We start from the raw sequence: 230,686 nt of genomic DNA on the forward strand, positions 1-230,686 counted from the left end.
GCCATCGCCTCGCCGATCGCCTCCAGCGATTCCTCCTTGGCGGAATCCAGGAAGCCGCAGGTGTTGACCAGCACGACGTCGGCGCCGGCATAGTCGGGCGACATCTGATAGCCGTCGGAACGCAGCTTCGTCAGGATGCGCTCGGAATCGACCAGGTTCTTGGGACAGCCGAGCGAAACCATGCCGATCTTCGGCGCGTCAGGAAATTTGGTTGCCATGATGGTCGCGCACATAGGGATTTACGCGCCAAATGTCACGCGCCGCCATAGCGTCCCCGGAATCAGTCGCCGTCCGCAGGTTCGGGGAGGCCATTCCCTTCGGTGATCTCGATGATGACGTCGCCGCTCTGGAGCCGCTTGGCCTCCTCCTCCCAAAAGCCGATCGGGCGGTCGCCGCGATAGATGCGCAGGCCAAGGCCGGTGCCGATCGCCGACAATGGCCCGCCCACCTCTTCGGGCAGCACGGTTCGCTCGTTCAGCTTCACCCGCCCGCCCGATGCGGCCAGATCCGCCATATAATCGGCGATATGCCGGCCGCTGGTGCTGCCGGCCAGCAGCAGTCCGGCAAAACTGACCGGGTTGATGACCGTGGTCGCCCCGGCCTGCCGCGCGGGCAACTCATTATCTTCGTTGCGCACGACGATGCTGATCGGCAGGCGCGGCGCCAGGTGGCGGGCGGTGAGCGTGATGAGGATCGAGGTATCGTCGCGCCCCGCCGACACGATCATGCTGCGGGCGCGGTGGATCGCAACATCCTTGAGCGTGCGGTCGCGTGTCGAATCGCCGCACAGCACATTGCATCCCTGCGCTTCGGCCAGTTCCAGCGCCTTTTCGCTGCCGTCGATGACGACGATCTCGCGCGGGTCGGTGCCGCGGGCGAGAAGTTCATGCACCGCTTCCTGCCCGCTGGTGCCGAAACCGGTGACGATGATGTGATTGTGCAGATCAGCCTGAATACGCGCCATGCGCCACCTGTAGAGGATGTTGCGGAGGAAGAGGTTATAGGCCGTGCCGAGGAAGATCAGCCAGACGAACAATCGGATGGGGGTGACGAGCAGCGCTTCGAACAGCCGTGCTTCCGGCGTCACCGGGACGATATCGCCATAGCCGACCGTCGTCACCGTGACCGTGGTGAAGTAAAGGACATCGACGAAGCTGATATCGTTGTCGAGATTGTCCTTCAGCCCATCGCGCCCGACCCAGTGCAGCAACAGCACCAGCGCGATCAGCCCGAACACCAGCGCGACGCGCCACACCAGGTCCGCCCACATCGGCATAGACGATCGTCGCCGCAGAAAGCCAGCGGCGCCAAGCGCGGGGCGGGCTTCGTTGATCCTCATGCCGGCGGCAACTGACCGATCGGGTTCACCGGCGCCCGGTCCTTGCGCAATTCGAAATGCAGCTTGGGCTTGCTGGCGTAACCGGTGTCGCCGACCAGGCCGATCACCTGACCCCTGGTCACCTTCTGCCCGCGCACCACATCGACACGGGCGGCATGGCCATAGGCGCTGACCCAACTGCCGCCATGGTTGATGAGGACCAGGCCGCCGAACACCGCCACCTTGTCCCCGGCATAGGCGACGACGCCGTCCGCGGTCGCACGGATCGGCGTGCCGGCGGGCGCGGCGATATCGATGCCGTTGTTCTTCGCGCCGCTTTCACCGGGGCCGAAACGCGACAGGATCACGCCCTTGACCGGCCAGGCGAAGCTGCCGGCGAAGCGCGTGGGCTGGGCGATCGGCACGTTGGAGGGCAGGGGGCGTGGCGCGCTGGATGCGACGGCGACCGCCGCATTGTCGGCCGCGGCGGGCTGGCCGCCGGTCAGCACATCGTCGATATCGATGCGGAAGGCGGCGGCGCGCTGCTCGATGCCCGGCGCGCGGGCGGGCGCGTCGCCGGGCAGCAAAAGCCGCTGGCCCCGCCGCAGCATATAGGGTTCGCTCAGGTCATTGACCGCGACGATCCTGCTCCACGCGACGCCATAGGCCGATGCGATGGCGATGCCCGTCTCCCCCTCCGCCACCAGATGATAACGGCCGCCGGGGATTTGGAGCTTCTGCCCCGCCCGGATCGCATAGGGCGCGGTCAGGCCATTGTGGCGCGCGATCGCCTCCGACCCTGCGCCGGTGCGATTGCCGACCCCGCGCAGCGTATCGCCGGGCTGCACGACATAGGTGGCGCTGGCCACGGTGCGGGCGTTCGCCACCACCTGCTGCGCGGTCCAGACCGGCTGCTTTTCCGCCAGTTCGACGGTCGATGCGTCGGCATCCATCTGCGGCGGCGGCGTGGGCGCCGGATCGGCGCGTTCGGCCTGATAGGGAATACAGGCGGCCAGCAGGAGCGTGCCGAGCGGCAGGATCAGAAGAAACGGGCGCTGCATCGCGCCGTGTGTATCTGATCCTGCCATGGTTTCCAGCATTTTCAGTCCGCAGCGAGGCGGAGCGTGATTCAGTTAGTTAGCTAACTAAAAAAATAGCGCAATCGCGTGCAACTGTCGCACTCCCTGTCTCAAATGCCCGTTCGGTTCGCGCCTGTCGAGAACCGAACGGGGCAGGGTTCAGCGCGGCTCCAGCTTCGTGATCCCGCCCATATAGGGCGCCAGCACGTCCGGCACGGTGACGCTGCCATCGGCCTGCTGGTAATTTTCCAGCACCGCGACCAGCGTCCGCCCCACCGCCAGTCCCGACCCGTTGAGCGTGTGGAGGAAGCGGGTCTGCTTCTCGCCCTCTGGCTTGTAGCGCGCATTCATCCGCCGCGCCTGGAAATCGCCACAGTTCGAAACGGAACTGATCTCGCGATAGGTGGCCTGGCTGGGCAGCCACACCTCCAAATCCCATGTCTTGCGCGCGCCAAAGCCCATGTCGCCGATGCACAGCAGCATCTTGCGATAGGGCAGGTCCAGCGCCTGCAAAATCCCCTCCGCCGCCGCGCACATGCGCTCATGCTCGACCTCGGACTGTTCGGGCTTGGCGATCGCGACCAGTTCGACCTTCTCGAACTGATGCTGGCGGATGAAGCCGCGCGTATCGCGCCCCGCCGAACCGGCTTCGGACCGGAAGCACGGGGTCAGCGCGGTCAGCCGGATCGGCAGGCTGTCGGTCGGCACAATGTGGTCGGCAACCAGATTGGTCAGCGAGACTTCGGCGGTCGGGATCAGCCAGCGGCCGTCGGTCGTGCGAAACAGATCCTCGGCGAACTTGGGCAACTGCCCCGTCCCGAACAGCGCCTCATCCCGCACCAACAGCGGCGGGTTGACCTCCTCATAGCCGTTGGCGCCCGTCTGGGTATCCAGCATATATTGCGCCAGCGCCCGATGCAGCCGCGCCATCTGCCCGCGCAGCGCCGTGAAACGCGCGCCCGACAGCTTCGCGCCGCCCTCGAAATCCAGCCCCAGCGCCGGCCCGAAATCGGCATGGTCCTGCGGCGGAAAGTCGAAATCGCGCGGCGTGCCCCAGCGGCTGACCTCCACATTATCCGCCTCGTCCGCGCCCTGCGGCACATCGTCGGCGGGCAGGTTGGGGATGGCGGCCAGCATCGCGGTCAGCGCGTCGCCGACCGCCTTGTCCTGGGCTTCCAGCGCGGGCGCGCCTTCTTTCAGCGCCGCGACTTCCGCCTTCAACGCATCGGCCTTGGCCATATCCCTGGCGGCCATCGCCTGCCCGATCGCCTTGCTCGCCTCGTTGCGGCGGGCCTGGCCCTGCTGCAATTGCGTCTTGATCGACCGGCTCTGCTCATCCAGCGCCAATATCTCGGCGGAGAGCGGGGCCAGACCGCGCCGGGCAAGGCCAGCGTCGAAGGCGGCGGGGGTTTCGCGGATGAAGCGGATATCATGCATGGGGCAGTCCTATGCCGCTGCGCGACGGGCCGCGCAACCCTATGCGCCGCTGGCTCGTTAGTCCTGCATCAATCAAAAAGAAAAGGACGAAGCGATGCAGATCGAACATGACGCGATGGTGCTGGTGGCGGACGGCCGCAAGCTGCTTTTCTTCCGCAACAAGGGCGATGACGCCTTTCCCCAACTGGAGGCGGAAGAGGTCAAGGTGCAGGATAACCCCGCCAATCGCGATCAGGCTTCGGACGCCGCGGGTCGGTCTTCGTCCCCCATGGGCGGGCGTCAGAGTTCGATGGAGCAGGTCAACTTTCATGATCTGGAAGAAGCGCGCTTCGCCACCGAAGCGACCGACCTGCTCAAGCGTCGGGCCTTTGCGCAGGATTACGAGAAGCTGATCATCGTCGCCCCGCCCACCGCACTGGGCGAGATGCGCAAACATTATCATAAGGAAGTGCAGAGCCGCCTGGTCGGTGAGATCGCTAAGGATCTGACCAATCATCCGGTGTTGGAGATCGAGAAAATTATCGCAGCGGCCTGACCCGTCCGGCTTGGCACGACAAAAAGGGGCGGCGCCCGATGCCGGGGCCGCCCCTTTTTGTGGCGGGCGCTGCAATTAAGCGGCGGCCTTCGCCTTGCGTTCGGCGAAACGGCGGCGGGCGACAAGCGCCACGGCCGCCGCGCCAAACAGGAGCACCATGGGCGGAGCCGGAACATCGGTGCCCCCGGTGCTGCTCGAACCCCCGCTCGAACTGCTGGATGACGAACTGCTGGACGAAGAGGAAGAGCTGCCGCTCGACCCGCTGGAACCGGAACTGCCGCTCGATCCGGTGCTGCCCGTGCTGCCGAAGCTGGACGAGCCGCCCGACGAGGAAGAACTGCTGGACGACGAACTGGACGAGGAGGACGAACCGGACCCGCCGCTGGACCCGGAGCTGCCGCTGGACCCCGAACTGCCGCTGGAGCCGCTGCTGCCCGAACTGCCGCCGCTCGAACCGGGGTGACCCGGCTTGGGTGGCTTGCCGCCGCTCGAACCGCCCGAACTGCTCGACGACGAACTGGACGAGGAGGAGGAACTGGAACTGGAGCTGGACGAAGAAGACGAGCTGCTGCTGACATTGCCCGACGACGTCGACACATTGCCGGAAGAGGTCGACACATTCCCGCTCGACGTCGAAACGCCGCCGGTCGATGTGGACACGCCGCCGGTTGAGGTCGAGACGCCGCCCGTGGTCGAACTGGTCGAGCTGCTGATGCCGCCGGTCGAGCTGCTGGTCGAGGAGATCACGACCGATCCACCGCCGCTGCCGCCGCCACCGCCGCCGAAGAAACCGCCGATGAACCCGCCGCCGCCAAAGCCGCCGCCACCGCCCATCACGATCGGCACGGCGCCGCCACCGCCCGACATCATCGGCATTTCTGCGCGTGGCATCGGCGCGGGCAGCGGAATGGGCGCGGCCTGCGTCACCACCGTCACCGTCTGCGGCTTGGTGACCTGCACGGTCTTGACGATCTTGCGTTGCACCGTGCGGACGGCCAGGCGCTTCTTGGGCGCGGCCTTCATGCTCTTGCTGCTGTGAACCACCGCCGGCCGGGCGTTTTCGGCGACATGGACGGCGCCGCCGCCAATGATCGCCCCGCCGCAAGTGCAGGCGCATAATTTCGCCAAAGCCATCCGTACCGACATAGGATCCACTCTTCTCTTGTTACCCCCGCGCCTCTCTCTGGATTTCCAGCGATGGGCTGACGGGAACTTCCTATGCGCATGAACGCAAAAGAAAGGGTTAACTGCAATCCCGTTAACCCTCAATATCATCTCTAAGTCGAGGGGAAAGCTGCCATTGACTGAAAGGAAATGGTTAACGTCCCACTATGAAACGACCGGCGGGGCAGGGTTGAACGAGCGCAGGCGATGCAAGGCCCTTCGTCCTTTTCCAGCGACTCGATGACAAGCGCCGTCATGCGTATGAAAAATGGGCCGGGACAAGCGGCGAGCCGGAGATTGCCCGCTTGTGTCGGTCCGCGGCCATGGCTATGAGGCGGGCACAATCAAAGTTTGGGCGCCCGGAACATCAAGCGCCGGGGCCTTACGAGTCGGAGAGCCAGATGGCATCGGTCCTGAATTCCGATAAAGACGGCGATAAGCCGCCCAAATCGACTGTAGCGCTTCCTGCCGATTACCGGCCGTCGTCCGACGAAGAATTTATGAACCCGTTGCAGCTGGAATATTTCCGGCAGCGCCTGTGGGATTGGAAGAAGCAGATATTGGCCGAAGCGGAAGGGACGCTGGCCGTATTGCAGAACGAGCCGTTGCGCGAACCCGACCTGAACGACCGTGCATCGAGCGAAACCGACTGGTCGATCGAACTGCGCACCCGCGACCGGCAGCGCAAGCTGATTTCCAAGATCGACGCCGCTCTGCGCCGGATCGACGACGGCGAATATGGCTATTGCGAAGTCACCGGCGAACCCATCTCGCTGGGTCGGCTGGAGGCGCGCCCGATCGCGACGATGACGGTGGAGGCGCAGGAGCGCCACGAGCGGCAGGAAAAAATCTCCCGCGACGATTAACGCTTTTTCCATCACCGCGCGGTTAGGATGGCGGCCTTCACCGCTTTCCAACCGTGGGTTTTTGCATGAACGACGAACAGGATATTTCGGACCGGGGACCGGCGCGCGCCGCGCCTCGCGACAGCCTGTTCCTGCTGACCACGCTCAGCACGCCCGAAGGCGCCCAGCTGGGCAAGGCGCGCGTGCGTAATCTGTCGGCGACCGGACTGATGGCCGATTGCGAACGGGCTGTGCCTGCGGGCATCAAGATTATCTGCGATCTGCGCGGCATCGGCAAGGTGACCGGCATGGTGGCCTGGTCGCGCGATGACAAGATCGGCCTGGCCTTTGACGACCCGATCGATCCCCAACTGGCGCGCAAGCCCGTTGGCGCCGCCACGCAGCAGACTCTGATGCCCGATTATCTGCGCACCACGCAGCACGGCGTAAAACGCCGCTGATCCTTTCCCATCTTGCCATATGCTAAAATGCCCCGCGAACCTGCCGGCTCTGGGGCATTTATGATTCCATTTCCCTAAGTTAGAGCGGTCGAGGCGGTCGGACGGGCGGTCTTTCGCCGCCGCGCCCTGACCTCCTCCCAGAGTGTTGCGCCAGCGATCAGTGCTGGGCCGCCAACTCCTCCTTCAGCCGCAATTTCTGCTTCTTGAGCGAGGCCACCAATATGGCGTCGGGCATGGGCCGACTCGATTCCGCCTTGATTCGGGCTTCAAGGCCGGCGTGCTTGGCTGAAAGAGCTGAAATGTGGCTATTTTCCATGACATTCTCCTTACGAGGGCGATGGATCACCAAATAAATCATGATTCGGATGGCTTGTCTCGCCTCGATTCGGGCTTTGCGGCGGGCTGCGTGAAAATTTGCGATGGTCCGCATCGTCACGGCGCGTTATCAAGCGCTGTTTGAGACGAGCGAAGTGGAGGCACAGGCGCGGTGAGCCGGGAAGACATCATGCGCCGACTGGAATTGCTGCGGGTCGAGCATCGAGATCTCGACAGCGCGATCGCCGCGCTGGTCACGGCCGGCGGCGGCGACCAGATGCAGGTCGCCCGCCTGAAGAAACGCAAATTGCGCCTGCGCGACGAGATCGCGATATTGGAGGATGCGCTGGTCCCCGACATCATCGCCTGATTGCCCCGCCGTCGAAGCGGCATTTTCGGTTAATGGTCCGCTAACCGATCCCAAATGGGACAAAGTCTGCCCGGACCGGCGCAACAGGCCTGACAAGGTTGCAAAAATATGGCAGCTCAATCCGATGCAACGCGCCGCCCTTCTTGATCCTGGCCTGCACCGCCGGCTGGTCGACGGACTCTATCTGGAAGCCATGATCATGGCGGACGAGGCGCGCGCCTATTTCGACGGCAGCGCTTCGCTCGACGACGGGGTGGACGATCCCCTGCGCCGGGTCGCCTTCGCTTGCGAATCCTTGAAAGTCACGACCCGTCTGATGCACATCATCGCCTGGCTGCTCAGTCAGCGGGCGTGGCAGCGGGGCGAGATCGAGCAGATCGATCTGTCGGACGAGAAATATCGGCTGGGTCGGGCATCGCACACCGACGCCGATCTGGCCGGCGCTTTCCCCTTCGCCGCCCGCGCGCTGATCGATGCGAGCCAGGAACTCTACGACCGCGTCGCCCGGCTTCAGGACCGGCTGGACGCAATGACCACCGCCGCCGCGACGGTCGGAATCAGCCCGGCGCGCGCGCTGATGGACCGGTTGAACACCGCTTTCTGACGATTGGCCTGTAATTGGCGGCGGTCGGCGTCTTCTGGGGCTGGCGTTTGCGCCCGCACTTGGTCTAGACCGGCGCCATGACCGATGGTTTGCGGATACGACGCCGCTCTTCAGGCCGCCCGTATGCCGCCCGGCTCCTTCTCGCGCCGCTGCTGCTGGCGGCGCCCGCCGCCGTGCGTGCGCAGCAGGAACCGGCGGCGGTCGCGCCGCAACAGGCGCTCGATGCGATGCCTGACATCGGCGTCGATTGGCCCGACATGGGCCAGCCCGACGCCATCGCGCCATTGCCCGAAGACCCGGTCGATACCGCCACGCAGGCCGGCGATCCGGCCAATCCCGCCGCGTCGGATGCCCAGATGATCGCCGATACCGCGCCGGCCGATGCGGATGACGCCGCCACCTTCGCCGATGCGGGCGAAGAGCGACGCTATACCGTGCTGTTGAGCGGCATCGATGCGATCGCCGACGCCCAGTTCACCTTGCGCTTCGACGAACTCTCGGCGCTGCGGCTGGGGCAGGGCAAGTCCGCCAACCTGGCCCAGATAAACCGGCGCATGAAGGAGGATCGCGAACTGCTCGACCGGCTGCTGCGCGCGAAGGGCTATTATGCCGCTCGCATCCGCAGCGCCGTCGCCGCACCCCCACCGGGCAGCGATCGGCTGGCCGTCACCTTCGACATCATACCCGGCACCCAATATCAGCTGGAATCGGTCGATGTCACGGGCCTTGCCGAAACCGCGGGCCAAGAGGCGCGGCTGCGCGCCGCCTTCCCGCCCAAGGTCGGCGATCCGGTCGATGCCGACGTCATCCTGGCCGGGCGCGATGCGCTGGCGCTCAAATTGTCCGAAAGCGGCTTTCCTTTCGCCAGAGTGGACGAACCCGAAGTGCGGATCGACCATGAGGAGCGCAAGGGCGATCTGGACATCATCGTCGCGCCCGGCGGTTTCCGCCGGTTCGGCGCGATCCGCATGGACGACACCCGTTTGTTCGATGCCCATCACGCGCAGGAAATCGCCCGCTTCGATCCGGGCGACGCCTATAGAGCGTCCGATGTCGAGGATCTGCGCCGCGCCATCGTCGCTACCGGCCTCGTCTCCTCGGTCAGCTTGAAGCCGGTCGATACGGGCGATGGCGCGCATGTCGATCTGGCCGTCGATGTCCGTCCGGCGCCGCTGCGCACAATCGCGGGCGAACTGGGCTATGGCACGGGGGAGGGCTATCGTGCCGAAGTCAGCTGGCAGCATCGCAACCTCTTTCCGCCCGAAGGCGCGTTGACGCTGCGCGGCGTGCTCGGCACGCAGGAGCAGACGGCGTCCGCCACCTATCGCCGCAACAATTTCCACCGGCGCGACAATGTGCTGACCGGGCTGCTCTCGGTCAGCAATATCCGGCGCGACGCCTATGACGCGCGCACCATCACCGTCGCGGGCGGGCTGGAGCGCCAGACCAACATATTGTTTCAGAAGAATTGGGTGTGGCGGGTCGGCGCCGAACTGGTCGCGTCGGACGAAGCGGATGCCTTTTCTGGCGGCGCGCGGCGCACCTTCCTGATCGGCGCGATCCCCTTGAGCCTGACCTATGATGGCAGCGACGACCTGCTTAACCCCAGCAAGGGTTTCCGCCTGGGCGGCCGGATCAGCCCGGAATTGTCGTTCCAGGACACCACCTTCGGCTATGCCAAGGTGCAATTGGACGGCAGCGTCTATCAGCCGGTGGGCGAAAAGCTGGTCGTGGCCGCGCGGACCCGCTTCGGCACCATCCTGGGATCGACCGTCGATCAGATCGCGCCGTCGCGCCGCTTCTATGCCGGTGGCGGCGCGTCTGTGCGCGGCTATGGCTATCAGGCGATCGGGCCGCGCTATGGCGATGACGACGATCCGGTCGGCGGCAAGAGTCTGGCCGAATTTTCGCTGGAGGCGCGAGTCCGCTTCGGCAATTTCGGCGTCGTGCCCTTCGTCGACGCCGGCAATATTTCGACCAGCTTCCTGCCGCGCTTCCGCGACCTGCGGATCGGCGCGGGCATGGGCGTGCGCTATTACAGCAATTTCGGCCCGATCCGCGTCGATGTCGGCACCCCGCTCAACCCGCAGTCGGGCGATCCCAAGATCGCGGTCTATGTCTCGCTGGGCCAGGCCTTCTGATGGCCGACGACGCCCCCGTCGATCCGGTCGCGCCGGTTCCCCCGCTTTCCACTCCGCGCCCGCGCCGCGCCTGGGACGGTCGCTGGCAACGCTGGCTGGCCGGCCTGCTGGCGGCGCTGGGTATGATCGTGGCGGGCGCGCTCCTGTGGCTCGATACCGGCGGCGGGCATCGCTTCCTCGCCACCCGGATCGCGGCGATCAAGTCGTCGTCGGGGCTGCGCATAGAGGTCGGCGGGATAGAGGGCAGCATCTATCGCAAGGCGGTGTTGCGCGACCTCATCCTGTCCGATCCAAAGGGCAAGTTTCTGGAGGCTCCACGGGTCGAGCTGGACTGGTGGCCCTTCGCCTGGCTGTCCAACCGGCTCGACATCGACCGGCTGGTGATCCCGCGCGCGACTTTGCACAAACTGCCCAAGTTGAACCCGACCCAGCGGCGCGGCCCGATCCTGCCCGGCTTCGACATCAGGCTGATGGAATTTTCGGTTGGCCGGCTGGATATCGCGCCCTCCGTCACCGGCCGCGCGCAGGTCGCGACCATGGCGGGCGACGCCGATATTCGCGGCGGACGCGCCATCATCGATCTGGCGGCGCGCACGCTTGATGGCAGCGACGCTCTGACGATCGCGCTCGACAGCCGCCCGGATGACGATCGCTTCAAGCTGGACGTGACCGTCAACGCGCCCAAATCGGGGATATTGGCCGCGATGGCGGGGTTGAAGCAGGACGCCAATCTGCGCATCGGCGGCAAGGGCGGCTGGAGCCAGTGGGACGGCCGTTTGTCCGCCACGCTGGACGGCGCGCCTGTCGCCGATGCCGTGCTGGCCGCGCGCAGCGGCGCCTATTCGGCGCGCGGCACGGTGGAGGGCAATGCGATCGCGGGCAATGGCCTGTTCCGCCGCATCGCCGCGCCGCGCCTGTTCGTGCGGGCCAGCGGGACCATGGTCGACCGGGTGATCGACGGCCGCCTCTCGCTCCGCTCCGCGGCGGTCGATCTGGCCGCCGACGGCGCGATCGACCTGCGCAACAACGCGCTCGACAATATGCGGGTCGACCTGAAACTGACCCGGCCCGAAGCGCTGCTCAAGGATGTGCGCAGCCGGGACGTTGCAGCAAAGATTCGGCTGGATGGTCCCTTTGCGGGGCTGGGCTATGAATATCTGGTCACTGCGCGTCAATTGACCATCGACCGGGCGATCATCAACGATCTGCGGGCGGAGGGCAAGGGGCGCGTCACCCGGAATGGCCCTACAGTCATCCCCCTGCGGCTGCGCGCGCGCAGCGTCGATGGTCAGGGCGATCTGGTCGCGGGCATAGTGCGCAATTTCCAGCTTGATGGCGTGTTCCAGATCAAGGGGCAGCAGATCGTCAGCAACCCCATGGTGCTGCGATCGGACAAGCTGCGCGGCAAGCTGGTGGTGATCGCGGACTTGAAGACCGGCCGCTATGACGCGGGGCTGGACGGCGAGATCGCCAATCTCTTCATTCCCAACTTCGGCATCGTCGACCTGACATCCAAGCTGCGCGCCGTCCCGCGCGCTGATGGGGGCTTTGGCCTGTCCGGCAATGCGATGGCGCGGGTGCGGCGGCTGGACAATGAATTTCTGCGGACATTGGGGGGCGGCCTGCCGATTGTGCGCAGCGGGCTGGACCTGCTGCCCAACGGCGATCTGGGGTTGCGCGACCTGCGACTGGAATCGCCGCTGCTGACGTTGGCAGGGCAGGGCGTGCGCTATCGCGACCAGTCGCTGCATCTGGAGGGCGTTGGCCGCCACGGCCGTTACGGGCCGGTGAAGCTGACGCTGGACGGTTTGATCGACAAGCCGACCATCGACGTCACACTGGCCCGGCCGATGGACGCGCTGGGCCTGCGCGACGTGCGGGCGAAGCTTATCCCCGACGCCAACGGTTATAGCTATACCGTCAATGGCGGATCGACGCTCGGCGCCTTCACCGGCCGGGGCGTCATCCTGTTGCCGCTGGGTGGGCAGGCGGTGGTGCGGGTCGCGAGCCTCGCCGTGTCGGGCGTGACCGCCAGCGGCGATATCCGTCCCATTGCCGGCGGCCTGGATGGCCAGCTCAGTGTCCTGGGACCGGTCACCGGCTATATCAATTTCAAGCCGGTGGGCGTAAACCAGCAGGTGCAGCTCAAGCTGACCGCCAGCGACGCCAGCTTCGAAGGACCGACTATCATAGCGGTCCGGCGCGGTACGCTGGACGGCACCATCTTGCTCGACCCCACCGGCACCACCGTCACCGCGACGGCGCAGGCGCGGGGCTTGCGCGTCGGCGGCGTGCTGCTCGGCCGTTTCGCCGCCAATGCCGAACTGGTCGATGGCAGGGGCAAGATACGCGGCAGCCTGTCGGGCCAGCGCGGCCGCCTGTTCGATTTGCAGGGGGAGGCGGACGTCCAGCCCGACCGCATCCGCCTGACCGCTGGCGGCACCATCGACAAGCGGTCGATCCGCCTGACCCGATCGGCAGTGCTCACGCGCGCCGAAGATGGCTGGCGTCTGTCGCCCGCGACCATCGCCTATGCCGGCGGATCGCTGCAACTGGCGGGCGAACTGGGCGGCGCAGCGACGCATATCGAGGCGCGGATGCAGAAACTGCCTCTGGCCCTGCTCGACATCGCCTATGACAATCTGGGCCTGGGCGGCATGGCGACCGGATCGTTGAGCTACGCCCAGCCGCGCGGCGGCCTGCCCAGCGGCAAGGCGGAGCTGCGCATTCGCGGCCTTTCCCGCTCCGGCCTCTCGCTCAGCTCCCGCCCGGTCGATGTCGGCGTCAATGCCGTGCTGACCGGCGAACGGCTCGCCACTCGCATGGTCTTCGTCGCCGACGGCAAGACGATCGGCCAGGCGCAGGCGTTGCTCAATCCGCTGGGGACGGAGGGCGGTCTGGCGACGCGCCTCAACCGCGCGCCCTTCTTTGCGCAATTGCGCTTCAATGGCACGGCGGACACGCTCTGGCGGCTGACCGGGGTGGAGATCGTCGATATTGCCGGCATGGTCGGGGTGTCGGCCGACATGCGCGGCACGCTGGGCGAGCCGGTCATCACCGGCACCTTCGCCACGGACAATGCCGCGATCAACAGCCCGGTGACCGGGATGCGCCTGAAGGACGTCAAGGCGCGCGGTCGCTTCTCCGGCGCACAACTGGTTATTTCCAGCTTCGCCGCGACAGCGCAAAATGGCGGGACGGTCAATGGCGCCGGCCGCTTCACCTTCAACGGCATTGCGGGCGTGGGCATGGACCTGGCGCTGCAAGCCGACAATGCCGCCTTGCTGGAACGCGACGATATCGCCGCGACCGTCACCGGCCCGATCACCCTGCGCTCCGATGGGGTAGGCGGCACGATCGGCGGCGACCTGATGCTCAACAAGAGCCGCTTCACCATGGGCCGCGCCGCCGCCGTGGCGCAAATCCCCGAACTCAAGGTGGTGGAAATCAACCGCCGTGGCGACGAGATCGAGCGGCCGCGCTCCAACGTCCCCTGGGCGCTCGCCATCAAGGCGCGGGCGCGCAATCGCCTGACCGTCACCGGCCTCGGCCTCGACAGCGAATGGCGGGCGGACCTCGACCTTGGCGGCACCGTGACCAATCCGGCCATCGCCGGCCGGGCGCAACTGCTGCGCGGCGGCTATGAATTTGCCGGACGCCGCTTCGAACTGCGCGAGGGCAATATCCAGTTTGACGGCCGGAGCCCCGTCAACCCGACGCTCGACATCAGCGCGGAGGCGGACGTCAGCGACCTCAGCGCCACTATCCATGTCGGCGGCACCGGCCTGAAGCCCGACATCAGCTTCACCAGCGTTCCCGCGCTGCCGCAGGACGAACTGCTCTCGCGCATCCTGTTCGGCACCTCGATCACCAACCTGTCCGCGCCCGAAGCGCTGCAACTTGCCTCCGCCGTCGGATCGCTGCAGGGCAATGGCGGGCTGGATCCGATCAATGCGGTGCGCAAGGCGGCGGGCCTCGACCGGCTGCGCATCATCGCCGCCGACCCGACCCAGGGGCAGGGCACGTCGATCGCGGCGGGCAAATATCTGACGCGCAAGACCTATGTCGAACTCATTACCGACGGACAGGGCTATAGCGCCACCCGGATCGAATATCAGGTCACGCGCTGGCTCTCGCTGCTGGGCGCCATTTCCACGCTGGGCCGCGAAAGCGCCAACGTGCGGGTTTCCAAGGATTATTGATGTGACCAAAAGCCGGATCGACGCGGCCACCGCGATCAGCGTGACGGACCTGTTCACCATCGGCATCGGCCCGTCCAGTTCCCATACGGTGGGGCCGATGCGCGCCGCCCTGATGTTCATGGACTCGCTGCCCGCCCAGCCGCAGCGGGTGCAGTGCGAACTGTTCGGATCGCTCGCCCTGACCGGCCGGGGCCATGCGACCGACAGCGCCATCCTGCTCGGCCTGTCGGGCTACCGTCCCGAAGGCGTCGACCCCGACGCCATTCCCGCCGTCCTGGCCGCCATCCGCACCGACGGCCGCATTCGCGCGGGCAGCGCCGTCGATCATATGGTGCCGTTCGAGGAAGCCCGCGACCTGCTGTTCCGCATGGGCGACTTTCTGGAGGCGCACAGTAACGGGATGCGCTTCACCGCCTGGCTGGACGGGCAGGTTGAACCACTGGTGCGCGACTATTATTCGATCGGCGGCGGCGCTGTCCTGCCCGGCGCCGCCCCGACCGATGACGCAGCGCCGCTCGGCCATAATGTCGTCCAGCCCTATCCCTTCTCCTCCGGCGCGGAAATGCTGGCGCAGGGCGAAGCGACCGGCCTGTCGATCGCGACCCTGGTCCTGCGTAACGAAGGGGCGTGGCGCGTACAGGCGGAAACCGACGCCTTCCTCGACAGCGTCATCGACGCCATGAGCGCCTCGATCGACCGTGGCCTGGAGCAGGAGGGGTTATTGCCCGGCGGCCTCAAGGTCCGTCGCCGCGCCCGCGCGATCCACCAGCGGCTGCGACTGCAACAGGATGCGCTGGGGCCGGCGCAGATTTTCGAATGGGTCAGCCTTTTCGCGCTGGCGGTGAATGAGGAAAATGCGGCGGGCGGCCGGGTCGTCACCGCGCCGACCAACGGCGCGGCGGGGGTGATTCCGGCGGTGCTGCATTATTATCGCCGCTTCGTGCCGGGGGCCGATCGGGATGGTGAGCGCCGCTTCCTGCTGACCGCCGCGGCCATGGGCTTCCTCTACAAGAAGCGGGCCTCCATTTCCGCCGCCGAAATGGGCTGCCAGGGGGAGGTCGGCGTCGCCTGCTCGATGGCGGCGGCCGGGCTTGCCGCGGTGCTGGGTGGCACCAACGGCCAGATCGAGAACGCCGCCGAAATCGGCATGGAACATAATCTTGGTCTCACCTGCGATCCGATCGGCGGGCTGGTCCAGATCCCCTGTATCGAGCGCAATACGATGGGCGCGGTCAAGGCGATCAACGCGGCCTATCTCGCGCTCCAGGGCGATGGCCGCCACATCGTCAGCCTGGACGCGGTGATCGAAACCATGCGCCAGACGGGCGAGGATATGGCCAGCCGCTACAAGGAAACCTCGCTCGGCGGCCTGGCCGTCAATGTGGTCGAATGTTGAAAATCGTTCCGGCGTTTCATCGCTCGATCGGCACGATTGCGCGGCGAATGGAGGTGATTTCGTGACATTAAGGTCACATAATCAACTGTTTATCTCCCGTTCATGAAACTAACTCGGCCGCTCCGGCTTGTGCGTCTCACCCCCTGAGAGAGGGGAAAGAATGACACACGGAGTATCTGTTATGCGTAAGTTGATGGTCGCAACCCTTCTGGCCGGCGCCACTGTCGCCACCCCCGTTTTCGCGCAGGATGTCGGCCCGACCTTCACCGGCCCGCGCGTCGAAGCGATCCTGGGCTATGATCGCACCGGGGCCGGCAGCGATGTGGACAATGACAATGGCAATGACGATCAGAATATCGACGGCCTGCTCTACGGCGTCGGCGCGGGTTATGACGTGAATTTGGGCAGCGCGGTCGTGGGCGTCGAGGGCGAATATACCGACTCCACCGCCAAGAGCAGCCGCACCGACTTTTCCGACCAGTTCGGCTTCGGCCGCGTCAAGCAGGGCCGCGACCTCTATGTCGGCGCGCGCGCAGGTATCCTGGCCAACCCGGCCACTTTGGTCTATGTGAAGGGCGGCTACACCAACACCAAGCTGGACGTGCTGGCCGGCGACAGCAATCAGGAAACCGACACCGCGTTCAAGCTGGACGGCTGGCGCATCGGCGCCGGCGTGGAGCGGGCGATTAACGCCAACACCTTCGCCAAGATCGAATATCGCTATTCCAAATATGAGGATGCCCACATCAACTTCGCCAATGGCGCGACCAGCGAAGAATTCGGTATCGACACCGATCGCCACCAAGTCGTCGGCAGCGTCGGCTGGCGTTTCTGATAATGGCCTGATCCCGTTCGCCCTGAGTAGGGTCTGAGCGAAGTCGAAGACCCGTATCGAAGGGCAGCCACGATCCTTCGATACGCCGCTTCGACAGGCTCAGCGGCTACTCAGGACGAACGGCGGTGACGTAGAAAAGGGGTCGGTCTTCGGATCGACCTCTTTTTCGCGGGATAGGACGTTGCCCCCTATCAGTCCGCGTGCAGGGCTGCTATTGACATCCATGTGAGTAACGCGATTCCCCACCGCTTCCCGATCGGCATCGATCCGATCGACATCGACTTCATGGGTCATGTCAACAATGCCAGCTACCTGAAATGGGTGCAGGCGGCGGTGCTGGACCATTGGCGCGCGCTGGCCCCGGCCGAAGCGGTCGCCCAGCATCTGTGGGTCGCGCTGAAACATGAGATCACCTATCGCAAGCCCACCTTCCTGGACGACGACGTCATCGCCACCGTCTTGCTGGAGAAGGTGCAGGGCGCCCGCGCCTTCTACGAAACCATCATCAAACGCGGCGAGGACGTCCTGGCGGAGGTCAAGTCAAGCTGGTGCTGCATAGACGCCAGCAGCCTGCGCCCGGCGCGGCTGACGCGCGAGGTGATCCAGCATTTCTTTGTTGGGGATGAGGACGAGGCGGTCGGTAGGCGTTTGCGCTGAAGTTGTTATAAGAGGCGGTTTCCTGCCATCTCCTCCCGCCCTCCCGCAAGCGGGAGGGGAATAAAGCGCCTCCTACAACGTCGCTTCAATCTCCCGCGCCGCCATATCCGGGTTCTCCGCCAGGCTGATCGGCCGTCCCACCACCAGGATAGACGCGCCCCGATCCAGCGCCTCGCGCGGGGTTACAGCGCGCTTCTGGTCGCCCAGCGCGCCGCCCGCAGGCCGCACGCCCGGCACCACGAAGAAACCGTCTGACCAGTGTTTCTTGACCGCTGCGACTTCCTCGCCGGAACAAACAATGCCGTCCAGCCCTGCGTTCTGCGCCAGGTCGGCCAAGCGCCGCACTTGATCCTCCGCCTTTCCGCCCACACCGATATCCAGCAGATCGCCATCGTCCAGGCTGGTCAGCACGGTCACAGCCACGACCTTGGTCTTCACCCCGGCCGCCGCCTTGGCGTCTTCCAGCATCGCCCGGCCGCCAGCGGCATGGACGGTCAGGATCGCCGGTTCCAGCAGGTGCAGCGCCTGCACCGCCTTCGCCACCGTGTTGGGAATGTCGTGGAGCTTCAGGTCGAGGAAGATCGGCAGGCCGAACTTCATCATCTCATGCACGCCATGATGGCCGTTGGCGCAGAAAAATTCCAGACCCAGTTTCAGCCCGCCGACATGATGCTTCACCTGTCCGGCCAGCTTCTGCGCCTTGGTCAGGTCGGGCGTGTCGATGGCGACATAGATGGGGCTGCTCATGCTGGTCCTGTGGTGCTTGGAGTGGTGGGGGCGAGCGGATCGGGCAGGCCGCCCATGACGGGCGCGTCCGGTATTATGGGGGGCGGTGGCGGCGCGGCGGCGGCGGTGGCGACGACCAGCGCCTTTTGCGTGCTGTCGAGCCGGCGCTTCAGACGCCAGCGGGTGGCCCGCGCCATGATCCAGAAGGGCAGCGCCCCCAGCAGGAATGCGCCGATCAACAATACGGGCAGCTTGGTTTCCATCACCATGTCGCCCCACAGGCGCACGGTCACGGGCACGTAGTTCGCCATGCAGAAGAAGGCGAGTCCCACGGCGATGACGACCCAGAAGGCTGTCCGCAAAAATTGCATAGGCTTAACCCTTCGCTGCTGCTTTGGGGCAGCTTAGGCGATCCCGCCGCATTTCGGAAGCGTCTGGTCGATTTTGTCGATGGCGATGGTCATGGTGATGCGCGCGGTGTCGCCGGGAGCCAAGGACGCCATGCCGCCGCGGTTGATCGCGTCGGGCATGTGGCTGACCGGCTCCAGACAGAAATCGTCGCTGGCGGGCGGACGATAGACATGCAGGCACTGGGCGCCGGTGGCCGTGAGCGTCAGGCGCAGGCCTTCACCGCGCCGGATCGTCGCGCTGCCGCTCCAGCCGGTATAGGCGTTGTCGACCAGCCTATCACCGCGCACGATGGCGGGGCGCGACCAGTCGCCCAGCGCATCGGCGGGAACTTGCCGATCGGGCAGCATATCGGGGGTGGAGAGCCAAAGGCCGTCCGCGTCGAACTGGATCGTGGTGCCGGCATCCGCCAGAAAATAGGGGTGGAAGCCCAGGCCGGCGGGCATCGCGGCGTCGCCGACATTGGTGATGGACAGCGACATGGACAGTTGTAGCGGCGTCACCGCGACCTGCTGCTGCGCCCGATAGGACCAGGGCCATCCGGCGCCGCCGTCATGGTCATGCACCAGTGTCGCAGCCGTTTCAGCTGTCTCGCTCGCTGTCCATGCCGTCCGCCAGCCAAAGCCATGGATGCTATGCGGATGGTCGCCGAAATTGAGCGGCAATTGATAGCTTCGCCCGTCGAAGGTGAAGCGCCCTTCCGCGATGCGATTGGCGTAGGGGACCAGCGGAAAGCTGGCCATGGCGAGCGGATCGCCGGTGCCGTCCGGCGCGCGGCGCAGCAGGTCCACACCGTCCAGCGTCAGACAAAGCAGCGATCCGCCGACAGCGGGGGAGAGGGCCGCTTCCAGCCCTCCCGCCCGCAAGGTGATGACGTCCTTGTTCAGCCTTCCATATCCTCAAGCTCGCGCCCCTTCGTCTCATGCACCATCTTGCGCACGAAGAAGAAGCTGATCGCTGCGAACAGCGCATAGCCGGTATAGGTCATAACTAGCCCCGGCGACACGGCGAGCGCCGGAAAACTGACCGAGATGGCGGCATTGGCGATCCATTGGGCGAAACCCGCGACCGCCAGGCCTGACCCGCGGATTTGATTGGGGAACATTTCGCCCAGCAACACCCACATGATCGGACCCCAGCTCAGATTGAAGAAGACCACATAGAGGTTCGCCGCGATCAGCGCCATCAGGCCGTTATGGCCGGGCAGGGACACCGCGCCATCCGCGCCGGTGACGGCGGTGGAGAAGGCATAGGCGACGATAGCCAGCGTCACCGCCATGCCGGCCGATCCGACCAGCAACAGCGGCTTGCGCCCGATTTTGTCGACCAGCATGATCGTGCCCAGGCACGCGCCGATCGACAGCACGCCCGACAGGATGTTGATCTGCAAGGCATTATCTTCGGAAAAGCCGACCGCTTCCCACAAAGTCGCGCCATAGTAAAAGACGACGTTGATGCCCACCAGTTGCTGGAAGACGGCGAGGCCAATGCCGGTCCACACGATCGGGCGGATCTTGCCGGTGGTCTTGCTGATGAGGTCCGACAGCTTGGGGCGATGATGGTCGGCGGACAGGCTGGCGCGAATCTCGCCGACCTTGCGCGCGGCCTCCAGCGACCCGAACAGCCGGGTCAGCACCGCCAGCGCATCGGCGTCGCGCCCACGCGCGACCAGGTAACGGGGGCTTTCGGGGATGGCGAGCAGCGCCAGAAAATAGATGGCGGCCGGTATCGCCTGCAACCAGAACATCCAGCGCCAGGCGGGATAGTCCAGCCACAGCGGCGCGGTGGAGCCGCCCGCATAGCGCGCCAGCACGAAGTTCGCGATGAACGCGCCGGTCAGGCCGGATATGATCATCACCTGCTGCACGCTCGACAGGCGCCCGCGCACATTGGCGGGGGTGACTTCGGAGATGTAGACGGGCGAAATGACGCTGGCCGCGCCCACGCCCAGGCCGCCGATGATGCGCGCGAAGATGAAGATGGCCGAGGAACCGGCCGCGCCCGCCAGCAGCGCGCTGCCCAGGAACAGGATGGCGGACAGCATCATCACGCCGCGCCGGCCGATGATGTCGGCCATGCGCCCCGCGCCGAACGCGCCGATCGAGGAGCCGACCAGGATCGCGCCGACATTGACGCCGATGCCGAGTTTTCCCAGGTCGAAGGCCGCTTCCAGTCCCTTCTGCGTGCCGTTTATGACGCCTGAATCATAGCCGAACATGAATCCGCCGATCGTCGCCACTGCGACGATTGCGGCGACAAAGGCCATGTTGACCTTTTCCGCGCTCCCCTCATTCATCCTTACGCATCCTTCCATTTTTTATATCGTTGCGACATGGCCCGGCAGCCCCGCGACGCCGGGATCGAAGGCGAACAGATCGCCCGCCAGGGGTTGCTGTGTCAACGCTGTCATGTCCAGCCCCTTGCGCGCCGTCGTCGCATAGGCGGTGGACAGGTCGCCGCCGCCAAAGGCGATCTTGGTGATGTTGGCGACGGGGAAGCGCACTTCGCGCATCAGCGTGCCCGCCGGGTCGTAGCGGCGCACCGCCCAACCGCCGAACAGGCCGGTCCACAGGCAACCTTCGGCATCGATAGTCGGCCCATCGGGATAGCCTGCGTCGTCCTCGATCTTCGTAAACAGGGTCGTGTTGCCGACCGTGCCGTCGACACCCACGTCGGTGCGCCAGATGCGCTTGCCCAGCGTGTCGGTGTGATACAGGATACGGCCGTCGGGCGAGAGCGCCGGGCCGTTGGTGATCGATACTGCGGGCAATCCAGCCTCGACGCAGACGCCCTTGTGAACGCGATAGAAATATCCGCTTGTCGCTTCCTCCGCATCGTCCATAGACCCGAACCAAATCGCGCCATCGGGCGCGACGCAGGCGTCATTCTGCCGATTGCCCGGCAGATGGCCTTCCGGGGCGTGCAGCAGGGTGAAGCTGGCGGCCGACGGGTCGAAGCGATGCACGCCCGATTGCATACCCACGGCGAATAGCCCGTCGTCGGTCGGCAATATCCAGCCGACCTGGCCCGGCGCGGCCCAACTGCGCCCGACGTCCAGCGCCGGATCATAGCGATGGATGCGATGCTGTTTGATGTCCACGAACCACAAAGCCGCGTCACGCGCGACCCAGACCGGCCCTTCGCCCAGCGTGGCGCCCACCGACAGGACGCTGTAGGGGGCAGCGTCCGCCATGTCAGCGCCAGCCGGCATCGATAAAATAATCATGGCCGGTGCAGTAGCGCGCATCGTCCGACGCCAGGAACATCGCCAGCGCGGCGACATCCGCCGGCAGGATGCGACCGTCCAGGCATTGGGCCGCGACGATCTCCGCTTCGCCTTCTGGCGTGTACCATTTTTCCTGGCGCGGGGTCTTCACATTGCCCGGAATGATGGTGTTGACGCGGATATTGTCACGGCCGAGGTCACGCGCCAGGCTGCGCGTCAGCCCTTCGATCGCGGCCTTGGCGGTCTGGTAGAGCGTCAGTTCGGGCAGGGCGAGGTGCCAGCTGATCGACCCGAAGTTCAGGATCACGCCGCCGCCCGCGCGCTTCATCGCCGGCACCGCCGCCTGCGCCGCGAAGAACAAATGGCGCAGGTTCACCGCCATCCGCTCGTCCCAATAAGCGGGCGTCACCTCTTCGATCGTGTGGCGGTCGTCATTGGCGGCATTGTTGATGAGGATGTCGATCCCGCCAATCTGCGCTTCCACCTTGCCGATCATGGCCTGCACCGCTTCGATGTCGCGCAGGTCGATAGCGTGGAAGATTGGGGCGACGTCGGCGTTCTGGAGACGCGCGACGAGCGCCTCGCTCTCGGCCACGGCAATGTCGCAGAAGGCGACATGCGCGCCCTGGCCGACGAACGCCTCGACCAGCCCCGCACCGATGCCGCTGCCGCCACCGCTGATGAAGACCCGCTTGCCCTTCAAACTGGGGTAGATGGCGCTCATGCGGCGGGGTCTTTCAACAGGTCGCGCGCAGCGAGATTGGTCATCAACGCCACCAGGCCATAGGTCCAGGGCGCAGCGTCCTTCGACGTCACAACCGTGTTGACCAGCTTGCCCAGCCGCGGGGTGGAGATGGCGACGACATCGCCGACCTTGTGGGTGAAGCCGCGGCCCGGATCGTCGCGATCCTGCACCGGGGCGAAGAGCGTGCCCAGGAACAGCGCGAAACCGTCGGGATATTGATGTTCGCTCAGCGTCTGGCGCACCAGTTCCAGCGGATCGCGGCTGATCTGGTTCATGCTGCTCGCGCCTTCCAGCCTATAGCCTTCGGGACCGTCGATGGTCAGCTCGACTTCGGCATTGCGCACATCGTCGATCGTGAAGTCGCCGTCGAACAGGCGGATGAGCGGGCCGAGCGAACAGGAGGCGTTATTGTCCTTCGCCTTGCCCAGCAGGAGCGCAGAGCGTCCTTCGAAATCGCGCAGGTTGACGTCATTGCCCAGAGTCGCGCCGATAGCGCTCCCAGCGGCATTGGCGATCAGCACTATTTCGGGTTCGGGATTGTTCCAGGTCGAATCGGAGCGGATGCCGATCTGCGCGCCCGCGCCCACGGTCGACAGCACCGGCGCCTTGGTGAAGACCTCGGCATCCGGGCCGATCGCAACCTCCAGATATTGCGACCACAGGCCATCTTCGATCAGCGCGGCCTTGAGCGCGGCGGCTTCGGGCGAACCGGGCGCAACGGCGCGGATCGAACCGCCGACCCGTTCCTCCAGGCGGCTGCGAATGTCCGCAGCGGCGCTGGCGTCGCCGCGCGCCCGCTCCTCGATCACCCGCTCGATCGCGGACAGGGCGAAGGTGACGCCGCACGCCTTGACGCATTGCAGGTCGACCGGGCTGAGCAGCGGCAGGTCGAGCGTGTCCAGCGGCCCCAGTGGTTGGCCAGCACCGGTCGCCAACGGCAGTTTTTCGAGCAGTTGCGCCACGGTCGGCGCGACCCGGCTCATGTCATGGGCGATGCCTTCGCGCACCAATATGGGGCTGGGGCCGTCAGCCGTCAGAATGCGACCGACGAACAGGCCCGCGCGCCAATCGGCGGGTAGGCAATTGGCCAAGGTCATGGCAAGCAAGGAGGAGTCCCCCGGCATCATCAACTCCTAAAGGAATGGTTGTAATTGATAGCGCTACCAACATGGATCGGCGTCCGAAGTCAAGAGGGCGCGCGCAAAATGCAAAAGGCGACGAAGAGAAGCAGTTCCGGCTTTTCGTGGCCGCTGCTTTGGGGCATAGCGTTAAGGACCATGAGCAAGCCTGAAGACAGCGCGCCGTCCGTCGGCGCAGACGCCGCACAGTCCACAGTTCCTGCCGCTGAAAAGGCGAAGGAAAAGGACAAGGTCGATCTCGCCACTGCGGCGATCAAGTCGGCTGGCAAGGGCGTTTGGGCTGGCGCCGCCGTCGGTATCGGTTCCGCCGCGATCGTCGCAGCATTACTCTATACCCGCAGAAAAGGCTGAGTGCGCGCTGCTCTGGCGGTGCGCTCATTCACCCTATTCAGACGAAAAAAGAGGCGGCATGGCCTTCGCTCCATGCCGCCTCCGGGCGCGACCCTTCAGGCTCTATGTCCCCCGCCTTCGTGACAGGGTGGGGAATGATAGACTTTAGCCTGCGCCACCGCTCAGATAACTCACCAATTCCGGCTTGCTGATCGTAACGCTCTTGTCCTTGTCGGCGGTCGTGAATGCGCCGCTGGCCCAAGCCGTGACTTGCTCGGCCGGCAGGGTGGAGCCCGTCGCCTTCATCTCCTGATCCTTCAACGCCACCATCCAGCGCGAAAATTCCGACTGGTCAAGTTGCCCATCACTATTGGCGTCATAGGCGGGAAATTCGCTGTCCACGATCGATGCGACGGTGGTGGTGGCGTTGGCCGGAGCGGCGGGCGTCGCCGCCTGCGGCGCGGCAGGCATTGCCGGAGTCGCGGATTGCGGGGCGGCCGGAGTCGCGCCCTGATCTGGCGCCATGCCCTGCTGCGCCATCGCTGGCGCGGCTATGACGAGAGCGGTCGAGAATAAAAATGTGCGTATCATGGTAATCTCCTGTCACCTTGGAATGTGCCGGGGCGACTTGTGTTTCCGACTGTCTGGATATGCTGTGGTAATAATGGATGGCGACTGGCGAATGTTCCTGAACGTCCATTCATGTTCATGCTTTCGTCTTGAAAATATACTCGGTTCGTCGGGCTTCGTCATTTTGGACGGCGTTGACTGTTGTGGATCGCTCTTCGCCCCTTCCCGATTTGCCCCGAAGGGGCGACGCTGCTAGTCGCGCGGCGACATTCCCTCTCCAACCGCAGGATTCGCCCATGGTCCCCCGCTATTCTCGCCCCGCAATGACCGCGCTCTGGGAGCCGGAAGCCCGTTTCAAGATCTGGTTCGAGATCGAGGCGCACGCGACGCAGAAACTGGGCGAACTGGGCGTCGTCCCGCCGTCCGCGGCGAAGGCGCTGTGGGACTGGTGGGCGACCAATCCCGCCATCGACGTCGCCGCGATCGACGCGATCGAGGCCGTTACCAAGCATGACGTCATCGCCTTCCTGACCTGGGTCGCCGAACAGGTGGGCGACGAAGCGCGCTTCATGCATCAGGGCATGACCAGCTCCGACGTGCTCGACACCTGTCTGGCCGTGCAACTGGCCCGCGCGTCAGACATCCTGATCGAAGATCTGGACAAGCTGCTGGAAGTCATCAAGCGCCGCGCCTTTGAACATAAGTTGACGCCGACCATCGGCCGCAGCCACGGCATTCATGCCGAACCCGTCACCTTCGGCCTGAAAATGGCGGAAGCCTATGCCGAGTTCAGCCGCTGCAAGACCCGCCTGATCGCGGCGCGCGAAGAAGTGGCGACCTGCGCCATTTCCGGCGCGGTCGGCACCTTCGCCAATATCGATCCGGCGGTCGAGGAGCATGTCGCCGAGAAGCTGGGCCTCGCCATCGAACCGGTATCGACCCAGGTGATCCCGCGCGATCGCCATGCGATGTTCTTCGCCACGCTGGGCGTCATCGCCTCGTCCATCGAGCGCCTTGCCGTCGAGGTCCGCCATTTGCAGCGCACCGAAGTCTTGGAGGCCGAGGAATATTTCTCGCCCGGCCAAAAGGGTTCGTCGGCAATGCCGCACAAACGCAACCCGGTGCTGACCGAAAATCTGACCGGCCTGGCCCGCGTCGTGCGTGCGGCCGTCGTGCCCGCTTTGGAAAATGTCGCGCTGTGGCATGAGCGCGACATCAGCCATTCGTCGGTCGAGCGCTTCTTTGGTCCCGACGCCACCATCACGCTCGACTTCGCGCTGGCCCGCCTGACCGGCGTCATCGACAAGCTGCTCATCTACCCTGAGCGGATGATGAAGAATTTGGACAAGATGGGTGGCCTAGTCCACTCGCAGCGCGTGCTGCTGGCGCTGACGCAAGCGGGCGTCAGCCGCGAGGACAGCTATCGCTACGTCCAGCGCAACGCCATGAAGGTGTGGGAATCGGACGGCCAGCTATCGCTGCTGGAACTGCTGAAAGCCGACGCCGACGTCACCGCCGCGCTGCCGGTTCAGGAGATCGAGGACAAGTTCAACCTCGATTATCATTTCAAGCAGGTCGATACGATCTTCCGCCGGGTGTTCGGCGAGGCTTAAAACAACACCCCTTCGCTTCGAGCGAAGTCGAGAAGCGGCCAGCGCCGCGCTTATCGTTTCTCGACACGCTCGAAACGAACGGATGATGATGTGTTACCGCCCACCCAATCGCGGGCGCATCCTCGGCGCGGCGTCCGATTGCCGGCGGATCAGCGCATGGTCCAGCACCAGATGCTCCGCCGCCTCCGCGTCGCCGCTGCGCCGCCCCTTCAACTGCCGCACCAGCACTTCCACTGCCGCGCGCGCCATCGCGCTGATCGGCTGGCGGATTGTGGTCAGTTCCGGCCAGATCGTCGTCGCCAGCGAGGTATCGTCGAAGCCGCAGACGGTCAGGTCGCCCGGCACGTCCAGCCCGCTGCGATGCGCGATCGCCACGGTCGCGGCGGCCATGTCGTCATTGCTGGCGAAGATGGCGGTCGGCGGATCGACCAGCGCCAATATATGTTCGGCCGCGTCCAGCCCCGACCGATAGGTGAAATAGCCCTGCGCGATCAATTCGTCCTGCACTGGCAGGTCCGCTTCGGTGAGTGCGGCGACATAGCCCTCGAACCGGCGGGCGCTGGCGCTCTGGTTCGGGTTGCCCTTGATGAAGCCGATGCGGCCATGGCCTAGCGCGATCAGGTGGCGGGTCATTTCATAGGCGGCCTGCCGATCGTCGATGCTGACCGCCGCCAGCGCCGACGGCGCGCGCCCGGTCGCCACCGCCACGGCGGGGATGCCGGCCTTCCCCAGCGCCTCCACCATCTCGTCCAGGTCGCATAGCGGCGGCGGCAGGATCACGCCGTCGATCCGCCCGCGTTGCAGATGGGCGACGACCGATGCGATCGATGTTTCCTCGTCCCATTTCTCCACGACCAGGTCGACGCTGCTGCGGCTCGCCTGGTCCAGGCTGCCGACCAGAAATTCGCTGAGATAGGAGGAAGAGGGGTTGGAATAGAGCAGGCCGATCCGCGTTTCGTCGCCGCCCGCCAGCGTCCGGGCGGCGGCGCTGGGGGCATAGTTGAGCGCAGCGATCGCCGCATCCACCTTGGCCCGCGTGGCCGCCCGCACGACCTGTTCGCCGTTGATGACGCGCGACACGGTCATCGGCGACACGCCGGCATGGGCGGCGACATCGTTGATCGTGGGCGCGTTGCGCTGGCGGCGCGATGATCGTGTATCGCTCAAGGCGGTTATGCTTTCGTTGGAATGATGTCGCTGTCGAAATGGGTGCGACATCATCCATCAATATTAAAGCGAAAAATCAGTTATGACCCGGCGCATAGGGGAATTCCAGCGCCTTGTACCACTGCAAATCATGGGCGGGTGCGGCTGATCCGGCGGGCAGGGGGCGTTTCGACACCGACTGGAAATAGGCGATGCTGGCGTCGCGCCACCATTGCGCCTCGCGATGCTGAATGGTCAGGAAGGCCTGCGTCTCCGCAAACCGCTCGGCATCGACATAGGGTTTGAGCGACGCCCAAGTCGTTTGCATATCCGCGACATAGCGGACCCCGTTGTCATAGCGATGGATCAGGCCGTCCCACACTGTCTCGCCCGATGACAGGCGATAATCCCACGGCACATGATGGAACCAGAGCAGGTCGCGCTCCGGCGTGGTTTTCACATTAGCCCACATCTTCGCGACTGGCGGCGCATATTGGCCGACCGCGTCGCTGCCCGTCTTCGTCCGGTCGAAGCCGATGCCGTTCGCATCCGCCTTATGATAATAGACCGGGTTCCATTCGGGCCGGGCCAGATCGGAAACCCAGGGGCCGGGGCCATAATGATGGCCGGTGTCCATGACATGCGTCAGGCCCAGCGGCGTCATATAATCGACCGCCGCCTCGCGCGATCCCATCATCATCTTGACGATTGGCTGCACGACCTTCTGGTCGGGAGAGAAGGTCATCTCCGCCCATTCTTTTGCAATGTCCTGCGCCGACAGGCTGGTGTCCCAGGCGAGGCGGCCAAAGGCATACCAGTCCGCCTGATTGAAGATCGATCCGCTCCAGTCGCGATCGACGCCGATATTGGCGACGCCGGCAATGCCCGTCAGCTTGTGGCCGTCCAGCGACCCGTCGATCACCTTGGCGACCGTCGACCCCTTGCCCTTCGCATAGGTGTCGGCGTCCAGCACTTCCTCGAACAACGGGCCGAGATAGGTGAGGTGCGTCGACTGGCCCAGATATTCCTTGGTGATCTGGAATTCCATCATGAGCGGGGTCTTGGGCATTGCGCCGAACAAGGGATGGAAGGGTTCGCGCGGCTGGAAATCGATCGCGCCATTCTTCACCTGCACGATCACATTGTCGGCGAATTTGCCGTCCAGCGGCTTGAAGTCGCTATAGGCCTGCTTGGCGCGATCGTCGGGATTGTCATGGGCATAGACGAAGGCGCGCCACATCACGATGCCGCCATGCGCCTTTACCGCCGCCGCCAGCATGTTCGCGCCATCGGCATGGGTGCGTTGATAATCCTGCGGCCCCGGCTGGCCCTCGCTATTGGCCTTGACCAGAAAGCCGCCGAAATCGGGAATCGCCTTGTAGATTTCGTCGGCCTTGGCTTTCCACCAGGCAGCGACGGCCGGATCGAGCGGGTCGGCGGTCTTGAGGCCGTCTAGTTCCATCGGCGCGGTCCATTTGACCGACAGATAGACTTTGATCCCATAGGGACGGAAGACATCCGCCAATGCTGCCGCCTTGGCGATATAGGGCGCGGTCAGGCTGTCCGCCTTCGCATTCACATTGTTGAGGACGGTGCCGTTGATGCCGATCGAGGCGTTGGCGCGGGCATAGTCGGTATAGCGCGGCCCCTTCCAGTCGGGCAGGCGCCACCAGTCCCAGATCGACTGGCCGGCATAGCCGCGCTCGACCGTGCCATTGAGATTATCCCAATGATTGAGCAGGCGCAGGCCGATCTTGGGTGCGCTGCGGATGTCGAGCTTGTCGAGACTTGTCCCGCTCTGGGCGAGGCGCAGCCAATGATAGGCGCCGTGGAGCAGGCCAATATCGCTGTTCGCGGCGATCAGTGTGACCGCCTTGCCGTCGATCATCGTAGTGCGAATCGCATAGCCCTCGCTGCCCAGGCCATCCGTTTTGATGGGCAGGGCGGGGGCGGAGGCGGGCGTCGCCAGCCAAAGCGTGCCTTGCTGGATGGTCGCCGACACGGTCGGGATGGCGCCGGTCATCCCGGCGATGCCGCGCTGCACTTCCTGCGTCGCGATGGTCAGGGTCGGACTGGTTCCGGCCGTCACGATAGCGGTCGCATGGGCCGCCAATCCGGGCTTGCGGGCCTGATCCGCGGGCGCATAACGCAGCCACAGATCATAGCCATCTTCGGCCTGCGCCACGGGCGCCATCACGGGCGTCAGCGCCGTCGCGGCCATGGCGATCATCCGGCAAAACAGGCGCGCGTTCACGAATATCCTCTCCCTTGTCGTCGACTGTCAAAGCCCATGGATCGGGCATTGACAAGTCTCTCTTGGCGAAGCAATGGTAACGCTATCAGTTCAGCCACGGCAAGCGGAAAGATTGTCGCGGAATAAAATGGAGAGGGGCGTCGTGATCCGTAACCGTAAAATATGGTGTGCCGCATCGGCGCTGGCGCTGAGTGTCGCCTTGCCGGTGATGCCCGTCCATGCGGCGCCCGCGACGGCATCGACCAAGGCTGTGTACAAGGATGCCGGCGCCCCGATCGAAACCCGCGTCGATGATCTCCTCTCGCGCATGACGCTGGACGAAAAGATCGCGCAGATCACCACCGTCTGGCTCGACAAGGTCAAGATTTTCGACGCGCAGCTTCAACTCGATCCTGCGAAGCTCGCGGCGCAATATCCCAATGGCCTCGGCCATTTCACCCGGCCGTCTGACGCGAAGGGCGCGGTCAGTCCGCGCGTCGCGCCGGGCCGCAATCCGCGCCAGACGGTCGCACTCGTCAACGCCCTGCAAAAATGGGCGACGACGCAGACGCGGCTGGGCATCCCGATCCTGTTCCATGAAGAGGGGCTGCATGGCTATGCCGCCGTCGGCGCGACCAGCTTCCCCCAGTCGATCGCCATGGCCTCCTCCTTCGACACCGCCATGCTGCGCGACGTGAACAGCGTGATCGCGCGGGAGATCCGTGTCCGCGGCGTGCCGATGGTGCTGTCGCCGGTGGTGGACATCGCCCGCGATCCGCGCTGGGGCCGGATCGAGGAAACCTATGGCGAAGATCCCTATCTGGTCGGCGAAATGGGCGTTGCGGCGGTCGAGGGGCTGCAAGGCGTCGGCCGTAGCCGCGACCTGCGACCCGGCAAGGTGTTCGCCACGCTCAAGCATCTGACCGGCCATGGCCAGCCCGAAAGCGGCACCAATGTCGGCCCCGCGCCGGTCAGCGAACGCGAACTGCGCGAAAATTTCTTCCCGCCCTTTGAGCAGGTGGTCAAGCGTACCGGCATCGAAGCGGTCATGGCGTCGTATAACGAGATCGATGGCGTCCCCAGCCACGCCAATCGCTGGCTGTTGGATAATGTGCTGCGCGAGGAATGGGGCTTCAAGGGCGCGGTCGTGTCCGACTATTCGGCGGTCGATCAGTTGATGAGCATCCACCATATCGCCGCCAATCTGGAAGACGCGGCGATGCGCGCGCTCGATGCGGGCGTCGATGCGGACTTGCCCGACGGCCTGTCTTACGCGACGCTGGGCAAGCTGGTGCGCGAAGGCAAGGTGAACGAGGCGAAGGTCGATCTGGCCACGCGCCGGATGCTGGAGCTGAAATTCCGCGCCGGCCTGTTCGAACAGCCCTATGCCGACGCCGCCGCGTCGGAAAAGATCACCAACAACGCGGACGCCCGTGCCCTCGCGCTGAAATCGGCGCAGCGTTCCATCATCCTGCTCAAGAATGACGGCATGTTGCCGCTCAAGCCTGAAGGCACGATCGCCGTCATCGGGCCGAGCGCCGCGGTGGCGCGGCTGGGCGGCTATTATGGCCAGCCGCCGCACACCGTGTCGATCCTCGACGGCATCAGGGCGAAGGTTGGCGGCAAGGCAAACATCGTCTTCGCGCAAGGCGTGAAGATCACCGAGAATGATGACTGGTGGGAAGACAGCGTCACCAAGTCCGACCCGGCCGAAAACCGCAAGCTGATCGCGCAAGCGGTCGAGGCGGCCAGGGGCGTGGACCGAATCGTCCTGACGCTGGGCGATACCGAACAGTCGAGCCGCGAGGGCTGGGCCGACAACCATCTGGGCGACCGGCCCAGCCTGGACCTTGTGGGTGAGCAGCAGGAACTGTTCGATGCGCTCAAGGCATTGGGCAAGCCGATCACCGTCGTCCTCATCAACGGGCGGCCGGCCTCGACCGTCACCATCAGCGAACAGGCCAACGCCATTCTCGAAGGCTGGTATCTGGGCGAGCAGGGCGGCAATGCCGTCGCGGACGTCCTGTTCGGCGACGTGAACCCTGGCGGCAAGCTGCCCGTCACCGTGCCGCGATCGGTCGGGCAATTACCGCTATTCTACAATGCCAAGCCCTCGGCGCGGCGCGGCTATCTGTTCGATACGACCGACCCGCTCTACCCCTTCGGCTTCGGCCTCAGCTACACGAGGTTCGACCTGTCGCCCCCGCGTCTGGCCGCGACGACGATCGGCACCGGAGGCAAAACAACTGTCTCGATCGATGTCCGCAACAGCGGCGCACGCGAAGGCGATGAGGTCGTCCAGCTCTATATCCGCGACAAGGTCAGCTCCGTCACGCGCCCGATCAAGGAGTTGAAGGGCTTTCAGCGCATCACCCTGAAGCCGGGCGAAAGCCGCACGGTCACCTTCACGATCAGCCCGCAAAGTCTGTGGATGTGGAATGACCATATGGAGCGCGTCGTGGAACCGGGCGAGTTCGAGATCATGACCGGGAACAGTTCGGTCGCGCTCCAATCCGCCACGCTGACGGTGACGCCATGAGTCTCGCCCGACGTCAGGCGCTGGGCCTGCTCGCCTCGACCTCCTTCTTCGCGGCGGCCCCGGCCGTCGCCGCTAGGAAGAGCGGTCCGCTCTACAAGGACGCCACCGCCCCGATCGACCTGCGCGTTCGCGACCTGCTGGGCCGCATGACGCTGGAGGAGAAGGTCGGCCAGATCATCGCGCTCTGGGCGACCAAGGCCGACATCATGGACGACCTGACCTTCTCGCCTGCAAAAGCGAGCCAGGCCTATCCCGCCAGCTTCGGCCAGATCACGCGCCCGTCCGACCGGCGCGGCGCGCCCGACGGGTCGCAGCAGGCGGGCGGCGTTGGCGCGCGCTGGCGCACCCCGGCCGACACCGTCGCCTTCATCACCGCCGTCCAGACATGGGCGACGCAGGAAACGCGCCTGGGCATCCCGGTGCTGTTCCATGAGGAATCGCTGCACGGCTATATGGCCACCGACGCGACCATGTTCCCGATGGCGATCGGCCTGGCGGGCAGTTTCGACCGGGACCTGATGCGCGACGTCCAGTCCGTCATCGCCCGCGAAGTCCGCGCGCGCGGCGTCCATCTGGCGCTGTCGCCGGTGGTGGATATCGCCCGCGACCCGCGCTGGGGCCGGATCGAGGAGACGTTCGGCGAAGACCCCTATCTGTGCGGCGAAATGGGTGTCGCGGCGGTGCTGGGCTTGCAAGGGGAGAGCAAGCAGATCGGCCCGGACAAGGTCATGGCGACGCTCAAACATATGACCGGCCATGGCCAGCCCCAGAGCGGCGAGAATATCGCGCCCGCGCCGATCAGCGAGCGGGAGTTGCGCGAGAATTTCTTTCCGCCCTTCCGGCAGGTGGTCAAGCGCACCGGCATCGCCGCCGTCATGCCCAGCTATAACGAGATCGACGGCGTCCCCAGCCACCAGAACAAATGGCTGCTCGGCGACATATTGCGCGGCGAATGGCATTTCGACGGCGCGGTGGTCAGCGATTATGGCGCGGTCCACGAACTCGACACCATCCACCATGTTCAGCCCGACCCGGAGGCATCGGCCCGCGCCGCCCTCCGCGCCGGGGTCGATTGCGAGCTGCCCGATGGGATGACCTATCGGACGCTCGTGGAACAGGTCCGCGCGGGCAAGGTGCCCCTCGAAGCGGTCGACATCGCCTGCACGCGCATGTTGACGCTCAAGTTCCGCGCGGGCCTGTTCGAAAATCCCTGGCCGCGCAAGGATTATGACGCGCTGACCGGCAATGCCGAAGCCCGCGCGCTGGCGCTCAAGGCCGCGCACAAATCGATCGCGCTGCTCAGGAATGACGGCACGCTGCCGCTCGCTGCCGGCGCGCACAGGCGGGTCGCGGTGATCGGCCCCAACGCCGCCATCGCGCGGCTGGGCGGCTATTCTTCCATTCCACGGCAGGACGTGTCTTTGCTGGAAGGGGTGAAGGCCAAGCTCAAGGGCAAGGCGGAGGTCGTCCATGCGCAGGGCGTCTTCATCACCCAGAGCGAGGATCGCTCGGTCGATGAAGTCTATCTGGCCGATCCCGCCAAGAACCGCCAGTTGATCGCAGAGGCGGTCGAAGTCGCTAAGGGCGCGGATATCATCCTGCTCGCCATCGGCGATACCGAACAGACCAGCCGCGAAGGCTTCGCGAAGAACCATCTGGGCGATCGCACCAGTCTGGACCTGCTGGGCGAACAGAACGCCCTGTTCTCGGCGATCAAGGCGACCGGCAAGCCCGTCATCGTCTGCGCCATCAATGGCCGCCCGCCCAGCTATCCGGACATGGTGGAGAGCGCCAACGCGCTGCTCGAATGCTGGTATCCGGGGCAGGAGGGCGGCGCCGCCATGGCCGATATCCTGTTCGGGGACGTCAATCCCGGCGCGAAGCTGCCCGTCACCGTCGCGCGCGACGCAGGGCAGATTCCGATCTTCTACAACCGCAAGCCCAGCGCCCGGCGCGGTTATGTGTTCGAGGACATCTCGCCGCTTTTCCCCTTCGGATATGGCCTTAGCTACACGCAATTCGCATTTGGAAAACCACGACTTTCTGCTCAACGCATCGGCGTCGGTGGAACTGTCACGGTCGAGGTCGATGTGCGCAACATGGGCGACAGGGCAGGGGACGAAGTGGTCCAGCTCTACGTCCATGACCAGACCGCCAGCGTCACGCGCCCGATCAAGGAACTCAAGGGTTTTGAACGCATCACCCTTGCCCCCGGCGAGACGCGGACCGTGCGCCTGAGCCTCGGCCCTGATGCCTTCGCCTTATGGAATCTGGAGATGGAAGAGGTGGTCGAACCCGGCCTCGTCGACATCATGGTCGGGCCGGACAGCCAGAATCTTCAAACCGTCACGCTCGAAATTATCTGAACAGGACTGCGCATATGCCCAAGATCATTGATGCCAAGGTCATCGTGACCTCCCCCGGTCGCAATTTCGTTACCCTCAAGATCATCACCGAAGACGGCGTCTACGGCCTCGGCGACGCGACGCTCAACGGCCGCGAATTGTCGGTCGCCAGTTACTTGCAGGATCATGTCGTCCCCTGCCTGATCGGCCGCGACGCGCACCGGATCGAGGATATCTGGCAATATCTCTACAAGGGTGCTTATTGGCGGCGCGGTCCCGTCACCATGTCGGCCATCGCCGCCGTCGATACCGCGCTCTGGGACATCAAGGGCAAGCTGGCGGGCCTGCCGGTCTATCAATTGCTGGGCGGGGCGAGCCGGGAAAGCGTGATGGTCTACGGCCATGCCAATGGCGCCAGTATCGAGGATACGGTCGCCGTCGCGCTCGACTATCAGCGCCAGGGTTACAAGGCGATCCGCATCCAGTGCGGCGTGCCGGGCATGGCGTCCACCTATGGCGTGTCGAAGGACAAATATTTCTACGAACCGGCCGACGCCGACCTGCCGACCGAAAATGTCTGGAACACGTCGAAATATCTGCGCGTCGTTCCCGAACTGTTCAAGGCGGCGCGCGAAGCACTGGGCTGGGACGTGCATCTGCTGCATGACATCCATCACCGCCTGACTCCGATTGAAGCGGGCCGTCTGGGCAAGGATATGGAGCAATATCGTCCTTTCTGGCTGGAAGATGCCACGCCGGCCGAAAATCAGGAAGCGTTCAAGCTGATCCGCCAGCACACCACGACGCCGTTGGCCGTGGGCGAGATTTTCAATTCGATCCACGACTGCCGCGAGCTGATCGAAAACCAGCTGATCGACTATATCCGCGCCACCGTGGTTCATGCCGGCGGCATCAGCCACCTGCGCAAGATCGCGAACTTGGCCGACCTTTATCAGGTCCGCACTGGTTGCCACGGCGCGACCGACCTGTCGCCGGTCTGCATGGCCGCCGCGCTGCATTTCGACCTGAGCGTCCCCAATTTCGGCGTGCAAGAATATATGCGCCACACGCCCGAAACCGACGCGGTTTTCCCGCACGCCTACACCTTTGCTGATGGAGCCATGCATCCGGGTGAAGCGCCGGGTCTGGGCGTCGATATCGACGAGGACCTGGCCGCCCAATATGAATATAATCGCGCCTTCCTGCCGGTGAACCGGCTGGAAGACGGCACCATGTTCAACTGGTGATCCCTTGACCCATCCGCAAACATCTCCGTCGTTCCCGCGCAGGCGGGAATCCATCGCGCCATCTCGCGCCTTGCTTCGTGCCGATAGATGGATCCCCGCCTGCGCGGGGATGACCAATGCTTGTTGGAAAGCCCGATGAACGCCATCCCCAAGCCATCCGGCCCAAAGCCATCAGGCCCAAAGCCATCAGGCAAAGTCCGCTGGATCGTCTGCGGCTTGTTGTTTGCGGCGGTCGTGCTGTCCTATGTCGATCGCCTCGTCCTGCCGACATTGAAGCCTGACCTTCAGGCCCGCTATGGCTGGAGCGAACGCGGCTATGCCGATCTCGCCATCTGGTTCCAGGCGGGCTACGGCATCTCTTACGTCGTGTTCGGGCGGCTGATCGACCGGATCGGCGCGCGGGCTGGCTATGCGCTGGCTGTGACCTTGTGGACGCTGGGCCATGTCGCCCATATCTTCTTCACATCGACCGCCGGGATGCTGATCGCGCGCATTCCGCTGGCGATCGGGGAAGCGGGGACATTTCCCGCCGCTATCGCCGCGACCAACGAATGGTTCCCCAAGAAGGAACGGGCGCTCGCCATTGGCATCTTCAACGCCGGGTCGAATGTCGGGGCGATCCTGACGCCGCTGGTGGTGCCGATCATCGCGGTGACGCTGGGCTGGCGCTGGGCGTTCATTCTGACCGGCCTGCTGACCGTGGTCTGGCTGGCCGTCTGGCTGAGCTTCTACCGCACGCCGCGCCAGAAAAAGAGCCTGTCGGCCGAAGAACTGGCCTGGATCGAAACCGATCCCGTAGAACCCCAGCGCCCGGTCAAATGGGCGACCCTGTTCCGCCATCGCCAGACCTGGGCCTATATGGCGGGGCGCTTCCTGATTGATCCGGTCTGGTGGACCTTCCTCTTCTGGCTGCCCGATTTCTTCAACAAACAATATGGCATCAAGATGCTGGACTTTGGCCCGCCGCTGATTGCGGTCTATCTGCTGGCCGATGTCGGGTCGGTCGCGGGCGGATGGGCCTCCTCGCGCTTCATGGGGCGGGGATGGAGCCTCAATCGCGCGCGCAAAGGCGCGATGCTGCTCGCCGCGCTCTGCGCCGTGCCGATCGCCTTTGCCGCCAGCGCGCCATCCATGTGGGTGGCGGTCGGCCTCATCGGCCTGGCCTGCGCCGGGCATCAGGGCTTTTCCGCTAATCTCTATGCGCTGCCCGGTGATGTCTTTCCACGCCGGATGGCGGGATCGGTCGTCGGTCTTGGCGGCCTTTCGGGTGCGGTCGGGGGTATGATGATGGCCAAATTCGCGGGCGTCATCCTCGACACGGTGGGCAGTTACGGCCCGATCTTCGCGGTCGCCTCCTGCGCCTATCTGATGGCGCTGGGCGTCATCCATCTTCTCCTGCCCCGCTATCAGGCGGTGCTTGTTCCCCTTCCAGAGACTCGCGCATGACGAAGCCCTTACGCCTGCACCCCGACCGCCTGTTCCCGTCCGATCCCGCCACCCGCGATATGGCGCGGCGCCTCTATGCGGCGGTCAGGGATCTGCCGATCATCAGCCCGCACGGCCATACCGATCCGCGCTGGTTCGCCTATGACGCGCCTTTCGCCAATCCCGCCCAACTGCTGATCGTGCCCGATCATTATGCCTTCCGCATGTTGATGAGCCAGGGTGTGACGCTGGACGAACTGGGCGTGCCGACCGTCGATGGCAGCGCGACCGAAAGCGATCCGCGCGCCATCTGGCGGCGCTTTGCCGAGCGTTACTATCTGTTCCGGGGCACGCCCACGCGGATGTGGATGGACTGGGTCTTTGTCGAGGCGTTCGGCATCGATGTGCAGTTGGAAGCGGACACCGCCGATCACTATTACGACATGATCGATACCGCGCTGAGGACCGACGCCTTCCGCCCGCGCGCCCTGTTCGAACGCTATAATATCGAAGTGATCGCAACCACCGAAGGGCCGCTCGATCCGCTCGACCATCACCGCGCGATCCGGGCGTCGGGCTGGGGCGGCCGGGTCGTCACCGCCTATCGTCCCGACCCGGTGCTGGACCCCGACGACCCGCATTTCATCGCCAACGTCCAGCGCTTCTGCGCCATGGCGGGTGAGGATGCAGGCAGCTATGCCGGATATCTCCGCGCCCACGAAAAGCGCCGCGCCGATTTCCGCGAAGCCGGCGCGACCTCCACTGACCACGGCCATCCGTCCGCCTTCACCGCCAACCTGCCGCGCGAAGAGATTGAGGCGCTTTACGCCAAAGTCACGACCGGCCCCGTCACGGCCGGAGAAGCAGAACTGTTCCGCGGACATATGCTGACTGAAATGGCGCGCATGGCGATCGAGGACGGCATGGTGATGCAATTGCACCCCGGCGTCCATCGCAGCCATAACGCCGCCGTGCTGGCCCGCTTCGGCAAGGACAAGGGCGGCGACATCCCGACCGCGGGCGAATTCGTGCAGGCGTTGAAGCCCTTGCTCGACGCTTATGGCAATGACCCGCGCCTGACCCTGATCCTCTTCACCCTGGACGAGGATGTCTATGCCCGCGAACTCGCCCCGCTGGCGGGCCACTACCCCGCGCTCAAGCTGGGGCCGCCCTGGTGGTTCCATGACAGCCCGGAAGGGATGCGCCGTTTTCGCGAGCGCACGACCGAAACCGCGGGTTTCTACAACATGGTCGGTTTCAACGACGATACCCGCGCCTTCCTTTCGATCCCGGCGCGGCATGACGTCGCCCGCCGCATGGACTGCGCCTGGCTGGCCCAACTGGTCGCCGAACATCGGCTGGAGGAGGATGAGGCGGTCGAAGTCGCCCGTGCGCTCGCCTATGATCTGGTCAAGGCGGCGTACAAGCTGTGAGCCGGCTCTCCTCTCAAACGCTGGCGCAATTGCCCGCCGATGTGATCCGCCCCGCCTATGACCGAGCCGCCGTCAAGTGCGGCGTGGTCCATATCGGCATCGGCGCCTTCCATCGCGCGCACCAGGCGGTCATATTCGACAATGCGCTTAACGCCGGCGACTTGCGCTGGGGGATCGTCGCCGCCTCGCTGCGGTCGCCGGGCGTGCGCGATCAGATGCAGCCGCAGGACGGCCTCTATACCATGCTGGTGCGCGATGGCGCAGCACAGCGGGCGCGGGTGATTGGCGCGGTCCAGCGCATCATCGTCGCGCCGGAGGAGCCGCAGGCTTTGCTCGCCGCGCTGGCTTCTCCCGACACCCATATCGTCACGCTAACCATCACCGAGAAGGGCTATAAGCTCGACCCGGCGACCGGCGCGCTGATCGAAGCCGATCCGCAACTGGCCGCCGACATGGTTTCGCTCGACGCGCCGCAAACCGCGCCCGGCTATCTGGTCGCCGCGCTGGCGCGTCGCCGTGCGGCCGGACTGTCCCCCTTCACCGCGATCAGCTGCGACAATCTGCCGCATAATGGCGCGCGGTTGCGGGGCGCAGTGCTGGAACTGGCGCGCCGCCATGACGCCGCCCTGGCCGACTGGATCGCGCAGCATGGCGCTTTCCCCGAAACCATGGTCGACCGCATCGTGCCGGCGACCACGGCCGAAGACATCGCCGCGCTCGCCACGCGCCTGGGCGTGGAGGATCAGGCGATGGTCAAGACCGAGCCATTCCTGCAATGGGTGATCGAGGATCGTTTCTGCGGCCCGCGACCGAATTTCGGCGCGGGCGTGCAACTGACCGCGGCAGTCGCCCCCTGGGAAGAGGCCAAGCTGCGCCTGCTGAATGGCGCGCATAGCGGCATCGCCTATCTGGGCGGCCTGGCGGGCATCGACCATGTCCATGAAGTGCTGGCCCTGCCCGAAGCACGCCATTTCGTGGAGGCGCTTTGGGACGAGGCGGAGAGGACTTTGTCTCCACCGCCCGAACTGGACGTCGCTGCCTATCGCCGCGACCTAATGGCGCGTTTCGACAATCCGACGCTGCGTCACCGCACGCGCCAGATCGCGATGGACGGATCGCAAAAGCTGCCCCAGCGGCTGCTCGCGCCGATCGCCGCGCGCCTCAAGGCAGGGGATGGGATCGATGCCCTGGCGCTCGCCGTCGCGGCCTGGATACGCTGGCAGGCCGGGCGGGACGATAGTGGCGCACCCCATCATGTGGACGATCCGCTGGCCGAAACGATGGCTGCGGCATTAGCCGACAAACAGGACACGGCCGATCGCGTCGCGGCGATTCTTGCGTTCGATGCCGTTGTGCCGCCGGCGCTGGCGCGCGACGACAGGCTGCGCACGTCGCTGAACCCGTGGCTCGCCATCCTCGAAACAAATGGCGCTCTGGCGGCGCTGGCCGCTTTTCGCGGAGTGATGGAATAGTCGCCTATATCGTTACCAGTCGCGTTGCTTGAGCGTCTTGACAAAGTAGCAGGCAGGTTTATTAAAGTGAAAGTGATAGCGCTACCAGTTTACGCTCACCGGAAGTTCGGGGGCCGCGCTCAGGAGAGGGGTTTGTTCATGTCTTCACGCACCCATATATTTCGTACCGCCCTGTTTGCGGCTTCCGCGGTCGGATCGCTGAGCCTGGCTCAGGCTGCAATAGCGCAGGCGGCCGCGCCGCAGGCCGATCCCGCCGCCGCTGCCGCGCCGCAGGATAGCGAAGTCGCCGACATCGTCGTGACCGGCATCCGCGCTTCGCTGGCGAGCGCTACCAACGCCAAGAAGGACGCCGTCGCCTTCGGCGACTCGATCTTCGCCGAGGATATCGGTAAGCTGCCCGCCACCAACCTGGCCGAAACCCTGAACCGGATGCCGGGCGTCCGCCTCAACCGCGACATTAACGGCGAAGGCACGCAGGTCGCGATCCGCGGCCTTGGTCCCAGCTTCACCCGCGTCCTGCTCAACGGGTCGCAGCTTCAGGTCGCGTCGGACGGCGGCACCAACGGCGGCAGCGCCAACCGCGAAGTCGATCTCGACTTCTTCCCGTCCGAACTGTTCACCCGCCTCGATCTGGCCAAAAGCCCATCGCCCTCCACGCTGGAAGGCGGCATCGCAGGCACCGTCAACCTGCGTAATGCGCGGCCTTTCGACAAGCCGGGTACGCATTTCACGGTTGTCGCGCAGGGCCAATATACCGACAGCAACGACAGGATTTCGCCCCGCGGCGCGATCGTCGCCAGCCACACCACCGATACGTTCGGCATCCTGCTGGGCGTGGCCGGGGTGAAGACCAAGACGCGCGTGGATGGCTTTGAATCGCTGGGCTATAGCGACGGCAATCTGGGCGTTGGCGATCCGGGCGGCAATAATTTTTCCTGGGCGTCGGTCGTTCCTGCCAATGCGGGGCATGGACTGGTCGCTGGCCAGCCGGTCGATGTGGTCGCGACGTCGGGACTGACCCGTGACCAACTCAGCACCGCGCTCATTCCGCGCCTCGGCCGTCAGGCCCTGACGCAGGGCGACCGCTCGCGCATCTCCGCGCTGGCCGCGCTCGAATGGCGCCCCAGCGACGAACTGCATTTCGCCCTTGATGGCCTGTGGGCCAAATCGAAACGCAACTATGATCGCCTGATCATGAACTGGCAGGTGCGTAATTCCGGTCCTGGCACCAGCGCCCAGTCGACCGGCGGCATGATCCCGATCGACTTGACCGTGGACGATAATGGCGTTGTCACCAGCGGCACCTTCGCCAACAGCTCTTTCTTCCTGGAAGCCAGCCAGTTCAAGCAGACGACCAAATTCTGGAACATCAACCCCAGCGTCGAATGGAAGCCGGCGGACAATCTGACCGTCAACCTGTCGGCCAACTGGTCCAAGAGCCGTTTCTTCCGCGAACAGCCGACCTGGGCGTTCCAGACTGCGCCAGGGTCTGGCGTCGATGTCTATTATGATAATACCGGCCAAGGCGATTACCCCGCGATCACCACCAATGTCGATCTGAACGATCCCAATAACGGCCTGTGGGAATGGTATCGCCAGAATATCGCGCTGGTGCGCCGCACCACCGAAACCAAGGGCGCGCATCTGGACCTGAGCTACGGCGACGCGATGTTCAACGTGAAGGTCGGCGCGGCCTATGACCGCGCGCAACGCACCATCCGCGCCTATGACAACAGCCCGGCCTATCAGTTGTCCGTATGCGGCGCCGGCTGCACCGGGGATAGCGGCTCAATCCCGACCAGCGCCATTCCGGGCTATCTCAGTCCCGGATCGACCACCAATTTCGGCCATCTCGCCAACGGCAATATCGGCTTTTACCAGATATATCATGCCCGATTTCGATGCCATCAAGCAGGCGACCGATTATGTCAGCTATCGTGACAACGCGCCGGAAACGCGCGGCGCCGTCACCGGCGGCGCGACCGGCGACATGGATGAAGAAGTTTGGGGCGCTTATTTCGAACTGAACGGGGTCACGACGATCGCGGGTCGCGATCTGCATATCAACACCGGTATGCGTTACGCCCGCACCCGGCAGGAAGTGATCGGACCCAGCCAGATCGGATCGCAGATCATCGATATCACATCGCGGTCGACATATGAGAATTTCCTGCCGTCGATCAATCTGACCTATGACGTCATGGATAATGTGAAATTGCGTGCTTCGGCTTCGCGGACCATGACTCGCCCCGACGCCAGTCAGATTCTGCCAGGCATCACTTTCTCCGACCCGTCGGCTTTGGTCGCCAGTGCGGGCAACCCGGATCTCAAGCCCTACACGTCGGACAATTATGACATCGGCGGCGAAATCTACACCGGCGGCATCGGCTATGTCGGCGTGTCGATGTTCATGAAGAATATCACCGGCTTCACCGTCACCCAGTCGCAGGAAGTCAGCTTCGGTTCGCTCAACATTCCGTTCGCCAGTCTGATCGCAACCCAGCAAAATGCGTTGAATGACCGATCGCTCCAGACGGGGGTGCCGGTGTCCGATCTGCCGATCACCGTCAACCGCCCCATCAACCTGTCTGATCTCAAGATCAAGGGGCTGGAAGTCACCTGGGTTCAGCCGCTCGACTTCCTGGTGAAGGGTTTGGGCTTCTCGGCGAACGGCACCTATTTGGACCAGTCTTCCTCGTCCGGTCTGGTGGCGACCGGCGTTTCCAAATATTCATATAATCTCCAGGGCTTCTATGAAAATAACGGCCTGTCGCTCAGCCTGAATTATGTCTGGAACGACGATGCCATTGCGGTGAATCGTCCGCAAAACGGCATCCAGAATGCGTCGCTCCGGTCCGAAGCGCGTGGTCAGCTCGATATGTCGGCGGGCTATCAACTACCCTTCTTCAACAAGGCGCTGCGTCTGACGGTTGATGCGCTCAACATCACCAATGAGCCGATCCGCACCCTGTTCGAATATGATAATGCGCCCTATTCGGTCTATTATCCTGGTCGCACGATCATGGCCGGCATCCGGGCGAATTTCTGATCCTCCCCCAAGGACACCTCATAGGGTCGGTGGCGACGCCGACCCTTTTTCGTGAAGAGGCGGCGCTTCCAATGTTGGATTTTATCTGATCTCTTCTGTCCCATGAAGCCGCATCGCCACCGCCCACTCCGCATCCTGGACCGCCCGCCGCCCGCCGGGGCGTTCACCCTCGTCACGCATCGGACGGGCTGCTGTGACCCAGGTGGCGCGTCGCCGTCGCGTCGCGATGATCCGACGGAAGCGTCGTCGATAAGCGGGCGTTGCGGCCGTGTCGCGTCGCAGCCGCTTTGGCAGCGCATCTCCGGCGCAAAAGCGCGCCAATGCGAAACCAGTGACGGTGTGAACTTCGCGGCCGTGACCCGGTCATGACCTTGCAAGGAAGGCGATGATGCGTCTCTCTCTCCTGTTATGCTTTCCGTTCGCCCTCCTGGCGACGCCGGCTCAGGCGAAGACCTGCACCCCCAATTGGGTCGCGGGCTGGGCGTCTTCGCAATTCCGCCCTACCGGCGACGCAGAACTGCCCGCCGGCACGCTGGCGAACCGGACGCTGCGCCAGATCGTCCGACCATCCGTGTCGGGCAACCGGATTCGCGTGCGCATCTCCAACCTTGCCGGGACCAGGCCGCTTATGCTGGCTGGCGCCAGTATCGCCCGCGCGCGCGATTCATCATCCGCTGCGATCGATCCCGCCACGCTGATCGCGCTGCGCTTTGACGGAAAGCCAGATGTCATCGTCCCGGCGGGCGCGGATTATCTATCCGACCCCGTGCCGCTGCCGACCAGGGCGCTCGACAGTATCGCGGTGTCGATCCACTATGCGGGTGATCCTGAACAGACGTCGCACCCCGGATCGCGCGCGACATCCTGGCATTTGCCCGGCGATCATCTGGGCGATAAGGCCATGGCCGGCGCCGACCATTTCGACCATTGGTTCAACCTAGCGGCGCTCGAAGTCGAACGCTGCGCGCCGGCGAAACTGATCGTCGCGCTGGGCGACTCCATCACCGACGGGAAGGGGGCGACGACCAACGGCAATGACCGCTGGACCGATCGGCTGGCGGAGCGGTTGCAAGCCGACCCGAAGCGCCGTCCTATCGCCATCGTCAACCAGGGGATCGGCGGCAACCGATTGCTCGATGACGGGCTTGGCCCCAATGCGCTGGCGCGGCTGGACCGCGATGTGCTGGCCCAGCCCGGCGTCACCCATATGATACTGCTGGAGGGGATCAACGATCTGGGCACACTGACCCTCGACGCGCCCGTGAGCGTGGCGGCGCACCAGGCGCATGTCGCCCGCATCATCGGCGCCTATCGCCAGATCATCGCCCGCGCCCATGCCAAGGGGATCAAGGTGATCGGCGCGACCGTGATGCCCTTCGTCGGCAATGGCTATTATCATGCCGATGCCCGGAATGAGGCGGATCGGCAGGCGGTGAACGCCTGGATCAGGACGCCGGGCCATTTCGATGCGGTGATCGATTTCGACCGCGTGACCCGCGACCCGGCGCATCCCGACCGCCTGCTGCCCGCCTATGACGAAGGCGACGCGCTGCATCTCTCGCCAAAGGGGTATAAGGCGATGGGGGAGGCGATCCCGCTCAGCCTTTTCGATTGACCCGCCTGTGCCCCGCCTCCAGCACCGTCTCCATCGCGACGAAGGTGGATGTGCTGGCGACATGGGGCAGGGCGCTGATCTTCTCGCCCAGCACCATGCGATAACGGCGGATATCGGCGGTGCGCACTTTAAGGAGATAGTCGAAATTGCTCGCCAGCATATGACATTCCTCGACCTCCGGGATGCGCCGCACCGCCGCGTTGAATTCGCGCAATGCGGCCTCCCGCGTGTCGCTCAACTTCACTTCGGTGAAGGCGATATGGTCCATACCCAATTTCGCCGGATCGACGATCGCCCGAAAGCCGCGAATGACGCCCGCTTCCTGCAAGCGTTTCAGCCGCACCTGGCAGGGCGTCTTGGACAGGCCGACCTGCGCGGCAAGATCGGTGACGGTCATCCTCCCGTCTTCGACCAGGGCGGCGATGATCCGCCGGTCGAAATCGTCCAGATCGACCGCTTTGGGCATATTCTCCATCTTATCTGCCTAGCAAGGCCCTCTTAATAAGTCACTTCGACTTGTGGAGAGCCGTTGATAAGGCGGAACGAAAATTCGACCTGGGTTATTCTGGTTGCATGACAGATCAGCCCTTCGCCAACTTCGCACCCGCCATCCGCCAGCCCACCCCGCTGCGGGAAGCGATCACCGCCGCCTATCGCCGTGACGAGGCGGAGGCGCTGGCGCCGCTCATCGCGTCGGCAACCATGCCGGACGCAACGAAGGCTGCGATTGCCGACACCGCCCGCACTCTCGTCACCGCGCTGCGCGCCAATCACAAGGGCACCGGGGTCGAAGGGCTGGTGCAGGAATATGCGCTGTCCAGTCAGGAGGGCGTGGCGCTGATGTGCCTGGCCGAAGCGCTGCTCCGTATTCCCGACACCGCCACCCGCGACGCGCTGATCCGCGACAAGATCGCCGATGGCGACTGGGGTTCGCATCTGGGCGGGGACAAGTCGCTGTTCGTCAATGCCGCCACCTGGGGCCTGGTCGTCACCGGCAAGCTGGTCGGCAGCGTCGATGATCGCGGGCTGGGCGCAGCGCTGACCCGCCTTGTCGCCCGCGCCGGCGAGCCGGTCATCCGCCGCGGTGTGGACCTGGCGATGCGGATGATGGGCGAACAGTTCGTCACCGGCGAGACGATCAAGGAAGCATTGAAGCGCGCCAAGGAACTGGAGTCAAAGGGCTTCGCCTATAGCTATGACATGCTGGGCGAAGCGGCGACCACCGCTGCCGATGCGAAGCGCTATTATGCCGATTATGAACAGGCGATCCATGCCATCGGCAAGGCATCGGCCGGGCGCGGCATTTATGCCGGGCCGGGCATATCAATAAAGCTGTCGGCGCTGCATCCGCGCTATGTCCGGGCGCAGGCCGATCGCGTAATGGGCGAATTGCTGCCCGCGGTTAAGCGACTGGCGCTGCTGTCGAAAGGCTATGATATCGGCCTCAATATCGATGCTGAGGAGGCCGATCGGCTCGAACTGTCGCTCGACCTGCTCGAAAGCCTGGCGACCGACCCGGACCTGGCCGGCTGGAACGGGCTGGGCTTTGTGGTGCAGGGCTATGGCAAGCGCTGCCCCTTCGTCATCGACTGGATCATCGACCTTGCCCGCCGCGCCGATCGACGCATCATGGTGCGCCTCGTCAAGGGTGCCTATTGGGATGCGGAGATCAAGCGGGCGCAGGTCGATGGTCTGCCCGACTTTCCGGTCTATACCCGCAAGGCCCATACCGACGTCGCCTATGTCGCCTGCGCGCAGAAGCTGCTGGCCGCGCCCGATGCGGTCTTCCCCCAATTCGCGACCCATAATGCGCAGACGCTGGCCACCATCTATCAACTGGCGGGGCCGGACTTTGCGATCGGCCAATATGAATTTCAGTGCCTGCACGGCATGGGCGAGCCGCTCTACGAACAGGTGGTCGGCGCCGGAAAACTGGACCGCCCCTGCCGCATCTATGCGCCGGTCGGCACGCATGAGACGCTGCTCGCTTATCTCGTCCGCCGTCTGCTGGAAAACGGCGCGAACAGCAGCTTCGTCAATCGCATCGCCGATCCTGAAGTGTCGATCGAGGAAATGATCGCCGATCCGGCCGATGTCGTGCGCGCGATGGCGCATCCCGGCCATCATCATGACCAGATCGCATTGCCGGCCGATCTCTATCCCGACCGCCGCAATTCGGATGGGCTGGACCTGAGCAACGAAGCCACGCTCGCCAGCCTAGGCGATGTTCTGCGCCACAGCGCGTCGCTCGGCTGGACGGCTGCGCCCGACGATGCGGCTGGCCCCTCGCGCACGGTGTTCAACCCCGCCGATCATCGCGATGTGGTGGGCCGCGTCACCGAAGCATCGGTAAAAGAGGCGCGCGCCGCCGCCATCCGCGCAGCCGCGTCGCGCTGGTCCGATAGCCCGGTCGCCGATCGCGCCGCTGTGCTGGACCGCGCCGCCGATGCGATGCAGGCGCGGATGCCGATCCTGCTGGGCCTGATCGTGCGGGAGGCGGGCAAGTCTTTGCCCAACGCCATTGCCGAAGTGCGCGAGGCGATCGACTTTTTGCGCTATTATGCCGCGCAGGCGCGCACGACCTTCGGCCCGGCGCAGGCCGCGCTGGGTCCGGTCACCTGCATCAGTCCTTGGAACTTCCCGCTCGCCATCTTCACGGGACAAGTGGCCGCGGCTCTGGTCGCGGGCAATCCGGTACTGGCAAAGCCAGCCGAGGAAACCCCGCTGATCGCGGCCGAGGCCGTCCGCCTGTTGCATGAAGCGGGCGTGCCGGCCGATGCGATGCAACTGCTGCCCGGCGACGGCCGCATCGGCGCGGCGCTGGTCGCGGCGCCCGAAACCGCCGCGGTCATGTTCACCGGATCGACCGAGGTCGCCCGCCTGATCCAGCGCCAGCTTTCCACGCGCCTGTCCGCAGATGGCAAGCCCATCCCGCTCATTGCAGAGACCGGCGGCCAGAATGCGATGATTGTGGACAGCAGCGCGCTCGCCGAACAGGTGGTGGCCGATGTTATCGCCTCCGCCTTCGACAGCGCGGGCCAGCGCTGTTCGGCGCTGCGCATCCTGTGCCTGCAGGAAGACGTCGCCGACCGGACGCTGACGATGCTCAAGGGGGCGCTCGCCGAATTGCGGATTGGCCGCACCGACGCGCTGAAGGTTGACATCGGCCCGGTCATCAGCGCGGAGGCGCGTGACGGCATCAACGCCCATATCGACGCGATGCAGGCGCTGGGCCGCAAGGTCGAACAAAGCCCGCTGCCGCCGGAAGCGACCCACAGCACCTTCGTCGCGCCGACGATCATCGAGATCGAGTCCATCGCCGATCTCAACCGCGAAGTCTTCGGCCCCGTTCTGCACGTGCTGCGGTTCCGGCGCGACCGGCTGGACGCGCTGGTCGACCAGATCAACGCCACCGGCTACGGCCTGACCTTTGGCCTGCATACCCGGCTGGACGAGACGGTGGCGCGGGTCACGGCGCGGGTGAAGGTCGGCAATATCTATGTGAACCGCAACGTCATCGGCGCGATCGTAGGCGTGCAGCCCTTTGGCGGTTGCGGCCTGTCGGGCACCGGCCCCAAGGCTGGCGGGCCGCTCTATCTGGGGCGGCTGGTCACGACGCCGCCGGTGTTCGCGGCGCGGGTCAGCCATTTGCGCTCGCCGCTGCACGCCTTCGCCGACTGGCTCGACGCGCAGGGCGATGGCGACGCGGCGACACAGGCGCGCCGCGCCGGCGACGCCTCTGCGCTGGGCGTCGAATTGGCGCTGCCGGGGCCGGTGGGCGAGCGCAACATCTACGCCCTGCATCCGCGCGGCCGCATCCTGATGCGCCCGGCGACGCGGCAGGGGCTGTTCCGCCAGATGGCGGCGGTGCTGGCGACCGGCAATCATGGCGTGGTGCAGGGGATGACGATCCCGGCCGGCCTGCCCGCCGACGTCGCCGCCTGCTTCAGCACCGACGCCACCGGCCATTATGCCGCCGCGCTGGTGGAAGGGGACGCCGCCAAGGTCGCCGCGACCGTCCAGTGCGTCGCCGATCTGCCCGGCCCGATCGTGTCGGTCCATGCCGACGATCATGGTCATGGCTATTGCCTGGACTGGTTGCTGGAAGAGCAGTCAACCTCCATCAACACCACGGCGGCGGGGGGCAATGCCAGCCTGATGATGATCGGATAAAGGGCGCGCGCGTCTTTTCGGTCCGGCCATTGCGCCTTTGGTCGCGGCGGCTATAGATTTGTCGTCTGTTCCGGAGCGCACCCCATGGCATCTACCCTTTCTACAAAGCCGAGCTTCGCGCCGATCAAGACGCGGCGGGCGTTCGAGATCATCTGCGAGCAGATCCGCGCGCAATTGGCCGCGGGCACGCTCAAGGCCGGGGACAAGTTGCCAGCCGAGCGCGAGTTGGCGGTCGAGTTCCAGGTCAGCCGCAGCGCGTTGCGGGAGGCGCTGCGTAGCCTGGAGGTCGCGGGGATCATCCGCAATGTGAAGGGCGCGAAGGGCGGGGCATTCGTGCAGACGGCAGAACCCGACCGGATCGTACAGGCGATGCAGGATTATGTCCACCTGGGCGATATCTCGCTGAATGAACTGACCGAGGCGCGGCTGGCGTTGCAGGACATCATCGTGCGGCTGGCCTGCGAGCGGGCGACCGACACGGACCTGGCCGACCTGGAGGCGATCGCCGAGCGGACGAGGCGGGAAACGAGTGTCGAGGCGCGTTACCAATGCGCCGTCGAATATTATGCCGTGCTGGCGCGGGCGACCAAGAACCGCATCTTCGGCATCTTCGTCGATTCCCTTTCGGCGATCCTGCATGAATTCGTGCAAGGACCGGATTATGAGACGTTGCAGCAGTCATTGATCGAATCCCGATTCCGGCTGGTGCGGCAGTTGCGGGCGAAGGACAGCGAGGCTGCGGTGGCGGAGATGCGCAAGCATCTGGAGCGGGTGCATCGCCATGTCCGCAAGAACAGCAAGGCGGCGGCCAAGGGCTGACCTTCGCACCTGACCGGGCGTCTGACAGGGGCGTTTGAAACAGCGAGTTGGACAGTTGTACGCGATTGACGCCCCACGACCGCCATGCAATAGGTAGGACCATTGAATAATTAGTTCGACAGGCGAGTGAGGCTATGGCGGAAGAGAGCAAGGCGGCGACGGTTGGCGCCCTGGATGGCGTGCGGGTGCTGGATTTCACCAGCGTCATGGCCGGGCCGTTCGCGACGCGGATGCTGGCCGACCTGGGCGCCGAGGTCATCAAGGTGGAATCGCTGGAGGGCGACCAGGTCCGTGCGCGGCCGCCCAAGCGGGATGGCTTCAGCGCCTATTTCGGCAATTTGAACGCGGGCAAGCAGAGCATCGCCTGCAACCTTAAATCCCCCGAAATCATCGCCCTCATCAAGGATTTGATTGCGACCTGCGACATATTGGTGGAAAATTTCCGGCCCGGCGTCATGGCGCGGTTCGGGCTGGACTTCGCCGCGCTGCGCGAGGCCAATCCGCGTCTCATCTACTGCTCAATCTCCGGCTATGGCCAGACCGGGCCGAAGGCGCTGTCCCCGGCCTATGCGCCCGTGATCCATGCGGCCAGCGGCTTCGACATGGTCAATCTGCGCTATCAGGACGGGGCTGACCGGCCGGCGACCAGCGGCGTCTTCATCGCCGACGTGCTGGGCGGCACCCATGCCTTTGGCGCAATCCAGGCGGCGCTGTATCAGCGTGAAAAGACGGGCGCAGGCCAGCATATCGACCTGTCGATGCTGGAGGCGATGGTGGGGATGCTGGTGTTCGAAACGCAGGAGGCGCAGTTCCCCGGCGACGCCCGGCGGCCGCTCTACACCCCGCTCAAGACCAATGACGGCTTCATCATGGTCGCGCCGACATCCCCTCGCAATTTCGAGCAATTGACAGACGCGGTCGGCCATCCCGAATGGCGCGACGATCCGCGCTTCCTGACCAATGCCGATCGCAACGCCAATTGGGCGACGCTGCTGGCGCTGACGGAGACGTGGACGCGCGAGCGCAGCGCGGAGGAGGCCGAGGCGATCCTCTCGCGCCATGGCGTGCCGTGCGGGCGCTATCGCGAAATCGATGAATTGCTGGACGATCCGCAACTGGCGTCGCGTGGCGCCTTCGCGGAAATCAGCGACGGGGCCGGCAGCTTCAAGGTGCCCAACCCGCCGTTCCGCATGAGCGGATCGCGGGTCGAGGCGCGCAACCATGTCGCCCGACTGGGTGAAGAGGGTGCGGATATCCTCACCAAGCTGGGCGTGGACGAGAGCGCGGTGGCAGCGCTACGCGCGCGGGGCGACCTGCTGTAACAAAAGGAATCGCCACGGCGTGGTGCGCTATTCCAGGTCGTGAAAGGGCCGGATTTCGATCTCGCTCGGTCCTGGCATGGGATTGGGGCAGCGCTTCACCCAGGCGACCGCCTCGTCCATATCCTTGACCTCCCACAGCCAGAAACCCGCGACCAATTCGCGTGGTTGGGAGAATGGGCCGTTAATGACGGTGCGTTCGGCGCCATCGAAGGCGACGCGCTTGCCTTGTGAAGAGGGGGTGAGGCCATCGGCCATCACCAGGATGCCAGCGTCGCGCAGTTCATCGTTGAAGCGGCCCATCGCGGCCATCATCGCGTCCGTTTCGGGCGAGGGCCGATAGCCTTTCTCGCTGTCTTCGGTCGCCTTCACCAGCACCATCACGCGCACCGCCTGTCTCCTTGCCGGGCGTTGGAACGATGGCGGGATTGTTCGGGAATTAGCGTCCCGGCGCAATATATTTCATGAAGATGAGGGGGCGGGATGCCTGCACGCATCCCGCCCGCGCCCTTTATCGCAGCAGTTCGCGCGCGATCGTGTTCTTCTGGATTTCCGACGACCCTTCATAGATGCGGGTGATGCGGATATCGCGATAGAGGCGTTCGATCGCAAAGCCCCGGCAATAGCCCGAACCGCCGAAAATCTGGACCGCCGTGTCGACGGTGCGGCTGCCTGCTTCGGTCGCGAACAGTTTCGCCATGGAGGCGAGTTCGCGGCGCTTTTCGCCCTGGTCATAACGCCAGCAGGCGTCGAGCAGGATCAGGCGGGCAGCGCGCATGTCGGTCGCCATCGTCGCGATATAGTGGCGGATCGCCTGGAAATCGGAGATGACGCCGCCAAAGGCCGGGCGCTGCTTGGATTCCTCGATCGCCAGTTCCAGCGCATATTCGCCCATGCCGACCGCCGTCGCGCCGACATTCATGCGGCCCTCGTTCAGTCCTTCGAGCGCATAATGGAAGCCACGGCCGAGTTCGCCGATCAGCGCGTCGGGGCCGACCTGACATTCGTCGAAGGTCAGTTCATAGACGCCGGGCGTCGCCGTCCCCATCAGTTCGATCGTGCCGGTGACGGCGAAGCCGGGCGTGTCGGCGGGCATCAGGAAGGCGGAAATGCCGCCGCGCGGCCCCGCGGCCTTGTCAGTATAGGCATAGACGATCACATATTTCGCGTTCTTGCCGTTCGAAATATAGGTCTTGCTGCCGGTGATGACCCAGCCGTCGGCGTTGCGGGTCGCGGTGGTGCGCATCGAACCCGGATCGGAACCGCTATTGGGTTCGGTCAGGGCAAAGGCGATGCCGATTTCGCCCGAACACATGCCGGGCAGCAGCGCTTCGCGCTGGGCTTCCGAGGCATGATACATGATGTTCTTGGCGCCCGGCCCCATGAGCGGGCGCAGTTCGGTCCAGAATTGGGGAGGAAGGCGGGCGAGTTCGATCTGCACCGCCGCCTGGGCCAGGGCGCCCAGGCCCAGGCCGCCATATTGTTCGGGCAGCGCCATGCCGAAATAGCCATTGTCGATCAGCGTCTTGCGCACGATCGGCGGCACTTTTCCGGTCGCCTGAAATTCGATTTCATGCGGCAGCAGATCGTGCACGATGTCGCGGGTGACGTCGCAAAATTCCTTGATGTCGTCGGGCAGTTCAAAGTCCACGGCGCAGCCTCCTTAAGGTTCGACTTTGATGCGCGGATAATCGCGCTGTTCAGCATTGGTCCTACCATTACAATAATGGTCAGTCCATTAAATTTTCTGGCTTATGGAAGGGCTGCGGCTGTCCTTTGGGGCAGTTGTCCTTTAGAGATGAGGCAGCCCAACGACGCAAAAGCGCGCGGGCGCAGGGTAACAAGAGTAAGCGGCATGGCGACCGATCCGTTCGACCTCAATCTGCGCCACCTGCGCGCGCTGCTGGCGATCCGCGAACATGGCAGCATCACCGCCGCGGCCGATGTGGTGAGCCTGTCGCAACCGGCATTGACGCAGGGGCTGGCGAAGCTGGAGCGGCAATTCGGCTACACGTTTTTCGAGCGGCGGTCAGGCGGCATGGTGCCCACGCCCATGGGTGAGATCGTGATAGAACGCGCGCGTGCGGCGCTGGATCATCTGTCGCAGGCAGCCAAGGGGCTGTCGGGCGTGTTTCAATATCCCGAACGGCTGATGACGATGACGCAGCTGCGCGCCTTCCTGGCGCTGGCGGAGGCGGGTAGCTTCGCGGCGGCGGCGCATGGCAGCACCTTGTCGCAGACGGCGGTGCATCGCGCGGTCGGCGACCTGGAGCAGATGATCGGCGGCAAGCTGGTCGAGCGGCGGGGCCGGGCGGTGTGGCTCAATCCGGCGGGGAAAAGGCTGGCGCGCGGCACGCGGCTGGCGGTGGCGGAGATCGTCGCGGCGCTGGCCGATATGGGGCTGGACAGCGGCAGCGGCAGCGAGGTCATCGCGTTCGGCGCGCTGCCATTGGCGCGGCCCTATCTGGTGCCGGCCGCGATGGCGCGGATGGCGCGGAGCGATCCGCGTGCGGCGTTCAAGGTGCTGGAGGGAAGCTGGCGCGAATTGGTGGAGCCGTTGCGCGATGGCGTGATCGACATGATCGTCGGCGCGCTGCGGCCCTATGAGATTGCCGACCTGTATCAATTGCCGTTGTCGGAGGATCGCTTGGTGATCGCGGCGGGGAGCCAGCATCCGCTGGCGGCCGAGGCGAGACCGACGATGGCGCAACTGGCGCGCTATCCCTGGATCGTGGCGCCGGCCAATTCGCCGCTGCGCGAACAGTGGGAGAAATTGTTCGGGGAGGGCGTGGCGCCGGCGGTCGCGCCGCCTGCGACCCCGATCGAGTGCGGGTCGGTCATGATCATCGGGCGGCTGCTGACCGAAGGCCATTTCCTGACCCTGTTGTCGCCCGACCAAGTGGCGTTGCAGATCCGCAGCGGGCTGCTGACCCAGATCGGTCCGCCGTTGGAGGACAGCAAGCGGGTGGTGGGGATCACCACGCGGCGCAGCTGGCGGCCGACTGCGACGCAGCGGCGCTTCCTGGAAATGGTGAGCGAGGCGGCCAAGGGCGAGCGGGTCGAAGGCGCGCCGCCCGATTTGCGGGAATCGGGCTGGGTGTGATGCCGCCCGCCTATGGCCGATCGATGGCCTGAAGCGCGGCGATCCGGCCCTTCAGCCGATTGGCGAGCGAGGGCCGGATCGGCTGTCCGGCGAGCAATTTGCGCCATGTATTGTAACTGATGCCGAAGCGGGCGTTGAGCGCTTCGTCGGTGCGGCCGGTGGCCAGCCTCTGCATCTGGAGGATCATCTCCTCCTCCAGATGCACGCCATTGCTGTTGCTGCTCTGCTGCACGGTGCGCGCCTCAGTCCAGATTGATCCAGACCGCCTTCGTCTCCAGATAATCCTCGATATGGTGCGGGCCGGATTCGCGGCCGAAACCGCTCATCTTGTAGCCGCCAAAGGGGACGGCGGGGTCGAGCATCTGGTAGCAATTGACCCAGACGGAGCCTGCGCGGATGCCGCGCGCCATGCGATGGGCGGTGCCAAGGTCGCGGGTCCATACGCCGCTGCCCAGGCCGAATTCGGTGGCGTTCGCGCGGGCCAGAACTTCATCCACCGTATCGAAGGTGAAGGCGGAGAGGACGGGGCCGAAAATCTCTTCCCGCGCGATCGTCATGTCGTCGGCGACATGGGTGAAGATCGTCGGTTCGATGAAATAGCCCGCATCATAGCCCGCGCCGCTCATGCGGCCGCCGCCGGTCAGGGGGCGGGCGCCCTCCGTGTTGGCGCCTGCGATGAAGGCGAGGATCTTGTCCATCTGAGGGGCGGAGACGACCGGTCCCATCTGGGTGGTGGGGTCGAGCGGGTCGCCGACCTTGATCGTCTTTGTGAAGGCGGCCAGCCGCTCCATAAATTCGTCGTGGATCGCGTTTTGCACGAACAGGCGGGTGCCCGCGCTGCAAATCTGGCCGGCATTGGCGAAGACCGCCATGGCGGCGGCCGGCACCGCCTTGTCCAGGTCGGCGTCGGCGAAGACGATGTTGGGCGACTTGCCGCCCAGTTCCACCGTAACGCGCTTCATCGACGCGGCGGCGGCGTGGAGGATCTTCTCGCCAACGCCGGTGGAGCCGGTGAAGGCGATCTTGTCGACGTCGGGGTGACTGGAGAGCGCCGCGCCCGCATCGCCCAGGCCGGTGACGATGTTGATGACGCCTTCGGGGACGCCGGCCTCAAGGCAAAGCTCGCCGAAACGGAGCGCGGAGAGGGGCGTCTGTTCGGCGGGCTTCATGACCAGGGTGCAGCCGGTGGCGAGGACCGGGCCGGCTTTCCACACCGACATGCCGATCGGGCCGTTCCAGGGATTGATCGCCGCGACGACGCCGATCGGTTCCTTGAGCGTGTGCGAGAGGACGTCGCCGGGGGCGTTATTGTCTATCGTGTCGCCGGTGATGAGCATCGCCTGGCCGGCGTAATAGCGCAGCAGCGCGCCCGCGCGCGCCTTGCCCATGATGGTGCGGCTGTAGGGCGCGCCAAGGTCGAGCGTGTCGAGCATCGCCAGTTCTTCGAAATGCGCCTCCACCAGATCGGCGAGGCGGAGCATGATGCGCTGCCGCTCCACCGGCTTCATGCGGCGCCATGGTCCCTCGAAGGCCGCGCGGGCGGCCTTGACGGCGCGGTCCACATCCTCCGGGCCGCCCTGCGCGATCGTAGCGAGCAACTCGCCGGTGGCGGGGTTGCGGGTTTCGAAACGCTTGCCGGACAAAGCGGGGACGCGCTGGCCGTCGATCAGCATGTCCTGATCCGGCGTGTCGAGCAGGGCGGGGCGGGGGGGGATGGTCATCATGTTCATGGGGGCTCTCCGGGCCGCGATCAGGCGGCGATATTCGATGTGACGGCGTCTTCCAGGATGAAGCGGGCGGCGCGCTCGGCAATCATCATGGTGGGGGCGGAGGTGTTGCCGCTGATGATGTCCGGCATGACCGAGGCATCGACCACGCGCAGGCCGGACACGCCGCGCACGCGCAGGCGGCCGTCGACCACCGCCATGCGATCGCCATCCGGCCCCATTTTGCAGGTGCCGGTCGGGTGATAGGCGGTGTTGACGATCTTGCGCAGGGCGGCGTCGATCTCCGCATCGCTTTGATGCTGGATGCCCGGTTCGATCTCCGCACCGGTCATGGCGGCCAGCGCAGGCTGGGCGAAGATGCGGCGGCATTCGCGGAAGCCGGCGATCAGCGTTTGCATGTCATAGGGATCGGCGAAGAAATTGGGGTCGATGACCGGCTTGTCCTCCGGCCGGTTGCTGGCCAGACGCACCGAGCCGGCGCTTTTGGGGCGCAGCAACTGGATCAGGCCCATATAGCCGTGGCGACGGGGGACGGATCGCGCGTCAAGCTTCAGCCCGGCAAGGAAGGTGATCTGAATGTCCGGGCGGCCGGTGCCGTCGGTGCAGAGGAAGCCGCCGGCCTCCGCCACATTGGACGCCAGCATCCCTTCGCGCTTGAACAGATATTTCAATGGGCTGGCGAGGATGCGGGGCAGCACCCTGGCCGAGACGGCGTAGGATTCGGCCGACGGGTTTTCCATCGCGACATGGACGGTCGGATGATCCTGCAAATGCTGGCCGACGCCGGGCAGGTGGTGGACGACATCGATGCCCATATCGTGCAGATGATCCTGCGGCCCAATCCCGGAGAGCATCAGCAATTGCGGCGAGTTGGTCGCCCCGGCGCACAGGATGATTTCACGCCGCGCGGAGATGGTGCTGCGCGCGCCGTCCTTTTCTATCTCCAGGCCGACGGCCTGGCCGCGATCGAACAGGATGCGGCGGACCATGGTTTCATCAAGGACGGTGAGGTTGGCGCGCTTGAGGGCGGGGTGGAGGAAGGCACGGGCGCTCGACAGGCGGGTGCCGTTGCGCTGGTTAAGGTCATAGCGGCCGAAGCCATCCTGCCGTTCGCCAGCAAAATCGTCATTGCGCTGATGTCCTGCCTCTGCCGCCGCGTCGACGATGGCGGCGCTGACCGGGTTCCAGCTTTTGGGCTTCTGCACATCCAGTTCGCCGCCCTTGCCGTGCCAGCCTTTTTCGGGACCGGCATAATTTTCGACCGCCTTGAACGCGGGGAGGACGTCGTCATAGGCCCAGCCGTCATTGCCCGCCTTCGCCCAAGCGTCATAGTCGGCCTTTTGCCCGCGAATATAGACGCCGCCATTGATGGCGCTGCATCCGCCAAACAGCTTGCCGCGCGGAAAGTTGATTGTGCGGTTGTTGACAGCGGCGTTGCCAGTAAGCGCCTGTTTCCAATTATATTTTTCGTGCGGCAGCAGAAAGATATTGCCGACCGGCATGGCGGTCTTGAGGTTGACCGGCCATTTTTTGTCGGATGGTCCCGCTTCGATCAAGGCGACGCGGTTGGCGGGGTCAGCGGACAGACGATTGGCCATCAGGCTGCCCGCCGAACCCGATCCGATCACGATATAGTCGAAGCTGTCGCTCATGATAGTGCGTCCTTGCGGCCGAGCGCGGGCACATGGCCCCGCACGGCAATGAAACCCAGGGCGTTTACCAGCATCAGGGCGGCGAGCGCGCCGAAGAAGCCGAGATTGCCCCAGTCGATGAGCAGCGCGCCCGCCACCGCGCTGACGATCGCGCCGACCCGGCCGGCCGCGCCCATCAAGCCCAGGCCGCGGGCGCGCAGGCCGGTGGGAAAGGCATGGGCGCCGACCGCAAACATGGCGGACTGGGCGGCGCTGGCGAACAGGCCGAGCGCGCCGAGGCACGCGAGGACGGCGGCTTCGTTACGGCCGCCGCTGATGGGGAGCAGGGCGAGCGTGGCGCAGACGGCGGCGCCGACCAACGCCATCAGGATCAGCACCGGTCGGGAGCCGAAGCGGATGATGGCGAGCGACGCGATCATCGCACCGATCGTGCCGCCCATGTTGAAGCTGGTGAGGCCGAGGCTGGCGGTCTGGAGCCCGAAGCCTGCGCTGTTGAGCATCGTGGGCGCCCAGTTGAACATCAGATAGATCATGAACATGCCGGAAAACATGGCGACAGAGAGCGCCAGCGTGTCGCGTAGCAGCGCGGCGCCGAACAGGTTGCGCATCGGTTCGAAGCGGGGCGCTTCCCCGGCGGCGAGCGGGACATGGGCGGCGGACGCGGGATTGGGATGGCCGATGCGGCGCAATATGCGGTCCAGTTCGGCGGCGCGATCGGGCCGTTCGGCAAGGTAGCGAGGGGATTCGGGCAGCACGAACCAGAGCCAGGCGACGAAGATCATCGTCACGGTGCCGCCGATATAGAAAAGCCAGCGCCAGCCAAGGCCCGGCAGGATCAGCGCGGCGGCGACCCCGCCCAATATGCCGCCGATGGAGACGCACACCACGCCGAAGGTGACGGCGACGCTGCGCCAGCGAACGGGGGTGAATTCCGCGATCATGGCGCTGGCGGTGCCGGGTACGCCGCCGAGACCCACGCCTGCCAGCGTCTTCAAGGCTGCGACCTGCCACAGCGCGCCGGAAAAGCCGGTGAGCAGGGTTGCGACGCCAAAGATGGCGACGCCGATGATGAGCGCGCCACGGCGGCCGAAACGATCGCCGACCCAGCCCGACGTCAGCGTGCCGATGGCCATGCCGACGAAGCCGAGCGCGAAAACGGAGCCAAGCGCCGTTCGGTCGATTCCCCATTCCTTGAGCAGCGACGGCGCGGCGAGGCCGAGCATCTGGTTATCGAGGCCGTCGAGAATGACGGTCGCGGCGATCATCAGCACAGACCAGATCTGGTAGGACGACATGGGTATGTCGTCCAGCATCCCTTTTGTGCTGCTGCCTTCTATCGTGGCGACCGCCAAGACCTTCTCCTTACCCTTGGGCCGTTTGCGGCCGCTTCATTCATTTGCCGGCATGAAATTGGAAAACCGGAATATCGCTTTTACAGGTCCAGCACTAGGTTGGCGCTTTTCGATCCCGAACAGCAGACCATGATTGATCTGTTCGCAGCCTTGTCGTCATCGGAGAGGAAATGGTCGCGATGGTCGGGAATGCCGTCCAGAACCTTGACCTCGCAGGTGCCGCAAATCCCTTCGGAACAGGCGAAGCCGACATTGACGCCGGCGCTCAGCAGCGCGTCGAGCATCGTTTCGCCTTCTTCGACCGCGATAGTCTTGCCGCTCTTGGCCAGTTCCAGCGTATAGCCGCCTTCGGTCGCCATCTCGGTTTCGGCTGAGAAATATTCGATATGGGCGTGACCCTTGGGCCGGTCGCAATTGGTGGCCAGGAAGGCGTCAAGCATCCCGCCCGGACCGCAGCAATAGAGATGCGCGTCGGCAGGCGCCGCGGCGCAGATGGCCTTCAGGTCGAGGCGGCGACCGCCGGGAATGCCGTCATAGGCGATCTCGACCTGGTCGTAATCGGACAGGCGATCGACATAGGCGGCGCGTTCCGGGGAGGCGGCGACATAATGCAACTCCCAGCTCTTGCCGAGCTTCTCCAGCCGCGCGATCATCGGCAGCATTGGCGTGATGCCGATGCCGCCGCCGATCATCACGGTGTGGTTGGCATCTTCCACCATCGGGAAGTTGTTTTTCGGTTCGGAGATTTCGAGAATCTGGCCGACCTGCCATTTTTCATGGATGTGGCGCGACCCGCCGCGGCCATCGATCGCATGATGGACGGCGATTTCATAATAGCTCCGGATCGCGGGATCATTGACCAGCGAATAGCTGCGCGCCAGCCCCGGCGAGAGCTGGACGTCGACATGGGCGCCGGGATCAAAGGCCGGCATCAGCCCGCCATCGACGGGTTCGAGGATGTAGCTGTTGATGCCTTCGGCTTCCCAGCGGATATTCTTCAATCGTGCGCGCATCACCCTCTCCGTCCGGTGCGATGCGTCTCTTGGCAGGGCCGGGACGCCATGGATCGGCGAACCGGACAAACCGCAATGCGTTTCGTCACCTTTATCATCCTTGTCTGAGGCGCCGGGGCATGGATCGCCCCGGTCCTTATATATGCCTTATTCAGCCGCTTCGACCTTGTCGGGCCAGCGCACCGCCTTGGCCAGCGCCGATTCATAGGCGTTGGCGAGCGTGTCGCTGGGATCGTGCAGGAACGACCCTGCGCGCGCGCGGTAGAAGATGCTGGGATCCTCGATCCCCGGCGGCAAGGTGCCCTTGTTGGCGAGCGCGCGGGCGGCAAGCAGCACGCGGCGGCGGACGCGGGCGATCATCTGGTCGGTGGGGGCCAGATTTTCGAAGCTATGGTCGGTGATCGGTCCCATGCTTTCGGTCACCGCCTGATCCTGCATCGTGATGTTGGGGATGCCGGTGAACTGGGTGCCGTTGCGTTGGGAATCGCGGTCGATCGCCCAGTCGTTCGCCTGACTGTCAGGCGAACGCCAGCGGCCATACCAGTCGGTGGTGGTCGGCGCATATTCGAGCGGCGCGAACAACGGCGTGCCGTCCTTGAGCGTGGAGGTATAGGCTGGATTGCCCGCATCCACGCCGCAGGTGATGTCGAACAGCATCGAATGTTCGTCGTCCATCGGCACCCAGGCGCGGGCGATGGCGCGGGTCGCGAAACGGTTGTTGGGCGTCTGCGTCCAGAAGGGGAACATATAATGGGCGACGCGCCAGCTCATCTGGCCATCGTCGTTCGGGCGATAGCCGCCATACATGACGCCCCAGTCAGCCTGCGCCACTTCATAGTCGGGCGCGCGGTTGAGGACGGTCGGGCGCATCGGATGATCCTCGTCCAGGTCGTCCGCCTCGATCGAGCCGACATGGAGGAAGCCGACATGGCTGGTGTCGATGTCGCCTTCCAGCGCCTGGAGCCAGTTGCAATCGCGTTGCAGGCACCAGATTTCGGCGTCCGGGTGCATCGTCGCTTCGATTTCGGGCAGCGGCGGCGGGGCGGACTGGTTTTCGCCCATATAGACCCAGATCAGACCATTGGCTTCATGCGTCTTATACGCCTTGGCATGGACTTTCTCCTTGAAGTCCATGCGGGCGGGGACGGACGGCATGTCGACGCATTTGCCGTCCACGTCGAACTTCCAGCCATGATAGACGCAGCGTATGCCGTTTTCTTCATTGCGGCCGATGAACAGCGACGCGCAGCGGTGCGGGCAGCGGTGGTCCATGATGCCGACCCGGCCGCTGCTGTCGCGGAAGGCGATCAGCTTTTCGCACAGGATCATCAGACGCAGCGGATCGCCATCGGCCTTCACTTCGGATGACAGGCAAGCGGGCATCCAATATTGGCGCATCATTGTGCCCATGACCGTGCCCGGTCCAACCCTGGTCATGTCGGCGCTATCAGTGGACTGCATGAGTTTTTCAGCCTCTTCCTTGCTTGTCGTTATCGGCGCGGCCTGAATCAAAGCCGGCGCCATTCCCTGGTCCCTGAATAGAGGGTCGCAGTCACACGCCCCAATCGGAATGTGGTCGGACCATTCAATAATCGGGACGATACTATTGCACCTCTTTCTTTTTTGCTGCTTCACGCTTCCCAGGCGGCGTCAAGCCGTGTCGTTAAGGGAGAGTCCGGGCCATGCCTTTCAGTTTCAAAACATCCTCAGCACTCAGCGCGATCGCCGCTATGATCGTGGCCGCGCCGGCCTTTGCGCAGGCCGATCAGGCCGCGCCTCAGCAGGTTGCGCCGCAGGATAATCTGTTCCCCGAAGATATCGTCGTGACCGCAGAGCGGCGCGAATCGACGGTGCGCGAAGTGCCTTTCTCGATCGCGGCATTCGGCGGCGAGTTGCTGCGTGAGGCGCAGGTATACAGCCCCGCCGCGCTGACGCAGCAGATGCCGGGCATCACCGTCAACACCGCCGACAAGTCGCTGTCGATCGTCGCGATCCGCGGCAATGTGTCGACCTTCCGCACCGCCACGCTGGACACGCCGGTCGCCTATTTCATGGACGACGTCTATTATGTGTTCAACAACGACCTGAACGCCAATTTCTACGACACCGATCGCGTCGAGGTGCTGCGCGGGCCGCAGGGCACGTTGTTCGGGCGCAATGTGGTGGGCGGCGCTATCGCCGTCATCACCAAGAATCCCGACTTCAAGGATGATTATTACGCCCAGATCACCGGCGGCAATGGCGGCTATGTGCGGACCGAGGGCATGGTCAACGGCACGCTGGTCGATGACAAGATCGCCGGCCGCTTCGCGTTCAGCACCGAACATAATGACGGTCTGATCGACACGCCGAACCAGTCGGGCAGCTATGGCAAGTCGGACAGCTATTCGGCCCGCGGCAAATTGCTGTTCCAGCCGACGGACACGCTCAAGATCGTCCTGTCGGGCGATTACAGCTATACCAAAGGCAATGGCGGCGCGATCCAGCTCGGCATCGGCGGCAATCAAGTCATTCCCGATACGTTCGGCGATTTCAGCGACGACAAGTGGACGAATAACGACTTCGTGTCCTCGCCCTATCGCCAGCGTCTGCGCGGCGGCTATTTGCGCGGCGACCTCGACCTGCTGGGCGGCACGCTGACGTCGATCACCGGCTATCGCATGAATGACAGCCGCGCGATCAACGACGACGTGCCGGTTGGCACCGAAGTCCCCGTGTTCGACCGCCGCCAGGTGGTGAAAAACCGCAGCTTCACGCAGGAAGTCCGCTTCGCCTCCGCGCCGGGCCGCTTCTCCTATGTGGTCGGGGCCTATTTCCTGTCGGCCGATGTTTCGACCACCAACATCTTCTTCTACAGCCCGCTGCCCGGTTCGGCGGTCAACGCCAGCGTGCGCCGCAACCCGGAGGTGACCAATATCACCCGCGTTCAGGAAGGCAATGTCCGCAGCCTGGCCGTGTTCGGCGAAGCGACCTTCGAGATCACCGACAAGCTGGCCGTCGTGGCCGGCGGCCGTTACACGTCGGACCGCAAGAAGATCGACTATCACGCCTTCTCGACCACGGACGCGGGCGCCATTCCCGGCTTCGGTTTCCCCGGCGAAGTCTTCGCGTCGGGCGGCAAGACCTGGGACGCCTTCACCCCGCGCTTCACGATCAAGTTCGAACCGATGGACAAGGTCAACATGTATGCGACCTATGCCAAGGGCTTCAAGTCGGGCGGCTTCGTCGACAATGCCTATCGCAACCCGACCATCCCGCTGGAGCCGGAGAAGGCGGAGAATTACGAAATCGGCGCCAAGTCGCGCCTGTTCGACAACAAGCTGGACCTGAACGTCGCGCTGTTCCGCCAGACGACGAAGAATCTCCAGAATTTCTCCGGCGCAGGCGGCATCGCCCATACCTATAATGGTACGCTCAAGATGAAGGGGCTGGAGGTCGAATCCGTGATTCGTCCGGTCGAAGATCTGCGCCTGACCGCCAATTACACGCATCTGGTGGGCAAATATACCGACCTGCGCGATCCGCTGGTGAACCTGGATTATTCGGGCAATCCGGCCAAGTTCGCGCCGCGCGACAGCTTCACTGTGGGTGCGGCCTATACCGGACGCCTGAGCAATGGCGCGACGCTGACGCCGCAGGCCGACTTCAACTTCTCTACCCGCATCTCGACCGATGATGCGAACACGCTGCGCCTCTACGACAATCTGCACGAGGATACCCGCGGGCGGACGCTCAATGCGCGGTTGAATTACGAGACAGCGGACGGGCGGTTCCAGATCGGCTTGTGGGGCAAGAATCTCACCAACAACTATCAGATCGTCAATGCGGACGACATCACCGCCTTCCTGGCTGTGCCCGGCAACGGCACCACCTATTGGAAGATCTTCACCAACACGCCGCGGACCTATGGCCTGACGCTGTCGTTCCGCCACTAATATCCTGGGGCGGGGAAGGTGATGCCTTCCCCGCCTTTTCTTTCGCCAGTTTCAGGACGGACATATGACCGAACAATTCACCCTTCCCGCCAATGGCAGCTTTTCCTTCGCAGGGCGCACCGCCCTGGTGACCGGCGGCGGCCGGGGCGTGGGAGAGGCGGTGGCGCGCGAAATCCATGCCGGTGGCGGGCGCGTGGCGGTGAGCGACGTCGATATCGATGTCGCGCAGGCGGTGGCGGCTTCGCTGGATCCGTCGGGCGAAACGGCGGTCGCCCTGACGCTGGACGTGCGGGAAAAGGATCATTTCCTGGCCGCGCGGGACAGGATGGCGGGCCTGTGGGACAAGGTCGATATTGTGGTGAACAATGCGGGCTTCGCCAAGCGCACGCCGACGCAGGATATATCACCCGAAGAATTTGACGCGATCGTCCAGATCAACATGCGCAGCGTGTTCCTGAGTTGCCAGATATTCTCCGAACATATGCGTGAGAATGGCTATGGCCGGATCGTTAACATCACCTCGCTCGCCGGGCAGAATGGCGGGACGGTGGCATCGCCCCATTATGCCGCGTCGAAGGCCGGGGCGATCATGCTGACCAAATATTTCGCGCGCTATCTGGCCGGGACGGGCGTGACCGTAAACGCCATCGCGCCCGGCCCGATCGACACCGCCAAGGCGCGGCTGTCGGCCGAGCAGATCGCGCGGGTCGAGGGCGAAGTGCCGGTCGGCCGCTTCATGGCCGTGGGCGAGATCGCGGCGGCGACGGCGCTGCTGGCGTCGGACCGGGGCGGTTTTTTTGTAGGTGCGACGCTGGATATGAACGGGGGGCTGTATTTGCGGTGATCCCGCTTTGCCATATTCATTTCCCGCTTTTCTTATGGCTTTATGGGATTGCGATTGGCGCTGGCGCACGGCCCATCCATAATCATGCCCAACAATAGGGTAGCGCCGGAGCAGTGAACCGCCCGGCCGAATACTGGAGAGTAGCATGTTCATTTACAACGCATGGTATGTGGCCGCCTTTGCCGCCGATATCGAACCGGGCAAGACGCTAGGGCGCAAATATCTGAACAAGGCGGTCGTGCTGTTCCGCACCGAAGCTGGTGAGATCGCCGCGCTGGAGGACAGGTGCAGCCACCGCGCCATGCCGCTGTCCGCCGGGCATGTCGACGGCGACGTCCTGCGCTGCTGCTATCATGGCGTCGAGTTCAACGGCAAGGGCGCCTGCACCCGCATCCCTAACCAGGCGCGCATCCCCGCGTCCGCCAACGTCCGCCATTATCCCGTGGTGGAGAAGGATCATCTGATCTGGATCTGGATGGGCGAACCGGCGCTGGCCGATCCCTCGATCATCGTAGATAGCCCCGAACATAATGATCCGGCCTGGACCTGGAGGCCTTATAACTTCCCGGTGAAGGCCAATTGGCAGCTGATCATCGACAATATCATGGACCTGACCCATGTGCCCTATATCCATGCGCGCACGATCGGCGGGAACCCGGAACAACATTATAATGCCGACACGAAGGTCGAATTTGACGGCCGCAAGGTGACATTGCTGCGCAAGATGCCCAATTCGATCCCGCCCAAATCCTATATCGACGCGGGCGGCTTCAAGGGTCGGGTGGATCGCTGGCAGGAAGTGCGGTTCGAACCGGGCATTGGCATGACCTGCCGCGTCAATGCGGGCGGGTGCGATGTCGGCACCGGCGCCTATGAAGGCAAGCGCGACAATGGCTTCATGCTGGCGAACAATCATTTCATCACGCCGGAAACCGAAACGACCAGCCATTATCTGTGGACCATCTGCACCACAGCGCCCAAGGAAAGCGGCGTGCCCGATGTGCTGTTCGACCAGTTTTTCGACACCATCACGGAAGACGAGGTCACATTGCAGGCGCAGCAGGCCCGGATCGACGACGAACCCGAACGGCCCTTCATCGGTATTGCCAGCGATGGCGCGGTCAACCAGGCACGGCGTCTGTTGAGCGCGATGCAGGAAGCGGAGGAAGGCGGCAAGGTCGCCGCCTGATCCCAGCGCATATGCCCCGTAGCGGCCTGACATCATGCCGAACGTGCGGGGCATATTGCGTATTCCGATAACATAACGGCTTGCCCGGCCCGGCGCGTCATGCTGTAGCGGGCCTATGAAGATGCGCGAACTGGAGGACCGGACCGGAGTCCATCGGGAAACCATCCGCGTCTATCTGCGCGAAGGACTAATCCCGGAACCCGCGCGTCCGCGCAAGACCGTCGCCGACTATGGCGAGGAGCATGTGCAGGCGATTCTCGCCGTGCGGCGACTCCAGCGCGAAAACAGGCTGACGCTGGCGCAGATCAAAGCGATCATCGGCGGCGAGGGGACCGAGGGGCGGGTCGAGGCCAGCGCCTTCGACCAGTTGGAGCAGTTGGTCGCGCATCGCGTCGGCGTGGATGGGCCGCCTGTCATGATCGCTTCGCTGCTGGAGCGCTATCCGCACGCGGCCCAAGACGCCCGGACATTGGCGACGATCGGCATCCTGGACATCATCGAGACGGAGCAGGGCGATGCGCTGAGCATCACTTGCGCGCAACTGGTCCGCATCTGGGGAGACATGCGGCGGGCCGGGTTCGACCAGCGGCTTAATTACACCCCGGAGATTCTGGGCTTTTACCGCCAGGCCGCCGATTTCGTCGGGCGATGGGAAGCGGCCACTTTCCTGGCGCGCGTAGACGGCCATATCGCCGTGGACGATGCCGCGACCATGGTCGAACATGCGCTGCCGTTGATGCTCGATTTTTTCGGCCTGCTGCGTCAGCGCGCTTTCTTTGCCCATGTCGACGCAATCCGCGCTGGTGCGCAAACCGATCGCCCCGACGACATGGCCATGACCTTGCCACCCTTGCCCTGAACATCGTGCCGTGACTGGCGGCCTGGCGGATCGTCCGCCGGGCGGCCGCGGTTTATAGCTGGCGAAAAAAAATCCCGGCGCCGAATAGGCAGCTCTATTCAAACTTTGGGTCATCATTCAGTTTCGAGGATGGCGAACGCGCATTTAGACCCAAAAAAGCCCGAAAATAGGCGGCTTAGGCGAAAAATAACGCTGAATGGTCCGACCGATATTAACGATTGACGAATCTCGTCCCGCAGTTACGTAATGAACCTACGCAATACGTATATCGCCGTAAGGCAGCGTATCAGGAGAGGGTAGTTTCATGGCGACTTCGCTGGATGCCGACGTGCGTCCGATCATCCCCGACGACATAGCCCGGATCGTTATCGCGCCCAAAAGCTATACCGACGACGCGACCATTTATGGCGCGTTCAAGTGGCTGCGCGACAATATGCCGCTGGGGATCGCGCAGGTTCCGGGCTACGACCCGATCTGGGTCGTCACCAAACATGCCGACATCAAGGAAGTGGAGCGCAACGGCAAGCTGTTCCACAATGCCGATCACAACCCGATTCTGGTCGATCAGGCGTCCGACGCCTTCACGCGGGAAATCAACGGCGGGTCGATCCGCATCCTGTCGTCGCTGACCTATATGGACCCGCCCGAACATGCGTCCTACCGCACGTTGACATCCAACTGGTTCCTGCCCGGCCGGATCAGCAAGCTGGAGGAACAGATCCGCGTCCTGGCGCGCAAGTCGGTCGACAATCTGCTGAGTTTCGACGGCGAATGTGATTTCGTCCGCGATTTCGCGCTGCATTATCCGCTGCGCGTCATCATGACGCTATTTGGCGTGCCGCCTGAAGACGAGCCGCGTATGCTCAAGCTGACGCAGGAATTTTTCGGCGTCCATGATCCCGAAGAACAGCGGCCCGAAATGGCGACAGACCCTGTGGTGGCGGCGAAGCAATGGGCTGCCTCGATCGAGGATTTCTACACCTATTTCGACAAGCTGAGTGCTGATCGTCGTGAAAATCCGACCGACGACCTGTTGTCGTTGATCGCCAATTCCCGGATCAACGGCGCGCCGATCCCGCGTAACGAGGCGAACGGCTATTATGTCGCGATCGCTACCGCAGGGCATGACACCACGTCGTCGTCCACCGCAGGCGGGCTGCACGGCATGATGCTCTATCCCGAAAATTGGGCGAAGGTGAAGGCGGACCCGTCGCTGATCCCCGGCCTGGTCGACGAAGCGATCCGCTGGACCAGCCCGGTCAAGCATTTCATGCGCAACGCGACGGCCGACACGCAGGTGCGCGGCATGGACATTCGCGCGATGGAACGACTGATGATCTGCTATCCGTCGGGCAACCGCGACGAGGCGGTCTTTGCCGACGCGGACCGTTTCGACATCACCCGGTCGCCCAACCCGCACATCGCCTTTGGTTTCGGCCCGCATATGTGCCTGGGGCAACATCTGGCCAAGCTGGAGATGCGCATCCTGTTCGAGGAACTGCTGCCGCATCTGGAATCCGTCGAATTGGCGGGCGACCCGCGCATGGTCGAGACCAATTTCGTCGGCGGGTACAAGGCGCTGCCGATCCGCTTCAAGCGAAGCTGAACCCTCTCCCCCTGGGCCGCGCCCTGAAAGGCGGGCGCGGCTCCTTCTTTTTCACGCCCGGAGACTGTTTCCATGAACGCACCAACGACCATCGCCGCCGGACTGCATGGCGAACCGGGATTTGAAGTTCGTCTGCCATCGCAAAAGATGCTGATCGGCGGTGCGTGGGAAGATGCCGGGGACGGCCGCACCATCGCGGTGGAGGATCCCGCCACGGGCCAGGCTTTCGCGACCGTTCCCGCGGGCACGGCGGCCGATGTGGACCGGGCGGTGACGAAGGCGCGGGCTGCGTTCGAATCCGCCGCATGGAGCCGGATGCGCCCGCTCGATCGTGGCAAGATCATCGAGGCGATCGCCCGCAAGATCGAGGATAATGCGCAGGAACTGGCGCTGCTCGAAAGCTATGACAATGGCAAGGCGGTGCATCATGCGCTGGCCGTGGATGTGCCGGCCGCCGTCGACATTTTTCGCTACATGGCGGGCTGGGCGTCCAAAATCTATGGGCAGGTAAACCCGATTTCGGGGGATGGCCGTCAATATCACAGCTATTCCGTGCGTGAACCGATCGGCGTCGTGGGACAGATCGTGCCTTGGAACTATCCGCTCGCCATGGCCGCGTGGAAGATCGCGTCGGCCCTGGCCGCAGGGTGCACCATCGTGCTCAAGCCGTCGGAGGTCACGCCGCTGACTGCGCTGCGTCTGGCCGAACTGGCGCTGGAGGCGGGGCTGCCCGAAGGCGTGCTGAACATCGTCACCGGCTATGGCCATGAAGCGGGGCAGGCGCTGGTCGAGCATCCCGGCATCGACAAGATCGCCTTCACCGGGTCGACCCGCGTAGGCAAGCAGATCGTCCAGACCTGCGCCAAGGATCTCAAGCGCGTCACGCTGGAACTGGGCGGCAAGTCGCCTTCGCTGATCTTCGCCGACGCGGACCTCGACAAGGCGGCGATCGGCGCGGCGCTGGCCATCTTCTTCAACAGCGGGCAGGTCTGCCTTGCCGCATCGCGCCTCTATGTCGAACGGTCGGTGTTCGACAAGGTGGTCGACGGCGTGGCCCAGGTCGCCAAGACGTTCAAGCTGGGCCATGGGCGCGACCCCGACACGATGCTGGGACCGCTGGTGTCCAAAGTGCAGCAGGGCCGGGTGCTCGATTATATCGAACAGGGCAAGGCGAGCGGTGCGGACCTGGTCACCGGCGGCGGCACCGGCGATCGCGAAGGCTATTTCGTGGAGCCGACCATCTTCGCCAATCCCGACGTCGACGCCAGCATCGTGCGGGAGGAAATTTTCGGCCCGGTGCTGGTCGCCACGCCATTCGACGATGTCGAGGAAGTGGTCCGCCAAGCCAACGACACCCGTTATGGCCTGGCCGCGAATATCTGGACCCGCGACCTGTCGCGCGCGCATCTGACAGCGCGCAAATTGCAGGCCGGTACGGTGTGGATCAACACCCACGGCATGAACGATCCGTCGGCGCCCTTTGGCGGCGTGAAGGAATCGGGCTGGGGCCGCGAAGTCGGCGAGGAAGGCGTGCTGCATTATACCGAAACCAAGACGGTCACGGCGCTGCTGGACGACTGAACCGATATTTACCTGAAAATACGCAAAAATTATCAACGAAAATCACAATTGGAGGGGAAGAAATGAAACGCAATTTTTCACGATTGATGCGTTCGGCGGGCGTGGTCGGGCTGGTGGCGGCCAGCCCTGCCTTCGCGCAGGATCAGGCGGCGCCCCAATCGGCCGCCGCATCGACATCGCAACCATCGTCCGACGGTGAAATCATCGTGACCGCCAACAAGCGGTCGGAAAATATCAACAAGGTCGGCCTGTCCATCACGGCCGTATCGGGCGAAGCGCTCGAAAGCCGCAAGGTCACCTCGCTGGAGGATATCGCCAGCGTCGTGCCGGGTCTTGCCTTTGCATCGAGCACCGCCAACACACCCATCTTCACCCTGCGTGGCGTGGGTTTCAACGAAAGTTCGCTGGGCGTCTATCCGGCGGTCAGCGTCTATCTCGACCAGACCCCGCTGCCTTTCCCGGTGATGGCCAGCCATACCGCATTCGACCTGGAACGGGTGGAAGTGCTCAAGGGACCGCAGGGCACGCTGTTTGGCCAGAATTCGACGGGCGGCGCGATCAATTATATCGCCGCCAAGCCGACATCCGCGTTCGAAGCGGGCGGCGACATCAGCTATGGCCGTTTCAACCAGGTGGACGGCAATGCCTTCATAAGCGGACCGATCACGCAAAATCTGCGCTTTCGTCTCGCGGGGACGGCGTTGCACGCCGACGACTGGCAGAAAAGCTACACCCGCAACGACAAGCTGGGCGAGCAGGAATATTATGCCGGACGCTTCCTGCTGGACTGGACGCCAGCCGATACGGTGCGTTTTGCGCTGAACATCAATGGCTGGCGCGACAAGTCCGATCCGCAGGCGCAGCAGTTGGTGCTCAAATTCGGTCAGATTCCCGCCTTTGCCAAGCCTGAATTGCTGAACTATCCCTTCGCGCCGGACAATGCGCGCGCAGCCGACTGGTCGACCGGCGCGCTTCGTCCGCGTGCGGATCGCAAATTCTTCCAGGCGGCGCTGCGCAGCGACATCGACCTGAGCGACGATCTGACGCTGACGTCACTGACATCCTATGATGATTACAAGCAGGATCAGGTCACCGACGGCGACGGCATGAACCTCATCGTGTTCGATCTGGAACGCAATGACGGCTATATTCATTCCTTCAATCAGGAACTGCGTCTGGCCAACGATCAGTCCGGGACCTTCCGCTGGATATTGGGCGCGAATTACGAAAAGAGCACAACCTTCGAAAATCAGGTTCTGCGCTATATCGACAGCACCAACTATAATCCCAACAACCTGTTCATCAACGCCAGTGGCGTAACCAACAAGCAGAAGATCGAGAATTACGCCTTCTTCGGTAATGCGGAATATAAGCTGACCGAAGAACTGACGCTCAAGGGCGCGGCGCGCTACACCAAGAGCCGCAACAACGCCAATATCTGCGGCTATGCGGCCGGTGACGGCAATGTCGCCGATCTGTTCAACCTGCTCGGATCGCTGCTGGGCAGCGTGCCGTTCACCCCGATCGGCAACACCGACTGTTATTCGCTGAACGAGAATAACGTCCCCGGCGAGCCCTATATCCGCACGCTCAAGGAGGATAATGTCTCATGGCGTGTCGGCCTGGATTATCAGGTGACGCCGCAGACGCTGGTCTATGCCAACGCTTCGCGCGGGTACAAGGCCGGCTCCTATCCCAGCCTGGCCGCCGCGACCTACACCGCGCTTTCGCCCGTGACGCAGGAATCGGTCACGGCCTATGAGGCGGGGGTAAAGACGCAATTGTTCGATCGCATGGTCTCGCTCAACTTCGCGGCCTTCTATTATGATTATCGCGACAAGCAGATCCGCGGCAAGACGCCCGACCCGATCTTCGGTATTCTCGACGTGTTGGTCAACGTGCCCAAATCGCGCATTCAGGGCGCGGAGGCCGATGTCACCTTCCGTCCGGTCGAAGGGCTGACGATCGCTGCGGCGGGCACCTATCTGGACTCCAAGGTGAAGCGCTATACCGGCGTGAACGTGATTGGCGTGAACAATGATTTCAGCGGCGATCCGTTGCCGTTCACGCCTAAATGGTCGGGTTCGCTGAACGTCGATTACAAGGTCGAAATGCCCGATGGCGGCGCCCCCTTCGTTGGCTTCACCATCGCCGGTCGCAGCGCGTCGGATGCGACGCTGGGCGGTCGCCGGATCACCTTCCCGGCATCGCCCGCGACGATCCTCAAGCCCGGTGTCGACTATATCTACAAGATTGACGGCTATACGACGGTCGATGGTCGCATCGGCTATGTCGCGCGCGACGAACGCTGGCGAGTCAGCCTGTGGGCCAAGAATATCTTTAACCGCTATTATTGGACCAACGTCATTCCCGCCAATGACAATTCCGCCCGGTTCGCCGGCCGGCCTGCGACCTATGGCGTGACGGTCGGTTTCAACTTCAGATAACAGCCGACGCGGCCGCTGACCGGCGGCCGCGTCCTTCTCGCGTCCGTGCATTGAGGAAAGATTATGGAACTCACCACCGCCTATATGACCGAAAATTGTGAGCGCCACATTTCCAATCCCGCTATCCCGAAATGGAGCCAGAGCTACTATTTCAACTTTTATGACCGGCAGGCGAAATTGGGCGGGTTCATTCGCTTCGGCTTCATGGAGAATATGGGCGAAACCAACGGCTTCGCGATTTTCTTCATGGACGGAAAGCCGCTCTTCACCCGCGTCAACATGAATCTGCCTTACACCCAGGATCGTCCGGTAGGCGGGGTGACCGTGGCGGGTGTGCGCGTCGAGGCGGTGCGGCCGTCGCAGACCTGCCGGATTACCATCGATACCGAGGATTTCGGCGTCGACCTCTGCTGGGATCAACGCTTTCCGATGGGCGACAGCATCGTGCCGGGCAATGAGGACGATGCGATCGCGCGGGAACTGGCCTATATCCATCTGGAAGGGGCCTGCGACGTCACCGGCACGGTGCGCCTGCGCACTGGACAGACCATCACGATCAAGGATGCGGGCTTTCGCGACGTCAGCTGCGGCCCGCGCAACTGGGCCGGGGTGCAGCATTACCGGCTGGCATGGCCGATCTTCGACAATGGCATGTCCTGCGTCGCGGTCCATGCCATCACCGAGCAGGGTGAGGGCTATCAGAAGATCCTGCACGACGGGCAGCGCTGGCATCATATCGGTCGTGTCGAGGAGGTGATCGAATACGAGCCCGACGAGATGGGCTTCAAACATGTCCACTGGAAGGTGTGGGACGAGGATGACCGCTTGTGGGAGTTTACCGCCAAGCCGTTGTTCCGCTGGCAGTTTCCCTTCGACAGTTTCGTGATGGTCGAACAAATGATGGAATATCGGCTGAGCGACGGGACGGTTGGCTACGGCATGGGCGAAGGCGGCTTCCGCTTTCCCTGGGAAGGCAATGGCAATTGACATGAGCGAGATCATCGACGCGCCGCCGATCGACAGGATCGATATCTGGAACCGCGACGACATGGAGCCGCGCATCCGGGAGATACTCGACCGGACCGTGCGGGACCGGGTGAAAGGCCCCTATGCGGCGAAGACCGATAGCGAGGTCATCGCCATGCTGGAGCGCTATTTCGCCAGGACCGAAGGGCTGGAAGCGATCGGCATTTCCGACGTGGCGCGCATGGCGGGCGGCGCTTCGAAGGAGCAGTTCGCCTTCACCTTGCGGCATAAGGGCGACGGGGTGGGGGAGCGGCTGGTGCTGCGCATGGACCCGCTGGAGGCGATTTCGCAAACCTGTCGCGGTCGCGAGGCGCAGGTGCATGTGGCGTTTGCGGGCATATTGCCGGTCGCATCGGTCCGCAGCGTCGATGCGGACGGCGAGATAATGGGCCAGCCGGCGATCATACTGGGCTTCGTCAATGGCGTGACCGAACCGAGCGAAGGCACGGGGCATGGCGTGTCGGGCATCGGCACGCGCTATGACGATTGGGCCGCCAAGCTGGCGCCGCAATTTATCGACGCGCTGGCGCAGGTGCATCGGTTCGACTGGCGCTCCGCCGACCTGTCCTATTATGCGGCGCCCGAAGCGGGGACGCGACAGGCGGCGATCTGGCAGGTCAACTGGTGGTCGCAGGTCTGGTGGGACGGCGTCGTCCAGCCGGTCGCGATGGTGACCTATGCCGAACGCTGGCTGCGCGAACATGCGCCGATCTGCGACGCGCCCGTCATGTGCCACAGCGATCTGCGGCTGGGCAATTTCATGTTCGAGGAACCAAGCGGCAAGTTCACCGCCGTACTGGACTGGGAACTGGCGCATATCGGCGATTTCCACGAGGATATCGCCTGGGCCATCCAGCGCCTTTTTGGCACTTGGACGGACGATGGCACCTTCCTGGTGTGCGGGCTGATCGCGCGGGACGAGTTCCTGCGCGCCTATGAAGCCGCGTCCGGCAATCGCATCGATCCGGTGAAGCTGCGCTATTATGAGGTGCTCAACGCCTATAAATGCGCGGTGATCGACCTGGGCCAGGCGATGCGCGCCGCGACGCAGAGCAATAATCACCAGGATATCATCCTCACCTGGCTCGGCTCCGCCGGCGCCGTGTTCCTGGAACAACTCGTCATGCTCATTCGGGAGGCCTGATCCATGTTGCCCAATATCGACCTGCGCATCGCGAACATGATCAAGGCGCTGGAGCAGGTGGTCCTGCCCGCGCTGCCGCGCGACCAGCGCCTGGCCCGCGATCAGGCCATGCTGGTGGCCGGTCACTTGCGCATGATGGGCGAACAATGGAAGTCCGCGCTCCGTTACGAGCAGGTGGCGCTTGACGATTTGCAGGGACTCGCCCGGCAATTGCTGCCCGCTGCGTCGGCCTTGCTGGCGGACGATCTGAAAGCCGCGCTGGCCATGGCGCAGGCGTGCGATCGCGCCAGCGTGACCGCGATCGAACGGGCCAATATCGACCTTGGCCACGCCGTCGATGCGGTCATTCTGGGCGGAACGGATCATGCGCCGCTGCCGCCCGCCTCGATCGACGCGCTGCTCGACTATGCGCTGCGCCATGCCCGGCGGGAGCGAAGCTGGTTCAAGGCTAACCGGCTCGACCCCGACCAGAACGACCTGCCTGACCTGGAGACGATGCTGGCTGACGCTGACTGAAGGCGCAGCCGAAGAACAGAAAATACAAGGAGAAGCCGAAGATGCCTGAAACCACAGAGCCGTTCGCCGACTATCCCGTCAAAAACGCTTATCGCCATAAAATGGCGGACGATGGCCGGGAATCCGCGACCCACCAGTTCGTCTTGCCGCAATATGGCATTGCCGGCTTCTATTATCCCACGGTGCGCGCCAACGGCCATGCCAAGGGACGCCTTCACCTGTTCGGTCCCGGCCTAAGCGCGCCGATCGAGGAGGAAGTCGAGCAGATGGTGTCGGACGACATGGACTTTGACGATTGGCGCTTTGGTCCCTTGCTGATGGCTGTGCGCGAGCCGTTCAAAACGATCGATCTGGGCTGGGTGGGCGATCGCATCCAGTTCGAAGGGCAATGGAGCGCGATTCATCCGCCCTATGCCTTCAGTATGCATCCCAAAGGCAACCCGCCCTATTATGGTGATGATCGCACCGAGCAGCATGGCAGGATCAAGGGCAATCTGCGTATCGACGGAAAGGATTTCGCGCTCAACGATTTCATGATCCGCGATCATAGCTGGGGGCCGCGCGTCTGGGGCCTCAACCAGCATTATAAATGGTTTCACGCCACCACGCCGAGCGTGTCGGTGCATTTCTTCGAGATGATGTCGTTCGGCAAGGTCGAAACGCGCGGATATCTGTTCAAGGACGGCGTCATGCAGCATGTCCAGAACATCGACTATGACATCGATTATGACGACGACATGATGCAGGAGCGCTTCCGCGTCACCGTCACTGACAGCGACGGGCGGTCGGTCTTCGTCGATTGCCGGGCTTTCGCGAAATATCAGCTCGACCTGGACCCGGCCGTACTGTTGAACGAAGCCGTGGTTACGGCCACGGTCGACGGAGAACAGGGCACCGGCTGGTGCGAATTCTGCTGGAACCGCGACTATCTCACATTCGCCAGGCCCTATGTTCGGCGCTTCGCCTGGTGAAGGAGGATATCGCCATGCCGATGACGCTTGCCAGCCGCGAGGACGTGGACGTCTGGGACAGGTCCGAGATGGAACCGCGCATCCGCCATATATTGGAACGAACGGTTCGCTTGCGCGATACCGGTCCCTATCGACCCAAGTCCGACGCCGAGGTGATGGCGATGCTCACCGGATTCTTCGCGGCCAAGGGGCTGGAGGAAATTGCGATCAGCGACGTCGAACGCATGTCGGGCGGCGCATCGAAGGAGCAGTTCGCCTTCACGCTGAACCATCGCGAAGACCCGCAAGGCGAGCGGCTGGTGCTGCGGATGGACCCGCTTGAGGCGATCGCCCAGACCTGTCGCGGCCGGGAAGGGGAAATCCAGGCGATCATGGGCAACCACATGCCGGTCGCGCCGGTTCGGTGGTTCGATGCAGATGGCGATCTGTTGGGGCAGCCGGCCGTCATTCTGGGCTTTGTGCGCGGTGTGACGCAACCCAGCGAGGGCGGAAGCGGCGGTGTGTCCGGCATGGGGGGGCGGCTGGGCAGCCTGATCGACAGGTTGGCGCCGCAATATATCGACGCGCTCGCCACCACCCATCGTTTCGACTGGTCGCGGGCGCGGCTGCGCTTCTTCGACGCGCCGCGCGGTGGTGGCAATCAGGCGGCGATCTGGCAGGTCAACTGGTGGTCGCAGGTCTGGTGGGATTGTCTGGTGGAACCCGTGCCGGTCGTCGCGCTCGCCGAGCGGTGGCTGCGCGAAAATGCCCCGGTGTGCGATCGGCCGATGCTGGTGCATGGCGACCTGCGCATGGGCAATTTCATGTTTGAGGAACCGAGCGGCAAATTCACCGCCGTCCTCGACTGGGAACTCGCCCACATCGGCGATTTTCATGAGGATATCGCCTGGACCATGCAGAAACTGTTCGGCGCCTGGGGCGACGACGGCGTCTTTCTGGTCAGCGGCCTTCTGCCCCGTGACGATTTCGTCACGCAATATGAGGCTGCTTCCGGCAATCGGATCGACCCGGTCAGGTTGCATTATTATGAAGTGCTCAACGCCTATAAATGCGCGGTGATGGATCTGGGGCAGGCCATGCGCGCCTCGATCGCCAGCAACAATCACCAGGAAGTCGTGCTGACTTGGCTTGGCTCCGCTGGCGCCGTTTTCCTGAGCCATATCGTCCAACTCATTCGGAAGGGCTGACCCATGCTGCCGAGTATCGATTTGCGCATCTCGAACATCATCAAGGCGCTGGAACAGGTGGTCCTCCCGGCGCTGACCGGGCGCGAGCGACTCGCCAGGGACCAGGTCAATCTGTGCATCGGTCATTTGCGGATGATCGCGCAGCAATGGCGATGGGCGGCAGCATTCGAAGCCGGTTCCTTTCAAGCCATGATCGCGCTGGCGGAGGAGATGCAGCCTGTGGTCGATCCCGGCTATGCCGAGGAACTGGCGCAGGCGATCGCATCGGCCAAGGCGGTGGAAGGGCGAGATCTGGCAGAGGTCGAACATGCCATCGTTGCGCTGGGCGGCCTGATCGACCGCATCATCCTGGGCGAAGATGGCAAGGTGGCGCTGGCCCCCGCCGTCTGGGAAGCCGTGCTGGACTATGGCGAAAAACAGGCGTTGCGCGAACGCACATGGTTCGCCGCCACCGGCCTGGACCCCGACCGGCAGGAATTGCCGAGCATCGCGGGGATGATGGCGGGATGAAGCACGAAAACCCCGTCCTGCCAGAGCATGATCCCGCCGGCGCGCTGGCGCAGATGGTCGCGGATACGCGCTACGCCGACTTGCCGGCTGGCGTGATCGATCTCGCCAAGCGGGCGATCCTGGACACGCTGGCGGTGACGATCGCGGGTTCGGGCTGGGAGGTCAGCCCCGCCATCGCCGATCAGGTGGCGGAATGGGGCGGGGCGCCGCAGGCGACCGTGCTGGTCCATGGGCATAGGGCGCCAGCGCCGATGGCGGCGTTCGCCAACGGGGTGATGGCCCGCGCCATCGACATGGGCGACGTGCATGAGACGGGCGGTCATGTCACCGAATGGAATGTGCCGGCCATGCTGTCCGTGCTGGGGATCGCGGACGGGCCGGTCAGCGGCCGGGATTTTCTGACCGCTTACATCACCGGCGCGGAAGTGGGCGTGCGCGCCAGCGCGGCGCTGAACCTTGTCCGCTATCATACGACCTGGGGTATGCCGGGCGAATGGAACGGGCCGCTATGCGCCGCCGCATCGGTCGCGCGCATCCTGGGTCTGAACGCCGACGAGACATGGAACGCGATGGGCATGGCCTATACCGTTCATGGCATGTCGGAATATAATAAATATTCCGAAGGCACGCAGATGGCTCGCGTGCAGCACAGCTTCGCCGGCGATACGGCGGTCAAGGCGGCGCTGTTGACGCGGCGCGGCGTGACGGCGCCGCGCGGCATATTTCAGGGCGTGCCGAGCGGCATATTGCGACATGTCGCCTGGGACGACGTGCGGCCCGAATTGCTGACCGACGGTCTGGGCGCCCGCTGGCAGCTGGCCGAAGGGCTGTCGATGAAGCCCTATTCCGCGTGCAAATTCACCCACAGCTTCATCGCCAGCACGGTCGCCATCATGCAGGGCGAGGGGCTGGACTGGCGCGACATCGAGCGGATCGACTGCGTCGGCAGCAACAGCGCGCGCATGACATTCGAGCCAGCGGCGGCGAAATGGAACCCGCGCAGCGTTCCCGAAGCGATGTTCAGCGCGCCCTATACGATCGCGACGGCGGCGATCACCGGCGGCTTTTTCCTGCAGGATCTGCACGTCGACCGGATCATGGACGAGGAGCTGCGCGCATTGATGCAGCGCGTCCACATCATCGCCGACCCCGCCCATGTCGATCAGTTTGAGGGCTTTTCCGTCACGATCGTGCTGACGGACGGCCGCCGTTTCACCCATGTCACCCCCTATGTGAAGGGCCATAGCCGCAATCCCATGGACTGGGACGATCTGGCCGACAAGCTGGGTCGGTGCGCGCCCTTCGCCGCCGTCGCGCTGCCGCAGGCGAAGCTCGACCGGCTGGTCGCGCTTTGCCGCGCCATGGAAGAGGTGGAGGATATGCGCGACGTCCTGACCTTGATGACCGCCTGACATTCCGACCTTTTCGCAACATTGGAGAACATCATGAAGGCCGCCATTCTCAATAGCCTCGACGGCTCATTCCAGATCGAGGAGATCGACATCGATGCGCCGCGCGGCCGCGAGGTGCTGGTGGAGGTGAAGGCGTCGGGGCTGTGCCATTCCGACCTGCATTTTGCCGAGCAGGACTTCGGCGTACCCTTGCCGGCTGTTCTGGGACATGAGCTGGCGGGCGTCGTCCTGGCGATCGGCCCGGAAGTGCGCGAGTTCGTGGTCGGCGATCATGTGGTGGGATCGCTGATCCAGTTTTGTGGTCATTGCCGCGCCTGCATCGGTGGGCGGACCTATCAATGCACCCATCCGGAAGAGACGCTGCGCGACGATCCCGACCATGCGCATCGCCTGACCCGCAATGGCGAGGGGGTCGCGCAGGTGTTCGGCACGGGCGCCTTTGCGGAACGCGCGCTGGTGCATGAAAACCAGCTTGCCAAGGTGCCCAAGGAACTGCCCTTCGCCCAGGCATCGCTGCTGGGTTGCGGGACGATCACCGGCGCTGGCGCGGCGATCAATACGGCGTCGGTCCGGCCGGGCGATACGGTCGCGGTGATCGGCATCGGCGGGGTCGGGCTGAACGTGATTTCCGGCGCGCAACTGGCGGGCGCGGCGCGGATCGTCGCGATCGACATGCAGCCGAAGAAGGAAGAGCTGGCGCGCAAGTTCGGCGCGACCGACTTCATCGATGCATCCGCAGGCGACAGCGTGGCCGCGGTGCAAGCGTTGATCGAGGGCGGCGTCGATCACGCATTCGAGGTGGTGGGCATCAAGGCGACGTCGGAACAGGCGATCAAGATGGTCCGCAAGGGCGGCGGCGCCTATCTGATCGGGGTGCATTCGCCTGCCAATACGATCGACGTCAATGTCACGATCGACCTGCTGACCAATCAGGTCGACCTGCGCGGCGTCTATATGGGGTCGTCCAACATCAAGCATGACATACCGATGTATGCCCAACTATATCTGGAGGGTAAGCTCAATCTGGACGACCTGATTTCGCGCGAGATTAACCTGGCCGACATCAACGACGCCTATAAGGAATTGAAGGGCGGCGCGATCGCGCGCAGCGTCATCACATCCTTCTAAAGCCTGCATGTTGGCGAGGCAAAGCGCGTAAAGTGACAAAGTCGCCGCAAATCGCACCGGACTATGTCACCTTATGTCGCCTTTGACGGCTGCCGCAGCCTTTGGCGTTACGAGAAGGACGTTGGGAATCGTCCTGACGCGAGGCGCAGTGTCGAGGCTGACGATGTCAAAGAAGCCGCGTTGGCTTCATTGCATAAGGGAGAGGCTGTAGGACAGCGGGAATTTGATCCGATTCGATCCCGCTCAAGAGGGACGATGGCGTTGACGACATTCGCATCGCAGCGCTGCTCGTTCATGGGCCGCCTCAGCCCGGAATTTCGAACAGGCCGGCGGACCCCATGCCGCCGGCCACGCACATGGACACGATCGCCCAACGCACGCCGCGCCGCCGCGCCTCGATCAGGGCATGGCCCGCGATGCGGCTGCCGGTCATGCCGAAGGGATGGCCGAGCGCGATGCCGCCGCCATTGACGTTGATCTTTTCTGGATCGATGCCCAGGAAATCGCGGCAATAGAGATATTGGCTGGCGAAAGCCTCGTTGATTTCCCACAGGCCGATATCCTCGACCTTGAGGCAGGCGCGATCCAGCAGCTTGGGTATGGCGAAGATCGGGCCGATGCCCATCTCCTCCGGGGGGCAACCGGCCGACTGGAAGCCGCGATAGAGGCCGAGAATCTCGCGTCCCTCCGCCTTGGCCGTCGCATGGTCCATCACGATCTGGGCGGAGGCGCCGTCGGACAGCTGGCTGGCGTTGCCCGCGGTCACGAACCTGCCTTCCTTCACGATCTGGCCGTCGCGCCAGACCGGCTTCAGCCGGCCCAGCCCTTCCGCCGTGGTGTCGGCGCGGATGCCTTCGTCCACCGACAGCGTCAGCGTTTCGGTGCCCGACATGCTGCCGTCTTTCTCGACGATATTCTTGGTGACGGTGATCGGCGCGATCTCTTCCGTGAAGCGCCCGGCCGCAACGGCGGCGGCGGCGCGCTGATGGCTGATGGCGGCGATCTCGTCCTGCGCCTGGCGGCTGATGCCGTAGCGTTCGGCGACGATCTCCGCCGTTTCGATCATCGCCATATAGGCGTGCGGCTTGTGGTCCAGCACGGCCGCCGGGCGGGCGCGATGGGTGGGCGCATAGTCGCGCGTGTGGGTGATCGATTCGACGCCGCCAGCGACCGCGACATCCATGTCGCCCGCGATGATGCCGCGTGCGGCGAAGGCGAGCGCGGTGAGGCCGCCGGCGCATTTGCGATCGACCGACGCGCCGGGGATCGAATCCGGCAGGCCGGCGGCGAACACGGTGGTGCGGCCGATGTTGAAGCCCTGATCGCCCCATTGCGAGCCCGCGCCGAAGATGACGTCCTCGATCCGGGCGGGGTCGATGCCCGCGCGGGCGATGGCGGCGTTGACCGCATGACCGGCCAGCGCCGGGGCGTCGGTATCGTTGAAAGCGCCGCGCGCCGCCTTGGCGATGGGCGTGCGGGCGGTGGAGACGATGGCAGCTTCGCGCATGGACATTCTCTTTTCAGCGGATGGTTTCGAAGAAATCGGTGAGCGCGGTCAGGAAGGCGGCGCGCGATTGATGGTGCAGCCAGTGACTGGCGCCGGGGAAGCGGATCAGCCGGTGATCGGCGATGCGGGCGAGCCGGTCGGCCGAGGGTTCGGGAATCCAACTGTCCCCGCCATAGGCCAGCAAGGTGGGGCAGGCGATGGCCGCCAATATCTCGTCCAGATCGACGCCATGGGCGTCTTCGGGCGCGCGATTGCGGCAGGCGTCGTCATATTTCCAGCGCCAGCCGCCTTCGACGGTCCGGGTGACGCCATGTCGGGCGAGATGGGCGATGGTTTCTGCGTCCACACCTGGATTATGCGCCGCCATGCGCGCCGCCGCCTCTGCGACATCGGCATAGATGCGGGGCGTGCGTCGCCGGTCGCGGCGCTGGCCATCGATCCATTCGCGCAGGCGGACGGGGTAGGGTTTGGGCGCTTTCGCCTGATCGCGGATGATCGGCAATTCGACGCCCTCGATGCTGCAGAGCGATCGTACGTGTTCGGGGAAAGTAGCCGCGAAGCGCAGGGCGATGTGGCCGCCCATCGAATGGCCGACGAGATGGAGACGATCGAGGCCAAGCGCATGGACGCAGTCGGCCAGGTCGATCACATGGTTGGACAGGGCGTAGGAGCCGCGCCCGGTCCAGTCGCTGTCGCCATGGCCGCGCAGGTCGATGGCGACGACATGATGGCGGTCGGTCAAGGCGCTGGCGATCCAGTCCCAATTATATGCGTGGTCCAGCAGGCCATGCACCATGAGCACTGGAGCCGCCGCCGGATCGCCCCATGTCAGGACATGGCGGCGCGATCCGCGGATATCGACGAAGGCGGAACGGGGCGCGATCATGGGTCAGCCCGCGACCGGCTGGGGTCGCAGCGCGCGGCGCAGTATCTTGCCCGTCGGCCCCTTGGGCAGTTCGTCCAGAACGGTGACCGTGGCGGGCACCTTGTAGGCGGCCAGGTGGGTGCGGCAATGGGCGAGCATTTGATCGGGCGTCGGGTGGCGGCCGGGCTGAAACGCGACAAAGGCGACCGGGACTTCGCCCAGCATCGCGTCCTCGCGCGCGATCACCGCCGCTTCCGCGACGCCGGGCACCTGATAGAGTATCTCCTCTATGTCGGCGGGGTAGATATTCTGGCCGCCGCGAATGATGACGTCCTTCTTGCGATCCACGATAAAGGCGTAGCCGTCCGCGTCGAGATGGCCGATGTCGCCGGTTCGCAGCCATCCGTCGCGCAGCGCCATCGCGCTGTCGATCGGCGCCCGATAATAGCCCGCCATCAGGTTCGGCCCGCGCACGACGATTTCGCCGTTGACGCCGGTGGGGCAAGGGGCGCCGCCATCGTCCATGATGACCAGATCCATGCCGTCCAGCACGCGGCCGATGGTGCGTTCCCGCTCCATCGCGCCGTCGGCGCCGAGCCGGACCTCAGTCAGGGTGACGAGCGCGGTCGCTTCGGTGAGGCCATAGCCGGTGAGCAGTCGAGCGTCCGGCGCGACTGCCAGCAGCCGTTGCAGCAGGGCGGACGGCACCGGCGCGCCGCCAGTCATGATCGTGCGGAGCGAACCGAGCGAATCACGGTTGGCGGAGGGATGATCGAGGATTTTCTGCAGCATCGTCGGCACGGCGGGCAGGAAGGTGCAGCGGTGCGCCGCGATGGCGTCGATGCAGGCGGTCGCGTCGAAGCGCGCGTGCAGGACCAGCGTGCAGCCGGTCACCAGCATTGCGTTGATGCACTGGTTAAGGCCGAACGTGTTGTAGAGCGGCAAGGCGCACAGGATGACGCTGTCTCCGTCCAGGCCCAGCCAGCCCGGCGTGCTGTCATAATTGGCGGCGAGATTGGCGGCGGACAGCATGACGCCTTTCGCCTTGCCCGTGGTGGCGCTGGTGAGAAGGAGCATGGCCATCTCCTCCGGCTGGAGCGGAACGGGCGCAGGAAGGGGTGTGGCCTGCTCGATCGCGCGCGGTAGCGACCGGCGGTTCGCGTGGTCCCCCGGCGCGTCCAGCAGGATCAGCGGGCAATCCATGTCGGCGTCCAGCGCGTCGGCGAGGTCGCGGGTGGTGACGATATGGCCGAGCGCGCAGCAAGTTACGGCGTGGCGCACCTCGCCCGCGCGATAGAGGATGTTGATGGGAGTCACCACCGCGCCGAGCGCGAATAGCGCCTGTTGCGCCAGAATGAAGTCGGGCGAGGCGCGCAGCAGTAGCCCGACATGGTCGCCATGGCCAATACCCAGCGCGGCAAGGCCGCCGGCCATCGCCTGCACACCTTGCGCCAGCCTGGCGAAGCTGTGCGTCGCGCCCTCGAACACCAGTGCCGTCCGGTCGGGCGACTCGGCCGCGAGGCGAAAGATGCGGGTGGCGCGATTAGCCATTGTGCGCATCGGCCAGAGCGGGCAGCGACAGGCCATAGCTGGCGGTCGCCGTGCCGGCGAACAGGGCGTGCTTTTCCGTGGCGCTGGCGCCGGCGGCCAGCCGCTTGAAGGCGTTCCAGAGCGTGGCGTAGGAATACATCGCCTTGTCGACGGGGAAATTGCTTTCGAACATGCAGCGGTCCGCGCCGAACAGGGCGATGCAGCGGTCGACATAGGGGCGCCATGCGTCGGCCAGTTCGATCGAAGATGGCGGCGCGTCGCGTTCATGCCAGCGCGCCCCGCAGATGATCATGCCGAAGCCGCCGATCTTGACGCGAACATTGGGGCAGCGGGCAAGATCGGCCATGTCCTGCGACCAGCGCTCGAAATTCTCGTCCGCGCGCCCTTCATAGGGGCCGACGCCGATGATGCAGCCGATATGGTCGAGGATGATGGTCAGGTCGGGCATGGCCCGCGCCAGCGCTATCAGTTCGGGGATCTGCCGGTGATAGAGCATCGCGTCATAGACGAGGCCCGCCGCCTGCACCCGCGCGAGCCCGGCGCGGTAGGCCGGGTCGGCCAGCATCCCTGCGGGAGAGGGGCGCAGCACGATGCCGTCGGGGAAGAGTTCGTCGCGGGACACCGAATGGCGGATGCCGCGCAGTCGGCCGTCGGCGGCGTCCATATGGGCGGCCAGCACCTCCTCCACCGCATCGCCCAGCATCAGGTCGGCATGGGCGACGATGCCCGCGGCGACCGCGGTGGCCGCGCCGCGTCGCGCCGCCTCCGCAGCGATGGCGGCGACCGCTTCGGTCTCGCCCACCGGCGTCAGATGGCGCGGCCCGCCTGCGCGATAGGCATAATGGGCCTGGACGAAGACGGTCGCATCGATCCGGTGGCCTTCGCCCAGATCGGCCAGCAATTGGTCGAGCAAATAGGGGATGCCCGCTTCCACCCACAGATGATGATGCGGGTCGATGATCGGCAGGTCGGGATCGATGGCCTCTTCGCGGGCGTGGGCCAGCCACGCCGGATTCGGCGCCGGATAGCGATAGCGGCCCGTTACGTCCAAACCCATATCCTACCTCTCCATTTTGCTTTGCCCGATAATGTTTCGGATAAAAGTAAAAAGCAATCTCCTTATTCCATCATCATAATCGCCAATTTCGCCGGGGAATAGGCCATTTTCATCCCCATCAGTAAAATCCGACTAATCGTCGAATTATCTTGACTAGGGCATGGAGGGCGGCATAACCAGGGCTACAACGCCGTTCACCGCTTCAAGCATGGGAATGGTGCTGGGATGAGGAATGCACTGATGGCGCTAAGCAAGGTGGGGGTCGTGGCGACCGCCCAGACAGAATTTCGACCTGCCTGGAACAATGCCCAGCATATCGATCTGATCTCTTCGGTGGTCACGTCGGTATTCAAGGGTTCAGGCCTGACGATCGATGATGTGGACTTCATCATCGATTCCGGCAGCGACGTGCTCGATGGCCGGTCCATTTCCAACTGCGGTTTTCTCGGCGCGCTCGGCGCGCACCACAAGGAAGAAGCGCGCGTCGAGGAAGACGGTCTTTGGGCGGCGCTCTACGGCGTTAACAAAATCCGCTCCGGCTCGTCCTCGGTCGGTCTGATCGTGGCCTATAGCAAGCCGTCGGAATCCAATGTCGACCTCTATTGGAACGCGCAGGTGGAGCCCTTCTACCAGCGTCCCGTCGGCTTCGGCCAGCGCGCCGCCAACGGCATATTGGCGCAGCGTTATCTGGCAGAAAGCGGGCTTTCGCGCCGCGATCTGGCTGACCTTGTCGCCGAACGCTGGGCCGCTGCCGCAACGTCGGGCAAGGTGGCGATCGACGACCTGCCTGACGCAGATGCGGTGCTCGCCGCCGAGGAAGGCGCCGCCCCGCTCACCGAACTGATGTTCGCCCGACCCGTAGACGGCGCGGTCGCCGTGCTGATCGCGCGGGAAGATATTGCCCGGCGGGTCAGCCGCAATCCCGCCTTCATCACTGGTATGGGCACGTCGATGGACACGCACAGCCTCGCTGCGCGCGAGGCCGGCCGACTGTCGTCCGCCGCCACGGCGGCCGCCATGGCCTACCGCAATGCCGGCTGGACGTCGGCGGATGCGGACATTGCCGAAATCAGCGGATCGTCGGTGATCGGCGAATTGCTGGCGATCGAGGCGCTGGGCCTGGCGGAAGCGGGCAAGGGCCTGTCGGCAGCGCGCGACGGCAAGGTCGCGATCAACCGGTCGGGCGGCGCCTTGCCCGCCGATCCGATCATGGCGACCGGCCTTGTTCGCCTGGCGGAAGCCAGCCGGCAATTGAGCCAGCCGGAACTGTTCGGCGGCGGCGCCCCCCGCCGCGCCATCGTCCACGGCGCTGGTGGCGTCGCTATGCAGAACAACTGCGTCTTCACTCTTGAGGTTTGATTATGGGCCGTCACGTTGGAATTGTCGGGGTCGGGCAGACCCATCATGCGCGCCGCCGGACCGATGTCAGCCAGGCAGGGCTGGTGCGCGAGGCGGTGGACCGCGCTCTTGCGGACGCCAAGCTGAGCATGGAGGATATCGACACCGTCGTCGTCGCCACCGGGCCGGTCTTGTTCGCCGCGGTGAACCAGCCGGAAAAATGGGTGGTCGATGCGATCGGCGCGCAGGGCAAGTCGGTGGTCCGCCTGACCAGCGGCGGCGGTGCGGGCTTCGCCGGGGCGCTGGCCGGCTATTATCAGGTTGCGGGCGGCTTCTCCGAACGCACTTTGGTGGTCGCCTATGACAAGCTGTCCGAAGGGCAACTGCAATATTCGATCTCCACCCTCTACGATCCCTTCTGGGGCCGGGAGTTCGCAGTCGGCATCATGGGCTTTTCCGCCGCCTACTGGCGCGCCCGCATGGATGTGCTGGGCCATACGGAGGAAGCCGCCGCCATGGTCGCGGCCAAAAACCGCAAAAATGCGATCGCCAACCCCTATGCGCATGTGAAGAAGGAGGTGTCGGTCCAGGACGTCCTCAATTCCAAGCCGCTCTGCTGGCCGATCAAACTGCTCGACGTGCCGCCCATTTCGGATGGCGCCGCTGCGATCGTGCTGTCGTCGGAAAAGATGGCGCATCATTCGACCAGCCGCCCGGCCTGGATCAGGGGCATGGCCTATTGTTGCGAAGCGGATAATGCGCCCGAACGGTCGCTGATGCTGTCGGAGCCGTTGGCGATCGCCAGCCGCCAGGTCTATCGCGCCGCCGGCATCACCAATCCGCGCCGCCAATTCGACGTGGTCGAGGTGCAGGAGCCATATAGCTGCTTCGAACTCAATTATTATGAGAGCCTGGGGCTTTGCCCGCCCGGACAGGCGGCCGAGCTGATGGCGTCCGGCGCGACGCAACTGGACGGCGACATACCCGTGAATCCGTCGGGCGGCTGCATGGGCGCGAACCCCATCGGCGCGGTCGGCGTGATCCGCCTGATCGAGGCGGCGACGCAGGTCATGGGCAAGAATGAAAGCCACCAGATCAAGGACGCCAAGACCGCGCTTGTCCAATCGGGCGGCGGTTGGGCCAATCTGCGCGGTTGCGCCGTTCTGAGCGCATAAGGAGAGACACGATGTTTTCCGCACCGGACAGTTATCCGATCGACCTGCCGACTTTCCACAGCGAGATCAACCTGCCCTATACGCTGACGCCAGGCCGCGCGGCGGGCACTTTCCTGGCGGAGGTCAAGAACCGCAGGATCGTGGCGTCGCGCTTCGCGTCGGGGCAGGTCGTCGCACCCGCGCAGGATTTCTCCTCCACCGGCGGCGAAGAACCCGAAGCCTTTGTCGAAGCGCCCCATACAGGCGTGCTGACCGCCTTTACCCGCGTCGATGGCCAGGTGATCGGCTTCATCCGGCTCGATGGCTGCGACAATGATTTCCCGCACCGCATCCTCGCCGAACTGGACGACCTGTCGATCGGCCAGCGGGTCGAGGCGGCATGGGACGACAGCGTCGAACAGTCGATCCTGGCCGTCAAGGGTTTCAAACCCGCACCCGACGCCCCGCTCGGTACGGTCAAGCCGCTGGAGACGATGGAAGAGCCGCTGGGCGTCATCCCCTATGCTATGAAGCTGGACTATGAACATGCCTATGGTCCCTATTATGGCCGCATGTTCGATGAAATCCGGGAGAATGGCCGCTTCATGGGCGTGCGATCGCCCGGCAGCGACGTCGCTTTGCTGCCCCCGCGCGAGATTGACGATGTCGCGCACAGTCGCACCGGCACCTGGAAGGCGTGTGAGGACACCGGGACAATCCGCGGCTGTTCCATCATCAACATGGAAGTCTATGGCCAGACCCGCAAGGTGCCCTATGTCTATGCGGAGATCGTGCTGGACGGCGCATCGACCCGCATGATCCATGTGATCGAGATCGACAGCCTGGAAGAGGCCAAGGAGAAGATCAAGCCGGGCACCCGTGTCCGCGCCGTGTGGACGCAGGGCGAGCGCAAGGGCCGCGTGTCCGACATCGAACGCTTCGAGGTTATCGAGGAGTGAGCCACTATCGCATCACTTCCCTCCAGCTGGGCGAGCTGTATCTGCCGCATGGCGGATCGGTTATGCGCGATCCGGTGCATTGCTGGCTGGTCCGGGGGGAGGGCCGCACTATCCTGGTGGATAGCGGGATGGCGGACATCCCGACCATCCACAAGCGGTTGCGAGTGCAGGGCACAGGCGGCGGTCATCCGGCGCTGATCGCGGCGCTCGCGGCGGAGGGGCTGACGCCGACCGACATCAGCCATGTCGTCCTGACCCATATGCATTTCGATCATGCCGACAATCTCGACCTGTTCCCCGATGCTTGCGTCGTCGTGCAGCGGGCCGAGTTGCTGGCGGCGGTCGATCCCGTGCCATCGCAGCGGATATTCTATTGGAAATCGACGCTCGACAATCTGATGGCGCGCAAACGCCCGGCGCAATTGATGCTGCTGGACGGCGACCATCAGTTGTTTCCCGGCATCCGCCTGCTGTCCCTGCCCAGCCATACCGAAGGGATGCAGGTCGTCATCGTCGATACGGCGAAGGGCAGGGCGGCGATCGTATCGGACCTTGGCGACCATTATCGCTACTGGTTCCCCGCCGACGCCCGCGCCACCAGCCATCCGCAACGGTCGCTGACCGGCGCCTATCTGACCGGCAACATCCGCAGCGAGAGCGAGCGCGACTGGCAGCGAGCGATGCGCCGCGTGCAGGACAATAGCGACATCGTCATTCCCGCCCATGATTTCCGTATTCCGCGCAACATTCCCGAACAATGGTTCGCGATCCCCGATTCCACCGACGGCGACCTGGCGCATGAACCGCCTGAGCCGGCCGCTTCCGCATGAGGATGCCCCATGGTCTATAATAATCTGCTCTACGACGTCAGCGACCGGATCGCGACGATCACGCTGAACCGGCCCGACGCGATGAATGCGACGACCGACGAACTCTATCAGGAATTGCAGGATTTGCTGGGCAAGGTCGCGGCCGACCGGGACGTTGGCTGCATCATCCTGACCGGCGCGGGGCGCGGTTTCTGCGCCGGCGCGGACCTCAAGGCGCGCAAGGACGACATGACGCCGCTGCAACGGCGGACCCGGCATCGCTGGATATTGAAGGATATATTGGAGCCGCTGTTCCGCATCGAAAAGCCGGTGATCGCGGCGGTCAACGGTGCGGCGGCCGGGGCGGGGTTCAACATCGCGCTCGCCTGCGACTTCATCGTGGCGAGCGAGAATGCGAGCTTCATCCAGGCCTTCGCCCGCGTTGGGCTGGTCCCGGACCTGGGCGGGCTCTACCTGCTGGGCCGGGTGATCGGCATCAACAAGGCCAAGGAGCTTTGCTATACCGCCCGCAAGGTGTCGGCGCAGGAAGCGGCGGCGCTGGGCATCGTCAATCATGTGGTGCCGCATGACGAACTGCTGGAGCGCGCCCGCGCCATCGCGGCCAAGATCACCGCCGGATCGCCGACTGCGATCGGCATGACCAAGACGCTGCTGAACAAGGCCAGCAACGCCACGCTCGATCAAATGCTGGAATATGAAAGCTATGCCCAGACAGTCGCCTATCTGACGCCGGAATATGAGGAAGGCGTGCAGGCGTTCCGTGAAAAGCGCGCGCCCGATTTCGCCGCGGCCGCCTTGAGGGGCTAGAATCATGGATTTCAGCTATAGCCCGCAGGAAGAGGGGTTCCGCGCAGACCTGCGCGCCTGGCTGGCCGATGCGCTGCCGTCGGGCTGGGGCGAGACGGTGTTCGAACCGGAGGATGAGGACGAACGGGCGATGTTCCGCCTCGCCTGGGAGAAAAAGCTCCATGCGGGCGGGTGGAGCGGGATCAACTGGCCAGTGGAATATGGCGGGCGCGGCGCCACGCTGGTCGAGCGCGCGATCTTTGCCGAGGAGATGGCGCGGGTAGGCGCGCCCGAAGGGCTGAACATCATCGGCCATAATCTTGCCGGGTCCACCATCCTGCGGCACGGCACCGAAGCGCAGAAGCAATATTTCCTGCCCCGCATCCTGTCGTCGGACGATGTATGGTGCCAGGGTTTTTCGGAACCCAATGCCGGGTCCGACCTGGCGTCGGTGCGCACGCGGGCCGAGCGACGGGGCGACAGGTTCATCGTCAACGGCCAGAAAATCTGGACCAGCTTTGCGCAATATTCGCAATGGTGCTTCGCGCTGGTGCGCACGGACCCCGACGCGCCCAAGCATAAGGGGCTGAGCTTCCTGCTGATCGACATGAAAAGCCCTGGCGTCTCGATCCGCCCCTTGCGCCAGATTTCGGGCGAATGCGAATTCAACGAAACCTTTTTCGACGATGTCGAAGTGCCGGTCGCCAATATTGTTGGCGACATCAACGACGGGTGGCGCATCGCGATGACGACGCTGGCCTATGAACGCGGCCCGGAAGATGCGCTGGGGCGTCAAATTCGGTTCAGCCAGGAACTGGACAAGCTGATCGGCACGGTCGCCGCGACGCCAAGGGGCGACGCCATGCTGATCGACGATCCGATCGTGCGGCAGAAACTGGCGCGTGCGGTGACACAGGTCGAAGTCATGCGCCTGAATGCGGTGCGGACATTCAGCAAATATCTGAACGGCGATGATCGCGGGCCGGACGCCTCCGTCATCAAACTCTATTGGAGCCATGCGGCGCAGAATATGTATGAGGCCGCGATGGACATATTGGGACCGACGGCCCCCATCGCCGCGCCCGATCCGCTGAGCGCGGGCGGCGGGCGGTTCCAGCTGAGCTATCTCCAGTCCAAAGCCTTCACCATCTATTCCGGCTCCTCGGAAATCCAGCGTAACATCATCGGCGAGCGTATGCTCGGCCTGCCGCGTTAGGGGGACGGCGCCATGAATTTTGGCTTCAACGAAGAACAGAAGAGCCTGGGCGAAACCGTCGCCGCGCTGCTTGCTGACTTCCCCGCGCTGACCGGGCCTGACCCGGCGCAGGCGCGCGATCCGGCGGTCTGGCGGGCGCTTGCCGACCTTGGCCTGTTCGCGCTGCTGGTGCCCGAAGCGCAGGGCGGCGTAGGGCTGACGCTGGTCGATGTTGCGTTGGCGATCGAGGCGCTGGGCGCGGGGCTTGCGCCACCGATCGCGGCGTCCACGCTGATCGCGACCGACATCATCGCGCGCGAAGGCACGGCGGCGCAGCGCGAAACGCTCTTGCCGCGCATCGCGACCGGAGACGTGCGGATCGCGCTGGCCGTGATGGAGGACGGGCAGGGGTACGACCCGGCGCAGGTGCGCACCATGATGGGCGGCAATGGCGTGACCGGTGTCAAGATATTGGTGCCGGACGCCGACATTGCCGACATGATCCTGGTCGTGGCGCGCGTCGATGACCGTGTCGGGCTGATCATGCTTTCGCGCGATGCGCGGGGAGTGGCCATCCGCCATCATGCTGACATTGATCCGTCCAGCGGCCTGTGCGAAGTGACGCTGAACGGCGCGGCGGTAATGGACGGGGCGTTGATCGGCCATGCTGGGTCGGGCGATGTCATATCCCGACTGATGGACGCCGCCGCGATCGTCTATGCCGGCATGGCGATGGGCATCGCCGCGCGGATGCTGGACGCATCGGTCGACTATGCGAAGACGCGGGTGCAGTTCGGCCAGCCGATCGGCGCGTTCCAGTCGATCAAGCATCGCTGCGCCGACATGGCCGTGGCGGTAGAGGCGGGGCGTTCGGCGGCCTATTACGCTTTCTGGACCGCAGCGGAAAATGATCCCGATCGCAGCCGCGCCGCATCCATGGCCAAGGCCTATTGCGGGGAAATCGCGCGCGACGTCTGCAACGAAACGGTGCAGATCCATGGCGGCATGGGTTTCACATGGGAATTGGGGCTGCACCGCTTCCTGCGCCGGGCCAAGGTGATGGAGCATGGCTTTGGCAACCATGTCTGGCATTATGAGCGCATCATGGCGCAAACGCTGGCCGCGCGTGCCGTCGTTGCGGATGCGCGTGCGGCCTGACGATGGACCTTTCATCCAATGGTGCCGACCCGATGAGCGAACAATTGCTGCGTGACATTGAGATATTGGCCGACCTGTTCAAGGCCGGTGGATGGACCGAATTGCGGGTCGAAAGCGACGCGATCAGCCTGCTGCTGTCGCAGGACAGGGCAGCGCCGTCGCTGGATGGCGCGCAACCGGCGAGCGTGCCCGTCGCCGCCCCGCCGCTTGCCGGAGCACAATCGCAGATCATGACAGATGCGCCTGGCGCGCAAGCCAGCGCAGGCCCGATCGATCCGGCATGGACAGCGGTAAAGGCGCCCAATCTGGGGACTTTCTATCGCGCGCCCAAGCCCGGATCGCCGCCCTTCGTGGAGGTCGGGCAGCGGGTCGAGGCGCATAGCGAACTGTGCCTGATCGAGGTGATGAAGCTCTTTACGTCGGTGAAGGCAGGCATCGCCGGGACGGTTCGGCACGTCGCGGTCGCCGACGCCGATCTGGTCGAGGGTGGACAGCCGCTCTTCTACATCGCGTGCGATTGAACCTTCAGAAAAAAGCGCCTTGTGGCCGCGGGAGAGTATAGGCAAATGGCTCATATCGAATTTCTCGACGAAACGATGCGCGACGGACAGCAAAGCCTGTGGGGTTTGCGGATGCGCGCGGGCATGGCGCTGCCGGTGTCGCCGCTGATCGACAGAACCGGGTTCAGGACGATCGACCTGACCGGCGGCGGGATGCTCGACGTGCTGACGCGCTATTGTCAGGAAAATTACTGGGAAGGGCTGGACCTGCTGGTCGCCTCCATGCCCAATACGCCGCTGCGCGCGGGCCTGCGCGCCAACGCCAACGTCACGTTCAGCGTCAGCCCGCGCGCATTGATGGACCTGTGGGTCCGCCGCCTGTGCGCGCATGGCGTGCGGTCCTTCTGGATATACGACGTCTTGTTCGGCTTCGACAACATGCTGCGCCTGGCCAAGGTCGCGAAGGAAAGCGACGCCTGGGTGGCGGCCGCCGTCATGTTCGCGCTCTCGCCCGTTCACACCGATGCCTATTATGCGGAAAAGGTGCGTGTGCTGGCGGCCAGCCCGGATGTGGACAGCATCCTGCTGTACGACACGGCCGGCGTGCTGGAGAAGGAGCGGCTCCAGACCCTGATGCCTGGCATCGTCGCGGCAGCCAATGGCAAGCCGATCGAATTCCACGCCAACAATCTGCTGGGCCAGACCGCCAAGGCCTATCTGGATGCGGTGGACCTGGGCGTGTCCGTCCTCCACACCGCCAGCAAGCCGATGGCGAACGGCCCGTCCGTGCCCGCGACCGAGACGATGGTGCGCAATATCGAGTTGAAGGGCCATACGCATAATCTGGACACCAGCCTGTTTCAGCCAGTTGCCGATCATTTCCGCGCCGTCGGCAAGGCGGCGGGCTTCCTGGTCGACCAATATGCCGAATATGATATTTTCTCGATCGAGCATCAGATCCCCGGCGGGATGATGGGCACGTTCAAGGCGCAACTGGCCATGCACAATATGACCGACCGGATCGGCGATGTGCTGGCGGAGGTCGCGGCGGTGCGCCGGGAACTGGGCTATCCCGGCATGGCGACGCCGTTCAGCCAACTGGTCGGCATCCAGGCAGTGCTCAATATCGTCACCGGCCAGCGTTATGGCACGGTGCCGGACGAAGTCGTGCAATATGCCGCCGGCTTCTATGGCGACACAGTCGCGCCGATCGACGCCAATGTGCTGGACCGGATCATGGGCAGCGCACGGGCGAAGGAAGTGCTCGACAATCCCCCGCCAGATCCCGACCTGGCCGAATTGATGAAACAATATGGCACGCAGGACGAGGATGAACTGATCCTGCGCGCGACCGTGCCGCAGGCGGACATCGACAAGATGCTCGCAGCGGGACCGGTGCGCCGCGACTATCCGTTGCTGTCGTCGCCGGAGCTGGAACAGATGCGCAAGCTGATGCAGGTCGCAACCATGCCGGTGGTGGAACTGAAGTCTGCGGGGCTGACCCTCAGCCTGCGGAGGGACGGCTGATGCGGCACAGACGTCGCTGACGCGCCTTTTCAATCCCCTTGGCATGTTCGGTAAGGAGCAGGAAATGACCTCCGAAAAAATGGATGACATTCGCGACAGGAACCTGTCCAAGGACGAGTTGAAGGCACTGCCCGATCTCGTGAAAGAGGAACTGGAAAAGCATCGGCAACTCTATTTGTCCGATCCGGTCGCCGCGCATTATTGGGATCCCATCGTCATTGGGACGCCGGGAGGTCCGGTATCCTGTCTCTTGCTGCATCATATGGGGCGCAAAAGCGGGAATTGGCTCAGCACGGCGTTGCAATATTATCGGTTCAACGGCGACATATTGATCGTTGCATCACGCGGCGGGACCGAAGAGCCGCCAAGCTGGTATCTCAACCTGATGGCCAATCCCCAATGTCGCGTGCAAGTCGGCGGAAACGGCGCAACCGCCCACGCCCGCGTGATTACGGGCGAGGGCCGTGGCGCCTATTGGGATCATATCACGCGCGAACAACCTGCCCAGATCGAGTATCAGCAGCGTTGCCGACGGGAAATACCGATCATCGCCCTTGATGTTGCGGCAGGCGTCATTTTGTGAGTTTCTGGCGCTTCATCGCGCCAGATAACCCCCATCGACCGGATGATAGGCGCCGGTCATGAAGCTGGCGAGCGGGGACACCAGAAAGCAGACGGCAGCGGCGATTTCCTCTGGCTGGGCGATGCGGCCCAGCGCGTGCAGGGCGGCAATCTCTCCCATCTTTTCGCGCGTGGCTTGCTGGAGCAGCGGCGTTTCGACATAGCCCGGCCCAACCGCATTGACGCGAATACCCATCGGCGCGCCCTCCAGTGCGGCCGCCTTGGTCAGGCCGACGATGGCGTGCTTGCAGGTCGTATAGGCCGATGCGCCCGGCGCCGCCACGGCGGACATGACCGACCCGATGTTGACGACCGCACCGCCGCCCGCATCGCGCATCGCCGGAATTTCGGCTTTCAGGCTCAGGAACACGCCATCCATGTTCACCGCCGCCACCCGCCGCCATTCGGCAAAGGACAGTTCGCTGATCGGCGTGTGGGTGCTGGTGACGCCGGCATTGTTGATCGCGATGTGGAGTGCGCCGAACTGCGCTTTCGCAAAGGCCACCATGGCGAAGCAGGACGCCTCGTCGGTCGTGTCCGCCGCCGTGCCCGCCGCATTGGGGCCGAGCGTGGCGGCCAGCGCCCGCGCCGCATCGCCGTTCAGGTCAGCGATGACCACCTTGGCGCCGGCGGCCAGCAGCGCTTCGACACAGGCCTTGCCGATGCCCGATGCGCCGCCCGTGACCAGGGCTATCTTGTTCGTCAGGTCGATTGCGGTCATGTCTTTTGCCTTATCGTTGGATCTTCGCTTGCCAGTTCGAGGATGAAGTCCTCGATCGCCCGGTTCACCCGGCGCGGATTGCTGATGTTCACGGCATGGGGACCGCCCGGCACCAATGTCACCACACGCGGATCGGGAACGCCCTGCGCCGTCAACAGCCCCAGTTCGTGCGAGGTGGCGACGTCGGCAAGGCCATGGATGACCGCCACCGGCATCGTGACTTCGTGGAGCCTGTGGAACAGCGGGTCGATCGAGCCAAGCGCGCCGGTAGCGTCGCGCACCTGCGCCTTCGTCACGCGCGCCCAGGCGTCGTGCCAGTGGCGGTGGTCGACACCTGGTCCCAGGATGAAGCTGCTCAAAAACCCCAGCTTTTCCGGGTCAGGGCCGTTGGCGATCCAGTCGCTGATGTGGCGCGCGAAACTGTTATCGTCGCTCTTGGGCGCTTCGCCCGCCTGGGTCGAAAGCTGGATGAGGCCATGAAAACGCTCTGGCGCGAGCAGCGCCGCGCGCATACCGACCAGCCCGCCCTGGCTCATGCCGACATGGATCACTTTGTCGAGGCCCAGCGCGTCCATCATCGCCAGCATGTCGCGCGCCGAATCCCAATAATCGAACGGCCCTTCCCAGACCGTATCGCCATGCGCCCGCGCGTCCCACGCGATGCAGCGCCAGCGGTCGGCGAAATGGGCGATCTGCGGCGCGAACATCGATCGGTTCATCATATAGCCATGGCTGAACAGGATCGCCGTCCCCCCGTCGCCGCCGCTATCGTCCAGCGCGATCGTCGCGCCGGTGGGCAGGGATATGCTCTGCAAGTCGCGTCCTCCCGTTCGCATCATATTGCCGATATGCCGCCATCGACCATGTGGCAGGCTCCGTTGACATAGGCCGACGCATCCGACAGCAGATAGGCCGCCGCCTGCGCCACCTCCGCCATCGCGCCGAAGCGACGGCTGGGGATCGCCGCCATGCGCGCCTTCGCGCGGTCGGACGGTTCGCCGGGGCGGCTGCCCATGATCGCATCGATCATCCGGCCTTCCAGCGGGCCGGGGCACAGCGCATTGACGCGCAGACCCACCGGGCCATAATCAATCGCCGCGCAGCGGGTCAGGCCGATGACCGCATGTTTGCTCGCGACATAGGCGCTCATGCCCGCCGCGCCCTTGACCCCCGCAGTGCTGGCGATGTTGACGATCGATCCGCCGGGCCTGCGCATCCTGGGCACGCCATATTTCATGCCCAGGAACATGCCGGTCACATTGACGTCCATCACCCGGCGAAACAGCGTGGTGTCGAGCGCGTCTAGCAGGGTCGCCGCATTTTCGATCCCCGCGCCGTTGACCAACCCGTCGAGCGGGGCGTCCAGTCCGTCAAAGGCGCGCGCCATCGCCGCTTCGTCCACGACATCGGCGACGATGGCACGCAGCCGCGACGGACCGGCCATGGCGTCCAGCGCGGCTGCATCCCGGTCGATCGCCAGCACATGCGCGCCAAGGTTTAGCAACAGCGCCGTCATGGCCGCGCCCAGTTCACCCGCCGCGCCGACAATCGCGATATGGCGTCCGTCCAAGTCGATCAAGGGGCGGGCGCTCATGCGGCAAAGCTCGCCAGATAGCGCCGGGTCAGCGCCGCGTCATAGGCGCTGTGCTGATCCAGTTGCGCCTGCCAGTCTATGTCCATTTCAATCGGTTCTCCAGCCGCCAGATGGCGAATCTGGTTGAAATAATAGGCGATGGTCGCCTGCGCCTGCGTCCCCGGTTGGTCGTCGGGCGATGGCAGTCGGTCGATCCGCCGATCGAGCAGCGCGTCGATCAACCCTGCGTCCAGGCAGAGCGGGCGGGCGATGCCGACGGCGTCGAGCGCGCCCGCTTCCAGCGCCTGCGCCATGGCGGCGCGGCTGCGAAAGCCGCCCGTAACCGCGAGCGGGACGGAAACATGCGGGCGCAGCCGTGCCGCAAAATCCAGGAAATAGGCCTCGCGCGCCACCGTGGAGGCCTTTTTTAACAGCGTGCCATCCTGTTCGCGGCCCACCATGACCTGCGATTCATAGCTGCCGCCGGAAATTTCCAGCAGGTCGATGCCCGCCGCGCAGAGCCAGTGGACGACCTGGATCGATTCCTCCTCGGTCAGGCCACCTTTCTGGAAATCGGCGCTGTTGAGCTTGACGGAAATCGGAAAATCCGCGCCTGTGGCCGAACGGATGGCTCCGACCACGTCCAGCAGCAATCGCGCCCGATTTTCCAGGCTGCCGCCCCAGTCGTCGTCGCGCTTGTTGGTCAGGGGGCTGAGGAACTGGGACAGCAGATAGCCGTGCGCCGCATGGACCTGTACGCCGGTAAAACCGGCGTCGCGCGCGGTAACGGCGACATGGACGAACCGGCGCAGAATATCGTGAATTTCCGCAGCGGTGAGCGCGCGACACATGCCCGCGCCGCCGACCAGCGGCATGGCCGAAGGCGCGACGAAGATTTCGGGTGACGCGCCCGCCTGACGGCCCGGATGATTGATCTGCATCCAGATATGTGCATCATTTTCGCGCCCCGCGGCGGCGTAGGCGGCCAGTTGCTCCAGTCCGCCATTCCCGTCGATCGCGACATTGCCCGGTCGCTCAACGAAGCGGCGATCTATCTGGACATTGCCGGTCAGCAACAGCCCCGCGCCGCCCCGCGCCCAACGGCCATAAAGCGCAGCATGATCGGCGGTCGCGCGATTGTCGGGCGTGGCGATGCCTTCGGTCATCGCGCCTTTGACGATGCGGTTCTTGAGCGTCGCGCCGCACGGCAGCGTCAACGGATCGGTCAGGGCGGTCATTACGGATTGTCCCCTAGCGGATATAGCGACGGACATAGTCGCGGCCCAGGCCGACTTTCTCGAAATGGGCGGCGCTCTGTTCGATACGGGTGAAGACGTTGGACTGGCCGACGGGCCGGTCGTCATCATCCAGTTCGATCAGCGATCCTGCGATCCAGAATAATGTTTCCGATCCGCCGGGCAGGCCGATCAGCGTGTGAGTGTCGCCCGCCGGCTCCAGCAGATACTGGCCGGCGGTGGCGATCCAGTCGCGCTCGCGATAGCGCCACTGGCCCGACAGCACATAGGCCTGGACCGGGCAGGCATGGGCGTGGCGGCTGATCTTGCCTTCGCTACGGATGCGGGTGACATTCACCCAGGCGCCCGACACGGTGTCGAACATCAGCGGGCGCATCCATACGCCCTCCATCGCGGCAGGCACCCATTCGCGTTCGTCATGGCTGCTGGTTTCCAGCAGCAATTCGCTGTGCCGGAACGATCCGGCGGCATGGTCATGCGTCATTTGCCCTCCTGTGGCAGTGCATAGGCGTGGAAGGTGCGGCCCAGCGGAAAGGATTGCGACGTGACATGGCCGGTGGCGGCGATGACCACGAACTGCCGTCCGCTGCGCGGCCCCAAATAGGTCATGGGATTGGCGTTGCCGCTGGCGGGCATCCGCACCGACCAAAGCATCTTGCCCGTATCCGTCGCAAAGGCCCGGAAGGCGCGTTCCTTCACGCCCCCGAAGAAGGTGAGGCCGCTGCGCGTGACCAGCGTGCCGCCGAAACCGGGCATCCCCATGCGGATCGGCAGGCCGACCTTCAGCCCCAACGGGCCGCTGTCGCGCACGGTGCCGACGGGGCGCTGCCAGGCGATTTTGCGCGTCGTCATGTCGATCGCGGTCATACGGCCATAGGGCGGCGCGAGGCAGAGCGTGCCGAGCGGGCTGGTGAAGCCGCGCAGCCGCGCGCCATAGGGAGTGCCCGCCATGGGCAGCGGCGCGGCGAAATCGGTGGCGTTATGGCTCGCCCCCGGCCCCTTGCCGCCGCCTGCGGCAGCGCGCGGGACCAGCTGCATCAGCGTGGGATAAGAGATGCTGTTGACCATCAGCAGCCGTCGTTCGGGATCATAGGACACCCCGCTCCAGTTCATGCCCCCGCCCAGGCTGGGGTAGAGCAGGGATTCGGTGAGTCCCGGCGGCGTGTTCGGACCGTCATAGCGCAGCTTGCGGAACTGGATGCGGCACCACAATTGGTCGATCGGGGTAATGCCCCACATATCGCGTTCCGTGATCCGCCCGCCCGCCAATGACGGCATCCCAATGGAAAAGGGCTGGGTGGGAGAAAGCCGTTCTTCGGGCGCCTTGCCTGCCTGCGGCGCGGCTTGTTCGCGGACTTGGGCCAAGGGTTTGCCGGTGCGGCGATCGAGCAGGAACAATTCGCCGCGCTTGGTCGGCTGGACCAGCGCAGGGATTGTGCCGCCGGAAGCGGGCAAGTCGATCAGGGTCGGCTGCGACGCGACGTCATAGTCCCACAGGTCGTGATGCGCCGTCTGGAACGACCAGCGCACCGCGCCGGTCGCGGCATCCAGGGCGACGACGGAGCTGCCATATTTCTCCGACTGGGGGGAGCGATAGGCGCCGAAATGATCCGGCGTCGCATTGCCTGTGGGAACGAATACCAGGCCGAGCTTCGTGTCAGCGCTCATCGGCGCCCAGCTGTTCGGTGTGGATCGGGTATAGGCTTCGCCCGGCGCCGGGCCGTGCGCATTGTTCGGATTGCCCATATCCCACGCCCAGCGCAACGCGCCGGTCGTGACGTCGAACCCGCGTATCACGCCCGACGGTTCGTCGGTGCTGACATTGTCGGCAACCCATCCGCCCAGCACGATCACGTCGCCAACGATCACCGGCGCGGAACTGATATAATAGAGGCCGGGCGCGGTGCGGCCCATCCCGGCGTTCAGATCGACGAAACCGCTCTTGCCAAAGCCGGGGCAGGGGCGTCCGCTGGCGCTGTCCAGCGCGATCAGTTGCGCGCCATAGGTTGCGGTGATGACGCGGCGCGGGCAGGCTGTGGAGGCTGCCGCACCATTGTCATGATAGGCGACGCCGCGACAGGTGCGCACCGCCGATCCGCCCTTGGGATCGACCTTCGGATCGAAACGCCAGAGCGGCTTGCCGTTTTCGGGATCGAGCGCGAAGACGATATTGGTCTGGGTGCAGAGCAGCAGCTTGCCGTCCACCATCAGCGGCGTGGATTGCAGCGGGCTTGGGACGGGTGCGTTCATGGGGTCGTGACCAGTGTCGAAGGTCCAGGCCAGTTGGAGCTTCTCGACATTTGTCGGCGTGATTTGCGTTAGCGGTGAAAAACGGGTGCCCGCTTCGTCGCGGCCCCATACGGGCCATAGTCCCGGATCGCCGGGGATGGCGATCTGGGTGGCGGTTCGGCCGGGGATCGCCGCAATCTCCATCGGCGACCGGAGCGCGCAGCCAAGGATCAGCAGCAAGCCCGCCATGCCCGCCAGCCCTGCCGCCACCGCGCCCTTGCCGATCCGGCGGCGGATGTAGGGCAGCAGGAAAGGAACGCCGAACAGCGCCGGGCCGACGATCCGCGCGGTCAGTTGCCAGCCATCGAAACCGACTTCGCACAGCGCCCAGACGATCGTGATCGTCAGGAACAGCGCATAAAGCCATCCCGCCCGGCGGTCGCCGCGCCACAGCCACCAGCCGCTCAAGGCCACAACGATACCGCCCGGCAGATAATAGGGCGATCCGCCCAGCCAGATCAGATAAGCCCCGCCCACGGCGACGGCCAGCCCGACGAGCAGCAACAGCGCGGCGACAAGGCGGGTCAGCCGGATCATGACCTGGGCGATCGCTCCGAAATGGCCGCCGCCCTCATGCGTTGAAGCCTTTTTGCAATATCTCCATGAACGGCGCGAGATCGGGGAAGCCGGACGTGGCGGTGATGCCGCCATCGACCGGGACCACCGCGCCGGTCATATAGGACGCCTTGTCCGACGCCAGGAAGGCGACGACCTCGGCTATTTCCTCGGCCTGGCCGATCCGCGCCATCGGCACCGCGCGAATGAAATTGTCGAACACGCTTTGGGCGGCCTTCAGCCCCGCAAATAGCGGCGTGTCGACGCAACCGGGGCAAACGGCGTTCACGCGGATGCCCGACTTGGCCATGTCCATCGCCAGCGCGCGGGTGTAGTTGACCACGCCGCCCTTGGCCGTGTTGTAGGCGGTCATGCCGAAATCGCCCAGCATCCCGGCGATGGAGGCATTGTTGACGATCGCCCCCGATCCGTTGCGCAACATGTGCGGTAACGCGGCCTTGCATCCGTAGAATACCGAAAAGAGATCGACCTCTATCACCCGGCGAAATGTCTCCACGTCCAGGTCCAGCGTGGTGCCCATGCCGCCGATGCCGGCATTGTTGAACAATATGTCGATCCGCCCGAAATGCACCGCCGCCCCGTCGACAAAGGCGATGACATCCTCCTGCCGCGATACGTCGGTGCGGGTGAAGCTGGCCTTGTCGGCGCCCAGTTCGGCCACCAGCGCCTGCCCCATATCCTCGTTGAGATCGGCGATCGCGATCCGGCCGCCATCGCGCACGATGGTGCGCGCGAACGCCGCGCCGATTCCAGAAGCGCCGCCGGTCACCAACGCGACCTTGCCGTCAAATATCCGTGTCATATGCCTCTCCCTTGTCGTTGCGGCTGTGGCTCAGGCGGTGAAGGACAGGCCCATGCAGACCACCGCCCCGGCAAGCCAGACGAGCTTCATCGACGACGGGCTGTCGCCATAGACGGTGATGCCAACGACAACCGATCCGATGATGATCGCGAGCGTGATGATCGGGATCAGCAGGCTCAGGTTCACCCCCGACACGACCAGTCGCGCCATGCAGACCAGACCGATCGCATAGCAGGCGAACACGGCGAAGCTGGGCAGCGGCGCGGTCATTCCACGGGTTGCTGGCAGGATCGACGCGCCGGCAAGTTGGAAGAGGGTGGCGGCGATGAACAGCGCCAGCGTTCCGGCGGTCATGCCGCCTGTTCCTGCGTGCGGGCAATGCCTGTCATCGCCGCATCGGCGGGGCGTATGGCGATGCCCAACCCTTCCTCCGCCGTGCGCAGGTCCAGATAGTCGCGCCAGGCCACGATCTTGCCATCGCGCACTTCCATGACGCCGGTGACCGGCAGCGGCACGACGACGGACGGGTCGGCATTGGATTGCAGATAATCCACCCGTTCGGTGAAGATGACAGAGTCGCGCGAAGCGATGTTGAGCGTTTCGATCCGTACCGAAAAGGCGGAAAATACGGTATCCAGATAAATGCGGATCTGGTCCTTTCCGTGGCGCGGCGGCAGGGGCATGTCGATATAGCTGGCGCCTTCCGCGAAATAGCCGAGCAGGACGTCGATATTGCAGCTTTCCCAATGGTCCAGAAACTCCAGCACCATGGTTTCGTCGTCGCTATAGGCTATCGGCATGTCGCTCATCCTCTCTTGCGCGCCGGGCCGATCGTGCGGCCAGCATCCTGCTGTCGGTCGCGATAACGCGCGTCTTCAGACCGATCCGCGTTTATATTTCTGGAGCATGGATGCCTGCGCTTCGGCGGTCAGTTGCGCCCCGGCATAGCCGGTCGCCATGACCTCCTCGAAACTCTTGCGCAGCGGATCGCCCAGCCCGTTGAAATAGGGCATCACTTCCTCGGCGAACAGTTGATGGCTGCGCACCGTCGCGGGATAGCGCGCCCAATCGACCCCCATCAGCAGATAGGTGCCGAAACCGCCGGACTTTTCGATCAGGCGATTGATCTGCGCCCGCGCCATTTCAGGCGTGCCGATGACGGCTGCGCCGCTTTCGTTCAGCATGTCGACGATCTTGTCGATGTCCCACCAGTCGATGTCGGGCGCGGGATTGATATGCGCGCGATAATCTTCCAGCAGCGACAGGCCGTAACGGACATCTTCCTTGGCCTGCTCCATGGTTTCGGCCAGGTGCATCGGTCCCATCAGGCGCCAATCCTTGCGCGACGGCTTGGGCTGGCCGTGGCTTGCGGCCTCCTGCTCCATGATCTCCCAATGGCCCAGCAGCTTTTCGATCCCGTCCGGGTCGGTCGCCGCGACCGACAACATCCCCATGCCGTGCCGCCCGGCGAGCAGCGGGCCGGATGGGGACAGGACGCTGACCGTCGCCATGTCGAAATTGGAGTAGGGCAGCATCTGGAGCCGCGCATCCTGCAAGTCGAACCAGTCGGTCTTGCGCGTCACCCGTTCGCCCTTGAACAGCGGGATGATGACTTCCAGCGCTTCCTGCAACCGCTGGCGGTTCTGCGAGGGGTGCAGGCCCATCATCTGCGCGTCCTGCACCAACTGGCCCGGCGCGACGCCGAACATCATCCGGCCGCGCGTCTGATAGTCGAGCTGCACGATCCGGTCGGCGACCCATAAAGGGTTGTGATAGGGCAGGGTGATCGCGCCGGTGCCCAGCTTGATGCGCTTGGTGCGTTCCGCCGCCGCGGCTATGAACAGTTCGGGGCTGCCGATCGTCTCGATCCCGCCCGAATGATGCTCGCCGATCCACGCTTCGTCGAACCCCAGTTCGTCCAGGTTGATGACGGTCTGCATATCCTGCTGGAAGGCCACGAGCGGATTGAGCGTGGGCCGGTGATATGGTCCCATGAAAATCCCGAACCGCATCCTGTCTTCAAAAAATTTCATCTCTCTCTCCGGCGATATGGGCGGCGGGGCTGATCGACATGCCGCCCCGGCTTCTGGCTATCAGGGAATTACGGCGTTCCGGGTCGGCATGGCCATGCGGGGCAGGCGTGACGAAGGGACGCAGGACATGCGCGGCGGAGGGGCTTGTTATCTGACGGCATATGCGGCTTTCCTCTCCCCGCTCCGATATGTCGGATGCTTCGTGCCTATGGCCGTTTCTGCCGATCAATCTGTCTATTGTCAATCCGACATATTATCGGAAAATATTGACGAGATTGGCGGGAAATCTCTATATCCGGACAGCATAACGGAAAAATCCAGAAAATTTCCGATAAAAATGACAGTTTTTCTGGCGTCTGGCTTAGAAGTTGAGGAGAGGACTGACATGCTCAAGGACAAGATCATCATCGTGACCGGCGGAGCTTCCGGCATCGGCCGGGCCGCAGCGAACCTGTTTGCCCAGGATGGCGCGCGGGTCATGATCGCCGACCGCAGCGCCGATGCGGGGGCTGCGGCTGCCGAAGCGATCTGCGCCGATGGCGGGGAAGCGGCTTTTGTCGCGTGCGACGTCGCCGACGACGAATCGGTCGCCGCCATGGTCGCGGCGACGGTGGCGCACTTTGGCGGGCTGGACGGCGCGTTCAACAATGCCGGCATCGAATTCGCCAGCAAGATCGTGCCGGACCTTAGCTATGCCGAATGGCGCCGCGTGATCGACATCAACCTGAACGGCGTATTCCTGTGCATGAAGCATGAAATCGCGCAGATGCGGCGGACTGGCGGCGGCGCCATCGTCAACACCGCGTCCGGCGCGGCGGTGGCGGCATCACCCAACATGGCCGAATATGCCACGTCCAAAGCGGGCGTGACCGGCCTGACCCGCGCGGCGTCGTGCGAATTTGGGGAAACGCAGGTGCGCGTCAACGCGGTATTGCCGGGCCTGATCCTCACGCCGATGACGGAAGAACGGCTGTTCAACGATGCGGGGTTCGCCGCCGCGCTCGAACCGCTGCTGGTGCGCCATTCCGTCGGTCGCTTCGGCCAGCCCGACGATGTGGCGCAGGCGGCGCGCTGGCTGCTGTCAGACCTTTGCCCCTTCGTCAACGGGATCAGCCTGCCCGTGGATGGCGGCCTGCTCGCCCGTTAAATGCCGCGCTGTCGCGGGTCAGCGTCGGCTGACCTGCGGCAGGGCATATGCGACCAGCACATTGCGTTCGTTGCTCGCCAATGCGGCGCTGCCACCCGCCGCGATCACCAGATATTGCCGCCCGTCATCCCCCACATAGGTCATCGGAGTCGCGTTGGCGCTGGCGGGCAGGCGGGTCTGCCACAACAGCCGCCCGGTCGCCGTCTCTACCGCGCGCAGCCGATGGTCTGGTGTCGATGCGATGAAGGTCAGGCCGCTGGCCGTCGTGATTGATCCGCCCAGCGTCGGCAGCCCGATGGTGAAGGGCAGGCGCGAGGGTATGCCCATTGGTCCCATGCTGTCGGCCATGCCGATCGGCTGGCTCCACAATAATTTACGACTGTCCAGATCGACTGCGCTCAATGTCCCAAAGGGCGGCTGGATGCACGGCACCCCAAGCGGCGAGAGGAACATATGGTTCTGCGCGCCATAGGGCGCGCCCGTCTGCGGCACGCCCAGGCGAAATCGCTCCAGCGACGGCTTTTGTCCGGGCGTCCCCATCGGCGCCAGCCCCAGCGCCTGCACCTCCTTCGCGCTGATGAGATGATTGAGCGAGGGCATATTGGTACTGTTGACGATCATGATGCGCCGTTGCCGGTCGATCGATATGCTGCCCCAGTTCACGCCGCCGGCCGATCCCGGATATTGGATCGACCAGTCCTGCCGCGGCGGCGTGAACGGGCCGTCATAGCGCATCTTGCGAAAGGCGATGCGGCACCATAGCTGGTCGATCGGAGTGAGGCCCCACATCGTCGCTTCGGTCAGCGGCGGCGCACCAAAGGCGGGCATGGCGACGGAAAAAGGTTGCGTCGGCGCGGTCCAGTCGCCTGGCGCTGCGCCTTGCGGCACGGGCTTTTCCACCACCGGGGACAGGGGCTGGCCGGTCGCACGGTCCAGAATGAAGCTTTGCCCGGTCTTGCTGACGCTGACCAGCGCAGGAACCATCCGGTTGCCGACGCGAATGTCGGTCAGCACCGGCTGCGCCGCGACATCATAATCCCACAGGTCGTGATGCACCGTCTGGAACGTCCAGCGCGGGCGCCCGGTGCGGTTGTCGACAGCGACGATCGCGTTGGAGAAGCGCTCCGCGCCGGGCGAACGGTGTCCGCCGAAGAAATCCGGCGTGGCGACGCCAAAAGGCAGGTAGACCAGGCCCAATTTCTCGTCGCTGCTCGCGACGCTCCACATATTCGGGGTGCCGGGCGCATAGCGGGCCTTGGGCGTGCCCCGTTCCGGGTCGGCCGGGTCGAACGCCCAGACCGGCTTGCCGCTGGCCAGGTCATAGCCCCGCACGACGCCGGACGGCTGGTCCATCTTCTGCCCGTCCAGCCCATAGGAGCCAGTGATCACGACATTGCCCGACACGACTGGGGTCGAGGTCACATAATAGAGGACGGAGGCATAATTGCCGATCCCGTCGGCCAGTGCCACTTCGCCATCACGGCCGAAATCGCGACAGGGCGCGCCGGTGCGGGCGTCGATGGCGATCAGCCGGGCGTCGATCGTCGCGCTGTATATGCGCTCGCCGCAGGGTGCGGCGGCGTCGGCGAAGGCATGATAGGCGACGCCCCGGCAATTGGCGAAGGCATGGCCCATATCCTTCGTCCGCGGGTCAAACCGCCAGAGTTGACGCCCTGTCGTCGCGTCGAGCGCGAAGATGACATTATGCGGCGAACATAGGAACAGCCGGTTGCCGACCTTGACCGGCGTCGCCTCGAACGCGAGCGCGCCTGCGCCGCCGGGACGCGGCTTCGCGCCGGTTTCGAAAGACCAGGCGGGTTGGAGTCGGGCGACATTGGCAGGGGAAATCTGCGTGGCGGCGGCGAAGCGGTCGCCCCCTGCACCATTGCCCCATTGTCGCCATTCGCTGGCCGGGGCGGCGGCGGGCCAGGCGGCGGCATGGTCGGTCGCGACCGGTTGTGACAGCCAGGCGCCGCCGGCGAACAGCAGGAGCATCAGCACGCCGCCGCCTAGGAACCATCCCCTATGGATCGGCGGCGCGCCATAACCCCTGCGGACGGCAGGCAATAGCAGCAGCAGACCGACGACCGCCGGGCCGATGATGCGCGGCGCGAGCGCCCAGGGATCGCCGCCTGTTTCCCAACACGCCCAGACCAGCGTCGCCGCCAGCATCGCGCTATAGACCCAGGCGCCCCGTCGGTCGCCGCGCCACAAGAATATGGCGGCGGCGGCTATCATCAGGCCGGCCAAGAGATAATAGGCCGAGCCGCCCAGAAGGACGAGCAGGCCGCCGCCGATCGTCAATATAAGAGCGATGGGCGCGATCAGGCCCGCGACGATGCGGACGGCGAGGCGGGACAGGCGAACGTCATCGTTTCGATCGCTGTTCGCCACAACAGGGCCAAGCAAGTGCTGGGGCATGGTCGTCCTCTCCCTATCATGTCGATTTTCGCGCACATGTTTTTGCGACTCGATAATAACCGAAAATAATTCGGATTGAAGCAGCTTCTTGGTGCGAGCGGGGGTCGCCGTTCGGTAGCGCCCAAAAGCGTTTCGTCATCCGATCGCAGGGTGAATGCGCTGGATCAAAAGCCTTGCGGGTTGAATGGCTTGGACGACTCCACGCAGAAGTCCGGCAGAATGTTGTTCCTGCGAAAATGGAGGCGTTGCGGAAGATTTTTGTTGGTAAGGGGCTTTGTCTTCCGTCATCGCGGAAAGCTGTATCATCAAGAATAATCGATCCATATAGCGAGTCATTCATCGATCATGTGTCGGATTTGTCGCATCAGCTGCGGGACGCGGCGGCCGCGCCCGGATATGCCAACTTAAATAACTGAAATATAACCAATATTAAATTGGTAGGACCATATCTCATTTTGGTTGACAGAATGCCGCCTAAAACCCGATACTAATTCGGCTTCGTAAAAAGCGAAGAACATGGGAGGATGCCGAAATGAACGCTGCAAAGGCGCTTTTATTGTCGGGTGTTGCGGGGCTGGTCATGGGAACCGCCGCGCAGGCTCAGGAAGCACAGGATTCAACTGCGCAACCCTCGCAATATGCGGATATCATCGTGACCGCGAACAAGCGGCAGGAGAATATCAACAAGGTCGGGCTTACCATCACCGCCCTGAGCGCGGAACAGTTGCAAGATCGCAAGATCGTATCCCTTTCCGACGTTGCGTCCGCCGTTCCGGGCCTGACCTTCACGCCATCGGTCACCAACACGCCCATCTTCACGCTGCGCGGCGTCGGCTTCAACGAAAGCTCGCTGGGCGTCTATCCCGCCGTGTCGGTCTATATCGACCAGGCGCCATTGCCTTTCCCGGTCATGGCGTCCCATGCCGCCTTCGATTTGGAGCGGATCGAAGTGCTGAAAGGCCCGCAGGGCACCTTGTTCGGTCAGAATGCGACCGGCGGCGCGATCAACTATATCGCCGCCAAGCCGACCGACACGTTCGAGGCCGGCGGCGACATCACCTATGGTCGCTTCAACCAGATCGATGGCAATGCCTATGTCAGCGGGCCGCTGACGGAAAATCTCAATGGCCGCATCGCCATGACGGCGCACCATCTCAACGACTGGCAATATAGCCTCACGCGCCCGACCGACACCAACGGATCGCAAGACTATATCGCCGGCCGCATTCTGTTGGACTGGCAGGCGTCGGAGCGGTTGAAGTTGGCGTTCAACCTGAACGGGTCGCGCGACACGTCCGATCCGCAGGCGATCCAATATGTGGCGATGAGTCCTACCGATTTTACCAATGTAAAGCCCATCTACGCCAACCAACCCTTTGCTTTCGGCAATGCGCGCGTCGCCGACTGGACCCATTTCTCGGTCGATCCCTATGGCGGTCCTGCCGGCACGCCGACGGACGAACTCGCCGATTTTTCGCCCAAGTCGAAGCGCACCTTCATCCAGGCTTCGGTCCGGGCGGATTATGACCTGACCGACGACATGACCCTGACGTCGATCACCACCTATGATCATTTCAAGCAAAATCAGCGCACGGATGGCGAAGGCGTGGTCGCGGTCGGTTTCGATCTCCAAAAGTCGGACGGCAAGCTGACGTCGTTCAATCAGGAATTGCGGATCGCCAATGCCAGCACGTCGGCGCTACGCTATATCATTGGCGGCAATTATGAGCGCAGCACGACGAGTGAGCTTCAGCACCTGCGCTATTATGACAATGACACCAACAATGCCGGGTTGATGTTCATCAATTTCAGCGGCGATTTGATGAAGCAGAAGATCACCAATTATGCCGCGTTCGGTAATCTCGAATTTGATATCAGCTCACAACTGACGCTCAAGGGCGGCATTCGCTACACCCAGTCCAAGAACAAAGCCTATAATTGCGGTTTCACGGACGCTAATGGCTATGTCAACGACCTGTTCAATTTCCTGGGCGGTCTGCTGGGCACTGTGCCGTTCACGCCGATCGGGCCGGAGGGCTGTTATACGCTCAACGACAATAATGTGCCGGGCGAACCCTTCCGCAAGACGCTGAAGGAGGACAATGTCTCCTGGCGGGTGGGCGTCGATTACAAGGTGACCGACACGACGCTGCTCTATGCGAACGTCTCGCGCGGCTACAAGGCGGGCAGCTTCCCGGCGCTCGCCGCATCGGGCTATGTCGGCCTGCAGCCGGTCGTGCAGGAATCCGTGACGGCCTATGAAGCAGGTTTGAAGGCCCAGTTGTTCGACCGTGCGGTGCAGTTCAACGCGGCCGGCTTCTATTATGATTACCGGAACAAGCAGATCCGCGGCAAGCTGCTTGATCCGCTCTTCGGCGTGCTCGACATCCTCATCAACATCCCCAAGTCGCGCATCTATGGCGGCGAAGCGGATGTCACGATCCGTCCGGCCGCGGGCCTGACACTGTCGGGCGGCGTCACCTATCTGAACTCCAAGCTGCAGAAAGGGCCGGTGTCGCCACGCGATTACAATATCATTGGCGAGGTCAACGACTTCGGCGCCTTCGGCGATGCGCTGCCCTACACACCCGAATGGTCGGGCACGGCGTCGATCGATTATCGCGCACCGGGCGATGGTGGTCCCTTCGTCGGGGTGTCGACCAATTTCCGCAGTTCGCAGGACGCTGCGCTGGGCGGCAGCCGGATCGTGTGGCCCGACAATCCCGCCGAGTTCCGCAAGCAGGCGCCGATCGGACTGGTCTACAAGATTCCCGGCTATGCGACCGTGGACGCACGGCTTGGCTATGAGGCGCCCGGCGGCGCCTGGAAGGTCATGCTGTGGGGCAAGAATGTCTTCAACAAATATTACATCGCCGCAGTCGTGCCGGCGAGCGCATCGGCAGGCCGTTTGGCGGGGATGCCGGCGACCTATGGCGTGACCATGTCGTTCAAGATCAAATAAGGGGGGCGACTGGCGCCGTTCCCGCGTCGGGAGCGGCGCCGTTTTTGCGTCCGGTCGCACCAGGCGCGCGCTCGAACAGGGTCGATGAAGGCTATAAATCCGATAATATATCGGATATTATAATGAACGATATTGGCGGCTCATGCAGCGGCCCGGCGAAAACGAGGGAGAGGTTCATGGACATTATCTACACGCCCGTTTGGCAGAATCCCGGCAATATCCGCAGCCCGCTCCAGTTCGTCCAGGACGAATTGTCCTTGATGGAAAAGGTGGAGGGATTGGGCTTCGATATCTGCTGCTCTCCCGAACATCATTTCGACATCGACTATTCCGCCTGTCCCGACAATTTCCTGCCGCTCAGCTATCTCGCGGCGAAGACGACGACGCTTAAGCTCTGTCTGGGCGCGGTGATCCTGCCGTGGAACGACCCGCTGCGCGTGGTCGAGAAACTGGCGTTCCTCGACCATCTGAGCGGCGGCCGCTGCATCGCCGGGTTCGGCCGTGGCCTCGCCAAGATGGAATATAGCCATATGGGCATCCCCATGGATGAATCGCGCGAACGGTTCGACGAAGCGCTCGAAATGGTGCTCAGCGCGCTGCGCAGCGGCGTGATCGAAGGCACGGGCAAATATTATCCGCAGACCCCGACCCCGGTGCATCCCGCCCCGCGCGCGTCATTGGCGGACAGTTTCTGCGCCGTCGGCATGTCGCCCGAATCCTCCCGCACCGCCGGTGAGATTGGCGGTCGCCTGCTGACTTTCGTCACCAAGCCGCTGGATGGCATGTTGCCGCTGCTGAACGAATATCGCGATGCTTTCCGCGCCCATCATCCCGATCGCCAGCCGCATATCATCATGGATGATTTCTATCTGATCCGCGAGGATGCCGACGAAGCGCGCGAACTGGCCTACACCTACGCCGGGAATTATTATCAGACGGTCGTCCGCCACTATGAGATGACCGGCGACCATTTCGCCAAATCATCCGCTTATCAATCCTATGCCGAAGGCGCCGCCGCGCTGCGCGAAATGGGCGTGGACGCGGCGGCCAAGGCCTATGTCGATGCGCAGGTGGGCGTGGGCACGCCGGCGCAGGTGCTGGCCCGCGTCGAGGAGCGCCTGCGCGTTCTGGGACCGGAAATCAGCCTGGCCGGCTGTTTCTTCTATGGCGGGATGAGCCGTGACGAGGCGATGGTGTCGCTCCAGCTATTCGGCGACAAGGTCATCCCGGACGCCAGGGCGATGGCGCGGGATTACGCGACGGCCGCGGTCTGACGCGCGCCATGGCCGGGGTGTCCACCCGCGCTGACCACCAGCGCGCGATCGATCTGTTTCGGGCCGCGACGCCTGAACCAACCGCGCCGATCGGTGCGTGGCGGGACGGTTTCGAAGCGCTCTGCGCGAACTTTCCGATCCCGAACGACGCCCGGATCGAGGCGATCGATTTGGACGGGGTCGCCGCGCTCAAGGTGACGGCGGCCGGCGTGGGCGACGTCGATGGCCGCGCCGTGCTGCATTTCCACAGCGGCGGCTATGTCATGGGCAGCGCCAGGGCCTATCGCAACTTCGCCGAGCGGCTGTCGCGCGTCTGCGGCGCGCCGGTGGTCGTGCCCGATTACCGGCTGGCGCCCGACCACGTCTATCCGGCTGCGGTGAACGATGCGATGACCGCCTATCGCGCCATGCTCGACCATCACGGCGCCGATCGAATGGTCGTGAGCGGCGATTCTGCTGGCGGAGGATTGGCGATCGCGGTCCTGATGGCGGCGCGGGACGCGGGCCTGCCGATGCCGCTGGCGGCATTCGCGATATCGCCGCTGCTCGACCTGGCGGGGGAAGGGGAGTCGGCCGTCACGCTGGATGGCGTCGATCCCCTGATCAACCGGATGATGATCGTGGAAATGGGCAAGGTCTATATCGAGGATCGCGATCCGCGCGCTCATGTTCTGGCATCCCCCGTCTGGGGCCAGCATCATGGTTTGCCGCCGCTCTTCCTGACCGCCAGCGATGCCGAAGCGCTACGCGATGACGCCGTGCGACTGGCGGCCGGCGTACGGAAAGAGGGCGGAGAAGTCGAACTGGTGCTGGCTGAAGGCATGGTGCATATCTGGACGCTCTTTCCCTTTCTGGCGGAAGCGGATCGATCGCTGGACCAGATCGGCCGGTTCGTGCGCGGGCATTTCGGGGCGGCCTGACGAGCCGATTGCGCCGCCGTCGGTCCGCCTTATCGCGTCGCCCCCGCCTCTATCTCCAGCATGGCGATCAGCCGTTCGGCCATTTCGGTGCCGGCCTTGGTCAGGTTTCTGGGCTTGCGATAGAGGAGCCAGGTAATGATGATCTGGTTGATGCCGCCGGTCAGCAGCGCGACGGTTTCATAAAGGTTGCGATCGCGCGCGATCCACCCTTCCGCAATCGCGTCATTGACCAGGAACAGCAGGACGCGCGTGAAATCATTGATGCTATGGCGCAGGTCCGTATCGGTCACGAATATGCTGGGCCAGATTTCCAGATAGAAAAGGCGCGCCCATTCGGCATGTTCGCGCGCATAGTCAGCGGACATGACGAGGTAGAGCAACAGCCGTTCGCGGGTCGTCTTGTTTGCGGCCGCCGCATGATAGCCTTCGAAAAATTCGGCGAGGTGGGATAGCGGCACGTCATAGGCCAAATCCTCCTTGCTCTTATAATATTCGTAGAGGGTCGAGGCGGAAATGCCGGCCTCCGCCGCGATGTCGGCGATGCGCGATCGCGAGATGCCATCGCGTGCGAACACGCGCAATGCGCCGGTCAATATCTGTTGTTCCGTCCGCTTGCTGCGATCCTGCTTGCGCTCAGTGGCGCGTTTGGGCCGGTGCGATATTTCCTGCAACAAGCTGTCCCAGCCATTGTCGGACTGCGGCGCCGCCGACGGCTGGGCCGTAATCACGTCTTTTGCTGGCACTATGATCTCCATGATGATGCCGTGGGGCAGGGAAGCCGATCGAATAGGCAGCAATGCCCTTATTCCATGCAGCATATGAGCGTTTATGGGAATATTCACGAAGAAATTTCGGTTTGGATCTATTGGCGGCGCCGCGATCAGGCCGCTTTTGCATCGACGGGATCGCGCCGATGGCGGCCGAGCAGCCGCGTGGACAGGCCGAAAGCGACAATCGCGACTGCGTAAAAGGCCATACGGCACGCTATATTTACAACCAGGCCGCCGATCGTCGGAAGCGACGGCGCGGTGGGCGTGCGCCCCCGATGTATAATTTGGGCATTGCGCATCCTTCCATTCTTGGGATGATGCACCATCAAATGCCGGGACTAAACATCTTGTGGTCCGACAAGATTCTGACGTTTGAGCATCCTTATCGGCGGACTTCATTTTCCAGCATCGCGATCAGCCGTTCGGCCATTTCGGTGCCCGCGCGCGTCAGATTTTTGGGCTTGCGATAGAGCAGCCAGGTGATGATGAGCTGGTTGACGCCGCCGATCAGCAGCGCCACCGTCTCATAGGGATTGCGGTCTGGCGCGACCCAACCCTCGGCGACGCCTTCCTTCACCAAGAACAGGATCACGCGGGTAAAATCGTCGATGCTGTGGCGCAACTCGGTATCGCTGACGAAGACGCTGGGCCAGATTTCCAGATAGAGCAATCGCGCCCATTCGGCATGTTCGCGCGCATAATCGGCCGACATCACCAGATAGAGCAGCAATCGCTCGCGCGCAGACGTGCGGCTGGCCGCATTCGCATGATAGCTTTCGAAAAAATCGGCGAGGTGGGACAATGGCACGTCATAGGCCAAATCCTCCTTGCTCTTGTAATATTCGTAGAGGGTGGAGGTGGAGATGCCGGCCTCCGCCGCGATGTCCGCGATCCGCGATCGTGAAATGCCGTCGCGCGCGAACACTCGCAACGCTGCGTTCAATATTTGCTGTTCGGTACGCTTGGCGCGATCCTGCTTGCGCTCCGTCGCCCGTTTGGGCCGGTGGGCGATTTCCTCCAGCAGGCTGTCCCATGCGCTCGCGGTGTCCAATGCGATCTGCTCCGATTCTACCACGACCTCTTTTGTCGCCACGAAGGCCTCCAAGTCCATGCGGCGCCCGGACCATGAACGCCGCCCAATATATGCTTCTGTCTACACTCTACTGCCTTGGCTTGGCATACTCCGCAACCCCAAAGCCTGACAGGTGCGGGAAATAAGCCCGAAGGGCAATCGCGGTGCGCAGCGAAAATGGCGGAAAGCCGGGATTTGCGACCGTTTGACTTTCAAACATTCCATATTTTCCGATGAAACGTCGATTTTATAATTGACGTGGCGGAGGGCGGGATATAGCTAGATCGGCATAAGAGATCAGATCGCTGAGCCGGATGGCGCAGAATGAAGGAGAGGAAGATGGGTCATTATCCCTTTATTTCCCTATACCTTTCCAGAATTGAAGGCCGATCGCCATGTGTTTCCGCGTGCGGCGTGAACGGCAGCGGCAGGCGCGGGCGCGCGAGCATCTATGGGCGTGATGTCACGAACCAATCCTATGTGACCGCCTTTTCGACCTGTCTCGACATGCTTGTTCGCTATCGCGGCAAGCCGACCGTTCATCGTCTCTCGCTTTCCTGCAAATATTAAACGCTCCTGCTGGGCGCGGCGGCCGATCCGGTCGCAGCGCTCTTCTTTTTCGGAAGGTGCCGATGACCGGACATGATTTTCCTGATGCGCTGAAACAGTTGCTCGACGAGTTTTCGCGGTCGGGAATAAGAGAATTGCATATCCGCAAGCCGGATTTCGAACTCTATCTATCGACCGACGCTTCGGCTGCGCGTCCGCAGGCGGCGACGCCCGTCGCTGCGCCGGCATCTGTGCCGATCGCCCAGCCCGCCGCGCCTTCCAGACCGATCGTGGCGCCTCCTGCGCCCATATCGTCGCTGCCCGACGACGCCGTCATCATCAAGGCGCCGAACCTGGGCACCTTCTACCGCGCGCCCAAGCCCGGCGCCGCCAATTATGTCGAGGTCGGATCGACAGTGCAGGCCGGCGATGAACTATGCCTGATCGAGGTGATGAAGCTCTTCACCGCCGTCCGCGCGGGCGCGTCGGGGACGGTCCATGCCGTGCTGGTAGAAGACGGCGCCATGGTCGAGGGCGGCCAACCCCTGTTTGCGCTGGTGAGGGACTGATGCCGATCAACAGATTATTCGTGGCGAACCGGGGCGAAATCGCGCTGCGCATCGTCCGCGCGGCGCAGGCGCTCAATATCGAAACGGTGGTCGCCGTGTCGGATGCCGACCGCGACAGTGCTGCCGCGCGGGTGGCCGACCGGTCGATCGTGCTCGGCCCGGCCGCCGCCGCCAAATCCTATCTCGACCCGCGTCTGATCGTCCATGCCGCTAGGGAAAGCGGCTGCGACGGCCTGCATCCGGGCTATGGTTTCCTGTCCGAACGCGCCATCCTGCCGCGCCTGTGCGCGCAGCATGGCATCGCCTTCGTCGGGCCGGAACCCGACGTCATCGACGCGCTGGGCGACAAATTGCGCGCGCGCGCGATGGCGGGGGCGGCTGGCGTGCCGCTGGTGCCGGGCAGCGAATGTGTTGCCTCCGCCGCCGATGCGCGGCGGGAAGGGGACCGGATCGGCTATCCTGTATTGCTCAAGGCATCGGCAGGCGGCGGCGGGCGCGGCATGGTGATCGCCCATAATGGCGACGAGGCGGAGGCCGGTTTTCACAAGGCCAGCGCGGAGGCGGTCGCCGCCTTTGGCGACGGCACTCTGTTCATGGAACGCTTCGTGCCCGAAGCGCGCCATGTCGAGGTGCAGTTGATGGGCGATGGCAGGGGCAATGTGCTGCATTTTGGCGAGCGCGACTGTTCGGTCCAGCGCCGCTACCAGAAATTGATCGAGGAAGCGCCCTGCGCCGCGATGCCCGATCATCTGCGCCGCCAATTGCATGAATCCGCCGTCGCGCTGGCCGCCAGCGTCCATTATCGCAATGCCGGAACCGCCGAATTTCTGTTCGACGTCCAGCGGCAGGAATTCTACTTCATCGAAGTCAACGCCCGCATCCAGGTGGAACATCCGGTGTCCGAAGCGATCACCGGCTTCGACCTGGTGCAGGAACAGATCCGTATCGCGGGCGGCGCGGGCCTGTCCGTCAGCCAGCAGGACGTCGAGATCAGCGGCCACGCCATAGAATGTCGCATCAATGCGGAGGATGCGGCGCGCGACTTCCTGCCCAGCCCCGGCCGTATCACCCGCTGGGAACCGCCGCAGGGACAGGGCATCCGGCTGGACAGCCATATGTCCGCCGGCGCGATGATCCCGCCCTTTTACGACAGCATGGTGGGCAAGCTGATCGTCCATGGGCGCGACCGGGCGGACGCGATCGCCCGGCTGGCCGACGCGATCGACAATTTCGTGGTCGAAGGCGTACCGACCACGCTGCCGCTTCACCGCGCGATCATCGCCCACCCCGATTTTATCGAAAACCGCATCCACACCCGCTGGCTCGAACAGACCCTCCTCCCCGGCTATGGAAAGAAAGCGGCATGACGGCGGGTAAGAATCCGGCAATCGCGGCGATCGACGACGCCCGCGCGCTGCTCGACACGCTGCTGACGCATGGCTGGCAGCAATTGCATGTCGCGTCGGGCGATACGGAGATTTTCCTGGCGCGCGACGGAGGCTGCGCCAACCCGATGCGGGTTGCTGCGCTGCCCGATGCCGTTGTCATCCCGACACCGCAGGCCGGTCCCGAAACGCTGGTTTCCGCTCCCCATGTCGCGACGCTGGAACAGGCGCTTGCCGCCGGTACGCAAGTAACCGTTGGTCAGACCGTCGCGACCGTGCGTGTGCTGGACGAGCAGGAGGACATAGCCGCGCCGGTTTCGGGCACGATCGTCCGGGTGGACGCGGCGCCGGGCGCGTTGCTGGAATATGGCGCTCCCCTGCTGTCGATCGCGGGCTTGGCGTGATGGTCGCCCCTGTTGGAAAAGTCGCGGTTTGCGGCGCAGGTGCAATGGGATCGGGCATCGCCCAGGTTGCGGCGCAGGCGGGCGCATCGGTCCTCATCTTCGACGTGAACGCGCAGGCGCTAGAAACGAGCGAAAGGCGCACGCGCGCGGACCTGGACAAGCTGGCCGCGCGCGGCAAGCTGACGGCGGACGATGCGCGGGCGATCGGCGACCGGATGCAATGGGTGTCGACGCTCGACGCGCTGGCCGACCGCGAACTGGTGATCGAAGCGATCATCGAGGATGCGGGCATCAAGGAACAGTTGTTCGAACGGATCGAAACGATCGTCGCCCCGGACGCGATCATCGCCACCAACACGTCTTCGCTCCCGATCTCCCGGCTGGCGCGGGGGTTGAAGCAGCCCGAACGGTTCGTGGGAATGCACTTCTTCAATCCCGCCACAGTCATGAAGCTGGTCGAGGTGATTTCCGGCGCGGCGACCGACCCGGCAGTGGCCGCGCGGATCGTGGCGACGGCGGAAAGCTGGGGCAAGGTCGCCATCCCCGTCGCCGACGTGCCGGGCTTCATCGTCAATCGCGTGGCGCGCCCCTTCTATGGCGAGGCCTTCACCGCGCTGAACGAGGGCGCGGCGGACGCTCCGGCCATCGACGCCCTGTTCCGCGCGGCGGGCTTCCGCATGGGACCGCTGGAACTGACCGACCTGATCGGCCAGGACGTAAACTTCGCTGTCGCTCGTTCAGTGTTCGATTCCTATTTCGGGCGCACCCGCTTCGTGCCGCAACTGCGCCAAGCGGCGCTGGTCGATGCCGGCTGGTACGGGCGCAAGACGGGCCGGGGGGTCTATGACTATCGCGACGGCGCGCAGAAGGCCGCCGATCCGCAGGTGCCCGACGCCATGATTGCCGATGCGCATCGCCAGGCGGCGCAGGCGCTCAGGGATGCCGCGCCCGGCACCTTCACCCGCTGTGGCGGACTGTTCGTCGGCATGACCCAGGGGCGGACCGCGCGGCAGGAAAGCGACAGCATGGGTGCGCCGGTCATCCTGTTCGACTGGTCCCCGGTGGACGCCACCGGCCCGGTCGGCTTCACCCTCTCCGACCAAAGCGCCCGGCCCGACGCGCTCGGCCTGCTTGCGGCGCAATCGCGCGCTGGCGTCGAAATCGCCGACCGACCGGGCATGATCGTCGCACGGACGCTGGCGCAACTCGCCAACGCCGCCGCCGACGCCGTGCTGGAACAGGTGGCCGACGAACAGGGCGTCGACGCGGCGCTGCGTTATGGCGCCAACTATCCCTATGGGCCGTTCGCCTGGGCCGACCGCTACGGACGCGGGGCGCTTGTCCGCCTGCTCGATGGCATTGCGGATGGTACTGGCGAGGCACTCTACCGGCCATCCCATTATCTAAGGAACCGCGCATGAGCGAAGCGCAGAATATCTTGCTGGTCGAACCGCTGGCCGCTCACATCCTGCTCCTGCGCCTCAACCGGCCCGAAAAGCGCAACGCGCTGGCCACCGACCTGCTCGGCCGGATCGCCGATGCGCTGGACGCTGCTGCCGGCGATCCCGCGATCCGCGCGGTGGTCATCACCGGCGCGGACCGTTTCTTTGCGGCCGGCGCGGACATAGCCGAACTGGCGTCCCGCGACACCGGCGGCGCGCTCGCCGATCCCCGCCCGGCGATCTGGACACGGATCCGCGGCTTTGCCAAGCCGCTGATCGCGGCGGTGGAAGGCTGGTCGCTGGGCGCCGGGAATGAACTGGTGATGTGCTGCGATCTGGTCGTGGCGGGGGAAAGCGCGAAATTCGGCCAGCCCGAAACCAATCTGGGTATCATACCGGGGGCCGGAGGGACGGCAATCCTGCCCCGGCTGGTCGGGCGCAGCCGGGCGATGCGGATGGTGCTGCTGGGCGATCCGCTGTCCGCCGCCGAAGCGCTACAAGCGGGCCTGATCGCGCAGATGGTCGAAGACGGGCAGGCATTGTCCGTCGCGACTGAACTCGCCACCCGCATCGCCGCGCGCGCGCCGCTGGCGATGCAGCAGGGCAAGGCGATGGTCCGCGCGACCTTCGAAACGCACCAGTCCGCGCATCTTCTGCTGGAACGTCAGGCTTTTTCCGCCCTGTTCGGCACCGCCGACAAGCGGGAAGGCACCAGCGCCTTCTTCGAGAAGCGCGACCCGCAATGGAGCGGCACATGAACCATCTGTCTCCGTTCGACGCCGCGTCTGCGCGATCCGTGCCTGACCCTGTCCTGTCCGACATATCGCGCGAATCCATTGCCGCGCTGTTCGATCTGCCATTCCTCGATCTGGTGGCGCGTGCCCAGGCTGTGCATATCCGGCACCATCCCCGCAACGCGGTTCAACTGTCCACCTTGCTGTCCATCAAGACGGGGGGCTGCGCGGAAGATTGCGGCTATTGCAGCCAGTCCGCCTTCGCCAAGAGCGGGGTAAAGGCGCAAAAGCTGATCGACGCCGACACGGTGGTCGCTGCCGCGCGACAGGCGAAGGCGGACGGTTCCAGCCGTTTCTGCATGGGGGCGGCCTGGCGCGAACCCAAGGCGCGCGACATGCCCGCGCTGCTCGACATGGTGCGGCAGGTGAAGGCGCTCGGCCTGGAAACCTGCATGACGCTGGGCATGTTGAACAGCGATCAGGCTGACGCGCTGGCACAGGCCGGTCTCGACTATTACAATCATAATATCGACACCAGTCCCGAATATTATGCCAATGTCATCACCACGCGCAGCTTTCAGGACCGGCTCGATACGCTGGACCATGTGCGCCGGGCGGGCATGGCGGTGTGCTGCGGTGGCATATTGGGGATGGGCGAAACCCGCGATGATCGCATCGGTTTTCTTCACGCGCTCGCCACCCTGCCCGAACCGCCCGACAGCGTGCCGCTGAACGCGCTGGTGCCCATTCCCGGCACAGTGTTGGGCGACATGCTGGCCGACACGCCGCTGGCGCGGATTGATGAGATCGAATTTGTGCGCACCGTCGCGGCGGCGCGGATCATCATGCCGCGCAGCGTCGTGCGCCTGTCGGCCGGTCGCGAAAGCATGAGTGAAGCAGGGCAGGCGCTTTGCTTCATGGCCGGCGCCAATTCCATCTTCACGGGCGATCGTCTGCTGACGACCGGCAATAATGGTGGCGATGCAGACACGGCGCTGTTTGCGAAACTGGGTCTGCAACCATTGGCCTGACGGCGTAGCCCCGGTGCGCAGGGTGCGACCGTCGGAGCGCGACCCTGCCACAAACGGCAAAGCATGTCACAATGGCGCGTTCAGCGCTGCGTACGCCGCCGGCCCCGTTCGAGCGCGGCCAGCACCGCCGCCTCGCTTTCAGGATTTTCCACCAGCGCCGACGATACCTCCTGCGCTTCCAGATAGGCGTCCATCCATTCGGACCCTTCCCAGGTCAGTGACGCCAGCTTGCGTGCGCGCAGAGTCGACATGCTCTTGCGCGCCATCTGGTTGGCCAGGTCCATCGCGATCGGCAGCACCGCAGGTGCGGGGACGACATAGTTGAAGAAGCCGGTCGATTCCAGCTCCCGCGCGGTAAAGGTGCGCCCGGTATACAGCATTTCGCGGACCTTGGCTTCGGGCATCCGCAGGCTGGCGAACAGCCCTGCGCTACCGCCCACCAGTCCATAATCCACTTCGGGGCAGGCAAAGCGTGCATCCTCCGCCGCGATGCGCAGGTCGCACATCCCGGCCAGCATCACGCCCACGCCCACCGTCGCGCCCCGGATCGCGGCGATCATCGGTCGGTCGATATGGTGGAACCGGGGCAGTTGCGCGTTGATGAACTGATAGCGTTCCTTGCGCTTTTCGGCCGTCATCCCCTTGAATTCATGCAGGTCCGCCCCTCCGCACCAGGCGCGCGCATCGTCTGGCGCGGTGATGACGATGACGCGGATCGTCCGGTCAGCCGCGACATGATCGGCAAAGCGGCCTATCTCCTCATAGACGGAGAGAGACACGGCGTTGACGGGCGGGCGGGAGAAGGTGAGCAACCCCACGCCATTGTCCTGCACGTCCAGCGTGAAGGCGCCGAAAACATGACTGACGCGCATGATGCTCTCCCCGCTCAAACGCCTTCCAGCGCCAGTTGCAGGTCCACCCCGGTCATGTCGCGCAACTGGTCGATCGTCATGCCCGGCACCATTTCGACGACATGCGCGCCTGCCGGGCCGACGTCGAACACCGCCACATCGGTATAGACGCGCGATACGCATGACAGGCCGGTCAGCGGATAGCTGCACTGCGCCACCAGCTTGCTCTGCCCGCGTTTGGTCATCAGGTCCATCATCACGAACACCTGCTTGGCGCCCACCGCCAGGTCCATCGCCCCACCCACGGCGGGAATGGCATCGGGCGCGCCGGTATGCCAATTGGCCAGGTCGCCGTTGACCGACACCTGAAATGCGCCCAGCACGCAAATGTCGATGTGCCCGCCGCGCATCATCGAAAATGAATCGCCATGGTGGAAGAAGGAGCCGCCCGCCAGCAGCGTCACCGGCTGCTTGCCCGCGTTGATCAGTTCCCAGTCGACATCCTCCTCGGCCGGCGCCGGTCCCATGCCCAGCAGGCCGTTTTCGCTTTGCAGGAATATGTCGCGCTCCTGCGGCAGGAAATTGGCCACCATTGTGGGCAGGCCGATGCCCAGATTGACATAGGCGCCTTCGGGAATGTCCCGCGCCACCCGCGCGGCCATTTCTTCACGGTTCATCCGCTGCATGATGCTTGTCTCCTTCATGCCGCAGCCGCGACGGATAGCGGGGCGACCTGCACCACCCGATTGACGAAGATGCCGGGCGTCACGACCGTTTCGGGATCGAGCGCGCCTAGTTCCACGACCTCCGCTACCTGAGCGATCGTGGTCTTGGCCGCCATCGCCATGATTGGACCGAAATTGCGCGCCACCTTGCGATAGACCAGATTGCCCCAGCGATCGCCCGCGCGCGCTTTTATCAAGGCGAAATCGGCATGGATGGGATATTCCAGCACATAGTTGCGCCCGTCGATCTCGCGCGTTTCCTTGCCCTGCGCCAACAGCGTGCCATAGCCGGTCGGCGTGAAGATCGCGCCCAGCCCGGATCCCGCAGCCTGGATGCGCGCGGCCAGATTGCCCTGCGGCACCAGTTCCAGTTCAACTTCGCCCGCGCGATAACGCGCATCAAAATGGTGGGACGCTGCCTGTCGCGGGAAGGAGCAGATGACCTTGCGCACGCGATTGGCCTTGATGAGCGCAGCGATGCCGCTCTCGCCAGCGCCGGCATTATTGCTGATGATCGTCAGGTCGCTCGCGCCATGTGCGATCACGGCCTCCATCAGTTCATGGGGTGCGCCGGCGTCGCCAAAGCCGCTGATCATGATGGATGCACCATCATGGAGATCGGCGACCGCCTGTCGCAGGGACGGACTGATCTTGTCTATCATGCAAAAAGCCTCTCAATCTCATATCATATCTGCTTATATCCGATAATATTTCGGATATTGCTTAATCACGTCTCGTAGACTTATTCGGCTTCCAAGGCATTTGAACGCCGCAGCGGTGGTGGGCGGAACATAAGGCGACGATTTTGGCAACGCTGGCAGTTACGACATTCACGCTAAAGACGGCCATCTGCACGATCAATGCATCGGCGCACGCCGTGCGGTTGACGCAGGCCAGGAGTATGAGCGGGTCTGCGGTCGATGCGTCATCGGCGATCGTGGCCAGGCCGGTCCTGTCATCGCGCTGCGCGCGCGCGACGATGGCCACGGTGCCGGTCATATGTCGCATGACCTGAACAAAGTCGGCGCGATAAGTGGAAGGCTGCATCAAATTGCAATCCGATTAAACGTCGGATATTGATAGAGGCGATATGCGATGGTGGCAAGCGTCAATTGAAGAGACTGGCAGGGTATCGGCTCAGGCTGCAAATGGCGCATCCCTCGACGCCTTCATGGCTGCATATCGGCTTCAGGGCCATCTATGTGCGGCGGGCGAACAGGCCCGCCAATGAACGCGAAGATATGGCGGTGATCGGCCTAACCAGTATGAACATATCCGACGATCGGTCAGCCGAGAGCGGCCTTGACCGCCTCATCCAGCGCAATCATGCGCGCCAGCGCGCGGCGGACATTGCCGCCACGGTGCTTCTCCCGGCTTCCCAACTGAGTGATCCGGCACGGGGCATATCGGCCAGCGAGAGCGCGCCGCCTCCGTCCTTCGCCCGATCTATCCGGTTTAACGCATCAACGCGACAGCAATTCGATATTTTTGCAATTGTAGAAATATAATTGACGCTGGGTGATTGACGCCATAATTCGACCGTCATCGAAGCGAGGATGGATGATGGAGCAAACCAAGGCTGTAGGGGCGCTCGCCGCGCTCGCACAGGATACAAGACTGTCGGTATTCAGGCTGCTGATGCAGACTGGTCCTGATGGTATGATCGCCGGCGCCGTCGCTGAGGCAATGGACGTTCCACCCTCCACCATGTCGCATCATCTGGCGAAACTGGAACAGGCTGGTCTCGTAATGTCGTGGCGGACAAGCCGCCTCATTCATTATGCCGCCGATTATGCCGGGATTCATACGCTTCTCAACTTCCTCATGGCCGATTGCTGCCGGGGCGACCCGAACGCCTGCGCCGACCTTCTATCCGCCATCACTTGCAGTGCCAGTCCTGAGGGAGCCGGAGTGTGACCGATAAAATCTATAACGTCCTGTTCCTGTGCACGGGAAACAGCGCACGCTCGATCCTGGGCGAGGCGATAATGAACAAGCTGGGCGAAGGTCGTTTCAAGGCTTACAGCGCCGGAAGTCAGCCAAAGGGCCAAGTCCATCCGATGGCGCTTTCGGTGCTGAACAACCTTAGCTTTGACACCGCCGACATGCGGTCCAAAAGCTGGGACGAATTCGCCACCCCCGACGCCCCCAGTTTCGATTTCATCTTTACCGTATGCGACAATGCCGCAGGCGAGACATGCCCCGTGTGGATCGGCCATCCAATGACCGCGCATTGGGGTATCGAAGATCCAGCGGCAATCGAAGGGGAGGGCCAGCGGGACGCCTTTCTTCAGGCGTTGCGCTATCTCCAGAACCGTATCGCCCTGTTTCTGGCGCTGCCGCTGACCAGCCTCGATGAAATGGCCACCCGCCGTAAACTCAAGGAAATCGGCCAAGGCGAAGGCGCCAGCGGCAAGGCGGGAGAAGCCCCATGACCCTGGACATCATCATCTACCATAATCCTGAATGCGGCACGTCGCGCAATACGCTTGCCATGATCCGCAATGCGGGCATCGAGCCGCACGTTGTCGAATATTTGAAGACGCCGCCATCGCGCGCGCTGCTCGTCCAGCTTGTCGATCGGGCAGATATTACGCCCCGCGATCTGCTGCGCGAGAAAGGCGCCCCCTACGCCGAATTGGGCTTAGGTGACACATCGATGGCCGACGAAGCGCTGTTCGACGCCATGATGGCTCATCCCATCCTCATCAACCGTCCACTGGTCGTTTCGCCGCTAGGGGTAAAGCTGTGCCGCCCCTCCGAAGCCGTCCTTGATCTGCTGCCCGATACTCAACTAGGTGCGTTCACCAAGGAAGATGGCGACAAGGTGGTGGACGCATCCGGTCAGCGCATCGCTTCATGATTCTCGCGCTCTCCATCTTCGTCGCCACGATTGCGCTCGTCATATGGCAACCCAGGGGGCTTGGCATCGGTTGGAGCGCCCTGGGTGGCGCGGCCGTCGCGCTGCTTGTCGGGGTGGTGTCTTTCTCCGACATTCCGGTGGTGTGGAGCATCGTCTGGAATGCGACGGCGACATTCGTGGCGATCATCATCGTCAGCCTGTTGCTGGACGAAGCCGGGTTCTTTGAATGGGCGGCGTTGCATGTCGCCCGCTGGGGCCGGGGCCATGGCCACAGGCTGTTCGTCCTGATCGTGCTTCTGGGTGCAGCCGTGTCGGCGTTGTTCGCCAATGATGGAGCCGCTCTGATCCTGACGCCGATCGTCATCGCCATGCTGCGCGCGCTGGGATACCGCGACAAGGCGACGCTGGCGTTCGTCATGGCAGCAGGGTTCATCGCCGATACCGCCAGCCTGCCGCTGATCGTCTCCAACCTCGTCAACATCGTGTCGGCTGACTTTTTCGGGATCGGTTTTGCCGACTATGCCTCGGTAATGGTGCCGGTCGATCTGGCGTCGATCGCGGCGACATTGATCGTGCTGCTGCTGTTCTTCCGGCGCGAGATACCGGCCAGCTATGATGTGGCCCATCTCCGCGCGCCTGGCGAGGCCATCCGCGATTCCGCTACCTTCAGGGGAGGCTGGGTCGTTCTTGCCCTGCTGCTGGCGGGCTTCTTCCTGCTCGAACCTGTCGGCGTGCCGGTCAGCGCCGTCGCCGCTGCCGGTGCGGCTCTGCTGCTCGTCATCGCCGCGCGGGGTCATGCAATCGAAACACGCAAGGTTTTGCGCGGAGCGCCGTGGCAGGTCGTGATTTTCTCACTCGGCATGTATCTGGTCGTCTATGGACTGCGAAATGCGGGGCTGATCGATCATCTCGCCAGCCTGCTCGATCGCACGGCGCAAGGCGGCGTTTGGGGCGCGGCGTTCGGCGCCGGGATCATCGCTGCGTTGCTATCGTCGGTGATGAACAATATGCCGACCGTGCTGGTGGGCGCGCTGTCGATCGATGCCACCCACGCCACGGGGGCGGTCAAGGAAGCCATGATCTACGCCAATGTGATTGGCTGCGACCTTGGCCCGAAAATCACGCCGATCGGGTCGCTTGCGACGCTGCTCTGGCTGCACGTCCTTGGACAAAAGGGCATTCGCATCGGCTGGGGCTATTATTTCAAGCTGGGTGCAACCCTGACTGTCCCGGTCTTGTTGGTGACGCTCGCCGCGCTTGCAATCAGGATCGGGGCGGGGTGATCCAACCGCTTTCGACCCCCTGTCTCAATCGGACACCTGGCCTGCTGTCGTCGCCGCGCATTTCATCGTGGCCGGCAAAGCTAAAGGTGTTGATGTGGTCGATGGTCTTCACTCGCTGCTCCTGTGTTCAATCGCCTCCTATACAAGGTGCGTCGCGCCCAATGTGGAACGCATGAAGTGAACAAACGCGCACCGCGCTACAATTTACGATCTGCCTACGAAAAAAACCGTAAGCAGTTTCTGAGCGCATTGCGCTCTGTGTAACTAATTGCTTTTACTATGAATATGGTGGACGCACTTGGGCTCGAACCAAGGACCCGCTGATTAAGAGTCAGCTGCTCTACCAACTGAGCTATGCGTCCATTCCGATGCGGTAGGCGCTCCGGTGTGGGCGGGCTGTTAGCAGTCGCTCGGCTGTTTGCAAACCATAAATCGCCCCTATGCCGGAAATTTTTCGGTCGAGCCGATTTACGCCCAGTTTCCCGTTCCCGTGCGACGCTTGCTCGCGCGATCGATGGCCATGATGACGCCTATGCACAGCATCACGGTCAGCATCGAAGAACCGCCATAGGACATGAAGGGCAGGGGGATGCCCACCACCGGGGCCAATCCCATCACCATCATCAGATTGATCGCGACATAAAAGAATATGGTGGTGGTCAGCCCTGCCGCCGCCAAGCGCGCGAACTTGTCCTGGCTGCGCATCGCGACCCGGATGCCCCAGCGGAACAGCAGCATGAAGGCCAGGATCAGCAACGCGCCGCCCAGCAATCCCCATTCCTCCGCCATGGTTGCGAAGACGAAGTCGGTATGGCCTTCGGGCAGGTAGTCGAGATGGCTCTGCGTGCCTTGCAGGAATCCCTTGCCCCAGAAGCCGCCAGATCCGATCGCGATCTTCGATTGGCTGATATGATACCCCGCGCCCAGCGGATCGCTTTCGGGATCAAGGAATATGAGGACACGGTTTTTCTGATAATCGTGCAGGAAACTAAAGGCGATCGGGATCGCCGACGCCACGAGGAGGCCGGTGCCGATGAACAGCCGCAGCGGCAGGCCGGCCAGGAACATGACGGTCACCCCGCCCGCCGCGATCATCGTGGCGGTGCCAAGGTCAGGCTGTATGAGCACCAACGCCCAAGGCAGGCCGATCAGCACCAAAGCGGGCCAGATCGCGTTCCAGCGCCGGATTTCGCCCACCGGCAACATCGCATAGAAGCGCGCCACCGTCAGGACGATGATCGGCTTCATGAATTCCGACGGCTGGAGTTGCATGAAGCCTAGATTGATCCACCGCTGGCTGCCGCCCGCGACGCCGCCGATCAGTTCCACCAGGAACAGGGACGCCAGAACCGCGCCATAGGCGGGGAAGGCGAAGCGGGCGAAAATTTCCACCGGAATGCGGCTGAGCGTCAGCGCCATGGCCGAAAAGATGCAGAAGCGCACCGCCTGCATCGCCGCCCAGGGAAAGATGTTCCCGCTCGCCGCGCTGTAGAGCACGATCGTTCCGAAGCCGGCGATCGCCAGCAGCAGAGCCAGTATACGCCAGGGAAATTCGGTCAGGGGTTGCGGAATGATGCTCATGGCGCGCCGGTCACATCGGCGCCCGGCGGCGGCGCATCATCTTCGCTTTCATCGCGCGCAGGTGGCGATGGGGCCGGGGAGAGCGCGGCTGCATTGCCGGCATTGTCCGCTACATTGTCCGAAGGTGGCGGAACATCGCCCTTCTCGATCGCTTTTGCGATGCGGAAGCTGGCCATCTGTCGCGCCTGTCGCTGGGCGGGCGTGCCACCCCAGCCCTTTTCCAGCGTTTCCAGCTTCTCCATCGCTTTGGCTGGATCGAACAGATAGGACAAGGTGTCGCTGGCGATCATCGGCGCATCTTCATTGCGGATCATATGCCCGCCATGTTCGATGATGCAGGCGATCGCATAGCGTGGATTGTCGAACGGCGCGAAGCCCTGGAACAGCGCGTGGTCGCGCAGCTTGAACGCCAGCGAGCTATTGCCGCGCACGCCGCCCGCGCGCTCCGCCATGGTGATCCGCCGGACCTGCGCGGTGCCGGTCTTGCCCGCGATCATGACGCCGGGAATCGAACTGCGCGCCGCGCCGCCGGTGCCGCCGCCATTGACCACCGCGTTCATCGCATCGCGGATGACGATCAAATGCTCTTCGGTCGCGCCCACGGTCGCGGGATCGGGCCGCCTGGCGTTATGGATGAAATTGGGCATCAACTGTTTGCCGGTCGCCAGGCGCGCCGCCATCACCGCCATTTGCAGCGGGTTGATCAGCATATAACCTTGGCCGATGGTGGCGTTCACCGTGTCGTAAACCTGCCATTTCTGGTCATATTTCCTTTCCTTCCACGCCGGGTCCGGCACGGTGCCATAGCTTTGGCTGGGGAAAGGGAGGTCGAATTTCTGGCCCATGCCGACCCGGCGAGCCATGCTGGCGATCCGATCCATGCCGATGCGCTGCGCCATCTGGTAGAAATAGATGTCGCAACTCTGGGCGATCGCGCCGCGCATGTTGAGCGGCCCATGGCCGCGCCTCTTATGGCAATGGAACAGGGTATTGCCCACCCGGATCGCGCCGCCGCAACTGACCGTCTCTTGCGGCCCTATGCCGGCTTCCAGCAGCGCCAATGCCACCATCGGCTTGACCGTCGAGCCGGGTGGATAAAGGCCCTGCAGCGTCTTGTTGCGCAGCGGTACATGGTCGTCTTTCGACAGCATCTCATATTCCAGATGGCTGATGCCGTCGGAAAAACTGTTGGGGTCGAAGCTGGGCATCGACGCCAGGGCCAGCACATCGCCATTCTGGCAGTCGATCACCACCACCGATCCGCTCTGCGTGGCAAGGCGGCGGCCGGCATATTCCTGAAGCCCTGCGTCGATCGTCAACTTGATCGACTTGCCCGGCGTATCGGGGCGCGTGGTCAATTCCCGCACGATTTTGCCGCGCGCGGTCACCTCTACCCGTTTCGCGCCGGCCTTGCCGGTCAGATGCCGGTCGAACGCCTTTTCCAGCCCGTCCTTGCCCAGCTTGAAGCCGGGCGTGATCAGCAGCGGGTCCTTGCGCGCCTTATAATCCTCCGCCGTCGCCGCGCCGACATAGCCGAGCAGATGGCCGACCGTGGCGCCGGCGGGATAATGACGGGAAAAGCCCTGGCTGGGCGCCACGCCGGGAAGGTCGGGCAGGCGCACGCTGATCGCGGCATATTGGTCGTAAGTCAGCTTGTCGGCGACCTGCACCGGCCGGAAACCGGCGGACTTTTCCAGATCCTCGCGGATGCGATCGACCTCATCCGGCTCCAGATCGAGCAATTGCGCCAGGTGACGGATGGTCGCTTCGGCATCGACGATGCGCTGGGGGATCAGGTCGACGCGAAAATCGGTGCGATTATTGGCCAGCGGCCGGCCGTTGCGATCCACGATCCAGCCACGCCTTGGCGGAATGAGTGTCAGGTTGACGCGATTGCTTTCGGACAGGAGGCTGTATTTCTCATTCTCCGCCACGCTGATCCAGGCCATCCGCCCGACCAGCAGGGCGCCGATCGCGCCTTGCAGTCCACCAACCACCATCGCGCGGCGGGTGAAGGTGAAGGACTGGGCGGCTTCGGTGATGATCTTGCGCTTGGGGGTAAGGAATTTCATGCCATGACGCGCCAGCGGTCGATCCGCGCGCACTGCCGGACGACGAAGGGAAACAGCAATATCGTCCAGACCATCTGTGGCGCGACCAGCAAGAAACGCACATTACCTCCACCGGTGATCCTTGCGAAGAACAGGCCACCGGCGATGCAGAAGATAATGGCGAGCGCTGCAATTAGCCAGTCCTGCCGATAGCTGCGCCAGACCATGCGATGCTCGATCATGTCGATGCCGATCAACGCCACGGTCCACAGGGACATGGCCGAGCCGATCGGTTGCCCGCTCATCATGTCGTCGAACAGGCCGAGCGGCAGGCCGATCCAGGTGCGCCACAGATCGGGTCGCAGCAATCGCCAGGACAGGAGCAGCAGCAGGCCAAAGGGCGGCATGACTGGGGATTGCGCGATAACCGGCAGCGCCGTCAGGAACGAACCCAACATCACGGTGATGACTGGCGTACCGGTCAGTCGGAACCGCGAGGGGTGTCGACCCAGCCTGGGCACATGGTGCAGATGCGGGTCGATCATGGCGTGGCGCCGTTGTCGGCCACGCCCTCTTCGGACACCGGGGGTGCTGCCGGGCCGGGCCGGGTCACCGCTTCCTCGAAGGCGCGTTCGACCACGACGGCATCGACCCGGCCGGGGTTCGCCAGCGGCACGCCATAGGCGATTTCGCCCTGCGCGCGGACAACGACTGCGACAGGTATATTGGGTTGATAGACGCCGCCTATGCCGGACGTCACCAGCAGGTCGCCCGGTTTGAAAGGGTTGCGCCCGGCCGTCAGCGCCCGGATTTCCACAGTCCCGTCGCCAAGGCCGGTGGAGATGGCCGGGATATTGTCGTTCGTGCGGCGGACGGGCACGATATTGCTCGTGTCGGTCAGCAACAGCACGTCCGAGCTGTTGGGCGTGGCAATGTGGATGCGGCCGATCAACCCCTCCGGTGCACGCACCGGCATACCCGGTCGCACACCCTGCCAGCGTCCCGCATTGAGCCGCGCAAATCGCCGCGTGCTGGTGGCGGATGAGGCAATGAGGCGGGCCGTCAGCACCTGGCTGGCGTCGGCATCGACGAGCTTGAGCAGCTTTTTCAGGCGCAGATTTTCCTGTGCCACGCCCTTGGCTTCGATGATGCGGTTACGGTCAGCCTCGACCTGTCGGCGCAGCGCGACATTCTGCGACCCGGCGCGCCAATAGGCGGCCAGAACCTCGTCCAGCGAACTGACCCCGCTCACCATGCCCTTGAGCGCCATGGAAACGGGGCGACCGATCTCGGCTGTCGCAATGCGGATCGCAGAGAAACCCGTGGGATCGAAGATCGCGACCACCACCAGCAACAGGCCTGCGGCTGCACCAGTCACCGCCACGACATAGCTGGCGAAAAGGCTATATTGCGCCTTCCGGTTGATACCGGGGCGTCGGCTGGTTGGCCGCGCCATTTAATCGTCCTTCTCGATCAGGCCGTTTGCAGCACGCCCCGGAAGATGGGATCTTCCATTGCGCGGCCGGTACCGATGGCGACACAGGTCAACGGGTCTTCGGCGATAGTTACCGGCAGGCCGGTTTCGTCGCGCAATTCGTCGTCCAGCCCCTTGAGCAGCGCGCCGCCGCCGGTCAGGACGATGCCCTGATCGACGATGTCGGCGGCCAGTTCAGGCGCGGTGTTTTCCAGCGCGATGCGGACACCTTCGACGATTGTGCTGATCGGTTCCGCCAGCGCATCGGCGATCTGCCCCTGGTTGATCGAGATTTCCTTGGGAACCCCGTTCACCAGATCGCGGCCCTTGATGTGGATCGTCTCGCCCACGCCGTCTTCGGGCGGCTGGGCGACGCCATATTGCTTCTTGATCCGCTCGGCCGTCGCTTCGCCGATCAGCAGGTTATGATGGCGGCGCACGAAGGACACGATCGCCTCGTCCATCTTGTCGCCGCCGACACGGACGGAGGTGGTGTAGGCCAGGCCGCGCAACGACAGCACGGCGACTTCGGTCGTGCCGCCGCCGATGTCGACCACCATCGACCCGATCGGTTCGGTCACCGGCATGTCGGCGCCGATCGCGGCGGCCATCGGCTCTTCGATCAGGAACACTTGGCTGGCGCCGGCATTGCTGGCGGCGTCACGGATCGCGCGGCGTTCGACGCTGGTCGAACCCGACGGCACACAGATCACGATTTCAGGCGCGCGCCAGGGGCTATGCTTGCCACCATGCACCTTTGTGATGAAATGCTTGATCATCTGTTCGGCGACGTCGATGTCGGCGATCACGCCATCGCGCAGCGGGCGGATGGCTTCGATCGAATCCGGGGTCTTGCCCATCATCAGCTTGGCGTCCACGCCGACCGCCTTCACCCGCTTGACGCCGTTCAGCGTCTCGACCGCCACCACCGACGGCTCGTTCAGTACGATGCCGCGGCCGCGCACATAGACCACCGTATTGGCGGTGCCCAGGTCGATGGCCATATCCTGCGAGGTGAATTTGAAGAGACGCGAGAAGATCGACATGCCTTATCCTGTATCGCCCGCCGTCCCCGCGACGCGATAGGGGGCCGGTCGGAAAGCTGTTCTGCTCCTGCCGTTCACCTTGTCTTTCTTGCGCCTTGCAGTGCAAAAAATATGAGGTTCGCGGCTCGCGGAAAGCGCTCGATTGGGCTAGTCCCTAATCAATGTCAATACGCCGTCTGCCCGAACATCTGGTCAATCGTATCGCTGCCGGTGAAGTGGTCGAAAGACCCGCCAGCGCGCTGAAGGAGATTGTCGAAAACGCTTTGGACGCGGGCGCGACTCGCGTCGCCATCCGCCTGTCCAATGGCGGGCTGGACCGGATCGATGTCAGCGACGATGGCTGCGGCATGGATTCGGGCGACATGGCGCTGGCGCTGGAGCGCCACGCCACGTCGAAGCTGCCCGACGATGCCATTGAAAATGTGGCCACATTGGGTTTTCGGGGGGAGGCGCTGCCGTCGATCGCCAGCGTGGCGCGCCTGTCCATCGACAGCCGGCCGCGCGGGACCGACGGATGGAACCGTACGGTCGACAATGGACAGCTGGTGGCGGAGGGGCCGACGGCCTTGCCACCCGGCACCCGCGTCGTCGTGGAGCAGCTGTTCGGCAAGGTGCCGGCCCGGCGCAAGTTTCTGCGCTCGCCCAAGGCCGAATATGCCGCCTGCCTCGACATCGTCCGTCGTCTCGCAATGGCACATCCCACCGTCGCTTTTTCGGTCGAACATGATGGCCGCCGAGTTTTGGGCGTGCAGGCCGATGAGGCGCGCGAGGAGCGGGTGGCTGCGCTGACCGACCGGGCGTTGGCGGAAAATCACGTGATCGTATCGCTGGAGCGGGAAGGCATCCGCCTGTCGGGCGTCGCATCTATCCCGACCTACAATCGCGGCGTGGGCGATCATCAATATCTGTTCGTTAACGGACGGCCGGTGAAGGACCGGTTGTTGATCGGGGCGCTGCGCGGCGCCTACGCCGACATGCTGGCGCGCGACCGGCATCCGGTCGTCGCGCTGTTCCTCGACGTGCCGCCGCTGGACGTGGATGTGAACGTCCATCCCGCCAAGACCGAGGTGCGCTTTCGCGATCCCGCGCTGATCCGCGGCATGATAGTGTCCGGCCTGCGCCGCGCGCTCGATGCCGAAGGTTTCCGCGCTGTGCAACATGCCGATCCGGCGGCCTTGTCGGCATGGAAACCCGAACCGCTTTCGCCCACTCCCATCGGGGCGATGCCGATCTTCGAAGCGCCGATGTCTTCACCAGCGAGCTACAACCAGTTCGCGCCATCCTCTTTCGCCGATCATCGCCCGTCCTTCATCACCCCACCGCCCCAAGCGCGCGCCGAACCGGCTGCCGCGCCCGCGCCGGAAGGCGCCAGTTTCCCGCTCGGCGTCGCGCGGGGCCAGGTGGCGCGCACCTACATTGTGGCGGAGGCGGAGGATGGGCTGGTCATCGTAGACCAACATGCCGCGCATGAGCGGCTGACGCTGGAGCGGATGCGGCGCGCGATGGAGGGGAAGGGCGTTGCCAGTCAGGCGCTGCTGCTGCCCGAAGTGGTCGAACTGGACGAGCCGGCCTGCGACCGGCTGGAGGCGCGGATCGCCGAACTCAAGGAATTCGGCCTCGACCTGGAGCGGTTCGGCCCATCGGCCATGCTGGTCCGTTCGGTCCCGGCAATGCTGGGGCAATCGGATGTGCAGGGATTGGTGACGGACCTGGCCGACGATCTGGCGGCTTATGACAGCGCGCTGTCACTGAAGGAACGGCTCGATCTGGTCGCCGCGACCATGGCCTGCCACGGATCGGTGCGCGCGGGACGGGTGCTCAGCGTCGCGGAGATGAACGCGCTGCTCCGCGAGATGGAAGTCACCCCGCGGTCGGGCCAGTGCAACCATGGGCGGCCGACATGGGTGAAACTGGGCCATGGCGACATAGAAAAGCTGTTCGGGAGGAAATGAGTCGATGATGATCCTAGCCGCCTTGTTGTTGGCCGCTGCCGAACCCGTCTGCGCTGTGCCGGCGGTGCTGGACGAACCCTGGACCAGTTGGACCCGGAGCGGGCAGGCGACGGCCGGCGTGCTGGCGCATGGCGCGCCGGCGCTGATCCTGGGCAAGCCGTTGACCGCCGCGCTGTCCCCGGCCGCGCAGGTCCAGTTTCGCGTTGCGCCAGGCAAGGGGGCGAAGGACGGTTATGGCGGGCTGTTCAGCCTGTCGCTCAAGCAGGCGGCGCGGGTCGGCATCGCGCTGTCGGGGCCTGCCTGGGTGGATGTGGTGACGGGCGACGCTTCCATCGCCTCGGTAGAGCATGGCCATGGGCCGGACTGTTCGGGCATCCGCAAGATTGTTTGGTTCGACCTGCGCGCCGGGAGGCATCTGGTCCAGATTGTGGGATCGAAGGCGGCTTCGGTGCGGGTGATGGCGGCGGATGCGCAGGCGAACCACCCTGCGAATTGAACCCTAAACCCGTTTGGCTGAGCCTGTCGAAGCGCTGCACTTTTTTTCGTTGAGCATCACAATCCAGCCGGCCGCGTGCGCCACATGGCGATCGGGATCATAGTCAGGATCGGCTTGTCGTCCTGGTTGAAGATCGTAACCTTGCTGCGAACGATGCCCATTTCCGGGCGGCTTTGCGACGCCTTTTTGTCGATCACTTCGCTCCGGCCATGCAGCGCGTCGCCGGGGCGGAGGGGACGCAGCCAGCGCAGTTCGTCCACTCCCATGGCGCCCAGGCTGGCCGCCTGGCGGCCGGGCTGGCGCTGCATTTCCGCGACGAACATCTTCATGAACAGGGCTGTGGTGTGCCATCCGCTGGCGGACAGCGTACCGAAGTGGGTCTGCGCCGCCGCTTCGTCGGACAGATGGAAGGGCTGTGGGTCGAACTCGGCGGCGAAGGCGACCGTTTCCTCGCGCGAGACGGTCAGCGGGCCGAAGTCGAAGCCATCGCCGATCGCGATATCTTCGAAATAGACAATTTCTTCCGCCATCACCCGTCTCCCACTCCCATTTCAACAGGTGATGGCTTAGAGGCGCTTTCCGTTTACGTCAATGTCAGGGCTTTACCAACCCCTGCAACACAGTGGCATCGCCATCCGACGCCAGCGGCGTCACACCGAGCAAGCGAGCTAGCAGCGGATAGACGTCGATATTGGCGAAGTCGGCCGATGGGCGAAATGCGCGATCGAAGGCTGGGCCGTTGACGATGAACAGCGCCTGCATGTCGGGTGCGCGATCGTCCCAGCCATGGTCACCGCCTGTTATCGGCCTGGTCGGGGTCGTATTTTGAAACACCCAGCCGGTTTCCGCCAGGCAGAAATAGGGCGGGATGCGGCGGTGGGTGCCATAGTGGAAGCGGGCCGGGATCTCGCTTTTGCGCCAGCATTGCATATGGTCGCGCGGCTTGAACAGCGCAGATTCCAGCGCCTTTTCATGGCCGGGTATCGGAGCCAGGCTGGCATAGGGGCCGGTTTCAACCGTGCGATAGTCGGCCGGGTTCGCGATCTTGTCTAGCACGATGACGCGGTCGTTGGCCTTGGCCGCCATGCCATGATCGGAGACGATAACGATGTTGGCGGGTTGGCCGAGCGCCTTCAGCCCGGCGACCAGATTGCCGATATGCGCGTCGACATCGGCCACGGCCTGCGTCGTTTGCGCCGCATCGGGACCGTTGATATGGCCGGCGGTATCGACCTCGTCGAAATAGAGGGTGACGAACTGCGGGCGGATATCGGCAGGGCGGCGCAGCACGTCCAGCACGCCGTTCACGCGCTGGGTCGGGCTGATCGCTTCGTTGAACTGCGCCCAGTCGCTAGGGCGCGATCCGTTGCTGATGGTGTAGGGCCATTCCGCCGCCTTGGCGCCGCCCCAGGCGACGTTGGAGCCGGGCCAGAACATGGTGGCGGTGCGCACGCCCTGCTTTTCGGCGGTGATCCAGATCGGCTCGGCCTCGTTCCACCAATAGGGATCGTCGCTGGCCATGGTGAACTTGTCCTTGGGCCGGCTCTCATCTTCCATATTATTGGCGACGATGCCGCTGCGATCGGGCCGGTCGCCAGTCACGATCGCCCAATGATTGGGGAAGGTCTTGGTCGGGAAGGACGGGCGCATCGACGCTTCGACGCCGCCGGACGCCAATGCATTGAGGTGGGGCGATACGCCGCGGGTCAGATAATCGGGGCGGAAGCCGTCGATCGACACCAATATGGTGACCGGCGCGCGCTGCTCCGTCGGCGCGGATGCGCTGGCGACGGGATGTTGCTGCACCGGGGCGCAGGCGGCGACCAAGGAGGAGACGGACAGGGTGAGGGCAAGGGACAGGGAGCGGATGTACATCAGCGACTCTTCATGTTTGGCGTTGTTCGCTGCTTAGCAGCCGGACCATGTCGGTAAAGTGACGAAGACGTCAGGATGCGGCAGGCAGATGATCGGCGATCGGCATCCAGGCCGCTTGCTTGGCGTCGCGCGACAGGCTGGCATAGGCGCCGCTGGAGGATGGCAGGTCGATCAGCGCCAGGCCCGTCCGCGCGCCCAATTGCCGCCGGCCGTGCAGCGCGGCGGTCTTGCCGTTGAAGGCGATGGCTTTGAGCGCGGGCAGGCGGGCGACGAAGGCGCCAAGGTCGCGCAGTTCCGCACCGCGGATCGCGCCGTCCAGACTGCCTTCGCGCTCGGCGCTTTCTATCACGTCCCACAGCCCGACGCCGCGCGCGCGCAGCCGTTTCAGCCGCATCGCATAGGGCTGGCCGCGCAGATCCTCGCCCAGCACCTCGCCGAGCAAGGCCCAGAAGGCGTTGCCGCGATGGGCATAATATTCGCCCTGCCGGATCGACGCATCGCCGGGCAGGCTGCCCAGGATCAGCAGGCGCGTATCGGCGTCGACGCTGGGCGGGAAGGCGGCCTTGCGCCGGGCAGGCATCTGGCCAAGCCGCAGCGCCATGGGATCAGACGTTGAAACGGAACAGCATGATGTCGCCGTCCTGCGTCACATATTCCTTGCCTTCCGACCGCCACTTGCCTGCTTCCTTGGCGCCGGCTTCCCCATTATATTGCACATAATCGGCATAGGCCATGGTTTCGGCGCGAATGAAGCCCTTCTCGAAGTCGCTATGGATCGCGCCCGCCGCCTGAGGCGCCTTCGATCCCTTCGCCACCGTCCACGCGCGCGCTTCCTTCGGCCCTACGGTGAAGAAGGTGATGAGGCCCAGCAATTCGTAACCGGCGCGGATGATGCGGGCGAGGCCGGCTTCGGCCAGGCCCAGCGCTTCGAGATATTCGGCGCGTTCTTCCACCGGCATGGTGACAAGTTCGGCCTCGATCGCGGCCGACACGATGACCGCGCTGGCGTTTTCGGCCTTCGCTTTTTCGAACACGCGGGCGGAAAATTCGTTGCCCTCCGATGCGGCGTCTTCCTCGACATTGCAGACATAGAGGACCGGCTTGGCGGTCAGCAACTGCGCCTGATTGAACAGCCGCTCTTCCTCGGCGTCGCGCGGGACGGTGAGGCGAGCAGGCTTGCCTTCGCGCAGCAGGTCGAGCGCCTGGCCCAGCACGGTGGCGGCGGCCTTGGCCTCCTTGTCGCCCTGCGCGGCCTTCTTGGCGAGGTTGGGGACGCGCTTTTCCAGGCTTTCCAGATCGGCCAGCATCAATTCCATCTCGACCGTCTCGGCGTCGGCGATCGGATCGACCTTGCCCTCGACATGGGTGATGTCGTCATCCTCGAAACAGCGCAGGACATGGACGATCGCGTCGGTTTCGCGGATGTTGGCCAAGAACTGGTTGCCCAGCCCTTCACCCTTGGATGCGCCGCGGACCAGCCCGGCGATGTCGACGAAGCTGAGCTGGGTTTCGATGATCTTCGCGCTGCCGCCGATCTTCGCGATCGTATCGAGCCTGTCGTCGGGTACGGCGACGCGGCCTTCATTGGGTTCGATCGTGCAAAAAGGATAGTTGGCCGCCTGCGCCGCCTGCGTTTCGGTCAGCGCGTTGAACAGGGTGGACTTGCCCACATTGGGGAGGCCGACGATACCGCAACGAAAACCCATTTGACTGCCTTATAAGATCGGAAACATTGGCGCGCCCGATAGCGGTTTGCGCGCCCGATGGCCAGCCTTGGCGCGTTCGTGGGCCAGAAGGGGTGGGACAAAAGGCGCAATTGCAATCAGCGGCGCTTTGCCGACATAGGGGATGATGTCGGGAGATGATATGGAACAGAGCAGCGAAACCCACTGGATCGACGAAAAGGGTCGGGCGTGGAAAAAGCGTCCGGCGCATGAAACGGGCGTATTCGGTCGCTGCCCGCGCTGCGGCGAGGGGCATATTTTCACCGGGTTCCTGACGATGCGCGACCATTGCGAGGTGTGCGACCTGGACTATAGCTTTGCCGACCCGGCCGATGGCCCGGCGGTGTTCGTGCAACTGTTCGCCTGCGTGCCGGGCGTGGTGTTCATCCTGATGCTGGAGATTATCGCGCGTCCCGGCCTTTGGGTGCATCTGGCCGTCGGGTTGCCGGTGCTGATCCTGACGACCCTGCTGCCCATGCGGCCAATCAAAGGCTGGCTGATCGCCGCCCAGTTCACGACTCGCGCGCAGGAGGCCGGGACGGGCGCGCTATGGGCCAAGCTGCATGATGGCCCGCCGCGCGGCTAAGGCTTTGGCGCGACCTTTATCTCGAACAGTTTCGGCCAGTTTTTGCCGGTGATGAAGACGCGGTCCTTAGCCGCGTCGTAGGCGATGCCGTTGGCGACGGCTTCGCTATCGGTGACGCCCGCGGCCTTGCGCAGGCGCGCCACGTCGATCCAGTCGATCACGGCGCCGGTCGCGGGATCGATGCGGGCGATGCGGGTGTCGTACCAGATATTGGCCCACACCTCCCCCTTCACATATTCCAACTCGTTCAGCCGATCGACCGCCCGGCCGTTCCAGGTGACGGTGATACGGCGCTGTTCGGCCAGGCTGTCGGGATCGAGGAAACGCAGTTGCGCGGTGCCGTCGCTCATGATGAGGCTGCGGCCATCCTGCGTCATGCCCCAGCCTTCGCCACCATAGCGGAAGTCGGATAGCGGTGCGAAATCGGCCAGGTTCCAGACGAAGCCCCGACGGTGCCGCCAAGTCAGGCTGACCAGCTTGTCGCCCCAGTTGACGATGCCCTCGCCGAAATAGGGCGGGTCGATGATGCGGCGTTGCAGGACTTTCCCCGTCTTGAGCGCCACCTTGCGGATGTCCGACTGGCCCTCCAGCCCGGTACTCTCGTAGAGCGCGCCGTCATGGTAGAAGAGACCTTCGGTGAAGGCGGTCGCGTCATGGGGATGGGTGGCGACCAGCTTCCAGGGGGTGTCGGCTTGGGCGGGGGGAACCAGAAGAAAGGCGCTGACGAGCGCGAACAGGATGCGATTCATTCCGCCGCCTGGCTTTCGATCGCGGTAGCCAGCCATGAGGGAAGGGTAGCGGGATCGAGCGTTTCGACCCGGCGCAACTCGATCGACAGGCCCATATCGGGCAGGGCGGCGCGTTGGCGCTTTTCGTCCGCCTGCGCCATCGGCACGGCGACGAGGCGGCGGCTCACCTTGTTGCGGTAATGCATCCGGGCGGTGTTCTCCTGCCCGACATAGCAGCCCTTGTCATAATCGACGCCGTGCAGTTCCTCCGCATTGGTTTCCAGCCACAGCGTCTGGTCCTGCCCCAGTTCCGCCGCGCCTTCGAACACGCCCAGCGCCAGGCGGTGCGCGCGGAAGGCAGGCGCGGCGTCGCCCGGCGTGGCGGGCGCGATCCAGCGATGGCCGAGCGCGGGCAGGCGCGGGTCTAGCGGGTGGTCGCTGGCGTCGGGCGACCAGTGGACTGCGAGTCCTTCCTCGCGGGCAATCGCCACCTTGCGCCGCAGGCGGTAGATGTTCAGCCGCTTGGCCAGCGCATCCGCCTGCGCGGCTTCGCAGTCTATCAGGATGTCGTCGCCATCCCCCCACAGGATGAAATCGAACAGCGCCTTGCCCTGCGGCGTCAGCAGCCCGGTCCAGCGCGGCTGGCCGGGGGCAAGGGTCAGGACGTCGCGGGTGAGCAGCCCTTGCAGGAAGGCTTTGCCCTCCTCGCCGGAAATTCTCAGGATCGCGCGATCGCTTAGGGTGGTGCCGGTCATCGGCTTTAGGTAGGACGGCAGCACGACTTAGCCAAGCCGTCTGCGCGAACGGAATATAGGAATATCGTCATGACCCAGACCTTCGACATGATCCTCAGGAACGGCACCGTCCATACGCCGGGCGGCGCGGAGAGCGTGGATGTGGGCGTGCGCGGGGGCAAGATCTTGGCGATCGGCACGGCGCTGGGGGATGCGGGCGAGGTGATCGACTGCACCGGGCTGGACGTGCTGCCCGGCTGTATCGACAGCCAGGTCCATTTCCGCGAGCCGGGGCTGGAGCATAAGGAAGACCTCGAATCGGGCAGCCGGGCCGCGGTGCTGGGCGGCGTGACTGCCGTGTTCGAAATGCCCAACACCAATCCCAACACCGATACCGCCGAGCGGGTGCATGACAAGCTGAAGCGCGCGCATCACCGCATGTGGTGCGACCATGCCTTTTATGTCGGGGCGACCGCCGACAATGCCGAGCAACTCAAGGAACTGGAGCGGATTCCCGGCACATCGGGGGTGAAGATCTTCATGGGCGCATCGACCGGCAGCCTGCTGGTGGATGATGACGATGCCCTGTCGCGCGTGCTGACGTCGGGCACCCGCCGCGTCGCCATCCATGCCGAGGACGAGACGCGGATGAACGCGCGCAAGGTCCATGCGCTGGAAGGCGATCCGTCGACCCACCCCGTCTGGCGCGACGACGAAAGCGCGATGATCGCGACCAAGCGGATCATCGCATTGGCCCGCAAGGCGCGTCGCCGCATCCACATCCTGCACATCACCACGCCCGCCGAGTTGGAATATATCGCGCAGAACAAGGATATCGCGACCTGCGAAGTGACGCCGCAGCATCTGACGCTGGCGGGCGAGGACGCCTATCCGCGGCTGGGCACCTATGCGCAGATGAATCCGCCGATCCGGTCGGGCGCGCACCGCGACGGCCTGTGGTTCTGGCTCAATCAGGGCGTGCCCGACGTGTTGGGCAGCGACCATGCGCCGCACACGATCGAGGAAAAGGCCAAGACCTATCCCGCTTCGCCAAGCGGGATGCCCGGCGTGCAGACTTTGGTGCCGCTGCTGCTGAACCATGTGGCGCAGGGGCGGCTGTCGTTGCGGCGCTTTATCGAACTCACCTCTTCAGGACCGCAGCGGGTGTTCGGGCTGGTCGGCAAGGGGCGGATTGCGCTCGGCTATGACGCGGACTTCACCGTGGTCGACCTCAAGAAGCGCTGGACCGTGGGCAGCGAGTGGCTCGCCTCGCGCTGTAACTGGTCGCCGTTCGAGGGAGATCAACTGACCGGCAAGGCCATCGGCACCATCATTCGCGGCAATCGCGTGATGTGGGAGGATGCGCTGGCCAATGCGGCGGTCGGCGAAGCGGTGCGCTTCGAGGCGACCCAGTTCGGATGACGGATCATGTCGTCGCCTGCCGGTTGCGGCGGGCGGCGGCGATGCCGTCGCCGGCGAAGAGGATCAGGCCGATCCAGATCAGGCCGAAGCTGGCCATCTGTCCCATGCTGAGCTTTTCGCCCAGCAGCAGTCCGCAGAGAAATTGCAGCGTGGGCGCGAGATATTGCATGAGGCCAAGCGTCGCCATCGGCAGACGTTGCGCCGCCACGGCGAACAGCACCAGCGGCACCGTCGTCACCGCGCCGGAGAGGATGAGCAAGGCGCTGGTGGATATGTCCTGCCCGAACCCGATGCCGCCATGGCCTGCTTCCCAGAACAGATAGGCGATGGCGAGCGGCGCCAACAGCAGCGTCTCGACGCCAAGGCCGGTCATAGGCGCGACCGGCGTCAGTTTCCGCAGCAGGCCGTAAAAGGCGAAGCTGAACGCCAGCGCCAGGCTGATCCACAATGTCGTCAGCGCCGATGCGGCAAGGATGGCGACGCCGATCGTGGCCACCCCGATCGCGAGCATCTGCCCCCGGCGCAGCCTTTCCTTGAGCACCAATACGCCCAGTGTGACATTGACCAACGGATTGAGGAAATAGCCCAGGCTCGCCGCGACGACATGATCGTCATTGACCGCCCAGACATAGGTCAGCCAGTTGATGCCGATCATCAGCGCCGATCCGGCCAGCGGCACCACCAATCGGCGGTCGCGCATGGCGGCCAGAAAAGCGGGCAGGCTTTTTCGCGCGGCGAGAATGGCGGCGATCAGCAGCAGCGACCAAAGGATTCGTTGGGTCACGATCTCCACCGGATCGACATGGTGCAGCAGGCGGAAAAAGAGCGGCAGCAGCCCCCACAGGCCATAGGCGACCATTGCGGCCAGCAAGCCACGCCGCGTTTCCGCGTCGATGTCGCTCAGAAAATGCCCCCGCCCAGGAATAGTCGCAGCGCGCCGAAGCCGGCGACGATCAGGCAGAAGTTCCGCCCGCCATTTTTCGACGAGATCATGCCGACAAGCGCGCCGAACAGGGCCAGCGGCACCAATATCCAGTTGAGCGCGCCGAGCAGCGGGATGACCGCCGGGATCATGAGGATGAGCGTGACAAGGCCGATGAAGCCTGACAATATATTGAGCATCGGCCCATCATGGCCGCGATATTGTCCCAGAGCAAGACAGCGGGACAAGGCCAGTCGATAAGCGCTGGCCATCTGCGCAAAAATCGGCAGATTCACCACATATCCTAATGGAAAATTAACTTGCCCTCTTCATGGCTTGTTTACGAAGGAGTGAAGCATGGCGCGTGTCCGATCTATAGCGATGGTGTCTTTGGCGTTGGCGCTGGCCGCCTGCGGCAAGGGGGACAAGGACGCCAGCCTGGCCGCGCTCGACGCGCAGTTGACCAACAATGCGACCGACCCGGCGCTCAAGGGGGCGCTCGCCGATCCGATCGTGGTCGATCCGCAACTGGTGGGCCAGGCCAATCGCAACGCCGTGCGCTCCGCCGATCGGCCCGCCAATGGCGCGCTGCCGGCGCTGACCGGAGATGCGGGCGCGGCGCAGGCGGAAGCGGTGAAGCTGGCCGGCGGCAAGCTGCTATCCACGCCGACCGCGAGCGAGGGTGAGGCCATGGCGTCGACCGTGACGCTGGGCGCGGTCGCGCGCGCGGACTCCGGCCGTCGCGGCGGCAACGGCGCTTGCGCGAAGAAGCTGAATTACGGCATGGAATGGGCGCAGCGGCTGCCCGAACCCTTCGGCCTGTTTCCCGGCGCGCAACTGACCGAGGCGGCGGGCGCGCAGGTCGACGGCTGCACCCTGCGCGCGGCGAGTTTCGTGACGCCGGCGCCGCGGCAGGGCGTGATGGACTATTATTACACGCTGGCGCGCCGCGCAGGCTATGATGGCGAACATAAGATATTGGGCGGCGACCATGTGCTGGGCGGCACCCGCAGGTCCGATGGCAGCGCCTATTTCATCCTGTTCACCGACGCGCCGGGCGGCAAGACCGGCGTTGATATCATCGCCGACAACGGGCGATAAGCCGCGTTCCGAGACAGCGAGTTGGACAGTTGCGCCACATCGGGCGATTGCAAGCTATTGTTATGCGGGGATTTTTTGACCGCCTGTCATTCGATGTGGACGGTAATCATCCTATTTTTCTTTATAACCAATGACTTGTGACGTCTGTGATTGACGGTAAATTCGCGCAAATCATCCTGACGAGGACGTCGCCGCTGTCCTTAGTGCCGGAAAAACAGCGTCAGCGACGCCACATGGTTGACGCGCATGTTGCCCGCGCGCTGGTTGACCAACTGGTTGAGGTAACCCACCTCCAGCGTCGATGCGCCGGGCAGGCCGATTTCCGCGCCGACGAAACTGCGTAGCTGGTCGAACCCGTTGCGCGCGCCCCAGTCCGTGTCGTTGAGCGCCGCGAACCCCTCGGCATAGACCAGCGCGTTGACGGCGTCGCTGTCGGCGCGCAGCGGCTTTTCGTAGCGGAGCATTTCGCGCACGCGCCAGCCCATGTCGTCGCCGTCCGAGCGCCAGCGCTGTTCGAGGCGGGTGCGCGACGAGAGTTCGCCGCCCCAGGGCTTGCCGAGCGTCCAGTTTAGCTGCTGGAAGCTGCGTTCCTCGTTGACGTCCTTGCCGCCCTCGATCGGTGCGACGACATGGGCATAGCCCTGATAGAGGATCAGCGTGGGCGAGAATTTCCAGCCCACAGCGCCGCGGAAGAGCGACTGGTCGATCCGCGAGACGCCATCGCCGAAGCGCGGCTGAATTTCGGCGAAATAGACCAGTTCGTCCTTGATCGATCCCATGGCGGTCAGGTTAAGCCAGACTTGCTCATCCTCGCTGGTGGCCGCGCGGGCAGGGGCAGAGAGCAGCGCGAGGCAGGCGGACAGGCAGAGAGCGAGGCGGCGCATGGATGTCCTGGAGTTGGGAAAGGGACGCCCGTCCCTCTAATCCGCGCGCGTTTCCACTTTGTTGCCGATGCGTTAGTTTATATCTGCGCCAGCGAAGCCGGGCGATCAGGTGATGACGCTAGGCTGATCCATGCCGGTATAACCCGTAATGTCGGCCAATTCCTGCGCGGCGGCGATCAGAGGGGCGAGGGCGTCGCCGGTTTCGAGGGCGAGGTCGCCGTCAGGGGCGACATAGCGTTCGATATAGACGCGCAGGGTGGCGCCCTCGGTTCCAGTGCCGGACAGGCGGAACACCACGCGCGATCCGTCCGTAAACAGGATGCGGACGCCCTGGTTGCGGCTGACCGACTGGTCGGTGGGGTCGGTATAGGCGAAATCGTCGGCGGCCTTGACCGTGCCGCCGCTATTCGCCGTGCCGGACAGGCTGTCGAGCTTGGCGCGCAACGCCGCCATCAGCGCATCGGCCTTGTCCTTGGCGATGGCTTCATAATCGTGGCGGGCATAATAGTTGCGGCCATAGGTCGCCCAATGGTCCGCCATGATCGCGGCGACGCTTTGCTGACGGACGGCCAGGATATTGAGCCACAGCAGCACCGCCCAGATTCCGTCCTTTTCGCGCACATGGTCGGAGCCGGTGCCCGCGCTTTCCTCGCCGCAGATGGTCGCCATGCCCGCGTCAAGCAGGTTGCCGAAGAATTTCCAGCCGGTCGGCGTTTCATAGAGCGGCACGCCCAGCTTTTCGGCGACCCGGTCGGCCGCGCCGCTGGTGGGCATGGAACGGGCGATGCCCTTTAGGCCCGCGGCATAGCCGGGCGCCAGATGGGCGTTGGCGGCCAGCACCGCGAGCGAGTCCGAGGGCGTCACATAGCTGTGCCGGCCGATGATGAGGTTGCGGTCGCCATCGCCGTCCGACGCCGCGCCGAAATCGGGCGCGTCGGCGGCCATCATCCGGTCGTAAAGCGCTTTGGCATGGACCAGATTGGGATCGGGGTGATGATGGCCAAAATCGGGGAGCGGGGTGCCGTTCATCACCGTGTCCTGCGGCGCGCCCAGACGGCGTTCGAAAATCTCGACCGCATAGGGGCCGGTCACAGCGCTCATGCTGTCGAAGGCGAGGGTGAAGCCGCCCGCGATCTGGGCTCGGATCGCGGCGAAATCGAACAGGCTTTCCATCAGATCGGCATAGGCGGCCACCGGATCGACCACTTCGACCGTCATGTCGCCCAACTGGATTTCGCCGATCGTGTCGATGTCAACATCGGCGGCGTCGAGGATGGTGTAGTGGTCGATGACGAGCGAACGGGCGGCGATGGCGTCGGTCACCTTTTCCGGCGCGGGGCCACCATTGCCGATATTATATTTGATGCCGAAATCCTCGTCCGGGCCGCCCGGATTGTGGCTGGCCGACAGCACCAGTCCCCCGAACGCGCCGGATGCGCGGATCAGGTGGGAGGCGGCGGGGGTGGACAAGATGCCGCCCTGGCCGACCAGCGCCCGGCCAAAGCCGTTGGCCGCCGCCATCTTCAGGACGATCTGGATGACTTCGCGGTTGAGGTAACGGCCATCCCCCCCCACCACCAGCGTCTGCCCGGCAAAGCCATCAAGGCTGTCGAACACCGACTGGACGAAATTTTCGGCATAATGGGGCTGCGCGAAGACGCGGACCTTTTTGCGCAGGCCGGACGTGCCGGGCTTCTGGTCGTCGAACGGCGTCGTGGCAACGGTGTGAATCACCCAATATCCCCTGAACTGCGTTTGCGCACTGTAATATTATGGGCCTTATGGCCCGGCAATGTTGCAACGCGCAATCGGGTTAAGCTTTTTCAGGCCGCCAGCCGCAGCGCCACTTCGTTCATGAAGCGGGCGTCGTCATTCTTCGCCAGCCATTCGGCTTCCGCGCCGATCGCGGCCAGCATGTCGGTCAGGGCGTCCATCTCGCTCTTGGCGTAATTGCCCAGGACATAGCCATGGACCTTGTCCTTATGCCCCGGATGGCCGATGCCGATCCGCACCCGGCGGAAATCATTGCCGATATGCGCGTCGGTCGAGCGCAGGCCGTTATGCCCGGCATTGCCGCCGCCGCGCTTCACCTTGACCTTCATGGGCACGAGGTCGAGTTCGTCGTGGAAGACGGTGACGTCCTGCGGCGTCAGCTTGTAGAAGCGCATCGCATCGCCGACCGATCGGCCGCTTTCGTTCATGAAGGTGGCGGGTTTGAGCAGGATGATTTTTTCCGGCCCGATCCGTCCTTCCTGCACCCAGCCCTGAAACTGCTTTTTGGGCGGGGAGAAACGGTGCATGTCCGCGACCAGATCCGCGACCATGAAGCCGACATTGTGCCGGTGCATCGCATATTGCTGCCCCGGATTGCCAAGGCCCGCCCAGATCTGCATCCATATCCTCCAGAAAAGCAAAACCCCGTTCGCCCTGAGCCTGTCGAAGGGCCTTTCTGCTTCCGAATAGGGAAGGATCAGGCTTCGACAGGCTCAGCCCGAACGGGGTTGAGCCATTAGCGTATAGCTCGAAAGACTTATTCGGCCTCGCCCGCTTCAGCTTCCGATTCGCCCTCGGCGCTCTTGAGAGCCGAAGGGGCGACGATGGTCGCGATGGTGAAGTCGCGATCGTCGATCGCGGTCTTCGCGCCCTTGGGCAGCGTCACCGCGCTGATGTGGATCGAATCGCCGACTTCGAAGCCCTTGAGGTCGACAACGACGTCTTCGGGGATTTCGGCGGCATCGACGATCAGTTCGATCTCATGACGAACGACGTTCAGCACGCCGCCCTTCTTCAGACCAGGCGAAGCGTCTTCATTTTCGAAACGCACCGGGACGTTGACGTTGACCGAGGCATGTTCCGAAACGCGCAGGAAATCGGCGTGCAGCGGACGGTCCGAGACGGGGTGGAAGGCCACGTCCTTGGCGAGGGTGCGGACGGTCTTGCCGCCGACTTCGACCATGATGACCGAATTGAAGAAGTGGCCGGTGCCGAGCTGCTTGTTGAGGAGCTTTTCCTCGACATGGATCGACAGGGGTTCTTCGTTCATTCCATAGATGACGGCGGGTACGCGGCCCTCACGGCGGAGGGCGCGGGAGGCTCCCTTGCCTGCCCGATCGCGTGCCTCGGCCGACAGCGTAAGCTGCTCGCTCATTGCGTGTCTCCAAAAGCAAAGTTGATGTACTTTCCCGCCACGCCTCCAGGGATGACCATAGCGGGAGGCGGCCCTTTAGCAGAAAAGGGCGGGAATGCAAGGGCGGGAGCTATATTGCGCAAGTTCCGTTTGGTGGTGGGGGAGGCGTTACTGCACCCGCGTCACCGTAAACCCCTTGGCTTTCAACAACTCGATCAGATTTTCCCGGCCGGTCAGGTGGCCCGCGCCCACGGCGATGAAGGGGTGGCCCTGCATCGGTTCGATCGCCTTCACCCAGTCGCGGTTGCGGGCGACCAGCACGGCTTCCTCGACCATCGGGTCGGGCTGCTCGCCAATCTGGTCTTCCTTGGCGATCGCTTCCATGTCGCCCTTGCCCCAAGCGGCGAGGATGCGGTCGTAGAGCGCCTTCATGCCCTTGGCTTCATGGATGGTCTGGAGCAGCAGGCGGGATTGCGCCGCTTCGGGCAGCGTGTCGAAGGCGGCGAATTGCCGCTCCACCGTCTCCAGCCCGCCGATCGGCTTGCCGGCCTTTTTGAACGCCTCGATCAGCACCGGCTCCACGCCGTCATCCTGGCTGACGCCCAGGCCCTGCTGGCTGGAAGCGGACAGCAGCATCGCGGCGGCCCAGCTTTCATAGCCCGACAGCAGCTGGCTGTTGGTGCCGCCATCGGCCATCGCCTTGACCAGGGCCGTTTTTTCCTCGTCCGGCACGCGCCGTTCCAGTGGTGGCAGGCCGGCGCTGCGGCCCATTTTCTCGAACAGCGACAAGGTCTTCTGTTCGTCCTGCAAATCGGCAGCCTCCAGCACCAGCCGGTCGGACGCGGTCATCGCTTCAGTGATGGCGGGCGTTTGCCAGGCAAGCCCCTTGGGCAGGACATGGATGGTGCCGAACAGCCAGCCGTTCAGTTCGCCCCGCTGCACCTGCCACAGGGCGGGGCCGCCCTGCGCCTTGGCGGCCGGCGCGTCATTTTGTCCGCACGCCGCGACCAGCGTCAGCGCGAACAGAGCGAGGAGGCGGGTGACGAGGCGCATCATGGTTTTACGTCCTTCAGGCGGCGGGCGCGCAGGCCCAAAGATTTGAGTTGGTCCTGCACGCTGCCCTTGCCGGCCAGATGACCCGCGCCCACGGCGACGAAGACGGTGCCGGGCTGGTCGAGCCGGGCCTTGATCCACTTGGCCCAGTTGGCGTTGCGGCCGGTCAGCAGCACCTGCGCCAGTTCCGGCGTCGCTTCGAGCGATTCGTTCATCGATTTGGCCAGCCTGTCCGGCTGACCCGCCTGCCAGTAACGCAGCAGGTCGCCAAATTCGCTCTCCATGTCCGGCAGGCCGTCCACGGTGGCGTTCAGGAACTGCACCTGCTGCGCCATCGGCAGGCTGGCGAAGAAGCCTAGCTGTTGTTCGACCGTTTCGAGCGCATCGACCTTCTTGCTCGCGGCCTGCGCCGCGATGCGCAGGATTTTCTCCGCGCCCAGATCATTTTTATAGCCCAGCTTTGCGAGCGGCGCGACCGACAGGGCCATGCCGCTCATCCAGGGATTGAACATGTCGAACGTGCGCCAGGGCAGGCTATTGGCGTCCATCGCCGCCTGATATCGCGCGCGCGCGTTCGGGGTCAGCCGGTCGGACAGCTTCACCCCGTCCTTGGCCAGCGCCATGCCCGCCATCGCCGCGCCGATCGCGTCTGGATCGTCCGGCTCGATGATTTCCAGCACCAGTTCGTTCGAGCGGTCGAAGGCGCGCTTTATGTCGCCATGGAACCAGTCAATGTCCGGCTTCATCACATGGACGGTGCCGAACAGATAGATGGTGGTGTCGGCATCCTGCACCGCCCACAGCGCCGGGGTGGCGGTCGTCGTGGTGACGGCGGGTTTGGCATGGGCAGGGACGCCGCCGATCAGCAGCCATGCGGCGCCGATGGCCCGCAACAGGGTAGGAAGCAGCTTCATGCCTCCTTCAATGGGGAGCGCGGGGCGGGAGGGCAAGCCGCTTAACCCTGTTTAGGGCGGCTTTCCCCAACCCTTGGCCCTTGGCCCCCGACCCTTGGCCCCCGACCCTTGGCCCTTGACCCTATCGGCCCCATGCGCCAAGGCGCGGCCACGTAATTCAGCGATTTCGATAAGGACGTTTCGTGGCCGAAGGCAAAGCGCTTTCCTTCCAGGACCTGATCCTGACCCTCCATGCCTATTGGGGGAAACAGGGCTGCGTCATCCTGCAACCCTATGACATGGAAGTGGGGGCGGGCACATTCCATCCGGCGACCACGCTGCGCGCGCTGGGGCCACAGCCCTGGAACGCCGCCTATGTCCAGCCCAGCCGCCGCCCGACCGACGGCCGCTATGGCGAAAATCCCAACCGGTTGCAGCATTATTACCAATATCAGGTGATCATGAAGCCGTCGCCAGCGAACCTCCAGGAACTCTATCTGGGCAGTCTGGTGGAGATCGGCATCGACCCGCTGGTCCACGACATTCGCTTCGTCGAGGATGACTGGGAAAGCCCGACGCTGGGCGCCTGGGGCCTGGGCTGGGAAGTGTGGTGCGACGGGATGGAAGTCACCCAGTTCACCTATTTCCAGCAGATGGGCGGTTACGACTGCAAGCCGGTCGCGGGCGAGCTGACTTACGGGTTGGAGCGGCTGGCCATGTATATTCAGGGCGTCGACAGTGTTTACGACCTGAAATTCAACGACGCCGGCGTCACCTATGGCGACGTGTTTCTGGCCAACGAACAGCAGATGTCGAAATGGAATTTCGAGGTCGCGGACACGGACAAGCTGTTCCGCTGGTTCAAGGATTGCCAGGCCGAATATGGTCGTTGCATCAAGGCGAACGTGCCGCTGGCCGCCTATGACCAAGCGATCAAGGCGAGCCATGTGTTCAACCTGCTCCAGGCGCGCGGCGTGATTTCCGTGCAGGAACGCGCCAGCTATATGGGCCAGGTGCGCGACATGGCGAAGGGCAGTTGCGAGGCGTGGATCGCCAGCAATGCCGACGCATGGAGCGCCAAATTTCCGGGGTGGACCGCGTGATGACTGATTTCCTCCTCGAATTGCGCTGCGAGGAAATTCCTGCGCGTATGCAATTGAAGGCGTCCGAAGACCTTGCCCGCCTGTTCAGCGAAGAACTAGCCAAGGCCGGCCTCAAGCCCGCTGCGATCGACAGTTTTGTCACGCCGCGCCGGCTGGCGCTGATCGCGCGTGGCCTGCCGCTGGAAACCGCGGCGGTGAGCGAAGAGCATAAAGGTCCGCGCACAGCCGCGCCGCCCCAGGCGCTCGACGGCTTTCTGCGCAAGACCGGCCTGACCCAGGACCAGCTGGAAGACCGGGACGGCGTCTGGTTCGCCGTCGTGAACAAGCCCGGCCGCGCCACCATGGATGTGCTTGCCGACGCCGTGCCCGCCGTTATCCGCGCCTTCCCCTGGCCCAAGGCGATGCGCTGGGGCGTCGCCAGCCAGACGACCGAGAGCCTGCGCTGGGTGCGCCCTTTGCAGGGCATTGTCGCCATTTTCGGCGAGCAACTGGTCGATATCGCGGTCGAGCATGTGCGGTCCGGCTATGCGACGCTGGGCCATCGCTTTCACCATCCCGGCGCGATCACGATCGGCGGCGCGGACGATTATGTCGAAAAGCTGCGCGCCTGCCATGTGATCGTAAGCCATCAAGAGCGGCAGGCGATCATCGCGGCGAAGGCGGCGCAGGCTGCTGCGGCGCATGGTTACACGGTGATCGAGGATAAGGGCCTGGTCGCGGAGAATGCGGGGCTGACCGAATGGCCGGTGCCGCTGCTGGGCGATTTCGACCCGGCCTTTTTGGAGGTGCCGCCCGAAGTCATCCAGTTGACGCTGCGCATCAACCAGAAATATTTCGTGCTGCGCGACGCGGCTGGCAAGCTGGCGCCTGCCTTCATCTGCACCGCCAATATCGAGGCGAAGGATGGCGGCGCGGCGATCATCGCGGGGAACCGCAAGGTGCTGGCCGCGCGGCTGAGCGATGCGCGCTTCTTCTGGGAACAGGATCGCAAGACCGCGCTGGCGGACCATGCGCAGAAGCTGGGGCGTATCACCTTCCACGAGAAGCTGGGCACCGTCGCCGACAAGGTGGAGCGGGTTGCGAAGCTGGCGCGGTGGTTGGTGGAAGAGGGGATCGTCAAGGGCGCGGATGCGGATTTGACCGAACAGGCAGCCCGCCTCGCCAAGGCCGACCTGGTCACGGAGATGGTCGGCGAGTTCCCCGAATTGCAGGGCGTCATGGGCGGCTATTACGCCCGCGCGCAGGGTTTGCCCGACGCGGTGGCCGACGCGATCCGCGACCATTATAAGCCGGTCGGGCAGGGCGATGACGTGCCGACCGCGCCAGTGACGGTGGCGGTGAGCCTGGCGGACAAGCTGGATACGCTGGTCGGCTTCTTCGGCATTGAGCAGGGACCGACCGGGTCGAAAGATCCGTTCGCGCTACGTCGCGCTGCGTTGTCCATCCTGCGACTGCTGGAAACCAACGGGCTGCGGTTGAACCTGAAGAAGGTGCACGCCTTTGCGCTGAGCGACCATGTCTATCGCCATGTGTTCCTGAACACCAAGGCGCTGGCCGATGTCGATGCGCAGACGCTGGCGAAGTTCGGGCTCGATCCGTCGAAGGTGACCGAGGTGGATTGGCAGGCGGCCAATCTGTCGCGGCCGGAGATCAAATCCTTCGTGGGCGCGTTCGCGTCCTCGGATGTGCCGTTCCTCGACTTCTTCGCCGACCGCCTCAAGGTCCAGCAACGCGAAGCCGGCGTCCGCCACGACCTGATCGACGCGGTGTTCGCGCTGGGTGGCGAGGATGATCTCGTCCGCTTGCTCGCCCGCGTCCATGCGCTGCAATCCTTCGTCGCGACGGATGATGGCGCGAACCTGCTCGCCGGGTACAAGCGGGCGGCCAATATCCTGAAAAAGGAAACCGTCGATCCCGCCATCGTCCCGGCGGCGCCGTCCGAACCGGCGGAAGCCGCTTTGCTCGCCGCGCTCGACGCTGCCGAGCCCCTCGCGGCGCGGGCTGTCACTGACGAACGCTTTGCAGACGCCATGGCCGCGCTCGCCACGCTGCGCGCGCCGATCGACGCTTTCTTCGAGTCCGTCACGGTCAACGACGCCGATCCTGCAAAACGGGGCGCGCGTCTTGCGCTGCTCGACCGGGTGCGGGCGGCTGTGCATGGCGTCGCGGACTTTTCGAAAATTACGGGCTGAGAGACAAGTCGGACATATCCGTCCATAAAAATGACGATATGACGACAAAGTCCAATAAAGGCGGGTGCAATTCCCGCACGTCTTTTGTAAAGGCTGTTGCAGCGCACAATATTCGCGGCAATCAGTGCAGGGAGAGCCGGATCACATGGTTACGACGGAAGAGGCCATCATGAACAGCACCGCGACGCGCTATGTCTATCGTTTCGGCGGCGGCGTGGATGATGGCGGGCAGGGTGACCGCAACCTGCTGGGCGGCAAGGGCGCGAATCTGGACGGCATGGCCGCGATCGGCCTGCCGGTGCCGCCGGGTTTCACCATCACGACGGCCATGTGCACCCGCTATTATGAAGATGGCGGCCAATATCCCGAAAGCCTGAACGCCGAAGTCGCAAACGGCATCGCCCATATCGAGGGGATCACCGGCAAGCGTTTCGGCAATGCCGCCGATCCGCTGCTGGTGTCGGTCCGTTCGGGCGCGCGCGCGTCTATGCCGGGCATGATGGATACGGTGCTGAACCTGGGCCTCAACGACGAGACCGTCATCGGCCTGGCGACGACCAGCGGAGACGAGCGGTTCGCCTGGGACAGCTATCGCCGCTTCATCCAGATGTATTCCGACGTGGTGCTGGAACTGGACCATGGCGCGTTCGAGGAAGCGCTGGAGGTCGCCAAGGAAGACCAGGGTTACAGCCTGGACACCGAAATGACGGCCGCCGACTGGAAGGCGCTGGTCGCCGAATATAAGGCGCTGGTGCAGAAGCTGTGGAACAAGCCCTTCCCGCAGGATGTGCATGACCAGTTGTGGGGCGCGATTTCGGCCGTGTTCGGATCGTGGCAGTCGGAGCGCGCGAAGGTCTATCGCCGCCTGAACAACATCCCCGGCGAATGGGGCACCGCCGTCAACGTGCAGGCGATGGTGTTTGGCAATATGGGCGAAACGTCGGCGACCGGCGTCGCGTTCACCCGCGATCCGTCGACCGGCGAGAACGCCTATTATGGCGAATATCTGATCAACGCGCAGGGCGAGGATGTCGTCGCGGGCATCCGCACGCCGCAATATCTGACGCTGGCCGCGCGTGAGCGGGCAGGGGCCAAGCCGCTGTCGATGGAAGAAGCGATGCCGGAAACCTATGCCGAACTGGCAGGCGTTTTCCAGATCCTGGAAACCCATTATCGCGACATGCAGGACATCGAATTCACGGTGCAGCAGGGCAAGCTGTGGATGCTCCAGACCCGGTCGGGCAAGCGCACCGCCAAGGCTGCGCTGAAAATGGCTGTGGACATGGCCCATGAGGGCCTCATCACCGAGGAAGAAGCCGTCGCTCGCGTCGATCCGGCTGCGCTCGACCAGTTGCTGCACCCCACGCTCGATCCCAAGGCGCCGCGCGACGTGCTGACCAAGGGCTTGCCGGCTTCGCCAGGCGCGGCTTCGGGCGCGATCGTGTTCGATGCCGACACCGCCGAACGGCGCGCGGAAATGGGCGACGCGGTCATCCTGGTGCGCGTGGAAACCAGCCCGGAAGATATTCATGGGATGCATGCGGCCAAGGGCATCCTGACCGCGCGCGGCGGCATGACGTCGCACGCGGCCGTGGTGGCGCGCGGCATGGGTCGTCCCTGCGTGTCCGGTGCGGGCGGCATTTCGATCGACGGCAAAGCCAAGATCCTGCGCGTCGGTGGCCGTGAGTTGAAGGAAGGCGACATCCTGACCATCGACGGGTCGACCGGGGAAGTGATGGCGGGCGAAGTGCCGACCGTGCAGCCCGAACTGGCGGGCGATTTCGGCACGTTGATGGTGTGGGCGGACAAGGTCCGTCGCCTCAAAGTGCGCGCCAACGCCGAAACGCCGCAGGACTGCAAGGTTGCGCGCGAATTCGGCGCGGAAGGCGTGGGCCTGTGCCGGACCGAGCATATGTTCTTCGACGCGGCGCGCATCACCGCGGTGCGCGAGATGATCCTGGCGGACAGCGAGAAGGGCCGCCGCGTCGCGCTCGATAAGCTGCTGCCGGAACAGCGCGACGATTTCGCACAGATATTCATGGTGATGGCGGGCCTGCCCGTCACCATCCGCCTGCTCGATCCGCCGCTGCACGAATTCCTGCCGCATGGCGAAGCGGAGTTCGAGGAAGTGGCGAAGGCGGCGGGCGTCAGCGTCGATACGCTCAAGCGCCGCGCGAACGAACTGCATGAGTTCAACCCGATGCTGGGCCATCGCGGTTGCCGCTTGGGCGTGACCTATCCCGAAATCTACGAGATGCAGGCGCGCGCGATCTTCGAAGCCGCGCTGATCGTCAAGGCACGGGGCGGCGAAGCGCCGATCCCCGAAGTGATGATCCCGCTGGTCGCGACCGCCAAGGAGCTGGAGCTGATGAAGGCGATCGTCGATCGCGTCGCAGCCGAAGTGTTCGAAGAGCAGGGCGAGCGCGTCGACTATCTGGTCGGCACCATGATCGAACTGCCGCGCGCCGCGCTCAAGGCGGGCGAGATTGCCGAGGTGGGCGAATTCTTCTCCTTCGGCACCAATGACCTCACGCAGACGACGATCGGCATCAGCCGCGACGATGCGGGCCGGTTCCTGACGCAATATGTGGACAAGGGCATCTTCGCGCGCGATCCCTTCGTCAGCATCGATGTGGAAGGCGTGGGCGAACTGATCGAGATCGCCGCCGAGCGTGGTCGCAAGACCCGTCCCGACATCAAGCTCGGCATTTGCGGTGAACATGGCGGCGATCCGGCGTCGATCGCCTTCTGCGAGGCGACAGGCCTGGATTATGTGTCGGCATCGCCCTATCGCGTGCCGATCGCCCGATTGGCCGCGGCGCAGGCGGCGCTTGCCCGGAAGTGATGAGGAAAGGGCGGGGCGTCAACCCCGCCTTTTTTCGTTTCAGTGCGATCCGGTCAGGCGGCTGAGCAAGCCGGGCTTGCTGTCGCCCCGTTCCAGCGCCAGAGCCTGACCGCGCCAGTCGTCATGCGCGATGGCGCCGGGTTTCAGGCCCAGCCGCGCCTCCAGCGTCGCTTCCTGCTCGGCATTGAGCGCGGCGATTTGGCCATAGCGGTGATAGCCCGCTTCGTTCAGCGCGCTTTCCTGCGCCTGGCTGACGCCGCTGATCCGGCTCAGATCGTCGCGGCCATGACCAACCCCAGCGGCCGTCGTGGTGGCGCCGACGGCGATCGGGGCGGCCGAGTGGCGCTCCAGTTCGGCGATCCGCTTATGGGACGCTTCGATGCGGGCGTCCCGCTCCTTGATAGCGCTGCGATGCACCGCCTGTTCGTCCTGCCACAGCCGCCGATATTTGCCGCGACCGCTCATCATCAGACCCAGCAGCCAGCCGATGACCAGCACCACCAGCAGTAACGCAACCTCGTTCAGATTGAAGCTCATCATGGCGTCCTCCTGCCCCACTGAACGAGGGACGGGGGATAAAAGTTGCCCGGCCATAAAAGTGCAAAAAAGGGGCTTGCCCAATCGGCCAAGCGCTTCTATCTGCGCGTCTCCACGCACCCATAGCTCAGCTGGATAGAGCATCAGACTACGAATCTGAGGGTCGGGCGTTCGAATCGCTCTGGGTGCACCATAGTTTCAGAAGGGCTTTTGGTCCGGGCTTACAGCCCCGGTCCGTTCGTCTTTCCTTCGCACCCATAGCTCAGCTGGATAGAGCATCAGACTACGAATCTGAGGGTCGGGCGTTCGAATCGCTCTGGGTGCACCATATTATGATCGAATAACAAGGCGGCATCTGGCCGCCTTTTTTACGTGCCGGTCAGGCCATCGCCAGCGCCACCATGGCGTCGATATCGACATGGCTTTCCAATAGCGTAGCGACCTCGTCCAGGGCGTCCTCGACCGACTGGTCATAGTCATGCCCCGCCGACGCGCCGCCCAGCCGCCGCAACAGCGCATCGCGCAGCGCCGTGCTGGCGAGCAGGCCATGGACATAGCTGCCCATCACCCGTCCGTCGCGGCTGATGGCCCCATCCGGGCGCGCGCCATCGATCAGGGCGAAGGGGCGGGCGCAATCTGGGCCGTGGGTTACGCCCATATGCATTTCATAGCCGGTAAAGTCGGCATCGAGCGCGCGGCCGCGCACCTGCTCCAGCGTCTTGGCCCCGGACAGGCGCGTTTCCATGTCCAGCAGGCCCAGCCCCGCGACGGACCCAGCCGGTCCCTCCAGCCCGTCGGGATCGGCGATCATGCGCCCCAGCATCTGATAGCCGCCGCACAGGCCCAGCACCATGCCGCCGCGCCGATGATGGGCGCGAATGTCGATGTCCCACCCCTGCGCGACCATGGCGCGCATGTCGGCGACCGTCGCCTTCGATCCGGGCAGGATCACCAGCGTCGTATCACCTGGGATCGCCTGGCCCGGTCCGATCATGCGTAGATCGATACCCGGTTCCAGCTTGAGCGGGTCGAGATCGTCGAAATTGGAGATGCGCGGCAGCACCGGGCAGGCGACGACCAGCGGCGCGGCGGTCGAAAAACCACGCCGTTCCAGCACCACCGCGTCTTCGCTGGGTAGCCGGGCGACGGCGTTCAGCCACGGCACGACGCCAAAGCCGCGCCAGCCCGACAGCGCTTCGATCTGGGCATAGCCATCCTCGAACAGCGCCGGGTCGCCGCGGAATTTGTTGATGAGGAAGCCGCGGATCATCGCCGCATCGTCGGGATCAATGACCGCGCGGGTGCCGACCACAGCCGCGATCACGCCGCCCCGGTCGATGTCGCCGACCAGGATTACCGGCACATCGGCGGCGCGGGCGAAACCCATATTGGCGATGTCGCCGCCACGCAGGTTGATCTCGGCCGGCGATCCCGCGCCTTCGACCACGACGATGTCGCACTGGCCGCGCAGCCGTTCGTAGCTTTCCAGCACAGCGCCCAGCAACGGCCCGCGCGCGCTGCGGAAATTGCCCGACCCCAGCGTCCCGCGCACCTGACCATGGACGATCAGTTGCGACGTCCGGTCGGCCTGGGGCTTGAGCAGCACCGGGTTCATGTCCGTATGCGGCGCGATGCCGCAGGCAATCGCCTGCAACGCCTGCGCCCGGCCGATCTCCCCGCCATCGCTGGTGACGGCGGCGTTGTTCGACATATTCTGCGGCTTGAACGGGCGGACCCGATAGCCCCGGCGCAGCAGCGCGCGGCATAGTCCCGCGACCAGCACCGATTTGCCGACGTCCGATCCGGTTCCCTGCAACATGATAGCGCCCATGGCCTGCTCCTGACGGTGCAGCGCCGCCAGCGCAAGGGGAGATCAAGGCCAGGGTCAGGCGACGATAGCCGCCATGCCGCAGCGCCGCTGATGCACGCGCACTTCGGCGGAGCCGACGCGGACGCCCAGCGTGGCGGTGACGCTGTTGATGATGCCGTCCAGCAGCGGTGCGGTGGTGCCCAGTACGGCGCCGACCAGCGGGCTGAGCGGGCTGTTGCCTATGGTGATGCCCAGCAGCGACACCTGTATCTGGGTCTGGCCCGCCAAGCTGGCGGCGATGCCCTGTGTCAGATCCTGCGTGCTGACGGTCTTTGCCCGCTGCGCGCTGATCTCCGACGGGGAGAAATGGACATTATGGGTTTGCGTGCCGCCCAGGCTGATATTGGCATAGCCGGTGACGCGCGTACCGAGCGTCTGTGCCAGCATGGCGGCGCGCGGGTTGGCGGAGGCCGAGAAATTGGTCAGCGCAGTCATATCGACATCGCCCAGCACCGCGGTCCCGACCGACGGCGTGACCGCCAGGGTGACGCCGCCATCGCTGCCGCACTGGATATCCGACAGGCGCGCCTCCGCCGCCGCCAGTTCGACATAAAGCGGCACGCGCACGGAGGCTATGCCGGACAGGACGGTGGCGACCGTGCTTTCCAGATAGATGCGCGTCTGGGCGGTGCGCAACACGACGTCGCGCTTGGCGGTGATGCTCATCAACGGGGATCGGGCCTGACCTTCGCCGGTGACCAGCATCAGCCGGGTGCTGGTGAGGCCCGGCACGGTGACGCGCAGGTCCATCGGCACGCTCGTTCCCGATGGCGGGCTGAGTAGCATGCGCAGCATGGAGAATGCGTCGAGCAGGATATTGGGTTGTCCGGCGGCATCGGCTGCGCCGCGGATCGGGCCGAGATCGACAATGTCGCTCAGCCGGATCGAGCGGCCGGGGATGCGGCTGGACAGGGCGAGCAGCGTGGCGGCGGCGGGACTGGTCCCTGCGCTGTCCGCCATCGCGCCCAGCAAGTCGGACAGCGGAATGTCCCGGTCGAACAGTGCGCCATAGGCTTCCCCGTCGCGCCCGGTCCGCACCCGCAGCGCATCGGCGACATGCAGCAGGTCGAGATTCGCGCTGGCCAGGCCATTATAGTCCATGACCGACAGGTTGAGTTCGGTCCCGGCGAGGTTGGACAGCAGCATGTCAGGCAATCCGCCGCTGATCGATGCGAGGCCGGTGCCGAGTGAAAAGGCGGCGACGTCGGTGCGGGCGGCGGTGGCGCGGGCGCTGAGGTCGATGCCGTCGCGGCCGACCAGCAAGCGGCCGAAGAAGAGCGGCGCGCGGCGGCGCACCTCCACCCGCATGGCGCCGCCATTGGCGTCGCCTGCGCGGAAACGCTGGTCCATCGGTAGGGAGGGGTCGGCGACATAGCTGCCGCTGTCGAAGGTCGCGAGCGCCGCGCCGCTGATCCCGCTGCGCCCGACCAGTTGTTCGGCGGCGGTGCGTCCGCCATCGGCGGCGGCCAGCGCGGCGGCGTCCGCCACCCCCTGCAACTGGCGACGGGCCAGATAGACCGACCCCAGATCGACCGCGACGGTGGCGGCGCCCGCCAGCATGAACAGCGACCCGGCTAGGATGACGGTCACGCCGCCACGCCGGTCCCGCGCCAGCGCCCGGCCAAGGCGCGCGCCGATCATTGGGTGGCGATCCGCACGACGGCGGTGCGTTCCAGCACATTGCCGGGCATGGGCAAGGGCATGGCCGCGAATAGCGGCGCGCTCGCGAGGGTGTAGCGCAGCGTGACGGTGTAATAGCCGCTGCTTTCGCCAGTGCTGACGGCGATCGTCTGGGCGCCGGCGACCGGAAAGGCGGCGCGGGCGGCGACGACGCTCTGATCGACCAGGGTGCGGCGTTCGGTCGCGTTCAGCCCGGCCACCGATGCGCGAGCAGCGTCATTCGCCGCTTGCTGGAGGCTGTGGGCGGTCATGAACCAGTTGCCATAGGCCAATATGCCCATCAGCAGCAGGATGAGCAGCGGCAGGGCGAAGGCCGCCTCGATCAGGCTGCTGCCGGCCTGATGGCGCCGCAGGGCGGCCAGCGGTCGACGCGATCGGGTGACAGGATGGCGGGTGACAGGGCGGGCGCTATCGTAGGGCATGAGGGGGATGCTAGAGCGCGCGGCTCAATATCGGGTTTGCTTCGCCAACCGCGCGATTGACGGATTTTACATAGTCGGCAGGCGCGTCCGGCAGGCGAAAAGCGGACTTTGGCGCAAAGCTTGCGCAGGGCCGCCCGTCATCCTCCGATATGGACGTTGTTGTCGCACATTCAGGCGGCGTTCGTGGGGGTCATGACGATCACCGCCCCCTCCGTTCCATAAATGCCGTGCAACCGGGCGATCGCCGCGTCAGTTGGCGCGACCGAACCATCGTTGGTCAGCAATTGAGTGGGAAAGCGCATGTCGCCTTCGCCGCGCAGCACCCGCTCCATCCGCTCGCGAAAATGGGGCCGGGCGGGCAGCGCGACCAGATCGGCGACTGGGGCGTCCGCCAGCCGATCGGCGGTCAGACCCACCATCGCGCAGAAACTGTCGTTCACGACATCGATGAAACCCCGCATCGATACGCGGACATAGCCCACACCGCCATGCACGCCCATCGCCTTGAGGATGGCCGATTTGACGTCAGCCAGCCGGTGGCGCTGCATGTCGGCGGTGATGTCCCGTAGCAGCAGCGCGACGCCGCTGGCAAAGGGGAAGGTCTGGACATGCAGCCAGACATCGCTGCGAAAGGGGGACGGGATATCGGCCGCGCTCGCTTCGCCAGAGGCCAGACTGTGGCGGATATGCGCCTCCGTCAACGTGCCGGCCAGTTCGGGAAAGGCGTCCCATAGCGACTGTCCCTCCAGATGCCGGTCCCAGCGTTTGGCCATCGCCAGAGCGACGCCATTGACATAGTCGATGGTGAGGTCGCCGCGGCACAGGACCAGGCCCTGATGGATGCGGGCGGCGAGTTCGAAGGTGCGGTCGGGCGCCACCGCGCCATCATCGCCGATCGTCATCGTGCGGAACCGGTCAAGCCCCATGAAGACATGGGTTTCGCGGCCATGATGGGTCACCATCACCGGTTCGTGCGATCCGACCTCGCGCCAATGGGCGAAATTGCGCACCAGTTCGGCGGCGGGCACGCTGCGCCTGCGTCGATCGTCCAGCATCCTGTCGGCACTCCGTTGTCGTGAACGCAGGCAGGATAATGCAGAACGGACTGTGGTTGTGGCGCAGTTCGGTCCGTTTCGGAACGAGGGCAGTCGCAAGAGCAGCCGATCCGATTGCATCTGCTCAGTTGCTCTAGTCTTTTGATTTGGCGCGTTTTCCGAGTCAGCAGGTGAATCTGCCGGCTTGAAAAACGCTCTAGATTCCCCGCTGATAATCCAGCGCGTCGAGGATCTTGCCACCCGCCATGAACACGGCGCCGGAACAGGCGAGCGCCAGCAGATGGCCGCCGGCGCCGGGATATTGCTGCATATAGACATGGCCGCGCTCGGCAGCGCCCAGCGCGAGGGCATAGATCACCAGAAACGCCTCGAACTTGGTCTTGATGATGAAGAGGCTCTTGATCCGTTCCATATCGATTCCATCCGGCGTTGCCCCCGCCATCAGGGCGAAAGATCGCCCGACAGCTGCAAATGGTCAACAAGCGTTAACCATGATTGCTCGATCCGGGCAATCAGCCGTGTGTCGCTCAAATCCTGGGGCGCGATCGATTCTGGCCAATATTGGGACACGATCCGCGCAATATTATCCAACTGCGCTTCGTCCACCAGGAAGCGCGGATCGATGTCGACGGGATCGGCGACGACGCGCAGCCGCAGGCAGGCGGGGCCGCCGCCATTGGCCATGGATTGACGCACATCGACCGGCACGACGCGGCGGATCGGGCCGTTGCCCGCGATCATCTGTTCCAGCCAGGTCCAGACCGCGGGGGTGTCCCGCGCCTCTGTCGGCAGGATCAGCGCCATGCCGCCATCAGACAGGGTGACGAGTTGCGCGTTGAACAGATAGGATTTGATCGCATCGGCCAGGCTGACCGCGCTGGCGGGCACCTCCACGATCTCGACGCAGGGCAGGGCGACGCGCAGATCGGCGTAGAAAGCGTCCTTGTCGGCAAAGGCCTGCTCATGGGTGAACAGCACGCGCTCGTTCGCCACGGCGACGACGTCATTATGGAAGGCGCCCGCAGCGATCGCGGCTTCGGACTGTTCGACGAACAGGGTGCGCGCCGGATCGAGGCCATGGATGCGGGCGACCGCCTTGCTGGCCTCCCGATGCTGGCGGGCGGGGAAGGCGCCGCCCGACCGGCCATAGACGAACACCTCCACGCCCGGCTGGTCGTGGCGTTCGGCCAGACGCATATGATTGGCCGCGCCCTCGTCGCCAAAGGGGGCGGGGATGGGATCATGGACGGCAAAGGCGCGGGTGTCGGAAAAGGCGATCCGGAGCTGCGCCAGAGTCTGCGGCCATTCATGGCTGCGATGCGGCATGGTGACGAGATTGGCGACGGTCAGGTGTGTCCGCCCATCCGCCGTGTCGCTGGCGGGCGACACCGTGGCGGCGTTGGCCGCCCACATGGAGGAAGCGGACATGGCGGCCGCTCGAATATGGGGATCGGCGTCGCCGACATCGGTGCCCAGCTTCGTCAGCCAGGCGACGTCGGGCCGCCATTGTGGCAGGAAGATGCCCTGGGCGAGGCCGAGGCGGATATTGCCGCGCATCTTTTCCAGCCCCTGTAGCGCCGCCGCGCGCGGATGCGCCACCGCGCCGGCATTGCGCGCGGACGCGAGATTGCCGAGGCTGAGGCCCGCATAATTGTGGCTGGGACCGACGATCCCGTCGAAATTGATTTCCCGGACGCTCATGCCCGCCCCGCCATGGTGAAGGAGCCGCCGGTTTCGAGGCCGAGCCGCGCCGCGCTGGCCGCGTCGAGCGACACCGCGCCATTCGCGCCTTCCTGCACGAAGCCCCAGGTGCAGCGATAATCGGCCAGCTTGCCGGTCGCGATCAGCATCTTGTCCCCACCCTTTTCACGGGTGGCGGAGAGGATGACGTCGCGGGCCGCTGCGATCGTCTTTAGCTGGTCGATCTGTCCCACCATGGTCGGGCCGCCGTCGAAGATGTCGACATAGCCGGCATTGTCGAACCCCTCCGTCTCCAGCATCCGCATCGCCGCGCGGCCATTGGGGTGGGGCAGGCCGATGACGGCGCGGGCGCTGTCGGTCAGCATGGCGGTATAGATGGGCGTCTTGGGCATCAGGTCGGCGATGAACTGATTGCCGTTCACCGCGTTGAACTCGTCCGCTTCCTGAAAATTCATGCCGAAGAAGCGACCGGCCAGGCCGTCCCAGAAGGGCGATCCGCCCGCTTCGTCGATGACGCCGCGCAATTCTGCAATCACCCGGTCGCCAAAGCGCGCGCGATGGCTGCGGATATAGAGATAGCGGCTGCGCGCCAGCAACAACCCCAGCCCCTCGGCCCGCTCGCGCGGGTGAAGGAACAGGCCGCCGACCTCGACCGATCCTTCCAGATCGGTGGTGAGCGAAAGCATCTGCGCGCGGAAGGTGCGGCCCAGTTCCCGGCTATGCTGGGTCAGCACGCCCAGGCGATAGGAGTAGAAGGGCCAGCTTTGGCCCACGGTCGAGAATATCTGGCAGGTACCGCGGACCTGGCCCGTCTCGACATTTTCCAGCACCATGACGATCAGTTCGTCTTCGATGCCGTCGCCTTGGCGTGCGAGCGCTTTTTCGGTGCGCTCCAGCTTGGCGGACAGCGCCGTGCGATCGGGCGGCAGGTTGGTGAAGCCGCCGCCGGTCAGCTTCGCCATCTCATAGAGCGTCTGCAAATCGTCGGCGCGCGCGATGCGCATGATGAAGCTCAAGCGGTGATCCCCTCTTTTATAAATTGCGCCGGATCGAACTGGCCCTGCGCGATCCGCCACAGCGCCAGCGCGGATAGTTGCGCCCGTTCGGGCAGGCTGTCGGTCAGCAGAAATTCGGCGTCGCTATGGATGTTACCGCCGCGCACGCCCATCGTGTCGACCACCGGCACGCCGCAGGCCGCGATATTATTGCCGTCACACACCCCGCCGGTATCGCGCCAGCCGATGGTGAGGCTGAGGTCCGCGCCGCATTGCCGCACCAGGCCGAACAGCGCCTGCGCCTTGGGGTCCATGGGCTTGGGCGGGCGACCAAAGCCACCGTGGAGATGCAGGCTGACGTCATGGTCGCGCGCGACATCGGCCATGGACCGGTCGATCAGGGCGCGGGCGACGACCTCGTCTTCCGGCGTGCGCGGCCGGAAATTGACGCGCAACACGGCATGGTCGGGCACGACATTGTTCGGGCTGCCGCCATCGATCTTCGCAGGGTTGCAGGAAAATCCGGCACCGCTGCCCGCCTTCAGCCGCAGCGCCAGGTCAGCGGCGGCGAGCAGGGCGTTGCGGCCGTCATCGGGGTTGCGCCCGGCATGGGCGCTCAGGCCCGTGACGATGATGGAGAAATTGCCGCTCCCCGCCCGCGCGCCGGCCAGCGTGCCGTCGGGCAATGCGGACGGCTCGTAGGTGAAGGCCGCCAGCTTACCCGCCGCCAGTCCCCGCAACAGCGCCGCGGACGATGCGCTGCCTACTTCCTCGTCGCTGTTGATGACGACATCATAGCCCAGCGTGGCGACAGCGTCCGATCCCTCGATAGCATGGAGCGCTGCGAGCATGACCGCGATCCCGCCCTTCATGTCGGCGACGCCGGGGCCGTTGAGGACGCCCGGCTCCAACCAGCGTTGCTGCTGGAAAGGGTGATCGATGGGGAACACCGTGTCCATATGCCCGGTCAGGAGCAGGCGGATGGGCGCGTCGGGGCGCACGGACAGATGGAGATGGCGACCATGGTCGATCGTCTGGACGCGGCCGTCCGGCGATATGCTTTCGACCGGCGCGGGATCGACCAGTCGGATCGCGCCGGGCAGCGCGGAAAAGGCGTCGGCCAGCACATCCGCCATCCGGGCCAGCCCGCCCAGATTGCGCGATCCGCTGTTGATCGCCGCCCAATCCTGCGTCTGCGCCAGCATCGGCGCGGCGGCAGCGCGGTCGAGCAGCATTCGTTCCTGCGATGAAAAATCCCTCATCTGCTCTGGTCTATCAGAGCGCCGGGCGCGTCTCCACCCCCGCAATAAAATTGCGTGGTTCAGAAATCATAGGTCAGGGTCAGGCGACTGAGGGTGTCCAGGTCGCGGGTGGACAGCAATGTCTCCGATTCATATTGGATGTTATAGGAAAAAGCCGCCGACAGCCGTGTGCTGACCTTGGTTTCGACCGAGGACAGGGCGTTGAGGGTATAGACGTCGCTTTCGGCGTAGCCCGATGCGGTCTGCTTGAACGTCACCGTCGGCGTCGCGCGCCAGGCCAACGCCATCGATCCGCGGACGCCCAATTTGGTTTCCCGTTCGCCGATCATATATTTAACGTGGCGGATGGATGGACCGATATCGGCCGATAGATCAATCGGTTTGCTGACGATCAGCTTATACCCGACGCCGATTGACGAGGTGTATCGCTCGTCATAGCCGATCGACGTGTCACGTTCGAACTGCGCGAGACCGTAGACGAAACCGCGCGGATCGAATTCATATTTGGGTTCGTAACCCGCGAAATAGCGCTCGCGCGAGGTTACGCCATTGGCGCGGCGATAATCGACGGCGGCGGTCAGTTTGTGCGACCATTGCAGCCCGGCGCGAGTCGCGGTCGCCGCCAGGGTAATGCCCAGTTCGCTGGTGGAACCGGTAGAGCGGAAGCCGCCCGCTTCGACCCGGCCAGTCCATAGTTCGTTGAAGCGCGCTTCGCGAATCACAGTGTCGTGGGTCGCCTTGGTCCGCTCCTTCCAGCTATTGACCATGCGCTGGATTTCGTCGGCCGACGCCGGATTGGTCTGCTTGGCGATCTTGGACACAGTGGCGATGTCGGTTTCATTGCCGTTGGCGATCGCCGCCTCCATCATTTCGCGGACAGCGGGGGGCAATAGTGCCGATTCGCCAGCCTGCGCCGCGGCGGGCAGGGCGAAGAGCAGCAACGACAGGGGGATCAGACGGGCATACATGGTCCCGTCATAGCCAAGCGACCGGGGATTTTAAGCCCCCAAAACGCCTGTCGGGTCAGATAAGCGCGCGAAACTCCTGCAATATGTCGCGGTACAGCTTGCGCTTGAACGGCACGATCAGGTCGGGCAGCGTATCGGGGATCGTCCATTTCCATTCCCGGAATTCGGGATGCTTGGTTTGGATATCGATGTCGCCGTCCTGGCCGACGAAGCGGGCGAGATACCAATATTGGCGCTGGCCGCGATATTTGCCGCCCCATAATTTGCCGACCAGTTCAGGCGGCAGATCGTAAAAATGCTCGTCCTTCGCCTTGGCGATAATCTCGACCAGTTCGGGGCGGATGCCGGTTTCTTCCTGCAATTCACGCAGCGCAGCCGCCCTGGCATCCTCGCCTTCGTCGATCCCGCCCTGCGGCATCTGCCACGCCTCGACCACATTATCGAGCCGCTGGCCGACGAATATCTTGCCGTCCATATTCACCAGCATGATCCCGACGCAGGGGCGGTATGGCAATTCTGTATCGTTCGGCATCGATGCCATATCATCCCCAAAAGAGTTCGGTTTCGGGCGTTGTCCGTCCCAAAGACCGCCATTGGCGCCGCTTCCCGACGCTTGGGTCAGAATAGGCAGCGGAAGGCTCCGCGTCCATCGGTCGAATCGTCCGCCTGCCGATTTGTGGCGATGCGGTGGAAGATGCGACGAGGGATGGGATGACGGCAATATGCCCCAATGGCCGCTTGGAACCGGCGGCGGCGCGGCGCATTGCCCCGGCATGTCCGCTCCCCTTCTCCTCTGGCTCCGCCAGGATCTCCGCCTGTCCGATCAGGCCGCCCTGGCCGCCGCCGTCAGCGAAGGGCCGGTGATCCCGGTCTATATCCTGGATGATGAAAGCCCGCGCCAATGGGCAATGGGCGGCGCGACGCGCTGGTGGCTGCACCATAGCCTTGCGCGGTTGGACGAAAGCCTGCGCACGAAGGGATCGCGCCTGATTCTGCGGCGCGGGCGCAGCGCGGATATGTTGGCGGCGCTGGCGAAGGAGGTCGGCGCGTCGCGGGTCCATGCGCTGCATCATTATGAACCCTGGTGGCGCAACGCGGAAAAGGCGGTGGGCAAGGCGCTCGACCTCTGCCTGCATGACGGCGGCCTGTTGTTGCCGCCCGGCGCGGTGCGGACCGGGGCGGGCGGCATGTACCGTATCTACACGCCCTTTTCCCGCGCGGTGATGGAGCATATGCCACCCGCCGCGCCGCATCCCGCGCCGCACAGGATCGACGGGCCGGCGCACTGGCCGGCGAGCGATTCGCTGGACGACTGGGGCTTATTGCCGACGAAGCCGGACTGGGCCCAGGGTTTCGCGGCGGACTGGACGCCGGGCGAGCAGGGCGCGCGCGCCAATGTCGCGCATTTTCTGGACGAGGCCGGCGATTATCCGACCGCGCGCAATCTGCCCTCGATCGAGGGGACATCGCGCCTGTCGCCGCATCTGCATTTCGGCGAAGTGTCGCCTGCCTATGTGTGGCACCGGGTCGAATCTTCAGGGCATGATGCAACGATCTTCCTCAAGGAATTGATCTGGCGCGATTATGCGCATGTCCAGATTTGCGAATTTCCCGCCTATGGCACTGAAAATGCGCGATCGAATTTCGATGCGCTGCCTTGGCGCGACCTGCGGGAGGCGAGGGCCGATTTCACCGCGTGGAAGGCGGGCAGGACAGGCTATCCGATCGTGGACGCGGGTATGCGGCAGCTTTGGACGACGGGCTGGATGCATAACCGGGTGCGCATGATCGCCGCCAGCTTCCTCATCAAACATCTGCTGATCGACTGGCGGCATGGCGCGCGCTGGTTCTGGGACACGCTGGTCGATGCGGATTACGCCAATAACAGCGTCAATTGGCAATGGGTCGCGGGCAGCGGCGTGGACGCCAATCTGTTCACGCGAATTATGGCGCCATTGACCCAGTCGGACAAGTTCGACGCGGCCGACTATATTCGGTCATGGGTGCCCGAACTGGCGGAGCTGTCGGACGCGGCGATCCACGACCCCGACGCCCATGACGCGCGCCCTACGGACTATCCGGCGAAGATCATCGGCCATCGCGAGGGGCGTGAACGGGCATTGGCCGCCTATCGTCATAGCAAGGGGTGATTGCAGCGGCGGGCGGCTTGCGGCAGGATTGGCGTCATGAACGCCATCACTCCCCGGCGCGGTCGGCGCGCGCTATCGATCAAACATCCACCGCGATCCGGCGCACCCGGCCTGGCGTCGCGCGCGCTGGCGCCGTCTTTCCATCGCCTGCTCGACCGGATCGACCAAGGGCTGGAGGCGGGCGAATTGCACGCCTCGCTGCCGGACGGCACAAATCGCCTGCTGGGCGGTCGGGCGCCGGGGCCGCGTTGCGAAGTGGACCTGCGCTCCTGGCGCGCGCTGGTGCGACTGGCGGTGGGAGGATCGGCGGGCTGGTATCGCGCCTGGGCGGCGGGCGAGTGGGCCAGTCCCGATCCGGTGCCGCTCTTCGCCCTGTTCATGCGCAATGCGGCGGCGCTGGGGCAAGCGGCGCGGCCCCGCGGGCCGGGGCGGTGGATAGGCCGCGCGATGCACGGGTTGCGGCGCAACAGCCGCACGGGATCGCGGCACAACATCGCCTATCATTATGATCTGGGGAATGATTTCTACCGGCTCTGGCTCGATGAAAATATGCATTATTCCAGTGCCTTGTTTATCGATTCTGCGAATCAAGACGAGGATTTCGAGCAGGCGCAGCGGCGCAAGGTCGATGCGGTCCTCGACCGGCTGGACCTCACCGATGGCGCGTCGCTGCTGGAGATCGGCTGCGGTTGGGGCGGTCTGGCCGAACAGGCGATGGAGCGGTGCGCGATCGCCTATAGCGGACTGACCCTGTCGACCGAACAGGCCGGCTATGCCCGCGATCGGCTGGGGTCGGGCGCGCAGATTTTGCTGACCGACTATCGCGATGCGCTGGGCCAATATGACGCCATCGCCAGCGTCGAAATGGTCGAGGCGGTGGGGCAAGCCTATTGGCCCGCCTATCTCGCCGCCATTCATCGGTTGCTGAAGCCCGGCGGCAAGGCGGCGATACAGTATATTTTGATCGATGACGCGATCTTCGACCGCTATGCCCGCGGCGCCGACTTCATCCAGACCTATATCTTTCCCGGCGGGATGCTGATGTCGGAAAGCCAGTTCCGTGCGCTGGCGGAGGCGCAGGGGCTGGAATGGCGCGACGTCCACCGCTTCGGCCTGGACTATGCCGAAACGCTGCGCCGCTGGCGCGAGCGGTTCGACCGGGCGATCGAGGAAGGCCAGCTCCCGGCCAGTTTCGACCAGCATTTCGTGGCCTTATGGCGCTATTATCTGATGTATTGCGAAGGCGGCTTTCGCGGCGGCGGCATCGACGTGGCGCAAGTGACGCTGGTCAAACCGGCGTAGCTGTCAGCCTTCGACTCGTATCCTGTGGCCGGTCGGCGCATCGGACGCGACCAGATTGACGATCGCCTCGGCCACCACGTCCGGCCCCTTGAGGCTCGCCGGGTCTTCGCCGGGGAAGGCGCGGGCGCGCATCGCCGTGCGGGTCGCGCCCGGATCGACGATGTGGGTGCGGATGGCGGAGATATTCTTCATCTCCTCGCCATAAGCGCCGACCAGCGTTTCCAGCGCCGCCTTCGACGCGCCATAGGCGCCCCAATAGGCGCGCGGCGCCACGACCGAGGAGGTCAGCGCCACGACCCGCGCATCGCCGCTAGCGCGCAACATGGTGTCGAAGGCGGCGATCAGCGCCTGCGGCGCGGCGATGTTGAGCGTCAGCAGCCGGGCGAATTCCTTGACGTCGATCGCCGGGACCGCCGCCAGCGCGCCCAGCGTCGCGGCGTTGAGCAGGAGAATGTCGAGCGCCTGCCAGCGACCGCCGATAGCCTGCGCCAGCCGGCCGATGCTCTCGCCATCGGTCAGGTCGAGCGGCGCGATGGTCGCATGGCCGCCAGCCTTGTGGATGCGATCCTCCACCTCTTCCAGCCCGCCCGTAGTCCGAGCGGTCAGCACCACATGCGCGCCCGCCGCGGCCAGCGCTTCGGCCGTAGCGGCGCCGATGCCACGGCTCGCCCCGGTGACGAGCGCCAATTTGCCGGAAAGCGGGCCAGAAAGGGGAAGGTCGGAAGAAGACATATAAATCCGTTCGTGCTGAGTAGGGGCTGAGCGTGTCGAAGACCCGTATCGAAGCATCCTTCGATACGCCACTTCGACTTCGCTCAGTGGCTACTCAGGACGAACGGGTCGATGTAAAGGGTCAGACCACGCGCTCGGCGAGCAGTTCCAGCTGGTTGGTCACCACCACGTCATCCTGATCGGTGAGCGTCGTGGGATAATCGCCGGTGAAGCAGGCGTCGCAATATTGCGGGCGGATGTCGGCGCGTTTGGCTTCGCCCAGCGCCTTGTACAGGCCGTCGATCGAAATGAAGGACGGGCTGTCGGCATGGATGAAGTCCTGCATCCCGCCCACGTCCAGCTTGTGCGCCAGCAGCTTGGTGCGTTCGGGCGTGTCGACGCCATAGAAGCAGCTATGCTTGGTCGGCGGGCTGGCGATCCGCATATGAACCTCCGCCGCGCCGGCCTCGCGCATCATCTGCACGATCTTCAAGGAGGTGGTGCCGCGCACGATCGAATCGTCGATCAGCACGATCCGCTTGCCCTTTATCAGCGCGCGGTTGGCGTTGTGCTTCAGCTTCACGCCCAGATGGCGGACCTTGTCCCCCGGCTGGATGAAGGTGCGGCCGATATAGTGCGACCGGATAATGCCCAGTTCGAACGGGATGCCCGATTGCTGGGCATAGCCGATCGCCGCCGGCACGCCGCTGTCGGGCACCGGGATGACATAGTCCGCCTCGACAGGGTTCTCGATCGCCAGTTGCGCGCCGATTGCCTTGCGCACCGAATAGACGCTGGAATTGTCGATGATCGAATCGGGACGGCTGAAATAGACATGTTCGAAAATGCAGGGACGCGGATGCGTGTCGCCGAAGGGGCGGTGCGACCGGATCTGCCCGTCATTGGTGACGATGACCAGCTCGCCCGGATCGATGGTGCGCACATAGTCGGCGCCGACCACGTCGAGCGCGACGGTTTCCGACGCGAAGATGGTCGTTTCGCCGAGCGTGCCCATCACCAGCGGGCGGATGCCCAGCGGATCGCGGCAGGCGATCATGCCTTCGGGCGTCATGACGATCAGCGAATAGGCGCCCTCGACCTGCTTCAACGCATCGATGAACTTGTCGAGCAGGGTGCGATAGCTGGACGTCGCCACCAGATGGATGATGACTTCGGTGTCGGAGGTCGACTGGAAGATGGAGCCGCGGCGAATCAGTTCGCGGCGCAGCTTCATCGCGTTGGAGATATTGCCATTATGGGCAATGGCGAAACCGCCGGAATTGAGTTCCGCATAGAGCGGCTGCACGTTGCGGAGCGACGTTTCGCCGGTGGTGGAATAGCGCACATGACCACAGGCGGTATCGCCGGGCAGGCCGCGAATCACCTCGTCCCGGTCGAAATTGCCGGCCACATGGCCCATCGCCCGGTGGGTATGGAAATCATGCCCGTCCCAGCTGGTGATGCCGGCGGCTTCCTGCCCGCGATGTTGCAGGGCGTGAAGGCCAAGCGCGACGATGGCGGACGCTGTTTCCGCGCGGGAAACACCGAAAATGCCACATTCCTCGCGCAACTTGTCGTCGTCGAAGGGGTTTGTCGTAATCATGGGTGCGAGCGGTTCCATAGCCGTTCCTGACAGGCCCACAGGGCCGTCTTTGGGCGCGCATATAGGGACTTCCGACCGCTTTGTCGCCCTCCTGTCATAAAAAACGTGATGGGACGAGCAAAGGCGGCGCTTCGCGGGCTTTGCTATCGGCAAAATGCCCTACTGGCGCTGCGTTGCGCGCCCGGCTAAAGACGCAGCCCTGATGCATCGTTTCGCCAATCCCGCCCGCTTTTTGAAGATCGCGCGTCCGCTGACGGGCTGGCTGTTCTGGCCCGGCCTGCTTCTGTTGCTCGCCGGTTGCGCCTGCGGGCTTTTTCTGACCCCGGCAGATTATCTTCAGGGGCAGACGGTGCGGATTCTCTATATCCATGTGCCGGCGGCCTGGCTCGGCATGGGCGGCTGGAGCGGGATCGCCATCGCCGCGCTGATGCAGCTTGTCTGGAAGCATCCGCTCGCCGCCGTCGCCGGGCGCGCCATCGCCGCGCCGGGCGCGCTGTTCACCGCCATCTGCCTGATGACCGGCTCCATCTGGGGTCGCCCGACCTGGGGCACCTGGTGGGAATGGGACGGGCGGATGACGTCGATGCTGGTCCTTTTCTTCCTCTATCTGGGCTATATCGCGCTGGGCAATGCCAGCGCCCGGCAGGCGCAGCAGGGCGGCGTCAGCAATGTGACCGCCATTTTCGGGCTGGTCGGCGCGATCAACATCCCGATCATCAACCGGTCGGTGGTGTGGTGGAACAGCCTGCATCAGGGGCCGTCCATCACCCTGCGCGGGTCGAGCATCGACGGATCTTTGCTCTGGCCGCTGGGACTGACATTGCTGGGCTTCACCCTGCTGTTCGGCGGACTTGTGCTGATGCGGATGCGCGCGATCCTGGCGCAGAACAAGGTCGAGGCGCGGATGCAGCGGCTTGCTCGTGGATAGGGCCAGGGGGTAGTGCGATGAACCAATGGGCTTTCGTGATCGCCGCCTATACGGTGACGCTGGCGGGCACGGCGATCGTCAGTGTCGTCAGTTGGCGGGCGATGCGCAGCGCGGAAACGCGCGCCGATCACCTGTCGGACCGGACATGAAGGTCGGGGCATGAAGGCGAAACATCAAAGATTGATCCTGGCGCTTGCGGCGCTGGTGGCGCTGGTGGGGGCAGGGCTGCTCGCGGCGTCGGCGCTCAAGGACGAGGCGGCTTATTTCTACGCGCCCCATGACGTCAAGACGAAGGGTGTCGAGCCGGGCAAGGCGATCCGGCTGGGCGGCATGGTGGTCAAGAACAGCCTGAAGCGCGCGGCCGACGGCGTCACCATCCGGTTCGACGTGACCGACGGCAAGGCGACCGTCCCGGCGACCTTCAGCGGCATTGCGCCAGACCTGTTCAAGGAAGGCAGCGGCGTCGTGGCGGAGGGATATTTCGACGCCAAAGGAACCTTCGTCGCCACCAACCTGCTCGCCAAGCATGACGAACGCTACATGCCCCGCGAACTGGAAGGCATGAGCTATAATGAGAGCACGCATGAGATGAAGGCGGAACGGTGAGGCAGTTCCACGCAGCCCGTCATGCCGGATGTATAGTCGAGGGGCACCGCCCATGATCGCGGAAACCGGCCTCGCCGCGCTCTGGCTCGCCGCGTCGCTGGCGCTGCTCCAACTCGTTCTGGCCTTCGCGGGCCTCAAGGGCGGCAAGCCCGACCTGCTGGCCGCCGTCCGTCCCGCCGCCGTGGCGCAGGGCGTGCTGACCGCCATCGCGTTCGCGGCGCTCATCACGTTGTTCATGCGCTCAGACATGTCGGTGCTACTGGTCGTCACCAACAGCCATTCGATGAAGCCCTGGCTCTATAAATTCGCTGGCACCTGGGGCAATCATGAAGGCTCGATGCTGCTATGGGTGACGGTGATGGGCGTGGCGGGCGCCGCCGTCGCCCTGTTCGAGCGCGCGTTGCAGCGGAACGCCCATATGGCGACGCTGGGCGGGCAGGCGGCGATTTCACTGGGTTTCTACGCCTTTCTCCTCTTCTCCTCCAATCCCTTCGCCCGGATCGATCCGGCGCCGGCGGACGGGCAGGGACTGAACCCGCTGCTGCAAGACCCCGGCCTCGCCTTCCATCCGCCTACGCTTTATCTCGGCTATGTCGGGCTGTCGGTCGCCTTCTCCTTCGCCATTGGCGCACTGTTGACGCGGCAGGTCGACGCCGCCTTCGCCCGTGCGATGCGGCCATGGGTGCTGGCGGCCTGGGTGCTGTTGACGCTCGGTATCACCGCGGGCAGCTATTGGGCCTATTATGAACTGGGCTGGGGCGGTTGGTGGTTCTGGGATCCGGTGGAGAACGCATCGTTGATGCCCTGGCTCGCGGCGACGGCGTTGCTCCACAGCGTCACGGTGCTCGCCACGCGCGACGCCCTGCGCGCCTGGACGGTGATGCTGGCGGTGGTCGCCTTCTCCATGTCGATGGTCGGCACTTTCCTGGTGCGCTCCGGCATTCTGACCAGCGTCCACGCCTTCGCCGTCGACCCGACGCGGGGCAGCTTCATCCTGGGCCTGCTCGCCCTTTATATCGGCGGCGCGCTGGCGCTGTTCGGCTGGCGGATCGGGTCGGTGCGCGAAGGCGCGCCGTTCGAACTGGTCAGTCGCGAAACCATGTTGGTGGTCAACAACCTGCTGCTGACGGTCATATTGGGCCTCGTCCTGATCGGCACCCTCTATCCCCTGATGACCGAAGCCTTCGGCCATAAAGTGTCGGTTGGCGCGCCCTATTTCGACCGGATCGCCGGGCCGATCGCGCTGGCGCTGATGGTGGCGATGGCGGCCGGGCCGCTCACCCGCTGGCGCAAGGATCAGGCGCGGGCTGTTGGAAAACGATTGCTGATCCCGTTGTGCATCGCGCTACTGGTGTCCATCTCCCTGTCTCTTTTCGCCTGGGGCCGCATCGGCATCTTGCCCTTCCTGGGCCTGGTCATCGCGGTCGCGGTCGGCGTGGGCAGCCTCGCGCCGCTGTGGAAGCGCAAGCTGTTGCGCACGCCGCTCTTCACCTATGGCATGGTCGTCGCCCATTTGGGCTGCGCGGTCAGCCTGGCCGGCATGGCCTGCGATTCGGCCTTCACGGTCGAAAAGCTGGTGGCCGCCCGTCCCGGCGACATGATTCAGACCGCCGGATGGTCGCTGCGCTTGCGTCAGATCATACCAATCGCGGGCGACAATTGGACCGCGTTGCAGGCGGATATGGACGCCAGCCGCGGCGGCTCTTCGGTGCTGATCCGCCCGCAATCGCGCTTCTTCGCTTCGCCCCCGACCAGCACCAGCGAAGCGGCCTTGCTGACCCGCTGGGATGGCCAGCTCTATGTCGTGCTGGGTGAAGAGGTGGAGGGCGGCCGTTGGCAGCTGCGCATCTGGTGGAAGCCGTTCGTCACGCTGATCTGGCTGGGCGGCATCATGATCGCGCTGGGCGGCGCGCTGGCGCTGGTCGGTCGCGAACGGCGCGGCTGGCTGCTGAAATGGCGGGCGCGGGAGGCGCGGCTATGAGGAGGCTGCTGATCTGGTTGCCGTTGGCGCTGTTCCTGGGCTTTATCGGCCTGTTCGCCAGCGGCTTGTTCAAGCCCGACGACCGCGTGATCCATTCCCGCCTGGTCGGCCAACCCCTGCCGGTCTTCAGCCTGCCTGCGGCGGCGAGCGACCGTCCGGCGCTGTCCAGCGGCCAACTCGCCACCGGCAAGCCGCGGCTGCTCAACATCTTCGCCAGTTGGTGCGTACCCTGCGCCGCCGAAGCGCCGCAGCTTGAAGCGCTCCAGAAAGCCGGGGCGCAGATCGACGCCATCGCCATCCGCGATGCTCGGCCGGACGTGGACGCTTTCTTGAAGCGCTACGGCAACCCCTATGCCCGCATCGGCCTCGACGCCCGCAGCGCGGTGCAGATGGCGCTGGGATCGTCGGGCGTGCCGGAAACCTTCGTGATCGATGGCAAGGGGCGGATCGCCCATCAGCATATCGGCGACATCCGCGCCGACGACGTGCCGATGATCCTAGAAAAGCTGAAGGACGCGCAATGAGGCTGATCTTTGCTCTCCTTCTGGCTTTCTTCGTCACGCCTCTCAGCGCCCAAACCGCGCTGCCGCCTGCTCCCTATGCCGACCGGCAGATCGCCGACCCGGCGCTGGAGCGCAAGGCGAAGGCGTTGATGGAAACCATCCGCTGCCTCACTTGCCAAAGCCAGTCGATCGCCGATTCGGGGGCCAGCATGGCGGGCGACATGCGATCGCAGATTCGCGAACGGATCATGGCGGGCGAGCAGCCCGAAGCGATCCGAAGCTGGCTGATCGCCCGCTATGGCGACTGGGTCAGCTATGAACCCACCGCTGCGCCGATCCTCTGGCCGCTCTGGGCCGCGCCAGTGCTGCTGCTGGGCCTTGGCCTGATGTTGCTGCGCGGACGGATCAAGCAGAGGAAGCGGGCATGACCGGCTGGTTCATCGCCTTCGGCCTCGCCGCCGCCGGATTTATCGCCTTGCTCCTGATCGGTCGCATTCCCCGATCGGCGCGGGAGATCAGCGCGGCGGCGCTGCTGCTGGGCCTGGCCGGCTATGCATGGCAGGGCAATCCGGGGCTGGCGGGCGCCCCGCGCGCCAGCCGGGAGAGCGCGGGCGACAAATTTGACGAGAAGCTGGCCGAACAGCGCCGCGGGATGGCCGAACGCTACGGCCCGGCTGGCCAATGGCTGATGCTATCCGATGGCCTGGGTCGGCAGGGCAAGACGCGGGAAGCGGCCAATATCCTGCTGTCAGGCCTGCGCGCGACCCCCGACGATCCCAATCTGTGGCTGGGCCTGGGCAATGCATTGGTCGCCCATGCCGACGGCGTGGTGTCGCCCGGTGCGGACTTCGCCTATCGCCGTGCGCTGACGCTGGATCCGGAAGGGCCGGCGCCCCGCTATTTCTACGGCCTGGCCCTGGCCCGCAACGGCCAGTTGCAGCCCGCCCGCGACCTATGGGCGCCGTTGGCCGCGAGCGCGCCGCCCGGCAGCAAGGTCAGGGCGGAACTGGAGGCCAATATCGCGCGTATCGACTCGATGCTGGATGCAGGCGGCCCGGCGGCGCCATGATGCAGCGCAGCGTTCGCATTGCGCGCCTTCCGGAGCCATGATAGGGCGCGGCGGTTTACAGGGGACAAGCGGACTATTCCGCCGTTGCCCCCCTATGGGTGTCGATACGAGCATGATCCTTCATGGCTGACCTCCTTCCGAATACCGCCCCGGCTTCCCATGACGAGGAGCAGGGGGGGCATGGTCATGCGCGGCAAAAGGCCACGCTGAAACTGGTGGTCGGCGCGATCGGCATCGTGTTCGGCGACATCGGCACCAGCCCGCTCTACGCCTTCCGCGAAACCTTCGCCGGGCATCATACGCTCACGCTCGATCCTGATCATATATTGGGCGTCATCAGCCTGATGTTCTGGTCGATGATGCTGGTGGTGACGCTGAAATATGTCAGCATCATCATGCGTGCGGACAATAAGGGCGAGGGCGGCAGCCTGGCGTTGCTGGCGCTGATCAACGGCCAGACCAAGACGCAGCGCTGGTCGCGCGGCATCGTGTTGCTGGGCGTATTCGCCACCGCGCTCTTCTACGGCGACTCGATGATTACCCCGGCGGTGTCGGTGCTGTCGGCGGTGGAGGGGCTTGCCGTCTATAGTCCAGACCTGGCGCCCGTGATCCTGCCGGTGGCGGTGGTCATCCTGGTCGGTCTGTTCTGGATTCAGGGGCTGGGCACCAACAAGGTCGCAGCCTTTTTCGGCCCGATCATGCTGCTCTATTTCCTGACGATCGCGGCGCTGGGCGTTCTCTCGATCATCAAGACGCCAGGCATCCTCTATGCCTTCAATCCTTATTGGGCGGTGATGTTCTTCGTCACCGATCCGATGCCGGCCTTTCTGGCGCTGGGGTCGGTCGTGCTGGCGGTGACGGGGGCCGAGGCGCTCTACGCCGATATGGGTCATTTCGGCCGCAATCCGATCCGCGTGTCCTGGCTTGCCTTCGTGCTGCCCGCGTTGATGCTGAACTATATGGGGCAGGGCGCATTGCTATTCCGCGAGGGCGCCGCGGCGCTGCACAGCCCCTTCTACAATCTGGCGCCGCAATGGGGGCAATTGCCGCTGATCGTGTTGGCGACGCTGGCCGCCATCATCGCGTCGCAGGCGGTGATTTCCGGCGCCTTTTCCGTGACGCAACAGGCGATCCAACTGGGGTTCATGCCCCGCCTGCGGATCGAACATACCAGCGCGTCGACCGCGGGCCAGATTTACATCCCCCTCATCAACTGGGGGTTGATGATGATGGTGATCCTGCTGGTGCTGACGTTCCAGACATCGTCCAACCTGACCGCCGCCTATGGCATCGCGGTGACGGGCGCGATGTTCATCGACAATGTGCTGCTGACGGTGGTGCTTTATCGTCTGTGGCACTGGAAATGGTATTATGCCGCGCCGCTGCTCACCATTTTCTATCTGGTGGATGGCGCCTATCTGGCGGCCAACCTGACCAAGGTGCCGGATGGCGGCTGGTTCCCGCTGTTGATCGGCTTCATCGTCTTCACCTTGCTGACCACCTGGTCGCGTGGCCGCCGCCTGGTGCAGGATCGGTTGCGCGAAGCGGCGATGCCGATCCCGGTCTTCGTCGCCTCCGCCGCCAACAGCGCGGTGCGGGTGCCCGGTACGGCGGTGTTCATGACATCGACGCCCGATGGCGTGCCCCATGCGCTGCTCCATAACCTCAAGCACAATAAGGTGCTGCATGAGCGGGTCATATTGCTGACCGTCAAGATCAGGGACGTGCCGGTGGTTGAGGATGACGGCCGGTGCAAGCTGGAGGATCTGGGCCGGGGTTTCTTCCGCATGGTGCTGCAATATGGCTTCATGCAGGAACCCGACGTTCCCGCCGCGCTGAAAAATGTCACCGGTTGCGGACAGGCGTTCAAGATGATGGACACCAGCTTCTTCCTCGCCCGCCAGACGCTGTTGCCATCGGCCAAGCCGGGGATGCCGCTGTGGCGGGAGAAGATTTTCGCCTGGATGTTGCGCAATGCGGAAAGCGCGATGGAGTTTTTTCGCTTGCCCACCAACCGCGTCGTCGAACTGGGTAGCCAGGTCGAGATATAGGAATAACCCGGTGACGGTTGCGATCTTTCCTTTGATCCGCGCGACATTTCCTGGTCATCCTGATCCAAGGATAACATTCGGTTGGGCTGCTTTATCGATGTGGTGACAGGAAAGGGCGCGGCCTTGCGGTCGCGCCCTTCGTTTCGCGTCGATGCCGGGATCAGGCGGCGTCGCGGTCCTTGGCGTTGATGTCCACCAACTGACCGCCATTGACGGCGATCTTCTTGGGCTTCATCGCTTCGGGCACTTCGCGGACCAGTTCGACGATCAACAGGCCGTCTGCCAGGTCGGCCTTTTCGACGCGCACGAAATCGGCGAGTTCGAAGCGGCGCTCAAAGCTGCGGTTGGCGATGCCGACATGCAGGAATTTGGAGCGGTCCGCCGGCGAGGCGTCGTCCTTGCGACCGATCACTTGGAGCAGATTCTGCTGAGCGGTGATGTCGATTTCGTCCGGGCGGAAACCGGCGACGGCCAGGGTGACGCGATAGCGATCCTCCGACAGGCGTTCGATGTTGAAGGGCGGGTAATTATCGCCCTGGGCAAGCCGGGCGTTGTTTTCGATCAGGTCGAACAGACGATCGAAGCCGACGGTGGAGCGGCGATAGGGGGTCAGGTCAAAAGCACGCATTTCATAATCTCCCAAAGAGCAAAATGAACGAACCGAACCCTGATATAGGCGTCCGGTGGTAGAACGCCCGGCCCCATGGAGGCGACCGGACAGGTTGGATATGGTCGTCCTGAATGCGGTTTCAAGATGGATGCGGCGCGGGATTTATCGCGTCACCATGACGTTCAGGATGAGAAATTTCACGTTGGCGAATAGGGGCGAAGCAGCGGACTGGCTTTCAACGGATCAATGATCGGAGCGGGCAGCGTCGCGCTTTCGGGTCCGCTGGCAGTCAGGGCGGTAGTGCCTAATAAGCGATGCCCACCATGCCTTCTCGCGTAAATCCGTTTCCATAATCGAAGAAAATCTCCAGATTTCCGCCAGAAGGAGGCAGAGACAGTTTGAAGGTACACCCTGCTATGTCCGATAAATCCGTACCCTTGGGCAGATAAATATGAGGATCCTGGCCCGACGCGCGCAGGTCCACGCCACCATCCGGGCGCGCCACCATGGCCAACTCGCCATTGGTTTGCAGTTTGGCGAGTTCCAGTGCCGCGACCGTTCCATCCTGCCGGCGTAACATCATGCTGTGCAGGACGAGATTTGAAGGCTTTGACGCAGGGTCGATCCGCACATTGCGCAATTTTTCTTTAGGAAATGCGATGTCAAAGTTGCGAGCTTGTAGTCCGGGCGTGCGAACCTCAACCGGGATTGTCATCGGGGTGTCAGAAAAATTCGGAATATTTGTGATCAAGTCCGGCGCATTTATTCGCGAATTTGCGATTTTGTCCGGTGAACGAACCTGGTCCCCAGCCGCCAGAACGAGAATTTCGCATAGGTTGACGATCGTTCTTACTATAGGCGTATTGTTTACGCGGCTTGCATCCTCCAAAAACAACATCAGTCGATCGATATCGACCATTTCCTCCAGCCCGCTGAAATCGTGGGATCGGATATAATCGCGGATATGGCTGCCGCCGCGTTTGGCCAGAGTGATGTGCCATGATGGGGCAGACGGATGCTTGGGTGTCGGCAGCCGCAGCTCGGTTCCTGGCAATTTCACCCTCGCTGATCGAGCTTGGAAATGGTCAGGCCATTTCTTGTTCAGATAGGGTAGTTCAAGCAGGTCCGGCCGCAGGGTTAGCATGGCTTCAAAAATGAATTTACGCTCGCGCCGGTCGACCAGGCTTTGCTTCAAACCTGTACGCGAAGCGAATTTGGACGCTAAAGGCGCAATTCGACACAGAGAGCCGACATTCGCCGCCATGGCCCCGCCCCACCATGGCAAGCGGAAATCGAAATAAAACAGTTCAGGAATGTCATTCAGCTCGGCGCCTTCATCCAGCACCGTTTCGAGCCAATTGTCACAAAAAGCCTCATCTGCGGCAATGGCAGACGGCTGCAAAATTCCCATAGGGTCAAAATCTTGCTGAGGCTCTTTCATAAACGCACGAGCAACATCGCGGGACACGACATCGATCAATGCGTTGGAGGGGCGAACCCGTTTGAAATAGGAATCGAAATAGCCCACCAGATCGAGGCGGACCTGGGTCGCCGTTGCTGCTCCGCCGTCCCATGCGCCCGGCGCCCCTTCGAAGCGAAAAGCGTGGCGGCGCAAATCGTCCCAAATTTTGTCTAAGGGCCGTTCCGAGACTGAGGTGGGGGGTGTGTGAATATTCTTTACGTGGGGAACCCCCGCCTTTTGCGCCACCATTTCGGCGGCCGCAATATCAGGATTGTCGGCGAAGCCATATGTGAAGGTTTCAATACGATCGGCAACGCTGCTTTCCAGTGCCGCCGCCAGAACCAGACGTGAATCTTCACCGCCAGTCAGCGATATCCGGATCGGCTGATCTTGTAAGCCTGGCATTTTGGACAATGTGTCGAAATTATTGACGAGTTCGGAAACCGAACGAATATAGTCGGCCCGTGACGGTTCGCCCCGTGCGGTGAATATAGGCTCCCCGGACCGCCGCGTTTCGAAACCCTTTCCAGGTGTGAATACGCCTGCAAATCCCGGCCGCAACAATCGCACGCCTTTTAGGAAGGAGCGGTCCGTGAACTTGTTGCCCTTACCCAGAAGGTCTGCAATCTGTGAAAAATCAATTTCCAGTTTCGCCGTCGGCGTGAGCAAGGGATTGAGAAACATCTGTCGGTTCGACGCCGCAAAATAATTATCATCTTCAGTAAAATATATGGGTCGTAGACCAGTGAAGTCAGATAAAATACTCAATGTTCCAGTGTTGAAATCATAGCTGGCTGCGCATAGTTCGCCGTCGATATGATCGTTTACCGTAAAGGCCCTGTGTTGCCGGAAGAGATCATATATGTAATCGACACTCTTCTGGTTGTGGTTTTTGAGAGCGCAGTACCCGTCAAATGCCGCGAGATTACCATCCCTAACGACGCTTTTTTCACCTAGCCCCAGGAAATCGTGACTTTCCGTCGATACGAAAAAGGCATTGTCGGATAGGGACAATATTTTTTTTCTGGCCGGCACGTAAGGAACCAGATGATCGACACCCATTTTCAACCGATCAAGAAGCCTGTTGCGGGCATCGACATTTTTTGCATGGACAATAAGGAAATGATGCATTTGAACCCCAATTTCAGGTGGCTTACTTGATTCTGTGGGTGGTATCCTGCGATATTTGCTGTGCTCCGACAATCGGGGTGGGCGAGCAAAATACGACACTCTTCTGAGTTTATGCCGGGTTCAACGACATTTTTCCGAATTGCCGATCGGCGACGCCCTATTCAGGCCAAGGGACAAGTTGCCTGGACGGTAACCTGCCATAACAATTACGGCCCGTTCGAATAAGCAAGTTGTGATGGCGATAAGGCGCAATAAAAAAACACCCGGATCGTGTTTTCACGATCCGGGTGTTTAATGGACGATTGCTCGTCTCCCCCTTGGCCTGCCTCAACCGCTTCTCAGCCCCCTAAGCTCGAAACGGGATGCAGTATCCCTGAACCACGGCCATTCACCTGTGCTTCGACTGTCTTGCTATGACCGCTGGGGGCCTGAGTCACGGCCAAAATCCGGGCCGTGCTATTTTCCGTTCGTCGCTGTGGCCACGATGCAACAATCGGGCAATGCTTGCCGTTGTCAGGCTCCATGCCTAGAGCGTCAGGCAGACCATCCTGCAAGGGGCCGTTCGCGCCACATGATTCTTTCCCGTTACGAACGCATGATCGCCAAGCGCTACCTGCTGCCAGGCAAGGGGGAGGGGTTCATCTTCCTGGTCGCCGGCATCAGCCTGGCCGCCGTCATGCTGGGTGTCGCCGCGCTCATCATCGTCATGAGCGTCATGAACGGCTTCCGCGCCGAACTGTTCGACAAGATCGTCGGCCTGAACGGCCATGCCGTCGTGCAGGGCTATGGCGGGCGCCTGCCCGACTGGCAGTCCGTGCTGAAACAGGCGAAGGCGACCCCCGGCGTCACCAGCGCCACGCCGATGATCGAACAGCCGCTGCTCGCGACGTTCAACGGCCGGGTGGAGGCGGTGCTGGTGCGGGGCATGACCGTACCCGACATTCGCGCCAACAAGACGCTCAAGGGCAAGGTTCTGGCCGGTAGCCTGGACAATCTGGTCGCCAATGGCGGCAAGATCGGCATCGGATCGCGGCTGGCCGAAAATCTGGGCATCCAGCTGGGCGACAGCCTGACCATCATCAATCCGGCGGGGCGATCGACGCCGTTCGGCACGGTGCCGCGGCAGGTCGGCTATCAGGTTTCGGCGATCTTCGAAGTCGGCATCTATGATTATGACAAGGCGATGGTGGTCATGCCGGTGGAGGACGCCCAGACGCTGCTGCTGCTGGGCGACGTCGTCAGCATGATCGAGGTCGAAACGGTCGATCCCGACAAGGTGGGCCAGATATTGGAGCCGCTGGCGGGCAAGGTCGCCGGCCGCGCGGCCATCACCGATTGGCGGCAGATGAACGCATCGCTGTTCGAGGCGCTGGCGGTGGAGCGGGTGGCGATGTTCGTCGTGCTGTCGATCATCGTGCTGGTGGCGGTGTTCAACATCCTCTCCTCGCTCATCATGCTGGTGCGCGCCAAAACCCGCGACATCGCGATTTTGCGGACGATGGGGGCGAGCCGGGTGGGGCTGGTCAAGATTTTCATGACCGTGGGCGTCACCATCGGCACGCTGGGCATGGTGGCTGGCATGATATTGGGCTTCACTTTCCTCTTCTTCCGCCAAAGCCTGGTCAATGCGATCCAGTTCGTGACGGGGCAGAATCTGTGGGACCCCTCGATCCGATTCCTGACCGAACTGCCATCGCAGCCCGATCCGGTGGAGATTGCGGTGATTTGCATCATGGCGCTGGTGTTCAGTTTCCTCGCCACGCTCTATCCGGCCTTCAAGGCCGCCAATACCGATCCTGTCCAGGTGCTGCGTTATGAATGATATACTGAAGGTCACGGGCCTTGCGCGCAGCTTCACCCAGGGCGGCGTCACCATCGACGTGTTGCGGGGCATTGACCTGACCGTAGGGCCGGGCGAGATCGTCGCGCTGCTAGGGCCGTCCGGTTCGGGCAAATCGACGCTGTTGCAGGCGGTGGGGCTGCTGGAGGGCGGGTTCGACGGATCAATCCGCATCGACGGCGAAGAAGCGGCGAAGCTGGACAATGACGGCCGCACCCGATTGCGCCGCGATGCGCTGGGCTTCGTCTATCAGTTCCATCATCTGTTGCCCGATTTCAACGCGACCGAGAATGTCATCCTGCCGCAGGTGATCCGCGACGTCGAGATGCCGGCGGCGAAGGCGCGGGCGGAATCGCTGCTGACGGCGCTGGGGCTGGGCCATCGTCTCGACCATCGGCCGAGCCAGCTGTCCGGGGGCGAACAGCAGCGCGTCGCTGTCGCGCGCGCGCTGGCCAACCGCCCGGCGCTGGTGCTGGCGGATGAGCCGACCGGCAATCTGGACGAGCGGACGGCGGACGTCGTGCTGTCGGAATTTCTGCGGCTGGTGCGGGGCGAAGGGTCCGCCGCGCTCGTGGCGACGCATAATGAGCGGCTGGCGCAGAAGATGGACCGGGTGGTGCGGCTGCATGAAGGCGTGTTGCAAGGCGCCTAGGCCGCCACTGAAGCCCCGTCTCGGACGGTCGCGACCAGGATGCGGTCCCGACCTTCCGTCTTAGCGCGCAGCAGCGCGGCGTCTGCGGTCTGAAGCAGCCGGTCGGGCCGTCCATGATCGGGGAAGGCGGACAGGCCGAAAGAGGCCGTGATCGGTCCCAGTTCCTTGCCATTATGGCCCAGGCGCAAATCCTGGATGCGGCGTTGAATCTGCATCGCGCGGCCCAGCGCCTGATCCAGGGTGAAGCCTGGCATCAAAATGACGAACTCTTCGCCGCCCAGACGGAAGGCGTGGCCATGTTCGCGCAGCGAGTCGCCCAGCACATTGCCCACGGCGCGCAGCACGGCGTCGCCCGCATCATGGCCATAGCTGTCGTTGAATCGCTTGAAATGGTCGATATCGACCATCAGGCAGGCCAGCGGCGCGCCGTGGCGATCGGCGTCCTGCACCAACGTCTGGAGCATGGCGTCGAACTGGCGCCGGTTGGGCAGGCCGGTCAGCGCATCGGCCATCGCCATGTCCCGCAGCGCGTCGCGCAGGCGCAGATTGGCGAGCGCCAAGCCGATATTTTCGGCCAGCATATCCAGATATTGACCGGTGCGTTCCAGATGATCGGCGCTGCTGTCCGTCGGTTCTTCATAATAGAGCATCCCGATACTTTCGCCCTGCGCGGCGAGCGGGATGCAGATGCTGCTGAGGCTTTCCATCACGCCGAGATGCTCGCCCAAATGCTCACACGGTATGTCCACCATCTCGCCGATCGGCCGGTGGGTCTGACCGCGCCGCAGCGCCCAGCAGGCCGAGGGCGGAAATTCGTCGCGCGAATAAGCGGGAGACAGCCAGTCGCAGGCCTGGGTCATGGCGTTGCGGCGATTGTCGTGGATATAGAGCCGGCCCGGAAAATCGGGCGCGATCTCCGGGGCGAAGCGGCGCACGACATCGACCAGGTCGCTGACATTGTCGCAACCCTGGAGCCGTTGCGTCAGGCGCGAGATCAGGTCGCGCATCATACGGTCGGCGTCGCGCTCCTTCTCCAGCCGTTGCCGCTCCAGCCCGTTTTCGCGGAAGATGCGGACGGCCTGAGCCATGTCGCCGATTTCATCGACATGCGCGGATTCGGGCGGAATGGCGTCATAATCCTGGGCGGCGAGGCGGGTGACGACGTCGCTCAGCCGCACCACCGGCCGCAGGATGCGCCGTTTCAGCACGAAATAAAGAACGCACAGAAACAGCAGCGCCGTCATGCCCAGCATGATTTCGGACATGGTCCGCCATTGCCGGGCCGTGTCGGTCGCGCGCACCACCGCATGATCGGTGCGCTGGTCGAGCATATATTGGAACTTGCCGACCTGGGCCGCGACCCGATCCAGTTCCCGGCCATATTCGTCGCCGAACAGGATGGTGCGGGCGGTCCTGTCGTCGTTGGCCTCAGCGGCGCGGATCGCGGCGTCCTGCTCCTCGGTCAGGGCGTCGGCCCAGTGCATCGCCTGGCGCAGGGCGGTCAATTCGGCGTCGTCCGCGCCGACGTCGCGCAGATGGGTAATGCGCTGCTCGACCGAACGCAGCGCCTCCTTTTCCCGGCGATAGGCGATCAGATGGCTGGGATCGCCGGTAATCACGAAGCCGCGGGCCTGTTCGGTCAAACGATAGACATCCTCCTCCAGCGTGGCGGTCGCGCGATCGAAGGTCGCGCGCTGCGCCACCGCGGCGCGCTCGCGCTCCTCCGCGCTCGACGCCATCAACATGGTGACGCCGGAAAAAAGAGTGAGAGCGACGGTGGCCCCATAGGCCCAATTGGTGATCGTGGAGAGACGCATGATGCGGCGAAGGTAGCGGCAACAGGTTGGCAATCTGTTAAGGATGACGCGCAGGCGCTTTACCCACAGATTTCCTTTTCGAAGGACTGGGACGAATCAGGGATCGTCCCTAGATTGGCCGACATGCCCCATGCTCCCTTCGCACCGCTGCGCGTCTTTTCCTCCTACACCATGCTGGAAGGGGCGATCGATCCCAAGAAGATCGCCAAGCAGGCCAAGGCTTTGGGCTTTCCGGCGGCGGCGATCACCGATCGCAACGGGCTTTACGGATCGATGGCCTTTTCCGACGGATGCAAGGATGAAGGCGTGCAGCCGATCATCGGCGCGATGCTGGGCGTATTGCGGCCGGGGCGGCCGGCCAATGCGCCGATGCATGACTGGCTGGCGCTCTATGCGCAGGACGCCGCGGGATATGACAATATCTGCGCGCTGGTATCGATGGCGCATCTGGATCGACCGGTCGAAGAAGTGCCGCATGTGACGGTCGAGGCGCTGGCCGGGCGGACCGATGGCCTCATCGCCCTGACGGCGGGTGGCGAGGGCGCTTTGGCGCGGCTGTTCGCGGAGGACCAGCCCGACGCGGCGGTCGCCTATGTCGAGCGGCTGGAGGCGCTGTTTCCCGATCGGCTGTATGTCGAAATTTGCCGCCGGCTCGACCCGGTGGAGGGCAAGGCGGAGCCGCATCTGCTCGACCTCGCTTATGATCGCAACCTGCCGCTGGTGGCGACCAACCCCACCTGTTTCACCGAACCGCATTTCCATGAAGCGCATGACGTCATGCTGTGCATCGCCGACAGTGCCTATGTCGACATGCCCGATCGCCGCACCAGTTCGCCTGACGCCTGGATGAAGCCGGCGGGCGAGATGAAGCGCCTGTTCGAGGATCTGCCCGAAGCGCTGGCCAATACGCTGGTGGTCGCGCAACGCTGCGCCGTGGCCGCGCCCAAGCGCAAGCCGATCCTGCCCAGCCTGGCCGGCGATATCGAGGGCGAAGCAAGGATGCTGCGCGACCTGGCGAGCGCCGGACTGGAAGCGCGTCTGGCGAAGTTGGGCATCATCGCGGACGAGGCGCGCCAGCCCTATATCGAGCGTCTCAAGTTCGAGACGGACATCATCATCCAGATGGGTTTTCCGGGCTATTTCCTGATCGTCGCCGACTTCATCAAATGGGCGAAGGATCATGACATTCCGGTGGGACCGGGCCGTGGGTCCGGCGCGGGATCGGTCGTCGCCTGGGCGCTGCTGATCACCGATCTCGATCCGCTGCAGCTCGGCCTGCTGTTCGAACGCTTCCTGAACCCGGAGCGCGTGTCGATGCCCGACTTCGACATCGATTTCTGCGAAACCCGGCGCGGCGAGGTGATCCGCTACGTCCAGCAGAAATATGGCGCGGACCATGTGGCGCAGATCATCACCTTCGGTAAGCTCAAGGCGCGCGCGGTGCTCAAGGACACCGGGCGTGTGCTCCAGATGAGCTACGGCCAGGTCGATCGGCTCGCCAAGCTGGTGCCGAACCACCCGACCGATCCGTGGACGCTGGAGCGGTCGCTGAACGGTGTCGCCGAGTTTCGGGCGGAATATGACAATGACAAGCAGGTCCGCCGCCTGATCGATTATGCGATGAAGCTGGAGGGCTTTCCGCGCCACAGTTCCACCCATGCGGCCGGCGTGGTGATCGGCGACCGGCCGTTGCAGCAACTGGTGCCGCTCTATCGCGATCCGCGATCGGACATGCCGGTGACCCAGTTCGACATGAAATATGTCGAGGGCGCGGGGCTGGTGAAGTTCGACTTTCTGGGTCTGAAAACCCTGTCGGTGTTGCAGAAGGCGGTGCAGTTGCTGGCGGCGCGGGGCGTGACCGTAGATCTGGACACGCTCGCCTGGGACGATGGTGCGGTCTACGACCTGCTCCAGCGCGGCGACACAGTCGGTGTGTTCCAGCTTGAATCGGAAGGGATGCGCAAGACGCTGGCGGCGGTGCGGCCGACCAATTTCGGCGATATCATCGCGCTCGTCTCGCTCTATCGCCCCGGCCCGATGGACAATATCCCGATGTTCGGCCGCCGCAAGAACGGGCAGGAAGAGATTGAATATCCGCATATTTTGCTGAAGCCGATCCTCGAAGAAACATACGGCATCTTCGTCTATCAGGAACAGGTAATGCAGGCCGCGCAAATCCTGGCCGGCTATTCGCTCGGCGACGCCGACCTGCTGCGTCGTGCCATGGGCAAGAAGGTGAAGGCCGAAATGGACGCGCAGCGCTCGCGCTTCGTCGAAGGCTGCGCCGCGAGCGACATCAAGCCGGCCAAGGCGAACGAACTGTTCGACTTGATCGACAAGTTCGCCGGCTATGGCTTCAACAAGTCGCACGCCGCCGCCTATGCGCTGCTCGCCTATCAGACGGCGTGGTTGAAGGCGCATTATCCGGCGGAATTCTACGCCGGGTCGATGGCGTTCGATATCCATCTGACCGAAAAACTGACGGTTTTCGTGGACGATATGCGGCGCATGGGGCTGACCTGCCTGGCGCCCGATCTCAACCGCAGCCAGGCCGACTTCACCGTCGAGGCCGTGCCCTGCGAGAGCGAGGACAAGCGGCTGGGCTTTGCCGTGCGCTACGCGCTGGGCGGCCTCAAGGGCGTGGGCGAGAAGGCGATGGAGCAGTTGGTCGCCGAGCGGGAAAAGGGCGGGCCGTTCAAATCGCTGGATGACTTTGCCGACAGGATCGAGCCGCGGTTGCTGAACCGGCGGCAGTTGGAAAGCCTGGCGGCGGCGGGGGCGTTCAAGGACGTATATGACGATCGAGCCGCCGTATATGCCGCCGCAGAAACCATATTGTCGGTCGCCTCCAGCAACGCCCAAGCGCGCGAAAGCGGGCAGGGTGGTTTGTTTGGCGATGTTGAAACGCCCCACGCTGATGTGCGCATCCCAACGCATAAGTCTTGGACCACGGCGGAGCGCATGGAGTATGAAAAGGAAGCTTTCGGCTTCTACTTTTCGGAGCATCCTGTTGATCGCTACAAGCATTTGGCCGATGCGCGGGGCGCCAGAAGCTACGGTTTGATCTGCCAGTCACCTATGCCGACTCCCAATGCTGAAGGGCGGTCGATGACGATCATGGCAGCGATGGTCGAGGATGTGCGCTGGCGCGAAACCAAGCGCGGGGCGCGCTACGCCAACGCGACCTTCTCCGACCAGAGCGGCCAGTTTCAGGCGAGTTGTTTCGATGAGGGCGCGTGCAAGGCGATCGAGGAACTGGCGGCCGATGGCGACTGCGCGCTGCTGGTCGTGGAACTGGATCGGTTGCCGGGCGAGGAGACGCCGCGCGTGACGGTGCGGGGGGTCGAGCCGTTCCGGGCGATCGCCAGCGCGTCGCGCATGGAATTGACAGTCGATGTGGAGACCCCGCAGGCGGTCGAGGCGCTGGCGGCTTTGCTGGCGGGTGCGAGTGGAGGGCGGAGCGAGGTGTTCCTGCGCGCGCCGGTGGGCGAGGGGCAGGCGGCGCGGCTGTTCCTGGGCGACACCTATAGTCTGGGCGCGGATCAGGTGGATGCGATCTCCACGATCAAGGGGCTGTCGATCCACCGGTTCGAGCGGATGGATGTGAAGGCGGACGGCTACAAGACGCGCACGCGGCGAACGGCGATGCGGTTGGTAGGATGATTGCAGCGGGTTTTGCGCTGTCGTTTTGGGACCATAGTCGGCCACCCAAAGCCGCCCGAACAACGGAGGCTAAAACAACAGCATCTGTGCACCTTCGGGTGGGCGGAAAAGGTCGGTGCGGAGCGTCAGGCGTTCCGCGCCAAGGCCTGCGCGTTTGCGGGCCTTGCTGAAGCGGGTGCGGATGAGGTCGGCCCAGACGCCCTGTCCGCGCATCCGGGTGCCGAAATCGGGGTCGTTGTCGCGGCCGCCGCGCAGGTCGTTGATGATCGCCATCACCTTGGCCGCGCGATCGGGATAATGGGCGTCGAGCCAGGCACGGAACAGAGGAGCGACTTCGTGCGGCAGGCGGACCGGGATGAAGGTCACCTCGCGTGCCCCCGCCTCCGCGACGCGGGCGACCAGGGCTTCGATCTCATGGTCGGTAATGGCGGGGATGACGGGCGAGATGCTGGCGGTGACGGGGATGCCGGCCGCCGATAGCTGACGGATCGCCTCGATCCGGCGCAGCGGATGCGGCGCGCGGGGTTCCAGGGTGCGGGCAATGGCGGGGTCGAGGCTGGTGACGGATAGCATCACGGCCACAAGCCGGTCGCGCGCCAGATCGGCAAGCATATCGATGTCGCGCAGGATGCGGTCGGACTTAGTGGTGATGAACGTCGGGTGGCGGGTTTCGACCAGCAATTCCAATATGTCCCGCGTGATGCGCCAATCCTTTTCGATCGGCTGATAGGGGTCGGTATTGGTGCCCATGGCGATGGGTGCGACGACATAGTTACGCTTCGACAGTTCGGCGCGCAGCAGTTTTGCGGCGTCGGGCTTGGCGAATAATCTGGTTTCGAAATCCAGGCCGGGGGACAAGTCGTGATAGGCATGGGACGGGCGCGCGAAGCAATAGATGCAGCCATGTTCGCATCCGCGATAGGCGTTGATCGATTGGGAAAAGCCGATGTCGGGGCTGGCGTTGCGGGTCAGGATGGTGCGGGGATGTTCGACCGTGACCTGGGTCCGGCGGCGGGGGACGGGACCGTCCAGATGCTCGACCGCATCGAGCCAATCGCCGTCGGCCTCCCGTTGGCGGAGGTTGAAGCGGTGGCTGCCGCCGTTCAGCGTTGCGCCCCTGCCTTTCTCGATCGCCATGGGGCATGAGAACATGAAGGGAACAAAATGTCAAATGAGACAAGAAATGCGACACTAGAATCGCATTCGTCATTTTCATTTGTTAGCTAACTAATTAAATAGACGGTGGGCCTTAATGCTCCATCAGCCGCGGCATCAGTTCAACGAAGTTGCAGGGGCGGAAACGGCTGTCGAGTTGGGTGACGAGGATACCGTCCCATGCGTCCTTTACCGCGCCGGTCGATCCGGGCAGCGCAAAGATATAGGTGCCGCGCGCGACGCAGGCTGTGGCGCGGGACTGGATGGTGGAGGTGCCAATGCTCTGGTAACTCAGCCAGCGGAACAACTCGCCAAAACCGGGGATTTCCTTGTCCTGCACCTGGGCGAGGGCTTCGGGCGTGACGTCGCGGCCAGTGACGCCGGTGCCGCCGGTGGTGAGGATGACGTCGATCTGCGGATCGTCGATCCAGGCGTGCAGCCGGGCGACGATGGCGGACCGGTCGTCGCGCTCGATATAGCGGGCGGCGAGGATATGGCCGGCGCTTTCCAGCCGTTCGACCAGGGCGTCGCCGGAGCGATCCTGCGCCAGGCCGCGCGTGTCGGAGACGGTGAGGACGGCGATCCGCACGGGAATGAAGGCCCGGCCCTCATCGATCGGCATCAGTCGGAACCGCCGCCCATGCTGGCGCCCGTTGACGCACGGCCATCCGCCTTGCTCAGGCGCACCAGCTTTACGCCCTTGGCATTGGGGAAGGTCGGCCACATGCCCTGCGCCATGCCGGTCAGGCAATCGGCGCTGCCCTTCGCCTGGATCTGGTACATCCAGTAGTTGCGCATGACGATGTTCACATAGGCGCGGGTTTCATAATAGGGCAGCGATTCCATGAAGAGCAGCGGATCGCCCTTGTCATGGACCTGCGTGTTCCAGCGATCGACCGGCTGCGGGCCGGCATTATAGGCGGCCATCACCTTGGGCAGCAGGCCGCCGGTCGCGCTCATGTCGCGCAGCGATTCCAGATAGCGCTGGCCATATTCCATGTTGGTGGACGGCACGAAGAGTTGCGATGCGTTGGTGAGGCCCACATCGCCGGCGGTGCCGGGACGGACCTGCATCAGGCCGCGTGCGCCCGCGCTGCTGACGACATCGGAGCGGAAGCCCGATTCCTGGAGCGTGTGGGCGTAAATGAGCGAGGGATCAACGCGCCAGCCGCCATCGGGCCGCCAGTTTGGCGCGGGGAAGCGGGCGAAGCTGGCCGGCTGCTTGCCGGCCGGGCCATTATGGGCGAGCCAGAGTTGGGTTGCGGGCAGGCTGAGCGCGCCGGCGAGGCGCAAAAGCGCATCATATTGCGCCGGACCGCCGATTTTGGCCTGATAGCGCAGGATTTCGTCGGCGCGGCCATTGTCGCCGATCGCCGAAAGGGCAATGGCGGCGTGGACGTTGGGGCTGCCCTTGAGCACGCCCCAGTCGATGTCGCTGAAACGGCTGACCAGCGCGGCGGCCTGCATGGGCAGGCCGAGCGATTCGCGGGCGAGCAGGCCGTAAAAGGTTTCGTCCGAACGGGCGGCCTGTTTGAGATAGGCCGCGACCTTCTCCGCTTCGCCGCAGACCATATAGGCGCGCGAAGCCCAATAGGCGCCGGCGGCGCGCATGTCGGAGTCGCCCGCCAGCGCGGCGACATTGGCGAAGGCGGGGGCGGCGGTGCGGCAGTCATTCTGACGCCAAGAGGCAAGGCCATTGGTCCAGTGCGCCTGCACCGTCCAATCGCCGCCGGTGCGGGTTTCGAGCGCGCGCACGGCCATGCGGCGGGCGTTCACATCGTCATTCTCTATATAATAGGCCCAGGCGACGCGCTGGCGCACTTCGGTCAGCCCTTCGGAGGTCAATCCTGCTTCGCCGGTGGCGAGCAGCCCTTCGGCGCCGGCCGGATCGTCATTCTTCACATAAGTCTGGATCTGGCCGGCGAGCGCCTGGGCCAGCGCATCGGTCTTGATCGCGGCGACATATTGGCGGCGCGGGGCGGAACCCAGCCAGACCATCTTCTGAATTTGCGGCAAGTCCGGCAGGATGGTGGCGCCGCGCTTTTGCGCCAAACGAGAAAGTTGGTCGGCCTTGGGCAGCCAGGCGGCCTTGTTGATAAGGTCCAGCAGGTCGAACAGTTCGACCCGCGGCGATCCCTTCGCCAGATAGAGTTCGGACAAGGCCAGCGGCCGGACGGCATCCTGCGCATCCAGCGCAGCGATCATCGCCTTGGCCTCGCTCCATTGTTGCGCCTGCAACGCAGAGAAAATAGCGCGATAGCGCGCCTTGTCGCCGTCACCCAGTTGCAGCGGCGAGTTTTGCATGGACAGTGTCGGTATGGAGGGGGCGGTTTCGGCCTTTGTAGGAAGCGCAGCGGCCAGGCCCATGGCGATCAGGGCGAAACGGGACATTTGGGTCGCGGCGCGAATCACGGACGGGTTTCCTCGATCAGGCTTTGCAGGGCGCGCCAGCATTCCGCCTTGGCCGCAGGCTGGGTCAGCAGCAGCCGGGGGTGGAATGTGGCGACAGCGGGCACAATGCCGCCATCATGATTAAATTGGCGTAAACTATCGGGCGATGCCGCGCCGTCCGTCGGCATCAGCGCACGGATCGTCCGATCGCCCAACAACAGCAGGCGGCGCGGCTGAGCCAGCGCGACATGGGTGCGCATCCGATCGGCCGCATGGACCAGGTCCGCCGCCTCCACCATGCCGCCGGGCGGACGGGCGGTGAAGAGCGAAGCGAGGTGGATGGCGTCGCGGTGAAGGCCGATGGCCCGCAGCATCGCGTCGAACAGCAATCCGGCGCGATCGGCCAGCAGCCGGCCTTCGCCGATATCGAAAGGATCGGGCAGGTCGGTGACGACCATCAGCGTCGCCTGCGCCGGGCCGGACGGCGCAATCTGTGCGCCCGTCCAGCGCCGTTCGGGCTGGGCAGGATCATGGGCGAGCCATTCAAGGAACGATTCGAGCGTCCGCGGTTTTTCCACGATGGACGCTGTAATCGTGGCGGCCATCGGGGTCGCGGGGCGCGCAGCGACAGGGCGCAGCCAGTTAACCGGCGATTCGCCTATGGCGCTATCCACGCCCGCCAGCCGCCACCACGCCAGATAGGCGTCGGCGGTCGCCGCATCATCCTGCAATAATCCCCGCATCGCGAACAGTTAGGGCCAGAGGTTGACGAGGGGGTCAAGGTGCTTCATCGCCTTGACTGGTAAAGTGTTGGACTAATGCGGCGATTGGAGAGGACGGGGTGCAGCCCGCCGATCGCCCCAATGGAGGGATGAATGAGCGAACGGGATTCGATGCCCTATGACGTCGTGATCGTCGGTGGAGGGCCGGCCGGTCTGTCGGCGGCCATCCGGTTGAAGCAATTGGCGAATGATTCGGGCCAGGAACTGGCGGTGTGCGTATTGGAAAAGGGGTCGGAAATCGGCGCCCATATCCTGTCCGGCGCGGTGATAGATCCCAAGGCGCTGGACGAACTGCTGCCCGACTGGCGGACGCAGGGCTGTTCGCTGGCCGATGTGCCGGTGACGGACAACCAGCACTGGTTCCTGACCAAGACCGGCAAGATCGCCATGCCGCACATCATGACGCCCGGCTGGATGCACAATAAGGGCACCTACACCGGATCGCTGGGCAATTTGTGCCGCTGGCTGGGCGAACAGGCCGAAGCGCTGGGCGTGGAAATCTTCCCCGGATTCGCGGCGGCCGAAATCCTCTATAATGAGGATGGCAGCGTGAAGGGCGTCGCCACCGGCGACATGGGCGTCGACCGCGAAGGCGAGCATAAGGGCGACTATCAGCCCGGCCTGGAACTGCACGCGAAATATACTTTCTTCGCCGAAGGCGCGCGCGGCCACCTCACCAAAATCTTGAAGCGCCAGTTCGCGCTGGACGCCGACAGCGAGCCGCAGGTCTATGGCCTGGGGATGAAGGAATTGTGGGACATCGATCCCGCGATGCATCAGCCGGGGTTGGTGATCCATTCGCAGGGATGGCCATTGACCGATGCCTATGGCGGCGGCTTCCTCTATCATCAGGCCAATGGTCAGGTCGCCCTGGGCTTTGTGGTGGGGCTGGGCTATCGCAACCCGCATCTCTATCCGTTCGAGGAGTTCCAGCGCTGGAAGCAGCACCCGGAGATCCGCAAGTTCCTGGAGGGCGGGCGCCGCGTCTCCTATGGCGCGCGCGCGATCAACGAGGGCGGCTGGCAGTCGATCCCCAGGCTGGTCTTCCCCGGCGGCGCGCTGATCGGCTGTTCGGCCGGGTTCGTGAACGTGCCCCGGATCAAGGGCACCCATACCGCGATGAAGTCGGGGATGCTGGCGGCCGAGGCGGCGTTCGAGGCGATCCAGAATGAGCGCGCCCGCGACGTGCTGGACGATTATGAGTTGCGCCTGCGGTCGAGCTGGATCGCGGACGAGTTGAAGCTGGTCAAGAATGCCGAGCCTTTGCTGTCCAAGTTCGGCGGGACGATCGGCACCCTCCTGGCGGGCATCGACATGTGGATGCGCACGCTCAAGATCGGCCTGCCCTTCACGATGAAGCACAAGGCCGACAATGAGAAGATCTGGCCCAAGGATAGCTGCGCTAAGATCGCCTACCCCAAGCCCGATGGCGTGGTGAGCTTCGACCGGCTGTCGTCGGTGTTCCTGTCGAACACCAATCACGAGGAGGACCAGCCGGTCCATTTGCAGCTCAAAGATCCGGCGATCCCGATCAGCTACAATCTGCCCCTTTATGACGAGCCGGCGCAGCGTTACTGTCCGGCGGGCGTCTATGAAGTGGTTGGTCAGGAAGAGGGCAATCCCCGGTTCCAGATCAACGCGCAGAATTGCGTCCATTGCAAGACGTGCGACATCAAGGACCCGACCCAGAATATCAACTGGGTCGTACCCGAAGGCGGCGGAGGACCGAATTATCCGAACATGTAAGCGCCTGACCCTGTTGCTGATGCTGACGACCCCGGCGGTGGTTCCGACCATGGCGGGGGCGTCGGTCGATCCTGACGGCGCGCTCCACGCCTATGCGCGGGCGCGGATGGCGGACGGGGATGGGGCGCTGGGGCTGGCGGTCGCCAGCTATCGCGAGGCGCTGAAGCAGGACCCGGCGCGGATCGAGATTGCCCGGCGATCCTATGTGCAGGCCCTAGAAAGCGGGGACCGGCTGCTGGCGCGGCAGTCGGCCGCGCTGCTGGACGCGGCAGGATTGTTGCCACGCGACGGCACGCTCCTGCTGATCGGCGAGGCCCTGTCGGCAAAAAATTGGGTCGGCGCGCGGACATTGACCGACCGGATGCTGGAGGAAGGCAATTTCGCGTTCCTGACGCCCATTATCCGCAGTTGGATATCGCTGGGCGAGGGGCGATATGCGCCGCCGGTGATCGATGGCAAGGATCGTTTCGCGGCGCTGGGGTTGCGCTATGCCGATGAACATACGGCGCTACAGGCGCTGGCGCGGAGCGACCTGACGACGGCGGCGCCCGCGACGCGGCGGGCGCTGGCGGTGCGCAGCGGCGATGGCGCGGCGTTGCGGCTGGCCTTTGCCGGGCAATTTGCGGCGCACGGCGCCAAGGCGGAGGCGTTGACGCTGTTGCCGGTCGGCAGCGCCAGTTTCGCGCAGGCGCGCGCCGATATCGCCAAGGGCAAGGGATTGAAGGCGGCCGGCGCGGCGACGACCCCGGCGCAGGGCTTTGCCCGGCTGCTCGCCCGGCTGGCGGTCGATGTGTCGTCCGATTCCGGCAGTTCTGCATTGGGGCTTCGATTGGCGCGGATCGCCACGTTCGCCGATCCCACCGGCCCGGAAATCCATATCGTCGCGGCCCGGCTGCTGACGGCGCAGGGCCATGCGGCGGGCGGCGTCGCGGAGGCGGAGAAAGTCCCGGCCAATGGCTGGTATGGCGCGCTCGCGCAGGCCGAACTGATCGACGCGCTGGCGGCGGCGGGCGACATGGACCGCGCGCTCGCGCTGGCCCGCGCGCAGGCGGCCGAGCCGGGCGCGGAGGCGGAGCGGCAGGTGCGGCTGGGGCGACTACTGGCGCAACGCGACGATTTCGATGGCGCGGCGGCGGCGTTCCGGGCGGCGCAGGCGGGATATGCGGACGATCAATTGCCCTGGACGTTGCTGCTGTTCGAGGGCAGCGCGCTGGAACAGGGCAAAAGATGGGACGAGGCGCGGGCGGTGCTGGAGCGGGCCGCGAAGATCGCGCCCAATGAGCCGGTGATCCTCAACTATCTGGGCTATGCGCAGATCGAGCGGCGGCAGAATGTCGAGGCGGCGCTGGAATTGCTCAAAAAGGCGAGCGCGCTCAAGCCGCAGGACGCATCGATCACCGACTCGCTGGGCTGGGCGCAGTTCGTGACGGGCGATGTCGATGCGGCGGTGCCGGTATTGGAGCGGGCGGCAGCGGCGGCGCCGACCGACAGCACGATCAACGAGCATCTGGGCGACGCGCTATGGGTCGCGGGGCGGCGCTATGAAGCGCGCTACGCCTGGGCGGCGGCGTCGGTCTTTGCCGAGGGCGATGTGGCAGCGCGGCTGGCGGCGAAGCGCAAGATGGGGATGATGCCCGAATATGCCGCACCCTGACGCTGGGCTGGACGTGGACATGTTGACGACGCCTGTCACCGAGATCGCCTACGCCAAGGTCAATGTCGCGCTGCATGTGCGGGCGCGCCGCGAAGATGGCTATCATGCTTTGGAGAGCCTGTTCGTTTTCGCGGAGGATGGCGATCGCTTGCAGGGATGGGCGAGCGACGATGGCGCGATCCACCTAACGATCGACGGGCCGTTCGGGGCGACGCTGGACGCGGGTCCGGACAATCTGGTGGTGCGGGCGGCGCGCGCGTTGCAGGCGTATCTGGGCGAGCAGCGCGGGGCGGCGATACGGCTGACGAAAAATCTGCCGGTGGCGTCCGGCATCGGCGGCGGATCGGCGGATGCGGCGGCGGCGCTGCGGTTGCTGGCGCGGCTGTGGATTGTGCGGATCGATGACGGGGAGTTGATGGGGCTGGCATTGGACCTGGGATCCGATGTGCCGGCCTGTGTGCCCAGCGTGACGCAAATGGTTATGGGGCGCGGCGAAAGGCAGGCGCGCCATGCCGTCGATGGGCTGGACGCATGTTCGATGCTGCTGGTCAATCCCGGCGTCGGCGTGTCGACTGCGCAGGTTTTCGCAGGATGGGACCGGGTGGATCGCGGGCCGTTGGATGGTTCCAGCCTGGGCGTGTTGTGCGCTATGGGGCGTAATGATTTAGAGGCGGCTGCGCTGGCGATCGCGCCGGTGATCGGCGATGTGCTGGCGATGCTGGCGGCGCAGGAGGATGTGCTGCTGGCGCGCATGTCGGGATCGGGCGCGACCTGTTTCGCGCTGTTTCGCAGCGATCGCGCCCTGGCGGCGGCGGCGCAGGCGGTGCGGCGGGCCAATCCCGGTTGGTGGGTGATGGAAACGCGGATCAGGAGCGCATGAGCGAAGCCTATACACAGATTGGCGGCGGCGGACTGGACCTGCTGATCGTGGGGGATCATGCGTCCGCGCATGTGCCGGACGATATCGACCTGGGCATCGACCCGGCGTTGCTGCGCCAGCATATCGCGATCGACATTGGCGTGGCGGAAGTCAGCCGGCTGCTGGCCGGGCAATTAGGTGCGACCGCGATATTGGGCGGCGTGTCGCGGCTTGTGATCGACCTTAATCGGGAGGAAGATGCAGCCGGCTTGCTGCCGGTGATGAGCGATGGCCATGCGATCCCCGGTAATCGCGACGCGGATCTGGCTGCGCGCATGATGCGCTTCCACCATCCCTATCATCATCGGGTGGCGACGCTGCTGGAAGGCATGACGTCGCCCTTCATCCTGTCGGTCCATAGTTTCACGCCGCGATTGGCGAGCGATCCGGGGCAGCAGCGGCCGTGGGATATCGGGGTGCTGTATAACCGGGACGATCGCGCAGCGCGGATCGCCATTCCGCTGCTGGAGGCGGCGGGGCTGATGGTCGGCGACCAGTTGCCCTATGCCGGGACATTGCTCAATGCGACGATGAACCGCCATGCCGAAGCCAATGGCATTCCCTATCTGGGCGTGGAGATGCGGCAGGATCTGGTCGGTGATGCCGAGGGGCAAGCGCGGTTCGCGGCGATATTGGGGCCGGTGGTGCTGGAATGCAGGAGCCGGTTGGCATGATTCGGGTCGCAATGGGGCTGGCGGCGCTGCTGCTGTTGACAGGTTGTGGGGGCGAGGCGGGGTCTTCACGCGATAATTCCGCCGCAGCGGTGGACGTCGCGCAGGTCGATGACGGCAAGGCGGATTGCGCGCTGGCGGGGGCGGGCGAATGGGCGCGCGACTGCCTGGTCGAGCAGGCCGGGGACATGTTGACGCTGCGGCATCCCGATGGAGGTTTCCGGCGCTTTCGCGTGCTGGCGGACGGACGCGGGCTGGAGGCGGCCGATGGCGCGGAGGCGGCGACGCTCAGCATATTGGATGACAAGCGGATCGAGGTGGTCGCGGGCGACGATCGCTATCGGCTGCCGGCGCGGATGGCCGGTTCCGGGCGATGAACGGCGGGCCGATCCTGACGGCGGCGGAGATGCGCGCGGCGGAGCAGGCGGCTTTCGATGCGGGCGTCGATGACTATGCGCTGATGGAGACGGCGGGCGCGGCGGCGGCGGAGATCATCTGGCGCGCCGGGCATAAGCGGGATGCGCTGATACTCTGCGGGCCGGGCAATAATGGCGGTGACGGCTATGTCATCGCGCGGATATTGCGTGACCGCGGGGTGCCGGTGCGCGTAGCGGCTTTGGGCGCGAGCCGGACCCTATCGGGCCAGCGGGCGCGGGCGGCATGGGGCGGGCCGATCGAGGATATGATGCGCGCGGCGCCGGCGACGCAACTGGTCGATGCGCTGTTCGGCACCGGGCTGACGCGCGGGTTGGATGACGCCGTGGCGGCGCGGCTGTGCGTGCTGGCCGGGGCGGCGGCGATCAGCCATGCGGTCGATGTGCCGAGCGGGGTCGATAGCGATAGTGGTGCGATGCTGTCCGCCGTGCCACGTTTCGGCACCTGCATCGCGTTGGGCGCCTACAAACCTGCGCATCTGTTGCAACCGGCGGCGGGGCGTAGCGGGCGATTGGTGCTGGCGGACATCGGCATAGCGGTGTCGAGCGCGGTGCATCGGTTGTGCGCGCCCATCCTTTCGACGCCGGCCGCCGACGCGCATAAATATACGCGCGGCCTGGTGGCGGTGGTCGGTGGCGCGATGCCGGGCGCAAGCCTGCTGGCGAGCATCGCGGCGGCCCATTCCGGGGCGGGGTCGGTGCGGCGCTTTGCGATCGATCGACCGATCGTCGGCCCGCACGCCGTCGTCAATCGCCGGATCGAAGCGCCCGAGGGGATCGGCGAGGCGCTGGCGGACGAACGGATCGACGTCGTGCTGGTCGGGCCGGGGCTGGGGCGGGACGCCGATGGCCGGGCGCGGCTGGCGGCAGCGATGGACGCTGGTCATGCCCTGGTGCTGGACGCGGATGCGCTGACCTTGCTGGGCGAAGAGGGCGCGCGCGCCATTCCTGCGGGCGCGATCCTGACGCCGCATGAGGGCGAATTTCAGCGGCTGTTCGGGGACTTGCCCGGCAGCAAGATCGATAGGGCGCTGGCGGCGGCGCGCCGATCGGGCGCGGTTATGGTCTATAAAGGCGCGGACAGCGTGATCGCGGCGCCGGACGGGCGGGCGGCGGTGGCGTCGGGCGCGTCGCCCTGGCTGTCGACAGCGGGGACCGGCGACGTGCTGGCCGGGCTTTGCGCCGGGCGACTGGCGGTGACGGGCGATCCCTTTCGCGCGGCGTGCGAGGCGGTGTGGTTGCATGGCGAGGCGGCGCGGCGGGCCGGGCCGGCCTTTGTCGCGGATGATTTGCTTGGCGTGCTGCCAGCGGCTATCGCCGCGCGATTGTGACCGATAGCGACAAAGCAACCGATTCCGGCATCATCATCCGCATCGCCGCCAAGGGCGACGGCATCACGGCCGACGGCCGCCATGTCCCGCTGACCGCGCCGGGCGACCGGATCGGCCCCGGCGGCTTGGTCATCGCCGGACCGCATCATGTCGATCCGGCCTGCACCCATTTCCCGGCCTGCGGCGGATGCCAGATCCAGCAACTGGACGAGGCGAGCTATGCCGAATTCGTGACGGCGCGGGTGACCGGCGCGCTGGCGGGGCAGGGCGTGGCGCCTGCCACCGTGCTGCCGCCCCATATCTCCCCACCGATGACCCGGCGACGGGCGGCGTTGCGCGCTGCGCGGGCGGGGAAGCGCCTCACCATCGGCTTTGCCGAGGAGGGCAGCCACCGGCTGATCGACCTGGAAATGTGCGCGGTGCTCGATCCACGGCTATTCGCGTTGGTGGCGCCGCTGCGGGGGCTGCTGGCGACGATCCTGCCCGACAAGCGCGCCGCGCATGTTAAGATGTCTCTGATCGACCAGGGCGTCGACCTGTTGCTGGAGGGGGTAAAGGTCGAGGGGCTGGCGGCGGACGAGGCGCTGGGCGCCTTTGCGCGGGCGCATGGGCTGGCGCGGCTGACCATCGATGAGGGCGACGGCGCGCAGACGCGATGGGAGCCGGAGGCGGCGACGATCAGCTTCGGCGGCGTGCCGGTGGGTTTTCCGCCCTTCGCCTTCCTCCAGGCGACGCCTGATGGCGAGGCGGCGCTGGTCGGCGCGGTGCGCGATGCGCTGCCGGAGACGGGGGCGATCGCCGATCTGTTCGCCGGCCTTGGCACTTTTGCGCTGGCGCTGGGCGACGGGCGGCCGGTCTATGCCGGAGAGGGCGCGCGGGATGCGATCCTTTCGCTCAAGCTCGCGGCCGGGCGGGCGCAACGACGGTTGGCGGCAGATCATCGCGACCTTTTCCGGCGGCCGCTGACCCCCGAAGAGTTGAACCGCTTTGCCGCGGTCATCCTTGATCCGCCGCGGGCAGGCGCGCGGGAGCAGGTGTTGCAACTGGCGGCGTCGGCCGTGCCGGTCATCGCCTATGTGTCCTGCAATCCGGCAAGTTTCGCGCGGGATGCGGCGCATCTGACGGCGGCCGGCTATCGGCTCGATAGTGTCAAGCCAGTGGGCCAGTTCCGCTGGACGACCCATGTCGAGCTGGTCGGCATCTTCCGCAGATAAGACAATCCCTCGCCGCGAGGGGGGAGCGGCGAGGGATTGGCAGTTTTTTGCGTCCCTGCTCGTGGTTGGCCGGGAACAGGCATCCTCTCCGGGGGAACCGGAGTCGGTTTAGCCCAGCTTGATGACGTTTGCGCGACGGCGGACCGGCACGACTTCGGTGTAGAGGCTGGCCATCGGTTCGTCCTCGACTTCGATCGTGGCTTCCGACGTGAAGCCGTTGAAGCCGGTCCGCATCGCCGCGCCATAGGCGCCGAGCATCCCGATTTCGATATAGTCGCCCACAGTCACGTCCGCCGGGAGCATGAACGGGCCGACCATATGGTCCATGTCGTCGCAGGTCGGGCCGTAGAAGGAGAAGGCGGTCAGTTCCTCCTCGCTCTCGTCTTCCCGCAACAGAGCGACGGGGAAGCGCCAGCCGATATGCGCGGCATCGAACAGCGCGCCATAGGCGCCGTCGGTGATGTAGAGTTCAGTGCCGCGACGGCGTTCGACCCGGACGATGATCGAGCTATATTCCGCCGACAGCGCGCGGCCGGGTTCGCACCACAATTCCGACGAATAGCTGACCGGCAGGCTTTCGAAACCGCGATGGATCGCTTCGAAATAATTTTCGAGCGCGACCGGCTCCATGCCCGGATAGATGGACGGGAAGCCGCCGCCGACATCGATGATGTCGACCGTGACCGCCGCATCGACGATCGCGGCGCGGACACGCTCGATCGCATCGCTATAGGCCTGCGGGCTCATTGCCTGGCTGCCGACATGGAAGCAAATGCCCAGCGCGTCGGCGGCCTGACGAGTGGCCATCAGCAGTTCGCGGGTCTCGCCCAGTTCCGCGCCGAATTTCGACGCGAGGGAAAGTTCGGAATGTTCGGACGACACGCGCAGGCGCACGCACAGCTCCAGATCGGTCGCATCGTCGCAGGCGCGCATGATCTTTTCCAGCTCGTCGATCGTGTCGAGCGAGAAGGTGCGCACGCCGTAGCGATGATAGGCTTCCGCGATCGCTTCCTCGGCCTTGACCGGGTGCATGAAGCAGAGTTTGACACCCTCTTCGCCCGCCAGCGTTTCGGCGACCAGACGCACTTCGGCGATAGAGGCCACGTCGAAATGCGTGACTCCGTTAGCGAACAGCGTGCGGATCAGATCGGGTGACGGGTTCGCCTTGACCGCATAGAGCGAACGCCCCGGAAACTTCTCAACGAAGAAACGGGCGGCCCTAGCAGCGGCTGCGGGGCGAATCAGCGTTACCGGGGCTGCCGGTTTGAGGGTGGTCGCTACCCCCAGCGCGCTAGGATGCTTGTGCAATTCAAGGGACCTCCAGTGTAGTTCAGGGCGAAAAGCTGCCTTGCGGTGGAAGTCCCATGGGGCAGCGGACGGTCGATATATGCGGAGGGGTCCCCCCTGTAAAGCGCATGTGAAAATTTTGTTGCGCAGGAGGCTACGAAACGTGCGTTACGAGAGACGGGTCTTGAAATCGCTATAGGAAAAGGCGCGGATTTCCTTGAGTTCATCGGTTTCCGAGTGCCACAGCCAGATGGCTGGAAGAGGCACACCGTTGAAGGTGTTGGTCTTGACCATCGAATAATGGGCCTGATCGAGGAAGGCGATGCGCGCGCCCGGCTCCGCGCCGCCGGGGATTCGATAGTCGCCGATAATGTCGCCCGCAAGGCAGGAGGGGCCGCCGAGTCGGGTGACCGGGCCATCGTCCGGCTCATGCAGCATGGCGGGGCGATAGGGCGCCTCGATCACGTCGGGCATATGGCAGGTGGCGCTGATATCGGTAATGGCGACGGGCATCCCGTTGTCGATCACATCGAGGATTTCGCCAACCAATATGCCCGCGTCGAGCGCCATAGCCTCGCCCGGCTCGATATAGAGGGTGAGGCCGGTCTGCGCCTTGATCCCAGCCAAGAAGGCGATGAGGTCGTCGATCTGGTAATCGGCGCGGGTGACATGGTGGCCGCCGCCGAAGTTGAGCCATTTGAGGCGGTCGATATAGGGCATGACATACGGTTTGATCGCCGCCCAGGTCCGCTCCAGCGGGGGTAGATCCTGCTCGCAAAGATTATGGATGTGCAGGCCGTCGACGCCTTCGAGGTGTTCGGGGCGTAACTGGTTTACCGGGAAGCCCAGGCGGCTGTGCGGTTGTGAGGGATCATATTTCGGCACTTCCCCCTCCGGATGGAGGGGGTTGAGGCGCAGGCCGATGTCGAAGACGCGGCCGTCGGCGCGCGCGGCGTCTATGACGGGCTTCAAACGGGCGATCTGGCCGGGGCTGTTGAAGATCACATGATCCGAAATCTTGAGGATTTCGGCCAGGTCTTCGGGTTTGTAGGCGGCGCAATAGGTCGCGACTTCGCCCTGATATTCTTCATGAGCGAGGCGCGCTTCATAGATGCCCGATGCGCAGACGCCGTCGAGATATTCGCCCAGCACGCCCCCAAGCGACCACATCGAGAAAGCCTTGAGCGCGCCCAGGACCTTGATGCCGGCGCGGTCGCCTATGTCGCGCAGGACGGCGAGGTTCCGCCGTACCGCGGCCTCATCCACCACGAAGGCGGGCGAGGGGACGCGGTAGAGGTCGAAGCGGGCGAAAGCGGCGGGATCGCCGGCACGGGTTTCCATGGGGTAATACTCCATCCTGCCGCGCCGTCACCCCGGCGAAAGCCGGGGTCTCACTTCTTTGTGGCGCCACAGAAGAAAAGAGAGATCCCAGCCTGCGCCGGGATGACCAAGTTTAGAAGGCCAGCGGCGCGTCCAGTTCCTTCACCTGCCAGGGCAGGCCATGCTTGTTCAGCATGTCCATGAAGGGATCGGGATCGAACTGTTCGATGTTGAAGACGCCGCCATTTTCGCCTTCCGGGGCTTTCCACGCCCCGGTCAGCATCAGCGCCGCCCCGATCATCGCAGGGACGCCGGTGGTGTAGCTGACCGCCTGGTTGCCGGTTTCGGCATAGGCTTCTTCATGGTCGCAGATTTGATAGACATAGACGGTCTTTTCCTGACCGTCCTTCTGGCCCGTGGCGATGTCGCCGATATTGGTCTTGCCCTTGGTGGTCGACCCAAGGCTTGACGGTTCGGGCAGCACGGCCTTGAGGAACTGGAGCGGGATGATCTCCTGACCATTGTAGATGACCGGATCGATCCGGGTCATGCCGACATTCTGGAGCACTTCGAGATGCTTGAGATAGGCGTCGCCGAAGGTCATCCAGAAGCGGATGCGTTTGATTTCGGGATAGAATTTCGCGAGGCTTTCCAGTTCCTCATGATACATGAGGTACATGTTCTTTTCGCCGACCTGGTCGAAATCGAACGTCTGTTTGTGGCTCAATGCCGGACCTTCGACCCATTCGCCATTCGCCCAGTGGCGCGAAGGCGCGGTCACTTCGCGGATGTTGATTTCCGGATTGAAGTTGGTGGCGAAATGCTGACCATGGTCGCCGCCATTGCAGTCCAGAATGTCGAGCGTGTCGATCGTGTCGAGCAGATGCTTCTTGATATAGGACGCGAAGACGCTGGTGACGCCGGGGTCGAAGCCAGACCCCAGCAGCGCCATGATGCCGGCTTCCTTGAAACGCTCCTGATAGGCCCACTGCCAGCTATATTCGAACTTGGGCGTGTCGCGCGGTTCGTAATTGGCGGTGTCGAGATAGTCGGTCTTCGTGGCCAGGCAGGCGTCCATGATCGCCAGATCCTGATAGGGCAGGGCCAGGTTCACGACCAGCTTGGGCTGGACCTTCTCGATCAGAGCGATCGTCTCTGCGACATTATCGGCATCGACCTGCGCCACGTCGATGGTCACGCCGGTGCGCGCCAGAACCGATTCGGCGACCTTCTCGCAACTGACGAGGCGGCGGCTGGCGAGCGTGACATGGCTGAAAATATCAGGGTTCATCGCCATCTTGTGGACCGCGACAGACCCGACGCCGCCCGCGCCGATGACCAGAACCTTGCTCAATTCAACTGCTCCATCACTATGGTCGCGCCCGACGCGCGAAAGCGCCCATATAGGGACGTCGCGTGACAGCGCAAAGTCAGACTGTCAGAAGCTGGCGCCGTCGACCTTGTTGATCGTCAATGCGTCGATATCGACCGCTGGCACGCAACGCAGGTTGATCGCGCGCATCTCACCCTGCGGCGACTTGCCGAGCGCGAACGCTTCCGTGCCGCAGGTCTTGCAGAATTGGTGCGTGATCGCGTGCTTGTAGAAAAGATAGTCGGTCAGTTCGTCCGCGCCGCTGTCGAGGGTGAACTGATCCGCCGGCACGAAGGTGAGGACGAAGCCCTTGCGGCTGCAATGGGAGCAGTTGCAGGCCATGGCTTCAGTCGGCGCGTCGGCGGCGACGCTGAACGTCACCGCGCCGCAATGGCAGCTTCCGGTATAGGGCATGTCCGTTCTCCTTTTGATCCATCCTGCGCTAACTCACCAGCTTCTTCAACCCCTCCACCGTATCGGCCTCCGCCGCTGGCTTGTCCTTGCGGATGCGGGCGATGCGGGGGAAGCGCATAGCGAGGCCGGATTTATGGCGTTTGCTGTCGTGGATCGAGTCGAACGCGACTTCCAGCACCAGCGTCTTTTCGACCTCCCGCACCGGGCCGAAACGGGCGACCGTATTCTGGCGCACGAAGCGGTCGAGCCATTTCAGCTCCTCGTCGGTGAAGCCGCTATAGGCCTTGCCCACCGGATGCAATTCGCCGTCCGGGGTCCAGCAGCCGAACGTATAGTCCGAATAGAAGGAGGAGCGTTTGCCGTGGCCGCGCTGGGCGTACATCATGACGCAGTCGGCGGTCAGCGGATCGCGTTTCCATTTGTACCAGAGCGCGGCCTTGCGCCCGGCGACATAGGGGCTGTCGCGGCGCTTGAGCATGACCCCTTCGATCGCGGCGTCGCGCGTGCCGGCGCGGATGTCGGCGAGCGCTTCGAAATCCGGGGCGTCGATGACGGCGGACAGGTCGAAGCGGTTCGGGTCAAGGCCGGGTATAAACGCTTCCAGCCGGGCGCGGCGGTCGGTCCAGGGGAGGGTGCGCAAATCCTCGTCCCCTTCGATCAACAGGTCGTAAAGGCGGACGAAGGCGGGGTAGTCGTCCATCATCCTGGCGCTGACCGTTTTGCGGCCGAGCCGCTGCTGGAGCGCGTTGAAGCTGGCCGCGGCGCCGCCATGTTCGGCGGCGCCCTGCACCTCGCCCTTCACCAGCAATTCCCCGTCGAGGACCGCATGGCCGGTGAAGGCGGCGGCGATTTCCGGGAAACTGCCGGAAATATCATCACCGGCGCGGCTGTAGAGGCGGGTTTCGCTGCCGGTGCCGACGATCTGGATGCGGATGCCGTCCCATTTCCATTCAGCGGCATAGTCAGTGAGGTCGACGCTGTCGGCCTCCAATGGATGGGCGAGCATGAAGGGGCGGAAATAGGGCGTGCCTTCCGGGTCCGGGCGGCCGGTGCGGCCCTCCGCCCAGTCGAACAGGGCGGTGTAGGGCGGGGCGAGCGCGTGCCACACCTGTTCGACATCATCGACGTCTAGGCCAAAGCCCTGGGCGAAGCCGGTTTTGGCGAGGCGGGCGGAGATGCCGACGCGGAGGCCCCCGGTGGCGAGTTTCAGCAGGGCGAAGCGGCCGGAGGAATCGAGATGATCCATCATCTGCGCGAGGGCATCGGGCGCGGCGGCGCGGCTGACACCATGGAGGCGATCGATCACGGCCGCCAGGCTGAGCGAGCCGTCGTCCAGTTCGGCGGTCTGGTCGTCCCGCTTGGGCCAGAGCAGGGCGACGGTTTCGGCGAGATCCCCGACATAGTCGCGGCTCATTTCATAGAGGACGGGGTCGGTGCGGGCGCGGATCATCTCGCCGATGGCGGAGGATTTGACGGCCTTAAGATCGAGATTGCCGGTCAGCGCGGCGAGCGCCCAGCCGCGATCGGGATCGGGCGCGTCGCGCATATAGGCGGCGATCAGGTCCAGCTTGCCGTTGCGGGAACGGGTGTAGACGAGGCCGTCGAGAAGTTGGGAGAATTGCCTCATTTGCGCGCTTCCGTTCTCGACAGGCTCGAACCGAACGGATGTGGGTTGTGCGATCGCATTACGCCTCATCCTCATCTTCGCGGCCGACCAGCGCCAGGGCGCGGGCGCGAATCTGGTGGGTCATGCACCAGTGCAGAAGGGCTTCTTCGCGGCCATGGGTGATCCAGGTTTCGCTCGGCGCGACTTCGCGTATCGTATCCGTCAGTTCGTCCCAGTCGGCATGGTCCGAAATGACCAGCGGCAGTTCGACATTCTTCTGCCGTGCGCGCTGGCGCACCCGCATCCAGCCGGACGCCATGGCGGTGATCGGATCGGGCAGGCGGCGGCTCCAGCGGTCGTTGAGGGCAGACGGCGGCGACAGGATGATGCGGCCGCGCATTTCCTTTGCGAGCACCCCGGTCGCGGGGCGCAGTTCGCCCATGGCGACGCCGAACTCTTCGTATAGGGCGCACATCCTCTCCATCGCGCCATGGATGTAGATCGGATCATGATGGCCGCGCGCGCGCAGTTCGCAAATGACTCGCTGCGCCTTGCCCAACGCATAGGCGCCGACCAGCACGCAGCGGTCAGGATGGACGTGCAACGCGGCGAGCAGCCGGTCCATCTCGCTGCCGGTGTCAGGGTGGCGGAAGACGGGGAGGCCGAAGGTCGCCTCGGTCACGAAGATGTCGCAGGGCACCGGCTCGAACGGCAGGCAGGTCGGGTCGGGGCGGCGCTTGTAATCGCCGGTCACGACGATCCGCTCCCCACCATGCTCCAGCACGATCTGGGCGGACCCCAGCACATGGCCGGCAGGGACGTAGCGGATCGCGACGCCGCCCATGCGCACCTCTTCCCCATAGCCGACCGCGGTGCCGCTGGCGGTGCCGTAGCGCAGCGCCATGATCGCCAGCGTCTCCCGCGTCGCCCAGACATGGCCATGGCCGCCGCGGGCATGATCGGCATGACCATGTGTCACCAGCGCCCGCTCCTGCGGCAGCGACGGATCGATCCAGGCATCGGCGGGACGGACATAGATGCCGGTGGGGTGTGGTTCGATCCAATGGGCCATGTCTGCACAAGATGGGAGAGGGCGCCCTGGTTCCGCAAGGCGACTTCCCCAAAGGCCGTCATCATGGCGTAACCCGTACGTCATGCAGGCGACATGCCATTGCCCTATCCGCGCCGGAACGACCCGGCAGCGAGGAGTGCAGCCATGGCAGCGACGGCGGATCAGACTGGTCATCAGAAAAAGGCTGGCCATCACAAAATCACCAGCGCGGTGCATCGCCACCGGCATCTGTCGAAGCAGGGGTTGCTGGAGCGCGCCTTCACCTTCGCCTTTCGTGGTCTGGTCTATGCCCAGATCTGGGAAGACCCGGCCGTGGATATGGAGGCGCTGGCGATCACGCCCGACAGCCATGTCGTGACGATCGCGTCGGGCGGCTGCAATGTGCTGAGTTATTTGACCGCCGATCCGGCGAAGATCACCGCGGTCGACCTCAATACCGCGCATATCGCGCTCAATCGGCTCAAGCTGATAGCGGCGCAGAGCCTGCCGCACCATGCGACCTTCCACCGCTTTTTCGCGCAGGCGGACAATAAGGCCAATATCGCCGCCTATCGCGACGTCGTGGCGCCGCAACTGGACGAGGCGACCCGGCGTTATTGGGAAGGGCGCGACCTGATCGGGCGGCGGCGGATCGGCGGTTTCGCGCGCGGTATCTACAAACATGGCCTGCTCGGCCGCTTCATCGGCGCGGCGCATCTGCTGGCGCGGTTGCATGGCGTCAATCCCAAGCGGATGCTGGACGCGCGCAGCCGCGAGGAGCAGCGCGAGATTTTCGAGCGCGAGCTGGCGCCGATCTTTGACAAGGGTTTCGTGCGCTGGCTGACCAGCCAGCCGGCGTCGCTGTTTGGGCTCGGCATTCCGCCCGCCCAGTTCGAGGCGCTGGCCGGTGACGCGCGGATGGACAGCGTGCTCAAGACGCGGCTGGAGAAGCTGGCCTGCGATTTCGACCTGAAGGACAATTATTTCGCGGTGCAGGCATTCGGGCGCGGCTATGCAGGGGGTGAGGGACCGTTGCCGCCCTATCTGCAAGCCGCGAACCATGAGGCGGTGCGGGCGCGGGCGAGCCGCGTCGATGTGCGGCACATCAACTTCACCGATTTCCTCGCCAGCCAGCCGGCGGCGTCGTGCGATCGCTATATCCTGCTCGACGCGCAGGACTGGATGGACGACGATCAATTGAACGCGCTCTGGGCGCAGATCACCCGGACGGCCAAGCCGGGCGCGCGGGTGTTGTTCCGCACCGCCGGCGAACCGAGCATATTGCCGGGGCGGGTGGCGGGCGATGTGCTGGACCGCTGGGACTATCGGGCGGAGGCGTCGCGCGACTATACCGCCCGCGACCGGTCGGCCATTTATGGCGGCGTCCATCTCTATGTGTTGAAGCCAAGCCTGTGAGCGATCATGGCGGGTTGATGGACGGGGTCTATCGCTATCAACGGCATATCTACGACCTGACCCGCAAATATTATCTGCTGGGGAGGGACGAGCTGATCGCCGACCTGGCTCCGCCGCCGGGCGGGTCCGTGCTGGAGATTGGCTGCGGCACCGGGCGCAACCTGATCGCGGTGGGCAAGGCGTGGCCGGGCACGCGGCTTTATGGCGTCGACATCAGCCAGGCGATGCTGGAGACGGCGCGGGCGGGCGTGGCGAAGGCCGGATTGGCGGATCGGGTGACGCTGGCGCAGGGGGACGCCTGCGCCTTTGATCCGCAAGCGCTGTTCGGGCGGGCCGGGTTCGATCGGGTATTCATCAGCTATGCGCTGTCGATGATCCCCGATTGGGAGGATGCGTTGACCCAGGCCGCGCAATGCGTAGCGCCGGGCGGCAGGCTGGAGATCGTGGATTTCGGCCAGCAGGATGAATTGCCGGGAGTATGGAAGCGGGCGCTGTTCGGGTGGCTGGACAAGTTCCATGTCTCGCCGCGCCGGGAACTAGCGATCGCGATCGAACGGCTGGCGCACGACATGAGCGGTGAACCATCATGCCATTCCATGTATCGGAACTATGCGATTAGAGGAAGCATAGCCTGGGTCGACCATTTACCTGAGCATTAGATTTCTATTCTCAGGTCAAGTAGTTCCATGGGCCATCATGTCAGTCATGAGCCGTTGGCGAATTCCATCCTGTTTATCCCGGACCATTCCGGGGATCAGAAATGCATCGATCAAAAGCCAGATAAAGCCGATCAAAATGAAATAAGATATTATCTGCAAAATTGCACTGGCAGGTCGGCCGAGATAAAAGCGATGCCCGGACACTATGCCAAGAAAAAACCAAAGCAAGTAAGCCACGGCCGCGCTTGGTCCCTGATTGGTAATCCGCTGTTCAATCAATGTCAGTTGAGCGGTGTTGAGTGCCATTTTTTGCCCCTGTGAATCCCCAACAACATCTTTCTGCTGAAAGATGGAGTTACACAAGTAGGGAAATTGCGCTCTACGACTTGGCTATGTTCCGTTTCCAAGTGCAATCAAAGCAATGCCCTTGAAACTTCTATTCCCAACCATGTTATCAAGCCGCCCGACGCGCGGTCTTTTCCAGTTCCAGCCGATCCCAGATTTCGGCCAGCGCCGACACCAGGTCGCGCATCATCGTTTCGTCATGCGCCGGGCCGGGCGTGAAGCGCAGCCGTTCCGTGCCGCGGGGCACGGTGGGATAGTTGATCGGCTGCACATAGGCGCCATATTCGGCGAGCAATATGTCGCTGATCCGCTTGGCCTTGATCGGGTCGCCGACCATGAGCGGGACGATGTGGGTGACCGACGGCATGACCGGAAGGCCGGCTTCCGCCATCAACTGCTTGAGCAGCGCAGCAGACGCCTGCTGGCCTTCGCGCTCTTCGCTCGATGCCTTGAGGTGCCGCACGCTGGCCAGCACGCCCGCGACCAATACGGGCGAGAGCGAGGTGGTGAAGATGAAGCCGGGCGCGTAGCTGCGGATCACGTCGACGATCATCTGGTCGGCCGCGATATAGCCGCCCATCACGCCGAACGCCTTGCCCAGCGTGCCTTCGATGATGGTGAGGCGGTCCGCGACGTCGTCGCGTTCCGAAATGCCGCCGCCGCGCGCGCCATACATGCCGACCGCATGGACTTCGTCCAGATAGGTGAGCGCATTATACTCATCCGCCAGGTCGCAGATCGCCGCGATCGGGGCGACGTCGCCATCCATCGAATAGACGCTTTCAAACGCGATCAGCTTGGGGGCTTCGGGGTCTTCGGCGGCCAGCAACTCGCGCAGATGTTCGACGTCATTATGACGGAAGACCCGCTTTTCGCAGCCCGAATTGCGGATGCCCGCGATCATCGAGGCGTGATTCAGTTCGTCGGAGAAGATGATGCAGCCGGGCAGCAGCTTGGCGAGGGTGGAGAGCGTCGCTTCGTTCGAGACATAGCCCGACGTGAAGAGCAGGGCCGCTTCCTTGCCATGCAGGTCGGCCAGTTCGCCTTCCAGGTCGATATGATAATGGGTGTTGCCGCCGATATTGCGGGTGCCGCCGGAGCCGGCGCCGACATCGTGCAGCGCCTCTTCCATCGCGGCGACGACCTTGGGATGCTGGCCCATGGCGAGATAGTCGTTGGAACACCAGACGGTGATGGGCTTGGGGCCGTTATGGCCGTGGAAGCAGCGGGCATTGGGGTAGGAGCCGCGATTGCGGAGGATGTCGATGAACACGCGATAGCGACCTTCTTCATGAAGACGGTCGATCGCCTGCGAAAAGATGTGTTTGTAGTTCACTACGCTTCTTCCCGTTTGCCCGCGCGCTGTTGTGCCGCTGCGCCTTCCTCTGCCCGATGCCGCGTTTAACCGCCCCGCCCCGGCTTTACCAGCGATAACCGCTCGCAATTCCAAGGAGGAATAGCTATCAGACTTATCGAAGAAATTGGCCATTGGACAAATGGCCTACCCCCAATCAGAGCGCGTCGATGCGATCGAGGCCATAGCGGGCGAGTGCGGGGCGGAGCGCTTCGACCTTTTCGTCGAGCCGGGTGAAGACGGCGATGCCTGGGCTGGGCGCGTCTGGCCAGGGCTGGCCCTGGGTCAGATATTGGATGCGCCGGGCGATGCCGTCGCCGCCATGGACGTAGCCGATGGGATGCGGGGCGGCCGCCGCCAATTCCGGCTCCACTAACGGAAAATGGGTGCAGGCGAGGACCACCATGTCCATGCGGTCGCCACCGGGCTGGTTGAGCAGGCCCGCCAGCGCATCCCGCGCGACATGGGGATCGAGCGCTTCGCCGCGCAGCTTGGCTTCGGCCAGTTGCACCAGCGCCGCCGATCCGTGGCGCAGTACGATACAGTCCGCGCCATGTTCGGCCGCGAGCCGATCGACATAAGGTTGGCGCACGGTGGCGTCGGTGCCGAGCACGCCGAAGACGCGGTTTTTGGAGAGCAGGGCGGCGGGCTTGATCGCCGGGACAGTGCCGACGACGGGAATGTCGAGCGCGGCGCGGACATGCTGGAGCGCGATGGTCGAGGCGGTGTTGCAGGCGATGACGGCGAGGCGCGGGCGGTAGCGTTCGACCAGCCGGCCAAGTAGCGCGGGGACGCGCGCGGCGATTTCCGCCTCGCTCTTGGTGCCATAGGGGAATCCGGCGCTGTCGGCGGCATAGACGATCGGCGCGGTGGGGAGGGCGGCGCGCGCCGGGGCGAGAATCGAAAGCCCGCCGACCCCGGAATCGAAGAAAAGAATGGGAGCGTCAGAGGCGACCGTCATGGCCGCTGTGTCGCGGCAGGAGGCCGGAGTGTCAACGGGGCTTCAGTTCGCCGAGGCGGGCATGTCGTCCAGCAATTGGCGCAACGCGGCGATCCAGGCGTCATAGTGCGCCTTGTCCGCCGGGTCGGTGGAAAGGCGCAGCAGGTCGAGGTCGCCGCGCAACTGCGCGATCCGCTTGACTGCCAGGGCGTGCTTCACGCCGTCGATCTTCGTCTTGAGCTGATCGATCTCGTCAAATGCCTTTGTGCGCCCAATCCGGTTGCTGTTTCACCAGCAGATCGACCGCATCGAGCAATTTCCCGATTTGCCGGCCATAGCTTTCCTGCGCCAGTATCGCCTGCTCGGTCTGCGGCGCGCTGCTGTTGCTTTCGTTGATCGTCACATTGCCGAACGACCAGCCCGAATTGATCGACTGCCATAATTTCTGCGGGGCCAGCGCCATGCTGGTCCAGGAGCGGGTGAAAGCGTCTAGCGGCATGTCGGTCATGGACGGCTCCGGCAAGGATGCAGAGAGCGTAGGGGCATGACCGCGCAAATCAAGCCTTTGGGCATTGCCCCGCGCGCCTGTCACGCTATGGTCGCGCGCACCATTTAGAGCATGAGAGTCGATTGCATCGGCGTTCCTGCCCTGGTCTTTTGATTTACCGCGTTTTCCGAGCCAGCAGATGTTCCACCTGCCTTGAAAACGCTTTATCGGCGAATTTCATGACACTTCCCTGGCTTCTCCCCACATTCGTCCTGCTTCTGGGCTATCTGCTCGGCTCCATCCCCTTTGGCCTGCTGCTGACGCGCTTTACCGGCGCGGGCGACCTGCGGCGGATCGGGTCGGGCAATATCGGCGCGACCAATGTGCTGCGCACCGGGCGCAAGGGGCTGGCGGCGGCGACCTTGCTGCTCGATCTGCTCAAGGGCGCGGCGGCGGTGCTGATCGGCGCGGCGCTGGTCGATGGCGGCGGGCCGATGGCGGGGGCGATGGCCTTTATCGGCCATTGCTATCCGGTGTGGCTGCGCTTTGCCGGCGGCAAGGGCGTGGCGACGATGATGGGCGTGGTGACGGCGATGTTCTGGCCCGCCGGGTGCATTTTCGCGGCGGTGTGGCTGGCGGCTTTGTTCGGGACGAAATGGTCGTCGGTCGGCGGCATGGCGGCGGCGGTCAGCGCGCCGGTGGCCATGTGGGCGTTCGGGAGAATCGACCTTGTGCCGGTCGCCCTTGCGCTGGGGCTGATCGTGTTGTGGCGACATCGGGCGAATATCGTCCGGCTGATGAAGGGCGAAGAGCCGAAGATCGGCGGGGCCAAAGGCACATCGGCCGAATGAGCGAGCGGGAGCGGTTCGACCGGCTGCGGCTCATCCGCTCCCCCCGGATCGGTCCGGTCAGCTATCGGCAATTGCTCGCGCGGTTCGGGACGGCCGGGGAAGCGTTGCGCGCCATTCCCGATCTCGCGGCGCGGGGCGGCGGGCGCGCGAGCGTGGCCGATGCGGGGGCGGTGGAGAAGGAGATTGCGCAGAGCCGGGCGCTGGGCGCGCGCTATCTGCTGATGGGCGATCCCGATTATCCCGTCCTGCTCGACCAGTTTGAAGGCGCGCCGCCAGCGTTGATCCTGCGCGGCGATACGGCATTGGCGAGCGGCCAGTGCATCGCCATGGTCGGCGCGCGCAAATGCGTCGGCCGCTGCGTGCCGCTTTGCCCGCACATTGGCGCAGGATCTGGGGCAGCGTGGCGCGGTGGTGGTGTCCGGGCTGGCGCGCGGCATCGATACGGAAGCACATCGCGGATCGATCGAGAGCGGGACGATCGGCGTGATCGCCAGCGGCATCGATATCGCTTTTCCGCCAGAGAACCGGGAGTTGCAGGCGCAGGTGGCGGAAAGCGGCCTGCTGGTGACGGAGCATCCGCCCGGCGTCCAGCCGCTGGCGCGCCATTTCCCGGCGCGCAATCGAATCATTGCCGGGCTGGCGTTGGGAACGGTGGTGGTGGAGGCGGCGCCCAAGTCCGGGTCGCTGATTACCGCGCGGCTGGCCGGCGAGGCGGGGCGCGAGGTGATGGCGGTGCCCGGATCGCCGCTCGATCCACGGGCGCAGGGCTGTAACCAGTTGATCCGCGAGGGCGCGATCCTGATCCAGAACGCCGCCGACGTGCTGGAGGCCGTGGGCAGCATCGATCCGCGCATGGTGCGGCAAGGCAGCTTCGATTTTATCGGCGCGCCGGTGTCGAGCGACGTCGCGGCGCAGGAGCGGGCGATAGTGGTCGGGTTGCTGGGACCGGTATCGGTGCCGATCGACGAACTGATCCGCCTGTCTGGCCTGTCGCCCGCGGTGGTGCAGACGGTGCTGCTGGAACTGGAACTGGCGGGCGCGCTGGAGCGGCAGGCGGGCGGGCGGGTCGCTCTGCGGTGAATCATGGCGGCGAAGGCGTTATCGCCTCCGCCGCCCGATCCGCTGCGATTAATGCTGCATACTGTGCTTGAGATCGCGCATCTCGTCATGGCCCTGCTTCACCGAGACATAGCTTTGCTCGATCACGGCGCGAACTGCTGGCGACAGATCGCGATCGGCCATCGCGTCTTCATACTTCGCCTTGATATGATCTTCGCCGGCTTCGACCTCGTTGATGATAGCCTTGTCATCCTTTCCGGTCAGCGTGGCTTTCAGGTTCAGGAACAGGCGGTGGGCGCCGGCCAGAATGGTGCCGTCATCTTCCGGGTTGCCGCCAAGGGCGCGCACTTCCTGCTGGAGACGGGTGACGACCTGACGGCGTTCGGTCGCGCGGCTGGTGAAGAGCGTGGTGAAGCGACCATGGTCGCTGTCCTTCGCCGCCTCGGTATAGCCGTCCGCGCTGTCGAGCGTGGTGGCGATCAGGCCGTTGAGCGTGGAAATGTCATGGCTGTTGGAATCGGACATCGTCATTCCTGTCTAGATGAGGGATGTCGCCGGTCGGGGCGTTCCGGCGATGGGGCTAGAACACTGGTCCGCGGTAAAAGTCGCATGGGTTGCGGCCGCTTTGATTTGCATTAGTGGGATAGTTGGCGGTCAGCGGTCAGATGGTGCTGCGACCGGGATGGATCGACAAGATACTGGCGTTGGCGCGCCTTCTCCCTTACGCACAGCCCGCTTGACGCCCGCCGTCATCGCCTTCCACACTCGCGCGTATACGTGAGAGACTATTTTCCGGGGCCTAAATGCAGCTTGTCATCGTAGAATCGCCGGCCAAGGCGAAGACCATCGAGAAATATCTGGGCGGCGATTTTCATGTCCTCGCCAGCTATGGCCATATCCGCGACTTGCCCGCCAAGGACGGGTCGGTGGACCCGGACGACGGCTTCGCCATGTCGTGGGAAAATTATGGCGACAAGGGCAAGCAGCTCAAGGCCATTGCCGATGCGTCCAAGACGGCGACGCGATTGATCCTGGCGACTGACCCTGATCGCGAAGGGGAAGCGATCAGCTGGCATGTGCAGGAGGTGCTGCGCGCCAAGAAGGCGCTGCCGAGCCAAGTGGACCGGGTGACGTTCAACGCGATCACCAAGGCGGCGGTGCTCGACGCGATGGCCAAGCCCCGCGCGCTGGACGAGGATCTGATTGATGCCTACCGCGCGCGCCGGGCGCTCGACTATCTGGTGGGCTTCACTTTGTCGCCGGTGCTGTGGCGCAAGCTGCCGGGCGCCAAGTCGGCGGGCCGCGTCCAGTCGGTCGCGCTGCGGCTGGTGGTGGAGCGCGAGCGCGAGATCGAAAGCTTCAGCCCCCAGGAATATTGGTCGGTCGCGGCCGAGATGGAGCAGGGCGGGCAGGGCTTTACCGCGCGCCTCGTCCGCTGGAAGGGCGAGAAGATCGACCGCCTGACCATCGGCAAGGAAGGCGACGCCATGGCCGCCAAGGCCGATGTGGAGGCCGGACGCTTTACCGTCGACAAGGTCGAGACGAAGCCGCTCACCCGCAATCCGCCCGCGCCGTTCACCACCTCCACCTTGCAGCAGGAAGCCGCGCGCAAGCTGGGCTTTTCGGCCAGCCACACGATGCGGATCGCGCAGCAGCTCTACGAAGACGGCGCGATCACCTATATGCGTACCGATGGCGTGCAGATGGACGGCAGCGCCATTTCCGCCGCGCGCAAGGCGATCGCGGAACGCTATGACGGCGGTTACCTGCCCGAAAAGCCGCGCCAATATCAGACCAAGGCGAAAAATGCGCAGGAAGCGCACGAGGCCATTCGTCCGACCGAGTTCGGCCGCGACAAGGTGGGGTCGGGCGATCATGCGCGCCTGTACGACCTGATCTTCAAGCGCGCGCTGGCGAGCCAGATGGCGTCGGCGCGGCTGGAGCGCACGACGATCGACATGATCGACGGATCGGGCAGCCATACGCTGCGCGCGACGGGGCAGGTGGTGATCTTCCCAGGCTTCCTGGCGCTCTATGAAGAAGGCCGCGACGACAGCGACGATGATGATTCAAAGCTGCTGCCGCGCATGAGCGAGGGCGATGCCCCTGCCAAGAAGAAAGTCACGGCAGAACAGCATTTCACCCAGCCGCCGCCGCGCTATTCCGAAGCGTCGCTGGTGAAGCGTCTGGAGGAGCTGGGGATCGGGCGGCCGTCCACCTATGCGTCCACGTTGCAGGTGCTCAAGGATCGCGACTATGTACGGATCGAGAAGAACCGCTTCTTCGCCGAGGAGAGCGGGCGGCTGGTGACGGCGTTCCTGGAGCGCTTCTTCGAACGCTATGTGTCCTACGACTTCACGGCGGGACTGGAAGACGAGCTGGACGATATTTCCGGCGGCCGCGCCCAGTGGCAGGAAGTGCTGGAAGCTTTTTGGAAGGATTTCAAGCCCAAGACCGCCGAGATTATGGAACAGAAGCCGTCCGACATTACGGCGGAACTGGACAAGTTTCTGGAGCCGATGCTGTTCCCTCCGCGAGCGGACGGCAGCAACCCGCGCGCCTGCCCGATGTGTGGCGACGGGCAATTGTCGCTGCGCGGCGGGCGGTTTGGCGCGTTCATCGCCTGCTCCAATTACCCGGAGTGCAAATATACCCGCAAGTTCGGCCAGCCGGGCGGCAAGGACGGCGAGGATAGCGGACCGGAGGTGCTGGGCCAGCACCCCGAAACCGGGCAGGATATCGTCAAGAAGTCCGGGCGTTTTGGTCCCTATATCGAGATGGGGGAGGGCAAGGAGGCCAAGCGCGGCTCCATTCCCAAGGATTTGCCCGATGGCGAATTGACGCTCGATTGGGGCGTGAAGCTGCTGAGCCTGCCGCGTGAAGTGGGGCTGCATCCCGAAACCGGATTGCCGATCGTGGCCAATATCGGGCGTTTTGGTCCCTATCTGCTGCATGACGGCAAATATGGGCGGCTGTCATCCACGTCGGAGATTTTCGAGGTCGGTATGAACAGCGCGGTGGTGAAGCTGGCGGAGGCGGCCAACCGTGGTCCGCGCAGCGCCGGGCGCGAACCGTTGAAGGTGCTGGGCGCGCATCCGCGCACGGAGTTGGAGATCAAGCTGATGGAGGGCCGGTACGGCGCCTATGTCACCGACGGCACCACCAATGCGACCCTGCCCAAGACGGTGGACAAGGACCAGTTGACGCTGGAGGAAGCCGCGCAGTTGATCGACGCGCGGGCCGCGGCGGCGCCGGCGAAGAAGGGCAAGAAGAAGGCCGCGCCGAAGAAGGCGGCGGCCAAGAAACCTGCCGCCAAGAAAGACGGGGACACCGTGAAGAAGCCGGCCGCCAAGAAGGCCCCGGCGAAGAAGAAGGCTGCGGCAACGGAGTAGGGTCAGGCGGCGCGCCGCACCTGGTTGCGGCCGCCGGTCTTGGCGGCATACATGGCGAGGTCGGCGCGGTGCAGGCTGGATTCGATCGGCCGTATCGGGTCGCCGGGGCTAAGACCGATGCTGGCGGTTACGCGCACGATATGGCCGGACGGTGCACGCACCCGCAACGCCTGGATCGATACGCGGACATGTTCGGCGCGGCGGGTCGCCAGGTCGGCGGAGCAATCGGTCAGGCAGGCGGCGAATTCCTCGCCACCCAGCCGTCCGCTCAGGTCGTCCGGGCCGAGCGCCTGCGCGATGGCCGATCCGACGGCATGTAGCACGGCGTCGCCCGTCTGATGACCATGATCGTCGTTGAAGCGTTTGAAATGGTCGATGTCGATCAGCAGATACCAGTTGCCCGGTCGCGCATGGACCCGACCGGCGCGGTCGAAAAAGGCGTTCCGGCTGAGCAGGCCGGTCAGGCCGTCCCGATCTGCAAGATAGGCCAGTTCCTCCACCCGCCGTTCCAGTTCGTGGCGCAACAGCCGGTTTTCCTCGCCCTGCCGGACCAGCAGGACGCAGACCGGGGTGGAAATGCTGGCGGAACAGAAAATGCCCACGCTGAAATAGCGCAGCGGAATGAACATGCCGGGGATGGTCGACACCATCGCCATGATGACGATCGTCCCGATAACGGAGACGCCCACGGCAAAGGCGATTTTCTGTTTCGGTCCCATGAAACGGAGCCGTAACGACATAAGGTAAAGGATGGATTTACCCTATGCCGCGAACATTCACTCCACCCAGTCGAGGCCGATATCGCGGTAGATGCTGCGGTCGTCCTCCCAATTCTCCTTCACTTTGACGTGGAGGTAGAGATGGACCCTGACGCCGAGCAGGGTGGCGAGTTCGGCGCGCGCCTTCGACCCGATTTCCTTCAGGCGCTGTCCGCCCTTGCCCAGGACAATGGCGCGCTGGGTCGGGCGGCCGACCAGGATTTGCTGGTGGATTTCGACCGATCCGTCGTCGCGCTCCTTATACTGTTCGGTATCGACCGCCGCGGCATAGGGGAGTTCGGCGTGAAGCTGGTGGTAAAGCTGTTCGCGCGTGATTTCCGCGGCCAGCATCCGGTCGGTGGCGTCCGACACCTGGTCTTCAGGGAAATGCCATGGCCCTTCCGGCATCGCCTTGGCAAAGGCGGCCTTGAGTTCGGGCAGGCCATCCCCGGTCGCGGCGGACACGAAAAAGATTTCATCGAAACCCAGCGTGTCGTTCAGCACCTGGGTATGGGTCAGCAGCTTTTCCTTGATCGCGATATCGACCTTGTTGAGGATCAGCCATTTGCGTTCGGTGCGATGCTTGAGCGCTTCGATGATCGGCTCCAGCTTGGGGCCGCGCCCCGCCTTGCCATCCACCACCATCGCGATCAGATCCGCCCCCTGCGCTCCGCCCCAGGCGGCCTGCACCATCGCGCGGTCCAGCCGCCGCTTGGGCGCGAAGATGCCGGGGGTGTCGACCAGCACGATCTGCGCATCGCCCTCTATCGCGACGCCCATGACGCGGGTGCGCGTGGTTTGCGCCTTGGGACTGGTGATCGCCACCTTCTGCCCCACGAGCGCGTTGACCAGCGTGGACTTGCCCGCATTGGGCGCGCCGACGACGGCGATGACGCCACAGCGCTGTGTTTCGGTATCAGTTGCCAAAAATTACTCCGTTCGCCCTGAGCCTGTCGAAGGGCTTTTCTTTTCTTTGTTTGATCTTGCCAAGCTGGAGATCAACGTCCAGTCCTCGCGGATAAGAGCCAACTTCTTTGCGCGGCTCCAACCTTTGATTTGCCGCTCGGCTTCGAGTGCCTCCATACGCGTGCCGAACGCCTGCGACCAGACCAGTTTTACCGGTCGGCGCGTTTGCGTGTAGCCGGCGATTTGGCCCTGGTCATGCTGGCCGATGCGCTGTTCCAGATTATCCGTATGCCCAACATAGAAGCTACGGTCTGCGCAATGGAGCATGTAAGCCCAAAATGTCATGCGCAGACCGAAGAAGAAAAGCCCTTCGACAGGCTCAGGGCGAACGGGTGAATGGAGTTACCCATCAACCCGTCAGCTTCTCCAGCAGCGTCTTGGCCGCCGCCGTTTCGGCTTCCTGTTTGGAGGCGCCGGTGGCGGAGGCTTCGCCTGCGCCCTTGATCGAGACGGTGACGGTGAAGCGCAGCGCATGGTGCGGGCCGGAACGGTCGGTCAGGACATATTCGGGAGGCTTGCGCTTGTTGGCCGCGGCCCATTCCTGAAGATAGGATTTGGGGTGGCGCGGGGCGCTGGTCTGGGTGTCGACCCGATTGCCCCACAGCCGGCGGACGAGTGCGCGCGCCTCTTCCAGTCCGCCTTCCAGATAGAGGGCGCCGATCAGCGCCTCCATCACGTCGCCCAGCACATTGTCGCTGTCGGCCGCGCCATCGTCGCGCGCCTGCTTGCCCAGCACCAGATGGATGGGAACGCCCGCTGTGCGGGCCACTTCGGCGCAGGTTTCGCCCGACACCAGCGCGTTGAAGCGACGGGAGAGCTTGCCTTCCGGTTCATCGGTGAAGCGTTCGAACAGCCATTCGGCGATCAGCAGACCGAGGATACGGTCGCCCAGAAATTCCAGCCGCTCATAATTGACCGCCTTGGCGCTGCCATGGGTCAGCGCCTGATCGAACCTGGCTGGATTTTCGGGCGCGCGACCGATCAGATCCTTGAGCCAGCCGGCCGTATCAGGCTTGCTCAAAAGCCTTCCCCGATACGGCTCCAGCGCGCGGCGGTGAACCAGGTCCAGGGTAGCAGCCAGTTGGCGCTGCCGTCGGTGGAGAAGACCGAGATCATCGCCTTGCCCACCAGATTTTCTTCGGGGACGAGGCCGATGCCGCCGCCTTCGACCGCGGGGAAGCGGCTGTCGGCGCTGCGATCACGATTGTCGCCCATCATGAAGAGATGGCCCTGCGGCACCAGCACCGTGTCCCGATCGTCCGCCGCGCCGTCGGGCAGCAGGTCGAGGACATTGTAGCTTTTTCCGCCAGGCAGGGTTTCACGATACTGGGGATAGCGGCACTGTTTGCCGCCGCCGGCCGCGGCTTCCTCGAAATCGGCGCGATAACAGGGGGATGGCGCACCTTCACGGGCGGCAGCATCCAGCATGTTGGGCGTGACGGGGATGACGAGGTCGGCGACCTTCTGCTTGGGGATCGCCTGACCGTTCAGGTAGACGGTCCCGCCGCGCACGCCGATCATGTCGCCGGGCAGGCCGATGACGCGCTTGATATAGTCGTTTTTCTGGTTCGGCGGCGCCTTGAACACCGCCACGTCGCCGCGCTGGGGCGTGGAGGCCAGGATACGGCCGGGGATCAGCGGAATCGAGAAGGGCAGCGAATAGCGCGAATAGCCATAGGGCCATTTGGCCACCAGCAGATAGTCGCCGATCAAAAGACGCGGCTGCATCGATTCCGAGGGAATGTTGAACGGCGATATGATGAAGCTGCGCAGGATGAAGACGAACAGGCCCAGCTTGGCGAGAAACCAGATAAAGTCCCGCGTTTCCGATTTGGCAGTCATGGAGTGTCGTCTGATCCCTTGGAAAGGCCGGTCGTATGAGCCGACAGGGCGGCCGTGGCGGCTTGTGGGGCTTGAGACGCAGCGCGTCAAGCAGTCCTTGACGATGCAAAGCATGACGAATTTGGGTAAGCATAGGCAGAATCGACCGGTGCAGCGTCGATATCGACCAACGTCATGAGGGATATATCCATGCCCAATTCTGCACTGGCGTCTATCGCCGCGCTTCCGCAAGCAGACCTGAAGACCATTTTCACGACCGATCCCGGCCGGTTGGGCAAGCTGGTCCTGACCCAGGGGCCGATCCGGTTCGACTGGTCCAAGACCCATCTGACCGACGATGTGCTGGCGGGTTTCCTGAAGCTGGCCGATGAACAGGGCTTTGCGGCGCAGCGCGACGCGCTGTTTGCGGGCGAGGCGGTGAACAATAGCGAAGGCCGCGCCGCCGAGCATCCGGCCGAACGGGGCGAGGGCCATGCCGAAAGCGTCGCCCATGCCAAGATGCTGCACCGGCGGATGCGCGGCCTGATCGATGCGATCGAGGCGGGCGCGCTGGGCGAGGTGCGGCACATATTGCATATCGGCATCGGCGGGTCGGCGCTTGGCCCAAAACTGATCGTCGATGCGCTGGACGGCGACGGGGTGCGTTATGATGTGGGCATCGTGTCCAATGTCGATGGCACCGCGCTGGAGCGGGCGATCGAGGGGTTCGATCCCAACGCCACGTTGATCGCGATCGCGTCCAAGACCTTCACGACCAGCGAGACGATGCTGAATGCGGCGAGCGCGATCAACTGGATGGTCGAGGCCGGGGTCGACGATCCCTATGGCAAGGTGATCGCGCTGACCGCCGCGCCCGACAAGGCGATGGAATGGGGTGTTGATGAAACCCGCATCCTGCCCTTCGCAGAGTCGGTGGGCGGGCGCTATTCGCTCTGGTCCTCGATCGGTTTCCCGGCTGCATTGGCGCTGGGATGGGATGCGTTCGAGAGCCTGCTGGAGGGCGCGGCGGCGATGGACCGACATTTCCGCCTGTCGCCTCCAAGCGAGAACGCCCCGCTGATCGCGGCCTTTGTCGATCAATATTATACCCGCGTCATCGGGTGCCAGACCCGCGCGCTGTTCGCCTATGACGAGCGGCTGGCGTTGCTGCCCTCCTACCTCCAGCAACTGGAGATGGAGAGCAACGGCAAAAGCGTGCAACGCGACGGCAGTCCGGTGGACGGCCCGACCGCGCCGATCACCTGGGGCGGGGTGGGCACCGATGCGCAACATGCGGTGTTCCAGTTGCTGCACCAGGGGACGATCCTATCGCCGGTCGAGTTCATCGCTTCGATCGAACCGGGCCATGCGCTGGACCCGGCGCATCATCGCGCGCTGCTGGTCAACTGCTTCGCGCAGGGCGCGGCGCTGATGCGGGGGAAGGACAATGAGGCCGATCCGGCGCGGTCCTATCCCGGCAACCGGCCGTCGACCACGATCTTGCTGGACGATGTGACGCCGGAGGCGCTGGGCGCGCTGATCGCCTTCTACGAGCATCGGACCTTCGCCAATGCGGTGTTGATGGGGATCAACCCGTTCGACCAGTTCGGGGTGGAATTGGGCAAGGAGATCGCCAAGTCGATCGAGGCGGATGGGGCGACCGGGTTCGATCCATCGACCATGGCGTTGATCGAGATCGCGCTGGGCGCGGCATAAACTGTCTTTGGTTTCGGGCGCAGTCGTGAAGCGAGGGCGCAACGCTTCTCGACGCGCTCGAAGCGAACGGAGGTGGTTTGGCTACCAGCAACAATATTCCCATTTGTAACTAGGGCCTCCACCCGCCATATCCGCGCCTATTCCATCGGAGGCGCGGCATGAGTGACTATGATTTCGACCTTTTCGTCATCGGCGCAGGATCGGGCGGCGTGCGGGCGTCGCGGGTCGCGGCGGCGCATGGCGCGAAGGTTGCGGTGGCCGAGGAATTTCGCGTCGGCGGCACCTGCGTCATTCGCGGCTGCGTGCCCAAGAAGCTGCTCATTTACGGCGCGCATTTTGCCGAGGATCTGAAGGACGCGCGGCGCTTTGGCTGGGACGTGCCGGAATGTGGGTTCGAATGGACCACGCTGCGCGACAATGTGCTGGCCGAGGTCGATCGGCTGGAAGGGTTGTATGGCAATACGCTAAGCAGCCACAAGGTCGAGGTGATTCGCGAGCGCGCGACCATCACCGGGCCGCATGGGGTGAAACTGGCCAGCGGGCGCGAAGTGACGGCCAAGACGATCCTGGTCGCGACCGGCGCCTGGCCCGTGATCCCCGAACTGGAGGGCGCCGAACATGGCATCACCAGCAACGAGGTCTTCCATCTGGAGGCGTGCCCCAAGCGGATCGTGATCGTCGGTGGCGGCTATATCGCCAACGAGTTCGCCGGCATCTTTCATCAGTTGGGCAGCCATGTGACGATGGTCAATCGCGGCAGCGATTTGCTGCGCGGCTATGACACGCAGATCCGCGACCGGCTGCTCCAGATTTCCATGACCAAGGGGATTAATTTCCGCTTCAACGCGAAGATGGAGCGGATCGATAAGAATGAGGACGGCACGCTATGCGTCCGCTTCAAGGACGGCGATCCGGTTGCGGCCGACGTCGTGCTGTTCGCGACCGGGCGCAGGCCGATGACCGACGGGCTGGGGCTGGAGACGGCCGGGGTCGAACTGAACGACAAGGGCGCGATCAAGGTCGACGACTATAGCCAGACCAGTTGCGAGAGCATCTATGCCGTGGGCGACGTCACCGACCGGCTGCAACTGACCCCGGTGGCGATCCGCGAGGGCCATGCCTTTGCCGATACCGTGTTCGGCGGCAACAAGCGCAAGGTGGATTATAGCTGCGTGCCGTCGGCCGTGTTCAGCCATCCGCCGCTGGCGGGCGTAGGCATGACCGAGGCGGAGGCCAAGAACCATTATGGCACGGTGAAGGTCTATACGTCCGACTTCCGGCCGATGAAGAATGTACTGGCCGGGCGCGAAGAGCGGGCGCTGTACAAGATGATCGTGGACGCGACGAGCGACAAGGTGATCGGGCTGCACATGATCGGACCGGATGCGCCGGAGATATTGCAGGCGGCGGCGATCGCGGTGAAGGCCGGGCTGACCAAGCAGGATTTCGACGATACCGTGGCGCTGCATCCTAGCATGGCGGAAGAACTGGTGTTGTTGAAGTAGGTTACGAACGGCTTGGGTTAGCGTTCGGCCACAAACGTCACGACCAGCGCGTCGCGCCAGGCCGGTTTCGCCGAGTCCAGCGCGTGGATTTCGGTGACGCCGTGCAGGATGCGGTGGTCGTCGATCAGCATCGTGTCGCCCGCTTCCGTCAGGGTAAACTCGCCCAGCGGCGTGCCGTCGGGCGCGCCGATGCGCGTCACGCCTTCGCGGACGTTGCGGCGATCGACCAGCATAACCAGCACATGGTCCACGCCGTCCCGATGCATCCCTTCCGGGGTGGGCCGGCCGCTTTCGCTCGGTTTCGTTTCGATGCGGAATTGATGCATTTCGATGTGCCAGTCGCCTTGGTGCGCCGGATCGAAATGGTCGGCGGCGAAGGCGAAGATCGCGTCGCAGACGGGGTTGGCGACCGTCGCCGCTTCGACGGGATCGAACCAGCGTTGCACGTCGCCATTGAGCGGGTTGTAATCGCGGCTTTGATAATGGGGCTGGTGCGGCCTGCGGGTGAAGCGGCCCCGTTCCAGCGCGAAAGCGGCGTGACGGCGGCGGCGGTAGCGGCCGCCATCGGCCATGAAGAGGTCGGGGCCAAGATCGTTCCAACTGGCCGCGAAGGCCGACCAGTCGGGTTCGGCGATATCCAGCCGGTCGAATAGCGTCGCGCCGGACAGGCGGGCATAGCCATCCTGTGTCAGGGCTTCGTCTATCGGGCATAGGCTGTCCGTGTCGCTCATCTTTGCTTCCTTAATGGAAGCAAGAGACGAGCGACAGGGCCGGTTTCCGCAGGATGGGTTGTGTGTCCAATGACGAACACTCAGGCGATCGTCGGGATCATGCCGCCATCGCCCGGAAACCGTGGCCGGTCATTGATCCTGCGCGAAGCCCATGCGCCGCAAGGCGTTGATGGCGTTCTCCGACATAGGCCGGTCCTTTGGGAGAGGATTTGGTGACCCCTACGGGAATCGAACCCGTGTTTCAGCCGTGAGAGGGCCGCGTCCTAACCGCTAGACGAAGGGGCCATGGACCGCTCTTGGCGGTCGGCAGGGGCTGGCCTTTAGGCAGGGGCATCCATGGCGTCAAGCGAAACCGCAGAGCATCCATCCCGTCCGCGCTATAAAACCGCCCCGTGCAAAGCATGACTGGGCACCCCACAAAAAAACCACTCCACGCAGAGCATGGCCGGTCACCTCACAGAAAAAACCACCCCATGCAGAGCATGGGGTGGCCAAGGTTCAGGGAGGAGACGCCTCCAAAGGGGGAGGCGCCCATACGATACACCCGAAAGGGGGGCAGGTGCATCGCATGATTGATAGATAGGGCAGGTCGCATCGCCTTACAAGAGGGGATGCGATGCCCTTTCCATCAATTTTTCAAACCCTTTCGGGTTAATTTCTCGTTCAGGCCCCGACCGGCTCCTGCGTCGGCTCCGCGGTGGCGGGCATGGCGATCGGGCCCTTGCCCTGGCTCACCTGCGCCTCGAAGATTTCACGCATCAGTTGGAGCGAGAAGAGGTGCGCGTGGATCAGGGGCAACATGCCGTTCTGGTTGATCTTGCGCAGCTGGTCGCCGCGCAGGTCGCGCAGCTTTTCCTCGTTGATCATGCGGAAACCGCGGTAGACGAAGGGTTGGTCGGCGACCGGGGTCTGGATCGCGACTTCGCCGTCCATCAGCAGGTCGAGTTCCTGCAGGTCGCGGACGAACTGGCCGGTGCGGGCCGCGGCCTGTTCGAAATCCTCGCAGAATTTCATCACGCCCTGAGTCTGCTCGCTGGGCTTGCCGTCTTCGAACAGCGACTGGCCTTCGTCGAACGCGCCGATCGCCGGACTGGTGGGATCGAAGCAGAGCGAGAGGTCGTCGCTGTCGGGACGCAGCTTGGCCAGCATCCAGGGATAGCGGCGGACATAGGCCGGAACATAGGCGGGGCCGCGCAGCTTGCCTTCGTCATCGACAAAGACGTTCACACCTTCATTGAGGCCCATCAGCAGCAGCGGCACGGAATCGGCGCCGGCCGAAAAGATGATCGGGGCGAAGCGCTGGGCCGGGACGAATTCGTCGATCGTCAGCGGAACGGCGTGCTGCGTCGTCAGGAACGGCGCCGAATCGATCTGGCGGGTGCGATAATCAAGATGGTCCACGCTGCTCAGCGGCAGGAGATCATTGTAGAAGATGGGCAGGGTGTTGGCGGGCGCGCTGGCCATGGTCCGGGTCCATTCTGTCAATTTGCGGCCGCCTTTTATGCGCGCGCCGCGGGCTGAATATTGGGGCAGGGCGATAATGGCCTTGCCGGTTGGTGGCAATCGGTTTGTCGGCGGCGCGTGTTCAGCTTGCCGCCGTCAGCCTTCGCCGGGCAGCGGAATGAGCTTGCCCGGATTGAACAGGCCCTTGGGATCGAACGCCGCCTTGATCGCGCGCAACGCGCCGATCCGCGCCGGGCTGGCTAGGCGGCCCAGTTCCGCGCGCTTCATCTGGCCGATGCCATGTTCGGCCGAAATGGAGCCGCCCGCCGCGACCACCGCATCATGGACGAAGCCGTTGATCGCCTGGCCCTGGGTCGCGATCCAGGCCGGGCCGTCGCCCGTCCCCTTGGGCGCGCGCACATGGAAATGGACGTTCCCGTCGCCCAGATGGCCGAAGGAGGAAGCCGTGGTGCCGGGGAAGCGCGCTTCCGCCGCCGCCGCCGCATCGATCATGAAGGCGGGCATCTTCGCCACCGGCACGCTGATGTCATATTGCAGCGCCGGCCCTTGCGCCTTTTCCGATTCCGACAATGATTCGCGAATGCGCCAGAAAGCGTCGGCCTGCGCCTCGTTGGCGGCGAGCGCCGCGTCGACGGCGATGCCCCGTTCGAACGCGTCGGCCAGCGCCGCTTCCAACCGCTCCGA

At 64.2% G+C, this 230,686-nt stretch carries 206 protein-coding genes, 4 tRNA genes and 2 pseudogenes (2 of these 212 running past the window's edge); 104 read left to right on the forward strand and 108 right to left on the reverse strand.

From position 1 onward, the window contains the following. The 4 genes from rimO to serS form a co-directional block, all read right to left on the reverse strand. Window positions 1-233 carry the 5' portion of a 30S ribosomal protein S12 methylthiotransferase RimO gene (rimO, locus tag V473_RS05265; protein ID WP_201785475.1) on the reverse strand. The gene continues 1,156 nt to the left of window position 1, outside the view, so only the first 233 of its 1,389 coding nucleotides appear in the window; the start codon lies at window positions 231-233; the stop codon falls past the left edge of the window. 47 nt (window positions 234-280) lie between these two features. Beyond that, window positions 281-1,339 (reverse strand): potassium channel family protein, encoded by a 1,059-nt coding sequence (locus V473_RS05270; protein ID WP_066601265.1) that lies wholly within the window; start codon window positions 1,337-1,339, stop codon window positions 281-283. Next, window positions 1,336-2,406 (reverse strand): M23 family metallopeptidase, encoded by a 1,071-nt coding sequence (locus V473_RS05275; RefSeq protein WP_408021488.1) that lies wholly within the window; start codon window positions 2,404-2,406, stop codon window positions 1,336-1,338. The genes V473_RS05270 and V473_RS05275 overlap by 4 nt, the downstream gene beginning before the upstream one ends. A gap of 150 nt (window positions 2,407-2,556) precedes the next feature. Next, window positions 2,557-3,834: a serine--tRNA ligase gene (serS, locus tag V473_RS05280; RefSeq protein WP_066601266.1), complete on the reverse strand. Its 1,278-nt coding sequence runs from the start codon at window positions 3,832-3,834 to the stop codon at window positions 2,557-2,559. A gap of 94 nt (window positions 3,835-3,928) precedes the next feature. On the opposite strand from serS, the gene V473_RS05285 reads away from it, so the two are divergent. From V473_RS05285 to V473_RS05305, 5 genes are all read left to right on the forward strand, one after another. Next, the gene (locus V473_RS05285) at window positions 3,929-4,369 is read left to right on the forward strand and encodes a host attachment family protein (RefSeq protein WP_066601267.1); all 441 of its coding nucleotides are present in this window, start codon (window positions 3,929-3,931) and stop codon (window positions 4,367-4,369) included. A 157-nt stretch (window positions 4,370-4,526) separates the two neighbouring features. Then, window positions 4,527-4,832, forward strand: coding sequence for a hypothetical protein (locus V473_RS05290; protein ID WP_242496094.1), 306 nt, complete (start codon window positions 4,527-4,529; stop codon window positions 4,830-4,832). Window positions 4,833-4,838: 6 nt separating this feature from the next. Continuing rightward, the gene (locus V473_RS05295) at window positions 4,839-5,408 is read left to right on the forward strand and encodes a hypothetical protein (protein WP_066601270.1); all 570 of its coding nucleotides are present in this window, start codon (window positions 4,839-4,841) and stop codon (window positions 5,406-5,408) included. Between the two features lie 526 nt (window positions 5,409-5,934). Next, window positions 5,935-6,399, forward strand: a complete 465-nt coding sequence (dksA, locus tag V473_RS05300; RefSeq protein ID WP_066601271.1) for an RNA polymerase-binding protein DksA — start codon at window positions 5,935-5,937, stop codon at window positions 6,397-6,399. Between the two features lie 65 nt (window positions 6,400-6,464). Further along, window positions 6,465-6,839: a PilZ domain-containing protein gene (locus V473_RS05305; RefSeq protein WP_066601274.1), complete on the forward strand. Its 375-nt coding sequence runs from the start codon at window positions 6,465-6,467 to the stop codon at window positions 6,837-6,839. Between the two features lie 157 nt (window positions 6,840-6,996). Here the strand turns inward: V473_RS05305 and V473_RS22775 are convergent, their stop codons facing one another. Further along, window positions 6,997-7,155, reverse strand: coding sequence for a YdcH family protein (locus V473_RS22775; protein ID WP_082679101.1), 159 nt, complete (start codon window positions 7,153-7,155; stop codon window positions 6,997-6,999). Between the two features lie 189 nt (window positions 7,156-7,344). Between V473_RS22775 and V473_RS05315 the strand changes: the two genes are divergently transcribed. The 7 genes from V473_RS05315 (at window position 7,345) to V473_RS05345 (ending at window position 17,359) form a co-directional block, all read left to right on the forward strand. Then, window positions 7,345-7,524 (forward strand): YdcH family protein, encoded by a 180-nt coding sequence (locus V473_RS05315; RefSeq protein ID WP_066605112.1) that lies wholly within the window; start codon window positions 7,345-7,347, stop codon window positions 7,522-7,524. Window positions 7,525-7,648: 124 nt separating this feature from the next. After that, window positions 7,649-8,128 carry a DUF1465 family protein gene (locus tag V473_RS05320; protein WP_066601277.1) on the forward strand — a complete coding sequence of 160 codons (480 nt, stop codon included), beginning with the start codon at window positions 7,649-7,651 and terminating at the stop codon, window positions 8,126-8,128. A 77-nt stretch (window positions 8,129-8,205) separates the two neighbouring features. Beyond that, on the forward strand, window positions 8,206-10,269 hold the full coding sequence (locus V473_RS05325) for an autotransporter assembly complex protein TamA (RefSeq protein ID WP_082678977.1): 2,064 nt from the start codon (window positions 8,206-8,208) through the stop codon (window positions 10,267-10,269). Continuing rightward, entirely contained in the window at window positions 10,269-14,471 is a 4,203-nt protein-coding gene (locus V473_RS05330) for a translocation/assembly module TamB domain-containing protein (protein ID WP_066601280.1), read from the forward strand. The genes V473_RS05325 and V473_RS05330 overlap by 1 nt, the downstream gene beginning before the upstream one ends. A gap of 1 nt (window position 14,472) precedes the next feature. Next, window positions 14,473-15,867 carry an L-serine ammonia-lyase gene (locus V473_RS05335; RefSeq protein WP_066601282.1) on the forward strand — a complete coding sequence of 465 codons (1,395 nt, stop codon included), beginning with the start codon at window positions 14,473-14,475 and terminating at the stop codon, window positions 15,865-15,867. 181 nt (window positions 15,868-16,048) lie between these two features. Further along, window positions 16,049-16,702, forward strand: coding sequence for an outer membrane protein (locus V473_RS05340; RefSeq protein WP_066601283.1), 654 nt, complete (start codon window positions 16,049-16,051; stop codon window positions 16,700-16,702). A gap of 225 nt (window positions 16,703-16,927) precedes the next feature. Beyond that, window positions 16,928-17,359 carry an acyl-CoA thioesterase gene (locus V473_RS05345; RefSeq protein ID WP_066601284.1) on the forward strand — a complete coding sequence of 144 codons (432 nt, stop codon included), beginning with the start codon at window positions 16,928-16,930 and terminating at the stop codon, window positions 17,357-17,359. Between the two features lie 72 nt (window positions 17,360-17,431). Here V473_RS05345 and pyrF read toward each other — a convergent pair whose 3' ends face one another. The 7 genes from pyrF to V473_RS05380 are packed head-to-tail and all read right to left on the reverse strand — an operon-like array spanning window position 17,432 to window position 23,588. Continuing rightward, a complete protein-coding gene (gene pyrF / locus V473_RS05350; protein ID WP_066601285.1) occupies window positions 17,432-18,106 on the reverse strand; it encodes an orotidine-5'-phosphate decarboxylase in 675 nt (224 codons plus the stop codon). Further along, a complete protein-coding gene (locus V473_RS05355; protein WP_066601286.1) occupies window positions 18,103-18,456 on the reverse strand; it encodes a lipopolysaccharide assembly protein LapA domain-containing protein in 354 nt (117 codons plus the stop codon). The genes pyrF and V473_RS05355 overlap by 4 nt, the downstream gene beginning before the upstream one ends. Before the next feature lie 33 nt (window positions 18,457-18,489). Beyond that, window positions 18,490-19,359, reverse strand: coding sequence for an aldose 1-epimerase (locus V473_RS05360; RefSeq protein WP_082678978.1), 870 nt, complete (start codon window positions 19,357-19,359; stop codon window positions 18,490-18,492). Window positions 19,360-19,376: 17 nt separating this feature from the next. Beyond that, on the reverse strand, window positions 19,377-20,789 hold the full coding sequence (locus V473_RS05365; RefSeq protein WP_066601288.1) for a sugar porter family MFS transporter: 1,413 nt from the start codon (window positions 20,787-20,789) through the stop codon (window positions 19,377-19,379). 21 nt (window positions 20,790-20,810) lie between these two features. Next, window positions 20,811-21,686, reverse strand: coding sequence for an SMP-30/gluconolactonase/LRE family protein (locus V473_RS05370; RefSeq protein ID WP_066605118.1), 876 nt, complete (start codon window positions 21,684-21,686; stop codon window positions 20,811-20,813). A 1-nt stretch (window position 21,687) separates the two neighbouring features. Further along, window positions 21,688-22,443 (reverse strand): D-xylose 1-dehydrogenase, encoded by a 756-nt coding sequence (locus V473_RS05375; RefSeq protein WP_066601290.1) that lies wholly within the window; start codon window positions 22,441-22,443, stop codon window positions 21,688-21,690. After that, window positions 22,440-23,588 (reverse strand): fumarylacetoacetate hydrolase family protein, encoded by a 1,149-nt coding sequence (locus V473_RS05380; protein WP_066605121.1) that lies wholly within the window; start codon window positions 23,586-23,588, stop codon window positions 22,440-22,442. The genes V473_RS05375 and V473_RS05380 overlap by 4 nt, the downstream gene beginning before the upstream one ends. A gap of 81 nt (window positions 23,589-23,669) precedes the next feature. Between V473_RS05380 and V473_RS05385 the strand changes: the two genes are divergently transcribed. Continuing rightward, window positions 23,670-23,954: a hypothetical protein gene (locus V473_RS05385; RefSeq protein ID WP_244884340.1), complete on the forward strand. Its 285-nt coding sequence runs from the start codon at window positions 23,670-23,672 to the stop codon at window positions 23,952-23,954. A gap of 144 nt (window positions 23,955-24,098) precedes the next feature. Here V473_RS05385 and V473_RS05390 read toward each other — a convergent pair whose 3' ends face one another. Next, window positions 24,099-24,524, reverse strand: coding sequence for an EF-hand domain-containing protein (locus V473_RS05390; protein WP_066601293.1), 426 nt, complete (start codon window positions 24,522-24,524; stop codon window positions 24,099-24,101). Window positions 24,525-24,799: 275 nt separating this feature from the next. On the opposite strand from V473_RS05390, the gene purB reads away from it, so the two are divergent. Further along, complete coding sequence (gene purB, locus V473_RS05395) at window positions 24,800-26,116, forward strand: adenylosuccinate lyase (RefSeq protein WP_066601295.1); 1,317 nt, start codon at window positions 24,800-24,802, stop codon at window positions 26,114-26,116. Between the two features lie 93 nt (window positions 26,117-26,209). Here the strand turns inward: purB and V473_RS05400 are convergent, their stop codons facing one another. Then, a complete protein-coding gene (locus V473_RS05400; protein ID WP_066605124.1) occupies window positions 26,210-27,283 on the reverse strand; it encodes a LacI family DNA-binding transcriptional regulator in 1,074 nt (357 codons plus the stop codon). A gap of 76 nt (window positions 27,284-27,359) precedes the next feature. After that, window positions 27,360-29,492, reverse strand: coding sequence for an alpha-glucuronidase family glycosyl hydrolase (locus V473_RS05405; protein ID WP_408021505.1), 2,133 nt, complete (start codon window positions 29,490-29,492; stop codon window positions 27,360-27,362). A gap of 166 nt (window positions 29,493-29,658) precedes the next feature. Between V473_RS05405 and V473_RS05410 the strand changes: the two genes are divergently transcribed. From V473_RS05410 to V473_RS05445, 8 genes and pseudogenes are all read left to right on the forward strand, one after another. After that, window positions 29,659-32,034: a glycoside hydrolase family 3 N-terminal domain-containing protein gene (locus V473_RS05410; protein WP_066605126.1), complete on the forward strand. Its 2,376-nt coding sequence runs from the start codon at window positions 29,659-29,661 to the stop codon at window positions 32,032-32,034. Next, window positions 32,031-34,400, forward strand: a complete 2,370-nt coding sequence (locus V473_RS05415) for a glycoside hydrolase family 3 N-terminal domain-containing protein (RefSeq protein ID WP_066601299.1) — start codon at window positions 32,031-32,033, stop codon at window positions 34,398-34,400. Before V473_RS05410 ends, V473_RS05415 begins: the two co-directional genes overlap by 4 nt. A gap of 14 nt (window positions 34,401-34,414) precedes the next feature. Continuing rightward, window positions 34,415-35,626, forward strand: coding sequence for a D-mannonate dehydratase ManD (gene manD, locus V473_RS05420; protein WP_066601301.1), 1,212 nt, complete (start codon window positions 34,415-34,417; stop codon window positions 35,624-35,626). A 135-nt stretch (window positions 35,627-35,761) separates the two neighbouring features. Next, window positions 35,762-37,072, forward strand: a complete 1,311-nt coding sequence (locus V473_RS05425; RefSeq protein WP_066605128.1) for an MFS transporter — start codon at window positions 35,762-35,764, stop codon at window positions 37,070-37,072. Continuing rightward, window positions 37,069-38,484, forward strand: coding sequence for a glucuronate isomerase (uxaC, locus tag V473_RS05430; RefSeq protein WP_066601303.1), 1,416 nt, complete (start codon window positions 37,069-37,071; stop codon window positions 38,482-38,484). The genes V473_RS05425 and uxaC overlap by 4 nt, the downstream gene beginning before the upstream one ends. After that, on the forward strand, window positions 38,481-39,956 hold the full coding sequence (locus tag V473_RS05435) for a mannitol dehydrogenase family protein (protein ID WP_066601304.1): 1,476 nt from the start codon (window positions 38,481-38,483) through the stop codon (window positions 39,954-39,956). The genes uxaC and V473_RS05435 overlap by 4 nt, the downstream gene beginning before the upstream one ends. 138 nt (window positions 39,957-40,094) lie before the next feature. Next, window positions 40,095-43,005: pseudogene (locus V473_RS05440) on the forward strand (TonB-dependent receptor). Window positions 43,006-43,390: 385 nt separating this feature from the next. Beyond that, window positions 43,391-44,620 carry an SGNH/GDSL hydrolase family protein gene (locus V473_RS05445; RefSeq protein WP_408021489.1) on the forward strand — a complete coding sequence of 410 codons (1,230 nt, stop codon included), beginning with the start codon at window positions 43,391-43,393 and terminating at the stop codon, window positions 44,618-44,620. On the opposite strand, the gene V473_RS05450 is transcribed toward V473_RS05445, so the two are convergent. Next, the gene (locus V473_RS05450; RefSeq protein WP_066601305.1) at window positions 44,604-45,095 is read right to left on the reverse strand and encodes an Lrp/AsnC family transcriptional regulator; all 492 of its coding nucleotides are present in this window, start codon (window positions 45,093-45,095) and stop codon (window positions 44,604-44,606) included. The two genes, V473_RS05445 and V473_RS05450, sit on opposite strands and share 17 nt — an antisense overlap. A 98-nt stretch (window positions 45,096-45,193) precedes the next feature. Between V473_RS05450 and putA the strand changes: the two genes are divergently transcribed. The 3 genes from putA (at window position 45,194) to V473_RS05465 (ending at window position 50,934) form a co-directional block, all read left to right on the forward strand. Beyond that, window positions 45,194-48,793, forward strand: a complete 3,600-nt coding sequence (gene putA, locus V473_RS05455; RefSeq protein WP_066601307.1) for a trifunctional transcriptional regulator/proline dehydrogenase/L-glutamate gamma-semialdehyde dehydrogenase — start codon at window positions 45,194-45,196, stop codon at window positions 48,791-48,793. An 84-nt stretch (window positions 48,794-48,877) separates the two neighbouring features. Beyond that, window positions 48,878-49,612 carry a FadR/GntR family transcriptional regulator gene (locus V473_RS05460; protein ID WP_066601309.1) on the forward strand — a complete coding sequence of 245 codons (735 nt, stop codon included), beginning with the start codon at window positions 48,878-48,880 and terminating at the stop codon, window positions 49,610-49,612. A gap of 134 nt (window positions 49,613-49,746) precedes the next feature. Then, complete coding sequence (locus V473_RS05465; protein WP_066601311.1) at window positions 49,747-50,934, forward strand: CaiB/BaiF CoA transferase family protein; 1,188 nt, start codon at window positions 49,747-49,749, stop codon at window positions 50,932-50,934. 27 nt (window positions 50,935-50,961) lie between these two features. Here the strand turns inward: V473_RS05465 and V473_RS05470 are convergent, their stop codons facing one another. Together V473_RS05470 and V473_RS05475 are read right to left on the reverse strand one after the other, a co-directional pair. Beyond that, complete coding sequence (locus V473_RS05470) at window positions 50,962-51,321, reverse strand: YciI family protein (protein WP_066601317.1); 360 nt, start codon at window positions 51,319-51,321, stop codon at window positions 50,962-50,964. 121 nt (window positions 51,322-51,442) lie between these two features. Next, window positions 51,443-52,582: an acyl-CoA dehydrogenase family protein gene (locus V473_RS05475; protein WP_066601318.1), complete on the reverse strand. Its 1,140-nt coding sequence runs from the start codon at window positions 52,580-52,582 to the stop codon at window positions 51,443-51,445. Window positions 52,583-52,786: 204 nt separating this feature from the next. Here V473_RS05475 and V473_RS05480 point away from each other — a divergent pair, with 204 nt between their 5' ends. Then, window positions 52,787-54,034, forward strand: coding sequence for a LysR family transcriptional regulator (locus V473_RS05480; protein WP_066601322.1), 1,248 nt, complete (start codon window positions 52,787-52,789; stop codon window positions 54,032-54,034). Between the two features lie 10 nt (window positions 54,035-54,044). Here the strand turns inward: V473_RS05480 and V473_RS05485 are convergent, their stop codons facing one another. The 6 genes from V473_RS05485 to V473_RS05510 form a co-directional block, all read right to left on the reverse strand. Beyond that, on the reverse strand, window positions 54,045-54,266 hold the full coding sequence (locus tag V473_RS05485) for a DDE transposase family protein (RefSeq protein ID WP_066601324.1): 222 nt from the start codon (window positions 54,264-54,266) through the stop codon (window positions 54,045-54,047). Window positions 54,267-54,276: 10 nt separating this feature from the next. Then, a complete protein-coding gene (locus tag V473_RS05490; protein WP_148648326.1) occupies window positions 54,277-55,764 on the reverse strand; it encodes an aldehyde dehydrogenase family protein in 1,488 nt (495 codons plus the stop codon). Window positions 55,765-55,784: 20 nt separating this feature from the next. Further along, on the reverse strand, window positions 55,785-57,413 hold the full coding sequence (locus tag V473_RS05495; RefSeq protein WP_066601325.1) for a GMC family oxidoreductase: 1,629 nt from the start codon (window positions 57,411-57,413) through the stop codon (window positions 55,785-55,787). After that, on the reverse strand, window positions 57,410-58,765 hold the full coding sequence (locus V473_RS05500) for an MFS transporter (protein ID WP_242496018.1): 1,356 nt from the start codon (window positions 58,763-58,765) through the stop codon (window positions 57,410-57,412). The genes V473_RS05495 and V473_RS05500 overlap by 4 nt, the downstream gene beginning before the upstream one ends. A gap of 80 nt (window positions 58,766-58,845) precedes the next feature. Next, window positions 58,846-59,778, reverse strand: coding sequence for a PDR/VanB family oxidoreductase (locus V473_RS05505; protein ID WP_066601330.1), 933 nt, complete (start codon window positions 59,776-59,778; stop codon window positions 58,846-58,848). A 147-nt stretch (window positions 59,779-59,925) separates the two neighbouring features. Then, complete coding sequence (locus tag V473_RS05510) at window positions 59,926-61,239, reverse strand: Rieske 2Fe-2S domain-containing protein (protein WP_242496017.1); 1,314 nt, start codon at window positions 61,237-61,239, stop codon at window positions 59,926-59,928. A gap of 221 nt (window positions 61,240-61,460) precedes the next feature. Between V473_RS05510 and V473_RS05515 the strand changes: the two genes are divergently transcribed. The 15 genes from V473_RS05515 to V473_RS05585 all read left to right on the forward strand — a co-directional run bounded on the left by V473_RS05515 (window position 61,461) and on the right by V473_RS05585 (window position 80,133). Further along, window positions 61,461-63,713: a TonB-dependent receptor gene (locus V473_RS05515; RefSeq protein ID WP_066601332.1), complete on the forward strand. Its 2,253-nt coding sequence runs from the start codon at window positions 61,461-61,463 to the stop codon at window positions 63,711-63,713. 64 nt (window positions 63,714-63,777) lie between these two features. Next, the gene (locus tag V473_RS05520) at window positions 63,778-64,557 is read left to right on the forward strand and encodes an SDR family NAD(P)-dependent oxidoreductase (RefSeq protein ID WP_066601333.1); all 780 of its coding nucleotides are present in this window, start codon (window positions 63,778-63,780) and stop codon (window positions 64,555-64,557) included. A gap of 145 nt (window positions 64,558-64,702) precedes the next feature. Next, the gene (locus V473_RS05525) at window positions 64,703-65,746 is read left to right on the forward strand and encodes an aromatic ring-hydroxylating oxygenase subunit alpha (protein ID WP_066601337.1); all 1,044 of its coding nucleotides are present in this window, start codon (window positions 64,703-64,705) and stop codon (window positions 65,744-65,746) included. A gap of 115 nt (window positions 65,747-65,861) precedes the next feature. Continuing rightward, window positions 65,862-66,605 carry a MerR family transcriptional regulator gene (locus V473_RS05530; RefSeq protein WP_066601339.1) on the forward strand — a complete coding sequence of 248 codons (744 nt, stop codon included), beginning with the start codon at window positions 65,862-65,864 and terminating at the stop codon, window positions 66,603-66,605. Between the two features lie 304 nt (window positions 66,606-66,909). Beyond that, the gene (locus V473_RS05535; RefSeq protein ID WP_066601341.1) at window positions 66,910-68,211 is read left to right on the forward strand and encodes a cytochrome P450; all 1,302 of its coding nucleotides are present in this window, start codon (window positions 66,910-66,912) and stop codon (window positions 68,209-68,211) included. Window positions 68,212-68,358: 147 nt separating this feature from the next. After that, complete coding sequence (locus V473_RS05540; RefSeq protein ID WP_066605139.1) at window positions 68,359-69,792, forward strand: aldehyde dehydrogenase family protein; 1,434 nt, start codon at window positions 68,359-68,361, stop codon at window positions 69,790-69,792. Between the two features lie 62 nt (window positions 69,793-69,854). Further along, window positions 69,855-72,239 (forward strand): TonB-dependent receptor, encoded by a 2,385-nt coding sequence (locus V473_RS05545; RefSeq protein WP_066601343.1) that lies wholly within the window; start codon window positions 69,855-69,857, stop codon window positions 72,237-72,239. Window positions 72,240-72,302: 63 nt separating this feature from the next. Continuing rightward, a complete protein-coding gene (locus tag V473_RS05550) occupies window positions 72,303-73,226 on the forward strand; it encodes a DUF7064 domain-containing protein (RefSeq protein WP_066601345.1) in 924 nt (307 codons plus the stop codon). Between the two features lies 1 nt (window position 73,227). Then, window positions 73,228-74,409 (forward strand): phosphotransferase family protein, encoded by a 1,182-nt coding sequence (locus V473_RS05555; protein ID WP_242496015.1) that lies wholly within the window; start codon window positions 73,228-73,230, stop codon window positions 74,407-74,409. Window positions 74,410-74,412: 3 nt separating this feature from the next. Further along, window positions 74,413-74,925 (forward strand): hypothetical protein, encoded by a 513-nt coding sequence (locus tag V473_RS05560; RefSeq protein ID WP_066601348.1) that lies wholly within the window; start codon window positions 74,413-74,415, stop codon window positions 74,923-74,925. Between the two features lie 41 nt (window positions 74,926-74,966). After that, on the forward strand, window positions 74,967-75,896 hold the full coding sequence (locus V473_RS05565) for a DUF7064 domain-containing protein (RefSeq protein ID WP_066601349.1): 930 nt from the start codon (window positions 74,967-74,969) through the stop codon (window positions 75,894-75,896). A gap of 14 nt (window positions 75,897-75,910) precedes the next feature. After that, a complete protein-coding gene (locus V473_RS05570) occupies window positions 75,911-77,083 on the forward strand; it encodes a phosphotransferase family protein (RefSeq protein WP_066605142.1) in 1,173 nt (390 codons plus the stop codon). Between the two features lie 3 nt (window positions 77,084-77,086). Continuing rightward, the gene (locus tag V473_RS05575) at window positions 77,087-77,593 is read left to right on the forward strand and encodes a hypothetical protein (RefSeq protein WP_066601350.1); all 507 of its coding nucleotides are present in this window, start codon (window positions 77,087-77,089) and stop codon (window positions 77,591-77,593) included. Beyond that, window positions 77,590-79,005: an MmgE/PrpD family protein gene (locus V473_RS05580; protein ID WP_066601352.1), complete on the forward strand. Its 1,416-nt coding sequence runs from the start codon at window positions 77,590-77,592 to the stop codon at window positions 79,003-79,005. The genes V473_RS05575 and V473_RS05580 overlap by 4 nt, the downstream gene beginning before the upstream one ends. A gap of 33 nt (window positions 79,006-79,038) precedes the next feature. Beyond that, window positions 79,039-80,133 (forward strand): alcohol dehydrogenase catalytic domain-containing protein, encoded by a 1,095-nt coding sequence (locus tag V473_RS05585; RefSeq protein ID WP_066601353.1) that lies wholly within the window; start codon window positions 79,039-79,041, stop codon window positions 80,131-80,133. Between the two features lie 304 nt (window positions 80,134-80,437). Here the strand turns inward: V473_RS05585 and V473_RS05590 are convergent, their stop codons facing one another. From V473_RS05590 to V473_RS05605, 4 genes are read right to left on the reverse strand one after another with little or no spacing between them, the layout of a single operon-like run. After that, complete coding sequence (locus V473_RS05590; RefSeq protein WP_066601354.1) at window positions 80,438-81,640, reverse strand: acetyl-CoA C-acyltransferase; 1,203 nt, start codon at window positions 81,638-81,640, stop codon at window positions 80,438-80,440. Window positions 81,641-81,653: 13 nt separating this feature from the next. Then, window positions 81,654-82,526, reverse strand: coding sequence for an alpha/beta fold hydrolase (locus tag V473_RS05595; protein ID WP_201785478.1), 873 nt, complete (start codon window positions 82,524-82,526; stop codon window positions 81,654-81,656). A gap of 3 nt (window positions 82,527-82,529) precedes the next feature. Next, a complete protein-coding gene (locus V473_RS05600) occupies window positions 82,530-84,056 on the reverse strand; it encodes a class I adenylate-forming enzyme family protein (RefSeq protein ID WP_066601355.1) in 1,527 nt (508 codons plus the stop codon). Next, on the reverse strand, window positions 84,049-85,113 hold the full coding sequence (locus V473_RS05605; RefSeq protein ID WP_066601361.1) for an amidohydrolase family protein: 1,065 nt from the start codon (window positions 85,111-85,113) through the stop codon (window positions 84,049-84,051). The genes V473_RS05600 and V473_RS05605 overlap by 8 nt, the downstream gene beginning before the upstream one ends. A gap of 240 nt (window positions 85,114-85,353) precedes the next feature. Between V473_RS05605 and V473_RS05610 the strand changes: the two genes are divergently transcribed. The 10 genes from V473_RS05610 (at window position 85,354) to V473_RS05655 (ending at window position 95,143) form a co-directional block, all read left to right on the forward strand. Next, a complete protein-coding gene (locus V473_RS05610) occupies window positions 85,354-86,472 on the forward strand; it encodes a thiolase C-terminal domain-containing protein (protein WP_148648327.1) in 1,119 nt (372 codons plus the stop codon). Window positions 86,473-86,474: 2 nt separating this feature from the next. Further along, complete coding sequence (locus tag V473_RS05615; RefSeq protein ID WP_066601364.1) at window positions 86,475-87,626, forward strand: thiolase C-terminal domain-containing protein; 1,152 nt, start codon at window positions 86,475-86,477, stop codon at window positions 87,624-87,626. Between the two features lie 11 nt (window positions 87,627-87,637). Continuing rightward, a complete protein-coding gene (locus V473_RS05620) occupies window positions 87,638-88,564 on the forward strand; it encodes an OB-fold nucleic acid binding domain-containing protein (protein WP_066601365.1) in 927 nt (308 codons plus the stop codon). Beyond that, window positions 88,561-89,394, forward strand: a complete 834-nt coding sequence (locus V473_RS05625; RefSeq protein ID WP_066601368.1) for an N-acyl homoserine lactonase family protein — start codon at window positions 88,561-88,563, stop codon at window positions 89,392-89,394. Before V473_RS05620 ends, V473_RS05625 begins: the two co-directional genes overlap by 4 nt. Window positions 89,395-89,403: 9 nt before the next feature. Then, on the forward strand, window positions 89,404-90,201 hold the full coding sequence (locus V473_RS05630; RefSeq protein ID WP_066601369.1) for an enoyl-CoA hydratase/isomerase family protein: 798 nt from the start codon (window positions 89,404-89,406) through the stop codon (window positions 90,199-90,201). A 4-nt stretch (window positions 90,202-90,205) separates the two neighbouring features. Then, entirely contained in the window at window positions 90,206-91,396 is a 1,191-nt protein-coding gene (locus tag V473_RS05635; RefSeq protein WP_066601370.1) for an acyl-CoA dehydrogenase, read from the forward strand. A gap of 12 nt (window positions 91,397-91,408) precedes the next feature. Continuing rightward, a complete protein-coding gene (locus tag V473_RS05640) occupies window positions 91,409-92,533 on the forward strand; it encodes an acyl-CoA dehydrogenase family protein (RefSeq protein WP_066601374.1) in 1,125 nt (374 codons plus the stop codon). Between the two features lie 2 nt (window positions 92,534-92,535). Continuing rightward, complete coding sequence (locus tag V473_RS05645; protein WP_066601376.1) at window positions 92,536-93,054, forward strand: acetyl-CoA carboxylase biotin carboxyl carrier protein; 519 nt, start codon at window positions 92,536-92,538, stop codon at window positions 93,052-93,054. Between the two features lie 45 nt (window positions 93,055-93,099). After that, window positions 93,100-94,560 carry a pyruvate carboxylase gene (locus V473_RS05650; RefSeq protein ID WP_066601378.1) on the forward strand — a complete coding sequence of 487 codons (1,461 nt, stop codon included), beginning with the start codon at window positions 93,100-93,102 and terminating at the stop codon, window positions 94,558-94,560. 64 nt (window positions 94,561-94,624) lie between these two features. Continuing rightward, entirely contained in the window at window positions 94,625-95,143 is a 519-nt protein-coding gene (locus V473_RS05655) for a nitroreductase family deazaflavin-dependent oxidoreductase (protein WP_165363607.1), read from the forward strand. A gap of 12 nt (window positions 95,144-95,155) precedes the next feature. Here V473_RS05655 and V473_RS05660 read toward each other — a convergent pair whose 3' ends face one another. The 10 genes from V473_RS05660 to V473_RS05705 all read right to left on the reverse strand — a co-directional run bounded on the left by V473_RS05660 (window position 95,156) and on the right by V473_RS05705 (window position 104,431). Next, window positions 95,156-95,902, reverse strand: a complete 747-nt coding sequence (locus V473_RS05660; protein ID WP_066601382.1) for an SDR family NAD(P)-dependent oxidoreductase — start codon at window positions 95,900-95,902, stop codon at window positions 95,156-95,158. Continuing rightward, window positions 95,899-96,717 (reverse strand): alpha/beta fold hydrolase, encoded by an 819-nt coding sequence (locus V473_RS05665; protein ID WP_066601385.1) that lies wholly within the window; start codon window positions 96,715-96,717, stop codon window positions 95,899-95,901. Before V473_RS05665 ends, V473_RS05660 begins: the two co-directional genes overlap by 4 nt. Before the next feature lie 20 nt (window positions 96,718-96,737). Further along, on the reverse strand, window positions 96,738-97,496 hold the full coding sequence (locus V473_RS05670; RefSeq protein ID WP_066601386.1) for an SDR family NAD(P)-dependent oxidoreductase: 759 nt from the start codon (window positions 97,494-97,496) through the stop codon (window positions 96,738-96,740). Beyond that, on the reverse strand, window positions 97,493-98,713 hold the full coding sequence (locus V473_RS05675; RefSeq protein WP_066601387.1) for an NADH:flavin oxidoreductase/NADH oxidase family protein: 1,221 nt from the start codon (window positions 98,711-98,713) through the stop codon (window positions 97,493-97,495). The genes V473_RS05670 and V473_RS05675 overlap by 4 nt, the downstream gene beginning before the upstream one ends. 13 nt (window positions 98,714-98,726) lie before the next feature. Then, window positions 98,727-99,215, reverse strand: a complete 489-nt coding sequence (locus V473_RS05680; protein WP_066601389.1) for a 2,4'-dihydroxyacetophenone dioxygenase family protein — start codon at window positions 99,213-99,215, stop codon at window positions 98,727-98,729. After that, window positions 99,212-101,557, reverse strand: coding sequence for a membrane-bound PQQ-dependent dehydrogenase, glucose/quinate/shikimate family (locus V473_RS05685; RefSeq protein ID WP_066601391.1), 2,346 nt, complete (start codon window positions 101,555-101,557; stop codon window positions 99,212-99,214). The genes V473_RS05680 and V473_RS05685 overlap by 4 nt, the downstream gene beginning before the upstream one ends. A gap of 34 nt (window positions 101,558-101,591) precedes the next feature. Next, a complete protein-coding gene (locus tag V473_RS05690) occupies window positions 101,592-102,398 on the reverse strand; it encodes a meso-2,3-butanediol dehydrogenase (protein WP_066601393.1) in 807 nt (268 codons plus the stop codon). Window positions 102,399-102,428: 30 nt separating this feature from the next. Next, a complete protein-coding gene (locus V473_RS05695) occupies window positions 102,429-102,752 on the reverse strand; it encodes a hypothetical protein (RefSeq protein ID WP_066601394.1) in 324 nt (107 codons plus the stop codon). Next, a complete protein-coding gene (locus V473_RS05700; RefSeq protein ID WP_169793913.1) occupies window positions 102,749-103,198 on the reverse strand; it encodes a nuclear transport factor 2 family protein in 450 nt (149 codons plus the stop codon). The genes V473_RS05695 and V473_RS05700 overlap by 4 nt, the downstream gene beginning before the upstream one ends. A gap of 75 nt (window positions 103,199-103,273) precedes the next feature. Next, window positions 103,274-104,431 carry an LLM class flavin-dependent oxidoreductase gene (locus tag V473_RS05705; RefSeq protein WP_066601398.1) on the reverse strand — a complete coding sequence of 386 codons (1,158 nt, stop codon included), beginning with the start codon at window positions 104,429-104,431 and terminating at the stop codon, window positions 103,274-103,276. Between the two features lie 385 nt (window positions 104,432-104,816). On the opposite strand from V473_RS05705, the gene V473_RS05710 reads away from it, so the two are divergent. Beyond that, window positions 104,817-105,578 carry an SDR family NAD(P)-dependent oxidoreductase gene (locus V473_RS05710; RefSeq protein WP_066601399.1) on the forward strand — a complete coding sequence of 254 codons (762 nt, stop codon included), beginning with the start codon at window positions 104,817-104,819 and terminating at the stop codon, window positions 105,576-105,578. Between the two features lie 18 nt (window positions 105,579-105,596). Here V473_RS05710 and V473_RS05715 read toward each other — a convergent pair whose 3' ends face one another. Continuing rightward, window positions 105,597-107,999, reverse strand: coding sequence for a membrane-bound PQQ-dependent dehydrogenase, glucose/quinate/shikimate family (locus tag V473_RS05715; protein ID WP_082678981.1), 2,403 nt, complete (start codon window positions 107,997-107,999; stop codon window positions 105,597-105,599). 135 nt (window positions 108,000-108,134) lie between these two features. After that, on the reverse strand, window positions 108,135-108,323 hold the full coding sequence (locus tag V473_RS23455; protein WP_129926537.1) for a hypothetical protein: 189 nt from the start codon (window positions 108,321-108,323) through the stop codon (window positions 108,135-108,137). Between the two features lie 208 nt (window positions 108,324-108,531). On the opposite strand from V473_RS23455, the gene V473_RS05720 reads away from it, so the two are divergent. The 3 genes from V473_RS05720 to V473_RS05730 all read left to right on the forward strand — a co-directional run bounded on the left by V473_RS05720 (window position 108,532) and on the right by V473_RS05730 (window position 113,155). Continuing rightward, window positions 108,532-110,961, forward strand: a complete 2,430-nt coding sequence (locus V473_RS05720) for a TonB-dependent receptor (RefSeq protein WP_082678982.1) — start codon at window positions 108,532-108,534, stop codon at window positions 110,959-110,961. 176 nt (window positions 110,962-111,137) lie between these two features. Further along, window positions 111,138-112,235 carry an LLM class flavin-dependent oxidoreductase gene (locus V473_RS05725; RefSeq protein ID WP_066601402.1) on the forward strand — a complete coding sequence of 366 codons (1,098 nt, stop codon included), beginning with the start codon at window positions 111,138-111,140 and terminating at the stop codon, window positions 112,233-112,235. An 8-nt stretch (window positions 112,236-112,243) separates the two neighbouring features. After that, on the forward strand, window positions 112,244-113,155 hold the full coding sequence (locus V473_RS05730) for an alpha/beta hydrolase (RefSeq protein WP_066601403.1): 912 nt from the start codon (window positions 112,244-112,246) through the stop codon (window positions 113,153-113,155). Window positions 113,156-113,184: 29 nt separating this feature from the next. On the opposite strand, the gene V473_RS05735 is transcribed toward V473_RS05730, so the two are convergent. Together V473_RS05735 and V473_RS05745 are read right to left on the reverse strand one after the other, a co-directional pair. Beyond that, window positions 113,185-113,898: a TetR/AcrR family transcriptional regulator gene (locus V473_RS05735; RefSeq protein WP_242496014.1), complete on the reverse strand. Its 714-nt coding sequence runs from the start codon at window positions 113,896-113,898 to the stop codon at window positions 113,185-113,187. 409 nt (window positions 113,899-114,307) lie between these two features. Then, the gene (locus V473_RS05745) at window positions 114,308-115,018 is read right to left on the reverse strand and encodes a TetR/AcrR family transcriptional regulator (protein ID WP_066605147.1); all 711 of its coding nucleotides are present in this window, start codon (window positions 115,016-115,018) and stop codon (window positions 114,308-114,310) included. 318 nt (window positions 115,019-115,336) lie between these two features. On the opposite strand from V473_RS05745, the gene V473_RS23460 reads away from it, so the two are divergent. The 7 genes from V473_RS23460 to bioB all read left to right on the forward strand — a co-directional run bounded on the left by V473_RS23460 (window position 115,337) and on the right by bioB (window position 121,111). Continuing rightward, the gene (locus V473_RS23460; RefSeq protein WP_129926534.1) at window positions 115,337-115,567 is read left to right on the forward strand and encodes a hypothetical protein; all 231 of its coding nucleotides are present in this window, start codon (window positions 115,337-115,339) and stop codon (window positions 115,565-115,567) included. 62 nt (window positions 115,568-115,629) lie between these two features. Continuing rightward, the gene (accB, locus tag V473_RS05750; RefSeq protein WP_066601411.1) at window positions 115,630-116,115 is read left to right on the forward strand and encodes an acetyl-CoA carboxylase biotin carboxyl carrier protein; all 486 of its coding nucleotides are present in this window, start codon (window positions 115,630-115,632) and stop codon (window positions 116,113-116,115) included. Further along, window positions 116,115-117,482, forward strand: coding sequence for an acetyl-CoA carboxylase biotin carboxylase subunit (locus V473_RS05755; RefSeq protein WP_066601412.1), 1,368 nt, complete (start codon window positions 116,115-116,117; stop codon window positions 117,480-117,482). The genes accB and V473_RS05755 overlap by 1 nt, the downstream gene beginning before the upstream one ends. Then, a complete protein-coding gene (locus tag V473_RS05760; protein ID WP_066601415.1) occupies window positions 117,479-117,904 on the forward strand; it encodes a biotin/lipoyl-containing protein in 426 nt (141 codons plus the stop codon). The genes V473_RS05755 and V473_RS05760 overlap by 4 nt, the downstream gene beginning before the upstream one ends. Beyond that, entirely contained in the window at window positions 117,904-119,325 is a 1,422-nt protein-coding gene (locus tag V473_RS05765) for a 3-hydroxyacyl-CoA dehydrogenase NAD-binding domain-containing protein (protein WP_066601419.1), read from the forward strand. The genes V473_RS05760 and V473_RS05765 overlap by 1 nt, the downstream gene beginning before the upstream one ends. Continuing rightward, the gene (locus tag V473_RS05770) at window positions 119,322-120,104 is read left to right on the forward strand and encodes an enoyl-CoA hydratase-related protein (protein WP_066601421.1); all 783 of its coding nucleotides are present in this window, start codon (window positions 119,322-119,324) and stop codon (window positions 120,102-120,104) included. The genes V473_RS05765 and V473_RS05770 overlap by 4 nt, the downstream gene beginning before the upstream one ends. Beyond that, entirely contained in the window at window positions 120,101-121,111 is a 1,011-nt protein-coding gene (gene bioB / locus V473_RS05775) for a biotin synthase BioB (protein WP_066601423.1), read from the forward strand. Before V473_RS05770 ends, bioB begins: the two co-directional genes overlap by 4 nt. 80 nt (window positions 121,112-121,191) lie before the next feature. On the opposite strand, the gene V473_RS05780 is transcribed toward bioB, so the two are convergent. The 4 genes from V473_RS05780 to V473_RS05795 form a co-directional block, all read right to left on the reverse strand. Then, window positions 121,192-121,983, reverse strand: a complete 792-nt coding sequence (locus V473_RS05780; protein WP_066601424.1) for an enoyl-CoA hydratase/isomerase family protein — start codon at window positions 121,981-121,983, stop codon at window positions 121,192-121,194. 14 nt (window positions 121,984-121,997) lie between these two features. After that, entirely contained in the window at window positions 121,998-122,648 is a 651-nt protein-coding gene (locus tag V473_RS05785) for a 3-oxoacid CoA-transferase subunit B (protein WP_066605148.1), read from the reverse strand. Window positions 122,649-122,662: 14 nt separating this feature from the next. After that, the gene (locus tag V473_RS05790) at window positions 122,663-123,349 is read right to left on the reverse strand and encodes a 3-oxoacid CoA-transferase subunit A (protein ID WP_066601425.1); all 687 of its coding nucleotides are present in this window, start codon (window positions 123,347-123,349) and stop codon (window positions 122,663-122,665) included. A gap of 61 nt (window positions 123,350-123,410) precedes the next feature. Continuing rightward, window positions 123,411-123,737 (reverse strand): PNPOx family protein, encoded by a 327-nt coding sequence (locus V473_RS05795; RefSeq protein WP_148648329.1) that lies wholly within the window; start codon window positions 123,735-123,737, stop codon window positions 123,411-123,413. A gap of 191 nt (window positions 123,738-123,928) precedes the next feature. Here V473_RS05795 and V473_RS24290 point away from each other — a divergent pair, with 191 nt between their 5' ends. From V473_RS24290 to V473_RS05820, 5 genes are read left to right on the forward strand one after another with little or no spacing between them, the layout of a single operon-like run. Beyond that, a complete protein-coding gene (locus tag V473_RS24290) occupies window positions 123,929-124,195 on the forward strand; it encodes a hypothetical protein (RefSeq protein ID WP_148648330.1) in 267 nt (88 codons plus the stop codon). A gap of 52 nt (window positions 124,196-124,247) precedes the next feature. Next, window positions 124,248-124,604, forward strand: a complete 357-nt coding sequence (locus tag V473_RS05805; protein WP_330219411.1) for an ArsR/SmtB family transcription factor — start codon at window positions 124,248-124,250, stop codon at window positions 124,602-124,604. After that, window positions 124,601-125,122, forward strand: a complete 522-nt coding sequence (locus V473_RS05810; protein ID WP_066601431.1) for an arsenate reductase ArsC — start codon at window positions 124,601-124,603, stop codon at window positions 125,120-125,122. Before V473_RS05805 ends, V473_RS05810 begins: the two co-directional genes overlap by 4 nt. After that, window positions 125,119-125,550, forward strand: a complete 432-nt coding sequence (gene arsC, locus V473_RS05815) for an arsenate reductase (glutaredoxin) (protein WP_066601432.1) — start codon at window positions 125,119-125,121, stop codon at window positions 125,548-125,550. The genes V473_RS05810 and arsC overlap by 4 nt, the downstream gene beginning before the upstream one ends. After that, complete coding sequence (locus tag V473_RS05820; RefSeq protein WP_066601433.1) at window positions 125,547-126,833, forward strand: arsenic transporter; 1,287 nt, start codon at window positions 125,547-125,549, stop codon at window positions 126,831-126,833. The genes arsC and V473_RS05820 overlap by 4 nt, the downstream gene beginning before the upstream one ends. Here the strand turns inward: V473_RS05820 and V473_RS24515 are convergent. From V473_RS24515 to V473_RS05850, 7 genes are all read right to left on the reverse strand, one after another. Beyond that, window positions 126,814-126,945 (reverse strand): hypothetical protein, encoded by a 132-nt coding sequence (locus V473_RS24515; RefSeq protein WP_269076426.1) that lies wholly within the window; start codon window positions 126,943-126,945, stop codon window positions 126,814-126,816. The two genes, V473_RS05820 and V473_RS24515, sit on opposite strands and share 20 nt — an antisense overlap. Before the next feature lie 174 nt (window positions 126,946-127,119). Further along, window positions 127,120-127,195, reverse strand: a tRNA-Lys gene (locus V473_RS05825). A gap of 106 nt (window positions 127,196-127,301) precedes the next feature. Beyond that, the gene (gene rodA / locus V473_RS05830; protein ID WP_066601435.1) at window positions 127,302-128,414 is read right to left on the reverse strand and encodes a rod shape-determining protein RodA; all 1,113 of its coding nucleotides are present in this window, start codon (window positions 128,412-128,414) and stop codon (window positions 127,302-127,304) included. After that, window positions 128,411-130,486, reverse strand: a complete 2,076-nt coding sequence (mrdA, locus tag V473_RS05835; RefSeq protein ID WP_066605157.1) for a penicillin-binding protein 2 — start codon at window positions 130,484-130,486, stop codon at window positions 128,411-128,413. Before mrdA ends, rodA begins: the two co-directional genes overlap by 4 nt. Continuing rightward, on the reverse strand, window positions 130,483-131,010 hold the full coding sequence (gene mreD / locus V473_RS05840; RefSeq protein ID WP_066601436.1) for a rod shape-determining protein MreD: 528 nt from the start codon (window positions 131,008-131,010) through the stop codon (window positions 130,483-130,485). Before mreD ends, mrdA begins: the two co-directional genes overlap by 4 nt. Beyond that, window positions 131,007-131,921, reverse strand: a complete 915-nt coding sequence (mreC, locus tag V473_RS05845; RefSeq protein ID WP_066601438.1) for a rod shape-determining protein MreC — start codon at window positions 131,919-131,921, stop codon at window positions 131,007-131,009. The genes mreD and mreC overlap by 4 nt, the downstream gene beginning before the upstream one ends. Window positions 131,922-131,938: 17 nt before the next feature. Then, complete coding sequence (locus V473_RS05850) at window positions 131,939-132,985, reverse strand: rod shape-determining protein (protein ID WP_066601439.1); 1,047 nt, start codon at window positions 132,983-132,985, stop codon at window positions 131,939-131,941. 161 nt (window positions 132,986-133,146) lie between these two features. Here V473_RS05850 and mutL point away from each other — a divergent pair, with 161 nt between their 5' ends. Continuing rightward, window positions 133,147-134,937 carry a DNA mismatch repair endonuclease MutL gene (gene mutL, locus V473_RS05855; RefSeq protein ID WP_066601442.1) on the forward strand — a complete coding sequence of 597 codons (1,791 nt, stop codon included), beginning with the start codon at window positions 133,147-133,149 and terminating at the stop codon, window positions 134,935-134,937. Between the two features lie 4 nt (window positions 134,938-134,941). Next, a complete protein-coding gene (locus V473_RS05860; RefSeq protein ID WP_066601443.1) occupies window positions 134,942-135,433 on the forward strand; it encodes a hypothetical protein in 492 nt (163 codons plus the stop codon). A 56-nt stretch (window positions 135,434-135,489) separates the two neighbouring features. Here V473_RS05860 and V473_RS05865 read toward each other — a convergent pair whose 3' ends face one another. The 4 genes from V473_RS05865 to ychF form a co-directional block, all read right to left on the reverse strand. Beyond that, a complete protein-coding gene (locus V473_RS05865) occupies window positions 135,490-135,963 on the reverse strand; it encodes a MaoC family dehydratase (RefSeq protein ID WP_066601444.1) in 474 nt (157 codons plus the stop codon). Window positions 135,964-136,027: 64 nt separating this feature from the next. Beyond that, a complete protein-coding gene (locus V473_RS05870) occupies window positions 136,028-137,308 on the reverse strand; it encodes an alkaline phosphatase family protein (protein ID WP_066601445.1) in 1,281 nt (426 codons plus the stop codon). Window positions 137,309-137,378: 70 nt separating this feature from the next. Then, complete coding sequence (locus V473_RS05875) at window positions 137,379-137,909, reverse strand: DNA-deoxyinosine glycosylase (RefSeq protein WP_066601448.1); 531 nt, start codon at window positions 137,907-137,909, stop codon at window positions 137,379-137,381. Between the two features lie 4 nt (window positions 137,910-137,913). Beyond that, window positions 137,914-139,014 carry a redox-regulated ATPase YchF gene (ychF, locus tag V473_RS05880; protein ID WP_066601449.1) on the reverse strand — a complete coding sequence of 367 codons (1,101 nt, stop codon included), beginning with the start codon at window positions 139,012-139,014 and terminating at the stop codon, window positions 137,914-137,916. A 160-nt stretch (window positions 139,015-139,174) separates the two neighbouring features. On the opposite strand from ychF, the gene V473_RS05885 reads away from it, so the two are divergent. After that, window positions 139,175-139,618 carry a DUF983 domain-containing protein gene (locus V473_RS05885; RefSeq protein ID WP_148648331.1) on the forward strand — a complete coding sequence of 148 codons (444 nt, stop codon included), beginning with the start codon at window positions 139,175-139,177 and terminating at the stop codon, window positions 139,616-139,618. Here the strand turns inward: V473_RS05885 and V473_RS05890 are convergent. Both V473_RS05890 and ygfZ read right to left on the reverse strand, forming a co-directional pair. Next, window positions 139,615-140,367 (reverse strand): glutaminyl-peptide cyclotransferase, encoded by a 753-nt coding sequence (locus V473_RS05890; protein ID WP_066601450.1) that lies wholly within the window; start codon window positions 140,365-140,367, stop codon window positions 139,615-139,617. The genes V473_RS05885 and V473_RS05890 overlap by 4 nt on opposite strands. Then, window positions 140,364-141,101 (reverse strand): CAF17-like 4Fe-4S cluster assembly/insertion protein YgfZ, encoded by a 738-nt coding sequence (gene ygfZ / locus V473_RS05895; protein ID WP_066601451.1) that lies wholly within the window; start codon window positions 141,099-141,101, stop codon window positions 140,364-140,366. Before ygfZ ends, V473_RS05890 begins: the two co-directional genes overlap by 4 nt. A gap of 69 nt (window positions 141,102-141,170) precedes the next feature. Between ygfZ and V473_RS05900 the strand changes: the two genes are divergently transcribed. Beyond that, window positions 141,171-142,502 carry a dihydroorotase gene (locus V473_RS05900; protein WP_066601452.1) on the forward strand — a complete coding sequence of 444 codons (1,332 nt, stop codon included), beginning with the start codon at window positions 141,171-141,173 and terminating at the stop codon, window positions 142,500-142,502. Between the two features lie 4 nt (window positions 142,503-142,506). Here V473_RS05900 and rarD read toward each other — a convergent pair whose 3' ends face one another. Next, a complete protein-coding gene (rarD, locus tag V473_RS05905) occupies window positions 142,507-143,373 on the reverse strand; it encodes an EamA family transporter RarD (protein WP_269076427.1) in 867 nt (288 codons plus the stop codon). 29 nt (window positions 143,374-143,402) lie between these two features. After that, window positions 143,403-143,624: a hypothetical protein gene (locus V473_RS05910; RefSeq protein ID WP_066605161.1), complete on the reverse strand. Its 222-nt coding sequence runs from the start codon at window positions 143,622-143,624 to the stop codon at window positions 143,403-143,405. A 157-nt stretch (window positions 143,625-143,781) separates the two neighbouring features. On the opposite strand from V473_RS05910, the gene V473_RS05915 reads away from it, so the two are divergent. Continuing rightward, window positions 143,782-144,525: a hypothetical protein gene (locus tag V473_RS05915; protein WP_066601460.1), complete on the forward strand. Its 744-nt coding sequence runs from the start codon at window positions 143,782-143,784 to the stop codon at window positions 144,523-144,525. 200 nt (window positions 144,526-144,725) lie between these two features. Here V473_RS05915 and V473_RS05920 read toward each other — a convergent pair whose 3' ends face one another. The 6 genes from V473_RS05920 to V473_RS05945 all read right to left on the reverse strand — a co-directional run bounded on the left by V473_RS05920 (window position 144,726) and on the right by V473_RS05945 (window position 150,503). Further along, window positions 144,726-145,409: a DUF2490 domain-containing protein gene (locus tag V473_RS05920; protein ID WP_066601462.1), complete on the reverse strand. Its 684-nt coding sequence runs from the start codon at window positions 145,407-145,409 to the stop codon at window positions 144,726-144,728. A 105-nt stretch (window positions 145,410-145,514) separates the two neighbouring features. Beyond that, window positions 145,515-147,143 (reverse strand): alpha-D-glucose phosphate-specific phosphoglucomutase, encoded by a 1,629-nt coding sequence (locus V473_RS05925; RefSeq protein WP_066601464.1) that lies wholly within the window; start codon window positions 147,141-147,143, stop codon window positions 145,515-145,517. 89 nt (window positions 147,144-147,232) lie between these two features. Further along, window positions 147,233-147,802, reverse strand: coding sequence for an aminoacyl-tRNA hydrolase (gene pth / locus V473_RS05930; RefSeq protein WP_066601467.1), 570 nt, complete (start codon window positions 147,800-147,802; stop codon window positions 147,233-147,235). Between the two features lie 137 nt (window positions 147,803-147,939). Further along, window positions 147,940-148,557 (reverse strand): 50S ribosomal protein L25/general stress protein Ctc, encoded by a 618-nt coding sequence (locus tag V473_RS05935; protein WP_066601468.1) that lies wholly within the window; start codon window positions 148,555-148,557, stop codon window positions 147,940-147,942. Window positions 148,558-148,704: 147 nt separating this feature from the next. Beyond that, on the reverse strand, window positions 148,705-149,589 hold the full coding sequence (locus V473_RS05940) for a TraB/GumN family protein (RefSeq protein WP_082679107.1): 885 nt from the start codon (window positions 149,587-149,589) through the stop codon (window positions 148,705-148,707). Next, entirely contained in the window at window positions 149,589-150,503 is a 915-nt protein-coding gene (locus tag V473_RS05945) for a TraB/GumN family protein (RefSeq protein WP_082678987.1), read from the reverse strand. Before V473_RS05945 ends, V473_RS05940 begins: the two co-directional genes overlap by 1 nt. Before the next feature lie 182 nt (window positions 150,504-150,685). Between V473_RS05945 and V473_RS05950 the strand changes: the two genes are divergently transcribed. The 3 genes from V473_RS05950 to ppdK all read left to right on the forward strand — a co-directional run bounded on the left by V473_RS05950 (window position 150,686) and on the right by ppdK (window position 156,622). Then, on the forward strand, window positions 150,686-151,585 hold the full coding sequence (locus V473_RS05950; RefSeq protein WP_066601471.1) for a glycine--tRNA ligase subunit alpha: 900 nt from the start codon (window positions 150,686-150,688) through the stop codon (window positions 151,583-151,585). Next, the gene (glyS, locus tag V473_RS05955; RefSeq protein ID WP_066605165.1) at window positions 151,585-153,777 is read left to right on the forward strand and encodes a glycine--tRNA ligase subunit beta; all 2,193 of its coding nucleotides are present in this window, start codon (window positions 151,585-151,587) and stop codon (window positions 153,775-153,777) included. The genes V473_RS05950 and glyS overlap by 1 nt, the downstream gene beginning before the upstream one ends. Before the next feature lie 145 nt (window positions 153,778-153,922). After that, window positions 153,923-156,622 (forward strand): pyruvate, phosphate dikinase, encoded by a 2,700-nt coding sequence (gene ppdK, locus V473_RS05960; RefSeq protein ID WP_066601472.1) that lies wholly within the window; start codon window positions 153,923-153,925, stop codon window positions 156,620-156,622. Window positions 156,623-156,661: 39 nt separating this feature from the next. Here the strand turns inward: ppdK and V473_RS05965 are convergent, their stop codons facing one another. Continuing rightward, window positions 156,662-157,162 (reverse strand): hypothetical protein, encoded by a 501-nt coding sequence (locus V473_RS05965; protein WP_082678988.1) that lies wholly within the window; start codon window positions 157,160-157,162, stop codon window positions 156,662-156,664. Window positions 157,163-157,275: 113 nt separating this feature from the next. Here V473_RS05965 and V473_RS05970 point away from each other — a divergent pair. After that, window positions 157,276-157,352 (forward strand) — tRNA-Arg (locus V473_RS05970). Between the two features lie 58 nt (window positions 157,353-157,410). Further along, window positions 157,411-157,487: transfer RNA gene (locus tag V473_RS05975), tRNA-Arg, on the forward strand. Between the two features lie 51 nt (window positions 157,488-157,538). Here V473_RS05975 and V473_RS05980 read toward each other — a convergent pair. The 10 genes from V473_RS05980 to V473_RS06025 form a co-directional block, all read right to left on the reverse strand. Continuing rightward, a complete protein-coding gene (locus V473_RS05980) occupies window positions 157,539-158,990 on the reverse strand; it encodes a cobyric acid synthase (RefSeq protein WP_066601473.1) in 1,452 nt (483 codons plus the stop codon). A gap of 54 nt (window positions 158,991-159,044) precedes the next feature. Then, entirely contained in the window at window positions 159,045-160,670 is a 1,626-nt protein-coding gene (locus tag V473_RS05985) for a pilus assembly protein TadG-related protein (RefSeq protein ID WP_066601476.1), read from the reverse strand. Continuing rightward, window positions 160,667-161,131 carry a TadE/TadG family type IV pilus assembly protein gene (locus V473_RS05990; protein WP_082678989.1) on the reverse strand — a complete coding sequence of 155 codons (465 nt, stop codon included), beginning with the start codon at window positions 161,129-161,131 and terminating at the stop codon, window positions 160,667-160,669. Before V473_RS05990 ends, V473_RS05985 begins: the two co-directional genes overlap by 4 nt. Window positions 161,132-161,301: 170 nt before the next feature. Next, entirely contained in the window at window positions 161,302-162,186 is an 885-nt protein-coding gene (locus tag V473_RS05995) for a PAS domain-containing protein (RefSeq protein ID WP_066601478.1), read from the reverse strand. A 196-nt stretch (window positions 162,187-162,382) separates the two neighbouring features. Further along, window positions 162,383-162,598 (reverse strand): hypothetical protein, encoded by a 216-nt coding sequence (locus V473_RS06000; protein WP_066605181.1) that lies wholly within the window; start codon window positions 162,596-162,598, stop codon window positions 162,383-162,385. A gap of 29 nt (window positions 162,599-162,627) precedes the next feature. Then, entirely contained in the window at window positions 162,628-163,887 is a 1,260-nt protein-coding gene (locus V473_RS06005; RefSeq protein ID WP_066601480.1) for an N-succinylarginine dihydrolase, read from the reverse strand. Beyond that, complete coding sequence (locus V473_RS06010) at window positions 163,884-164,903, reverse strand: arginine N-succinyltransferase (protein WP_066601486.1); 1,020 nt, start codon at window positions 164,901-164,903, stop codon at window positions 163,884-163,886. The genes V473_RS06005 and V473_RS06010 overlap by 4 nt, the downstream gene beginning before the upstream one ends. Beyond that, a complete protein-coding gene (locus V473_RS06015; protein ID WP_066601488.1) occupies window positions 164,900-166,144 on the reverse strand; it encodes a hydrolase in 1,245 nt (414 codons plus the stop codon). The genes V473_RS06010 and V473_RS06015 overlap by 4 nt, the downstream gene beginning before the upstream one ends. A 59-nt stretch (window positions 166,145-166,203) precedes the next feature. Continuing rightward, on the reverse strand, window positions 166,204-167,112 hold the full coding sequence (locus V473_RS06020; protein ID WP_066601489.1) for a DUF481 domain-containing protein: 909 nt from the start codon (window positions 167,110-167,112) through the stop codon (window positions 166,204-166,206). A 55-nt stretch (window positions 167,113-167,167) separates the two neighbouring features. Continuing rightward, window positions 167,168-167,653: an RNA pyrophosphohydrolase gene (locus V473_RS06025; RefSeq protein ID WP_066601491.1), complete on the reverse strand. Its 486-nt coding sequence runs from the start codon at window positions 167,651-167,653 to the stop codon at window positions 167,168-167,170. 232 nt (window positions 167,654-167,885) lie between these two features. On the opposite strand from V473_RS06025, the gene V473_RS06030 reads away from it, so the two are divergent. Next, window positions 167,886-169,262: a cryptochrome/photolyase family protein gene (locus tag V473_RS06030; RefSeq protein ID WP_066605183.1), complete on the forward strand. Its 1,377-nt coding sequence runs from the start codon at window positions 167,886-167,888 to the stop codon at window positions 169,260-169,262. A gap of 36 nt (window positions 169,263-169,298) precedes the next feature. After that, the gene (locus tag V473_RS06035; RefSeq protein WP_066601495.1) at window positions 169,299-170,564 is read left to right on the forward strand and encodes an SAM-dependent methyltransferase; all 1,266 of its coding nucleotides are present in this window, start codon (window positions 169,299-169,301) and stop codon (window positions 170,562-170,564) included. A 3-nt stretch (window positions 170,565-170,567) separates the two neighbouring features. On the opposite strand, the gene V473_RS06040 is transcribed toward V473_RS06035, so the two are convergent. Both V473_RS06040 and purF read right to left on the reverse strand, forming a co-directional pair. Then, window positions 170,568-171,296, reverse strand: a complete 729-nt coding sequence (locus V473_RS06040; protein ID WP_066601497.1) for an SDR family NAD(P)-dependent oxidoreductase — start codon at window positions 171,294-171,296, stop codon at window positions 170,568-170,570. A 121-nt stretch (window positions 171,297-171,417) separates the two neighbouring features. Next, window positions 171,418-172,878, reverse strand: coding sequence for an amidophosphoribosyltransferase (gene purF, locus V473_RS06045; RefSeq protein ID WP_244884341.1), 1,461 nt, complete (start codon window positions 172,876-172,878; stop codon window positions 171,418-171,420). Window positions 172,879-173,080: 202 nt separating this feature from the next. Between purF and ccmC the strand changes: the two genes are divergently transcribed. The 8 genes from ccmC to V473_RS06080 all read left to right on the forward strand — a co-directional run bounded on the left by ccmC (window position 173,081) and on the right by V473_RS06080 (window position 180,016). Continuing rightward, window positions 173,081-173,806: a heme ABC transporter permease CcmC gene (ccmC, locus tag V473_RS06050; RefSeq protein ID WP_066601507.1), complete on the forward strand. Its 726-nt coding sequence runs from the start codon at window positions 173,081-173,083 to the stop codon at window positions 173,804-173,806. A 17-nt stretch (window positions 173,807-173,823) separates the two neighbouring features. After that, window positions 173,824-173,955 carry a hypothetical protein gene (locus V473_RS24520; protein WP_269076428.1) on the forward strand — a complete coding sequence of 44 codons (132 nt, stop codon included), beginning with the start codon at window positions 173,824-173,826 and terminating at the stop codon, window positions 173,953-173,955. Between the two features lie 10 nt (window positions 173,956-173,965). Beyond that, window positions 173,966-174,412 (forward strand): cytochrome c maturation protein CcmE, encoded by a 447-nt coding sequence (ccmE, locus tag V473_RS06055; protein WP_066601509.1) that lies wholly within the window; start codon window positions 173,966-173,968, stop codon window positions 174,410-174,412. A 52-nt stretch (window positions 174,413-174,464) separates the two neighbouring features. Then, complete coding sequence (locus tag V473_RS06060) at window positions 174,465-176,393, forward strand: heme lyase CcmF/NrfE family subunit (RefSeq protein ID WP_066601512.1); 1,929 nt, start codon at window positions 174,465-174,467, stop codon at window positions 176,391-176,393. Further along, window positions 176,390-176,917 (forward strand): redoxin family protein, encoded by a 528-nt coding sequence (locus tag V473_RS06065; protein WP_201785479.1) that lies wholly within the window; start codon window positions 176,390-176,392, stop codon window positions 176,915-176,917. The genes V473_RS06060 and V473_RS06065 overlap by 4 nt, the downstream gene beginning before the upstream one ends. Further along, a complete protein-coding gene (locus tag V473_RS06070) occupies window positions 176,914-177,324 on the forward strand; it encodes a cytochrome c-type biogenesis protein (RefSeq protein ID WP_066601515.1) in 411 nt (136 codons plus the stop codon). The genes V473_RS06065 and V473_RS06070 overlap by 4 nt, the downstream gene beginning before the upstream one ends. Further along, the gene (locus V473_RS06075) at window positions 177,321-177,965 is read left to right on the forward strand and encodes a tetratricopeptide repeat protein (protein WP_066601520.1); all 645 of its coding nucleotides are present in this window, start codon (window positions 177,321-177,323) and stop codon (window positions 177,963-177,965) included. Before V473_RS06070 ends, V473_RS06075 begins: the two co-directional genes overlap by 4 nt. A gap of 122 nt (window positions 177,966-178,087) precedes the next feature. Next, the gene (locus V473_RS06080) at window positions 178,088-180,016 is read left to right on the forward strand and encodes a potassium transporter Kup (RefSeq protein ID WP_066601522.1); all 1,929 of its coding nucleotides are present in this window, start codon (window positions 178,088-178,090) and stop codon (window positions 180,014-180,016) included. 160 nt (window positions 180,017-180,176) lie between these two features. Here the strand turns inward: V473_RS06080 and V473_RS06085 are convergent, their stop codons facing one another. Further along, window positions 180,177-180,644, reverse strand: coding sequence for an Hsp20 family protein (locus V473_RS06085; RefSeq protein WP_066601523.1), 468 nt, complete (start codon window positions 180,642-180,644; stop codon window positions 180,177-180,179). Between the two features lie 286 nt (window positions 180,645-180,930). After that, window positions 180,931-183,219, reverse strand: a complete 2,289-nt coding sequence (locus tag V473_RS06090) for an asparagine synthase-related protein (RefSeq protein ID WP_148648332.1) — start codon at window positions 183,217-183,219, stop codon at window positions 180,931-180,933. Window positions 183,220-183,790: 571 nt separating this feature from the next. Between V473_RS06090 and V473_RS06095 the strand changes: the two genes are divergently transcribed. Then, window positions 183,791-185,041: a lipoprotein-releasing ABC transporter permease subunit gene (locus V473_RS06095; protein WP_066601527.1), complete on the forward strand. Its 1,251-nt coding sequence runs from the start codon at window positions 183,791-183,793 to the stop codon at window positions 185,039-185,041. Further along, entirely contained in the window at window positions 185,034-185,711 is a 678-nt protein-coding gene (locus V473_RS06100) for an ABC transporter ATP-binding protein (RefSeq protein WP_066601534.1), read from the forward strand. Before V473_RS06095 ends, V473_RS06100 begins: the two co-directional genes overlap by 8 nt. Here the strand turns inward: V473_RS06100 and V473_RS06105 are convergent. Then, window positions 185,708-187,528, reverse strand: a complete 1,821-nt coding sequence (locus V473_RS06105) for a diguanylate cyclase (RefSeq protein WP_066601537.1) — start codon at window positions 187,526-187,528, stop codon at window positions 185,708-185,710. The two genes, V473_RS06100 and V473_RS06105, sit on opposite strands and share 4 nt — an antisense overlap. 123 nt (window positions 187,529-187,651) lie before the next feature. On the opposite strand from V473_RS06105, the gene dnaE reads away from it, so the two are divergent. After that, complete coding sequence (dnaE, locus tag V473_RS06110; RefSeq protein WP_066605186.1) at window positions 187,652-191,191, forward strand: DNA polymerase III subunit alpha; 3,540 nt, start codon at window positions 187,652-187,654, stop codon at window positions 191,189-191,191. A 69-nt stretch (window positions 191,192-191,260) separates the two neighbouring features. On the opposite strand, the gene V473_RS06115 is transcribed toward dnaE, so the two are convergent. From V473_RS06115 to V473_RS06130, 4 genes are all read right to left on the reverse strand, one after another. Next, on the reverse strand, window positions 191,261-192,328 hold the full coding sequence (locus tag V473_RS06115) for a PA0069 family radical SAM protein (protein ID WP_066601538.1): 1,068 nt from the start codon (window positions 192,326-192,328) through the stop codon (window positions 191,261-191,263). Between the two features lie 112 nt (window positions 192,329-192,440). Further along, window positions 192,441-192,968: a molybdenum cofactor biosynthesis protein B gene (gene moaB / locus V473_RS06120; protein ID WP_066601542.1), complete on the reverse strand. Its 528-nt coding sequence runs from the start codon at window positions 192,966-192,968 to the stop codon at window positions 192,441-192,443. Continuing rightward, window positions 192,968-194,758 (reverse strand): lytic transglycosylase domain-containing protein, encoded by a 1,791-nt coding sequence (locus V473_RS06125; protein ID WP_066601544.1) that lies wholly within the window; start codon window positions 194,756-194,758, stop codon window positions 192,968-192,970. The genes moaB and V473_RS06125 overlap by 1 nt, the downstream gene beginning before the upstream one ends. After that, window positions 194,755-195,480 carry a uracil-DNA glycosylase family protein gene (locus tag V473_RS06130; RefSeq protein WP_066601549.1) on the reverse strand — a complete coding sequence of 242 codons (726 nt, stop codon included), beginning with the start codon at window positions 195,478-195,480 and terminating at the stop codon, window positions 194,755-194,757. The genes V473_RS06125 and V473_RS06130 overlap by 4 nt, the downstream gene beginning before the upstream one ends. 132 nt (window positions 195,481-195,612) lie before the next feature. Here V473_RS06130 and V473_RS06135 point away from each other — a divergent pair, with 132 nt between their 5' ends. Genes V473_RS06135 through V473_RS06165 form a run of 7 tightly spaced genes read left to right on the forward strand, consistent with a single transcriptional unit; the run spans window position 195,613 to window position 203,488 of the window. Next, a complete protein-coding gene (locus tag V473_RS06135; RefSeq protein WP_066601550.1) occupies window positions 195,613-197,265 on the forward strand; it encodes an electron transfer flavoprotein-ubiquinone oxidoreductase in 1,653 nt (550 codons plus the stop codon). Window positions 197,266-197,284: 19 nt separating this feature from the next. Then, complete coding sequence (locus tag V473_RS06140) at window positions 197,285-198,919, forward strand: tetratricopeptide repeat protein (RefSeq protein WP_066605196.1); 1,635 nt, start codon at window positions 197,285-197,287, stop codon at window positions 198,917-198,919. After that, window positions 198,906-199,799 (forward strand): 4-(cytidine 5'-diphospho)-2-C-methyl-D-erythritol kinase, encoded by an 894-nt coding sequence (locus V473_RS06145; RefSeq protein WP_066601554.1) that lies wholly within the window; start codon window positions 198,906-198,908, stop codon window positions 199,797-199,799. The genes V473_RS06140 and V473_RS06145 overlap by 14 nt, the downstream gene beginning before the upstream one ends. Continuing rightward, window positions 199,796-200,512 (forward strand): N-formylglutamate amidohydrolase, encoded by a 717-nt coding sequence (locus tag V473_RS06150; RefSeq protein WP_066601555.1) that lies wholly within the window; start codon window positions 199,796-199,798, stop codon window positions 200,510-200,512. The genes V473_RS06145 and V473_RS06150 overlap by 4 nt, the downstream gene beginning before the upstream one ends. Next, window positions 200,509-200,886 carry a hypothetical protein gene (locus tag V473_RS06155; protein ID WP_242496000.1) on the forward strand — a complete coding sequence of 126 codons (378 nt, stop codon included), beginning with the start codon at window positions 200,509-200,511 and terminating at the stop codon, window positions 200,884-200,886. The genes V473_RS06150 and V473_RS06155 overlap by 4 nt, the downstream gene beginning before the upstream one ends. Continuing rightward, complete coding sequence (locus V473_RS06160) at window positions 200,883-202,274, forward strand: bifunctional ADP-dependent NAD(P)H-hydrate dehydratase/NAD(P)H-hydrate epimerase (RefSeq protein WP_066601558.1); 1,392 nt, start codon at window positions 200,883-200,885, stop codon at window positions 202,272-202,274. The genes V473_RS06155 and V473_RS06160 overlap by 4 nt, the downstream gene beginning before the upstream one ends. After that, complete coding sequence (locus V473_RS06165) at window positions 202,271-203,488, forward strand: class I SAM-dependent RNA methyltransferase (RefSeq protein ID WP_066601559.1); 1,218 nt, start codon at window positions 202,271-202,273, stop codon at window positions 203,486-203,488. Before V473_RS06160 ends, V473_RS06165 begins: the two co-directional genes overlap by 4 nt. Before the next feature lie 108 nt (window positions 203,489-203,596). Here V473_RS06165 and V473_RS06170 read toward each other — a convergent pair whose 3' ends face one another. The 6 genes from V473_RS06170 to V473_RS06195 all read right to left on the reverse strand — a co-directional run bounded on the left by V473_RS06170 (window position 203,597) and on the right by V473_RS06195 (window position 210,559). Further along, window positions 203,597-204,796: a type III PLP-dependent enzyme gene (locus tag V473_RS06170; RefSeq protein ID WP_066601560.1), complete on the reverse strand. Its 1,200-nt coding sequence runs from the start codon at window positions 204,794-204,796 to the stop codon at window positions 203,597-203,599. 147 nt (window positions 204,797-204,943) lie between these two features. Continuing rightward, entirely contained in the window at window positions 204,944-206,116 is a 1,173-nt protein-coding gene (locus V473_RS06175) for a carboxynorspermidine decarboxylase (protein WP_066601562.1), read from the reverse strand. Between the two features lie 112 nt (window positions 206,117-206,228). Beyond that, window positions 206,229-207,449, reverse strand: a complete 1,221-nt coding sequence (locus V473_RS06180) for a saccharopine dehydrogenase family protein (RefSeq protein WP_066601565.1) — start codon at window positions 207,447-207,449, stop codon at window positions 206,229-206,231. An 84-nt stretch (window positions 207,450-207,533) separates the two neighbouring features. Next, a complete protein-coding gene (locus tag V473_RS06185; RefSeq protein WP_066601567.1) occupies window positions 207,534-207,881 on the reverse strand; it encodes a GFA family protein in 348 nt (115 codons plus the stop codon). A 28-nt stretch (window positions 207,882-207,909) separates the two neighbouring features. After that, window positions 207,910-209,508 carry a cisplatin damage response ATP-dependent DNA ligase gene (locus tag V473_RS06190; RefSeq protein ID WP_066601570.1) on the reverse strand — a complete coding sequence of 533 codons (1,599 nt, stop codon included), beginning with the start codon at window positions 209,506-209,508 and terminating at the stop codon, window positions 207,910-207,912. Between the two features lie 58 nt (window positions 209,509-209,566). Next, window positions 209,567-210,559, reverse strand: a complete 993-nt coding sequence (locus V473_RS06195; RefSeq protein WP_066601573.1) for a ligase-associated DNA damage response exonuclease — start codon at window positions 210,557-210,559, stop codon at window positions 209,567-209,569. A 144-nt stretch (window positions 210,560-210,703) separates the two neighbouring features. Here V473_RS06195 and V473_RS06200 point away from each other — a divergent pair, with 144 nt between their 5' ends. Both V473_RS06200 and V473_RS06205 read left to right on the forward strand, forming a co-directional pair. Continuing rightward, window positions 210,704-211,954 (forward strand): BtaA family protein, encoded by a 1,251-nt coding sequence (locus tag V473_RS06200; protein WP_066601576.1) that lies wholly within the window; start codon window positions 210,704-210,706, stop codon window positions 211,952-211,954. After that, window positions 211,951-212,613: a class I SAM-dependent methyltransferase gene (locus V473_RS06205; protein WP_066601579.1), complete on the forward strand. Its 663-nt coding sequence runs from the start codon at window positions 211,951-211,953 to the stop codon at window positions 212,611-212,613. Before V473_RS06200 ends, V473_RS06205 begins: the two co-directional genes overlap by 4 nt. Window positions 212,614-212,628: 15 nt before the next feature. Here V473_RS06205 and V473_RS06210 read toward each other — a convergent pair whose 3' ends face one another. From V473_RS06210 to V473_RS24360, 5 genes are all read right to left on the reverse strand, one after another. Beyond that, window positions 212,629-212,919: a TM2 domain-containing protein gene (locus V473_RS06210; RefSeq protein WP_066601585.1), complete on the reverse strand. Its 291-nt coding sequence runs from the start codon at window positions 212,917-212,919 to the stop codon at window positions 212,629-212,631. Between the two features lie 148 nt (window positions 212,920-213,067). Continuing rightward, the gene (hemA, locus tag V473_RS06215) at window positions 213,068-214,294 is read right to left on the reverse strand and encodes a 5-aminolevulinate synthase (RefSeq protein WP_066601587.1); all 1,227 of its coding nucleotides are present in this window, start codon (window positions 214,292-214,294) and stop codon (window positions 213,068-213,070) included. A gap of 175 nt (window positions 214,295-214,469) precedes the next feature. Continuing rightward, window positions 214,470-215,273: a glutamate racemase gene (gene murI, locus V473_RS06220; RefSeq protein WP_066601589.1), complete on the reverse strand. Its 804-nt coding sequence runs from the start codon at window positions 215,271-215,273 to the stop codon at window positions 214,470-214,472. Between the two features lie 42 nt (window positions 215,274-215,315). Further along, a complete protein-coding gene (locus tag V473_RS24355; protein WP_244884342.1) occupies window positions 215,316-215,471 on the reverse strand; it encodes a hypothetical protein in 156 nt (51 codons plus the stop codon). 34 nt (window positions 215,472-215,505) lie between these two features. Next, a complete protein-coding gene (locus V473_RS24360) occupies window positions 215,506-215,760 on the reverse strand; it encodes a hypothetical protein (protein WP_244884343.1) in 255 nt (84 codons plus the stop codon). Between the two features lie 218 nt (window positions 215,761-215,978). Between V473_RS24360 and plsY the strand changes: the two genes are divergently transcribed. Next, window positions 215,979-216,590 carry a glycerol-3-phosphate 1-O-acyltransferase PlsY gene (plsY, locus tag V473_RS06230; RefSeq protein ID WP_066601592.1) on the forward strand — a complete coding sequence of 204 codons (612 nt, stop codon included), beginning with the start codon at window positions 215,979-215,981 and terminating at the stop codon, window positions 216,588-216,590. Continuing rightward, window positions 216,587-217,670 (forward strand): annotated as a pseudogene (gene dprA / locus V473_RS06235) (DNA-processing protein DprA). The gene plsY and the pseudogene dprA overlap by 4 nt, the downstream one beginning before the upstream one ends. Before the next feature lie 48 nt (window positions 217,671-217,718). Here dprA and V473_RS06240 read toward each other — a convergent pair. Next, entirely contained in the window at window positions 217,719-218,174 is a 456-nt protein-coding gene (locus tag V473_RS06240; protein ID WP_066605199.1) for a PA2169 family four-helix-bundle protein, read from the reverse strand. Window positions 218,175-218,452: 278 nt separating this feature from the next. Between V473_RS06240 and topA the strand changes: the two genes are divergently transcribed. Beyond that, a complete protein-coding gene (gene topA / locus V473_RS06245) occupies window positions 218,453-221,041 on the forward strand; it encodes a type I DNA topoisomerase (protein ID WP_066601595.1) in 2,589 nt (862 codons plus the stop codon). A 2-nt stretch (window positions 221,042-221,043) separates the two neighbouring features. On the opposite strand, the gene V473_RS06250 is transcribed toward topA, so the two are convergent. From V473_RS06250 to lepB, 5 genes are all read right to left on the reverse strand, one after another. Further along, window positions 221,044-221,760 (reverse strand): GGDEF domain-containing protein, encoded by a 717-nt coding sequence (locus tag V473_RS06250; RefSeq protein WP_066601597.1) that lies wholly within the window; start codon window positions 221,758-221,760, stop codon window positions 221,044-221,046. Window positions 221,761-221,817: 57 nt separating this feature from the next. Continuing rightward, window positions 221,818-222,726 carry a GTPase Era gene (gene era / locus V473_RS06255; protein ID WP_066601600.1) on the reverse strand — a complete coding sequence of 303 codons (909 nt, stop codon included), beginning with the start codon at window positions 222,724-222,726 and terminating at the stop codon, window positions 221,818-221,820. Window positions 222,727-222,729: 3 nt separating this feature from the next. Next, complete coding sequence (locus tag V473_RS06260) at window positions 222,730-223,050, reverse strand: GIY-YIG nuclease family protein (RefSeq protein WP_066601605.1); 321 nt, start codon at window positions 223,048-223,050, stop codon at window positions 222,730-222,732. A 64-nt stretch (window positions 223,051-223,114) separates the two neighbouring features. Then, window positions 223,115-223,786, reverse strand: coding sequence for a ribonuclease III (gene rnc, locus V473_RS06265; RefSeq protein WP_082678992.1), 672 nt, complete (start codon window positions 223,784-223,786; stop codon window positions 223,115-223,117). Next, window positions 223,783-224,607 (reverse strand): signal peptidase I, encoded by an 825-nt coding sequence (gene lepB / locus V473_RS06270; protein WP_066601610.1) that lies wholly within the window; start codon window positions 224,605-224,607, stop codon window positions 223,783-223,785. Before lepB ends, rnc begins: the two co-directional genes overlap by 4 nt. A 189-nt stretch (window positions 224,608-224,796) precedes the next feature. Between lepB and pgi the strand changes: the two genes are divergently transcribed. Then, the gene (pgi, locus tag V473_RS06275) at window positions 224,797-226,302 is read left to right on the forward strand and encodes a glucose-6-phosphate isomerase (protein ID WP_066601611.1); all 1,506 of its coding nucleotides are present in this window, start codon (window positions 224,797-224,799) and stop codon (window positions 226,300-226,302) included. A 158-nt stretch (window positions 226,303-226,460) separates the two neighbouring features. Beyond that, on the forward strand, window positions 226,461-227,807 hold the full coding sequence (gor, locus tag V473_RS06280) for a glutathione-disulfide reductase (protein ID WP_066601613.1): 1,347 nt from the start codon (window positions 226,461-226,463) through the stop codon (window positions 227,805-227,807). A 17-nt stretch (window positions 227,808-227,824) separates the two neighbouring features. On the opposite strand, the gene V473_RS06285 is transcribed toward gor, so the two are convergent. The 4 genes from V473_RS06285 to V473_RS06300 form a co-directional block, all read right to left on the reverse strand. Further along, entirely contained in the window at window positions 227,825-228,538 is a 714-nt protein-coding gene (locus V473_RS06285) for a 2OG-Fe dioxygenase family protein (RefSeq protein WP_066601615.1), read from the reverse strand. Between the two features lie 210 nt (window positions 228,539-228,748). After that, window positions 228,749-228,823, reverse strand: a tRNA-Glu gene (locus V473_RS06290). Between the two features lie 378 nt (window positions 228,824-229,201). Further along, window positions 229,202-230,002, reverse strand: a complete 801-nt coding sequence (locus V473_RS06295; RefSeq protein WP_066601620.1) for a SapC family protein — start codon at window positions 230,000-230,002, stop codon at window positions 229,202-229,204. 135 nt (window positions 230,003-230,137) lie between these two features. Continuing rightward, window positions 230,138-230,686: the 3' portion of an FAD-binding oxidoreductase gene (locus tag V473_RS06300; protein ID WP_066601622.1), read on the reverse strand. 891 nt of this gene lie beyond the right edge of the window; only the last 549 of its 1,440 coding nucleotides appear in the window; the start codon falls outside the window, past its right edge — the gene reads right to left on this strand; it ends in the stop codon at window positions 230,138-230,140.

The sequence above is a fragment of the Sphingobium cupriresistens LL01 genome (genome assembly GCF_001046645.1).
Lineage (GTDB): Bacteria > Pseudomonadota > Alphaproteobacteria > Sphingomonadales > Sphingomonadaceae > Sphingobium > Sphingobium cupriresistens.

What these genes read in the sequence shown, in the direction of transcription:
- V473_RS05605 (WP_066601361.1), bottom strand. Translation starts at nt 85,113, where the DNA reads ATGGGTTTGGACGTAACGGGCCGCTATCGCTATCCGGCGCCGAATCCG.
- V473_RS05600 (WP_066601355.1), bottom strand. Translation starts at nt 84,056, where the DNA reads ATGGCTAATCGCGCCACCCGCATCTTTCGCCTCGCGGCCGAGTCGCCC.
- V473_RS05570 (WP_066605142.1), top strand. Translation starts at nt 75,911, where the DNA reads ATGCCGATGACGCTTGCCAGCCGCGAGGACGTGGACGTCTGGGACAGG.
- V473_RS06140 (WP_066605196.1), top strand. Translation starts at nt 197,285, where the DNA reads ATGCTGACGACCCCGGCGGTGGTTCCGACCATGGCGGGGGCGTCGGTC.
- pyrF (WP_066601285.1), bottom strand. Translation starts at nt 18,106, where the DNA reads ATGAGCAGCCCCATCTATGTCGCCATCGACACGCCCGACCTGACCAAG.
- ppdK (WP_066601472.1), top strand. Translation starts at nt 153,923, where the DNA reads ATGGTTACGACGGAAGAGGCCATCATGAACAGCACCGCGACGCGCTAT.
- bioB (WP_066601423.1), top strand. Translation starts at nt 120,101, where the DNA reads ATGAACCATCTGTCTCCGTTCGACGCCGCGTCTGCGCGATCCGTGCCT.
- V473_RS06295 (WP_066601620.1), bottom strand. Translation starts at nt 230,002, where the DNA reads ATGGCCAGCGCGCCCGCCAACACCCTGCCCATCTTCTACAATGATCTC.
- V473_RS06035 (WP_066601495.1), top strand. Translation starts at nt 169,299, where the DNA reads ATGAACGCCATCACTCCCCGGCGCGGTCGGCGCGCGCTATCGATCAAA.
- putA (WP_066601307.1), top strand. Translation starts at nt 45,194, where the DNA reads ATGACAGATCAGCCCTTCGCCAACTTCGCACCCGCCATCCGCCAGCCC.
- lepB (WP_066601610.1), bottom strand. Translation starts at nt 224,607, where the DNA reads ATGACTGCCAAATCGGAAACGCGGGACTTTATCTGGTTTCTCGCCAAG.
- V473_RS05785 (WP_066605148.1), bottom strand. Translation starts at nt 122,648, where the DNA reads ATGCAGCGGATGAACCGTGAAGAAATGGCCGCGCGGGTGGCGCGGGAC.
- V473_RS06145 (WP_066601554.1), top strand. Translation starts at nt 198,906, where the DNA reads ATGCCGCACCCTGACGCTGGGCTGGACGTGGACATGTTGACGACGCCT.
- V473_RS05465 (WP_066601311.1), top strand. Translation starts at nt 49,747, where the DNA reads ATGGCGGAAGAGAGCAAGGCGGCGACGGTTGGCGCCCTGGATGGCGTG.
- V473_RS05285 (WP_066601267.1), top strand. Translation starts at nt 3,929, where the DNA reads ATGCAGATCGAACATGACGCGATGGTGCTGGTGGCGGACGGCCGCAAG.
- V473_RS05490 (WP_148648326.1), bottom strand. Translation starts at nt 55,764, where the DNA reads ATGAACATGATGACCATCCCCCCCCGCCCCGCCCTGCTCGACACGCCG.
- purB (WP_066601295.1), top strand. Translation starts at nt 24,800, where the DNA reads ATGGTCCCCCGCTATTCTCGCCCCGCAATGACCGCGCTCTGGGAGCCG.
- V473_RS05355 (WP_066601286.1), bottom strand. Translation starts at nt 18,456, where the DNA reads ATGCAATTTTTGCGGACAGCCTTCTGGGTCGTCATCGCCGTGGGACTC.
- V473_RS05320 (WP_066601277.1), top strand. Translation starts at nt 7,649, where the DNA reads ATGCAACGCGCCGCCCTTCTTGATCCTGGCCTGCACCGCCGGCTGGTC.
- mrdA (WP_066605157.1), bottom strand. Translation starts at nt 130,486, where the DNA reads ATGAAATTCCTTACCCCCAAGCGCAAGATCATCACCGAAGCCGCCCAG.
- V473_RS05760 (WP_066601415.1), top strand. Translation starts at nt 117,479, where the DNA reads ATGACGGCGGGTAAGAATCCGGCAATCGCGGCGATCGACGACGCCCGC.
- V473_RS05755 (WP_066601412.1), top strand. Translation starts at nt 116,115, where the DNA reads ATGCCGATCAACAGATTATTCGTGGCGAACCGGGGCGAAATCGCGCTG.
- moaB (WP_066601542.1), bottom strand. Translation starts at nt 192,968, where the DNA reads ATGCCGATCGATGAGGGCCGGGCCTTCATTCCCGTGCGGATCGCCGTC.
- V473_RS05885 (WP_148648331.1), top strand. Translation starts at nt 139,175, where the DNA reads ATGGAACAGAGCAGCGAAACCCACTGGATCGACGAAAAGGGTCGGGCG.
- V473_RS05860 (WP_066601443.1), top strand. Translation starts at nt 134,942, where the DNA reads ATGATGATCCTAGCCGCCTTGTTGTTGGCCGCTGCCGAACCCGTCTGC.
- V473_RS05705 (WP_066601398.1), bottom strand. Translation starts at nt 104,431, where the DNA reads ATGAAATTTTTTGAAGACAGGATGCGGTTCGGGATTTTCATGGGACCA.
- V473_RS05725 (WP_066601402.1), top strand. Translation starts at nt 111,138, where the DNA reads ATGGACATTATCTACACGCCCGTTTGGCAGAATCCCGGCAATATCCGC.
- V473_RS05680 (WP_066601389.1), bottom strand. Translation starts at nt 99,215, where the DNA reads ATGACGCATGACCATGCCGCCGGATCGTTCCGGCACAGCGAATTGCTG.
- mreC (WP_066601438.1), bottom strand. Translation starts at nt 131,921, where the DNA reads ATGGCGCGGCCAACCAGCCGACGCCCCGGTATCAACCGGAAGGCGCAA.
- uxaC (WP_066601303.1), top strand. Translation starts at nt 37,069, where the DNA reads ATGACGAAGCCCTTACGCCTGCACCCCGACCGCCTGTTCCCGTCCGAT.
- V473_RS05590 (WP_066601354.1), bottom strand. Translation starts at nt 81,640, where the DNA reads ATGCGCGAAGCTGCCATCGTCTCCACCGCCCGCACGCCCATCGCCAAG.
- V473_RS05370 (WP_066605118.1), bottom strand. Translation starts at nt 21,686, where the DNA reads ATGGCGGACGCTGCCCCCTACAGCGTCCTGTCGGTGGGCGCCACGCTG.
- V473_RS05780 (WP_066601424.1), bottom strand. Translation starts at nt 121,983, where the DNA reads ATGCGCGTCAGTCATGTTTTCGGCGCCTTCACGCTGGACGTGCAGGAC.
- V473_RS06130 (WP_066601549.1), bottom strand. Translation starts at nt 195,480, where the DNA reads ATGCGGGGATTATTGCAGGATGATGCGGCGACCGCCGACGCCTATCTG.
- V473_RS05375 (WP_066601290.1), bottom strand. Translation starts at nt 22,443, where the DNA reads ATGAGCGCCATCTACCCCAGTTTGAAGGGCAAGCGGGTCTTCATCAGC.
- V473_RS06005 (WP_066601480.1), bottom strand. Translation starts at nt 163,887, where the DNA reads ATGAGCGTCCGGGAAATCAATTTCGACGGGATCGTCGGTCCCAGCCAC.
- V473_RS05915 (WP_066601460.1), top strand. Translation starts at nt 143,782, where the DNA reads ATGGCGCGTGTCCGATCTATAGCGATGGTGTCTTTGGCGTTGGCGCTG.
- ccmC (WP_066601507.1), top strand. Translation starts at nt 173,081, where the DNA reads ATGCATCGTTTCGCCAATCCCGCCCGCTTTTTGAAGATCGCGCGTCCG.
- V473_RS05675 (WP_066601387.1), bottom strand. Translation starts at nt 98,713, where the DNA reads ATGACCGCCCTGACCGATCCGTTGACGCTGCCGTGCGGCGCGACGCTC.
- V473_RS05340 (WP_066601283.1), top strand. Translation starts at nt 16,049, where the DNA reads ATGCGTAAGTTGATGGTCGCAACCCTTCTGGCCGGCGCCACTGTCGCC.
- V473_RS05645 (WP_066601376.1), top strand. Translation starts at nt 92,536, where the DNA reads ATGGACCTTTCATCCAATGGTGCCGACCCGATGAGCGAACAATTGCTG.
- ychF (WP_066601449.1), bottom strand. Translation starts at nt 139,014, where the DNA reads ATGGGTTTTCGTTGCGGTATCGTCGGCCTCCCCAATGTGGGCAAGTCC.
- V473_RS06085 (WP_066601523.1), bottom strand. Translation starts at nt 180,644, where the DNA reads ATGCGTGCTTTTGACCTGACCCCCTATCGCCGCTCCACCGTCGGCTTC.
- V473_RS06155 (WP_242496000.1), top strand. Translation starts at nt 200,509, where the DNA reads ATGATTCGGGTCGCAATGGGGCTGGCGGCGCTGCTGCTGTTGACAGGT.
- V473_RS05315 (WP_066605112.1), top strand. Translation starts at nt 7,345, where the DNA reads ATGCGCCGACTGGAATTGCTGCGGGTCGAGCATCGAGATCTCGACAGC.
- V473_RS05555 (WP_242496015.1), top strand. Translation starts at nt 73,228, where the DNA reads ATGAGCGAGATCATCGACGCGCCGCCGATCGACAGGATCGATATCTGG.
- V473_RS05695 (WP_066601394.1), bottom strand. Translation starts at nt 102,752, where the DNA reads ATGACCGCCGGAACGCTGGCGCTGTTCATCGCCGCCACCCTCTTCCAA.
- manD (WP_066601301.1), top strand. Translation starts at nt 34,415, where the DNA reads ATGCCCAAGATCATTGATGCCAAGGTCATCGTGACCTCCCCCGGTCGC.
- V473_RS05415 (WP_066601299.1), top strand. Translation starts at nt 32,031, where the DNA reads ATGAGTCTCGCCCGACGTCAGGCGCTGGGCCTGCTCGCCTCGACCTCC.
- purF (WP_244884341.1), bottom strand. Translation starts at nt 172,878, where the DNA reads ATGATTACGACAAACCCCTTCGACGACGACAAGTTGCGCGAGGAATGT.
- V473_RS06135 (WP_066601550.1), top strand. Translation starts at nt 195,613, where the DNA reads ATGAGCGAACGGGATTCGATGCCCTATGACGTCGTGATCGTCGGTGGA.
- dnaE (WP_066605186.1), top strand. Translation starts at nt 187,652, where the DNA reads ATGCCCCATGCTCCCTTCGCACCGCTGCGCGTCTTTTCCTCCTACACC.
- V473_RS05585 (WP_066601353.1), top strand. Translation starts at nt 79,039, where the DNA reads ATGAAGGCCGCCATTCTCAATAGCCTCGACGGCTCATTCCAGATCGAG.
- V473_RS06175 (WP_066601562.1), bottom strand. Translation starts at nt 206,116, where the DNA reads ATGGAAACCCGTGCCGGCGATCCCGCCGCTTTCGCCCGCTTCGACCTC.
- V473_RS05730 (WP_066601403.1), top strand. Translation starts at nt 112,244, where the DNA reads ATGGCCGGGGTGTCCACCCGCGCTGACCACCAGCGCGCGATCGATCTG.
- V473_RS05595 (WP_201785478.1), bottom strand. Translation starts at nt 82,526, where the DNA reads ATGATCGCGCCCCGTTCCGCCTTCGTCGATATCCGCGGATCGCGCCGC.
- V473_RS05495 (WP_066601325.1), bottom strand. Translation starts at nt 57,413, where the DNA reads ATGAGCGACAGCTTCGACTATATCGTGATCGGATCGGGTTCGGCGGGC.
- V473_RS05820 (WP_066601433.1), top strand. Translation starts at nt 125,547, where the DNA reads ATGATTCTCGCGCTCTCCATCTTCGTCGCCACGATTGCGCTCGTCATA.
- V473_RS05990 (WP_082678989.1), bottom strand. Translation starts at nt 161,131, where the DNA reads ATGCCCTACGATAGCGCCCGCCCTGTCACCCGCCATCCTGTCACCCGA.
- V473_RS05865 (WP_066601444.1), bottom strand. Translation starts at nt 135,963, where the DNA reads ATGGCGGAAGAAATTGTCTATTTCGAAGATATCGCGATCGGCGATGGC.
- V473_RS22775 (WP_082679101.1), bottom strand. Translation starts at nt 7,155, where the DNA reads ATGGAAAATAGCCACATTTCAGCTCTTTCAGCCAAGCACGCCGGCCTT.
- V473_RS05580 (WP_066601352.1), top strand. Translation starts at nt 77,590, where the DNA reads ATGAAGCACGAAAACCCCGTCCTGCCAGAGCATGATCCCGCCGGCGCG.
- V473_RS06260 (WP_066601605.1), bottom strand. Translation starts at nt 223,050, where the DNA reads ATGACATTTTGGGCTTACATGCTCCATTGCGCAGACCGTAGCTTCTAT.
- V473_RS06250 (WP_066601597.1), bottom strand. Translation starts at nt 221,760, where the DNA reads ATGGGACCGAAACAGAAAATCGCCTTTGCCGTGGGCGTCTCCGTTATC.
- V473_RS05910 (WP_066605161.1), bottom strand. Translation starts at nt 143,624, where the DNA reads ATGCTCAATATATTGTCAGGCTTCATCGGCCTTGTCACGCTCATCCTC.
- V473_RS05460 (WP_066601309.1), top strand. Translation starts at nt 48,878, where the DNA reads ATGGCATCTACCCTTTCTACAAAGCCGAGCTTCGCGCCGATCAAGACG.
- V473_RS05425 (WP_066605128.1), top strand. Translation starts at nt 35,762, where the DNA reads ATGAACGCCATCCCCAAGCCATCCGGCCCAAAGCCATCAGGCCCAAAG.
- V473_RS05405 (WP_408021505.1), bottom strand. Translation starts at nt 29,492, where the DNA reads ATGATCGCCATGGCCGCGACGGCGCTGACGCCCGTGATGGCGCCCGTG.
- V473_RS05790 (WP_066601425.1), bottom strand. Translation starts at nt 123,349, where the DNA reads ATGATAGACAAGATCAGTCCGTCCCTGCGACAGGCGGTCGCCGATCTC.
- V473_RS05720 (WP_082678982.1), top strand. Translation starts at nt 108,532, where the DNA reads ATGAACGCTGCAAAGGCGCTTTTATTGTCGGGTGTTGCGGGGCTGGTC.
- V473_RS05275 (WP_408021488.1), bottom strand. Translation starts at nt 2,406, where the DNA reads ATGGCAGGATCAGATACACACGGCGCGATGCAGCGCCCGTTTCTTCTG.
- V473_RS06000 (WP_066605181.1), bottom strand. Translation starts at nt 162,598, where the DNA reads ATGGAACGGATCAAGAGCCTCTTCATCATCAAGACCAAGTTCGAGGCG.
- mreD (WP_066601436.1), bottom strand. Translation starts at nt 131,010, where the DNA reads ATGATCGACCCGCATCTGCACCATGTGCCCAGGCTGGGTCGACACCCC.
- V473_RS05290 (WP_242496094.1), top strand. Translation starts at nt 4,527, where the DNA reads ATGGGCGGAGCCGGAACATCGGTGCCCCCGGTGCTGCTCGAACCCCCG.
- V473_RS05995 (WP_066601478.1), bottom strand. Translation starts at nt 162,186, where the DNA reads ATGCTGGACGATCGACGCAGGCGCAGCGTGCCCGCCGCCGAACTGGTG.
- V473_RS05270 (WP_066601265.1), bottom strand. Translation starts at nt 1,339, where the DNA reads ATGAGGATCAACGAAGCCCGCCCCGCGCTTGGCGCCGCTGGCTTTCTG.
- V473_RS06210 (WP_066601585.1), bottom strand. Translation starts at nt 212,919, where the DNA reads ATGGCACTCAACACCGCTCAACTGACATTGATTGAACAGCGGATTACC.
- V473_RS05965 (WP_082678988.1), bottom strand. Translation starts at nt 157,162, where the DNA reads ATGATGAGCTTCAATCTGAACGAGGTTGCGTTACTGCTGGTGGTGCTG.
- V473_RS05480 (WP_066601322.1), top strand. Translation starts at nt 52,787, where the DNA reads ATGGCGACCGATCCGTTCGACCTCAATCTGCGCCACCTGCGCGCGCTG.
- V473_RS05655 (WP_165363607.1), top strand. Translation starts at nt 94,625, where the DNA reads ATGACCTCCGAAAAAATGGATGACATTCGCGACAGGAACCTGTCCAAG.
- V473_RS05640 (WP_066601374.1), top strand. Translation starts at nt 91,409, where the DNA reads ATGAATTTTGGCTTCAACGAAGAACAGAAGAGCCTGGGCGAAACCGTC.
- V473_RS05550 (WP_066601345.1), top strand. Translation starts at nt 72,303, where the DNA reads ATGGAACTCACCACCGCCTATATGACCGAAAATTGTGAGCGCCACATT.
- plsY (WP_066601592.1), top strand. Translation starts at nt 215,979, where the DNA reads ATGACACTTCCCTGGCTTCTCCCCACATTCGTCCTGCTTCTGGGCTAT.
- V473_RS06015 (WP_066601488.1), bottom strand. Translation starts at nt 166,144, where the DNA reads ATGAGGGATTTTTCATCGCAGGAACGAATGCTGCTCGACCGCGCTGCC.
- V473_RS05510 (WP_242496017.1), bottom strand. Translation starts at nt 61,239, where the DNA reads ATGCAGTCCACTGATAGCGCCGACATGACCAGGGTTGGACCGGGCACG.
- V473_RS06160 (WP_066601558.1), top strand. Translation starts at nt 200,883, where the DNA reads ATGAACGGCGGGCCGATCCTGACGGCGGCGGAGATGCGCGCGGCGGAG.
- V473_RS05945 (WP_082678987.1), bottom strand. Translation starts at nt 150,503, where the DNA reads ATGAAGCTGCTTCCTACCCTGTTGCGGGCCATCGGCGCCGCATGGCTG.
- V473_RS06095 (WP_066601527.1), top strand. Translation starts at nt 183,791, where the DNA reads ATGATTCTTTCCCGTTACGAACGCATGATCGCCAAGCGCTACCTGCTG.
- V473_RS05870 (WP_066601445.1), bottom strand. Translation starts at nt 137,308, where the DNA reads ATGTACATCCGCTCCCTGTCCCTTGCCCTCACCCTGTCCGTCTCCTCC.
- V473_RS05985 (WP_066601476.1), bottom strand. Translation starts at nt 160,670, where the DNA reads ATGATCGGCGCGCGCCTTGGCCGGGCGCTGGCGCGGGACCGGCGTGGC.
- V473_RS05980 (WP_066601473.1), bottom strand. Translation starts at nt 158,990, where the DNA reads ATGGGCGCTATCATGTTGCAGGGAACCGGATCGGACGTCGGCAAATCG.
- V473_RS05615 (WP_066601364.1), top strand. Translation starts at nt 86,475, where the DNA reads ATGGGCCGTCACGTTGGAATTGTCGGGGTCGGGCAGACCCATCATGCG.
- V473_RS05875 (WP_066601448.1), bottom strand. Translation starts at nt 137,909, where the DNA reads ATGGCGCTGCGGCTTGGCCAGATGCCTGCCCGGCGCAAGGCCGCCTTC.
- V473_RS05520 (WP_066601333.1), top strand. Translation starts at nt 63,778, where the DNA reads ATGACCGAACAATTCACCCTTCCCGCCAATGGCAGCTTTTCCTTCGCA.
- V473_RS06185 (WP_066601567.1), bottom strand. Translation starts at nt 207,881, where the DNA reads ATGCCCTATACCGGAAGCTGCCATTGCGGCGCGGTGACGTTCAGCGTC.
- pth (WP_066601467.1), bottom strand. Translation starts at nt 147,802, where the DNA reads ATGCAGATCTGGGCGGGCCTTGGCAATCCGGGGCAGCAATATGCGATG.
- V473_RS06115 (WP_066601538.1), bottom strand. Translation starts at nt 192,328, where the DNA reads ATGGCGATCGAGAAAGGCAGGGGCGCAACGCTGAACGGCGGCAGCCAC.
- V473_RS06100 (WP_066601534.1), top strand. Translation starts at nt 185,034, where the DNA reads ATGAATGATATACTGAAGGTCACGGGCCTTGCGCGCAGCTTCACCCAG.
- topA (WP_066601595.1), top strand. Translation starts at nt 218,453, where the DNA reads ATGCAGCTTGTCATCGTAGAATCGCCGGCCAAGGCGAAGACCATCGAG.
- V473_RS05450 (WP_066601305.1), bottom strand. Translation starts at nt 45,095, where the DNA reads ATGGAGAATATGCCCAAAGCGGTCGATCTGGACGATTTCGACCGGCGG.
- V473_RS24520 (WP_269076428.1), top strand. Translation starts at nt 173,824, where the DNA reads ATGAACCAATGGGCTTTCGTGATCGCCGCCTATACGGTGACGCTGGCG.
- pgi (WP_066601611.1), top strand. Translation starts at nt 224,797, where the DNA reads ATGCCCAATTCTGCACTGGCGTCTATCGCCGCGCTTCCGCAAGCAGAC.
- V473_RS05700 (WP_169793913.1), bottom strand. Translation starts at nt 103,198, where the DNA reads ATGCCGATAGCCTATAGCGACGACGAAACCATGGTGCTGGAGTTTCTG.
- V473_RS06200 (WP_066601576.1), top strand. Translation starts at nt 210,704, where the DNA reads ATGGCAGCGACGGCGGATCAGACTGGTCATCAGAAAAAGGCTGGCCAT.
- V473_RS05505 (WP_066601330.1), bottom strand. Translation starts at nt 59,778, where the DNA reads ATGCGCGCACGATTGAAGAATATCCGCTGGGAAGCCGAAGGCATCAAC.
- V473_RS05525 (WP_066601337.1), top strand. Translation starts at nt 64,703, where the DNA reads ATGTTCATTTACAACGCATGGTATGTGGCCGCCTTTGCCGCCGATATC.
- V473_RS05890 (WP_066601450.1), bottom strand. Translation starts at nt 140,367, where the DNA reads ATGAATCGCATCCTGTTCGCGCTCGTCAGCGCCTTTCTTCTGGTTCCC.
- V473_RS06240 (WP_066605199.1), bottom strand. Translation starts at nt 218,174, where the DNA reads ATGTCCGATTCCAACAGCCATGACATTTCCACGCTCAACGGCCTGATC.
- V473_RS05540 (WP_066605139.1), top strand. Translation starts at nt 68,359, where the DNA reads ATGCTGATCGGCGGTGCGTGGGAAGATGCCGGGGACGGCCGCACCATC.
- V473_RS24360 (WP_244884343.1), bottom strand. Translation starts at nt 215,760, where the DNA reads ATGACCGACATGCCGCTAGACGCTTTCACCCGCTCCTGGACCAGCATG.
- V473_RS06190 (WP_066601570.1), bottom strand. Translation starts at nt 209,508, where the DNA reads ATGAGGCAATTCTCCCAACTTCTCGACGGCCTCGTCTACACCCGTTCC.
- V473_RS05305 (WP_066601274.1), top strand. Translation starts at nt 6,465, where the DNA reads ATGAACGACGAACAGGATATTTCGGACCGGGGACCGGCGCGCGCCGCG.
- accB (WP_066601411.1), top strand. Translation starts at nt 115,630, where the DNA reads ATGACCGGACATGATTTTCCTGATGCGCTGAAACAGTTGCTCGACGAG.
- V473_RS05715 (WP_082678981.1), bottom strand. Translation starts at nt 107,999, where the DNA reads ATGCCCCAGCACTTGCTTGGCCCTGTTGTGGCGAACAGCGATCGAAAC.
- V473_RS05610 (WP_148648327.1), top strand. Translation starts at nt 85,354, where the DNA reads ATGGCGCTAAGCAAGGTGGGGGTCGTGGCGACCGCCCAGACAGAATTT.
- V473_RS05390 (WP_066601293.1), bottom strand. Translation starts at nt 24,524, where the DNA reads ATGATACGCACATTTTTATTCTCGACCGCTCTCGTCATAGCCGCGCCA.
- V473_RS05805 (WP_330219411.1), top strand. Translation starts at nt 124,248, where the DNA reads ATGATGGAGCAAACCAAGGCTGTAGGGGCGCTCGCCGCGCTCGCACAG.
- V473_RS06070 (WP_066601515.1), top strand. Translation starts at nt 176,914, where the DNA reads ATGAGGCTGATCTTTGCTCTCCTTCTGGCTTTCTTCGTCACGCCTCTC.
- ccmE (WP_066601509.1), top strand. Translation starts at nt 173,966, where the DNA reads ATGAAGGCGAAACATCAAAGATTGATCCTGGCGCTTGCGGCGCTGGTG.
- V473_RS05380 (WP_066605121.1), bottom strand. Translation starts at nt 23,588, where the DNA reads ATGCCGGGGGACTCCTCCTTGCTTGCCATGACCTTGGCCAATTGCCTA.
- V473_RS05545 (WP_066601343.1), top strand. Translation starts at nt 69,855, where the DNA reads ATGAAACGCAATTTTTCACGATTGATGCGTTCGGCGGGCGTGGTCGGG.
- V473_RS05535 (WP_066601341.1), top strand. Translation starts at nt 66,910, where the DNA reads ATGGCGACTTCGCTGGATGCCGACGTGCGTCCGATCATCCCCGACGAC.
- V473_RS05685 (WP_066601391.1), bottom strand. Translation starts at nt 101,557, where the DNA reads ATGATCCGGCTGACCCGCCTTGTCGCCGCGCTGTTGCTGCTCGTCGGG.
- V473_RS05575 (WP_066601350.1), top strand. Translation starts at nt 77,087, where the DNA reads ATGCTGCCGAGTATCGATTTGCGCATCTCGAACATCATCAAGGCGCTG.
- V473_RS24290 (WP_148648330.1), top strand. Translation starts at nt 123,929, where the DNA reads ATGGCGGTGATCGGCCTAACCAGTATGAACATATCCGACGATCGGTCA.
- V473_RS05620 (WP_066601365.1), top strand. Translation starts at nt 87,638, where the DNA reads ATGTTTTCCGCACCGGACAGTTATCCGATCGACCTGCCGACTTTCCAC.
- V473_RS05690 (WP_066601393.1), bottom strand. Translation starts at nt 102,398, where the DNA reads ATGACACGGATATTTGACGGCAAGGTCGCGTTGGTGACCGGCGGCGCT.
- V473_RS06285 (WP_066601615.1), bottom strand. Translation starts at nt 228,538, where the DNA reads ATGAGCGACACGGACAGCCTATGCCCGATAGACGAAGCCCTGACACAG.
- V473_RS05900 (WP_066601452.1), top strand. Translation starts at nt 141,171, where the DNA reads ATGACCCAGACCTTCGACATGATCCTCAGGAACGGCACCGTCCATACG.
- V473_RS06065 (WP_201785479.1), top strand. Translation starts at nt 176,390, where the DNA reads ATGAGGAGGCTGCTGATCTGGTTGCCGTTGGCGCTGTTCCTGGGCTTT.
- V473_RS23455 (WP_129926537.1), bottom strand. Translation starts at nt 108,323, where the DNA reads ATGGATCGATTATTCTTGATGATACAGCTTTCCGCGATGACGGAAGAC.
- V473_RS06150 (WP_066601555.1), top strand. Translation starts at nt 199,796, where the DNA reads ATGAGCGAAGCCTATACACAGATTGGCGGCGGCGGACTGGACCTGCTG.
- V473_RS05935 (WP_066601468.1), bottom strand. Translation starts at nt 148,557, where the DNA reads ATGAGCGAGCAGCTTACGCTGTCGGCCGAGGCACGCGATCGGGCAGGC.
- V473_RS06030 (WP_066605183.1), top strand. Translation starts at nt 167,886, where the DNA reads ATGTCCGCTCCCCTTCTCCTCTGGCTCCGCCAGGATCTCCGCCTGTCC.
- V473_RS06075 (WP_066601520.1), top strand. Translation starts at nt 177,321, where the DNA reads ATGACCGGCTGGTTCATCGCCTTCGGCCTCGCCGCCGCCGGATTTATC.
- V473_RS05565 (WP_066601349.1), top strand. Translation starts at nt 74,967, where the DNA reads ATGCCTGAAACCACAGAGCCGTTCGCCGACTATCCCGTCAAAAACGCT.
- V473_RS06040 (WP_066601497.1), bottom strand. Translation starts at nt 171,296, where the DNA reads ATGTCTTCTTCCGACCTTCCCCTTTCTGGCCCGCTTTCCGGCAAATTG.
- V473_RS05920 (WP_066601462.1), bottom strand. Translation starts at nt 145,409, where the DNA reads ATGCGCCGCCTCGCTCTCTGCCTGTCCGCCTGCCTCGCGCTGCTCTCT.
- V473_RS06090 (WP_148648332.1), bottom strand. Translation starts at nt 183,219, where the DNA reads ATGCATCATTTCCTTATTGTCCATGCAAAAAATGTCGATGCCCGCAAC.
- V473_RS05445 (WP_408021489.1), top strand. Translation starts at nt 43,391, where the DNA reads ATGATGCGTCTCTCTCTCCTGTTATGCTTTCCGTTCGCCCTCCTGGCG.
- V473_RS05940 (WP_082679107.1), bottom strand. Translation starts at nt 149,589, where the DNA reads ATGCGCCTCGTCACCCGCCTCCTCGCTCTGTTCGCGCTGACGCTGGTC.
- V473_RS05635 (WP_066601370.1), top strand. Translation starts at nt 90,206, where the DNA reads ATGGATTTCAGCTATAGCCCGCAGGAAGAGGGGTTCCGCGCAGACCTG.
- ygfZ (WP_066601451.1), bottom strand. Translation starts at nt 141,101, where the DNA reads ATGACCGGCACCACCCTAAGCGATCGCGCGATCCTGAGAATTTCCGGC.
- glyS (WP_066605165.1), top strand. Translation starts at nt 151,585, where the DNA reads ATGACTGATTTCCTCCTCGAATTGCGCTGCGAGGAAATTCCTGCGCGT.
- V473_RS05515 (WP_066601332.1), top strand. Translation starts at nt 61,461, where the DNA reads ATGCCTTTCAGTTTCAAAACATCCTCAGCACTCAGCGCGATCGCCGCT.
- V473_RS05630 (WP_066601369.1), top strand. Translation starts at nt 89,404, where the DNA reads ATGGTCTATAATAATCTGCTCTACGACGTCAGCGACCGGATCGCGACG.
- rodA (WP_066601435.1), bottom strand. Translation starts at nt 128,414, where the DNA reads ATGAGCATCATTCCGCAACCCCTGACCGAATTTCCCTGGCGTATACTG.
- V473_RS06060 (WP_066601512.1), top strand. Translation starts at nt 174,465, where the DNA reads ATGATCGCGGAAACCGGCCTCGCCGCGCTCTGGCTCGCCGCGTCGCTG.
- V473_RS05770 (WP_066601421.1), top strand. Translation starts at nt 119,322, where the DNA reads ATGAGCGAAGCGCAGAATATCTTGCTGGTCGAACCGCTGGCCGCTCAC.
- dksA (WP_066601271.1), top strand. Translation starts at nt 5,935, where the DNA reads ATGGCATCGGTCCTGAATTCCGATAAAGACGGCGATAAGCCGCCCAAA.
- V473_RS05530 (WP_066601339.1), top strand. Translation starts at nt 65,862, where the DNA reads ATGAAGATGCGCGAACTGGAGGACCGGACCGGAGTCCATCGGGAAACC.
- V473_RS05325 (WP_082678977.1), top strand. Translation starts at nt 8,206, where the DNA reads ATGACCGATGGTTTGCGGATACGACGCCGCTCTTCAGGCCGCCCGTAT.
- V473_RS05385 (WP_244884340.1), top strand. Translation starts at nt 23,670, where the DNA reads ATGCAAAAGGCGACGAAGAGAAGCAGTTCCGGCTTTTCGTGGCCGCTG.
- V473_RS05850 (WP_066601439.1), bottom strand. Translation starts at nt 132,985, where the DNA reads ATGTCGATCTTCTCGCGTCTCTTCAAATTCACCTCGCAGGATATGGCC.
- V473_RS06020 (WP_066601489.1), bottom strand. Translation starts at nt 167,112, where the DNA reads ATGTATGCCCGTCTGATCCCCCTGTCGTTGCTGCTCTTCGCCCTGCCC.
- V473_RS05765 (WP_066601419.1), top strand. Translation starts at nt 117,904, where the DNA reads ATGGTCGCCCCTGTTGGAAAAGTCGCGGTTTGCGGCGCAGGTGCAATG.
- murI (WP_066601589.1), bottom strand. Translation starts at nt 215,273, where the DNA reads ATGACGGTCGCCTCTGACGCTCCCATTCTTTTCTTCGATTCCGGGGTC.
- V473_RS23460 (WP_129926534.1), top strand. Translation starts at nt 115,337, where the DNA reads ATGGGTCATTATCCCTTTATTTCCCTATACCTTTCCAGAATTGAAGGC.
- V473_RS05670 (WP_066601386.1), bottom strand. Translation starts at nt 97,496, where the DNA reads ATGAGCGCCCGCCCCTTGATCGACTTGGACGGACGCCATATCGCGATT.
- V473_RS05330 (WP_066601280.1), top strand. Translation starts at nt 10,269, where the DNA reads ATGGCCGACGACGCCCCCGTCGATCCGGTCGCGCCGGTTCCCCCGCTT.
- V473_RS05365 (WP_066601288.1), bottom strand. Translation starts at nt 20,789, where the DNA reads ATGAATGAGGGGAGCGCGGAAAAGGTCAACATGGCCTTTGTCGCCGCA.
- arsC (WP_066601432.1), top strand. Translation starts at nt 125,119, where the DNA reads ATGACCCTGGACATCATCATCTACCATAATCCTGAATGCGGCACGTCG.
- V473_RS06105 (WP_066601537.1), bottom strand. Translation starts at nt 187,528, where the DNA reads ATGCGTCTCTCCACGATCACCAATTGGGCCTATGGGGCCACCGTCGCT.
- V473_RS05660 (WP_066601382.1), bottom strand. Translation starts at nt 95,902, where the DNA reads ATGACCGCAATCGACCTGACGAACAAGATAGCCCTGGTCACGGGCGGC.
- V473_RS06195 (WP_066601573.1), bottom strand. Translation starts at nt 210,559, where the DNA reads ATGGCCCATTGGATCGAACCACACCCCACCGGCATCTATGTCCGTCCC.
- V473_RS05650 (WP_066601378.1), top strand. Translation starts at nt 93,100, where the DNA reads ATGGCTCATATCGAATTTCTCGACGAAACGATGCGCGACGGACAGCAA.
- V473_RS06080 (WP_066601522.1), top strand. Translation starts at nt 178,088, where the DNA reads ATGGCTGACCTCCTTCCGAATACCGCCCCGGCTTCCCATGACGAGGAG.
- V473_RS05560 (WP_066601348.1), top strand. Translation starts at nt 74,413, where the DNA reads ATGTTGCCCAATATCGACCTGCGCATCGCGAACATGATCAAGGCGCTG.
- gor (WP_066601613.1), top strand. Translation starts at nt 226,461, where the DNA reads ATGAGTGACTATGATTTCGACCTTTTCGTCATCGGCGCAGGATCGGGC.
- V473_RS05710 (WP_066601399.1), top strand. Translation starts at nt 104,817, where the DNA reads ATGCTCAAGGACAAGATCATCATCGTGACCGGCGGAGCTTCCGGCATC.
- V473_RS06025 (WP_066601491.1), bottom strand. Translation starts at nt 167,653, where the DNA reads ATGGCATCGATGCCGAACGATACAGAATTGCCATACCGCCCCTGCGTC.
- mutL (WP_066601442.1), top strand. Translation starts at nt 133,147, where the DNA reads ATGTCAATACGCCGTCTGCCCGAACATCTGGTCAATCGTATCGCTGCC.
- serS (WP_066601266.1), bottom strand. Translation starts at nt 3,834, where the DNA reads ATGCATGATATCCGCTTCATCCGCGAAACCCCCGCCGCCTTCGACGCT.